This is a genomic window from Leclercia adecarboxylata (assembly GCF_023639785.1).
GTDB classification, from domain to species: domain Bacteria; phylum Pseudomonadota; class Gammaproteobacteria; order Enterobacterales; family Enterobacteriaceae; genus Enterobacter; species Enterobacter adecarboxylatus_D.
In genome coordinates, this window is sequence record NZ_CP098325.1 from 113,222 (window position 1) to 343,907 (window position 230,686).

At 56.5% G+C, this 230,686-nt stretch carries 197 protein-coding genes, 6 tRNA genes, 3 rRNA genes, 1 other RNA gene and 1 riboswitch (2 of these 208 cut by a window edge); of the genes, 117 read left to right on the top strand and 90 right to left on the bottom strand.

The window, feature by feature from the left end:
* Both rfaF and rfaD read right to left on the bottom strand, forming a co-directional pair.
* Positions 1–833, bottom strand: partial view of an ADP-heptose--LPS heptosyltransferase RfaF gene (gene rfaF, locus NB069_RS00560; protein ID WP_250586904.1) — the 5' portion only. Its footprint begins 214 nt before the window's first position; only the first 833 of its 1,047 coding nucleotides appear in the window; the start codon lies at positions 831–833; the stop codon falls past the left edge of the window.
* Positions 834–835: 2 nt separating this feature from the next.
* On the bottom strand, positions 836–1,768 hold the full coding sequence (rfaD, locus tag NB069_RS00565; RefSeq protein ID WP_250586906.1) for an ADP-glyceromanno-heptose 6-epimerase: 933 nt from the start codon (positions 1,766–1,768) through the stop codon (positions 836–838).
* Between the two features lie 215 nt (positions 1,769–1,983).
* On the opposite strand from rfaD, the gene kbl reads away from it, so the two are divergent.
* The 3 genes from kbl (at position 1,984) to NB069_RS00580 (ending at position 5,160) form a co-directional block, all read left to right on the top strand.
* Entirely contained in the window at positions 1,984–3,180 is a 1,197-nt protein-coding gene (kbl, locus tag NB069_RS00570; RefSeq protein WP_039030153.1) for a glycine C-acetyltransferase, read from the top strand.
* A gap of 9 nt (positions 3,181–3,189) precedes the next feature.
* Positions 3,190–4,215: an L-threonine 3-dehydrogenase gene (gene tdh / locus NB069_RS00575; protein ID WP_142487744.1), complete on the top strand. Its 1,026-nt coding sequence runs from the start codon at positions 3,190–3,192 to the stop codon at positions 4,213–4,215.
* Positions 4,216–4,356: 141 nt separating this feature from the next.
* Positions 4,357–5,160 (top strand): glycosyltransferase family 2 protein, encoded by an 804-nt coding sequence (locus NB069_RS00580; protein WP_250586908.1) that lies wholly within the window; start codon positions 4,357–4,359, stop codon positions 5,158–5,160.
* 21 nt (positions 5,161–5,181) lie between these two features.
* Here the strand turns inward: NB069_RS00580 and NB069_RS00585 are convergent, their stop codons facing one another.
* The 3 genes from NB069_RS00585 to gpmM are packed head-to-tail and all read right to left on the bottom strand — an operon-like array spanning position 5,182 to position 8,970.
* Positions 5,182–6,126 carry a divergent polysaccharide deacetylase family protein gene (locus NB069_RS00585; RefSeq protein WP_250586910.1) on the bottom strand — a complete coding sequence of 315 codons (945 nt, stop codon included), beginning with the start codon at positions 6,124–6,126 and terminating at the stop codon, positions 5,182–5,184.
* A 3-nt stretch (positions 6,127–6,129) separates the two neighbouring features.
* Complete coding sequence (gene envC / locus NB069_RS00590) at positions 6,130–7,389, bottom strand: murein hydrolase activator EnvC (protein ID WP_250589563.1); 1,260 nt, start codon at positions 7,387–7,389, stop codon at positions 6,130–6,132.
* 33 nt (positions 7,390–7,422) lie between these two features.
* A complete protein-coding gene (gene gpmM / locus NB069_RS00595) occupies positions 7,423–8,970 on the bottom strand; it encodes a 2,3-bisphosphoglycerate-independent phosphoglycerate mutase (protein WP_250586912.1) in 1,548 nt (515 codons plus the stop codon).
* Positions 8,971–9,218: 248 nt separating this feature from the next.
* Here gpmM and NB069_RS00600 point away from each other — a divergent pair, with 248 nt between their 5' ends.
* The 5 genes from NB069_RS00600 to cysE all read left to right on the top strand — a co-directional run bounded on the left by NB069_RS00600 (position 9,219) and on the right by cysE (position 12,336).
* Positions 9,219–9,650, top strand: coding sequence for a rhodanese-like domain-containing protein (locus NB069_RS00600; RefSeq protein ID WP_250586914.1), 432 nt, complete (start codon positions 9,219–9,221; stop codon positions 9,648–9,650).
* Positions 9,651–9,664: 14 nt separating this feature from the next.
* Positions 9,665–9,916 (top strand): glutaredoxin 3, encoded by a 252-nt coding sequence (grxC, locus tag NB069_RS00605; protein WP_156262643.1) that lies wholly within the window; start codon positions 9,665–9,667, stop codon positions 9,914–9,916.
* A 32-nt stretch (positions 9,917–9,948) separates the two neighbouring features.
* Positions 9,949–10,416: a protein-export chaperone SecB gene (secB, locus tag NB069_RS00610; RefSeq protein ID WP_039030146.1), complete on the top strand. Its 468-nt coding sequence runs from the start codon at positions 9,949–9,951 to the stop codon at positions 10,414–10,416.
* On the top strand, positions 10,416–11,435 hold the full coding sequence (gene gpsA / locus NB069_RS00615; RefSeq protein ID WP_250586916.1) for an NAD(P)H-dependent glycerol-3-phosphate dehydrogenase: 1,020 nt from the start codon (positions 10,416–10,418) through the stop codon (positions 11,433–11,435). Before secB ends, gpsA begins: the two co-directional genes overlap by 1 nt.
* 79 nt (positions 11,436–11,514) lie before the next feature.
* Complete coding sequence (cysE, locus tag NB069_RS00620; RefSeq protein WP_250586918.1) at positions 11,515–12,336, top strand: serine O-acetyltransferase; 822 nt, start codon at positions 11,515–11,517, stop codon at positions 12,334–12,336.
* A 38-nt stretch (positions 12,337–12,374) separates the two neighbouring features.
* Here cysE and trmL read toward each other — a convergent pair whose 3' ends face one another.
* The 8 genes from trmL to NB069_RS00660 form a co-directional block, all read right to left on the bottom strand.
* Entirely contained in the window at positions 12,375–12,848 is a 474-nt protein-coding gene (trmL, locus tag NB069_RS00625; protein ID WP_250586920.1) for a tRNA (uridine(34)/cytosine(34)/5-carboxymethylaminomethyluridine(34)-2'-O)-methyltransferase TrmL, read from the bottom strand.
* Between the two features lie 66 nt (positions 12,849–12,914).
* The gene (gene lldD, locus NB069_RS00630) at positions 12,915–14,102 is read right to left on the bottom strand and encodes an FMN-dependent L-lactate dehydrogenase LldD (RefSeq protein WP_250586922.1); all 1,188 of its coding nucleotides are present in this window, start codon (positions 14,100–14,102) and stop codon (positions 12,915–12,917) included.
* Positions 14,099–14,872: a transcriptional regulator LldR gene (gene lldR / locus NB069_RS00635; RefSeq protein WP_250586924.1), complete on the bottom strand. Its 774-nt coding sequence runs from the start codon at positions 14,870–14,872 to the stop codon at positions 14,099–14,101. The genes lldD and lldR overlap by 4 nt, the downstream gene beginning before the upstream one ends.
* Positions 14,869–16,524, bottom strand: coding sequence for an L-lactate permease (lldP, locus tag NB069_RS00640; protein ID WP_250586926.1), 1,656 nt, complete (start codon positions 16,522–16,524; stop codon positions 14,869–14,871). Before lldP ends, lldR begins: the two co-directional genes overlap by 4 nt.
* Positions 16,525–16,794: 270 nt before the next feature.
* Positions 16,795–17,157 carry a YibL family ribosome-associated protein gene (locus NB069_RS00645; protein WP_250586928.1) on the bottom strand — a complete coding sequence of 121 codons (363 nt, stop codon included), beginning with the start codon at positions 17,155–17,157 and terminating at the stop codon, positions 16,795–16,797.
* Positions 17,158–17,216: 59 nt separating this feature from the next.
* On the bottom strand, positions 17,217–17,807 hold the full coding sequence (gene mtlR, locus NB069_RS00650; protein ID WP_250586930.1) for a mannitol operon repressor MtlR: 591 nt from the start codon (positions 17,805–17,807) through the stop codon (positions 17,217–17,219).
* Complete coding sequence (gene mtlD / locus NB069_RS00655; protein ID WP_250586932.1) at positions 17,804–18,952, bottom strand: mannitol-1-phosphate 5-dehydrogenase; 1,149 nt, start codon at positions 18,950–18,952, stop codon at positions 17,804–17,806. Before mtlD ends, mtlR begins: the two co-directional genes overlap by 4 nt.
* Positions 18,953–19,060: 108 nt before the next feature.
* On the bottom strand, positions 19,061–20,974 hold the full coding sequence (locus NB069_RS00660; RefSeq protein WP_250586934.1) for a PTS mannitol transporter subunit IICBA: 1,914 nt from the start codon (positions 20,972–20,974) through the stop codon (positions 19,061–19,063).
* Between the two features lie 653 nt (positions 20,975–21,627).
* Between NB069_RS00660 and NB069_RS00665 the strand changes: the two genes are divergently transcribed.
* The 5 genes from NB069_RS00665 to selB all read left to right on the top strand — a co-directional run bounded on the left by NB069_RS00665 (position 21,628) and on the right by selB (position 27,167).
* Positions 21,628–21,984 (top strand): DUF3302 domain-containing protein, encoded by a 357-nt coding sequence (locus NB069_RS00665; protein ID WP_250586936.1) that lies wholly within the window; start codon positions 21,628–21,630, stop codon positions 21,982–21,984.
* Between the two features lie 2 nt (positions 21,985–21,986).
* Positions 21,987–23,123 carry an HlyD family secretion protein gene (locus tag NB069_RS00670; protein WP_250586938.1) on the top strand — a complete coding sequence of 379 codons (1,137 nt, stop codon included), beginning with the start codon at positions 21,987–21,989 and terminating at the stop codon, positions 23,121–23,123.
* Positions 23,124–23,215: 92 nt separating this feature from the next.
* Positions 23,216–23,824 (top strand): glutathione S-transferase, encoded by a 609-nt coding sequence (locus NB069_RS00675; protein ID WP_250586940.1) that lies wholly within the window; start codon positions 23,216–23,218, stop codon positions 23,822–23,824.
* Between the two features lie 104 nt (positions 23,825–23,928).
* Entirely contained in the window at positions 23,929–25,314 is a 1,386-nt protein-coding gene (gene selA, locus NB069_RS00680) for an L-seryl-tRNA(Sec) selenium transferase (protein WP_250586942.1), read from the top strand.
* Positions 25,311–27,167: a selenocysteine-specific translation elongation factor gene (gene selB, locus NB069_RS00685; protein WP_250586944.1), complete on the top strand. Its 1,857-nt coding sequence runs from the start codon at positions 25,311–25,313 to the stop codon at positions 27,165–27,167. The genes selA and selB overlap by 4 nt, the downstream gene beginning before the upstream one ends.
* On the opposite strand, the gene NB069_RS00690 is transcribed toward selB, so the two are convergent.
* Positions 27,164–28,051, bottom strand: a complete 888-nt coding sequence (locus NB069_RS00690; protein WP_250586946.1) for an ROK family protein — start codon at positions 28,049–28,051, stop codon at positions 27,164–27,166. The two genes, selB and NB069_RS00690, sit on opposite strands and share 4 nt — an antisense overlap.
* A 166-nt stretch (positions 28,052–28,217) precedes the next feature.
* Here NB069_RS00690 and aldB point away from each other — a divergent pair, with 166 nt between their 5' ends.
* Complete coding sequence (gene aldB / locus NB069_RS00695) at positions 28,218–29,756, top strand: aldehyde dehydrogenase AldB (RefSeq protein ID WP_250586948.1); 1,539 nt, start codon at positions 28,218–28,220, stop codon at positions 29,754–29,756.
* Here aldB and NB069_RS00700 read toward each other — a convergent pair.
* The gene (locus NB069_RS00700) at positions 29,726–30,715 is read right to left on the bottom strand and encodes a LysR family transcriptional regulator (RefSeq protein WP_250586950.1); all 990 of its coding nucleotides are present in this window, start codon (positions 30,713–30,715) and stop codon (positions 29,726–29,728) included. The genes aldB and NB069_RS00700 overlap by 31 nt on opposite strands.
* A gap of 119 nt (positions 30,716–30,834) precedes the next feature.
* Here NB069_RS00700 and NB069_RS00705 point away from each other — a divergent pair, with 119 nt between their 5' ends.
* Positions 30,835–31,575: a MipA/OmpV family protein gene (locus NB069_RS00705; RefSeq protein ID WP_250586952.1), complete on the top strand. Its 741-nt coding sequence runs from the start codon at positions 30,835–30,837 to the stop codon at positions 31,573–31,575.
* A gap of 82 nt (positions 31,576–31,657) precedes the next feature.
* Here the strand turns inward: NB069_RS00705 and NB069_RS00710 are convergent, their stop codons facing one another.
* The 3 genes from NB069_RS00710 to NB069_RS00720 form a co-directional block, all read right to left on the bottom strand.
* The gene (locus NB069_RS00710; protein WP_250586954.1) at positions 31,658–32,740 is read right to left on the bottom strand and encodes a type I restriction endonuclease; all 1,083 of its coding nucleotides are present in this window, start codon (positions 32,738–32,740) and stop codon (positions 31,658–31,660) included.
* 213 nt (positions 32,741–32,953) lie between these two features.
* Positions 32,954–34,912, bottom strand: coding sequence for a glycoside hydrolase family 127 protein (locus tag NB069_RS00715; protein ID WP_250586956.1), 1,959 nt, complete (start codon positions 34,910–34,912; stop codon positions 32,954–32,956).
* Between the two features lie 10 nt (positions 34,913–34,922).
* Entirely contained in the window at positions 34,923–36,323 is a 1,401-nt protein-coding gene (locus NB069_RS00720; RefSeq protein WP_250586958.1) for an MFS transporter, read from the bottom strand.
* 226 nt (positions 36,324–36,549) lie between these two features.
* Here NB069_RS00720 and NB069_RS00725 point away from each other — a divergent pair, with 226 nt between their 5' ends.
* Both NB069_RS00725 and NB069_RS00730 read left to right on the top strand, forming a co-directional pair.
* Positions 36,550–37,368: a helix-turn-helix domain-containing protein gene (locus NB069_RS00725; protein WP_250586960.1), complete on the top strand. Its 819-nt coding sequence runs from the start codon at positions 36,550–36,552 to the stop codon at positions 37,366–37,368.
* 126 nt (positions 37,369–37,494) lie between these two features.
* Positions 37,495–37,965, top strand: a complete 471-nt coding sequence (locus tag NB069_RS00730; RefSeq protein ID WP_250586962.1) for a 4Fe-4S dicluster domain-containing protein — start codon at positions 37,495–37,497, stop codon at positions 37,963–37,965.
* Positions 37,966–37,969: 4 nt separating this feature from the next.
* Here the strand turns inward: NB069_RS00730 and avtA are convergent, their stop codons facing one another.
* Both avtA and NB069_RS00740 read right to left on the bottom strand, forming a co-directional pair.
* Positions 37,970–39,226, bottom strand: a complete 1,257-nt coding sequence (gene avtA / locus NB069_RS00735; protein WP_250586964.1) for a valine--pyruvate transaminase — start codon at positions 39,224–39,226, stop codon at positions 37,970–37,972.
* A 176-nt stretch (positions 39,227–39,402) separates the two neighbouring features.
* Positions 39,403–41,433 carry an alpha-amylase gene (locus NB069_RS00740; protein WP_250586965.1) on the bottom strand — a complete coding sequence of 677 codons (2,031 nt, stop codon included), beginning with the start codon at positions 41,431–41,433 and terminating at the stop codon, positions 39,403–39,405.
* A 313-nt stretch (positions 41,434–41,746) separates the two neighbouring features.
* Between NB069_RS00740 and NB069_RS00745 the strand changes: the two genes are divergently transcribed.
* Complete coding sequence (locus tag NB069_RS00745) at positions 41,747–42,571, top strand: protein bax (protein ID WP_250586966.1); 825 nt, start codon at positions 41,747–41,749, stop codon at positions 42,569–42,571.
* 39 nt (positions 42,572–42,610) lie between these two features.
* On the opposite strand, the gene xylR is transcribed toward NB069_RS00745, so the two are convergent.
* From xylR to xylF, 4 genes are all read right to left on the bottom strand, one after another.
* On the bottom strand, positions 42,611–43,789 hold the full coding sequence (gene xylR / locus NB069_RS00750; RefSeq protein WP_250586967.1) for a D-xylose utilization transcriptional activator XylR: 1,179 nt from the start codon (positions 43,787–43,789) through the stop codon (positions 42,611–42,613).
* Between the two features lie 41 nt (positions 43,790–43,830).
* Positions 43,831–45,012 carry a xylose ABC transporter permease XylH gene (xylH, locus tag NB069_RS00755; RefSeq protein WP_250586968.1) on the bottom strand — a complete coding sequence of 394 codons (1,182 nt, stop codon included), beginning with the start codon at positions 45,010–45,012 and terminating at the stop codon, positions 43,831–43,833.
* A complete protein-coding gene (locus NB069_RS00760) occupies positions 44,990–46,531 on the bottom strand; it encodes a xylose ABC transporter ATP-binding protein (protein WP_250586970.1) in 1,542 nt (513 codons plus the stop codon). The genes xylH and NB069_RS00760 overlap by 23 nt, the downstream gene beginning before the upstream one ends.
* 70 nt (positions 46,532–46,601) lie before the next feature.
* Positions 46,602–47,594, bottom strand: a complete 993-nt coding sequence (gene xylF / locus NB069_RS00765; protein WP_250586972.1) for a D-xylose ABC transporter substrate-binding protein — start codon at positions 47,592–47,594, stop codon at positions 46,602–46,604.
* Positions 47,595–47,964: 370 nt separating this feature from the next.
* Here xylF and xylA point away from each other — a divergent pair, with 370 nt between their 5' ends.
* Together xylA and xylB are read left to right on the top strand one after the other, a co-directional pair.
* Positions 47,965–49,287, top strand: a complete 1,323-nt coding sequence (gene xylA / locus NB069_RS00770; protein ID WP_250586974.1) for a xylose isomerase — start codon at positions 47,965–47,967, stop codon at positions 49,285–49,287.
* Between the two features lie 72 nt (positions 49,288–49,359).
* The gene (gene xylB / locus NB069_RS00775) at positions 49,360–50,814 is read left to right on the top strand and encodes a xylulokinase (protein ID WP_250586976.1); all 1,455 of its coding nucleotides are present in this window, start codon (positions 49,360–49,362) and stop codon (positions 50,812–50,814) included.
* A 77-nt stretch (positions 50,815–50,891) separates the two neighbouring features.
* Here the strand turns inward: xylB and NB069_RS00780 are convergent, their stop codons facing one another.
* Positions 50,892–51,887, bottom strand: coding sequence for an acyltransferase (locus NB069_RS00780; RefSeq protein ID WP_250586978.1), 996 nt, complete (start codon positions 51,885–51,887; stop codon positions 50,892–50,894).
* Between the two features lie 183 nt (positions 51,888–52,070).
* Between NB069_RS00780 and NB069_RS00785 the strand changes: the two genes are divergently transcribed.
* The 4 genes from NB069_RS00785 (at position 52,071) to NB069_RS00800 (ending at position 57,376) form a co-directional block, all read left to right on the top strand.
* Positions 52,071–52,373, top strand: coding sequence for a YsaB family lipoprotein (locus NB069_RS00785; RefSeq protein WP_250586980.1), 303 nt, complete (start codon positions 52,071–52,073; stop codon positions 52,371–52,373).
* Between the two features lie 159 nt (positions 52,374–52,532).
* Positions 52,533–53,444, top strand: a complete 912-nt coding sequence (gene glyQ, locus NB069_RS00790) for a glycine--tRNA ligase subunit alpha (protein ID WP_003860141.1) — start codon at positions 52,533–52,535, stop codon at positions 53,442–53,444.
* Positions 53,445–53,453: 9 nt separating this feature from the next.
* Positions 53,454–55,523 (top strand): glycine--tRNA ligase subunit beta, encoded by a 2,070-nt coding sequence (gene glyS, locus NB069_RS00795; RefSeq protein WP_250586982.1) that lies wholly within the window; start codon positions 53,454–53,456, stop codon positions 55,521–55,523.
* 233 nt (positions 55,524–55,756) lie between these two features.
* Positions 55,757–57,376 carry an ABC-F family ATP-binding cassette domain-containing protein gene (locus tag NB069_RS00800; RefSeq protein WP_250586984.1) on the top strand — a complete coding sequence of 540 codons (1,620 nt, stop codon included), beginning with the start codon at positions 55,757–55,759 and terminating at the stop codon, positions 57,374–57,376.
* A gap of 47 nt (positions 57,377–57,423) precedes the next feature.
* On the opposite strand, the gene NB069_RS00805 is transcribed toward NB069_RS00800, so the two are convergent.
* Entirely contained in the window at positions 57,424–57,714 is a 291-nt protein-coding gene (locus NB069_RS00805; RefSeq protein ID WP_250586986.1) for an HTH-type transcriptional regulator, read from the bottom strand.
* A 331-nt stretch (positions 57,715–58,045) separates the two neighbouring features.
* On the opposite strand from NB069_RS00805, the gene NB069_RS00810 reads away from it, so the two are divergent.
* The gene (locus tag NB069_RS00810) at positions 58,046–58,756 is read left to right on the top strand and encodes a DUF3053 domain-containing protein (protein WP_250586988.1); all 711 of its coding nucleotides are present in this window, start codon (positions 58,046–58,048) and stop codon (positions 58,754–58,756) included.
* A gap of 271 nt (positions 58,757–59,027) precedes the next feature.
* Positions 59,028–59,240, top strand: a complete 213-nt coding sequence (gene cspE / locus NB069_RS00815) for a transcription antiterminator/RNA stability regulator CspE (protein ID WP_032615822.1) — start codon at positions 59,028–59,030, stop codon at positions 59,238–59,240.
* A gap of 55 nt (positions 59,241–59,295) precedes the next feature.
* Here cspE and ghrB read toward each other — a convergent pair whose 3' ends face one another.
* The 6 genes from ghrB to NB069_RS00845 form a co-directional block, all read right to left on the bottom strand.
* Positions 59,296–60,270 (bottom strand): glyoxylate/hydroxypyruvate reductase GhrB, encoded by a 975-nt coding sequence (gene ghrB / locus NB069_RS00820; protein WP_250586990.1) that lies wholly within the window; start codon positions 60,268–60,270, stop codon positions 59,296–59,298.
* A 27-nt stretch (positions 60,271–60,297) separates the two neighbouring features.
* Positions 60,298–61,578 (bottom strand): MFS transporter, encoded by a 1,281-nt coding sequence (locus NB069_RS00825; RefSeq protein ID WP_250586992.1) that lies wholly within the window; start codon positions 61,576–61,578, stop codon positions 60,298–60,300.
* A 108-nt stretch (positions 61,579–61,686) separates the two neighbouring features.
* Positions 61,687–62,625 carry a sugar kinase gene (locus NB069_RS00830; RefSeq protein ID WP_250586994.1) on the bottom strand — a complete coding sequence of 313 codons (939 nt, stop codon included), beginning with the start codon at positions 62,623–62,625 and terminating at the stop codon, positions 61,687–61,689.
* Positions 62,626–62,629: 4 nt separating this feature from the next.
* Entirely contained in the window at positions 62,630–63,379 is a 750-nt protein-coding gene (locus NB069_RS00835) for a sugar phosphate isomerase/epimerase family protein (RefSeq protein ID WP_250586996.1), read from the bottom strand.
* Between the two features lie 101 nt (positions 63,380–63,480).
* The gene (locus NB069_RS00840; protein ID WP_250586998.1) at positions 63,481–64,497 is read right to left on the bottom strand and encodes a LacI family DNA-binding transcriptional regulator; all 1,017 of its coding nucleotides are present in this window, start codon (positions 64,495–64,497) and stop codon (positions 63,481–63,483) included.
* Between the two features lie 169 nt (positions 64,498–64,666).
* Positions 64,667–65,329 (bottom strand): OmpA family lipoprotein, encoded by a 663-nt coding sequence (locus NB069_RS00845; RefSeq protein WP_250587000.1) that lies wholly within the window; start codon positions 65,327–65,329, stop codon positions 64,667–64,669.
* 216 nt (positions 65,330–65,545) lie between these two features.
* Between NB069_RS00845 and NB069_RS00850 the strand changes: the two genes are divergently transcribed.
* Positions 65,546–67,825, top strand: coding sequence for a molybdopterin guanine dinucleotide-containing S/N-oxide reductase (locus NB069_RS00850; RefSeq protein WP_250589564.1), 2,280 nt, complete (start codon positions 65,546–65,548; stop codon positions 67,823–67,825).
* On the opposite strand, the gene NB069_RS00855 is transcribed toward NB069_RS00850, so the two are convergent.
* Together NB069_RS00855 and tag are read right to left on the bottom strand one after the other, a co-directional pair.
* Positions 67,788–68,234, bottom strand: a complete 447-nt coding sequence (locus NB069_RS00855) for an N-acetyltransferase (protein WP_250587002.1) — start codon at positions 68,232–68,234, stop codon at positions 67,788–67,790. The genes NB069_RS00850 and NB069_RS00855 overlap by 38 nt on opposite strands.
* Complete coding sequence (tag, locus tag NB069_RS00860) at positions 68,212–68,793, bottom strand: DNA-3-methyladenine glycosylase I (protein WP_250587004.1); 582 nt, start codon at positions 68,791–68,793, stop codon at positions 68,212–68,214. Before tag ends, NB069_RS00855 begins: the two co-directional genes overlap by 23 nt.
* A gap of 178 nt (positions 68,794–68,971) precedes the next feature.
* On the opposite strand from tag, the gene NB069_RS00865 reads away from it, so the two are divergent.
* The 10 genes from NB069_RS00865 to dppF all read left to right on the top strand — a co-directional run bounded on the left by NB069_RS00865 (position 68,972) and on the right by dppF (position 79,734).
* Positions 68,972–69,676: an autotransporter domain-containing protein gene (locus tag NB069_RS00865; RefSeq protein WP_250587006.1), complete on the top strand. Its 705-nt coding sequence runs from the start codon at positions 68,972–68,974 to the stop codon at positions 69,674–69,676.
* Between the two features lie 205 nt (positions 69,677–69,881).
* Positions 69,882–71,084: an L-lactate MFS transporter gene (locus NB069_RS00870; RefSeq protein ID WP_250587008.1), complete on the top strand. Its 1,203-nt coding sequence runs from the start codon at positions 69,882–69,884 to the stop codon at positions 71,082–71,084.
* A 265-nt stretch (positions 71,085–71,349) separates the two neighbouring features.
* On the top strand, positions 71,350–73,041 hold the full coding sequence (gene eptB, locus NB069_RS00875; protein ID WP_250587010.1) for a kdo(2)-lipid A phosphoethanolamine 7''-transferase: 1,692 nt from the start codon (positions 71,350–71,352) through the stop codon (positions 73,039–73,041).
* A 91-nt stretch (positions 73,042–73,132) separates the two neighbouring features.
* A tRNA-Pro gene (locus NB069_RS00880) sits at positions 73,133–73,209 on the top strand.
* A gap of 33 nt (positions 73,210–73,242) precedes the next feature.
* Positions 73,243–73,375, top strand: a non-coding RNA gene (locus NB069_RS00885) — RtT sRNA.
* Between the two features lie 644 nt (positions 73,376–74,019).
* The gene (gene dppA / locus NB069_RS00890) at positions 74,020–75,627 is read left to right on the top strand and encodes a dipeptide ABC transporter periplasmic-binding protein DppA (protein ID WP_250587012.1); all 1,608 of its coding nucleotides are present in this window, start codon (positions 74,020–74,022) and stop codon (positions 75,625–75,627) included.
* A gap of 177 nt (positions 75,628–75,804) precedes the next feature.
* Positions 75,805–76,824, top strand: coding sequence for a dipeptide ABC transporter permease DppB (gene dppB, locus NB069_RS00895; protein ID WP_250587014.1), 1,020 nt, complete (start codon positions 75,805–75,807; stop codon positions 76,822–76,824).
* A 9-nt stretch (positions 76,825–76,833) separates the two neighbouring features.
* Positions 76,834–77,730, top strand: coding sequence for a dipeptide ABC transporter permease DppC (gene dppC / locus NB069_RS00900; protein ID WP_250587016.1), 897 nt, complete (start codon positions 76,834–76,836; stop codon positions 77,728–77,730).
* Positions 77,731–77,740: 10 nt separating this feature from the next.
* Entirely contained in the window at positions 77,741–78,724 is a 984-nt protein-coding gene (gene dppD, locus NB069_RS00905) for a dipeptide ABC transporter ATP-binding protein (protein ID WP_250587018.1), read from the top strand.
* On the top strand, positions 78,721–79,734 hold the full coding sequence (gene dppF / locus NB069_RS00910; protein ID WP_250587020.1) for a dipeptide ABC transporter ATP-binding subunit DppF: 1,014 nt from the start codon (positions 78,721–78,723) through the stop codon (positions 79,732–79,734). The genes dppD and dppF overlap by 4 nt, the downstream gene beginning before the upstream one ends.
* Positions 79,735–79,783: 49 nt before the next feature.
* On the opposite strand, the gene coaA is transcribed toward dppF, so the two are convergent.
* Positions 79,784–80,734 carry a type I pantothenate kinase gene (gene coaA / locus NB069_RS00915; protein ID WP_039031124.1) on the bottom strand — a complete coding sequence of 317 codons (951 nt, stop codon included), beginning with the start codon at positions 80,732–80,734 and terminating at the stop codon, positions 79,784–79,786.
* Between the two features lie 337 nt (positions 80,735–81,071).
* On the opposite strand from coaA, the gene NB069_RS00920 reads away from it, so the two are divergent.
* The 13 genes from NB069_RS00920 (at position 81,072) to rpoC (ending at position 95,137) form a co-directional block, all read left to right on the top strand.
* Positions 81,072–81,147 (top strand) — tRNA-Thr (locus tag NB069_RS00920).
* Positions 81,148–81,155: 8 nt separating this feature from the next.
* Positions 81,156–81,240: transfer RNA gene (locus NB069_RS00925), tRNA-Tyr, on the top strand.
* A gap of 117 nt (positions 81,241–81,357) precedes the next feature.
* Positions 81,358–81,432, top strand: a tRNA-Gly gene (locus NB069_RS00930).
* Between the two features lie 6 nt (positions 81,433–81,438).
* A tRNA-Thr gene (locus tag NB069_RS00935) sits at positions 81,439–81,514 on the top strand.
* A gap of 118 nt (positions 81,515–81,632) precedes the next feature.
* A complete protein-coding gene (tuf, locus tag NB069_RS00940) occupies positions 81,633–82,817 on the top strand; it encodes an elongation factor Tu (protein WP_114316183.1) in 1,185 nt (394 codons plus the stop codon).
* A gap of 229 nt (positions 82,818–83,046) precedes the next feature.
* The gene (secE, locus tag NB069_RS00945; RefSeq protein WP_003862342.1) at positions 83,047–83,430 is read left to right on the top strand and encodes a preprotein translocase subunit SecE; all 384 of its coding nucleotides are present in this window, start codon (positions 83,047–83,049) and stop codon (positions 83,428–83,430) included.
* A 1-nt stretch (position 83,431) separates the two neighbouring features.
* A complete protein-coding gene (gene nusG, locus NB069_RS00950; protein ID WP_003862341.1) occupies positions 83,432–83,977 on the top strand; it encodes a transcription termination/antitermination protein NusG in 546 nt (181 codons plus the stop codon).
* A gap of 155 nt (positions 83,978–84,132) precedes the next feature.
* Complete coding sequence (rplK, locus tag NB069_RS00955; RefSeq protein ID WP_032615878.1) at positions 84,133–84,561, top strand: 50S ribosomal protein L11; 429 nt, start codon at positions 84,133–84,135, stop codon at positions 84,559–84,561.
* A 3-nt stretch (positions 84,562–84,564) separates the two neighbouring features.
* On the top strand, positions 84,565–85,269 hold the full coding sequence (gene rplA / locus NB069_RS00960) for a 50S ribosomal protein L1 (RefSeq protein ID WP_250587022.1): 705 nt from the start codon (positions 84,565–84,567) through the stop codon (positions 85,267–85,269).
* 291 nt (positions 85,270–85,560) lie between these two features.
* Positions 85,561–86,058: a 50S ribosomal protein L10 gene (gene rplJ / locus NB069_RS00965; protein WP_001207203.1), complete on the top strand. Its 498-nt coding sequence runs from the start codon at positions 85,561–85,563 to the stop codon at positions 86,056–86,058.
* A gap of 66 nt (positions 86,059–86,124) precedes the next feature.
* Positions 86,125–86,490, top strand: a complete 366-nt coding sequence (gene rplL / locus NB069_RS00970) for a 50S ribosomal protein L7/L12 (protein WP_250587024.1) — start codon at positions 86,125–86,127, stop codon at positions 86,488–86,490.
* Positions 86,491–86,808: 318 nt separating this feature from the next.
* Entirely contained in the window at positions 86,809–90,837 is a 4,029-nt protein-coding gene (rpoB, locus tag NB069_RS00975; protein ID WP_250587025.1) for a DNA-directed RNA polymerase subunit beta, read from the top strand.
* A 76-nt stretch (positions 90,838–90,913) separates the two neighbouring features.
* On the top strand, positions 90,914–95,137 hold the full coding sequence (rpoC, locus tag NB069_RS00980; RefSeq protein ID WP_250587027.1) for a DNA-directed RNA polymerase subunit beta': 4,224 nt from the start codon (positions 90,914–90,916) through the stop codon (positions 95,135–95,137).
* Between the two features lie 149 nt (positions 95,138–95,286).
* Here the strand turns inward: rpoC and NB069_RS00985 are convergent, their stop codons facing one another.
* The 9 genes from NB069_RS00985 to rsd all read right to left on the bottom strand — a co-directional run bounded on the left by NB069_RS00985 (position 95,287) and on the right by rsd (position 102,306).
* Positions 95,287–95,604, bottom strand: coding sequence for a PTS lactose/cellobiose transporter subunit IIA (locus NB069_RS00985; RefSeq protein ID WP_250587029.1), 318 nt, complete (start codon positions 95,602–95,604; stop codon positions 95,287–95,289).
* Positions 95,605–95,607: 3 nt separating this feature from the next.
* Positions 95,608–95,913 carry a PTS sugar transporter subunit IIB gene (locus NB069_RS00990; protein WP_039028885.1) on the bottom strand — a complete coding sequence of 102 codons (306 nt, stop codon included), beginning with the start codon at positions 95,911–95,913 and terminating at the stop codon, positions 95,608–95,610.
* Between the two features lie 292 nt (positions 95,914–96,205).
* Entirely contained in the window at positions 96,206–97,339 is a 1,134-nt protein-coding gene (gene thiH / locus NB069_RS00995) for a 2-iminoacetate synthase ThiH (protein WP_250587031.1), read from the bottom strand.
* Positions 97,336–98,106, bottom strand: a complete 771-nt coding sequence (thiG, locus tag NB069_RS01000) for a thiazole synthase (protein WP_250587033.1) — start codon at positions 98,104–98,106, stop codon at positions 97,336–97,338. The genes thiH and thiG overlap by 4 nt, the downstream gene beginning before the upstream one ends.
* A 1-nt stretch (position 98,107) precedes the next feature.
* Positions 98,108–98,308 (bottom strand): sulfur carrier protein ThiS, encoded by a 201-nt coding sequence (thiS, locus tag NB069_RS01005; RefSeq protein WP_250587035.1) that lies wholly within the window; start codon positions 98,306–98,308, stop codon positions 98,108–98,110.
* Positions 98,292–99,047, bottom strand: a complete 756-nt coding sequence (locus NB069_RS01010; protein ID WP_250587037.1) for a HesA/MoeB/ThiF family protein — start codon at positions 99,045–99,047, stop codon at positions 98,292–98,294. The genes thiS and NB069_RS01010 overlap by 17 nt, the downstream gene beginning before the upstream one ends.
* Positions 99,034–99,675, bottom strand: coding sequence for a thiamine phosphate synthase (thiE, locus tag NB069_RS01015; RefSeq protein ID WP_250587040.1), 642 nt, complete (start codon positions 99,673–99,675; stop codon positions 99,034–99,036). Before thiE ends, NB069_RS01010 begins: the two co-directional genes overlap by 14 nt.
* Entirely contained in the window at positions 99,675–101,570 is a 1,896-nt protein-coding gene (gene thiC / locus NB069_RS01020) for a phosphomethylpyrimidine synthase ThiC (RefSeq protein WP_250587042.1), read from the bottom strand. Before thiC ends, thiE begins: the two co-directional genes overlap by 1 nt.
* A 76-nt stretch (positions 101,571–101,646) precedes the next feature.
* A riboswitch (TPP riboswitch) is annotated at positions 101,647–101,755 on the bottom strand.
* A 53-nt stretch (positions 101,756–101,808) separates the two neighbouring features.
* Positions 101,809–102,306 carry a sigma D regulator gene (rsd, locus tag NB069_RS01025; protein WP_250587043.1) on the bottom strand — a complete coding sequence of 166 codons (498 nt, stop codon included), beginning with the start codon at positions 102,304–102,306 and terminating at the stop codon, positions 101,809–101,811.
* A 95-nt stretch (positions 102,307–102,401) separates the two neighbouring features.
* On the opposite strand from rsd, the gene nudC reads away from it, so the two are divergent.
* The 6 genes from nudC to NB069_RS01055 all read left to right on the top strand — a co-directional run bounded on the left by nudC (position 102,402) and on the right by NB069_RS01055 (position 106,758).
* Positions 102,402–103,175 (top strand): NAD(+) diphosphatase, encoded by a 774-nt coding sequence (nudC, locus tag NB069_RS01030; RefSeq protein WP_250587044.1) that lies wholly within the window; start codon positions 102,402–102,404, stop codon positions 103,173–103,175.
* Between the two features lie 42 nt (positions 103,176–103,217).
* Positions 103,218–104,282 carry a uroporphyrinogen decarboxylase gene (gene hemE / locus NB069_RS01035; protein WP_250587045.1) on the top strand — a complete coding sequence of 355 codons (1,065 nt, stop codon included), beginning with the start codon at positions 103,218–103,220 and terminating at the stop codon, positions 104,280–104,282.
* 9 nt (positions 104,283–104,291) lie between these two features.
* Positions 104,292–104,963: a deoxyribonuclease V gene (gene nfi / locus NB069_RS01040; protein ID WP_250587046.1), complete on the top strand. Its 672-nt coding sequence runs from the start codon at positions 104,292–104,294 to the stop codon at positions 104,961–104,963.
* 41 nt (positions 104,964–105,004) lie between these two features.
* Positions 105,005–105,595 carry a YjaG family protein gene (locus NB069_RS01045; RefSeq protein ID WP_039028896.1) on the top strand — a complete coding sequence of 197 codons (591 nt, stop codon included), beginning with the start codon at positions 105,005–105,007 and terminating at the stop codon, positions 105,593–105,595.
* A gap of 186 nt (positions 105,596–105,781) precedes the next feature.
* Positions 105,782–106,054 carry a nucleoid-associated protein HU-alpha gene (gene hupA / locus NB069_RS01050; protein WP_002445246.1) on the top strand — a complete coding sequence of 91 codons (273 nt, stop codon included), beginning with the start codon at positions 105,782–105,784 and terminating at the stop codon, positions 106,052–106,054.
* 11 nt (positions 106,055–106,065) lie between these two features.
* The gene (locus NB069_RS01055) at positions 106,066–106,758 is read left to right on the top strand and encodes a DUF1481 domain-containing protein (RefSeq protein WP_250587048.1); all 693 of its coding nucleotides are present in this window, start codon (positions 106,066–106,068) and stop codon (positions 106,756–106,758) included.
* A 43-nt stretch (positions 106,759–106,801) separates the two neighbouring features.
* Here NB069_RS01055 and purD read toward each other — a convergent pair whose 3' ends face one another.
* A complete protein-coding gene (purD, locus tag NB069_RS01060) occupies positions 106,802–108,094 on the bottom strand; it encodes a phosphoribosylamine--glycine ligase (RefSeq protein WP_250587050.1) in 1,293 nt (430 codons plus the stop codon).
* 15 nt (positions 108,095–108,109) lie between these two features.
* The gene (gene purH, locus NB069_RS01065; protein WP_250587052.1) at positions 108,110–109,699 is read right to left on the bottom strand and encodes a bifunctional phosphoribosylaminoimidazolecarboxamide formyltransferase/IMP cyclohydrolase; all 1,590 of its coding nucleotides are present in this window, start codon (positions 109,697–109,699) and stop codon (positions 108,110–108,112) included.
* Positions 109,700–110,259: 560 nt separating this feature from the next.
* Here purH and NB069_RS01070 point away from each other — a divergent pair.
* The 8 genes from NB069_RS01070 (at position 110,260) to aceK (ending at position 121,366) form a co-directional block, all read left to right on the top strand.
* Positions 110,260–111,799 (top strand): 16S ribosomal RNA (locus NB069_RS01070).
* Positions 111,800–111,886: 87 nt separating this feature from the next.
* Positions 111,887–111,961: transfer RNA gene (locus NB069_RS01075), tRNA-Glu, on the top strand.
* Between the two features lie 220 nt (positions 111,962–112,181).
* Positions 112,182–115,086 (top strand): 23S ribosomal RNA (locus NB069_RS01080).
* 67 nt (positions 115,087–115,153) lie between these two features.
* Positions 115,154–115,269: ribosomal RNA gene (gene rrf, locus NB069_RS01085) — 5S ribosomal RNA — on the top strand.
* The 16S, 23S and 5S rRNA genes sit together here with 1 tRNA gene alongside, the layout of an rRNA operon.
* A 188-nt stretch (positions 115,270–115,457) precedes the next feature.
* Positions 115,458–116,387, top strand: a complete 930-nt coding sequence (gene metA, locus NB069_RS01090; RefSeq protein WP_250587054.1) for a homoserine O-acetyltransferase MetA — start codon at positions 115,458–115,460, stop codon at positions 116,385–116,387.
* A gap of 270 nt (positions 116,388–116,657) precedes the next feature.
* The gene (aceB, locus tag NB069_RS01095; protein WP_250587056.1) at positions 116,658–118,259 is read left to right on the top strand and encodes a malate synthase A; all 1,602 of its coding nucleotides are present in this window, start codon (positions 116,658–116,660) and stop codon (positions 118,257–118,259) included.
* A gap of 32 nt (positions 118,260–118,291) precedes the next feature.
* The gene (aceA, locus tag NB069_RS01100) at positions 118,292–119,596 is read left to right on the top strand and encodes an isocitrate lyase (protein WP_250587058.1); all 1,305 of its coding nucleotides are present in this window, start codon (positions 118,292–118,294) and stop codon (positions 119,594–119,596) included.
* 48 nt (positions 119,597–119,644) lie between these two features.
* Positions 119,645–121,366, top strand: coding sequence for a bifunctional isocitrate dehydrogenase kinase/phosphatase (gene aceK / locus NB069_RS01105; protein ID WP_250587060.1), 1,722 nt, complete (start codon positions 119,645–119,647; stop codon positions 121,364–121,366).
* Between the two features lie 95 nt (positions 121,367–121,461).
* Here aceK and iclR read toward each other — a convergent pair whose 3' ends face one another.
* Positions 121,462–122,286: a glyoxylate bypass operon transcriptional repressor IclR gene (iclR, locus tag NB069_RS01110; RefSeq protein ID WP_250587062.1), complete on the bottom strand. Its 825-nt coding sequence runs from the start codon at positions 122,284–122,286 to the stop codon at positions 121,462–121,464.
* Between the two features lie 195 nt (positions 122,287–122,481).
* On the opposite strand from iclR, the gene metH reads away from it, so the two are divergent.
* The 4 genes from metH (at position 122,482) to rluF (ending at position 129,573) form a co-directional block, all read left to right on the top strand.
* On the top strand, positions 122,482–126,165 hold the full coding sequence (gene metH / locus NB069_RS01115) for a methionine synthase (protein WP_250587065.1): 3,684 nt from the start codon (positions 122,482–122,484) through the stop codon (positions 126,163–126,165).
* A 222-nt stretch (positions 126,166–126,387) separates the two neighbouring features.
* The gene (locus NB069_RS01120) at positions 126,388–128,019 is read left to right on the top strand and encodes a Na/Pi cotransporter family protein (protein WP_250587067.1); all 1,632 of its coding nucleotides are present in this window, start codon (positions 126,388–126,390) and stop codon (positions 128,017–128,019) included.
* 286 nt (positions 128,020–128,305) lie between these two features.
* Entirely contained in the window at positions 128,306–128,644 is a 339-nt protein-coding gene (locus tag NB069_RS01130) for a helix-turn-helix domain-containing protein (RefSeq protein WP_250587069.1), read from the top strand.
* 53 nt (positions 128,645–128,697) lie between these two features.
* On the top strand, positions 128,698–129,573 hold the full coding sequence (rluF, locus tag NB069_RS01135; protein ID WP_250587071.1) for a 23S rRNA pseudouridine(2604) synthase RluF: 876 nt from the start codon (positions 128,698–128,700) through the stop codon (positions 129,571–129,573).
* Here the strand turns inward: rluF and NB069_RS01140 are convergent, their stop codons facing one another.
* Positions 129,574–129,846, bottom strand: a complete 273-nt coding sequence (locus tag NB069_RS01140) for a DUF3811 domain-containing protein (RefSeq protein ID WP_103177828.1) — start codon at positions 129,844–129,846, stop codon at positions 129,574–129,576. It lies immediately after the preceding gene.
* 63 nt (positions 129,847–129,909) lie between these two features.
* The gene (gene panS, locus NB069_RS01145; protein ID WP_250587073.1) at positions 129,910–130,854 is read right to left on the bottom strand and encodes a ketopantoate/pantoate/pantothenate transporter PanS; all 945 of its coding nucleotides are present in this window, start codon (positions 130,852–130,854) and stop codon (positions 129,910–129,912) included.
* 151 nt (positions 130,855–131,005) lie between these two features.
* Between panS and NB069_RS01150 the strand changes: the two genes are divergently transcribed.
* On the top strand, positions 131,006–132,232 hold the full coding sequence (locus NB069_RS01150) for an RtcB family protein (RefSeq protein ID WP_250587075.1): 1,227 nt from the start codon (positions 131,006–131,008) through the stop codon (positions 132,230–132,232).
* A gap of 32 nt (positions 132,233–132,264) precedes the next feature.
* On the opposite strand, the gene lysC is transcribed toward NB069_RS01150, so the two are convergent.
* Positions 132,265–133,614, bottom strand: coding sequence for a lysine-sensitive aspartokinase 3 (gene lysC / locus NB069_RS01155; protein WP_250587077.1), 1,350 nt, complete (start codon positions 133,612–133,614; stop codon positions 132,265–132,267).
* Between the two features lie 304 nt (positions 133,615–133,918).
* On the opposite strand from lysC, the gene pgi reads away from it, so the two are divergent.
* Both pgi and psiE read left to right on the top strand, forming a co-directional pair.
* A complete protein-coding gene (gene pgi / locus NB069_RS01160; protein WP_250587079.1) occupies positions 133,919–135,565 on the top strand; it encodes a glucose-6-phosphate isomerase in 1,647 nt (548 codons plus the stop codon).
* Between the two features lie 172 nt (positions 135,566–135,737).
* Complete coding sequence (psiE, locus tag NB069_RS01165) at positions 135,738–136,148, top strand: phosphate-starvation-inducible protein PsiE (protein ID WP_039031922.1); 411 nt, start codon at positions 135,738–135,740, stop codon at positions 136,146–136,148.
* A 93-nt stretch (positions 136,149–136,241) separates the two neighbouring features.
* On the opposite strand, the gene malG is transcribed toward psiE, so the two are convergent.
* The 3 genes from malG to malE all read right to left on the bottom strand — a co-directional run bounded on the left by malG (position 136,242) and on the right by malE (position 140,004).
* Positions 136,242–137,132, bottom strand: a complete 891-nt coding sequence (malG, locus tag NB069_RS01170; RefSeq protein WP_250587081.1) for a maltose ABC transporter permease MalG — start codon at positions 137,130–137,132, stop codon at positions 136,242–136,244.
* Between the two features lie 14 nt (positions 137,133–137,146).
* Positions 137,147–138,691 carry a maltose ABC transporter permease MalF gene (gene malF / locus NB069_RS01175; protein WP_250587083.1) on the bottom strand — a complete coding sequence of 515 codons (1,545 nt, stop codon included), beginning with the start codon at positions 138,689–138,691 and terminating at the stop codon, positions 137,147–137,149.
* 122 nt (positions 138,692–138,813) lie between these two features.
* Positions 138,814–140,004 (bottom strand): maltose/maltodextrin ABC transporter substrate-binding protein MalE, encoded by a 1,191-nt coding sequence (gene malE, locus NB069_RS01180; protein WP_250587085.1) that lies wholly within the window; start codon positions 140,002–140,004, stop codon positions 138,814–138,816.
* Positions 140,005–140,373: 369 nt separating this feature from the next.
* Between malE and malK the strand changes: the two genes are divergently transcribed.
* From malK to ubiA, 5 genes are all read left to right on the top strand, one after another.
* A complete protein-coding gene (gene malK, locus NB069_RS01185) occupies positions 140,374–141,483 on the top strand; it encodes a maltose/maltodextrin ABC transporter ATP-binding protein MalK (protein ID WP_250587087.1) in 1,110 nt (369 codons plus the stop codon).
* A gap of 71 nt (positions 141,484–141,554) precedes the next feature.
* Positions 141,555–142,862: a maltoporin gene (locus NB069_RS01190; RefSeq protein WP_250589429.1), complete on the top strand. Its 1,308-nt coding sequence runs from the start codon at positions 141,555–141,557 to the stop codon at positions 142,860–142,862.
* Positions 142,863–142,975: 113 nt separating this feature from the next.
* Entirely contained in the window at positions 142,976–143,938 is a 963-nt protein-coding gene (gene malM, locus NB069_RS01195) for a maltose operon protein MalM (RefSeq protein WP_250587088.1), read from the top strand.
* A 181-nt stretch (positions 143,939–144,119) separates the two neighbouring features.
* Positions 144,120–144,617, top strand: coding sequence for a chorismate lyase (gene ubiC / locus NB069_RS01200; RefSeq protein ID WP_250587089.1), 498 nt, complete (start codon positions 144,120–144,122; stop codon positions 144,615–144,617).
* 12 nt (positions 144,618–144,629) lie between these two features.
* Positions 144,630–145,499 carry a 4-hydroxybenzoate octaprenyltransferase gene (ubiA, locus tag NB069_RS01205; protein WP_250587090.1) on the top strand — a complete coding sequence of 290 codons (870 nt, stop codon included), beginning with the start codon at positions 144,630–144,632 and terminating at the stop codon, positions 145,497–145,499.
* Positions 145,500–145,616: 117 nt separating this feature from the next.
* On the opposite strand, the gene plsB is transcribed toward ubiA, so the two are convergent.
* Positions 145,617–148,037 carry a glycerol-3-phosphate 1-O-acyltransferase PlsB gene (gene plsB, locus NB069_RS01210; protein ID WP_250587091.1) on the bottom strand — a complete coding sequence of 807 codons (2,421 nt, stop codon included), beginning with the start codon at positions 148,035–148,037 and terminating at the stop codon, positions 145,617–145,619.
* 155 nt (positions 148,038–148,192) lie between these two features.
* Between plsB and NB069_RS01215 the strand changes: the two genes are divergently transcribed.
* From NB069_RS01215 to NB069_RS01230, 4 genes are all read left to right on the top strand, one after another.
* Positions 148,193–148,561, top strand: coding sequence for a diacylglycerol kinase (locus NB069_RS01215; RefSeq protein ID WP_039031932.1), 369 nt, complete (start codon positions 148,193–148,195; stop codon positions 148,559–148,561).
* Between the two features lie 109 nt (positions 148,562–148,670).
* Positions 148,671–149,279, top strand: a complete 609-nt coding sequence (gene lexA, locus NB069_RS01220) for a transcriptional repressor LexA (protein ID WP_039031933.1) — start codon at positions 148,671–148,673, stop codon at positions 149,277–149,279.
* Between the two features lie 63 nt (positions 149,280–149,342).
* Positions 149,343–150,662 (top strand): MATE family efflux transporter DinF, encoded by a 1,320-nt coding sequence (dinF, locus tag NB069_RS01225; protein WP_250587092.1) that lies wholly within the window; start codon positions 149,343–149,345, stop codon positions 150,660–150,662.
* Between the two features lie 141 nt (positions 150,663–150,803).
* On the top strand, positions 150,804–151,013 hold the full coding sequence (locus NB069_RS01230; RefSeq protein ID WP_103177846.1) for a CsbD family protein: 210 nt from the start codon (positions 150,804–150,806) through the stop codon (positions 151,011–151,013).
* Positions 151,014–151,081: 68 nt separating this feature from the next.
* Here NB069_RS01230 and zur read toward each other — a convergent pair whose 3' ends face one another.
* On the bottom strand, positions 151,082–151,597 hold the full coding sequence (zur, locus tag NB069_RS01235) for a zinc uptake transcriptional repressor Zur (RefSeq protein ID WP_250587093.1): 516 nt from the start codon (positions 151,595–151,597) through the stop codon (positions 151,082–151,084).
* Between the two features lie 113 nt (positions 151,598–151,710).
* Between zur and NB069_RS01240 the strand changes: the two genes are divergently transcribed.
* From NB069_RS01240 to pspG, 4 genes are all read left to right on the top strand, one after another.
* Positions 151,711–152,199 carry a cupin domain-containing protein gene (locus NB069_RS01240; RefSeq protein WP_250587094.1) on the top strand — a complete coding sequence of 163 codons (489 nt, stop codon included), beginning with the start codon at positions 151,711–151,713 and terminating at the stop codon, positions 152,197–152,199.
* Between the two features lie 165 nt (positions 152,200–152,364).
* Positions 152,365–153,675: a conjugal transfer protein TraF gene (locus NB069_RS01245; protein ID WP_250587095.1), complete on the top strand. Its 1,311-nt coding sequence runs from the start codon at positions 152,365–152,367 to the stop codon at positions 153,673–153,675.
* Positions 153,676–153,755: 80 nt separating this feature from the next.
* Positions 153,756–154,751, top strand: coding sequence for a tRNA dihydrouridine(20/20a) synthase DusA (dusA, locus tag NB069_RS01250; RefSeq protein ID WP_250587096.1), 996 nt, complete (start codon positions 153,756–153,758; stop codon positions 154,749–154,751).
* Between the two features lie 142 nt (positions 154,752–154,893).
* The gene (gene pspG, locus NB069_RS01255) at positions 154,894–155,136 is read left to right on the top strand and encodes an envelope stress response protein PspG (RefSeq protein ID WP_039031939.1); all 243 of its coding nucleotides are present in this window, start codon (positions 154,894–154,896) and stop codon (positions 155,134–155,136) included.
* Positions 155,137–155,325: 189 nt separating this feature from the next.
* Here the strand turns inward: pspG and NB069_RS01260 are convergent, their stop codons facing one another.
* The gene (locus NB069_RS01260; RefSeq protein WP_250587097.1) at positions 155,326–156,309 is read right to left on the bottom strand and encodes a quinone oxidoreductase; all 984 of its coding nucleotides are present in this window, start codon (positions 156,307–156,309) and stop codon (positions 155,326–155,328) included.
* A gap of 71 nt (positions 156,310–156,380) precedes the next feature.
* On the opposite strand from NB069_RS01260, the gene dnaB reads away from it, so the two are divergent.
* Both dnaB and alr read left to right on the top strand, forming a co-directional pair.
* Complete coding sequence (dnaB, locus tag NB069_RS01265; protein ID WP_103177851.1) at positions 156,381–157,793, top strand: replicative DNA helicase; 1,413 nt, start codon at positions 156,381–156,383, stop codon at positions 157,791–157,793.
* Between the two features lie 85 nt (positions 157,794–157,878).
* The gene (gene alr, locus NB069_RS01270) at positions 157,879–158,958 is read left to right on the top strand and encodes an alanine racemase (RefSeq protein WP_250587098.1); all 1,080 of its coding nucleotides are present in this window, start codon (positions 157,879–157,881) and stop codon (positions 158,956–158,958) included.
* 198 nt (positions 158,959–159,156) lie between these two features.
* Here alr and NB069_RS01275 read toward each other — a convergent pair.
* Positions 159,157–160,517 (bottom strand): IS3 family transposase gene (locus NB069_RS01275; protein WP_250585650.1). Its coding sequence is split into 2 segments (ribosomal slippage): positions 159,157–160,067 and positions 160,067–160,517, totalling 1,362 coding nucleotides; the frame shifts between segments, so codons are not numbered across the junction.
* 449 nt (positions 160,518–160,966) lie between these two features.
* Between NB069_RS01275 and tyrB the strand changes: the two genes are divergently transcribed.
* From tyrB to NB069_RS01295, 5 genes are all read left to right on the top strand, one after another.
* Positions 160,967–162,160, top strand: a complete 1,194-nt coding sequence (gene tyrB, locus NB069_RS01280; RefSeq protein ID WP_250587099.1) for an aromatic amino acid transaminase — start codon at positions 160,967–160,969, stop codon at positions 162,158–162,160.
* Between the two features lie 41 nt (positions 162,161–162,201).
* Positions 162,202–162,327, top strand: coding sequence for a hypothetical protein (locus NB069_RS22485; RefSeq protein ID WP_284677023.1), 126 nt, complete (start codon positions 162,202–162,204; stop codon positions 162,325–162,327).
* 24 nt (positions 162,328–162,351) lie between these two features.
* Positions 162,352–163,065 carry an acid phosphatase AphA gene (gene aphA / locus NB069_RS01285; protein ID WP_250587100.1) on the top strand — a complete coding sequence of 238 codons (714 nt, stop codon included), beginning with the start codon at positions 162,352–162,354 and terminating at the stop codon, positions 163,063–163,065.
* Positions 163,066–163,180: 115 nt separating this feature from the next.
* Positions 163,181–163,597, top strand: a complete 417-nt coding sequence (locus NB069_RS01290) for a secondary thiamine-phosphate synthase enzyme YjbQ (protein ID WP_250587101.1) — start codon at positions 163,181–163,183, stop codon at positions 163,595–163,597.
* 2 nt (positions 163,598–163,599) lie between these two features.
* On the top strand, positions 163,600–163,953 hold the full coding sequence (locus NB069_RS01295) for an MmcQ/YjbR family DNA-binding protein (protein WP_039031945.1): 354 nt from the start codon (positions 163,600–163,602) through the stop codon (positions 163,951–163,953).
* On the opposite strand, the gene uvrA is transcribed toward NB069_RS01295, so the two are convergent.
* Entirely contained in the window at positions 163,954–166,779 is a 2,826-nt protein-coding gene (gene uvrA, locus NB069_RS01300; RefSeq protein ID WP_250587102.1) for an excinuclease ABC subunit UvrA, read from the bottom strand.
* A 249-nt stretch (positions 166,780–167,028) separates the two neighbouring features.
* Here uvrA and ssb1 point away from each other — a divergent pair, with 249 nt between their 5' ends.
* The gene (gene ssb1 / locus NB069_RS01305) at positions 167,029–167,556 is read left to right on the top strand and encodes a single-stranded DNA-binding protein SSB1 (RefSeq protein WP_250587103.1); all 528 of its coding nucleotides are present in this window, start codon (positions 167,029–167,031) and stop codon (positions 167,554–167,556) included.
* An 84-nt stretch (positions 167,557–167,640) separates the two neighbouring features.
* Here the strand turns inward: ssb1 and NB069_RS01310 are convergent, their stop codons facing one another.
* Entirely contained in the window at positions 167,641–167,922 is a 282-nt protein-coding gene (locus NB069_RS01310) for a YjcB family protein (RefSeq protein ID WP_039031948.1), read from the bottom strand.
* Between the two features lie 545 nt (positions 167,923–168,467).
* Between NB069_RS01310 and NB069_RS01315 the strand changes: the two genes are divergently transcribed.
* Positions 168,468–169,871: a GGDEF domain-containing protein gene (locus NB069_RS01315; protein ID WP_250587104.1), complete on the top strand. Its 1,404-nt coding sequence runs from the start codon at positions 168,468–168,470 to the stop codon at positions 169,869–169,871.
* A gap of 339 nt (positions 169,872–170,210) precedes the next feature.
* The gene (locus tag NB069_RS01320; RefSeq protein WP_250587105.1) at positions 170,211–171,797 is read left to right on the top strand and encodes an EAL domain-containing protein; all 1,587 of its coding nucleotides are present in this window, start codon (positions 170,211–170,213) and stop codon (positions 171,795–171,797) included.
* Here the strand turns inward: NB069_RS01320 and soxS are convergent.
* Positions 171,794–172,120 (bottom strand): superoxide response transcriptional regulator SoxS, encoded by a 327-nt coding sequence (gene soxS / locus NB069_RS01325; RefSeq protein WP_103177869.1) that lies wholly within the window; start codon positions 172,118–172,120, stop codon positions 171,794–171,796. The genes NB069_RS01320 and soxS overlap by 4 nt on opposite strands.
* 98 nt (positions 172,121–172,218) lie before the next feature.
* Here soxS and soxR point away from each other — a divergent pair, with 98 nt between their 5' ends.
* The 4 genes from soxR (at position 172,219) to NB069_RS01345 (ending at position 177,070) form a co-directional block, all read left to right on the top strand.
* Positions 172,219–172,677, top strand: coding sequence for a redox-sensitive transcriptional activator SoxR (gene soxR, locus NB069_RS01330; protein WP_039031952.1), 459 nt, complete (start codon positions 172,219–172,221; stop codon positions 172,675–172,677).
* 275 nt (positions 172,678–172,952) lie between these two features.
* Positions 172,953–173,618 carry a glutathione S-transferase family protein gene (locus NB069_RS01335; protein ID WP_250587106.1) on the top strand — a complete coding sequence of 222 codons (666 nt, stop codon included), beginning with the start codon at positions 172,953–172,955 and terminating at the stop codon, positions 173,616–173,618.
* 304 nt (positions 173,619–173,922) lie between these two features.
* Entirely contained in the window at positions 173,923–175,272 is a 1,350-nt protein-coding gene (ghxP, locus tag NB069_RS01340; RefSeq protein ID WP_250587107.1) for a guanine/hypoxanthine transporter GhxP, read from the top strand.
* 151 nt (positions 175,273–175,423) lie between these two features.
* Positions 175,424–177,070: a Na+/H+ antiporter gene (locus tag NB069_RS01345; RefSeq protein ID WP_250587109.1), complete on the top strand. Its 1,647-nt coding sequence runs from the start codon at positions 175,424–175,426 to the stop codon at positions 177,068–177,070.
* Positions 177,071–177,557: 487 nt separating this feature from the next.
* Here the strand turns inward: NB069_RS01345 and NB069_RS01350 are convergent, their stop codons facing one another.
* A complete protein-coding gene (locus NB069_RS01350) occupies positions 177,558–178,466 on the bottom strand; it encodes a LysR family transcriptional regulator (protein ID WP_250587111.1) in 909 nt (302 codons plus the stop codon).
* 100 nt (positions 178,467–178,566) lie between these two features.
* On the opposite strand from NB069_RS01350, the gene NB069_RS01355 reads away from it, so the two are divergent.
* On the top strand, positions 178,567–178,977 hold the full coding sequence (locus NB069_RS01355; protein ID WP_250587113.1) for a CidA/LrgA family protein: 411 nt from the start codon (positions 178,567–178,569) through the stop codon (positions 178,975–178,977).
* Positions 178,970–179,659 carry an LrgB family protein gene (locus NB069_RS01360; RefSeq protein WP_250587115.1) on the top strand — a complete coding sequence of 230 codons (690 nt, stop codon included), beginning with the start codon at positions 178,970–178,972 and terminating at the stop codon, positions 179,657–179,659. Before NB069_RS01355 ends, NB069_RS01360 begins: the two co-directional genes overlap by 8 nt.
* A gap of 128 nt (positions 179,660–179,787) precedes the next feature.
* Here the strand turns inward: NB069_RS01360 and actP are convergent, their stop codons facing one another.
* The 3 genes from actP to acs all read right to left on the bottom strand — a co-directional run bounded on the left by actP (position 179,788) and on the right by acs (position 183,796).
* Positions 179,788–181,437 carry a cation/acetate symporter ActP gene (gene actP / locus NB069_RS01365; protein ID WP_250587117.1) on the bottom strand — a complete coding sequence of 550 codons (1,650 nt, stop codon included), beginning with the start codon at positions 181,435–181,437 and terminating at the stop codon, positions 179,788–179,790.
* A complete protein-coding gene (locus NB069_RS01370; RefSeq protein ID WP_250587119.1) occupies positions 181,434–181,748 on the bottom strand; it encodes a DUF485 domain-containing protein in 315 nt (104 codons plus the stop codon). The genes actP and NB069_RS01370 overlap by 4 nt, the downstream gene beginning before the upstream one ends.
* A gap of 89 nt (positions 181,749–181,837) precedes the next feature.
* Positions 181,838–183,796: an acetate--CoA ligase gene (acs, locus tag NB069_RS01375; RefSeq protein ID WP_250587121.1), complete on the bottom strand. Its 1,959-nt coding sequence runs from the start codon at positions 183,794–183,796 to the stop codon at positions 181,838–181,840.
* A gap of 420 nt (positions 183,797–184,216) precedes the next feature.
* On the opposite strand from acs, the gene gltP reads away from it, so the two are divergent.
* Positions 184,217–185,530, top strand: coding sequence for a glutamate/aspartate:proton symporter GltP (gene gltP, locus NB069_RS01380; RefSeq protein WP_139563996.1), 1,314 nt, complete (start codon positions 184,217–184,219; stop codon positions 185,528–185,530).
* Positions 185,531–185,570: 40 nt separating this feature from the next.
* Here the strand turns inward: gltP and NB069_RS01385 are convergent, their stop codons facing one another.
* From NB069_RS01385 to fdhF, 3 genes are all read right to left on the bottom strand, one after another.
* On the bottom strand, positions 185,571–186,245 hold the full coding sequence (locus NB069_RS01385) for a tetratricopeptide repeat protein (RefSeq protein ID WP_250587123.1): 675 nt from the start codon (positions 186,243–186,245) through the stop codon (positions 185,571–185,573).
* A gap of 117 nt (positions 186,246–186,362) precedes the next feature.
* Positions 186,363–186,515 (bottom strand): Hok/Gef family protein, encoded by a 153-nt coding sequence (locus NB069_RS01390; protein WP_250587125.1) that lies wholly within the window; start codon positions 186,513–186,515, stop codon positions 186,363–186,365.
* 320 nt (positions 186,516–186,835) lie between these two features.
* Positions 186,836–188,983 (bottom strand): formate dehydrogenase subunit alpha, encoded by a 2,148-nt coding sequence (fdhF, locus tag NB069_RS01395; protein WP_250587127.1) that lies wholly within the window; start codon positions 188,981–188,983, stop codon positions 186,836–186,838.
* A 264-nt stretch (positions 188,984–189,247) separates the two neighbouring features.
* Between fdhF and NB069_RS01400 the strand changes: the two genes are divergently transcribed.
* Positions 189,248–189,979, top strand: coding sequence for a response regulator (locus NB069_RS01400; RefSeq protein WP_250587129.1), 732 nt, complete (start codon positions 189,248–189,250; stop codon positions 189,977–189,979).
* On the opposite strand, the gene NB069_RS01405 is transcribed toward NB069_RS01400, so the two are convergent.
* The 6 genes from NB069_RS01405 to NB069_RS01430 form a co-directional block, all read right to left on the bottom strand.
* Entirely contained in the window at positions 189,976–190,986 is a 1,011-nt protein-coding gene (locus NB069_RS01405) for a carbohydrate kinase family protein (protein WP_250587131.1), read from the bottom strand. The two genes, NB069_RS01400 and NB069_RS01405, sit on opposite strands and share 4 nt — an antisense overlap.
* Positions 190,986–191,846, bottom strand: coding sequence for a ketose 1,6-bisphosphate aldolase (locus NB069_RS01410; RefSeq protein WP_250587133.1), 861 nt, complete (start codon positions 191,844–191,846; stop codon positions 190,986–190,988). The genes NB069_RS01405 and NB069_RS01410 overlap by 1 nt, the downstream gene beginning before the upstream one ends.
* A 10-nt stretch (positions 191,847–191,856) precedes the next feature.
* Positions 191,857–192,543, bottom strand: a complete 687-nt coding sequence (locus tag NB069_RS01415) for a D-lyxose/D-mannose isomerase (RefSeq protein WP_250587135.1) — start codon at positions 192,541–192,543, stop codon at positions 191,857–191,859.
* A gap of 128 nt (positions 192,544–192,671) precedes the next feature.
* Entirely contained in the window at positions 192,672–193,613 is a 942-nt protein-coding gene (locus tag NB069_RS01420; protein WP_250587137.1) for an ABC transporter substrate-binding protein, read from the bottom strand.
* Between the two features lie 29 nt (positions 193,614–193,642).
* Positions 193,643–194,638 carry an ABC transporter permease subunit gene (locus tag NB069_RS01425; RefSeq protein WP_250587139.1) on the bottom strand — a complete coding sequence of 332 codons (996 nt, stop codon included), beginning with the start codon at positions 194,636–194,638 and terminating at the stop codon, positions 193,643–193,645.
* Positions 194,635–196,155, bottom strand: coding sequence for a sugar ABC transporter ATP-binding protein (locus tag NB069_RS01430; protein ID WP_250587141.1), 1,521 nt, complete (start codon positions 196,153–196,155; stop codon positions 194,635–194,637). Before NB069_RS01430 ends, NB069_RS01425 begins: the two co-directional genes overlap by 4 nt.
* Positions 196,156–196,392: 237 nt before the next feature.
* Between NB069_RS01430 and NB069_RS01435 the strand changes: the two genes are divergently transcribed.
* Together NB069_RS01435 and yjdP are read left to right on the top strand one after the other, a co-directional pair.
* Positions 196,393–198,675: an ATP-binding protein gene (locus tag NB069_RS01435; RefSeq protein WP_250587143.1), complete on the top strand. Its 2,283-nt coding sequence runs from the start codon at positions 196,393–196,395 to the stop codon at positions 198,673–198,675.
* 69 nt (positions 198,676–198,744) lie between these two features.
* Entirely contained in the window at positions 198,745–199,068 is a 324-nt protein-coding gene (gene yjdP / locus NB069_RS01440) for a DDRRRQL repeat protein YjdP (RefSeq protein WP_250587145.1), read from the top strand.
* An 87-nt stretch (positions 199,069–199,155) separates the two neighbouring features.
* On the opposite strand, the gene phnP is transcribed toward yjdP, so the two are convergent.
* The 15 genes from phnP to NB069_RS01515 form a co-directional block, all read right to left on the bottom strand.
* A complete protein-coding gene (gene phnP / locus NB069_RS01445) occupies positions 199,156–199,914 on the bottom strand; it encodes a phosphonate metabolism protein PhnP (protein WP_250587147.1) in 759 nt (252 codons plus the stop codon).
* Positions 199,915–199,923: 9 nt separating this feature from the next.
* Positions 199,924–200,358 (bottom strand): aminoalkylphosphonate N-acetyltransferase, encoded by a 435-nt coding sequence (gene phnO / locus NB069_RS01450; protein ID WP_250587149.1) that lies wholly within the window; start codon positions 200,356–200,358, stop codon positions 199,924–199,926.
* Positions 200,351–200,902: a ribose 1,5-bisphosphokinase gene (gene phnN, locus NB069_RS01455; protein WP_250589430.1), complete on the bottom strand. Its 552-nt coding sequence runs from the start codon at positions 200,900–200,902 to the stop codon at positions 200,351–200,353. Before phnN ends, phnO begins: the two co-directional genes overlap by 8 nt.
* Positions 200,899–202,035, bottom strand: coding sequence for an alpha-D-ribose 1-methylphosphonate 5-triphosphate diphosphatase (gene phnM / locus NB069_RS01460; RefSeq protein ID WP_250587151.1), 1,137 nt, complete (start codon positions 202,033–202,035; stop codon positions 200,899–200,901). The genes phnN and phnM overlap by 4 nt, the downstream gene beginning before the upstream one ends.
* A complete protein-coding gene (gene phnL, locus NB069_RS01465) occupies positions 202,032–202,712 on the bottom strand; it encodes a phosphonate C-P lyase system protein PhnL (protein ID WP_250587153.1) in 681 nt (226 codons plus the stop codon). Before phnL ends, phnM begins: the two co-directional genes overlap by 4 nt.
* Positions 202,713–202,859: 147 nt before the next feature.
* Positions 202,860–203,615: a phosphonate C-P lyase system protein PhnK gene (gene phnK, locus NB069_RS01470; protein WP_250587154.1), complete on the bottom strand. Its 756-nt coding sequence runs from the start codon at positions 203,613–203,615 to the stop codon at positions 202,860–202,862.
* Positions 203,612–204,457 carry an alpha-D-ribose 1-methylphosphonate 5-phosphate C-P-lyase PhnJ gene (phnJ, locus tag NB069_RS01475; protein ID WP_250587156.1) on the bottom strand — a complete coding sequence of 282 codons (846 nt, stop codon included), beginning with the start codon at positions 204,455–204,457 and terminating at the stop codon, positions 203,612–203,614. The genes phnK and phnJ overlap by 4 nt, the downstream gene beginning before the upstream one ends.
* Complete coding sequence (locus NB069_RS01480) at positions 204,450–205,514, bottom strand: carbon-phosphorus lyase complex subunit PhnI (RefSeq protein ID WP_250587158.1); 1,065 nt, start codon at positions 205,512–205,514, stop codon at positions 204,450–204,452. The genes phnJ and NB069_RS01480 overlap by 8 nt, the downstream gene beginning before the upstream one ends.
* Complete coding sequence (gene phnH, locus NB069_RS01485; protein WP_250587160.1) at positions 205,514–206,098, bottom strand: phosphonate C-P lyase system protein PhnH; 585 nt, start codon at positions 206,096–206,098, stop codon at positions 205,514–205,516. The genes NB069_RS01480 and phnH overlap by 1 nt, the downstream gene beginning before the upstream one ends.
* A complete protein-coding gene (gene phnG, locus NB069_RS01490) occupies positions 206,095–206,547 on the bottom strand; it encodes a phosphonate C-P lyase system protein PhnG (protein WP_250587162.1) in 453 nt (150 codons plus the stop codon). Before phnG ends, phnH begins: the two co-directional genes overlap by 4 nt.
* Entirely contained in the window at positions 206,548–207,273 is a 726-nt protein-coding gene (phnF, locus tag NB069_RS01495) for a phosphonate metabolism transcriptional regulator PhnF (protein WP_250587164.1), read from the bottom strand.
* A 20-nt stretch (positions 207,274–207,293) separates the two neighbouring features.
* Positions 207,294–208,073: a phosphonate ABC transporter, permease protein PhnE gene (gene phnE, locus NB069_RS01500; RefSeq protein WP_250587166.1), complete on the bottom strand. Its 780-nt coding sequence runs from the start codon at positions 208,071–208,073 to the stop codon at positions 207,294–207,296.
* A 116-nt stretch (positions 208,074–208,189) separates the two neighbouring features.
* Complete coding sequence (gene phnD / locus NB069_RS01505; RefSeq protein WP_250587167.1) at positions 208,190–209,206, bottom strand: phosphonate ABC transporter substrate-binding protein; 1,017 nt, start codon at positions 209,204–209,206, stop codon at positions 208,190–208,192.
* A gap of 23 nt (positions 209,207–209,229) precedes the next feature.
* Positions 209,230–210,018 carry a phosphonate ABC transporter ATP-binding protein gene (gene phnC / locus NB069_RS01510; protein ID WP_250587168.1) on the bottom strand — a complete coding sequence of 263 codons (789 nt, stop codon included), beginning with the start codon at positions 210,016–210,018 and terminating at the stop codon, positions 209,230–209,232.
* Between the two features lie 187 nt (positions 210,019–210,205).
* Positions 210,206–210,541 carry a zinc ribbon domain-containing protein YjdM gene (locus NB069_RS01515; protein ID WP_250587169.1) on the bottom strand — a complete coding sequence of 112 codons (336 nt, stop codon included), beginning with the start codon at positions 210,539–210,541 and terminating at the stop codon, positions 210,206–210,208.
* 588 nt (positions 210,542–211,129) lie between these two features.
* Between NB069_RS01515 and crfC the strand changes: the two genes are divergently transcribed.
* A complete protein-coding gene (crfC, locus tag NB069_RS01520) occupies positions 211,130–213,487 on the top strand; it encodes a clamp-binding protein CrfC (protein ID WP_250587170.1) in 2,358 nt (785 codons plus the stop codon).
* Complete coding sequence (locus NB069_RS01525; protein WP_250587172.1) at positions 213,484–214,362, top strand: YjcZ-like family protein; 879 nt, start codon at positions 213,484–213,486, stop codon at positions 214,360–214,362. The genes crfC and NB069_RS01525 overlap by 4 nt, the downstream gene beginning before the upstream one ends.
* A 179-nt stretch (positions 214,363–214,541) precedes the next feature.
* Here the strand turns inward: NB069_RS01525 and kdgT are convergent, their stop codons facing one another.
* Entirely contained in the window at positions 214,542–215,537 is a 996-nt protein-coding gene (gene kdgT / locus NB069_RS01530; protein ID WP_250587174.1) for a 2-keto-3-deoxygluconate transporter, read from the bottom strand.
* A 657-nt stretch (positions 215,538–216,194) separates the two neighbouring features.
* On the opposite strand from kdgT, the gene proP reads away from it, so the two are divergent.
* The 11 genes from proP to NB069_RS01585 all read left to right on the top strand — a co-directional run bounded on the left by proP (position 216,195) and on the right by NB069_RS01585 (position 229,732).
* A complete protein-coding gene (gene proP / locus NB069_RS01535) occupies positions 216,195–217,697 on the top strand; it encodes a glycine betaine/L-proline transporter ProP (protein WP_250587176.1) in 1,503 nt (500 codons plus the stop codon).
* A 350-nt stretch (positions 217,698–218,047) separates the two neighbouring features.
* Positions 218,048–219,463: an undecaprenyl-phosphate glucose phosphotransferase gene (locus NB069_RS01540; RefSeq protein WP_250587178.1), complete on the top strand. Its 1,416-nt coding sequence runs from the start codon at positions 218,048–218,050 to the stop codon at positions 219,461–219,463.
* Positions 219,453–220,739, top strand: coding sequence for an outer membrane beta-barrel protein (locus NB069_RS01545; protein WP_250587179.1), 1,287 nt, complete (start codon positions 219,453–219,455; stop codon positions 220,737–220,739). The genes NB069_RS01540 and NB069_RS01545 overlap by 11 nt, the downstream gene beginning before the upstream one ends.
* Position 220,740: 1 nt before the next feature.
* The gene (locus NB069_RS01550; protein WP_250587181.1) at positions 220,741–221,298 is read left to right on the top strand and encodes a polysaccharide biosynthesis/export family protein; all 558 of its coding nucleotides are present in this window, start codon (positions 220,741–220,743) and stop codon (positions 221,296–221,298) included.
* A 2-nt stretch (positions 221,299–221,300) separates the two neighbouring features.
* Positions 221,301–223,421 (top strand): GumC family protein, encoded by a 2,121-nt coding sequence (locus tag NB069_RS01555; RefSeq protein WP_250587183.1) that lies wholly within the window; start codon positions 221,301–221,303, stop codon positions 223,419–223,421.
* Positions 223,418–224,629 (top strand): lipopolysaccharide biosynthesis protein, encoded by a 1,212-nt coding sequence (locus tag NB069_RS01560; RefSeq protein ID WP_250587185.1) that lies wholly within the window; start codon positions 223,418–223,420, stop codon positions 224,627–224,629. The genes NB069_RS01555 and NB069_RS01560 overlap by 4 nt, the downstream gene beginning before the upstream one ends.
* Entirely contained in the window at positions 224,626–226,002 is a 1,377-nt protein-coding gene (locus NB069_RS01565) for a capsular biosynthesis protein (RefSeq protein ID WP_250587187.1), read from the top strand. The genes NB069_RS01560 and NB069_RS01565 overlap by 4 nt, the downstream gene beginning before the upstream one ends.
* Positions 225,999–226,997, top strand: a complete 999-nt coding sequence (locus NB069_RS01570) for a glycosyltransferase (RefSeq protein ID WP_250587189.1) — start codon at positions 225,999–226,001, stop codon at positions 226,995–226,997. The genes NB069_RS01565 and NB069_RS01570 overlap by 4 nt, the downstream gene beginning before the upstream one ends.
* Entirely contained in the window at positions 226,997–228,208 is a 1,212-nt protein-coding gene (locus NB069_RS01575) for a glycosyltransferase family 4 protein (RefSeq protein WP_250587191.1), read from the top strand. Before NB069_RS01570 ends, NB069_RS01575 begins: the two co-directional genes overlap by 1 nt.
* A 1-nt stretch (position 228,209) precedes the next feature.
* Positions 228,210–229,322, top strand: a complete 1,113-nt coding sequence (locus tag NB069_RS01580; protein WP_250587193.1) for a glycosyltransferase family 4 protein — start codon at positions 228,210–228,212, stop codon at positions 229,320–229,322.
* A 2-nt stretch (positions 229,323–229,324) separates the two neighbouring features.
* Positions 229,325–229,732 (top strand): hypothetical protein, encoded by a 408-nt coding sequence (locus NB069_RS01585; protein WP_250587195.1) that lies wholly within the window; start codon positions 229,325–229,327, stop codon positions 229,730–229,732.
* A gap of 40 nt (positions 229,733–229,772) precedes the next feature.
* Here NB069_RS01585 and galE read toward each other — a convergent pair whose 3' ends face one another.
* Positions 229,773–230,686, bottom strand: the 3' portion of a protein-coding gene (gene galE / locus NB069_RS01590; RefSeq protein ID WP_250587197.1) for a UDP-glucose 4-epimerase GalE. The gene runs 103 nt beyond the window's last position; the window shows 914 of its 1,017 coding nt (coding positions 104–1,017); the start codon falls outside the window, past its right edge; it ends in the stop codon at positions 229,773–229,775.

Here is a 230,686-nt window from a genome sequence, read left to right on the forward strand (position 1 = left end):
GCCGCGGCAACGTGCATCAGGCCAGAGTCGTTGGTCACCACCGCCTTACAGGCGGCCAGCAGAATCACTGCCTGCTCCAGCTGGGTCTCCCCGGCCAGATTACGGCACCAGGCCTGCTGCTCGATGCTCAGCGCAGCGAGGATTTCGTTGCCCGCCTCGTGATCTTTCGCCGAGCCGAACAGGACAATCTGGTAGCCTTCGTCGATCAACTGCTTTGCCAGCTCGGCATAGTGATAGTGCGGCCAGCGCTTCGCCGGGCCAAACTCTGCGCCAGGGCAGAAGCCAATCATCGGGCGGTCGGCCAGCAGGCCAAAGGTGTTGCAGGTCTGGGATTTTTCACCCTCATTGACCTGAAGCTGCGGCCACAGCAGCGGCTGGGGCAGGTCTTTCGCGCTGCGCATCACCCCTTTGTCATAAGCCAGCGCTACGTAGCGCTCCACCATCAGCGGCCAGGCCTCTTTATCCAGCACCCGGGCGTCATTGAGCAGGCCGTAGCGCATCTCGCCGCGCCAGCCGGTGCGGTGTGGTATGCCTGCAAAGAAGGGAACCAGCGCAGATTTAAAGGAGTTAGGCAGAACATAGGCACGGTCGTAGCGCTTGTCGCGCAGGCTGTAGCCGAGCTTGCGGCGTTCGCCGATTTCCAGCGCCCCGTGGCCAAGCGGCATCGGGATCGCTTCGTTCACTTCCGGCATCCGCGATAAAAGCGGACGGCACCACGCGGGCGCCATCACGTCAATTATCGCCTGGGGATAGCGCGCCTTGAGCGTGCGATAGAGACTTTGCGACATCATCATGTCGCCCACCCATGACGGGCCTACCACCAAAATTTTCATACTTACGCGTCGCGGTTCAGCCAGGCCATATATTCCGTTACCCCTTCGGCAACGGTCTTGAACGGCTTGTCATAGCCCGCTGCGCGCAGGTTGGTCAGATCCGCCTGGGTAAACGCCTGGTAGCGGCCTTTCAGCTTATCCGGGAACGGGATGTACTCGATGCTGCCCTTCTGGTGGTACGCCAGCGCTGCGTCAGCCACCGCCTGGAAGGATTCCGCACGACCGGTACCCAGGTTGAAGATGCCGGAAACACCGTTTTCCCAGAACCACAGGTTTACTGCGGCCACATCACCCACGTAGACGAAGTCACGCTTGAAGCCATCGCTGCCTTCGAACAGTTTCGGGCTTTCGCCATTATTCAGCTGGGTATTCAGGTGGAACGCCACGCTCGCCATGCTGCCTTTATGGCCTTCGCGCGGCCCGTAGACGTTGAAGTAGCGGAAGCCAACAATCTGGGAGTTCGCTTCTGGCAGCACCTGACGCACGTACTCGTCGAACAGGAACTTGGAATAGCCGTAAACGTTCAGCGGCTGCTCATACTCGCGAGATTCAATGAAGTCGGAGGTGCGTCCGCCGTAGGTCGCCGCAGAAGAGGCGTACAGGAACGGAATTTCACGCTCGAGGCAGTAGTGCAGGATCTCTTTAGAGTACTGGTAGTTGTTGTCCATCATGTACTTGCCGTCCCACTCTGTAGTGGAGGAGCAGGCACCTTCATGGAAGATTGCGTCGATATCGCCGAACTCTTCGCCCGCCATAATCTGGATCAGAAAGTCTTCTTTATCCATGTAGTCGGCAATGTTCAGATCCACCAGGTTAACGAACTTGGTGCCGTCTTTCAGGTTGTCCACCACCAGAATGTCGGTGATGCCTTTGTCATTGAGGGCCTTGATAATGTTGCTGCCGATAAAGCCCGCGCCGCCGGTAACGATGATCATAACTGTAACCTTTGAAGTGTGGAGCCCGGGGACAATCCCGGGCACTAATATTCATATCATATCATTAGTATGACCACCCTTCAGCCATTCACCTTCACAGCACAGGGGTACACGTGATTTATGCTGCAAAAACGACAACAGTTAAAGCGTCATCTCGTATCAACGTATAGCTTTGGGTAATATGTGCCAAAATTTGTCGAGTCTGGAGAATTGCAATGCGTGGGGATTTTTACAAACAGTTAACCAGTGACCTGGAAACCGCGCGGGCGGAAGGGTTGTTTAAAGAAGAGCGAATCATTACCTCCGCTCAGCAGGCGGATATCACCGTTGCCGATGGCAGCCAGGTGATCAACTTCTGCGCCAATAACTATCTGGGTCTTGCAAATCACCCTGAGCTGATTGCCGCTGCGAAAGCAGGCATGGACACCCACGGTTTTGGCATGGCCTCCGTGCGTTTCATCTGCGGTACCCAGGACAGCCATAAGGCGCTGGAGAGCAAGCTGGCCGCGTTCCTCGGTATGGAGGACGCCATCCTGTACTCGTCCTGCTTTGACGCCAACGGCGGTCTGTTTGAGACCCTGCTCGGCGCAGAAGATGCCATCATTTCCGATGCCCTGAACCACGCCTCGATCATCGACGGCGTGCGTCTGTGTAAAGCGAAGCGTTTCCGCTATGCCAACAACGACATGGTTGAGCTGGAAGCCCGTCTGAAAGAGGCTCGTGAAGCCGGTGCACGCCACGTGCTGATCGCCACCGACGGCGTGTTCTCGATGGACGGCGTGATCGCCAACCTGAAAGGCGTCTGCGACCTGGCAGACAAATACGATGCGCTGGTGATGGTCGATGACTCCCACGCTGTCGGCTTTGTCGGCGAAAACGGTCGTGGCTCCCACGAATACTGCGACGTGATGGGCCGCGTGGACATCATCACCGGTACCCTGGGCAAAGCGCTCGGCGGCGCGTCTGGCGGCTACACCGCCGCGCGTAAAGAGGTGGTGGAGTGGCTGCGTCAGCGTTCCCGTCCGTACCTGTTCTCCAACTCCCTGGCTCCGGCCATTGTCTCCGCCTCCATTAAAGTGCTGGAGATGGTGGAGTCCGGCGCCGATCTGCGCGACAAGCTGTGGGCCAACGCCCGTCTGTTCCGCGAAAAAATGACTGCCGCAGGCTTTACGCTGGCCGGTGCCGATCACGCCATTATCCCGGTCATGCTGGGTGATGCCGTGGTCGCGCAGAACTTCGCCCGCGAGCTGCAAAAAGAGGGTATCTACGTCACCGGTTTCTTCTTCCCGGTGGTGCCAAAAGGTCAGGCGCGTATCCGCACCCAGATGTCTGCGGCGCATTCCCCTGAACAAATTGAGCGTGCGGTGGAAGCCTTTACCCGCATCGGCAAACAACTGGGCGTGATTGCCTGAGGACGAATGATGAAAGCGTTATCCAAACTGAAAGCGGAAGAAGGCATCTGGATGACCGACGTTCCGGAGCCGGAAGTCGGTCATAACGATCTGCTGATTAAAATTCGTAAAACCGCCATCTGCGGCACTGACGTGCATATCTACAACTGGGACCAGTGGTCGCAGAAAACCATTCCGGTTCCGATGGTTGTCGGTCACGAATACGTTGGCGAAGTGGTGGGTATTGGTCAGGAAGTAAAAGGCTTTAAAATTGGCGATCGCGTTTCCGGCGAAGGCCATATCACCTGCGGCCACTGCCGTAACTGCCGCGGTGGCCGTACTCACCTGTGCCGCAATACCGTCGGTGTGGGCGTCAACCGCCCGGGCTGCTTCGCGGAATACCTGGTGATTCCGGCATTTAACGCCTTCAAAATCCCGGACAACATCTCTGACGATCTGGCCTCCATCTTCGACCCGTTCGGTAATGCGGTGCACACTGCGCTGTCGTTCGATCTGGTGGGCGAAGACGTGCTGGTCTCAGGCGCGGGCCCAATTGGCATCATGGCGGCAGCCGTGGCGAAGCACGTCGGTGCGCGTAACGTGGTGATCACCGATGTGAACGAATACCGCCTGTCGCTGGCGCGCAAAATGGGCGTGACCCGCGCGGTAGATGTCTCTAAAGAGAACCTGAACGACGTGATGGAAGAGCTGGGCATGACCGAGGGCTTTGACGTCGGTCTGGAGATGTCCGGTGCGCCACCGGCATTCCGCACCATGCTCGACACCATGAACCACGGTGGACGTATTGCGATGCTGGGTATTCCGCCGTCGGATATGTCCATCGACTGGAACAAAGTCATCTTTAAGGGGCTGTTCATCAAGGGCATTTATGGCCGCGAGATGTTCGAAACCTGGTACAAGATGGCGGCGCTGATCCAGTCTGGCCTGGATCTCTCCCCGATCATTACTCATCGCTTCTCCATCGATGAGTTCCAGCAGGGCTTTGACGCGATGCGTTCAGGCCAGTCAGGGAAAGTGATCCTGAGCTGGGATTAACCCTTAAAAGCGCCTGCGGGCGCTTTTTTTTCGCTGGCCTCACGTTTTTTAGTCCACAAGTGGATAATCGCTACCTTTTCTTCGCTTTTTCCGGCCTGTATATGTAGAGTTTCGGGAAGTTTACTCAACTTTACAGCGCATATGTTCAAGCTCACCGTTTGTTTATTGACCTGTAACTCAGCGCGACTGCTGCGTGAGGTATTGCCTCCGTTGATCGTTGTCGCCGATGAGATCGTTGTCCTCGACTCTGGCAGTCACGACGGCACGTTAGCCATCTGCCAGGAATATGGTATCAGCACCCATCATCATCCTTATGCCATGCATGGCGTACAGATGAATCATGCCATCGATCTGGCGAGCAACGACTGGGTGTTATGCATGGACAGCGATGAAATTCTGGATGCGGAAACCGTGGATTTCATCCTGCAACTGAAGGCGGGCGAGGAACCTCATCCGCAGCTGGCGTGGCGCATCTCCCGCTACTGGCACGTGCTGGGGGAAGAGGTGCGCACTATTTATCCCATCTCTTCACCTGATTTCCCGGTACGACTGTTTAACCGGACTCAGGCGCGCTTTAATCAGCGTCCGGTGGATGACAAAGTGGAAGGGACGATCCAGTCGGTAAAAATCCCGGGCCGCGTGCGCCACGACACCTTCTACTCCCTGCATGAAGTGTTTAACAAGCTCAACAGCTACACCAGCCGCCTGGTGAAGTACCAGACCTTAAGGCCGTCGATTGCGCGCGGTGCGATCAGCGCCATCGGCGCGTTCTTTAAGTGGTATCTGTTCAGCGGCGCCTGGCGCCAGGGAAGAGTGGGGGTGGTGACCGGCCTTTACGCCACCTTTTACAGCTTTCTGAAATACTTCAAAGCCTGGTATCAGCACAAGGAACAAAAAGCGTCCGCGAGCAAAAAAAAGCACGCGGACTCTCACGTCATTGAGTAAGCCATCCCGCCTGAGGCGGGATTAGCTTTTCTTACCCCAGCCCTGCCACTGCAGCTGAACGTATTTCACCAGCGTGCTCTGGCTGATGCTTTCGCCAATCACCGAGAAGTAGCGGGTTGCATAGACCGGCTCCGGCGGCTGTTTAGGCGCGCAAAGCGTTACGCCACGGAAAGGGTTACGCGGTTTGGTGCCGGGCACAGCGCCAGCGGGCGGTGGATTGACCGGCCGGGAAGTGTCCACCTGCGGCTCGTTGAGCAGGCTACTCGCCGGAACCAGGGTGATATCCGCAGGCAGGCTGGGCAGCATCTGCTGCAATACGCGAACGGTGGATGGATGAGGGTGGCCAATAGCGATAGCCGAACCTGAACGGCGGGCTACCTGGATGGCGCGGTTAAACTGGAAGCGGATATCGGCTTCGTTTTGCTTGTCATCGAGGAACACTTTACGCTTAATTACCTTCACGCCGGTGCCCTGCGCGGCCCGCATCGCCTGGCTGTTGCCGATGGTCATGCTGTCAAGAAAGTACAGGTTATAGCGCGCCAGGGACTGCATCACCTTCTGCATGCCAAACAGGCTGGAGGTCATGGCGCTGCCCATATGGTTGTTCAACCCCACGGCATAAGGCACTTTGTTGTACGCCTCGCGGATGATGCGGTCGATCTCGTCGCTGCTCATCTCCGGGCGCAGCGTGTCCTTTTCCAGCGGCTGTTTACTCAGCGGCGCCATCGGCAGGTGGATCAACACTTCGTGCCCGCTGTTATGGGCTTTGGTGGCCATTTCATGCGCGTGAGGCGCGTTTGGCAGGACGGCGACAGAGACGGCGGAGGGCATCGCCAGGACCTGATTTTCGGTGTGTGGACGATAACCGAAGTCATCGATAACGATAGCGAGCTTACCTGCGTAAACCGGCATCGCCAGCGCCAGTGCGCTGACGAGGGGAAAAACCATACGACGAAATTGAAGCAAAACTTATCTTCCCAACCACGGCTGTGGATTGACCGCCTGACCCTGGCGACGAATTTCGAAATAGAGTGACGGGCGGCCCTGACCGCCACTGCTGCCCACAAGGGCGATAGCCTGACCGGCCCGCACCTGGGTACCCACGCTGACCAGCGCGCTCTGGTTGTAGCCGTAAAGGCTCATGTCGCCTTTACCGTGCTCAACCACGACCACAAGGCCGTAGCCCTGCAACCAGTCGGCGAGGATCACCCGGCCATCGGCGATAGCTTTCACTTCGCTGCCTTCCGATGCGCCGATTACAATCCCCTTCCAACGTAGCTCACCCTGCAGCTGTTCGCCATAGCGATGCAGAATTGAGCCGCGAACGGGCCAGTAGGCCTGACCGCGCGGAGAGCCGAGGCCGCCGGTGCGGGACATCAGCGAGCGTTCGTTTTCGGTGGGTTTGTAGGTGGTGCCTTTGCGGGAGGCTTCCTGCTGTTTGTCGCGCACGGCCTGCGCTTCACGGGCCTCTTTCTCGGCGCGCGCTTTGGCAGCCGCAGCCGCGCGGGCAATGCTGTTGCGCAGTTTGGATTCGTTAGCGCGCATTTCGCTCAGCTGGCTCTGGCCTTCCTGAATGGAGGACTCCAGTCCGGCCAGGGTTTTCTTACGCTCGTTGCGTGCCTGCTCGAGTTTGGCCTGCTGGGCCTGCTGATCGTAAAGCAGGGTCTGCTGCTGGCTCTGCTTCTCTTCCAGCTCCGCTTTTTGCGTGGTGACCTCTTCCCGCGTCTGCTTCAGCTGGGCGATGGTCTCCTGGCGGGACTGGTTGAGATAACCAAAATAGGCCTGCAGACGCTGGCCGCGCTGGCTCTCTTCGCCGCTGAGGATCAACTGAACGCCGGTGTGTTCACCCTGGCGGAAAGCCGCATCAAGCTGGGCGGCAAGGTTGCGCTCCTGAGCCGCACGCTGGCGCTCAAGTTTGGCGATAGACGCATTCATCTCGTCTATTTGTTTATTTAACTGGGCGAGGGTGTTCTGGGTCTCACGCAGCTGACGTGCGGCCGCGGAGATGGCCTCTTCCTGCTTTTTAAGCTGGGCAAGCAGCGAGGCGCGCTGCTGCTGCTGCTGGCGTACCGCGCGCTCTTTGGCGGCGATATCGGCCTGAATGCTTTTGAGCTGATCGCGCTCGTCCGCATGGGCGGATGCAGCGCACAACAATACGCCAGCGCTGAGCGCGCTGGCGTACAGTAAAGGCCTGACTGATAACCGTAACGGCTTCACGACCCATGTGATTGAAACAATCGCCTTTCCCCTCATGGGGAGGGATTATTCCACGATGAACAGCGGCTTGCCAGTCATCTCTTGCGGGATTTCCATACCCATCAGGGTCAGCATGGTCGGCGCGATGTCCGAAAGCTTACCGCCATCGACGGATTTGACGGATTTATCACCGATATAAATCAGTGGTACCGGCAGGTTGGTGTGCGCGGTGTGCGCCTGGCCAGTGGCCGGATCGCGCATCTGTTCGGCGTTACCGTGGTCGGCGGTGATCAGCATCTGGCCGCCCACCGCTTCCACTGCTTTAGTTACCTGTGCAATGCACACATCCAGCGCTTCAATGGCTTTGATTGCCGCTTCCATAACACCGGTGTGGCCAACCATATCGCCGTTCGGATAGTTACAGATGATGGTGTCATATTTACCGCCTTCGATGGCTGCGATCAGCTTCTCGGTCAGCTCGGCAGAGCTCATCTCCGGCTGCAGATCGTAGGTGGCCACTTTCGGGGAGTTGATCAGAATGCGGTCTTCGCCTTTGAACGACTCCTCTACGCCACCGTTAAAGAAGAAGGTGACGTGAGCATATTTCTCGGTTTCAGAGATGCGCAGCTGGGTTTTGTCGTGTTTCGCCATCCACTCGCCGAAGGTGTTTGCCAGGGAAGAGGGCGGATAGGCGCATGGCGCTTTGATGTCGGCAGCGTATTCGGTCAGCATCACGAAATCGCCGAGCTTAACCTCTTTTTTACGGGCGAAGCCGTCGAAGTCAGCGTTGACGAAGGCGCGGGTAATTTCGCGGGCACGGTCGGCGCGGAAGTTCATGAAGATCAGCGCGTCGCCATCTTCCATCGCGGCATCGGCCTGGCCTTCAGCGCGGATCACGGTCGCCTTCACGAATTCGTCGTTTTCATCGCGGGCGTAAGCCGCTTCCAGCGCGGTAACGGCGGTGTCTGCCTGGAACTCGCCTTTGGCTTCAACCAGCAGATTGTAAGCTTGCTCTACGCGATCCCAGCGGTTATCGCGGTCCATCGCGTAGTAGCGACCAATGATGGATGCCACGCGGCCTTTGCCCAGCGCGGCAAACTTCTCTTCAAACGCTTTCAGGGAAGATTCGGCGCTGCGTGGTGGGGTATCGCGACCATCCAGGAAGGCGTGCAGATAGATTTTGTCTGCGCCCTTTTCCGCTGCCAGCTCCACCATCGCCATGATGTGATCTTCGTGGCTGTGAACGCCGCCCGCAGAGAGCAGGCCCATAATATGTACCGCTTTGCCCGCTGCCGCCGCTTTCTCAACCGCGCCGGTCAGCACCGGGTTAGCAAAGAAGGTGCGTTCTTTAATTTCAACGTCCAGACGGGTCAGGTCCTGATAAACAATGCGGCCTGCGCCCAGGTTGACGTGTCCAACTTCGGAGTTGCCCATCTGGCGATCCGGCAGACCCACTTCCAGGCCGGAAGCATCGATCAGCGTATGCGGACGTTGGGCCCACAGCGCATCCATGACCGGGGTTTTAGCGTTGAAAATGGCGTTATCCTGCTGATCTTCGCGATAGCCATAGCCGTCCAGAATCATCAGTACCATAGGTTTTTTAGAAACCGACATTGCGACAACCTCTTTGCTCAAAAGACAAAAAATTTGCGTAATTTTACTACAGCTGAATCGATCAAATAGCCGCAGAAGATCAAAGAAACCGTGGGGCCAGCGGTAAGGATAGGGGAATTTTGGTCTTTTTTTTCGTGGCAGCACGCAGAAAATGGATTAGCTTATTGTCGCTGGCTGTATTTGCCACAACGCACAGGTATACTCCTGTCCTGGTTTTTTATTCACTCAGTCGGGAGTCGTTACCCCCCATGCAAGAAATTATGCAATTTGTCAGCCGCCACCCCATACTTTGTATCGCGTGGATTGGTCTACTGGCAGCAGTACTGTTCACCACTTTCAAAAGCCTTACTTCTAAAGTGAAGGTGATCAACCGCGGCGAAGCAACGCGTCTCATCAATAAAGAAGAGGCGGTGGTTGTCGACCTGCGTCAGCGCGATGATTTCCGTAAAGGCCATATTGCAGGGGCGATTAACCTGCTGCCGACCGAAATCAAAGCCAATAACCTTGGCGAACTGGAAAGGCATAAAGACAAACCCGTTATTGTCGTTGATGGTACCGGTATGCAGGCTCAGGAGCCCGCAAATACCCTCGTCAAAGCAGGCTTTGCAAACGTCACTGTCCTGAAAGACGGCATCTCTGGCTGGAGCGGCGAGAATCTGCCTCTGGTTCGCGGAAAATAAACAGGAGTTGAGTCATGGCCAATATCGAGATCTACACCAAAGCGACCTGCCCGTTCTGCCATCGTGCAAAAGCGCTGCTGGACAGCAAAGGCGTTGCTTTCCAGGAGCTGCCTGTTGATGGCGATGCTGCAAAGCGTGAAGAGATGATTAAACGTAGTGGCCGTACGACGGTTCCGCAGATTTTTATCGATGCGCAGCACATTGGTGGCTGTGATGACTTGTATGCGCTTGATGCGCGCGGTGGGCTTGATCCCCTGCTGCGCTAAGGCGTTTTAGGACAATTAAAAAGGGTTTTTCCATGTCAGAACAAAACAATACCGAAATGACTTTCCAGATCCAGCGCATCTACACCAAAGATGTCTCCTACGAAGCACCTAATGCGCCGCACGTTTTCCAGAAAGACTGGCAGCCAGAGGTTAAACTTGATCTGGATACCGCTTCCACCCAGCTGGCGGAAGATGTGTATGAAGTCGTGCTGCGTGTTACCGTAACCGCCTCTCTGGGCGAAGAGACTGCATTCCTGTGCGAAGTACAGCAGGGCGGCATCTTCTCCATCGGCGGCATCGAAGGTAATCAGATGGCGCATTGCCTGGGTGCATACTGCCCGAACATCCTGTTCCCGTATGCCCGTGAATGCATCACCAGCCTGGTTTCCCGTGGTACGTTCCCGCAACTGAACCTTGCGCCGGTGAACTTCGATGCGCTGTTTATGAACTATCTGCAGCAGCAAGCTGGCGAAGGTACTGACCAACATCAGGATGCCTGATGAGTACTGTCAATGCGTCAATGACTGTGATCGGTGCCGGCTCTTACGGCACCGCTCTTGCTATCACCCTGGCAAGAAATGGTCACGAAGTGGTTCTCTGGGGCCACGATCCCAAACATATCGCGACGTTAGAAGCCGATCGCTGCAACGTTGCGTTTCTTCCCGATGTGCCTTTCCCTGACTCACTGCACCTTGAAAGCGACCTTGCGACTGCGCTTGCCGCGAGCCGTAATATTCTGATCGTGGTACCCAGCCATGTCTTTGGCGAAGTGCTGCGGCAGATTAAACCGCTGATGCGTGATGATGCGCGCGTGGTCTGGGCGACCAAAGGGCTGGAAGCCGAAACCGGACGCCTGTTGCAGGATGTCGCCCGTGAAGCGCTGGGCGATGCCATTCCCCTGGCGGTGATCTCCGGCCCGACCTTTGCGAAAGAGCTGGCGGCAGGGCTGCCAACGGCTATCTCGCTGGCCTCCACCGATGAGACCTTCGCTGACGATCTGCAGCAGCTGCTGCACTGCGGCAAAAGCTTCCGCGTCTACAGCAATCCCGATTTTATCGGCGTCCAGCTGGGCGGCGCGGTGAAGAACGTCATCGCCATCGGCGCGGGCATGTCCGACGGCATCGGCTTTGGCGCCAACGCGCGTACCGCACTGATCACCCGCGGATTAACGGAAATGTCCCGTCTTGGCGCGGCGCTCGGTGCCGATCCGGCCACCTTTATGGGAATGGCAGGGTTAGGCGATCTGGTGCTCACCTGCACCGACAACCAGTCCCGTAACCGTCGTTTTGGCATGATGCTCGGTCAGGGCATGGACGTGATCGGCGCGCAGGAGAAGATCGGCCAGGTGGTGGAAGGCTACCGCAATACCAAAGAAGTCCGCGAGCTGGCACACCGTTTTGGTGTCGAAATGCCAATAACCGAGGAAATTTATCAGGTATTGTATTGCGGAAAAAATGCGCGCGAGGCAGCATTGACCTTATTAGGTCGTGCACGCAAGGACGAGCGTAGCAGCAGTTAACTGCAGGAAAGCGTTGTCACCTGAATGACCCGGCCGGCAAAGAACTGGCCGGTCATTATCATTACGTCTGGAGTAAGCAATGCCGTGTGAAGAACTGGATATCGTCTGGAACAATATTAAAGCCGAAGCCCGGGCTCTGGCCGACTGTGAGCCGATGCTGGCCAGCTTCTACCACGCGACGCTACTCAAGCACGAAAACCTCGGCAGCGCCCTGAGCTATATGCTCGCCAATAAACTGGCTTCGCCGATCATGCCCGCAATCGCCATTCGCGAAGTGGTGGAAGAGGCCTATGCGGCCGACCCGGAGATGATCGCTTCCGCTGCCTGTGATATTCAGGCGGTACGCAACCGTGACCCGGCGGTGGATAAATACTCCACGCCGCTGCTCTATCTGAAAGGCTTTCACGCCCTGCAGTCCTACCGTATTGGCCACTGGCTGTGGAACGAAGGCCGCCGCGCGCTGGCCATCTTCCTGCAAAACCAGGTTTCTGTATCCTTCCAGGTGGATATTCACCCGGCGGCGAAAATTGGCCATGGCATCATGCTCGACCACGCGACCGGTATTGTGGTGGGTGAAACAGCGGTGATTGAAAACGACGTCTCGATCCTGCAGTCCGTTACACTCGGCGGCACCGGCAAAACCAGCGGCGATCGTCACCCGAAAATCCGTGAAGGGGTGATGATTGGCGCAGGGGCGAAAATCCTCGGCAATATCGAAGTGGGACGCGGCGCGAAGATTGGCGCCGGTTCCGTGGTGCTGCAACCTGTTCCCCCGCACACCACCGCGGCGGGCGTACCGGCGCGTATCGTCGGCAAGCCGGACAGCGATAAGCCCGCGATGGATATGGATCAGTTCTTCAACGGCATCCACCATACTTTTGAGTACGGCGACGGGATTTAACCTGTAGGTCGGGTAAGCGAAGCGCCACCCGACACAAATCAGCTACGTAATATCGCGCCAGGATAACCCAGCTGGCGCCAGGCTTCATACACCACTACCGACACCGCGTTCGACAGGTTCATGCTGCGGCTGTCCGGCATCATCGGAATACGGATTTTTTGTTCAGCGGGCAGGGCATCGAGAAGGCTGGCCGGCAGGCCGCGCGTCTCAGGGCCAAACAGCAGATAGTCGCCCTCCTGATAGCTTACCGCGCTGTGAGCAGGTGTGCCTTTGGTCGTCAGGGCAAAGATGCGTTCCGGTTTTTCCGCTTCCATAAATGCGGCCTGATCTTTATGACGGATCACGGCGGTGAATTCATGATAATCCAGCCCGGCGCGGCGCAGACGCTTGTCGTCCCACGTAAAGCCCATCGGCTCGATGATGTGCAGACGAAAACCGGTGTTGGCGCACAGGCGGATGATGTTACCGGTATTAGGCGGAATTTCTGGTTCGAATAGAACGATGTTTAGCATGCTGCCCCCTTGAATAGCGGGGGCAGGATAGCATCCCCTCTCTCCAAAGGGGAGAGGGGATAAGGGTTACGCCGCATTCCCCTGCGCCAGCGGCGCCAGCCCGGCCGGGAGTTTACTCAACTCCTGCACCAGCATCTCTTTGCTGATGTCCGGGATAGTTTTCGCGCCGGTCAGCGTCATCGCCACCTTCATCTCTTTCTCGATCAGATTGAGCAGGTTCGCCACCCCCGCCTGCCCGTGGGTTGCCAGGGCGTACAGGTACGCCCGGCCCAGCAGTACGCTGTCGGCCCCGAGGGCAATCATACGCACCACGTCCAGGCCATTGCGGATACCGCTGTCTGCCAGAATGGCGATATCGCCTTTTACCGCATCGGCAATGGCGGGCAGGGCGCGAGCTGAGGAGAGCACGCCGTCGAGCTGGCGACCGCCGTGGTTCGACACCACAATTCCGTCCGCGCCAAAGCGCACCGCATCGCGGGCATCTTCCGGATCGAGGATCCCTTTGATCACCATCGGGCCATCCCAGAACTCACGGATCCACTCCAGGTCTTTCCACGAGATCGACGGATCGAAGTTATTCGCCAGCCAGCCGATGTAATCTTCCAGTCCCGTCGGTTTACCCAGATAGGTGGAGATATTCCCCAGGTCATGCGGGCGGCCGTTGACCCCCACATCCCAGGCCCATTGCGGATGGGTCACCGCCTGCCAGTAACGACGCATCGCCGCGTTGGCGCCGCTCATCCCGGAGTGGGCATCGCGATAGCGCGCGCCGGGCGTCGGCATATCCACGGTAAAGACCAGTGTGGAACAGCCTGCCGCTTTTGCCCGCTCCAGCGCATTACGCATAAACCCGCGATCGCGCAGGACGTAAAGCTGGAACCACATCGGGCGCTTGATGGTGGGGGCCACCTCTTCAATCGGGCAGACCGAGACGGTAGAGAGCGTAAACGGAATGCCCTTCGCATCCGCTGCGGCGGCGGCCTGCACCTCACCCCGCCGGGCGTACATGCCGCACAGCCCCACCGGAGCGAGGGCCACCGGCATGGAGAGCGTTTCGTTGAACAGTTTTGTCTCAAGGCTCAGGTCAGACATATTCTTCAGCACGCGCTGGCGCAGGGCCACTTCCGACAGGTCTTCCACGTTGCGGCGCAGGGTATATTCGGAATAGGCCCCGCCATCGATATAGTGAAACAGGAATGGCGGCAGGATGCGCTGGGCGGCGGCGCGATAATCACTGGCTGCGGAAATGATCATGAATTGTTCTCCCTGGAAATAGCGTTGTCGCCAGGCAGACGGGTAATACGCGCCTGTCGGGCCTGATCTTCATCAAATCGTTTAATGGTGGTGTGGACGAAGCCCAGATGCGCCATCATCGCTGTGCGTGCGGCTTCGGCATCACCGGCGAGAATGGCGTTGAGTACCGCCTCGTGCTGCTCGGTCAGCCTGGCAAAAACGGGAGGCACCAGGTACATGCGCTGGCGGCTCTGCTTCACGGAGGATTGCAGCAGGTCGAAGAAGCCGCGCATGGTCTGGAGCAGCACAACGTTGTGCGAGGCCTCGGCGATGGCCAGATGAAAACGCACATCCGCCTGCGAGGCGATATCCGGGTCGCTGCTTTGCGTCGCCTCGAAACAGACTTTGAGCTTCTCTTTATCCGCGTCGGTCGCCCGCATGGCCGCATGCCAGGCGGTGCTGGTTTCAATGGCGTGGCGGGCTTCAAGAATATCAAAGCTGTAGTCCGGGTCGTTCTCCATCAGGGTTTTCAGCGGCTGAACAATGTTCTGCCCGGACCAGTCATCGTCCTGCCAGCGCACAAAGGTGCCGCCGCCGCGACGGCTCACCAGCACCCCTTCGCTGACCAGGGTCGCTAAGGCTTCGCGCAGCGAGTTGCGCGACACGCCAAGCCGGGCAGCAAGCTGGCGCTCGGCGGGCAACTTCATGCCCGCCTCCAGCTGCATCTCTTCAATCAGCGCCCGCACGCGAGAAGCAATCTCGTCGGACAGGCGTCTGGGCATCACTATCATGGGATCATCCAGGTTAAGACATAGGCCTGCAGGGTAGTGATCACCCCTACCATGCAGGTAAATATCAGGCTGTGTTTAACGGTAAAGCGGAACAGATCCGACTCTTTGCCCACCAGGCCTACCGCCGCACAGGCAATGGCGATGGACTGCGGGGAGATCATCTTCCCGGTCACGCCGCCGGTGGTGTTGGCCGCCACCAGCAGCACATCCGACACGCCAATCTGCTGGGCAGCCGTCGCCTGCAGGGCGGCAAACAGGGCGTTCGACGAGGTATCTGACCCGGTCAGGAACACCCCCAGCCAGCCGAGGAACGGCGAGAAGAAGGTGAACGCGGAGCCGGTATGGGCCAGCGCCAATGCCAGGGTTGATGACAGGCCGGAATAGTTCGAGATAAACGCGAACGCCAGCACCATGCCGATGGAGTAGATCGGCAGCATCAGCTCTTTAAGGGTAGCCGCAAACGTCTGCACCGCAGCAACCGGCTTCATGCGCAGCCAGATAATGGAGAGAAGCGCGGCAAACAGGATGGCCGTGCCGGTAGCAGAGAACCAGTCGAACTTGAACACCGCCGCATACGGCGTGGCGTCGTGCACCACCGGCGGCATACGCGCGACCATCTTGTCGAGGAACGGCACGGAGATATTCACCACCATGTCGTACAGCGCGCCGTTCGGGGCGAACAGGGCTTTAAACGGTGGAATACTCCACAGGGTCACGGTCGCGGTCAGGAAAAGGAACGGCGACCAGGCGCGAACAATTTGTCCGGGCGTGTAGCCGGTACGGGCCAGGGTCTGATCGACCTGCGAGGCACCCATATCGGCAAAGCGGAAGATACGTACCGGCTGCCAGCGTTTCAGGAACAGCGTCAGGCAGACCAGAGAGACCAGGGACGAGATAATGTCCGGCAGTTCCGGGCCGAGGAAGTTAGAGCTGAGATACTGGGCGATAGCGAACGAGCCACCGGCGACCATTACCGCAGGCCAGGTCTCCTTCACGCCGCGCCAGCCGTCCATAATCGCCATGATCCAGAACAGCACGATAATGGTCAGGAACGGCAGCTGACGGCCCACCATCTGGCCAATCTCAAAGCTGTCCAGCCCGGTCACCTGTCCGGCGACCAGAATCGGAATACCCATCGCGCCAAAGGCAACCGGCGCGGTGTTAACGATCAGACACAGACCGGCGGCATAGAGCGGATTAAAGCCCAGCCCCACCAGCAGCGCGGCGGTGATCGCCACCGGCGCACCGAATCCGGCGGCCCCTTCAAGGAACGCGCCGAAGGAGAAGCCGACGATCAGCATCTGCAGGCGCTGGTCCGGGGTGATGGAAAGAATCGACGAGCGGATAATGTCGAACTGTCCGGTTTTGACCGAGATTTTATAGACAAAGACCGCCGCAATGATTATCCAGGCAATGGGCCACAGGCCGTAGAAGAAGCCATACACCACCGAGGCCAGGGCGCGATCCACCGGCATTTTGTAGAAGAACAGCGCCACCAGCAGGGCGATGGCAACGGTCCAGGTCGCCGCAAGATAGCCCTTCAGCTTGAGCTTAATCAGCGCAAAGAAGAAGAACAGAATAGGTAGCGAGGCGATCAGGCTCGATAGCCAGATATTTCCTGCCGGATCGTAGTTTTGTTGCCAGAGGCTCATTGCAGGTCTCCCGAGGACCACAACGTCTGTGAGGCGGTGAGTCTGTGCTCATCTCTGCGTCACATTACGTGTAAAAGTGGTCCTGCCAATAGTGTGATGTAGGGTTAATGACAACAAATGGTTAACCAAATGTTATTGGTCGGCAACGTGTTTGTGAGTGAAGATTATGGAAGTGTGAACCAGAGAAGGGTTGGTTGTGGGATTGGTTGGGCCAATTTTAGGCGTAATAGAAAGGTAGGCCGGGTAAGCGCAGCGCCACCCGGCAAAAAATCAAAACTCAGTCTTGCAAAAACCGGTCATCTCTTTCAGACCCATTTCACGGCCCAGTTCGGTCATCGGGTGGACAACCACCAGCCCGCGGACGCTTTTCTTAAGCTTGCCCATGTCGGCCTGCTCTTTTTTAGTGATGGCGCGGCTGAAAGGCAGTTTGGACAACTTCTGCGCCTCTTTGCTCAGCTTCTGCTCTTTCACGTTACGCAGGCGCTCGATTTCGGTTTCCAGCGTCGCTTTCTCTTTTTCCAGCTCGGCGTACTTGTCGGCGGCGTCAACCAGAGACAGGCTGGCCTGCTGGTGGCGGATCAGATCCAGGCGATCGCTCAGACGTTTGATTTCACTCTTTTCGACTTCTTTCATGACAAATGGCTCTAAATACAGGGGGAATTACTACAAATGATACACGAATGTGCGCAGGCTTACTTCTGAAACGCTTTTTTTAAGCTGATTCGGGAAATCAGCTCGGTCAGGGAGAGTACCATCGTGGAGCGAACGATCTGCTGGTAACGCTGTTTCTGCATGGCGTACAGCTCAGGGTCGCTGGTATCAAAATGGGGCGCCGGGGGCAGGGCGGTGACGCAATGCAGCTCGCCCAGCGGGCCGAGGATTTCGTCGTCGGTAAAGGAATACTCGTTGCCGTCGTGGTTCAGCTCTTCACGTAAGGCCATCAGCAGCTCGGCATCTTCATACTCGTGACGGCTGATGACGCCAAGGCCATAGATCAGTTTCAGACGCACGGATAAATCGCCCAAGGGGCCGTCACCGTCGAGCAACGGTTCAACTGCGTATTTCACCGCGTAGTCGTCTTTGCGAAACACCTGAAGCACCAGGATATTCACCGCCTCGGTTAATAACTCGACGGCGGATATCAGGAAGCTTCGTACGGTTTTGCCAGCATTCAGACGCTCCAGCACACGGTTTTCAAAGGCCTGGGTTTGTTCCATTATTGCCTGCATATCTGACAATCTATCTTCCGGGCGCAGGATGACCTGCGCCAGTTCCTGCATCATTTGGTTGCGTTGTAAACGTTCACCGCCTCCACAACCACATCGCTGTTGGCATCCAGACCGGATACCTGCGCCAGCGCGGCCTGCGGACCTTTCTCGGCAATCAACTGCGCCAGCTCCTGCGCCTGCGGATCTTCTTCGCTGCGGTAGTGCATCGCGGCAGCAATACCTTTAACCAGGTTGCTGTGTGCCAGGCCGTATTCCAGCGTGCCGAGCAGCGGCTTAATCAGGCGATCGCCCGCACTCAGCTTGCGCAGCGGCTGGCGGCCAACGCGCTCTACGTCATCTTTCAGATACGGGTTTTCAAAACGACCGAGGATTTTCTGAATATATGCCGCATGCTTATCGGCATCAAAACCGTAGCGTTTGATCAGTACCGCGCCGCTCTCATCCATTGCACCTTTTACCACGGCGCGAACGTTCTCATCGAGAATGGCGTCACGAATGGTCTGATGACCGGCTAATTTACCGAGGTAGGCGGTTATAGCATGCCCGGTGTTCAGCGTGAAGAGCTTACGCTCGACAAATGCCATCAGATTATCAGTTAATTCCATCCCGGCGATGTCAGGCAGCGCGCCTTTAAACTGGGTTTTATCGACGATCCACTCGCTGAAGGTTTCAACGGTCACTTCCAGCGGATCGTGAGTGGCGGATTCTGATGGAGGAACGATGCGGTCCACGGCGGAATCGACAAAGCCGACGTGCGCTTCAACCCAGGCCTTATCTTCATCGGCTACCGCCGCCATAACGTGACCTTTCAGCTGGGTAGTGCCGCGCACCATGTTTTCACAGGCGATGATATTCAGCGAAGCGTCGTTACCCTGGGCTTTACGTTTTGCCAGACCTTTAGCCACCGCTGGCGCGATACGCTCCAGTACGACCGGGCCTACCGCAGTGGTGATCAGGTCAACGCTGGCAACCAGGTCAATAACCTCGTCGCCAATGCTGCTGACCGCGTTCACGCCGGTCACGGTTTCAACCTGCTCGTTTTCACCTACCACATGCACCTGATAGCTATGACGTGCATTCAGGGCATCAAGCACCGTCTGATTGACATCGGCGAATGTCAGCGTAATGCCTGCGTCTGCCAGCAGTTTGCCGATAAAGCCACGACCGATATTACCTGCGCCAAAATGTAATGCTTTCATAGTATTAACCTTCATCAATGTTTTTACCCGAGAGGGCTGGGGTGAGGAACCACGCGACTTTCCCCTCACCCTAGCCCTCTCCCCAACGGGGAGAGGGAGGTGTGTAACTTACTTGTTCAGCAGCGCCAGAACTTCTTCGACGCTGGTGGTGTTAGCCAGACGTTCGATAACGGTCTCGTCGTCCAGGGCGTTGGTCAGGCTGGTAATCACCTGAATGTGCTCGTTGTTACGGGCCGCGATACCAATGACCAGACGGGCAATGTCATCTTCTTCTTCACCGAAGCGCACGCCTGCCGGGTACTGACAGAACACCACGCCGGTTTTCAGAACGCGATCTTTCGCTTCAACCGTACCGTGCGGCACCGCAATGGATTCGCCCAGGTAGGTCGGGGTCAGTTTTTCACGCTCCAGCATTGCCTCTACATATTCTGGCTGAACGTAGCCACCTTTCACCAGCTGCTCACCGGCGAAGCGAATCGCTTCTTCTTTATGGCTTGCAGTACGGCCAAGGAAGATGTTCTCTGCACCCAGTTTGAACAGGTGGCTGTTGCTCTCGTCGAAGCTGTCCTGCAGGCTGGTACGCACTTTCACTTCGTTATCTTCGTGACGCTGAGCCGCAACCAGACGTTCGGTCAGGCTGCTGTACAGGCCGCTGTCGAGGAAGTTGGTCAGCGAAATATGCTGCGCCTGCGGCACCTGGCGCATCGCACGCTCGGTCAGATCGCGGTGGGTGATGACCAGGTCAACATCCGGCGGCAGGCTGTTAATCGCGCTGTTGGTCACGGAGATCTGGGTCAGGCCCGCATCCGCCACTTTCTTGCGCAGTACGCCTGCACCCATGGCACTGGAACCCATACCGGCGTCGCAGGCGACGATGATTTTACGTACGTGGCTCAGGTCGTTAGAAACATCACCCGCAGCCAGCGGCGTTGCAGCAACACCTTTAGACTGGGATTTCATGTCCTGCATACGACGGGTTGCTGCTTCGATATCGTCTTCTTCTTTGACCTTGCTGGTTTTCAGCAGGATAGCTGAGACCACGAAGGAGACCGCCATCGCGGCACAAATAGCAGCGATGTTAGCGAAGTAGGCACCTTTCGGTGTCATCGCCAGTACCGCCAGGATAGAACCTGGGGAAGCAGGAGACACCAGGCCGCCGCCCAGCACGCTCAGCGTGAACACGCCAGTCATACCGCCGAGGATAACGGCGAGGATCAGACGTGGGTTCATCAGCACGTACGGGAAGTAAATTTCGTGGATACCGCCCAGGAAGTGGATGATTGCCGCACCGCCCGCAGACTGCTTAGCGCTGCCGCGACCAAAGAACATATAGGCCAGCAGGACGCCCATACCCGGACCCGGGTTAGCTTCGATCAGGAAGAAGATAGACTTGCCGAGATCGTGAGACTGCTGAATACCCAGCGGTGAGAAGATACCGTGGTTAATGGCGTTGTTCAGGAACAGGATTTTCGCGGGTTCAACAAAGATGGACGCCAGCGGCAGCATGTCGTGGGCAACCATGAAGTTAACGCCCGCCGCCAGAAGTTTGGAGAGCACTTCAACTGCCGGGCCAATGCCGAGGAACGCCAGAATCGCCAGGATCATACCAATGATGCCGGCCGAGAAGTTGTTCACCAGCATTTCGAAGCCGGACTTGATCTTGCCATCAACCCAGACGTCAAATTTCTTAATGGCCCAGCCGCCCAGAGGACCGGCAATCATTGCACCGAGGAACATCGGCATATCCGCACCGACGATAACACCCATGGTGGTGATCGCACCCACCACGCCGCCACGGTCACCGCCCACCAGACGACCACCGGTATAACCGATGAGCAGCGGCAGCAGATAGGTGATCATTGGGCCAACAAGTTTCGCCAGCGTTTCGTTAGGCAACCACCCTGTCGGAATAAATAACGCAGTGATGATACCCCACGCGATAAACGCGCCGATATTTGGCATCACCATGTTGCTGAGGAATCGACCAAAGCTTTGTACTTTGATCTTAAAATCGGATGACATAAAACACCCCTTCTTCTGTTTACGCAGGCCTTGGGCCCGAGGTTTGTTGTTAATGCGGCGGCAGAGGTTGCCCTGTTCTGATGACGTGAAATCTGGCACTTAATTGTTTAGCTGTCCAGACAGGCAAAAATAGTGTGATATGAGTCACGTAAATATAGGGGGTGCGGGGAGAATTGAAGTGATGGATGTCACAAAATTGACGTGTAAAAAAAAGACAATGAACGCAAAAGCGCCAGTTCAGGCCATTAAATGTGAAACAAATCACATTTTGTCGTCGCGAGTTTGTTTCCATTGTGTGATCAAATCCACAAAAAAGTTTTAAGCGGATTTCTCTGGATGTGATCGCTGGCAACATTTGCTTTCCCAATCGACGCCAGGCTGTAACTCAGCAACACTTATAGCGAAAAAAGCGTAGCGGCAATGTGGTATGGCGAAAAGTTCTAAGGGAGAGTTATCTCAACTGTAAACTTAAGTCTATTATTATTCAGGATATATTTTGACACGCTTCTAAACTTGCATGGAGATGTAAGAAAAAACCATACTCCCCGGCTCTGAAATAATAAGTACATCCTCATGTACTTAAGAATGAATTAATTTGGCTGCTTACCATTTAATTATTTTGATGAGTTTACGTTTTATTTAGTGAGGCAAATATGTTTCTCAACTATTTTGCGCTGGGTGTGTTGATTTTTGTTTTCGTGGTTCTTTTTTATGGAATCATCGCCATCCATGACATTCCCTATAATATGGCCAAAAAGCGCAACCATCCCCATGCCGATGCGATCCATACGGCGGGGTGGATTAGCCTGTTTACGCTCCATGCCATCTGGCCGTTTCTGTGGATTTGGGCAACCCTTTACCAGCCAGAGCGTGGCTGGGGTATGCAAAACCACATTCAGCCGCCGGACCGCAGCCCGGACGTTGATGCCCTGGCGAAGCGCGTAGCCGAGCTGGAACAAAAACTGGCCGCAGTGCCCCCCACTGCTGATAAGAATACGCCGGAGCATTAATCATGGATCTGTTGATCGTATTGACCTATGTCGCCTTTGCATGGGCCATCTTTAAAATATTCCGTATCCCGGTAAACCAGTGGACGCTGGCGACCGCGACCCTGGGCGGGGTATTTCTCGTGGCCGGTCTCATTTTATTAATGAACTATAACCACCCGTATACGTATACGGCACAAAAAGCGGTTATCTCTATTCCGATTACGCCGCAGGTGACGGGAGTAGTGAGTGAAGTCACCGACAAAAACAACCAGCTTATTAAAAAAGGCGAGGTGTTATTTAAAATCGATCCGGGCAGGTATAAAGCGCGCGTCGATCGTTTGCAGGCGGACCTGGTAACGGCGACACACAATATTGATGTCCTGAAAGCCCAGCTTGCAGAAGCTCAATCAAATACCACCCGCGTCTCCGCCGAGCGTGACCGCCTGCAGAAAGACTATCAGCGATATGTGAGAGGCAGCCGGGCGAAGGTGAACCCCTTCTCTGAAAGCGATATCGACAACGCGCGGCAAAACTACCTGGCGCAGGACGCCATGGTGAAAGCGTCGGTGGCGGAACAAGTTCAGATCCAGAGCCAGTTAGACAGCATGTCTAACGGTGAGCAGTCGCAGATTGCCTCCCTGCGCGCCCAGTTAGCGGAAGCGCAATACAATCTGGATCAAACCGTGATTCGAGCGCCGAGTAACGGCTATGTCACCCAGGTGCTGATCCGCCCGGGGACCTATGCTGCCTCTCTGCCGCTGCGTCCGGTGATGGTGTTTATCCCTGAGCAGAAACGGCAGATTGTGGCGCAGTTCCGTCAGAACTCGTTACTGCGTCTGAAACCGGGCGATGAAGCGGAAGTGGTGTTCAGTGCCCTGCCGGGCCAGGTCTTCTCCGGTAAGCTCACCAGCATTCTACCGGTGGTGCCGGGCGGTTCCTACCAGGCGCAGGGCGCGCTGCAGTCCCTGACGGTGGTTCCGGGCACCGACGGCGTACTGGGTACCATCGAACTGGATCCGAACGCCGATGTGGATGCCCTGCCTGACGGTATTTACGCCCAGGTGGCGGTCTATTCCGACCACTTCACCCACGTTTCCGTGATGCGTAAAGTCCTGCTGCGGATGACCAGCTGGATGCACTACCTCTATCTCGACCATTAATCCCCAAAAAGGCAGGTATGCGATCCGCGTACCTGCCTTTTTCTCTTTGCCTGAGCCATACTTATCCTTTTGTTGGCGAACAGGAGCAGGCAATGAAACTCATCGGCAGTTATACCAGTCCCTTCGTGCGTAAAATCTCCATTCTCCTGCTGGAGAAAGGCATCACTTTTGAATTTGTTAATGAACAGCCCTATCAGGCTGAAAGTGGTGTCGCGCAGTACAACCCTCTGGGCAAAGTTCCGGCACTGGTTACCGATGACGGGGAACACTGGTTCGACTCGCCGATCATTGCCAGCTATATCGAACTGCTGGATATCGCCCCGGCGATGATCCCCCCTGAGCCGAAAGCGGCGCTGGCTATCCGGCAAATCGAGGCGCTGGCGGACGGGATTATGGATGCGGCGCTGGCGTCCGTACGTGAACAGGCCCGCCCGGCAGCACAACAGTCTGAGACGGAGCTGCTGCGCCAGCGCGAAAAAATTGTCCGCAGTCTCGACCATTGTGAACAGCTGATCCGCGAGGGGAAGATTGCCACTGACAGCGTCAACCTGGCGACCATCGCTATCGCCTGCGCTATCGGCTATCTCAATTTCCGCCGCGTTTCGCCGGGCTGGTGCGTCGATCGTCCGCTGCTGGTCAAGCTGGCGGAGACCCTCTTCCAGCGCGAAAGTTTCGCCCGCACCGAACCGCCAAAGGCTTGACGCAGGCCGTTAACACTTCCTTGCCGGACGCGGTACAATCCAGCCTGACATTGACTCCCTCTCCCGTCGGGAGGGGGGAAGATACCTAACCGTCAGGCGCACTCATGACTACTCAGCACGCTCTCTACAGCCAACTCCCCGCGACCGATCGTCTGCTTCGCGAGGCCCGTCTTGCTCCCGTTATTGCCCGCTTTGGTCACAGCCGAACGGTGGAAACCTTACGCCTGCTGCAGGATGAAGCCCGCGCCGGGATCCGCGCCGACAATCGCCTGCCGGCATGGTGTGACGACTGGGCGCAGGAGACCGAAAAACGGCTGGCGCAGGATGAAGCCCAGGGGCTGAGACAGGTGCTGAACCTGACGGGCACGGTGCTGCATACCAATCTCGGGCGCGCGCTGCTGGCGGATGAAGCGGTTGCCGCGGTTGCCCAGGCAATGCAGGCGCCGGTGACCCTGGAGTACGATCTCGACGGCGCCGGACGCGGTCACCGGGATCGGGCCCTGGCGGCGCTGCTGTGCCAGCTCACCGGGGCAGAGGATGCCTGCATTGTAAATAACAACGCCGCGGCGGTGCTGCTGATGCTGGCTGCCACCGCGGGCGGTAAAGAGGTGGTGGTCTCGCGCGGTGAGCTGGTGGAGATTGGCGGCGCGTTTCGTATTCCGGATGTGATGACCCAGGCCGGATGCCAGCTTCGCGAAGTGGGCACCACCAACCGCACCCACGGCCGGGATTACGCCGCGGCCATCAATGACAACACCGCCCTGCTGATGAAGGTCCACACCAGTAATTACCAGATCGAAGGCTTCACCCATGCCGTCGACGAGGCCGAGCTGGTGCGTATCGGGCAGGAGAAGGACGTGCCGGTGATTGTCGATCTGGGCAGCGGCTCGCTGGTGGATCTCACCCGCTACGGCCTGCCGAAAGAGCCGATGCCGCAGGCGTTGATTGCCGCCGGCGTCAGCCTGGTGAGCTTCTCGGGAGATAAATTACTGGGCGGTCCGCAGGCCGGGATTATCGTCGGCAAGCGCGATCTGATTGCCAGATTGCAACAGCACCCACTGAAACGCGCCCTGCGGGCGGATAAAATGACCCTCGCCGCGCTGGAGGCGACGTTGCGCCTCTATCTTCATCCGGAGACGCTGGCGGAACGGCTGCCGACGCTGCGCCTGTTGAGTCGCGATGCCGCCGCCATTCACCGCCAGGGGGAGCGGCTGCTGGCGCAGGTCGTCGCCCACTACCCTGACTTTGAGGTTCGCGTGGAACATTGCCTGTCTCAGCCGGGCAGCGGGTCGCTGCCGGTGGATAGACTGCCGGGCGCCGCCCTGACATTCACCCCGCGCGACGGGCGCGGCGGTCAGCTGGACGCGCTGGCGTTGCGCTGGCGCTCGCTGCCCGTGCCGGTGCTTGGCCGGATCAAGGACGGGCGGCTGTGGCTGGATTTACGCTGTCTGGAAGATGAAGCCCTGTTTCTGGAGATGTTGTTGAAATGATTATTGCCACTGCCGGTCACGTTGACCACGGCAAAACGACGTTGTTGCAGGCGATCACCGGCGTCAACGCCGACCGTCTGCCGGAAGAGAAAAAGCGCGGCATGACCATCGATCTGGGTTATGCCTACTGGCCGCAGCCGGATGGCCGGGTGCTGGGGTTTATCGACGTGCCGGGGCACGAGAAGTTTCTGTCGAACATGCTGGCAGGGGTGGGCGGCATCGATCACGCCCTTCTGGTGGTGGCCTGCGATGACGGGGTGATGGCCCAGACGCGGGAGCACCTGCAGATCCTCAATCTCACCGGCAATCCGCAGCTGACGGTGGCGCTGACCAAAGCCGATCGCGTCGATGACGCCCGGGTGGAGGAGGTGCGCGAAGAGGTTCTCGCCACCCTGCGTCACTATGGCTTCGGGGAGGCGACGCTGTTTGTCACCGTTGCCACCGAAGGGCGGGGAATTGATGCCCTGCGCGCCCATCTGCAACAGCTCCCTGACCGCGCCCATGCTGACCATCACCGTTTTCGTCTGGCTATCGACCGTGCCTTCACCGTGAAAGGGGCGGGGCTGGTGGTCACCGGCACGGCGCTGTCTGGCGAAGTGCGCGTGGGCGACAGCCTGTGGCTGACCGGGGTAAATAAGCCGGTGCGTATTCGTGGCCTCCACGCACAGAATCAGCCTGTCGAACAGGCGCACGCCGGGCAGCGCATTGCCCTTAACCTGGTGGGCGATACGGAAAAGGCCGGGCTCAATCGCGGCGACTGGCTGCTGGCTGAAGCGCCGTCGGAACCGACCACGCGCGTGATTGTCACCCTCCAGAGCGACGTACCGCTCACCCAGTGGCAGCCGCTGCATATTCACCATGCCGCCAGCCACGTCACCGGTCGCGTCTCGCTACTGGAAGGCCAGCTTGCGGAACTGGTCTTTGATACCCCGCTGTGGCTGGCCGACAACGACCGCCTGGTGCTGCGGGACATCTCTGCCCGCGTCACCCTGGCCGGTGCGCGGGTGGTGACGCTCAATCCCCCGCGTCGCGGGAAGCGTAAGCCGGAGTACCTGCACTGGCTGGCGACGCTGGCCACGGCGACGGATGACCACGGCGCGCTGCTGGCGCATCTGGAGCGCGGAGCGGTTAATCTGGATGAGTTTGGCTGGGCCCGCCAGCTGAGCGGGGAAGGGCTGCGTCAGCTGACTCAGCAGCCGACGTTTATCCAGGCCGGTACCAGCCTGCTGAATACCCCTGTTGCCGCCCGCTGGCAGCGTAAAATTCTGGATGTGCTGGCGACATACCATCAGCAGCATCAGGATGAACCCGGCCCGGGACGTGAGCGCCTGCGCCGCATGGCGCTGCCGATGGAAGACGAGGCCCTGGTGCTGCTGCTCATCGAGCGGATGCGCGAGAGCGGGGAGCTGCACAGCTACCACGGCTGGCTGCACCTGCCGGATCATAAAGCGGGCTTTACCCCGGAGCAGCAGGCCGTCTGGCAAAAAGCGCAGGTGCTGTTTGGCGATGACCCCTGGTGGGTACGCGACCTGGCGCGTGAAACCGCCACCGACGAGCAGACCATGCGTCAGGTACTGAAGCACGCGGCGCAGCAGGGGCTGATTACGGCGATCGTCAAAGATCGCTACTACCGCCACGATCGCATCGTCACTTTCGCGAATTTGATCCGGGAACTGGACAGCGAGCGCGGCTCCACCTGCGCGGCGGATTTCCGCGACCGGCTAAACGTCGGGCGTAAGCTGGCGATCCAGATCCTCGAGTATTTCAACCGCATTGGCTTCACCCGCCGCCGCGGTAACGATCATCTCCTGCGTGACGCCCTGCTCTTTACCGGGGACGCGCAGCAGCCTTAAGCCTCACGTCTGGCAAGCTTCTGTTTTGCCAGCCACACGGCGCCCAGCCTGCCCGCCTGGTTACCCAGCTGGCAGGGCAGGATGGGCACCTGCAACGCCTCCCACTCTTCAAAGGTCTGCAGGTGCCTGTCGAGCAGCTTGTAAATTTTCTCCTGCTCGCTGATGCCGCCGCCAATCAGCACCACCTGCGGGTCAAACATTGAAATCACGCTGTAGACCCCGCGCGCCAGAAACAGGGCCCACTCTTCGACGGCTTCGCGCAGATGCAGATCGTTCTCCATGCGCTCGAACAGCTCTTCGCCTTTCGGCATATCATCCCCGGAAACCCCCAGCGCCCGGCGGCAGGTCTCCATCAGCCCTTTGGCCGAGGCCACCTCATGCATCCCTTCGCCGTTCTTACCGACCGGAATCACCCCGAACTCCCCGGCACGGTAGTGCGAGCCGCGCCAGAGATCGCCCTCCACCACAATGCCGCCGCCGATCCCGGTGCCGAGTGTCATGCAGACAAAATTCTCATACTCCCGTCCGGCTCCGCGCCAGCGCTCACCCAGGGCTGCACAGCTGGCATCATTGTCGGCCACCAGCGGCAGATCGGTCAGTTCCGCGAAAAGTTCGTACAGGTTGACGTTATCCAGGTACTCCAGCGCGCCCGCTTTAGCGGCCTCGCCGGTATGGGTATTGATATGCCCCGGAATGCTCACCCCGATCGCCGCGATCTCATGTTCTTTCTGGTACGCTTCGACCACCTCACGCCACTGCTGCTTAAAGCTCTCTTCATCCTCTGGCGTATCAAATTGATCGGTGACGAGTTCGTTGCCCTCCTCGTCGATCACGCCGTGTTTAATGTGGGTTCCGCCCACGTCAAAGCCGATAAAAAGCCGCATTTATCCTTACCTCCGCCCGGTTTATGCGCTTTAAGTATGGCTCAGCGCCGGAAACCAAACGTAAAGTAAGGTAATGCGTGAAGGGGCTCGCAAAGCAGGCGACGAGTGGCGATGTTTTAACCGCCGCAGTCTACCTTTGAAGGACACTACACACAAGGAGACAGTCATGACGAACAACCCTCCATCAGCACGTATCCTGCCTGGCGAATATGGTTTTCCTCTCAAGCTTAAAGCCCGTTATGACAACTTTATCGGCGGCGACTGGGTCCCCCCGGCCGACGGCGACTACTACCAGAACCTGACCCCGGTGACGGGCCAGCCGCTGTGCGAGATCGCCAGCTCCGGGAAACGCGATATCGATCTGGCGCTGGACGCCGCCCACAAAGCGAAAGAGAAATGGGCGCATACCTCGGTGCAGGATCGTGCCGCGGTGTTGTTCAAAATCGCCGATCGCATGGAGCAGAACCTGGAATTGCTGGCGACGGCTGAAACCTGGGACAACGGCAAACCGATCCGTGAAACCATGGCCGCCGACGTGCCGCTGGCTATCGATCATTTCCGCTATTTCGCCTCCTGTATTCGTGCTCAGGAAGGGGGGATCAGCGAGGTGGATAAAGACACCGTAGCGTATCACTTCCATGAGCCGCTGGGCGTGGTTGGGCAGATCATCCCCTGGAACTTCCCGCTGCTGATGGCGGCCTGGAAAATGGCACCCGCGCTGGCGGCAGGGAACTGCGTGGTGCTGAAACCGGCGCGCTTAACGCCGCTGTCGATACTGCTGCTGATGGAAGTGGTGGGCGACCTGCTGCCGCCGGGGGTGGTGAACGTGGTCAACGGCGCAGGCGGAGAGATCGGCGAATATCTGGCGACCTCAAAACGGATCGCCAAGGTGGCGTTTACCGGCTCCACCGAAGTGGGCCAGCAGATCATGCAGTACGCGACCCAGAACATCATTCCGGTGACGCTGGAGCTGGGCGGTAAATCGCCGAATATCTTCTTTGCCGACGTGATGGACGAAGAGGACGCCTTCTTTGACAAGGCGCTGGAAGGCTTTGCGCTCTTTGCCTTCAACCAGGGCGAAGTCTGCACCTGTCCAAGCCGGGCGCTGGTGCAGGAGTCTATTTACGAGCGCTTTATGGAACGCGCCATTCGTCGCGTGGAGTCGATCCGCAGCGGCAACCCGCTGGATAACGTCACCCAGATGGGGGCGCAGGTCTCCCACGGCCAGCTGGAGACGATCCTTAACTACATCGATATCGGTAAGAAAGAGGGTGCGGATATCTTAACCGGCGGGCGGCGCAAGATGCTGGACGGTGAGCTGAAAGAGGGGTATTACCTCGAGCCGACCATTCTGTCCGGTAAAAACAATATGCGGGTTTTCCAGGAGGAGATCTTTGGTCCGGTCCTGGCGGTTACCACCTTCAAAACCATGGAGGAGGCGCTGGAGCTGGCTAACGATACGCAGTATGGCCTGGGGGCGGGCGTCTGGAGCCGTAACGGCAGTCTGGCCTATCAGATGGGGCGCGGGATCCAGGCGGGCCGCGTGTGGACCAACTGCTATCACGCGTATCCTGCCCATGCCGCGTTTGGCGGGTATAAGCAGTCCGGTATTGGCCGTGAAACCCACAAGATGATGCTGGAACATTACCAGCAGACCAAGTGCCTGCTGGTCAGCTACTCCGACAAACCGCTCGGGCTGTTCTGATCCTTCAGCGCAGGCCGCCCCACGGCGGCCTGCTCAATATGTTTACGCAGGGTATTCAGGACGCCGTCCAGCACAAACTGAACCCGCCACGGCTGATAGTCACGTTTACGGAAGATTGCCACCAGATCCAGCCACCACTCCTCCTGATGGGTGAAGCAGGGTACGATTGAGCCCTGTTGGATCTCTTTGTTCAGGCTCTCTTTGGGCGCAAAGACAATTCCCAGATGATTGCGGGCCAGCTCGAGCGCCGTCTGGGTGTTATCGCAAATATAATTTCCCGTGACTTTGTAGTCGTGCACCTGTTGGCTGTTATTCGAGCGAAAACGCCAGATATTGGCATCATCAACGGTCATTGAATCAATAAGGATGCAGGAGTGATTAATTAAATCATCAGGGTGATTAATAGGGTGCTTTTTAATATATTCCGGTGAAGCGAAAGCGGTAACCGAGTATTTCGTTAAGGTGATAGCGACCAGGCTTTCGTCTTTAGGTTGAGCGTAGGTAATTAAAATATCGCAATCGTCGGGAAATACGACGCCTTCGGAAAATTCATTGCCATTCAGATTATAGGTTTTCAGGCTAATACGAATATCACCAATATTTTCGATCTCATGAACCACGTAACGTGCAAGGTAGGTAATGATCCCCGTCGGGGCATAAATCGTCACCCTGCCACGTTTTTCATGTTTATAATCTGCAATAAAATTAATCAGTTGATCGTTCTTTTCCAGTGAAGCCTTGATGAAGGGCAGCAGCGCCTCGCCAAACTGGGTCAGCGCCAGGTGGCGGGTGGTGCGTTCAAACACCTTCAGCCCAACACGGGTTTCGAAATCAGAGAGATATTTACTGACGTTGGCCTGGGCCATGCCTAACAATGCGGCAGCGTCACCGATGCTGTGAGTGGCGGCAATGACGGCAACAATTTTTAATTCTCTCGGTTTGATTTGCAGCTTGTTCATTGCCTGACGCCCATCTATATGAATTTATATATAATATTATACAAATATCAAAATTGCATTGCGATTTTTGTAACCATTATTATGCGCCGGGTCGTATGACATTTAATGGATTACAAACAATGAAGTTTAAAAATACTTTACTCATCGCCACTGTTTTATTTGCGGCTGCGCCCGCAATGGCTGATGGCTTTTCAATTGGCGCGGGCGCCGTTTTTAATGAGTCGCCATATAAAGGTTATAATGAGAACGTCTCCGCTGTGCCGTTAATTAGCTATGAAGGCGAGCATTTTTACGTGCGCCAGGCGACCGGCGGCTGGATCGTCTGGAAAGATGCTAAAAACGAACTCAGCCTGACCGCCTCCTGGATGCCGCTGAGCTTCGACCCGGAAGACAACGACGACCCTGCGATGAAACAGCTGAACGAGCGCAACGCCTCCGCGATGCTGGGGGGCGCGTACTACCACCATCAGAGCTGGGGTAGCCTGAAGTTTGCCATTGCCGCCGATGCGATGGATGAAAGCGGTGGCGTGATGGGGGAAGTGTCTTACTTTCGTCCGTTCCGCATGGAACGCCTGACCCTGACGCCATCCGTGGGCGTGTTCTTCCACGATGACAGCTTCAACGATTACTATTATGGCGTCTCTGCCAAAGAGTCCCGTCGCAGCGGTTTGCAGCAGTACACCGCTGGCGAAACCGTGACCCCGTACGTGGGCGTAGCGGCGAAATACGAGCTGACGCAGAACCTCTCTCTGAACGCCAGTGCCGTGTATATCGTGCTGCCTGACGACGTGAAAAACAGCCCAATGATCGACCGTGACGACAGTTTCGCGCTGATGACCGGCCTCTCCTGGACGTTCTGAGTTTCAAAAACAGCCCTCAGGGACGAGGGCTGCCTCTATTTAAGCGAGTGACGCTACCCATACCTGTCCTGCATAACTCACATTAGTTATAAAGTGCCGCTGTTGCTTTTAGTATATCCGCGAAGGAGTAAATATCATCGACAGTCGCAATAGGATGTCGTGTTTCATTCTTTTCGATATCAAAAAGGCCTATGTATTTTTGCGAGCGGTTAAAGTGCAAGCGGCATATAGGCTTACGATTATTATCGTCAACTAAAATTCCAAAGTAGCTTTTGGTATCTCTATGAGTTATTCGTGGGGCATCAAGAACGGCCCTGGTTATTGCTTTAACAATATGAAATCCTTCGAGCTCTTCAAGTGTTGTTACAACATCATTTTCATCTTTTTCCAGGGCAGCAGAAGAGTCTTCAGTATGAATTTCTGGCTCAGAGTGGACACTTATAGGTGTGTTTCCAGTAATCGCTGACTTAAGTCTTTCGTTGACCTGATCGTTTATGTATTGGCTGGCAGCCTTCTTAGTCAAGGTCAGGAATAGTTCTCTCACTTTTTGTGTTAAAATGCCATCATAAACTCTTGACGCAAAAAATTTTACAAACTCATCTTCTGGTGTATTGAGTTGAGTGTGAAGAATTTTTTTGATTTGACTGACGTATTTAAGTTCGCCTGCCGCATTAATTATTGATTCCAGATCAAAAGATGACTTTGTTAATTTGTTTAACTCGGGTATGATATTTTCATCAATATCTAATAAGTCAACTTCTAAAAATGGCTTTTCATCCATTTTATTTGGTGCGTCGAGGTCAGTAAAAAATTTATATATTTGGCCATTTGTCAGAATTGAAATTCTGGCATTAGTCACATGGAAATATCTAAAGAGTTGAGAGGCGTGATTAACATTGAGCGGTTCACCTATCTTTTTACATTCAATGAGGATTTGTACCTCATTATTTTTCATAATGGCGTAATCTATTTTTTCTCCCTTCTTGGTACCTACATCGCAGATGAATTCGGGCGTGACTTCCCTTGGGTCGAAAACATCATAACCTAGTACATTATGAATAAATGGCATTACAAAAGCAGTTTTAGTAGCTTCCTCTGTTTCGATGGAGCTGTTTTGTTGTTTTATTTTAGTGGATAAGGCATTAAGCCTTTCATTGAAATCCATGATAAGACCTTACTATCGCTGTGTGTGATAATGAGATAACACTAAAAAGCTTGATGTTCAATATGAGAGTATGAGCGTTTCTATAAAATTGAATTTTCCGAGAAACAGCTCACAGATATTGAATTATTCATATCAGCGTAAATTAAACCCGACAAAAATGTCGGGTTTAGTTCATCTTAAATAGCAGAGCTACAAGTTATATGAATGTAAAGGTTATTTGACCTCATCCACCCAGATCCGCATCTCCCCTTCGCCCCGGTTGGCCCAGCTAAACCACGGAATAAAGGTCAGCGTCCGGGCCTGTTGCGTGGTGGGCACCCGGTCATACTGCCACAGGGGCTGGTGTTCAGCGTCGGCGGCATGGCGGGTAAAGCCTTGCGTCTGGATCAGCATCTTGTGAGCAAAAATCCCTTTGCCTTCAAACAGCTTAAATTCACTGTCTGCCGGAAGCGCCAGGTTGTGCAGCCCCGCGCCGTTATCCGCTTCTTCAAGACAGTAAACCAGCGGCCCGCGCTGCAGGGCCACTTTCCCGGCCTGCTGGCGCACCTGCGGGTTACCGTAAACCCGGCGAACCGGCATCGGCAGGGTTAAGAGCAGCGTATCGCCCTCCTGCCAGCGGCGGGTCAGGTAGAGATAGCCTTGACGCACTTCCCCCGTAACGGCTTCGCCATTGAGCGTGAGCTGCGGCGCGTCGCACCAGTCCGGCAGACGCAGCGCCAGCGTGTGGTCGATGGCGACAGGCGAAGCGATCTCGATTTTGACCTGCTCCTGCCACGGATAATTACCGCTAATCCGCACCTGCAACTCCTGCCCGTCTACCGGGAACGCCATGCTGTTGCCGATATAGAGGTTAATAAACAAAACATCGTCGCGAAGGGTATAGATGTAGTGACCAATCGAGGTCAGGACGCGGGCGATGTTCGGCGGACAGCAGGCGCAGCCGAACCAGCGCTGGCGAACCGGCTTCACGTGATCGTAGATATGGTTAAACTTCAGCGTTTTCGGATGCACTTCCAGCGGATTGACGTAGAAAAAGTGCTTTCCGTCCAGCGCCATGCCGCCGAGCACGGTGTTGTACAGGGCCCGCTCCATCACGTCGGCGTACTGGCTATTGGCCTCCATCTCCAGCATCCGGCGGGCAAACATCATCAGGCCGATCGAGGCGCAGCTTTCGGCATACACGGTGTCGTTCGGCAGATCGTAATCGCTGCTGAAGGCCTCGCCGCTGCTCTGGGAACCAATTCCGCCGGTGATGTACAGCTGGCGTTGGGCCATGTTGTTCCACAGGCGCAGGCAGTCCTGGCGTTTGCCTTCGTCATGGCTCAGACGGGCCAGGTGCGCGACGCCGGTCATCAGATAGACGAAGCGCACCGCATGGCCAATCGCCTTTTGCTGTTCGGCCAGCGGCTGATGCGCCTGGCTGTAGGCTTTATCCTGCACCATCCATGCCGGGCCGTAGGTGTTCCAGTAGGAGGTGTTGCCCCGCTTCTCATATTCGATGTCGTAGAAGTGCGGCTGGGTGCCGCGCTCCTCGACGAAATACTTCACCAGCGCCAGATAGCGCGGCTCCTGAGTGACATCGAACAGGCGCATCAGCGCCAGCTCGATCTCCGGGTGGCCGGGATAGCCATGCAGCTGCTGCTCGCCTGGGCCAAAAACGCTGTCGATATGGTCGGCCAGCTTGCAGACAACGTCCAGCAGACGGCGTTTGCCGGTGCCCTGGAACCAGGCCACGCCCGCTTCAATCATGTGCCCGGCGCAGTACAGCTCATGGCACTCGGCCAGGTTAGTCCAGCGTTCTTCCGGCGCTTTTACCGTAAAGTAAGTGTTCAGATAGCCATCGTCGCACTGGGCGGCGGCCACCAGCTCGATCACCTCATCGGCGGTCTTTTCCAGTTCCGCGTCGGGCTTCTGGCACAGCGACCAGGCGACCGCCTCCAGCCATTTCGCCACGTCGCTGTCCTGGAAGACCATCCCGTAAAACTCCCCACTCTGCTGGCCCGCCGCGATACGGAAGTTGCTGATGGCATGGCTCGGTTCAGCCTCCTCGATGCGATCGTTCAGGGCATCCCACTGGTAGGGGATGACCACATCGCGCACCAGCTGTTGATACTGCCCCAGAAACGGGTCGCTGATTTTCAGTTTATGCAGGTCGGGTTCCATTATGGACATCATGTTCTCCTCAGGCTTGAGCGTGACGCTGGCGCAGGTCGGTGGCAATGCGCGCCATCATCGGGTTATCGAGTCGGCACTTGCGGATCGCCAGCGCCAGCAGCAGATGGAAAAGGGCAGGCAGCAGGGTTTCCATGGCGGTGATGCCCTGCAGCGAGGCGGGCGTCTGGTTGCCTGCGCCCGGCTGGTAGGCCACAAAGATAAACACCAGGCTGATGATCCCGGCGCTGGAGGCCCAGGCCAGCTTGATGAAAAAGAGGTTAAAGGCGAAGTTCATGCCGGAGGAGCGCACGCGGGTTTTCCACTCGCCGTAGTCATCCGCAAAGGCCATCAGCGCGAAGTGCAGCGGCAGGGTAAACCCGAGGATTACCCCGTTCGCCAGAATGACCACCAGCCACAGGGTCTGGTACGCCGGGCCGCCGGGCAGGAACCACATCCCCAGCGCCAGCGCCGCCAGCACCAGGTTGGTGTAATAGTAGAGTTTGACGGTATCGCTGCGGCGCGACAGCAGGTTAACGATCACCGCCCCCAGAATGGCGGCAAAGGTCACCATGGTGAAGAACAGCGAAGTGTAGGCGGTGCTGCCTTCCAGCACGTAAGTGATGAAATACATGTAGCCGCCGCCGCGAATGTTAAAGACGTTGATCAGCAGGAAAGACATCACCAGCATCAGCAGCAGCTGATCGTTCTGACGCAGACCGGCGAGGTGCTCCCTGAGCGTAAATTTTCCCATCATCGCCAGCGGGACGCGTTCGCGCACCCAGAAGAAGCAGCACAGGAACATTACCACCGCAATGGCGCACAGCACGCCAACCCCCAGCTGATACCCCTGCGCCACGTTGCCCTTGCCGAGAAGATCAACCAGCCACGGCAGGCCGACGGAGACCAGGAAACCGGCCACGCCGCACAGCACAAAGCGCCAGGACTGGCAGGAGAGCACTTCGCTGTGGCGGGTGGTCATGGTGTTGATCAGCGCGCAGTAGGGCACGTTGATGGCGGTATAGCCCACCGAGAGCAGCAGATAGGTGCCGAAGGCCCATGCGATTTTGACCCCCATGCCCGCATCCGGCACGGTGAAGGTCAGCACGCCGATAACGCCAATCGGCAGGGCGACCCAGAGCTGCCACGGGCGAAAGCGCCCCCAGCGGCTTTGGGTCCGGTCGGCGATGATCCCCATCACCGGGTCGGATACCGCATCAAATATGCGCAGGGCGATAAACAGCGTACCCACCAGCGCCGGGGTTAAGCCAAAGACATCGGTATAGAAAAAGGTGAGAAAGTTCATGATCAGGCAGGTGATCACCGTCCCGCCGGCATCACCCAGGCCGTAGCCTATTTTTTCGCGCACCGTCAGGCGATCGTTGACGGCCTGCCGGGCAATCTCTGTCTGTGTAATCGGAGTGGAGGTCATGAGGTAACTCCTCGGGTTAGCGGATTTTTTATGTTGTTTTGCAGAGTACTCGATTAATTTTGCACTGTTCCCCGGGGCCAACAAGGGAAGGGAAAAGTATAAAAAGATGAGGATTCCGACCTTGTTCGCAAAATGTGATTTTGATCGAGAAGAACGGTAATTATCTGTTAATAATCAGTGGGAAAGCCTCATAAATTGTCTGTTGATAGCGAGAAAGTGAATAACCATGCTCGAATTATCCATAGCACTTCCGCTTCGGGTTCAGAACGGCGGCTATTTTATCTCCCGGGGTGTAGGGCGGCACCCGGCGCGCAGGCTCGACTCATGGGAGGTGATCTTTGTCGAAAAGGGGACATTAACGATCCAGGAGGATACGACGGTCTTTGACGTCCATGCGGGGGAGAGTTTGCTCCTCTGGCCTCATCGTCGGCATAAAGGCATCGAGGATTTTCCCGCCGATTTACGCTTTTACTGGCTCCATTTTGAGGTGCAGGAACAGCCCTCAGCGTCACCCTGGAGTACGCTGCTGTCGGTGCAGCAGCATGGTAAAACCAGCGATCCGCAGGCGATGATCGCGCTTTTCCGACAATTTCTGACGGAACAGGAGAAACTGCAGCGCAGCCCGGCGCTGGAGTATATTTTGCTATTGATCCTGCAGCAGCTCTCCCTGACGGCCGGGCAGGCGCTGCCGCCGGATGAAGCCGGCGTCAGCCTGGCGTGGAAGGCGCGGCAGCTCATCAGCACCCAGTTTCATCTGCCGCTCTCGACGTCGCAGATCGCCCGGGAGCTACACTGCAACGCCGACTATCTCGGGCGGGTATTTCGTCGGGTTTTTCATCTGACGTTGACCGAGGCTATTCACCGCCAGCGCGTCAGGGGGGCGGAAAAATTACTTCTCAATGACGCCGTGTCGCTCAAGGAGGTGGCGGTGCGCTGCGGATTCAACGACGTGGGCTATTTCCGGCAGATCTTTCGCAAACACACAGGGCTAACGCCCGGCGTCTGGAAACGTCGCTACTGCAAGGAACACATTAATTCTGCCTGAGTTTTGTGGCAGATGGCCAGTTTTCGCGGCAGGGCGCACAAAAGTGGTTTTATGCCCTGTCTGATCAAAGCGCATGGCCTGAACACTCTGGCAACCTGCCTTTTTTCAGCAAGGAGGGAGCAGGCGATGAACCCGTTTATTGTTGCGGACCCGGCAAAATGTATTGGCTGTCGCACCTGCGAAGTGGCCTGCGTGGTGTCTCATCAGGAGAGGCAGAATTGTGCGGCAGTGACGGCAAAGACCTTCATCTCCCGCATTCGGGTGGTGAAAGGCGGAACCTTTACCACAGCGGTTACCTGTCACCAGTGTGAAGATGCCCCCTGCGCTAACGTCTGTCCAACGCAGGCCATTCAGCGTGAGAAGGGCGTCTGGCTGGTGGATCAACAGCGCTGTATCGGCTGTAAAAGCTGTATGGTGGCCTGCCCGTTTGGGGCGATGCAGGTCTCCGGGGATGCGGGGCGGGTTCAGGCCCTGAAGTGCGACCGCTGCTCACACCGCGAAGGCGGACCCGCCTGCGTGGAGGCGTGTCCGACCCGCGCGTTAAGCTGCGTCGATCCAGCCAGATTACGCGCCGAACGGCTGCGTTATCTGGCATAAATCGTTACTGACCGTTTTCCCGCCAGGCGATGTCGATCTCTTCTGCGAGGATCTTCACGCCGGCTTCGATTTTGTCCGGGTCCGGAACGTAGTTCATACGCATGCACTGGTGGGTATGCGGCCACGGTTTATCCAGGCCCGGGAAGAAGTAGTCCCCTGGCACCATCAACACGCCGCGCTTTTTCAGACGCTGGTACAGCAGTTCGGTGGTGATCGGCAGATCCTTAAACCACAGCCAGAGGAAAATCGCCCCTTCAGGTTTGTGGATCAGGCAGCGCTCTTCCGGCAGATAGCGGCGGATAGTCGCGATGGTCTCGTGGACGCGCTGATAATAGAACGGCTTAATCACCTCGTTGGACAGGCGCAGCAGGTCGTTGCGCTTAATCATCTCGCACATCATCGCCGGGCCAATCCCGCCAGGGGACAGACTGATAATGCCGTTCATATTGGTGATGGCGGTGATGATTTTCTCGTTGGCGATGATGATCCCGCAGCGGCTGCCCGGCAGCCCCAGCTTGGACAGGCTCATGCACAGCACGATGTTCGGGTTCCACAGCGGGCGCGCTTCGCTGAAGATGATGCCCGGGAAGGGCACGCCATAGGCGTTATCAATCACCAGCGGGATACCGTGCTGGTTTGCCAGCGCATCCAGCTTAATCAGCTCTTCATCGGTGATGACGTTGCCGGTCGGGTTGGTTGGGCGCGAGACGCAGATCATCCCGGTCTCTTCGCCAATATGCAGATGCTCAAAATCGACGTGGTACTTGAACTGGCCTTCCGGCAGCAGCTCAATGTTCGGACGCGCGGAGACGAAAAGATCGTCTTCCAGGCCGGAATCGGCATAGCCGATATACTCCGGCGTTAACGGGAACAGCACCTTTTTGGTGGTGCCGTCGGCGCGTCGGCCCGCGAAGAGGTTAAATAAGTAGAAAAACGCGCTCTGGCTGCCGTTTGTCAGTGCAATGTTCTGTGGTTCGATCTCCCAGCCGAGGGTATCGCGCAGCATCTCCGCCAGCGTGGTGAGCAGCTCGGTTTTTCCCTGCGGGCCATCATAATTGCACAGCGCATCAGTGGCTGTACCCTTTTCCAGCATGTCCGCGAGGAGCGTCTGAAAATAGGCGTTCATCTCGGGGATTTGTGCCGGATTACCGCCGCCGAGCATGATGGCGCCCGGAGTGCGCAGCCCGTCGTTGAGATCCTCCATCAGGCGGGTAATGCCTGAATGGCGGGTGAATTTGTCGCCGAAAAGTGAAAAGGTCATAGCAGGTGATCTGTCGAGCGTGTTCTAAGTGTGGCTCACCATAACGCTACAACTGCGCGGGTGCAAATCAGCGTCGAAACGAAGAGGTGCGGTTTTGTTTTCCCTGTTTGCTATCTGGCAGCGAATTATTCTGGTTTCTCCTCTCCTGGCAGGAGAGGGGGGTATGTCGATGACGATCAGCGATTGCCTGCCCACACGACCATCACCTTATCGCCCTGATGCTCACGCACAAAGCCGTAGCCCTGCGGCATCGTCAGCGTGGTTTGCGTGCCTTCCCCCACCGCCGGATGGCGGGCGCGGAACTGGCCAAGCCTTTGCCAGTGGGCGACGGTTTCTGCCTGTGAGCCGTTGATATCCTGCCAGTTCATGTCCGAGCGCGTGCCCTGTAAGGGGTCGGAACCCGTAGGGCCAAAGGGCCTTGCTGATTCATCCCCGTAGTAGATCTGCACGCTACCCGGCGCCAGCAGCAGAAGCTCGGCCGCACGCTGGCCGCCCTCGCGGAACAGGCGGGTATCGTGGGAGGAGAGATAGCTCAGGACGTTAAAGCTCTGCAGCTTTTCCGCCATCTGCTGCCAGGTCAGGTCGATACTGGAGAGGCAATCTACCGCTTTGGCCGCCTGCTCCTGATAGTCAAAATTGATCATCGCATCGAAGCCATGCCGGTAGTAATCGCTCTGCATCACCCCATGACCCCAGGACTCGCCGGTCATCCAGAACGGCGCATCGTCGAGTTTCTTATCCGGGTTGGCCGCTTTCCACGCCTTTAGCGCGTCGCTGGCCCGATCTTTCAGCTGCTGCCAGCCGGCAAGCTCAACGTGTTTCGCGGTATCGACCCGGAAACCGTCGATGCCGTATTCACGCACCCACTGACTCAGCCAGTGGGTGAGGTAATCCCGGGGCGTGTAGCCGTCGATGGCCTGCGCCCGGGTGTCGGGTTTGTGGCGATAGAAATTCGGCAAGCCCGACGGGGTGGTGGATTCTGTTTTCAGATCCGGCAGGAAGGCCAGCGACATGGTCAGATCGTCAAAGCCGGGATTATCGTAATCGCCAATGTCGGTGCGCACCCACTTTTTGCCCCACCACTTCTCCCAGCCTGCTTTATCGCTGAAGTTGATGTAGTCGTTAAAGCTGTGCCAGCTCTGTCCGGCGGCCGGTTTCCAGTCTGTCCAGCGATCGCCCAGGATGTTCTTCAGCTCCGTGCCCTGTAAATAGAGAGCGCCAAACTGATACTCCTGCATATCCGCCAGCGTCGCATAACCGGTGTGGTTCATCACCACGTCAAACAGAATGCGGATCCCCCGGCGATGGGCTTCATCCACCAGCTGGCGCAAGTCGTCTTCCGTACCCATGTTGGCATCGAGCCGGGTCCAGTCCTGGATGTAATAACCGTGATAGGCGTAATGGGGGAAATCCCCTTTCGTGCCGCCGCCGACCCAGCCGTGGATCTGTTCCAGCGGGGAGCTGATCCACAGGGCGTTAACGCCAAGCTGCTGCAGGTAATCCAGTTTGCGGGTGAGTCCTTTCAGATCGCCGCCGTGGAAGGTGCCGATCTCTTGCATGCCGTCCTTATGGCGTCCATAGCTATTGTCGTTCGACGGGTCGCCATTCTCAAACCGGTCGGTCAGGACAAAATAGACGGTGGCGTTCTGCCAACTGAACGGGGCGGGCTTGTCTGTCTCTGCCCGCTCCAGTAACAGCAGGCCGTTGCTGCCCGGCGCAGGTTGCAGGGTAATTTTGCCCTGCTGCACGGTGGCGGTCTGTTTGCTGTAGAAATCCCGCACCACGCTTCCTTCCGGGAAGGTATGGCTGACGTCGAGCGTTAAGGGTTTGCCGTCCCATCTGGGGCACTGTTGAACCACCGATGTCACCGCCTTTTCGCTGGTGCTGGCGACGGTCAACATCAGCGTTGGCGTGCCGGAGCGAGTATCAATCCGTGCCTGATAATCACCATCGCGGAAGATGCGCCACTGCACCGGATCGCCTTCGCACGGCTTCAGTGACATCATCTCGTTGAGTTTTATCGCGTTTGTAGGCTGCCAGCACGCCTTGTCAAGATTCAGAGTGAGCGGGCGGGTACCCTTCGTCAGCTTTGCCTGTGACGTGAAAATCCCTGAACCCTCAGCGGTAAAGGCCGGAAAACCCGGGGCGGACCAGTCGGCGCTGGCTATAGCAGGCAAGAACAGAAGAGCGAGAGCAGAACGTTTCATACCATTTTCCTGTCACAGCATTTTGCTCAGTTTGCCATCTATTTTAGTGGGCAAACTCATCCCCTGGCGCTAACGCGCAGGGAGGAGCAAAGAGGGTGAGTGATCTCGCGCTAAGTTCGCTGTTTAACTGCGATATTGAGCACATTTTGATGAAAATGATGCTTAAGCGAGCGATTTTCAGATGACAGGGTTTCGGATTTAGACTATTTCTTTGGATGCTCTTCTCGACTATTTTTGCTAGGATCTGAGATTCGCCTCTCATTTTACGAAAAAAATAAGGTGTTGGAATGTTTCTATCCGACCAGGAGACCTAATGATATCGACTCCCATTCGACGATATGGGGCCGCGATACTCATGTTACTCACCATGGCAATTTCTGGTGAGGTGCTTGCAAAGACGCACACGGACACAACGAGTAATAAGGCCCACGTCTTAAAGACGACAAGTAGTAAGGTTAGCAGTAAACAAGAGTATTCTCGCAATAGTGCAAAGAGTAGTTCACTTCCTGATTTGCGAAAATACCCTTCCGGGACACCAAGGAAAAAAGCGTTTCTCCGGACGGTAATGCCTTACATTACAAGTCAAAATGCCGCGATTACGGCTGATCGTAACTGGTTGATCTCCAAACAGTACGATAGCCGCTGGTCGCCATCAGAACGTACGCGTCTGAAAGAAATATCAAAACGCTATAAAGTGAGCTGGAACGGAAATACACGTCGTGTACCCTGGAACGCTCTGTTAGAACGCGTAGATATTATTCCAGGCAGTATGGTCGCAACGATGGCTGCAGCCGAAAGTGGCTGGGGTACCTCGAAACTCGCACGCAGTAATAACAATCTTTTCGGCATGAAGTGCGCGAAAGGTCGTTGTAACAATGCACCGGGCAAAGTGAAAGGCTACTCGCAGTTCGAATCGGTAAAAGATTCCGTGAATGCGTATGTTGTGAACCTGAACACGCATCCCGCTTACAAATCTTTCCGTAAGTCTCGTGCGCAGCTGCGTAAAGCAGACCAGGAAGTGACCGCGAGCAACATGATCCATAAGCTGAAAGGTTACTCAACCCAGGGCCAACGCTATAACAACTATCTGTTTGCGATGTACCAGGATAATCAGCGCTTAATTGCCGCGCATATGTAATCGTAAAAAAGGCCTTCCATCCGGAAGGCCTTTTTTTAGTTAAATCAGCACTTCACTGTAGCGGTCGCGATACTCTTTCGGCGTGGTGTCATACTCTTTTTTAAACACCGAATAGAAATACTGCAGCGACGGATAACCGCACATCTGCGAAATCTCGTTAATAGACAGCGACGTCGAAATCAGCAGGCTGCGGGCTTTTTCCAGTTTCTCCGCATGAATAACCGCGTGAATCGTCTCTCCCACCTCTTCTTTAAAGCGTTTCTCCAGGTTTGAGCGCGAAATACCTACGGCATCCAGGACCTGATCCACTTTAATACCTTTGCAGGCGTGGTTACGGATATAGTGCATCGCCTGAATGACAGCCGGATCGTTCAGCGAACGGTAATCGGTGGAGCGCCGCTCCACAACGCGGACCGGTGGCACCAGCAGACGCTGCAGGGGCAGGTTTTCGTTATCCAGCAGTCGGTGCAGCAGCTTGGCTGCCTGATAGCCCATCTGACGCGTTCCCTGCGCTACCGACGACAGCGCCACGCGCGAGAGGTAACGGGTGAGCTCTTCATTATCGATCCCAATCACGCACAGCTTTTCCGGCACCGGGATATGCAGATGTTCGCACACCTGCAATACGTGACGGGCCCGGGCATCGGTAACGGCGATGATGCCGGTCTGCGGCGGCAGGGTTTGCAGCCAGTCGGCGAGACGGTTCTGGGCGTGCTGCCAGTTTTCCGGGGCGGTTTCCAGTCCCTGATAAACCACGCCGCGATACTTCTCTTTTGCCACCAGCTGGCAGAACGCATACTCACGCTCCGCCGCCCAGCGCTTACCGCTGGACGCGGGCAGGCCATAAAAGGCGAAGCGGTGAACCCCTTTTTCTTTAAGATGAAGAAACGCGCTCTCTACCAGGGCGTGATTGTCGGTCGCGATATAGTGAACGGCAGGGTAGTTATCCGGCTTGTGGTATGAGCCGCCGACGCCGACGATGGGGACGTCGACATCGACCAGCAGTTGCTGAATAACGGCGTCGTCAAAATCCGCGATGACGCCGTCACCCAGCCAGTCTTTAATATTTTCGATTCGCGTGCGGAAATCTTCTTCGACGAAAATATCCCACTCGGATTGCGACGCCTGCAAGTATTCCCCAACGCCCTCGACGACCTGACGGTCGTAGGCTTTATTGGCATTGAATAACAACGTAATGCGGTGACGCTTCTCAAACATGCGCTATTTTTCCAGAACAAGTGACAGATGATAAGGCATCCTCAGGCGCGCCGTTTGGTTGCGGAATCCATCCATACCGCCAGCAGCAAAATGGCACCCTTGACGATATATTGCCAGAATGTCGGGACGTCCATCATACTCATTCCGTTATCCAGCGACGCCATAATAAATGCCCCCATGACCGCCCCTGCGACGCTGCCGATGCCCCCGGCAAGACTGGTTCCGCCGATGACGCAGGCGGCAATGGCGTCGAGTTCGGCAATATTCCCTGCCGATGGCGAGCCTGCCCCCAGACGCGAACTTAAGATTAGCCCCGCTACGGCAACCATCAGGCCATTAATGGCAAAGACGGCCAGTTTGGTGCGTTCAACATTGATGCCGGAAAGACGCGCGGCTTCGAGGTTGCCCCCAATGGCATAAATACGGCGACCAAAGGCGGTACGGGTCGCCATAAACATCCCCGCCAGCAGCAGCAGAACCAGCAGCAGCACCGGCGTTGGCACGCCGCGATAGTCGTTCAGCAGCCAGATCGCGCCAAGAACAATCACTGCCGTCAACGCCTGGCGTCCGACGACGGAAGTAGAAGGTGTGGTGGCTAAACCTAACGTCTGACGGCGCATTCTGCCGCGCCACTGCCAGGCGACAAATGCCATCAGGCCAATTGCGCCCAGGGTAAAACCCACTCCGCCGGAGAGATAGCTCTGACCAATCTGCGACATGGAGGCGCTGGTAGGAGAGACGGTAGTCCCGTTAGTGATGCCGATCAGGATGCCGCGAAAGGCCAGCATCCCCGCCAGCGTGACGATAAACGACGGTACTTTACGGTAGGCCACCCACCAGCCGTTCCAGGTGCCGAGCAGTAAGCCGAGCAGCAAGGTCACCACGATAGTCAGGGGGAGCGGCCAGCCCAGCCAGACGTCGAATATCGCCGCCACGCCGCCGAGCAGGCCCATCATCGAGCCCACGGAGAGGTCGATTTCCGCAGAGATAATCACAAATACCATCCCCACTGCCAGAATGCCGGTGATGGCGGTCTGGCGCAGCAGGTTGGAGACGTTACGCGCGCTGAGATAAGAGCCGTCGGTCATCCAGGTGAAGAACAGCATGATCGCCACGATAGCGGCAATCATGACAAACACCTGCAGATTGAGCGCTTTCAGCCCGGAAAAGAGGCCCGGTGCGGGTGCCGTGACTTTTAACTCAGAGGGGTTGCTTTTCGACATGGCGTTCGCTCCTTAGTGCGGCTTCCATCACCTGTTCCTGCGTCAGGCTCTGGTTTATCAGGTTGGCTTTCAGTTTTCCTTCGTGCATCACCAGTACCCGGTCGCTGAGACCCAGGACTTCGGGCAGCTCCGAGGAGATGACAATCACGGCGATACCCTGCTGGACCAGCTGGTTGATCAGCTTGTAAATTTCGTACTTCGCGCCGATATCGATCCCGCGGGTAGGTTCATCGAGGATCAGGATGCGCGGGTTGAGCAGCAGGCAGCGGGCGAGGATCGCCTTCTGCTGATTACCGCCGCTCAGACGACCAATCGCCAGTTCCGGGGAGGACGTTTTGACTTTTAGCCGCTGCAAAGACTGAAGGATGCAGTGTTGTTCCGCTGCGTCATCAAGGCTACTCAGCTTGCCGCTGAACTGATCTAACGCGGCAAGGGTGATATTTTTGCCCACCGCCATCACCGGCACGATGCCATCTTTTTTGCGGTCTTCCGGCACCATCGTAATACCCTGGGCGATGGCCTGCTGACAGTTTTTAATCTCAACCGGCTTTCCATCAATAAAGATGCTGCCTTCCCAGCGACCGGGCCAGACGCCAAACAGGCACTGTACGGCCTCGGTGCGCCCGGCACCGACCAGCCCGGCAACGCCAAGGATTTCTCCGCGATGCAGCGAGAAGGAGACGTCATTCACCCGTTTGATATGGCGATTCACCGGATGCCAGGCGGTGAGATGCTCCACGCGCAGCACCTCTTCTCCCAGGGTATGGGGTTCATTCGGGTAGAGCGCGGTCAGCTCACGGCCAACCATCATGGTAATAATGTCGTCCTCGCTCATCCCCTGCGCTTCCCGGGTGCCGATATGCTGCCCGTCGCGAATGACGCACACCGTATCCGAAATCGCTTTTACTTCGTTGAGCTTGTGGGAGATATAAATGCAGGCAATCCCGTGGTGTTGCAGGTCGCGAATGATGTCCAGCAATACCGCGGTTTCCTGTTCCGTCAGCGAGGCTGTCGGTTCATCGAGGATAAGCAGACGCACCTGCTTATTCAGCGCTTTGGCGATCTCCACCAGCTGCTGCTGCCCAAGGCCTAAGTCACCCACCCGCGTATCGGGGGAGATCGCCAGGCTCACCTGGGCCAGCAGCTTTTCGCAGCGCAGGGTCATGGCGTCGTAATCCATTACCCCGTGGCGGGTGATCTCGGCACCGAGGAAGATGTTCTCCAGCACGGTCAGATGCTTCACCAGCGCCAGCTCCTGGTGAATGATAGCGATCCCTTTGCGCTCGGTGTCGCGAATATGCGTGGCCTGCAGCGTTTCGCCAGAAAAAACAATCTCACCGTCGTAGCTGCCGTGAGGATAGATACCGCACAGCACCTTCATTAAGGTGGATTTGCCCGAGCCATTTTCGCCGCATAACGACATGATCTCGCCCGCGTTTAAGCGCAGGCTGACGTTATCGACGGCCTTCACCGCGCCAAAGGCTTTGGTGATACTTTTCATTTCAAGTAAATAAGACATAACTGCCCCGCATGACCCGGTGAAAACAGTACAAGTCGATGCGCCCCCGCAAAGCGGGGACGATGATGGTCTACAGTTCGCTCTTTTTGTGGAAACCGTCTTTCACAACGGTGGCGTCAATGTTCTCTTTATTGACTTCGATAGGGGTCAGCAGTCGGGATGGCACATCTTTCAGGCCGTTGTTTAACCTGGCGTCCGCTTTAGGCTGCTGGCCATTTCCCAGCTCAACGGCAATTTCCGCCGCGGTGGTGGCAAGCTGGGTGATGGGTTTATAAACGGTCATGGTCTGGGTGCCCGCCACGATGCGTTTCACCCCGGCCAGGTCAGCATCCTGCCCGGAGATCGCTACTTTGCCGGCCAGCCCCTGGGCGCTGAGCGCCTGAATGGCGCCCCCTGCGGTTGCATCGTTAGAGGCCACCACGGCATCGATTTTGTTATTGTTGGCGGTTAAGGCGTTTTCCATAATTTTTAATGCGTTTTCTGGTAACCAGCCGTCCGCCCACTGGTCGCCAACGATCTTGATTTTGCCCTCATCGATATAGGGCTTCAGCACCTTCATCTGCCCGGCGCGGAAGAGTTTGGCGTTGTTGTCTACCGGCGAGCCGCCCATCAGGAAGTAATTGCCCTGAGGCACTTTTGCGACCAGGCTTTGCGCCTGTAATTCACCGACTTTTTCATTGTCGAAGGAAATATAATAGTCGATATCCGCATTATTAATCATGCGGTCATAAGCCAGCACTTTAATGCCTTCGCGTTTGGCTTCTTTAACCACGTTACTTAAAACCTGGCCGTTATAGGGAATAATAACCAGAACGTCGACGCCGCGGTTTATCATATTTTCGATTTGCGACATCTGAGTTTCTTCATTGCCGTTGGCAGATTGTACAAAAACTTTTGCACCTAATGCCTCTGCCTTATTGACAAAAATATCGCGATCTTTTTGCCAGCGTTCCAGACGGAGGTCATCAATCGCCATGCCGATTTTGACTTCTTTTGCATGACTCGCCGTACTCGCCAGCAGCAGCGATGCACAAAGAGTGAGGCACAGGTTCTTTATCTTCATAATTGTATTGCCTTTTGTAGGGTTAGGTTGCTGAGATAAAAGAAACAATCATTGCAAGAGACGTAGCAAATTCTTAACGGGGAACGGCAGGCTGGCAATTACAGATTTTTATCTTCTCGTTATGATATTTGGTTTATTTCTGAATTTATGACAGCGATCGGATTTTAAATTTCATAACTGCTTAATTACACATGATTATGGAATTTGCGCTGTGAAATTCGGTTGTCTGCAAATTGATTTTGCGAGCCAGCGCACGTTTGTGCATTCTCTCAATAGCAGTGTGAAATAACGTAATTGAGCAACCTGCGATCACTATTCACTATTACTCCAGTATCAACTCTTTGCCGCATCCCTGATTATGGAGCTCACTATGCAAGCTTATTTCGATCAACTCGATCGCGTTCGTTATGAAGGCCCGAAATCCTCAAATCCTTTAGCGTTTCGTCATTACAACCCGGACGAGCTGGTGCTGGGTAAGCGCATGGAAGATCACCTGCGTTTCGCGGCCTGCTACTGGCATACCTTCTGCTGGAACGGTGCCGACATGTTTGGTGTGGGCTCGTTCGACAGGCCATGGCAGCAGCCAGGCGAAGCGCTGGAGCTGGCGAAGCGTAAAGCGGATGTCGCCTTTGAGTTCTTCCACAAGCTGAACGTGCCTTACTACTGCTTCCATGACGTAGACGTCTCACCGGAAGGCGCCTCGCTGAAAGAGTACCTGAATAACTTTGCGCAGATGGTCGACGTGCTGGGCGAAAAACAGCAGCAGAGCGGCGTGAAGCTGCTGTGGGGCACCGCCAACTGCTTTACCCACCCCCGCTATGGCGCAGGGGCTGCCACTAACCCGGATCCGGAAGTGTTCAGCTGGGCGGCTACCCAGGTGGTGACGGCGATGAACGCCACCCATAAGCTGGGCGGTGAAAACTACGTGCTGTGGGGCGGACGTGAAGGCTACGAAACGCTGCTGAACACCGACTTACGCCAGGAGCGTGAGCAGATTGGTCGCTTCATGCAGATGGTGGTAGAGCATAAACACAAAATCGGTTTCCAGGGTACGCTGCTGATCGAGCCAAAACCGCAGGAGCCGACCAAGCATCAGTACGACTACGATGTGGCAACGGTGTACGGCTTCCTGAAGCAGTTCGGGCTGGAAAAAGAGATCAAAGTGAATATCGAAGCCAACCACGCGACCCTGGCGGGCCACTCGTTCCATCATGAGATCGCCTCCGCTATCGCGCTGGGCATTTTCGGTTCTGTGGATGCCAACCGCGGCGATCCGCAGCTGGGCTGGGATACTGACCAGTTCCCGGTCAGCGTGGAAGAGAACGCGCTGGTGATGTATGAAATTATCAAAGCGGGCGGCTTTACCACCGGTGGCCTGAACTTTGACGCCAAAGTGCGCCGTCAGAGTACCGATAAGTACGATCTCTTCTATGGTCATATTGGGGCGATGGACACCATGGCGCTGTCGCTGAAAGTGGCTGCCCGCATGATTGAGGATGGTGAGCTGGATAAGCGCGTGGCGAAACGCTACGGCGGCTGGAACAGTGAGCTGGGTCAGCAAATTTTGAAAGGCCAGTTATCCCTTACCGAGCTGGCGAAGTACGCTGAACAGCATAACCTGGCGCCGCAGCACCAGAGCGGTCATCAGGAGCTGCTGGAAAACCTGGTGAATCACTATCTGTTTGATAAGTGATTAATAGCGTCCAGCTATGTAGGCCCGGTAAGCCTTGCGCCACCGGGCATTTCTGTTAAAGGAGTCACCGCAATGTATATCGGGATCGATCTTGGCACATCGGGTGTGAAAGCCATTCTGTTAAATGAACAGGGCGACGTGCTGGCAACGCAAACAGAAAAACTGCAGGTGTCACGGCCACATCCGCTCTGGTCTGAACAGGATCCTGAAGCCTGGTGGCTGGCCACGGATCGCGCCCTGAGAGCGCTTGGCGAGAAACACTCCCTGCGCGAAGTAAAAGCGCTGGGGATTGCCGGCCAGATGCATGGCGCCACGCTGCTGGATAAGGACAACCGCGTCCTCCGCCCGGCGATTTTATGGAACGATGGCCGCTGCGCTGAAGAGTGCGCCCTGCTGGAAGCGCGGGTGCCGACCTCAAGAGAGATCACCGGCAACCTGATGATGCCGGGCTTTACCGCGCCGAAACTGCTGTGGGTCCAGCGTCATGAACCCGAGATTTTTAACCAGGTGGCGAAGGTATTGCTGCCAAAAGATTATTTGCGTCTGCGTATCACAGGCGAGTACGCCAGCGATATGTCCGACGCCGCAGGCACAATGTGGCTGGACGTGGCAAAACGCGACTGGAGCGAGACGATGCTCGAAGCCTGCCATCTCACCCGCGACCATATGCCCGCGCTGTTTGAAGGCTGCGAGCAGACCGGCACGCTGCTGCCGTCGGTGGCCGAACAGTGGAATATGCCCGCTGTCCCGGTTGTGGCGGGCGGCGGGGATAACGCTGCGGGGGCGGTTGGCGTGGGTATGGCCGATGCCGGACAGGCGATGCTCTCGCTGGGCACTTCTGGCGTCTATTTCGCCGTAAGCGACGGCTATCGCAGTAATCCTGACAGCGCGGTGCACAGTTTCTGCCATGCGTTGCCGGGGAAATGGCATCTGATGTCGGTGATGCTCAGTGCGGCCTCGTGTCTGGACTGGGCGGCGAAGCTGACCGGGCTGGACAGCGTGCCGGCTCTGCTCGACGCCGCGCAACAGGCCGATGAAAACGCAGGTGCCCTCTGGTTCCTGCCTTATCTTTCCGGCGAGCGCACACCGCATAACAATCCGCAGGCAAAAGGGGTGTTTTTTGGCTTAACCCATCAGCACGGCCCGGCCGAACTGGCCCGCGCCGTCCTCGAAGGCGTGGGCTATGCGTTGGCCGATGGAATGGATGTGGTGCATGAGTGCGGGCTGCAGCCGTCCAGCATTACGCTGATTGGTGGGGGGGCTCGCAGCCCTTACTGGCGGCAAATGTTGGCGGATATCAGCGGGCAGCAGCTCGATTACCGTACCGGCGGGGACGTCGGGCCTGCGCTGGGTGCCGCGCGTCTGGCGCAGATAGCAATGAACCCGGGCAAGCCGCTGTCAGCGCTGTTGCCACAGCTTGCGCTGGAACAGCAGCACACCCCGGACCCCGAACGTCACGCCCGCTATGCCGAACGCCGCGAGGTGTTCCGCAAGATCTATCAGCAGCTTTTGCCGCTGATGTCGTAAAACAGCGCCTGGGTGTTACCCATCCATAAGGTTTTGTAGGCCCGGCAAGCGTAGCGCCGCCGGGCAAACAGCCGTATCTAGCTCACAAATCTGCGCGTATCAATCCGCTGCAACAGCATCGACAGCAGCAAACTAACCGCCACCGTAATTGAAAAAATCCACACAATATCCAGCAGCGGCCAGCTTTTTAACTCCACGCCACGGGTGCGCAGGGCGTGGATCACCAGCGCGTGAAAACCGTAGATACCCAGCGAATTTCGTGAAATTAACCCCAGCAGCGGCACGGGGCCTGTATTCAGGGTATTTTTCACCAGCGTGAAGAGCGCAACGGCGCAGATAAAGACCATCGGGCCGCAGTAGAGATACCAGGTATCAGCGAAGGTGCCGCGCCACTGCAGTTCGTGCAGCGTACCGCGGGAGATGATGGCCACTGCGGCAATAAACAGGGCGGCGCACAGAACATTCATCCCGCGTCTCTGAGTGTCCATCATGCCCAGAGCACGGCCCAGCATGCCGTACAGCACGTAATAGAAAGTGTCACCGTTGATATAGAGATTGATCGGCAGCCATTCAAATCCACTTATTTTTTGCGAGACCGTGTTGGGATTCGCCAGGATGCCGATAACGATCATGAGTGCCAGCAGCATTTTGCCGCTCACGCTTTTTACTTGCAGCAGCGGGGAGAGCAGGTAAATCACGATAATGGCGAAGAAAAACCACAGGTGATAGAACACCGGTTTTTGCAGCAGGTATTTCAGCGACAGCTCGCTGTTAATCGAGGTAAACAGCACGATATAGAGAAACGACAGGGTGCTGTAAAACAGCAGGCAGAGGCCGATACGTAAAAAGTGGCGCGGTTGCGCGCTCCGCTCGCCAAAAAAGAGATAGCCGGAGATCATGAAAAACAGCGGCACGCTCACCCGGGAGGCGGAGTTGAGAACGTTGGCGATATCCCAGTTAACGAGGCTGATGCTCGGGGCATTAGTAATGTACCAGGTGGTGGTATGGATCATTACCACCATCAAACAGGCGATTCCCCGTAAATTATCAATCCAGTTAATTTTGTCCTGCATCCATCCCTCTGTTTACGCATTAAAAAGAGTCTGACCACGACAGTGATTCAGACGCTCGTTGGAAAATTCTGAGTTTGCATCGCCCTGCTTGTGCCGGAGCGGTGTGATTCGCAGAATGCCGGGCCATACTCTATAAAGTTTAGAGTTTAAAAATAAGAGCCACAGCACAGGGCGGTAATATAAATGATGATACGCGCGATGATGCTTCTGCTTCCCGCATTACTGGCCGGTTGCGCGGCGCAGGAGACGGTCCCGGCGCAAAAAGCGCAAACCAAAAAAGTCAGTCCGGCGCGTTCGCTGGATATGGAACAGCTGTGTAAGGATCGGGCGGCCCAGCGCTACAATACCGGTGCGCAAAAGATAGACGTTACTGCCTTCGAGCAGTTTCAGGGCAGCTATGAGATGCAGGGCTTCACTGCCCGCAATGAGAGTTTCATCTGTTCTTTTGACGCAGACGGCCATTTTTTACACCTTTCGATGCGTTAGGATGGCTGCGTAACGAGCTGGCTGCGCCTGCAGGGCGCTGTTAGCCACCCTTATTTCCCAATTTTCCCTAAACAACCCCGTTTCGTACTGTATATCTTGCACTCAGCGGGTATACTGAACCCTTCCATTTAAAACCACACGTATCCAGCACGAAATACTATGCAAAAGTTTGATACTAAGACCTTCCAGGGCCTGATCCTGACCTTACAGGATTACTGGGCTCGCCAGGGCTGCACCATTGTTCAACCTCTGGACATGGAAGTGGGCGCCGGCACCTCACATCCGATGACCAGCCTGCGTGCCCTGGGGCCAGAGCCGATGGCCACTGCCTATGTACAGCCATCCCGCCGCCCGACCGACGGTCGCTACGGTGAAAACCCGAACCGCTTACAGCACTACTATCAGTTCCAGGTGGTCATTAAGCCGTCCCCGGACAATATTCAGGAGCTGTATCTCGGGTCGCTGAAAGAGCTGGGTATGGATCCGACCATTCACGACATTCGTTTCGTGGAAGATAACTGGGAAAACCCGACGCTGGGCGCCTGGGGTTTGGGTTGGGAAGTGTGGCTGAACGGTATGGAAGTGACCCAGTTCACCTATTTCCAGCAGGTTGGCGGTCTGGAATGTAAGCCGATCACCGGTGAAATCACCTACGGTCTGGAACGTCTGGCAATGTACATTCAGGGCGTAGACAGCGTTTACGACCTGGTCTGGAGCGACGGCCCGCTGGGTAAAACTACCTACGGCGACGTGTTCCATCAGAACGAAGTGGAGCAATCCACCTATAACTTCGAATACGCGGACGTGGACTTCCTGTTCACCTGCTTCGAGCAGTACGAGAAAGAGGCCCAGCAGCTGCTGGCGCTGGAAACTCCGCTGCCGCTGCCAGCCTACGAACGTATTCTGAAGGCCGCCCACAGCTTCAACCTGCTGGACGCCCGTAAAGCGATCTCTGTGACTGAACGTCAGCGCTACATCCTGCGTATTCGTACCCTGACCAAAGCCGTTGCAGAAGCTTATTACGCGTCCCGTGAAGCCCTTGGCTTCCCGATGTGCAACCGAAACAAATAAGAGGCGGCCATGTCTGAGAAAACTTTCCTGGTGGAAATCGGCACCGAAGAGCTGCCACCAAAAGCCCTGCGCAGCCTGGCTGAATCCTTTGCTGCGAATGTCACCGCGGAGCTGGATAATGCTGGCCTCGCACACGGTAAGATTGAATGGTTTGCTGCGCCGCGTCGTCTGGCGCTGAAAGTGGCAAATCTGGCCGCTTCCCAGCCGGATCGCGAAGTCGAAAAACGCGGCCCGGCGATTGCCCAGGCGTTTGACGCTGAAGGCAAACCGAGCAAAGCGGCAGAAGGCTGGGCACGTGGCTGCGGCATCACCGTTGACCAGGCCGAGCGTCTGACCACCGACAAAGGCGAATGGCTGCTCTATCGTGCCCATGTGAAAGGCGAGAGCGCAGAAGCGCTGCTGCCGAACATGATCGCCACGTCACTGGCGAAGCTACCTGTTCCAAAACTGATGCGCTGGGGCGCAAGCGACGTGCACTTCGTGCGTCCGGTTCATACCGTGACCCTGCTGCTGGGCGATACCGTTATCCCTGCCACCATTCTGGGCGTCGCGTCCGATCGCGTGATCCGCGGTCACCGCTTTATGGGCGAGCCGGAGTTCACCATCGACAACGCCGATCAGTATCCAGAAATCCTGCTGGAGCGCGGTAAAGTCATTGCCGATTACGAACAGCGTAAAGCGAAAATCAAAGCCGATGCAGAAGAGGCGGCACGTAAGATTGGCGGTAATGCCGATCTGAGCGACAGCCTGCTGGAAGAAGTCACTTCACTGGTGGAGTGGCCGGTGGTACTGACCGCGAAGTTCGAAGAGAAATTCCTCGCGGTGCCGGCCGAAGCGCTGGTTTACACCATGAAGGGCGACCAGAAGTACTTCCCGGTCTATGCCAACGACGGCAAACTGCTGCCTAACTTCATCTTCGTGGCGAATATCGAATCGAAAGATCCGATCCAGATTATCTCCGGTAACGAGAAAGTGGTTCGCCCGCGTCTGGCGGATGCGGAGTTCTTCTTTAATACCGACCGTAAAAAGCGCCTGGAAGATCATCTTCCACGCCTGCAAACCGTGCTGTTCCAGCAACAGCTGGGTACGCTGCGTGACAAGACCGACCGTATCGCGGAACTGTCTGGCTGGATCGCCCGTGAAATCGGTGCTGACGTCAACCACGCTACCCGTGCGGGGCTGCTCTCCAAGTGCGACCTGATGACCAACATGGTGTTTGAGTTTACCGACACCCAGGGCGTGATGGGCATGCACTACGCGCGTCACGATGGCGAAGCGGAAGACGTGGCCGTGGCCCTGAACGAGCAGTATCAGCCGCGCTTTGCGGGTGACGATCTGCCGTCTAACCTGGTTGCCTGTGCGGTCGCGATTGCCGATAAGATGGACACCCTCGCGGGTATCTTCGGTATCGGTCAGCATCCGAAAGGCGATAAAGACCCGTTCGCGCTGCGTCGTGCTGCGCTGGGCGTGCTGCGTATCATCGTTGAGAAGAACCTGAACCTGGATCTGCAGACCCTGACGGAAGAAGCGGTGCGTCTGTACGGGGACAAGCTGACCAACGCCAGGGTGGTAGATGACGTTATCGACTTTATGCTGGGCCGTTTCCGCGCCTGGTATCAGGACGAAGGTTACACCGTCGACACCATTCAGGCGGTTCTGGCCCGTCGTCCGACCCGTCCGGCAGACTTCGATGCCCGTATGAAGGCGGTGTCCCACTTCCGTACCCTGGAAGCGGCATCGGCGCTGGCTGCAGCCAACAAGCGTGTCTCCAATATCCTGGCGAAATCCGATGAGAAGCTGAACGAGCGCGTTAACGCCGCGACGCTGAAAGAGCCGGAAGAGATCGCCCTGGCGATGCAGGTTGTGGTGCTGCGTGACAGGCTGGAGCCGGTGTTTGCGGAAGGCCGCTACCAGGAAGCGCTGGTGGAACTGGCCGAACTGCGTGATGTTATCGACGCCTTCTTCGAGAAAGTGATGGTAAACGTAGAAGATAAAGATCTGCGTATTAACCGTCTCTCTATGCTCGAAAAACTGCGTGAACTGTTCCTGCGCGTGGCGGATATTTCGCTGCTGCAGTAAGCGTCTCTTGCCCGGCGGCGCTACGCTTGCAGGGGCCTGGATGTGCTAAAAACCCGCTTCGGCGGGTTTTTTTATGGTTGAAACGGTCAATAAAAAAACGTTATTCTGCCCCTCGTTAACTTTCTTTCGCTGGAGCGCCCCCCAAAAATGAACAACCACGCCTGATGATCTTCGATCCTTGCTAAACGCCACCGCGTCGGCAGGGGATGTTTTGATTTCATTCAGGAGTGCTTATGGCTCATTTTGCGCAATCCCCTTCTTTTATTTTGCATCAGGTCACCTGTCAGTTTCCGACGGGCGATACCCTTTTTGGTCCGCTTAATGTCTCGCTGGAGCCGACGCTCTGCGCGCTGGTAGGCCGTAACGGCAGCGGCAAAACCCGTCTCCTGCGCCTTTTGGCCGGGCTGGACGCGCCCGCCAGCGGCCATATCGAACGCTTCGGCACCCACAGCTACGTGGCGCAGCAGCATGATATTTCCCCCCATACTACTCTGGCGCAGTTGCTCGGCTACGAAGCGCTTTTCGCGGCCCGCAGGCGTATCGACAGCGGGGACTATCTGCCTGAGGATCTGGAGCGCCTTGACGGTTACTGGGATTTAGCTGACCGGCTGAGGGAGGCATTTATCAGTGCCGGGCTTCCGGGGTTTGATCCCGACAGGCTGGCCTCTGAACTGAGCGGCGGCGAGCGGGTTCGCGCCCTGCTGTGCGGCGCGTTTACGGCGAATGCGGATTATCTTCTGCTGGATGAACCCACTAACCACCTCGACCGGCAGGGGCGGGAGTGGTTTTACGCACAGCTGGCCCGTCAGACCGGCGGGGTACTGATCGCGTCACACGATCGTGAGTTGCTGGCTCAGGTGCCGCGCATTCTGGAACTCAGCGCGTCCGGCTTGCACAGCTACGGCGGAAATTACGCGGACTATCAGCGCCAGCGGACTGCGGAACAGCAGGCCGCCCGCGCGGCCCTGGAGCATGCAACCACCGAACGCAAACGCACCCGCGCGCGTCAGCAAAAAGAGCATGACGACAGCCTGCGTCGTTCGGCAAAAACCCAGCGTACTGTCGACACGCTCAACATCGCCTCCTTTGAGCGCGTTAAATATAAAGGCGCGGCGAAAGAGCGCCCGGGTGCATGGCGTAAGCAGCATCATGACCAGCAGGTTGCACTGAATGCGGCGGTTAATCAGGCGCGGGAGCGGGTGGAGGAGGATAATCCGGTGATGTTTACCCTGCCGGCCAGCCAGGTAGCGGAGGGGAAACAGGTGCTGGTGCTGGAAGAGGTGCTGCTGCCGCACGTCAGGATGGCGCCCCTCAACTGGCGCATGGATGGGCCGATGCGGGTGGCGTTGCGCGGGCCGAACGGCTGCGGGAAATCCACCCTGCTGAAAGCGATCCTCGGTGAATGCGTGCCTGTCACCGGTGCCTGTCGGGTGTCGGTCAACGTGGCGTATCTTGACCAGCATTTATCGCAGCTGGATCTGACGCAATCCGTTATCTCCCATCTTAATCTGCATAATACGCCGCTGGAGGAGGGGATACTGCGCAGCCGTCTGGCTCAGCTCCAGCTCGGGGCCGATCGGGTTACGCTGCCGCTCTCAGCGCTCAGCGGCGGCGAGCGCTTAAAAGCGGCGCTGGCCTGCGTGCTGTGGCGGGAAGAGGCGACGCAGCTTTTGCTGCTCGATGAACCGACCAACCATCTGGATCTGGCTTCGACACGCGCTATCGAGGCGGCGCTGGCAGGATTTGCAGGCGCACTGCTGGTGGTGTCCCATGACGAGGCATTTCTTGACGGACTTAGGCTGACGCATGAACTGGTGTGGCGGGACGGGGAGTGGCGCGGTGAAAGGCGGTAAACACAAACCCCCGCAAATGCGGGGGCTAAATCAACACTATTTCAAAACTATTCAGTCAACTGCTTGCGGAGTGCCGGGTTAGCCTGAATCAGGCTCATCAGCTTCAGCTCGGTCATGGAGGGCTTCACTCTTTTTGATTCCCACTCCTGAACCATCGCTACGCTGACACCCATTGCTCGGGCGAAATCATCAGTTTTCATCCCTGTCCCTTTGCGTAAGCGCTCAAATTCCGTAAAGGGGTTAGACTTTTGGTTAAGGGTAACCGTCTGCGGTACATCTTTAAAAACAATCTGCTCCAGACTGCTTAACAGATCGAACATAGGATCTTTTAATTCCATTGAGAACTCCTCTTAAATCACACTGCGGGATCGTGAACATAGAGAGCAATTTAAGAATAGTCGCTAAAACTGACAGGAGATCGTAACGTGCGTGATTAATTGTCGGAGATACGTTTCGCTGGCTTTTTTTCCGGGCGATTAACTATGCTAATGACTTGATTATTCAGTAGCACCATAGCACCAGGTATTTTTTTGTAAATCGTAAGAATTTATATGGCAATAGTCGTTTTACATGAAAAGAGTATCTTGCGGGCCTGACCTGGACTATTCTTGTCACCGTTGGGCACGCGTGTGCCGGTGTGCGCTTTTTTGGGTGAAAGGAGTAATAACAATGGCGACAGGAAAGCCCTGCTCTCGCTGGTTTGCGCCGCTTGCGGCGTTGTTAATGGTAGTGAGCCTGAGTGGGTGTTTCGATAAGGAAGGCGATCAGCGCAAAGCGTTTATCGATTTCCTGCAAAATACTGCGATGCGCAGCGGCGAGCGTTTACCAACGTTGACTGCGGATCAGAAAAAACAGTTCGGTCCCTTCGTTTCCGACTATGCCATTTTGTATGGCTATTCACAGCAGGTGAATCAGGCGATGGATGCCGGTCTGCGTCCGGTAGTGGACAGCGTGAACGCGATTCGCGTGCCGCAGGATTATGTCACCCAGCGTGAGCCGCTGAGCCAGTCAAACGGTGCTCTGGGCGTACTGGGCCAGCAGCTGCAAAATGCCAAAATGCAGGCTGATGGCGCGCACTCCGCGCTGAAGCAGGGTGAAGATCTGAAACCTGTGTTCGATAAAGTGTATGACAAGGTAGTGACTAAACCTGCCGATGCACTGCAGCCGCTCATTCCTGCCGCGCAGATCTTCACGCAGCAGCTGGTGCAGGTGGCGGACTTTATTTCCCAGCAGGGTACTCAGGTGAGCTTTGTCTCTAACGGCATTCAGTTCCCGACCTCTCAGCAGGCCAGCCAGTACAATGCGCTGATTGGGCCGCTGGCAGCGCAGCACCAGGCGTTCAGCCAGGCGTGGAGCGCGGCAATGGCCGCAACGGAATAACCTCGGACGTGCAGGTTGCCAGAGTAAAAAACCCCGCTGAAAAGCGGGTTTTTTTATGTTCTCAGAAAATAAAGCTTGTCTTTGATCCGCTAACTATGTCTTAATACACCTCGTCGGTTTGTTACACAGACCTAAAGCAGTTTAGTAAAGCAGTCCAGATGCGTTATCCTTAGATACCCTTCGTAGTGACCCTTCCTTCATCGCTTAAAAATCTGTAACACATTCCATCATCGCGCCGGAAGGCAAAACAAATTTTTAAAAGGTAATATCTATGTCTGGTAAAATGACTGGTCTGGTAAAATGGTTCAACGCTGATAAAGGTTTCGGCTTCATCACTCCTGACGATGGCTCTAAAGACGTGTTCGTACACTTCTCTGCTATCCAGAACGATGGCTACAAATCTCTGGACGAAGGTCAGAAAGTTTCCTTCACCATCGAAAGCGGCGCTAAAGGCCCAGCAGCTGGTAACGTTGTAAGCCTGTAAGCTTCCAGCTCAGCTAAAAGAACTTAAAAACCCGCCTCTGGCGGGTTTTTTTCGTTCAGGATCTGGCCTGCGGATTGACGCAGTTTTTATCGACCTTGCCCTGCAGGGCGTCGATCAGGTTCTCCACCGCACAGGCCGCCATGTTGTAGCGGGTTTCGTGCGTGGCAGAGCCAATGTGCGGCAGGGCCACCACGTTAGGCATCTTCAGCAGTTCTGAGCTGGTCGGCAGCGGCTCCTGCTCAAACACGTCCAGCCCCGCCGCGTGGATCTCTCCGTTTTTCAGCGCCGCAATCAGCGCCTGCTCATCCACTACCGGCCCGCGTCCCGCATTAATAAAGATGGCGGACTTCTTCATCTTCGCAAACTGCGCCTGGCCGATCATATGGTGAGTTTCATCGGTCAGCGGCAGGATCAGGCAGACGAAGTCCGCTTCCTGCAACAGGGTATCCAGGTCGCAGTAGCGGGCGTTAAAGCGTTCCTCCGCTTCTTTATGCTGGCGGCGCGCGTTATACAGAACCGGCATATTGAAACCGAAGTGGGCGCGCTGGGCCAGCGCCAGACCGATGCGGCCCATGCCGACGATACCCAGAGTTTTGCCATGCACGTCGGTACCGAACCAGTCCGGGCCAATGCTTTTGGTCCATTCCCCGGCTTTGACGCGTTCGGCTACTTCCACCACGCGACGCGCGCTGCTGAGCACCAGCGCCATCAGCGTATCCGCCACGGTCTCGGTAAGTACGGTTGGCGTATGCATCAGCAGGACATGGCGGGCATTCAGCGCATCGACGTCGAAGTTGTCATAGCCCACCGAAATGGTTGAGGTTGCACGCAGCGCAGGCATCTTCTCCAGCAGCGCGGCATCCACTTTTTCGCTGGAGCCGAGCAGCCCGACAGCACTGGCGAACGCCTCGGCATGCTGCTGTACCGTCTCCGGGCTCAGGTTGTTAACCCGGGTAACGGTGAAATGATCTTCAAGGCGCTGCTGTAACGCGTCAGGCAGGGCTTTATACAAAATGACGGACGGCTTCATGCTAATCTCCGTTGATTTTTAAAGGGTTCAGGCGTGGCGTGCGCCGACGGGAATGTTTTGATTATTAGCAGGCTTAACAATTAAAGTAAGCCACACTGAGGCAAAAAGCGCCACCCCCATAAAGATGTACGAGGCCGACGGGCCGCCGGTCACACCGTTCAGATAACCCACGAACCATGAACCAAAGAATGAACCCAGCGCACCCATGCTGTTGATCAGCGCCATCGCGCCGCCCGCTACGTTACGCGGCAGCATTTCCGGGATGATGGCAAAGAACGGACCATAAGGCGCGTACATGGCGGCACCGGCGATCACCAGCAGGGTGTAAGAGATCCAGAAGTGGTTTGCACCCACCGCCCAGGAACCAATAAAGGCACAGGCAGCAATCAACAGCAGCGGCCAGACGAACAGCTTACGGTTTTGCAGTTTATCCGACGCCCAGGAGACCACAATCATGGCGATGGTTGCCGCAAGATAGGGAACGGAGGAGAGCCAGCCCACCTCGACCATACCGAGGTTATCGCCCGCGCTGCGGATGATGGACGGCAGCCACAGAACAAAACCGTAAACCCCGATGCTCCAGGTGAAGTACTGCATGCACAGCAGGACCACGTTGCGGGAGCGGAAGGCTTCGCCGTAGTTACGCACTGCTTTCAGACCCTGCTGCTCTTTATCCAGTTGCGCCTGCAGGGCTGCTTTTTCATCTTCCGAAAGCCATTTGGCCTGGGCCGGTTTGTCTTTTACCAGCACCCACCAGCAGAAGGCCCAGATCACCGCTGGAACGCCTTCAATAATGAACATTTCGCGCCAGCCGAAGGACTGGATCAGATACCCGGAGACCACCGACATCCACAGCACCGTGACCGGGTTGCCAAGAATAAGGAAGGTGTTGGCACGCGAGCGTTCAGATTTGGTAAACCAGTTGCTGATGTAGATCAGCATCGCCGGCATCACCGCCGCTTCCACCACGCCAAGAATAAAGCGAATGGCCGCCAGCGCCGGGATGTTATTCACGACCCCGGTCAGGGAAGCACAGGCGCCCCAGAGGATCAGGCAGATGAAGATCAGCTTACGCACGCTGCGGCGTTCGGCATAGATAGCGCCGGGGATCTGGAAAAAGAAGTAACCGAGGAAGAAGAGGGCACCCAGCAGCGAGGAGATACCTTTGGTGATCCCCAGGTCTTCGGTAATGCCTGCGGCAGACGCGAAGCTAAAGTTCGCGCGGTCAAGGTACGCCAGGCTGTATGTGATGAACACGACAGGCATGATGTACCACCAGCGTTTTACTGCGTTTGTTGCATTGTTCATAGGTTTGCCTCTGTGGTTGAGGAAATGACCGCCGCTGTCTGTAGGGTACAGGGTGGCTTAATATTTAGCTCCCTCTCCCCTTTGGGGAGAGGGTTGGGGTGAGGGGATTTATTCCCCTAACTGTTCCCGATTGGGTAATCCTTCGCTGTCGCCCTGAACCTGGATCGCCAGCGAGCCGATGAGATTGCCGCGCGTGACGGCCTGATGCAGCGTTTTGCCTTCCAGCAGCGCGCTGATCACGCCTACGGCAAAGCCGTCACCCGCGCCGACGGTATCGACAACGTTCTCCACCTTCACCGCTGCCACCGCACCTTGCTCGCCCTCGGCAGTTTTATACCAGGCGCCATCGGCACCGGTTTTCAGGATCACGGCTTTTACCCCCTTGTTCAGATAAAAATCAGCGATCCCTTCCGGGGTTTTTTCCCCGGTCAGAATGAAGCCCTCTTTCAGGCCGGGTAACACCCAGTCGGCCTGAAAGGCGAGGTGGTTCAGCTTCTCCACCATCTCCGCTTCGCTTTTCCACAGCACCGGACGCAGGTTCGGATCGAAGGAGAGAGTTTTGCCCGCGGCTTTCATGGCACCCGCCGCATGATCGAGCAGGGCGTAAGAGCTGGGGGACAACGCCGCCGCCACGCCGCTCAGGTGCAGATGCCTTGCTGCGGTAAACCAGACAGGACTGAAATCTTCCACTGACAGATGGCTGGCAGCAGAGCCTTTGCGGAAATACTCCACAATGGGATCGGTTCCATCGGTAACCTTAGATTTCAGCTGAAAACCGGTGGGGTAACGTCCATCCAGGGTCACGCCTGCGGTGTCGATGCCCTCTTTTTTCAGGGTGTCGAGCACAAACTGGCCGAAGCTGTCATTGCCGACGCGACTCACCCAGCCTACCTTCAGGCCAAGGCGTGCCAGCCCGGTGGCAACGTTCAGTTCGGCACCCGCAACGCGCTTCATAAAATGGTCAACTTCGCTTAAGTCGCCGGTGTGGGTGGCCACAAACATGGCCATGGCTTCACCAATGGTGATGACATCCAGAGCGTTCGGCATCGCGTTACTCCTCACGCAGTAAATTAACGTAGTGACGGGTGACAGCCGTCAGGTCTGGCCCTTCGAGAGGGAACTCGATCCCACGCGGCACATCGGCGGGCAGTTGCTCCAGCAGGGCCTGCCAGCGGGTGCTGTCGTTGTCCGGCGGCACGGCGCGATAGCGCTGCTGATGAGGAACGGCGGCCTTAACGTGGATATAGCTCACCGCAGGGGCCAGATGCTTCGCGGCCTCTTCCGGGGATTCGCCCACCCACAGCCAGTTGCCCATATCAAAGGTCAGCGTAACCGGCAGGTTCATCACCCGGCAGGCCGCTTTAAAGCGCTGCATCGGTGCCAGCTGGCCGCAACGGGTCTGGTCGTTTTCGACCACCAGCGTCATACCGCTTTCATCAAGAAGGGCACGGAGGGCATCAAGCTGCTGCTTGTCGCTGAAGTTGCCCAGGGAGACTTTCAGCCACAGGGCGTTGAGCGTCGCGGCTTCGGACAGGTAGCGGGGCAGCATCGGGTTGAGAGCGCCGTCCGGGGTAAAAAGAGCATCCGGAGCGGAATAGCAGGCCAGCAGGCCGAGCAGTTCAATGGATCCGGCCAGCGTGGGTAAGGTTGCCAGCTCGGCATCGCTGAATAACTCACGGCGGATTTCGACGCCGTCGGCACCTGCCCCGGCGATCACGTGCAGCATGGCGCGCTGGCCTCCTGCTTCACGTACCTTGTCAGCGCCATACGCGGCGGTGACGACAATAATTTTTCTGCCCATCGGCGGACTCCATCACGTAGCTGATACTCTTTACGCTAGATGGAACCGGTTCCAAAGAAAAGTTCAGGATGCTGGATTTATGATCGCCATCACGAAGGGGGTTAACGGGTCGTGGAGCCGCGGACGATCAGCTCGCCGGAGAAGACCTGCTCGCGGACGGCATCATCGGCACCGTTGATCCGGCGCACGACCTGCTCGACGGCGGCGAAGCCAATCTGCCAGGTGGGCTGTTTGAGGGTGGTAATGCCGACACCGGCCAGCTCGGCCCACTCCAGCTCGTCAAAGCCCAGCAGCCCGATATCGCTGCCCCAGTGCAGGCCAATGCGCTTGAGCGAGCGGGCGACCTGCAGCGTTAATGCGCCGTTCGCGGAGATGACCGCCTTGCGCATGCCGCGATGGCGGGTATGGAACTCGCGCAGGGCATTATCCAGCCGATCGGCTTCATGAAGTGGGAGTTCGATATTCTCGGCGACCACGCCAGGATAGCGGGCGAGGGTGGCGCGGAATGCGCTCAGGCGTTCGCGGCGGGTATTGACCATTCCCAGCGGTTCGCTCAGGAACAGGATCGCTTCAAAACCTTGATCTATCAGGTGCTCGGTAGCTGTGGTGGCGGCCTGGGTGTTATCCAGCCCGACGACATCACAGGCGAAGTCCGGGATTTTGCGGTCAATCAGCACCATTGGCAGGGAGGACTGTTGCAGGCGGTTCAGTCCCTCTTCACGCATCCCCACGGCATTGACCACGATGCCCTCAACCTGATAGCTGCGCAGCAGGTCGAGGTAGTGCAGCTCCTGATCGAGCTCGTTGTTGGTGTTACACACCAGCGGGGTGAAGCCTTTTTCCCGGCAGGCCGTTTCGATGCCGCTGAGGACGTTAACGGAGTAGGGATTAGTAATATCGGCGATAATCAGCCCAATCAGGCGGGTTCGGCCACGCTTCAGGCCCCGGGCCATCAGGCTGGGGCGATAGTCGAGGTCGGCGATAGCCTGTTCAATGCGGGCCAGCAGCGCGTCGGAAAGCAGGTGTTTTTCGCCGTTGAGATAACGGGAAATACTGGTTTTACCGGTTTTTGCGGCTTTCGCTACGTCGCTGATGGTGGGCCGTGCTGATTTGCTCATCGCTGGTTTCCTTGCCTTGGTTGAGCATACCTTAGCGCGAAAATGCCCGGTGGCGCTACGCTTACCGGGTCTGGGGTTTGTGCGGCCTGATGCCCTCACCCCGACCCTCTCCCAGAGGGAGAGGGCGCAAATACTAAAAACGGCAACCAGGTTGCCGTTTTGCTTTTATCTACTGAATCGGGCTTAAGGTGATCTCGACGCGACGGTTCTGCGCTTTGCCTTCCGCCGTGCTGTTGCTGGCGATCGGATTCGCCGGGCCCATGCCGCTGGTGCGAATGCGGTTCGCCGCCACGCCCTGAGTGATCAGCGAGCTGGCCACCGCGTCAGCACGCTGCTGGGAGAGACGCATGTTCAGATCCTGGCTGCCGGTGCTGTCGGTATAGCCCAGCACGTTCACGGCGGTTTTTTCATACTCTTTCAGCACCATCGCCACGCCGGTCAGGGTGTTGGCACCCGCCGGTTTCAGCGTTGCGCTGCTGCTGTCGAAAGTGACGTTGTTTGGCATGTTCAGAATGATGTTATCGCCGCTGCGGGTCACGCTTACGCCGGTACCCTGCATTTTGTCGCGCAGCTTCGCTTCCTGCACATCCATGTAATAACCCGCGCCGCCACCCAGCGCTGCGCCTGCTGCGGCACCAATCAGGGCACCTTTGCCGCGATCTTTTTTCGAGGAGGAGAGTGCGCCAACACCTGCGCCCACCAGGGAGCCGATGCCTGCGCCAATACCTGATTTACCTGCTTCGCGTTCGCCGGTGTAAGGGTTGGTGGTGCAGCCTGAAACAACCAGGGCGCCGCTCACTACGGCGGCAATCATAAGTGCGCTTTTTTTCATCTTCTTTCCTTAAGCTTTTTTATTCTTTGCCACGACGGGCGTGGCGGTTGATTATGACGTCCAGTTACGGAGAAAATTCCGGGGATAACTCTTAAATTTGTGTCAAATCATAAACAGTCTCAATGAAGGCTGAGAAAACCTGCAACCGGCAATCCAGGAGCACACGCTGTGACCACTTCAACGAAAACCATTCTGACTGCAGCCCACTGGGGGCCCATGCTGGTCGAAACCGACGGCGACAGGGTACTGTCATCCCGTGGCGCGTTGCCGACAAAGCATCCCAACTCCCTGCAGACCGCGGTGCGCGACCAGGTGCACAGCAAAACGCGCGTGCGCTGGCCGATGGTGCGTAAAGGCTTTCTCGCCTCGCCGGATAACCCACAAGGGGTGCGCGGGCAGGATGAATTTGTGCGCGTCAGCTGGGATGAGGCGCTGACGCTTATCGATGCGCAGCATAAACGTATTCGCCAGAGCTATGGCCCATCGTCCATTTTCGCCGGTTCGTACGGCTGGCGCTCCAACGGCGTGCTGCACAAAGCTGCCACCCTGCTCCAGCGCTATATGAGCCTCGCAGGCGGCTACACCGGCCATCTGGGGGACTACTCAACCGGTGCGGCACAGGCCATCATGCCGTATGTGGTGGGCGGCAACGAAGTCTATCAGCAGCAGACCAGCTGGCCGCTGGTGCTGAAGCACGCCGGGGTGGTGGTGCTGTGGAGCGCTAACCCGCTCAACACCCTTAAGATTGCGTGGAATGCCAGCGACGAGCAGGGGATGCAGTATTTTGACGCACTGCGTAAAAGCGGCAAGCGCCTGATCTGCATCGATCCGATGCGCTCCGAAACCATGGATTTCTTTGGCGACAGCGCCGAGTGGATCGCCCCGCATATGGGCACCGATGTGGCAATGATGCTCGGCATCGCCCATACGCTGGTAGAAAACGGCTGGCAGGATGACGCTTTCCTGGCGCGCTGCACCTCCGGGTATGAAAAGTTTGCTGATTACCTGACCGGTGCGGCAGACGGTATCGCCAAAACGGCTGAATGGGCCGCGGACATTTGCGGCGTTCCGGCAGATAAAATTCGCGAACTCGCGGCGTTGTTCCACAATAACACGACGATGCTGATGGCTGGCTGGGGCATGCAGCGTCAGCAGTTTGGCGAGCAGAAACACTGGATGCTGGTCACCCTGGCGGCAATGCTCGGCCAGATTGGGACCCCGGGCGGTGGCTTTGGGCTTTCATATCACTTTGCCAACGGTGGTAACCCGACGCGTCGTGCGGCGGTGCTGGCCTCGATGCAGGGTTCGGTTAAGGGCGGTACCGACGCGGTGGATAAAATCCCGGTCGCCCGCATTGTTGAAGCCCTGGAAAATCCCGGCGGCTTTTATCAGCACAACGGTCTGGATCGCCACTTCCCGGATATTCGCTTTGTCTGGTGGGCCGGCGGCGCCAACTTTACCCACCATCAGGACACTAACCGCCTGATCCGCGCCTGGCAAAAACCGGAGCTGGTGGTGATCTCCGAGTGCTTCTGGACGGCGGCGGCGAAGCATGCCGATATTGTACTGCCGGCCACCACCTCGTTTGAACGCAACGACATGACCATGACCGGCGACTACAGCAACCAGCATATGGTGCCCATGAAGCGGGTTGTGGCCCCGCGCGATGAAGCGCGTGACGATCTTGACGTGTTTGCTGAGCTGAGTGAACGCTGGGAGCAGGGCGGCGGTGAGCGTTTCACCGAAGGCAAAACCGATCTGGAATGGCTGGAGTCGTTCTATGAGATTGCCGGGCAGCGCGGCGCGGCACAGGGGGTGACCTTAGCGCCCTTTGCTGAGTTCTGGGCAGCCAACGCTATCGTCGAAATGCCGGAGTCTGAAGACAATGCGAAGTTTGTGCGCTTCGCTGATTTCCGTCGCGATCCTGAGCGTCATCCGCTCAAAACCGAGAGCGGCAAAATCGTGCTGTACTCAGAGCGTATCGCCAGCTTCGGCTACGCCGATTGTCCACCACACCCGATGTGGCTGGCGCCGGACGAGTGGCAGGGTAATGCCGAGCCGGGGCAACTGCAGATCCTCTCTGCCCACCCGGCGCACCGTCTGCACAGCCAGCTTAACTACTCATCCCTGCGCGAGCAGTACGCGGTGGCCGGACGCGAGCCGGTGACGCTGCACCCGGATGACGCCAGGGCGCGCGGTATTGCCGATGGCGACGTGGTACGGGTCTGGAACCATCGCGGCCAGGTGCTGGCCGGGGCGGTGGTCAGCGAAGGCATCAAGCCGGGGGTGATCTGCATTCACCAGGGGGCATGGCCGGATCTGGATCCTGAGAACGACGGGATTTGTAAGAACGGGGCGGTTAACGTGCTGACCAAAGATATCCCCAGCTCGAAGCTGGGGAATGGTTGCGCGGGGAATACCGCGCTGGCGTGGCTGGAAAAATATCAGGGGCCGCTGCTTACGCTGACGGCGTTTGATCCGCCTGCCAGCTCATAAGCCAGGTCGGGTGCTGGGTATCTTCCTGCCAGGCGCTGTCTTCAATGCGAAAGCCCTGCGCATGATAGAAATTCACCGCCCGACTGTTCTTCTGGTAGACCTCGAGGCTTAAATACGGGTAGCGCTGCTGAACATGGTTTATCAGCGCATGCCCGATGCCTTTGCCCGCCCAGGCGGGATCGATAAACAGCGCGCCGATGAACCTGGACTCCATCACGCTGATAAACCCGCGAATAGCGCCTTCCTCTTCCCATACCCACGTCTCGGCCGAAGGCAGGTAAACCTCCCGCACCACCTCCTCGCTCTCCACCCAATACTGCGCATCGATAAACGGATGGGCGACAGTGGTACTCTCCAGCCACAGGGTCAGCAGCGGCTCGACGTCGTCACTGAGCCATTTGCGGATCATGTTGACCTCCGGGGTGCCAGTCACAGGCGGTAACGTGATCGTTGACCAGCCCGCAGGCCTGCATAAAGGCGTAACAGATGGTGCTGCCGACAAACTTAAAGCCGCGCTTTTTTAACGCCTTCGAGAGGGCATCGGAGGTGGGCGTCGAGGCGGGGATCTGCGCCAGCGTTGCTGCCCGGGTCACCTGCGGCGCGTTATCGACAAAGGACCAGATAAAATCGGAAAAGCGCTCGCCGCGCTCTTCCATCGCCAGGTAAGCGCGGGCGTTGCCGATGATGGCTTCGATTTTGCCCCGATGGCGAATAATGCCCGCATCCAGCACTAACCTGTCGACATCCTCGACGGTCATCTCTGCCACCTGAACCGGATCGAACTGGTGGAAAGCCTGACGATAGTTTTCGCGCTTTTTAAGCACGGTGATCCAGGATAATCCGGCCTGCTGACCCTCAAGGCAAATCATCTCGAATAATTTCTTTCCATCAGTTTCCGGCACGCCCCACTCTTTATCGTGATAGGCGATGTAGAGCGGATCCTGGCTAACCCAGCCACAACGTTGCATCGGTTCTCTCCCTTTTGTTCATGAAATGACAAAAATTTCAATCGACCCGGCTTGACGTGTCATCTAAAGAGACAATAGTTAATACAGGCTGATACGCAACATCCCTCATGTCGCAACAGGCCTCACTATAAACAATCACAAATATCGCCGAATTCGGCTCTTCTCTGGAGTCGCTTTGATGATTATAAAAAAAATAAGTGGCCGCCATGCCGTAACCGGTCTGGTGAGTTTCTTAGCCTGTCTGCTGACAGGCAACACAGCAAATGCCTGGCAACAGGAATATATCGTTTCGGATACAAAAAGTAATACCACTGAGCGTTATACATGGGATGACGATCACCAACCGCGTTATGAGGACATTCTCAAAGAGCGGATCCTCTCTTCGCAGAATATGCCCGGTTTAGCGCTGAATCTACCCGATACGTCGCCTGTTGAAGCGACCAGCTCCATGAGCGTGGGCCTGAGTATTCCCGTGGCCCGCCGTTTTACCACCGGACCGGTTGCCGCCTGGCACTATGACGGCTCTACGCCCAATATGTACAACGAGTTTGGCGATAGCGTGAACACCCAGTCGCTAATCGATCCCCTATGGCATGCCAGCGTCAGTACGCTCGGCTGGCGCGTTGATACGCGCGTGGGCGATCTCCGGCCCTGGGCGCAAATCAGCTATAACCAGCAGTTTGGCGATAATCAGTGGAAAATGCAGTCCGGCCTGGGGCGCCTGGCGCCGTCCACGCAATACGGTAACTGGATGGATGTCACCGTCGGGGCCGATATGCTGATCAACCCCTATATGGCGGCCTATGCCTCTATGTCACAGGCCGACAATATGACCACCGGCGAAGATTATCTCTATACCCTCGGCGTCAGCGCCAGGTTCTGAACTGAACGCATAAATGGCCTGTGCAGCGCCGGAAGTGAGCCTTCTCCGGTGCGGTTCAGACAGCAGTCCAGGCCATTCATTCCTGATTTTCGGCATTTCATTCCGCGCCCTCTGCATTTCATGCCGTTTTACCCCTGGTAAGTTAGGGTTTTAGTTATCGTTGTCAGCAGTGAATTTCCCTTTTTTCTGCTGCAGGACAACTGCCATGAACACATCATCTTACAACCGCACTCGCTGGCTGACCCTTATCGGCACCATCGTGACCCAGTTTGCGCTGGGTTCAGTCTACACCTGGAGCCTGTTTAACAGCGCGCTCTCCGATAAACTCAATGCACCGGTGAGCCAGGTGGCTTTCTCCTTTGGCTTGCTGAGCCTGGGCCTGGCGCTCTCCTCCTCCGTTGCCGGTAAATTACAGGAACGCTTCGGCGTTAAGCGCGTCACCATGGCTTCCGGGCTGTTGCTCGGGCTCGGCTTCTTCCTGACCGCGCATTCCAGCAATCTGATGATGCTGTGGCTGAGCGCCGGGGTGCTGGTAGGACTGGCGGATGGCGCGGGCTATCTGTTGACCCTGTCGAACTGTGTGAAATGGTTCCCGGAACGTAAAGGGCTGATCTCCGCCTTTGCCATTGGTTCTTACGGTCTTGGCAGCCTGGGCTTCAAATTTATCGACAGCAATTTGCTTGCCACCGTCGGCCTTGAAAAGACCTTCATGATCTGGGGCGCTATCGTGCTGGTGATGATCCTGTTCGGTGCCACCCTGATGAAAGATGCCCCGCAGCAGGAAGTGAAATCCGTCAACGGTGTGGTAGAGAACGACTTTACGCTGGTCCAGTCAATGCGTAAGCCGCAGTACTGGATGCTGGCCGTGATGTTCCTGACCGCCTGCATGAGTGGCCTGTACGTGATTGGCGTGGCGAAAGATATCGCTCAGGGGATGGTAAAACTGGACGCGGCAACGGCGGCCAACGCGGTGACCGTTATCTCTATCGCCAACCTCTCTGGTCGCCTGGTGCTGGGGATCCTGTCTGATAAAATCGCCCGTATCCGCGTCATTACTATTGGCCAGGTGGTTTCGCTGGTGGGTATGGCGGCCCTGCTTTTCGCCCCGCTCAATGAAGTGACCTTCTTTGCGGCTATTGCCTGCGTTGCATTTAACTTCGGCGGCACCATCACCGTCTTCCCGTCGCTGGTAAGTGAATTCTTCGGGCTTAATAACCTGGCGAAAAACTACGGCGTTATTTATTTAGGTTTTGGTATCGGCAGTATTTGCGGTTCGCTTATTGCGTCGTTATTCGGCGGTTTCTATGTAACCTTCTGCGTAATATTCGCCCTGCTTATCCTTTCTCTGGCGCTTTCCACTACGATTCGCCAGCCACAGCGCGAAATATTTAAAGAAGCGCATGCCTGAGTAAATTCCCTCTAAGGGCCGGATATTCCGGCCTTTTTTGTTTCTGCACTCCGTAAAAAACAGTCCGATGGTATGTCATCGGACTTGTTTTTTTGTAAATATTTGCAGGGATCACATTCTCTGCTGCCACTTTTTCTTTTCCTTGTGGTCTACTTACCGCGCTTACAGACGTTTCCTATAACGTACTCCCAGGCAATGAAATATGTTGTTCACTTTTTAACCAAGAGTGAGACGGCTCTACTTTATCTTTTTCCAGGTTGCATTAATGAAATATATCAAAGCGATGACGCAACAAAAGCTCAGCTTTTTGCTCGCGTTGTACATCGGTCTGTTTATGAATGGCGCGGTTTTTTTCCGTCGGTTTGACGGTTATGCGCAAGACTTTACCGCCTGGAAAGGAATCGCTGCGGTCGTTGAACTGGTTGCCACTGTGCTGGTCACCTTCTTTTTACTGCGTTTGCTGTCGCTGTTTGGCCGCCGGATATGGCGCGTACTCGCCACGCTGGTGGTGTTGTGCTCGGCGGGTGCCAGCTATTACATGACCTTTATGAACGTGGTGATCGGCTACGGCATTATTGCCTCGGTCATGACCACAGATATTGATCTCTCGAAAGAGGTGGTCGGTATTCACTTTGTCCTCTGGCTGGTTTGCGTCAGCATCCTGCCGCTGCTGCTTATCTGGAACAACCGCTGCCGCTATACGCTGTTGCGCCAGCTGCGTACCCCAGGGCAGCGCATCAGAAGCGCTGCGGTGGTTGTCCTGGCGGGATTGATGGTGTGGGGCCCTATCCGCCTGCTGGATTTACAGCAGAAAAACGTTGAGCGTACCTCCGGCGTGGATATGCCGAGCTATGGCGGCGTGGTGGCGAACTCCTATCTGCCGTCTAACTGGATCTCCGCGCTGGGGTTATATGCCTGGGCGCAGGTGGATGAGTCTTCTGACAATAAATCGCTGATGAACCCGGCGAAGAAATTTACCTATCAGGCCCCTGCGGATATTGATGATACCTATATGATCTTCATTATCGGTGAAACCACGCGCTGGGATCATATGGGGCTTCTGGGCTATGAGCGGGATACGACGCCGAAGCTGGCGCAGGAGAAAAACCTCGTCGCCTTCCGCGGTTACTCGTGCGATACCGCGACCAAGCTCTCGTTGCGCTGCATGTTCGTGCGTGAGGGTGGGGCAAGCGATAACCCGCAGCGTACGCTGAAAGAGCAGAACGTCTTCGCGGTGCTGCGCCAGCTGGGCTTTAGCTCCGACCTCTACGCGATGCAAAGCGAGATGTGGTTCTACAGCAACACCATGGCCAACAACATTGCCTATCGTGAGCAGATTGGCGCTGAGCCGCGTAACCGCGGTAAGAGCGTGGACGATATGCTGCTGATCGACGAGATGAAACGCTCGCTGCAGGGCAACCAGAATGGTAAGCATATGATTATTCTGCATACCAAAGGGTCGCACTTTAACTACACCCAGCGTTATCCGCGCAGCTTTGCAAAATGGACGCCGGAGTGTAAGGGCGTGGACAAAGACTGTAGCAAACAGCAGCTGATCAACTCCTACGATAACTCGGTGACCTATGTGGATCACTTTATCGACAGCGTGATTGACCAGGTGCGTGATAAGAAAGCTATTGTCTTCTACGCCGCCGATCACGGTGAGTCGATTAACGAGAAAGAGCATCTGCACGGCACGCCGCGCAAGATGGCACCGCCGGAGCAGTTCCGCGTCCCGATGATGGTGTGGATGTCTGACAAGTATCTGGCGAACCCGGAGAAAGCCAAAATGTTCGCCCACCTCAAAGAGCAGGCGGATATGAAAGTGGCGCACCGTCATGTGGAGCTGTACGACACCATTCTCGGTTGCCTCGGTTATACCTCGCCGGACGGCGGGATTAACGAGAATAACAACTGGTGTAAAGTGCCGGACACCGCGGTGAAAGCCGCGAAGTAACTGGTCTGGCGACTTTATAGCCGATCGAATGGCTTTTTCAGAATAAGGGATTGACGGGGTCGCAGCGTAGCAGTAAGATGCGCTCCGCATTCGGCGAGTAGCGCAGCTTGGTAGCGCAACTGGTTTGGGACCAGTGGGTCGGAGGTTCGAATCCTCTCTCGCCGACCACATTCGAAAACCCCGCTCTTTGAGCGGGGTTTTTTGCATCTGAAATTAATAAGGATGAGAACCTCCGGGGCAGGAGGTTCGACTCGAGCGAAGCGAGAGAACGTTGCTTCAGCAACGGCCCGCAGGGCGAGTCACGGAGTGACGAGTTATCCTCTCTCGCCGACCACATTCGAAAACCCCGCTCTTTGAGCGGGGTTTTTTGCATTTATCGCCTGTAGAAATTAACTCCCCAAAAGACTTATCTGCCTTAATTGGCAAAAATACGCCTTACCTCAGTTTCACTCTGCCTGTTAACGTTTATGTGACATATTCCATTGTATTTTTTTATATATGGAATGATCTTTTTTCGCGTTGCTTATACATAACCTCAGCATTTTCCCCTGTGCGTTTTAACGTTCACGGCATTTAGTGCGCAGATAATCGCCATTCCGTAAGAAAATTTACCCTGGTTGAATAAATGTTAATCACTGGTTGTAGGAGAATGTGCAGAGAGTTGTGCTGCATCATGGCGGGTAGCATAAATTTCCCTGCTGAAAATATGCCCCGGTAGTTTTTTTAATCTTTGTTTGCCAATTCTCACACTTAGCGTAAATCCCCGTCACCTGTATTGACGTTTTCACATTCTGTTGACAGATTGTAGGGCACGAGGGGCAATTCAGGGAGGATCTGCGCTGCAACTCAGTCGCTCTTCTGAAAGGAATCTCCATCCCTTATAACGCCTTTGGGCAGCACCGACCGGACCGGGTAAAAAATAAATTAAAGGTCAGGCGGAGTAACACAACAAAAACATCACATTGGAGCAGAATAACAATGAGTATTTCCTTGAAGAAGTCAGGGATGCTGAAGCTTGGTCTGAGCCTGGTAGCCATGACTGTCGCAGCAAGCGTACAGGCAAAAACGTTGGTCTACTGTTCTGAAGGCTCGCCGGAAGGCTTTAACCCACAGCTCTTTACCTCGGGTACGACGTACGACGCCAGCTCTGTACCTATCTATAACCGTCTGGTTGAATTCAAAACCGGTACCACGGAAGTTATTCCGGGTCTGGCAGAGAAGTGGGAAGTCAGCGAAGACGGTAAAACCTATACCTTCCACCTGCGCCAGGGCGTGAAGTGGCAGGACAGCAAAGAGTTCAAACCGACGCGCGATCTGAACGCAGACGACGTGGTGTTCTCCTTCGACCGTCAGAAAAATGCCCAGAACCCGTACCACAAAGTCTCCGGCGGCAGCTATGAGTACTTCGAAGGTATGGGTCTGCCGGATCTGATCAGCGAAGTGAAAAAAGTTGACGATAAGACCGTTCAGTTCGTGCTGACCCGTCCGGAAGCGCCATTCCTGGCTGACCTGGCTATGGACTTCGCCTCTATTCTCTCTAAAGAGTACGCGGACAACATGCTGAAAGCCGGCACCCCGGAAAAAGTTGACCTGAACCCAATCGGTACCGGTCCATTCCAGCTGCTGCAGTACCAGAAAGACTCCCGTATTCTGTATAAAGCGTTCGAAGGTTACTGGGGCACCAAGCCGCAGATCGACCGTCTGGTCTTCTCTATCACGCCTGACGCCTCCGTGCGTTACGCCAAACTGCAGAAGAACGAGTGCCAGGTGATGCCATACCCGAACCCGGCTGACATTGCGCGCATGAAGCAGGACAAAAACATCAACCTGCTGGAGCAGGCGGGTCTGAACGTTGGCTATCTCTCCTTCAACACCGAGAAGAAACCTTTTGATGACGTGAAAGTGCGTCAGGCGCTGACCTACGCGGTAAACAAAGACGCGATCATTAAAGCCGTTTACCAGGGTGCGGGCGTTGCTGCCAAGAACCTGATCCCACCAACCATGTGGGGCTACAACGACGACGTTAAGGACTACACCTACGATCCTGAGAAAGCGAAAGCGCTGCTGAAAGAAGCAGGCCAGGATAAAGGCTTCACCGTTGAACTGTGGGCAATGCCAGTCCAGCGTCCATACAACCCGAACGCTCGCCGTATGGCCGAGATGGTTCAGGCTGACTGGGCTAAGATCGGCGTTCAGGCCAAAATCGTGACCTACGAGTGGGGCGAGTACCTGAAGCGTGCTAAAGCCGGTGAGCACCAGGCTGTGATGATGGGCTGGACCGGTGACAACGGGGATCCGGATAACTTCTTCGCGACCCTGTTCAGCTGCGCCGCAGCGAAAGACGGTTCTAACTACTCTCGCTGGTGCTACAAGCCGTTTGAAGACCTGATTCAGCCGGCACGTGCTGCAGAAGATCATAACAAGCGTATCGAACTGTACAAACAGGCTCAGGTTGTGATGCATGACCAGGCTCCGGCGCTGATCGTGGCTCACTCCACCGTGTATGAGCCAGTGCGTAAAGAAGTTAAAGGCTACGTGGTTGATCCACTGGGTAAACACCACTTCGAAAACGTCTCTGTTGAATAATTAAAAGCAACGCCAGGCGGCGCTGCGTTTGCACTGGCCTACGGCATGTAGGCCGGGTAAGCGTAGCGCCACCCGGCAGCAGTGCTTTATTCCCTCTCTAAAAGGGGAGGGAATAAGATTTGTGAGCAATACAGACGTCACGCCTTCCGGCGAGCGTCATTAGAGAGAATCCGGGTTATGTTGCAGTTCATCCTCCGACGTCTGGGACTTGTTATCCCTACGTTTATCGGTATCACCCTTCTCACCTTCGCTTTCGTCCATATGATCCCCGGTGACCCGGTCATGATTATGGCGGGCGAGCGTGGCATTTCTCCTGAACGTCATGCACAACTGTTGGCCGAACTGGGGCTTGATAAGCCGATGTGGCAGCAGTATCTCCACTATATCTGGGGTGTGATGCATGGTGATTTAGGTATCTCGCTGAAAAGCCGTCTTCCGGTATGGGACGAGTTCGTACCACGCTTTAAAGCGACGCTGGAACTCGGTGTCTGCGCCATGATTTTTGCCGTCGCCGTGGGTATCCCGGTGGGCGTGCTGGCTGCGGTAAAACGTGGCTCCATCTTTGATCATACCGCCGTTGGCCTGGCGCTGACCGGTTACTCCATGCCTATCTTCTGGTGGGGCATGATGCTGATCATGCTGGTTTCGGTGCAGTGGAACCTGACGCCGGTCTCCGGACGCGTTAGCGACATGGTCTTCCTGGATGATACCAACCCGCTGACCGGTTTTATGCTGATCGACACGGCCATCTGGGGCGAAGAGGGCAACTTTATTGATGCGCTGGCGCATATGATCCTGCCTGCGATGGTGCTCGGGACAATCCCGCTGGCGGTTATCGTGCGTATGACCCGTTCGTCGATGCTGGAAGTGCTTGGCGAAGATTATATCCGTACTGCCCGCGCCAAAGGCCTGACCCGCATGCGCGTGATTATCGTTCATGCGCTGCGTAACGCCATGCTGCCGGTGGTCACGGTTATCGGTCTGCAGGTGGGCACGCTGCTGGCAGGGGCGATCCTGACCGAAACCATCTTCTCCTGGCCAGGGCTGGGTCGCTGGCTGATTGACGCGCTGCAGCGCCGTGACTATCCGGTTGTGCAGGGCGGTGTTCTGCTGGTGGCGACGATGATTATCCTCGTCAACCTGCTGGTCGATTTGCTGTACGGCGTGGTGAACCCGCGTATTCGTCATAAGAAGTAAGGGGCCATCATGTCACAAGTTACTGCAAATAAAGCTGCACCGGTGCCAATGACGCCGCTGCAGGAGTTCTGGCACTACTTCAAGCGCAACAAAGGCGCAGTGGTGGGGCTGGTCTATGTTTCCATCATGATCATCATCGCCGTTTTTGCGAACGTACTCGCACCGCATAACCCAGCGGAGCAGTTCCGCGACGTGCTGCTGGCACCGCCAGCCTGGCAGGAAGGTGGAACATTTGCCCACCTGCTGGGTACCGATGACGTGGGCCGCGATGTGCTCTCCCGTCTGATGTACGGTGCGCGTCTGTCGCTGCTGGTTGGCTGTCTGGTGGTGGTGCTCTCGCTGATCCTCGGCGTAGTGCTGGGCCTGATCGCCGGTTACTTTGGCGGCCTGATTGATAACACCATTATGCGTGTCGTCGACATCATGCTGGCCCTGCCAAGCCTGCTGCTGGCGCTGGTTCTGGTGGCCATCTTCGGCCCGTCAATCGGCAATGCCGCGCTCGCCCTGACGTTCGTTGCCCTTCCTCACTACGTGCGATTAACCCGTGCGGCGGTGCTGGTGGAAGTGAACCGTGACTACGTTACCGCGTCTCGCGTGGCCGGTGCCGGTGCGATGCGCCAGATGTTCGTCAATATTCTTCCTAACTGCCTTGCGCCGCTGATTGTTCAGGCATCGCTCGGTTTCTCTAACGCCATTCTCGATATGGCCGCTCTTGGCTTCCTTGGCATGGGTGCGCAGCCGCCAACACCGGAGTGGGGCACCATGCTCTCCGACGTGTTGCAGTTCGCGCAAAGCGCCTGGTGGGTCGTGACCTTCCCGGGTCTGGCGATCCTGCTGACGGTGCTGGCATTTAACCTGATGGGTGATGGTCTGCGTGATGCACTTGATCCCAAACTGAAGCAGTAAGAGGCACGAGATGGCGTTATTAAATGTAGATAAATTATCGGTGCACTTCGGTGACGTAGGCTCCGAGTTTCGCGCCGTAGACCGTGTTAGCTACAGCGTAAATCAGGGTGAAGTGGTCGGCATTGTCGGGGAGTCCGGCTCCGGTAAGTCGGTGAGCTCACTGGCGATCATGGGACTGATTGATTTTCCCGGCCGCGTGATGGCGGAAAACCTGGCGTTCAATGGTCAGGATCTGAAGCGCATTTCTGAAAAAGAGCGCCGCAATCTGGTCGGCGCCGAAGTGGCGATGATCTTCCAGGACCCGATGACCAGCCTTAACCCGTGCTACACCGTGGGTTTCCAGATTATGGAAGCCATCAAGGTGCATCAGGGTGGTAATAAGAAAACCCGTCGCCAGCGTGCCATCGACCTGCTGACCCAGGTGGGTATTCCTGATCCAGCCTCGCGTCTGGATGTCTATCCGCATCAGCTCTCCGGCGGGATGAGCCAGCGTGTAATGATCGCCATGGCAATCGCCTGTCGTCCAAAACTGCTGATTGCGGATGAACCGACAACCGCGCTGGACGTGACCATTCAGGCACAGATCATCGAGCTACTGCTGGAGTTACAGCAGAAAGAGAACATGGCGCTGATCCTGATCACCCATGACCTGGCGTTAGTGGCCGAAGCGGCGCATAAAATCATCGTGATGTATGCCGGACAGGTCGTGGAGACCGGCAGCTCGCACGATATCTTCCGCGCGCCGCGTCACCCTTATACCCAGGCGCTGCTGCGGGCGTTGCCGGAGTTTGCCCAGGATAAGGCGCGTCTGGCGTCACTGCCGGGCGTGGTACCGGGGAAATACGACCGCCCGACCGGCTGCCTGCTGAACCCGCGTTGCCCGTATGCCACGGACAAATGCCGCGCTGATGAGCCGGATCTCTATACGCTCAGTGACGGTCGTCAGTCTAAATGTCACTACCCACTCGATGATGCCGGGAGGCCCACACTATGAGTACGCAAGAGGCCACCATGCAACAGCCGCTGTTGCAGGCTATCGATCTGAAAAAACACTATCCGGTGAAGAAGGGGATGTTTGCCCCTGAGCGCCTGGTGAAAGCGCTGGATGGCGTCTCCTTTACCCTCGAGCGCGGCAAAACGCTGGCGGTGGTGGGGGAGTCCGGCTGTGGGAAATCGACCCTGGGCCGTCTGCTGACGATGATTGAAACGCCTACCGGCGGTGAACTCTATTATCAGGGACAGGACCTGCTCAAGCACGATCCGCAGGCGCAGAAGCTGCGTCGCCAGAAAATCCAGATTGTGTTCCAGAACCCGTACGGTTCATTGAACCCGCGCAAGAAAGTGGGGCAGATTCTGGAAGAGCCGCTGCTGATTAACAGTAATCTCAGCAAAGAGCAGCGTCGTGAAAAAGCGCTGGCGATGATGGCGAAAGTGGGGCTCAAAACCGAGCATTACGATCGCTATCCGCATATGTTCTCCGGCGGCCAGCGTCAGCGTATCGCTATCGCCCGTGGTCTGATGCTCGATCCGGACGTGGTGATCGCCGATGAACCTGTCTCCGCGCTGGACGTTTCCGTTCGTGCGCAGGTGCTGAACCTGATGATGGACCTGCAGCAGGATTTAGGTCTGTCTTACGTCTTCATCTCCCACGACCTGTCAGTGGTAGAACACATTGCGGATGAAGTGATGGTCATGTACCTGGGCCGCTGCGTGGAGAAGGGAACTAAAGATCAGATCTTTAATAACCCGCGCCATCCGTATACGCAGGCGTTGCTCTCTGCGACGCCGCGTCTGAACCCGGATGAACGTCGGGAGCGTATTAAGCTGACCGGCGAGCTGCCAAGCCCGCTTAATCCGCCGCCGGGTTGTGCCTTCAATGCCCGCTGCCGTCGTCGTTTTGGGCCCTGTACCCAGCTGCAACCGCAGTTAAAAGACTACGGCGGACAACTGGTGGCCTGCTTTGCGGTCGATCAGGATGAAAACGGCGAGAAGCCTCAGGTGTAAGTCATAAAAAAACCGGCGAATTCGCCGGTTTTTTATTGGTTGCGCAGCACTATTTTCGTAAACGGATCTGGTCGACAGCGTGCTTTTCACTTTTGGTGAGGATCAGGCTGGCGCGCTCACGCGTCGGCAGTATGTTCTCTTTCAGGTTCACGTAATTAATCTCATTCCACAGCGCGGTCGCCACATTCACAGCCTCTTCTTTCGAAAGCTGGGCGTAGTTGTGGAAGTAAGAGTCAGGATCGGTGAACGCCCCTTCGCGGAACTTCAGGAAGCGGTTGATGTACCAGTTTTGCAGCAAATCTTCCGGGGCATCGACATAAATGGAGAAATCGACAAAGTCAGAGACAAAGACATGATGCGGGTCATGAGGATAGTCCATGCCGCTTTGCAGAACATTTAACCCTTCCAGAATCAGAATGTCCGGCTGCACTACCGTTTTGTCCCCGTCCGGAATGCGGTCGTAGATCAGGTGCGAATACACCGGTGCCGTAACGTTCGGCGCGCCGGATTTCAGATCCGAAACGAATTTCACCAGACGGTGCATATCATAAGAGAGGGGGAAGCCCTTCTTCTTCATCAGACCGCGTTCTTTCAGCACCTCATTGGGATGCAGGAAGCCGTCGGTGGTGATCAGCTCAACGCTGCGATGCTCTGGCCAGCGGCTCAGCAGCGCCTGCAGGACGCGCGCGGTAGTGCTTTTACCCACGGCCACGCTGCCGGCAATACTGATGATATAAGGAATGCGTTGCCCATTAGTCCCGAGGAACTGCTCCAGGACGGCCTGTCGACGAAGGTTGGAACTGATATAAAAATTCAGCAAACGTGACAGAGGCAAATAAATTTCGGCAACTTCTTCAAGCGACAGGTCTTCGTTTATCCCTTTTAACCGCGCGATTTCGCCTTCCGTTAAGGTCATCGGGACAGAATCACGCAGAGCAGCCCACTGGCTGCGGCTAAACTGGAGATAAGGCGTCATTAACGTTTGCTCTTTTTTGCTCATAAGCATGCTTGAGTGAAGCGTCTCATCCCACAACAGAGGCTAGCCATGCGGGGTATGGCACATCACATAATAGTTAATTTTGGACAATGGGCAGGAGGGTAACACCAGATGAGCCGAATAATAAGAAAAAATATGGCTCCATGTTACGTTAAGCGGGAAGGGTCACAGACCGGGTTTGCGCCCATTCCAAAGCCGTATATGGTGAATATTTGTGCGCGTTTGCTTGAAAATACAGCGTTATTCTCTCTTCTCGCACAAAATGTGAGCGAAAGAACAATTTATGCAAATTTTTAGTTGCATGACTGCCCATGTCTCCATAGAATGCGCGCTACTTGATGCCGACTTAGCTCAGTAGGTAGAGCAACTGACTTGTAATCAGTAGGTCACCAGTTCGATTCCGGTAGTCGGCACCATCAAGTCCGGTGGGGTTCCCGAGCGGCCAAAGGGAGCAGACTGTAAATCTGCCGTCACAGACTTCGAAGGTTCGAATCCTTCCCCCACCACCACTTTCTGGCAGCGTTAACGCCGCCGGAGTTGGTTGAAAAAATTAACCAGCTCGAACTTAAAAAGAGAGAAATCTCTTTTTTTGTTACAGAAAGAACTGGGTAGCCGAGTTTCAGGATGCGGGCATCGTATAATGGCTATTACCTCAGCCTTCCAAGCTGATGATGCGGGTTCGATTCCCGCTGCCCGCTCCAATACGTGCTGATATGGCTCAGTTGGTAGAGCGCACCCTTGGTAAGGGTGAGGTCCCCAGTTCGACTCTGGGTATCAGCACCACTTCACTTCTCCCTCCCGTTTCTCTCTGTTTCAATGTAAATGTATTCAACAGTTCAGGCATTTCGCCTGGTTGATGTGGTGATATCACCGATTTATCCGTGTCTTAGAGGGACAATCGATGTCTAAAGAAAAGTTTGAACGTACAAAACCGCACGTTAACGTCGGTACTATCGGCCACGTTGACCATGGTAAAACAACGCTGACCGCTGCAATCACTACCGTTCTGGCAAAAACCTACGGTGGTTCTGCTCGCGCATTCGACCAGATCGATAACGCACCAGAAGAAAAAGCTCGTGGTATCACCATCAACACTTCCCACGTTGAATACGACACCCCGACTCGCCACTACGCGCACGTAGACTGCCCGGGCCACGCCGACTATGTTAAAAACATGATCACCGGTGCTGCGCAGATGGACGGCGCGATCCTGGTTGTTGCTGCGACTGACGGCCCAATGCCTCAGACCCGTGAGCACATCCTGCTGGGTCGTCAGGTAGGCGTTCCTTTCATCATCGTGTTCCTGAACAAATGCGACATGGTTGATGACGAAGAGCTGCTGGAACTGGTAGAAATGGAAGTTCGTGAACTTCTGTCCCAGTACGACTTCCCGGGCGATGACACCCCAATCGTTCGCGGTTCCGCGCTGAAAGCGCTGGAAGGCGAAGCTGAGTGGGAAGAGAAAATCATCGAGCTGGCTGGCTACCTGGATTCTTACATCCCTGAGCCAGAGCGTGCGATTGACAAGCCATTCCTGCTGCCAATCGAAGACGTATTCTCCATCTCCGGTCGTGGTACCGTTGTTACCGGTCGTGTAGAGCGCGGTATCATCAAAGTTGGCGAAGAAGTTGAAATCGTTGGTATCAAAGAGACTGCGAAGTCTACCTGTACTGGCGTTGAAATGTTCCGCAAACTGCTGGACGAAGGCCGTGCGGGTGAGAACGTTGGTGTTCTGCTGCGTGGTATCAAGCGTGAAGAAATCGAACGTGGTCAGGTTCTGGCGAAGCCAGGCTCAATCAAGCCACACACCAAGTTCGAATCTGAAGTGTACATTCTGTCCAAAGACGAAGGCGGCCGTCATACTCCGTTCTTCAAAGGCTACCGTCCACAGTTCTACTTCCGTACTACTGACGTGACCGGTACCATCGAACTGCCAGAAGGCGTTGAGATGGTAATGCCAGGCGACAACATCAAAATGGTTGTTACCCTGATCCACCCAATCGCGATGGACGACGGTCTGCGTTTCGCAATCCGTGAAGGTGGCCGTACCGTTGGCGCGGGTGTTGTTGCTAAAGTTCTCGGCTAATTGCTGATAACATTTGACGCAATGCGCATGAAAAGGGCATCATTTGATGCCCTTTTTGCACGCTTTCATATCAGAACCTGGCTCATCAGTGATTATTTTTGTCATAATCATTGCTGAGACAGGCTCTGCAGAGAGCGTATAATCCGAAAAGCGATTAAGCGTTTCGATTTGGTTTGCCTCGCGCTCGCGGGGTGAAAATGTTTGTAGAATACTTCTGACAGGTTGGTTTATGAGTGCGAATACCGAAGCTCAAGGGAGCGGGCGCGGCCTGGAAGCGATGAAATGGGTAGTGGTAGCCGTATTGTTGATCGTGGCAATTGTTGGCAACTACCTGTATCGCGACATGATGCTGCCGCTACGCGCGCTGGCAGTGGTAATTCTGATTGCTGCAGCGGGTGGTGTCGCGCTGTTGACGACCAAAGGTAAAGCGACCGTCGCTTTTGCCCGCGAAGCGAGAACCGAAGTCCGTAAGGTCATTTGGCCGACTCGCCAGGAAACATTGCACACCACGCTGATCGTAGCTGCGGTTACCGCTGTAATGTCACTGATCCTGTGGGGACTGGATGGTATTCTGGTTCGCCTGGTATCCTTTATCACTGGCCTGAGGTTCTGAGATGTCTGAAGCCCCTAAAAAGCGCTGGTACGTCGTTCAGGCGTTTTCCGGTTTTGAAGGCCGCGTAGCAACATCGCTGCGTGAGCATATCAAATTACACAATATGGAAGAGTTGTTTGGCGAAGTTATGGTTCCGACCGAAGAAGTGGTTGAGATCCGTGGCGGCCAGCGTCGCAAAAGCGAGCGCAAATTCTTCCCGGGTTACGTGCTTGTTCAGATGGTTATGAACGATGCAAGCTGGCACTTAGTGCGCAGCGTCCCGCGCGTAATGGGCTTTATCGGCGGCACGTCTGACCGTCCGGCGCCAATCAGCGATAAAGAAGTTGATGCGATTATGAACCGCCTGCAGCAGGTGGGTGATAAGCCGCGTCCGAAAACGCTGTTTGAACCGGGTGAAATGGTACGTGTTAATGACGGTCCGTTTGCTGACTTTAACGGTGTGGTTGAAGAAGTGGACTACGAGAAGTCCCGCCTGAAAGTTTCTGTTTCTATCTTCGGTCGTGCGACCCCGGTAGAACTGGACTTTGCCCAGGTAGAAAAAGCCTAAGCAGCCGATCAAAAAAGCGACGATTTAAACGTTGCACCAGGCGCGAGATTGGAATACAATTTCGCGCCTTTTGTTTTTATGGATCCTATCCGTAAAGCGAATTTTATCACGGGGAGCCTCCTTGAGGCGCTATAACCCAATCAGAGGATTTTAGAATGGCTAAGAAAGTACAAGCCTACGTCAAGCTGCAGGTTGCAGCTGGTATGGCGAACCCAAGTCCACCAGTTGGTCCAGCTCTGGGTCAGCAGGGTGTGAACATCATGGAATTCTGTAAAGCGTTCAACGCGAAAACCGAATCCCTGGAAAAAGGTCTGCCAATCCCAGTCGTAATCACTGTTTACGCTGACCGTTCTTTCACTTTCGTTACCAAGACCCCGCCGGCAGCAGTACTGCTGAAAAAAGCGGCTGGTATCAAGTCTGGTTCCGGCAAGCCGAACAAAGACAAAGTTGGTAAAATTTCCCGCGCTCAGCTGCAGGAAATCGCGCAGACCAAAGCTGCCGACATGACTGGTTCCGACGTTGAAGCGATGACTCGCTCCATCGAAGGTACTGCACGTTCCATGGGCCTGGTAGTGGAGGACTAAGAAATGGCTAAACTGACCAAGCGCATGTCCGTGATCCGTGACAAAGTTGATTCTACCAAACAGTACGACATCAACGAAGCTATCGCTCTGCTGAAAGAACTGGCTACCGCTAAGTTTGTTGAAAGCGTTGACGTTGCCGTTAACCTGGGCATCGACGCACGTAAATCCGATCAGAACGTTCGTGGCGCAACTGTACTGCCACACGGTACTGGCCGTTCCGTTCGCGTAGCTGTATTTGCTCAGGGTGCAAACGCTGAAGCTGCTAAAGCTGCCGGCGCTGAACTGGTAGGTATGGAAGATCTGGCTGATCAGATCAAGAAAGGCGAAATGAACTTTGACGTTGTTATTGCATCTCCAGATGCAATGCGCGTTGTTGGCCAGCTGGGCCAGGTTCTGGGTCCACGCGGCCTGATGCCAAACCCGAAAGTTGGTACTGTAACTCCTAACGTTGCTGAAGCGGTTAAGAACGCTAAAGCAGGTCAGGTTCGTTATCGTAACGACAAAAACGGCATCATCCACACCACCATCGGTAAAGTGGACTTTGACGCTGACAAACTGAAAGAAAACCTGGAATCTCTGCTGGTTGCGCTGAAAAAAGCAAAACCAACTCAGGCGAAAGGCGTGTACATCAAGAAAGTTAGCATCTCCACCACCATGGGTGCAGGTGTTGCAGTTGACCAGGCTGGCCTGAGCGCTGCTGCAAACTAATGCCTTTACGTGGGCGGTGGATTTGTCTACAATCTTACCCCCACGTTTGCTAACAATAGTTAGCGGCTAAAAGATTTGTTCGTTGGAGCCTGGCCTAATCCAGGCCTCCGTCGAAGACCGCAGGTGTTTCGTAAGAGACTTAATGCCCTGCGTAGACGGTGACAGAACGCTAAGATTATTTTTGGATACTCTGGCTTGTTTCTGCTCACCGTATTAAGACGCTCTTTCCTTTGGAGAGAGTGAAGTGAGTTCCGGAACATGAGTTCCGGCAAACATCCAGGAGCAAAGCTAATGGCTTTAAATCTTCAAGACAAACAAGCGATTGTTGCTGAAGTCAGCGAAGTAGCCAAAGGCGCGCTGTCTGCAGTAGTTGCGGATTCCCGTGGCGTTACTGTAGATAAAATGACTGAACTGCGTAAAGCAGGTCGTGAAGCTGGCGTTTACATGCGTGTTGTTCGTAACACCCTGCTGCGCCGCGTAGTTGAAGGTACTCAGTTCGAGTGCCTGAAAGACACGTTTGTTGGTCCAACCTTGATTGCATACTCTATGGAACACCCGGGCGCTGCTGCTCGTCTGTTCAAAGAGTTCGCGAAAGCGAATGCAAAATTCGAGGTTAAAGCTGCAGCCTTTGAAGGTGAGTTGATCCCGGCATCGCAAATCGATCGCCTGGCAACCCTGCCGACCTACGAAGAAGCAATTGCACGCCTGATGGCAACCATGAAAGAAGCTTCGGCTGGCAAACTGGTTCGCACTCTGGCTGCTGTTCGCGATGCGAAAGAAGCTGCTTAATAGCAGTCATCTTTATCAAGTATTCGCTTACGTATAAACTTATTCTGATTTTCAGGAACAATTTAAATGTCTATCACTAAAGATCAAATCATTGAAGCAGTATCCGCTATGTCCGTAATGGACGTTGTAGAACTGATCTCTGCAATGGAAGAAAAATTCGGTGTTTCCGCTGCTGCTGCTGTAGCTGTAGCTGCTGGCCCGGCTGAAGCTGCTGAAGAAAAAACTGAATTCGACGTAATTCTGAAAGCTGCTGGCGCGAACAAAGTTGCTGTAATCAAAGCAGTACGTGCTGCAACTGGCCTGGGTCTGAAAGAAGCTAAAGACCTGGTAGAATCTGCTCCAGCTGCGCTGAAAGAAGGCGTGAGCAAAGACGACGCAGAAGCACTGAAAAAATCTCTGGAAGAAGCTGGCGCTGAAGTTGAAGTTAAATAAGCCAACCCTTCCGGTTGCAGCCTGAGAAATTAGGCTGATGGCTGGTGACTTTTTGGTCACCAGCCTTTTTGCGCTGTAAGGCGCCAGTAGCGTTTCACACTGTTTGACTGCTGGTTGTCCTGACAATGCTTGTTTCTATCGACGACTTAATATACTGCGACAGGGTGCTCGCTCTGGGTAAATCGCAATGAAATGGTTTAAGCGTGATAGCAACAGGCATTGCGGAAAGTGTTCGATTTTCCGATCAACAAAATGGTGTTGCACAAACTGTCCGCCAATGGACAGATGGGTCGACTTGTCAGCGAGCTGAGGAACCCTATGGTTTACTCCTATACCGAGAAAAAACGTATTCGTAAGGATTTTGGTAAACGTCCACAAGTTCTGGACATTCCATATCTCCTTTCTATCCAGCTTGACTCGTTCCAGAAGTTTATCGAGCAAGATCCTGAAGGGCAGTACGGCCTGGAAGCAGCCTTCCGTTCCGTATTCCCGATTAAAAGCTACAGCGGTAATTCCGAGCTGCAATACGTCAGCTACCGCCTTGGCGAACCGGTATTTGACGTTCAGGAATGTCAAATCCGTGGCGTGACCTACTCGGCACCGCTGCGCGTTAAACTGCGTCTGGTGATCTACGAGCGCGAAGCGCCGGAAGGCACCGTTAAAGACATTAAAGAACAAGAAGTCTACATGGGCGAAATCCCGCTCATGACTGACAACGGTACTTTCGTCATCAACGGTACTGAGCGTGTTATCGTTTCCCAGCTGCACCGTAGCCCGGGCGTCTTCTTCGACAGCGATAAAGGTAAAACGCACTCATCCGGTAAAGTACTGTATAACGCGCGTATCATTCCTTACCGTGGTTCCTGGCTGGACTTCGAGTTCGATCCGAAAGACAACCTGTTTGTCCGTATCGACCGTCGTCGTAAACTGCCTGCGACCATCATTCTGCGTGCACTGAACTACACCACTGAGCAGATCCTTGACCTGTTCTTTGAGAAAGTTGTCTTTGAAATTCGTGACAACAAGCTGCAAATGGAGCTGGTGCCAGAGCGTCTGCGTGGTGATACCGCATCGTTCGACATCGAAGCCAACGGCAAAGTGTATGTGGAAAAAGGCCGCCGTATTACTGCGCGCCACATCCGTCAGCTGGAAAAAGATGAAATCAAACACATCGAAGTTCCGGTTGAGTACATTGCTGGCAAAGTTGCAGCAAAAGACTACGTTGATGCATCAACTGGCGAGCTGATCTGCCCGGCTAACATGGAGCTGAGCCTGGATCTGCTGGCTAAGCTGAGCCAGTCTGGCCACAAGCGTATCGAAACGCTGTTCACCAACGATCTGGACCACGGTCCGTACATTTCCGAAACCGTACGTGTCGACCCAACCACCGATCGTCTGAGCGCATTGGTAGAAATCTACCGCATGATGCGCCCGGGTGAGCCACCAACTCGTGAAGCGGCTGAAAGCCTGTTCGAGAACCTGTTCTTCTCCGAAGACCGCTACGATCTGTCCGCGGTTGGCCGTATGAAGTTCAACCGTTCTCTGCTGCGTGACGCGATCGAAGGTTCCGGTATCCTGAGCAAAGAAGACATCATCGAAGTGATGAAGAAGCTCATCGATATCCGTAACGGTAAAGGCGAAGTGGACGATATCGACCACCTCGGCAACCGTCGTATCCGTTCCGTAGGCGAAATGGCGGAAAACCAGTTCCGCGTTGGCCTGGTACGTGTTGAGCGTGCGGTTAAAGAGCGTCTGTCTCTGGGCGATCTGGATACCCTGATGCCTCAGGATATGATCAACGCCAAGCCGATCTCTGCAGCAGTGAAAGAGTTCTTTGGTTCCAGCCAACTGTCCCAGTTTATGGACCAGAACAACCCGCTGTCTGAGATCACGCACAAGCGTCGTATCTCTGCACTTGGCCCAGGCGGTCTGACCCGTGAACGCGCAGGCTTCGAAGTTCGAGACGTACACCCGACCCACTACGGTCGCGTATGTCCAATCGAAACGCCTGAAGGTCCAAACATCGGTCTGATCAACTCCCTGTCCGTGTACGCACAGACTAACGAATACGGTTTCCTTGAGACCCCGTATCGTAAAGTGACTGACGGTGTTGTAACCGACGAAATTCACTACCTGTCTGCTATCGAAGAAGGTAACTACGTTATCGCCCAGGCGAACACCAACCTGGACGAAGAAGGTCGCTTTGTTGATGACCTCGTTACCTGCCGTAGCAAAGGTGAATCAAGCTTGTTCAGCAACGACCAGGTTGACTACATGGACGTTTCCACCCAGCAGGTGGTTTCCGTCGGTGCGTCCCTGATCCCGTTCCTGGAACACGATGACGCCAACCGTGCATTGATGGGTGCGAACATGCAACGTCAGGCGGTTCCGACTCTGCGCGCTGATAAGCCGCTGGTTGGTACCGGTATGGAACGTGCTGTTGCCGTTGACTCCGGTGTAACTGCCGTTGCTAAACGTGGCGGTACCGTTCAGTACGTGGATGCTTCCCGTATCGTTATCAAAGTTAACGAAGACGAGATGTACCCAGGCGAAGCGGGTATCGACATCTACAACCTGACCAAATACACCCGTTCTAACCAGAACACCTGTATCAACCAGATGCCATGTGTGTCTCTGGGTGAGCCAGTTGAGCGCGGCGACGTGCTGGCAGACGGTCCGTCCACCGACCTCGGTGAACTGGCGCTCGGTCAGAACATGCGCGTAGCGTTCATGCCGTGGAACGGTTACAACTTCGAAGACTCCATCCTCGTCTCCGAGCGTGTGGTTCAGGAAGATCGTTTCACCACTATTCACATCCAGGAACTGGCCTGTGTGTCCCGTGACACCAAGCTGGGGCCAGAAGAGATCACCGCTGATATCCCTAACGTGGGTGAAGCTGCGCTCTCCAAACTGGATGAATCCGGTATCGTTTACATCGGTGCAGAAGTGACCGGCGGCGACATTCTGGTTGGTAAGGTAACGCCGAAAGGTGAAACCCAGCTGACGCCAGAAGAGAAACTGCTGCGCGCGATCTTCGGTGAGAAAGCGTCTGACGTTAAAGACTCTTCTCTGCGCGTACCGAACGGTGTTTCCGGTACGGTTATCGACGTTCAGGTCTTTACTCGCGATGGCGTAGAAAAAGACAAACGTGCGCTGGAAATCGAAGAGATGCAGCTGAAGCAGGCTAAGAAAGACCTGTCTGAAGAGCTTCAGATCCTTGAGGCTGGCCTGTTTGGTCGTATCTACGCGGTGCTGGTTTCCGGTGGTGTTGAAGCTGAGAAGCTCGACAAGCTGCCGCGTGACCGCTGGCTGGAACTGGGCCTGGCCGACGAAGAGAAACAAAATCAGCTGGAACAACTGGCTGAGCAGTATGACGAACTGAAACACGAGTTCGAGAAGAAACTCGAAGCGAAACGCCGCAAAATCACTCAGGGCGACGATCTGGCACCAGGCGTGCTGAAGATTGTTAAGGTTTATCTGGCCGTTAAACGTCAGATCCAGCCTGGTGATAAGATGGCGGGTCGTCACGGTAACAAGGGTGTTATCTCTAAGATCAACCCGATCGAAGATATGCCTTACGATGAAAACGGCACGCCGGTAGACATCGTACTGAACCCACTGGGCGTACCGTCTCGTATGAACATCGGTCAGATCCTTGAAACCCACCTGGGTATGGCTGCGAAAGGCATCGGCGACAAGATTAACGCCATGCTGAAACAGCAGCAGGAAGTCGCGAAACTGCGCGAGTTCATCCAGCGTGCGTACGATCTGGGTACCGACGTTTGCCAGAAAGTCGACCTGAACACCTTCAGCGATGAAGAAGTGATGCGTCTGGCTGAAAACCTGCGTAAGGGTATGCCAATCGCAACGCCTGTCTTCGATGGTGCGAAAGAGTCTGAAATCAAGGAACTGTTACAGCTGGGTGGCCTGCCAAGTTCTGGCCAGATCACTCTGTTCGACGGTCGTACCGGTGAGCAATTCGAGCGCCAGGTTACCGTTGGCTACATGTACATGCTGAAACTGAACCACCTGGTTGATGACAAGATGCACGCGCGTTCTACCGGTTCTTACAGCCTGGTTACTCAGCAGCCGCTGGGTGGTAAGGCACAGTTCGGTGGTCAGCGCTTCGGGGAGATGGAAGTGTGGGCGCTTGAAGCATACGGCGCAGCATACACCCTGCAGGAAATGCTCACCGTTAAGTCTGATGACGTGAACGGTCGTACCAAGATGTATAAAAACATCGTGGACGGCAACCATCAGATGGAGCCGGGCATGCCAGAATCCTTCAACGTACTGTTGAAAGAGATTCGTTCGCTGGGTATCAACATCGAACTGGAAGACGAGTAACTCTCGCTCAAACAGGTCACTGGTGTCGGGGTCATTCCCGACACCAGATTGTGCTAACTCCGACGGGAGCAAATCCGTGAAAGACTTATTAAAGTTTCTGAAAGCGCAAACTAAAACCGAAGAGTTTGATGCGATCAAAATTGCTCTGGCATCGCCAGACATGATCCGTTCATGGTCTTTCGGTGAAGTTAAAAAGCCGGAAACCATCAACTACCGTACGTTCAAACCTGAGCGTGACGGCCTTTTCTGTGCGCGTATTTTCGGGCCAGTAAAAGATTACGAGTGCCTGTGCGGTAAGTACAAGCGCCTGAAACACCGTGGTGTGATCTGTGAGAAGTGCGGCGTTGAAGTGACCCAGACTAAAGTGCGTCGTGAGCGCATGGGCCACATCGAGCTGGCGTCTCCGACTGCCCACATCTGGTTCCTGAAATCTCTGCCGTCCCGTATCGGTCTGCTGCTGGATATGCCGCTGCGCGATATCGAACGTGTTCTGTACTTCGAATCTTATGTTGTTATCGAAGGCGGCATGACGAACCTGGAACGTAACCAGATCCTGACCGAAGAACAGTATCTGGACGCGCTGGAAGAGTTTGGTGACGAATTCGACGCGAAGATGGGTGCGGAAGCTATCCAGGCCCTGCTGAAGAGCATGGATCTGGAGCAAGAGTGCGAGCAGCTGCGTGAAGAGCTGAACGAAACCAACTCCGAAACCAAGCGTAAAAAGCTGACCAAGCGTATCAAACTGCTGGAAGCGTTCGTTCAGTCTGGTAACAAACCAGAGTGGATGATCCTGACCGTTCTGCCGGTTCTGCCGCCAGACCTGCGTCCGCTGGTTCCACTGGATGGTGGTCGTTTCGCAACGTCCGATCTGAACGATCTGTATCGTCGCGTGATCAACCGTAACAACCGTCTGAAACGCCTGCTGGATCTGGCTGCGCCGGACATCATCGTACGCAACGAAAAACGTATGCTGCAGGAAGCGGTAGATGCCCTGCTGGATAACGGTCGTCGCGGTCGTGCGATCACCGGTTCTAACAAGCGTCCTCTGAAATCTTTGGCCGATATGATCAAAGGTAAACAGGGTCGTTTCCGTCAGAACCTGCTCGGTAAGCGTGTTGACTACTCCGGTCGTTCTGTAATCACCGTAGGTCCATACCTGCGTCTGCATCAGTGCGGTCTGCCGAAGAAAATGGCGCTGGAGCTGTTCAAACCATTCATCTACGGCAAGCTGGAACTGCGTGGCCTCGCCACCACCATCAAAGCCGCTAAGAAAATGGTTGAGCGTGAAGAAGCTGTCGTTTGGGATATCCTGGACGAAGTTATCCGCGAACACCCGGTACTGCTGAACCGTGCACCAACCCTGCACCGTCTGGGTATCCAGGCATTTGAGCCAGTACTGATCGAAGGTAAAGCTATCCAGCTGCACCCGCTGGTTTGTGCGGCCTATAACGCCGACTTCGATGGTGACCAGATGGCTGTTCACGTACCGCTGACGCTGGAAGCCCAGCTCGAAGCGCGTGCGCTGATGATGTCTACTAACAACATCCTGTCTCCAGCGAACGGTGAACCAATCATCGTTCCTTCTCAGGACGTTGTACTGGGTCTGTACTACATGACCCGTGACTGTGTTAACGCCAAAGGCGAAGGCATGGTGCTGACTGGCCCGAAAGAAGCTGAGCGTATTTATCGCGCTGGCCTGGCCTCTCTGCATGCGCGCGTTAAAGTGCGTATCACCGAATACGAAAAAGATGAAAACGGCGAATTCGTTGCGAAAACCAGCCTGAAAGACACGACCATTGGCCGTGCCATTCTGTGGATGATCGTACCGAAAGGTCTGCCTTTCTCCATCGTCAACCAGGCGCTGGGCAAGAAAGCTATCTCCAAAATGCTGAACACCTGTTACCGCATTCTGGGCCTGAAGCCGACCGTTATCTTCGCTGACCAGACAATGTACACCGGCTTTGCTTATGCAGCGCGTTCAGGTGCATCTGTTGGTATTGATGACATGGTCATCCCAGAGAAGAAACACGAGATCATCTCTGAAGCGGAAGCTGAAGTTGCCGAGATCCAGGAGCAGTTCCAGTCTGGTCTGGTAACCGCGGGCGAACGCTATAACAAAGTTATCGATATCTGGGCTGCGGCGAACGATCGTGTATCCAAAGCGATGATGGATAACCTGCAAACCGAAACCGTTATTAACCGTGACGGCGTCGAAGAGCAGCAGGTCTCCTTCAACAGCATCTACATGATGGCCGACTCCGGTGCGCGTGGTTCCGCAGCACAGATTCGTCAGCTGGCAGGTATGCGTGGTCTGATGGCGAAGCCAGATGGCTCCATCATCGAAACGCCAATCACCGCGAACTTCCGTGAAGGTCTGAACGTACTCCAGTACTTCATCTCCACTCACGGTGCGCGTAAAGGTCTGGCGGATACCGCACTGAAAACAGCTAACTCCGGTTATCTGACGCGTCGTCTGGTAGACGTTGCGCAGGATCTGGTTGTTACCGAAGACGATTGTGGCACCCTCGAAGGTATCACCATGACCCCGGTTATCGAGGGTGGTGATGTTAAAGAGCCGCTGCGCGATCGCGTACTGGGTCGTGTGACCGCTGAAGACGTTCTGAAGCCGGGTACGGCAGACATTCTGGTTCCGCGTAACACCCTGCTGAACGAGCAGTGGTGTGATCTGCTGGAAATGAACTCTGTTGACTCCGTGAAGGTACGTTCCGTTGTATCTTGTGACACCGACTTTGGTGTATGTGCGCACTGCTATGGTCGTGACCTGGCGCGTGGCCACATCATCAACAAAGGTGAAGCAATCGGTGTTATCGCGGCACAGTCCATCGGTGAACCGGGTACACAGCTGACGATGCGTACGTTCCACATCGGTGGTGCGGCATCTCGTGCGGCTGCTGAATCCAGCATCCAGGTGAAAAACAAAGGTAGCATCAAGCTCAGCAACGCGAAGTCGGTTGTGAACTCCAGCGGTAAACTGGTTATCACTTCCCGTAACACCGAGCTGAAGCTGATCGACGAATTCGGTCGTACCAAAGAGAGCTATAAAGTGCCTTACGGCGCCGTTATGGCGAAAGGCGACGGCGAGCAGGTTGCAGGCGGCGAAACCGTAGCAAACTGGGATCCGCACACCATGCCGGTTATCACCGAAGTGGCGGGCTTCATTCGCTTTACCGATATGATCGACGGCCAGACGATTACTCGTCAGACCGACGAACTGACCGGTCTCTCTTCCCTGGTGGTTCTGGATTCTGCAGAACGTACCGCGGGTGGTAAAGACCTGCGTCCAGCACTGAAAATCGTTGATGCTAACGGCAACGACGTTCTGATCCCAGGCACCGATATGCCGGCTCAGTACTTCCTGCCAGGTAAAGCGATTGTTCAGCTGGAAGATGGTATTCAGATCGGTGCGGGTGATGCTCTGGCGCGTATTCCTCAGGAATCCAGCGGTACCAAGGATATCACCGGTGGTCTGCCACGCGTTGCGGACCTGTTCGAAGCACGTCGTCCGAAAGAGCCGGCAATCCTGGCTGAAATTAGCGGTATCATTTCCTTCGGTAAAGAGACCAAAGGGAAGCGCCGTCTGGTGATCACGCCGCTGGATGGCAGCGATCCGTACGAAGAGATGATTCCAAAATGGCGTCAGCTCAACGTGTTTGAAGGTGAACGTGTAGAACGTGGTGATGTGGTTTCCGACGGTCCGGAAGCGCCACACGACATTCTGCGTCTTCGTGGCGTCCACGCGGTAACGCGTTACATCACCAACGAAGTACAGGACGTTTACCGTCTGCAGGGCGTTAAGATCAACGATAAGCACATCGAAGTTATCGTTCGTCAGATGCTGCGTAAAGCCACCATCGTGAATGCCGGTAGCTCCGACTTCCTCGAAGGTGAGCAGGTTGAATACTCTCGCGTTAAGATCGCTAACCGCGATCTGGAAGCGAACGGCAAACTCAGTGCGACCTTCGCACGCGATCTGCTGGGTATCACCAAAGCGTCTCTGGCAACCGAGTCCTTCATCTCCGCGGCATCGTTCCAGGAGACCACTCGTGTGCTTACCGAAGCAGCCGTTGCGGGCAAACGCGACGAACTGCGCGGTCTGAAAGAGAACGTAATCGTGGGTCGTCTGATCCCGGCCGGTACCGGTTATGCGTACCACCAGGATCGTATGCGCCGTCGCGCAGCGGGCGAAATCCCTGCTGCACCGCAGGTTACTGCTGAAGATGCATCTGCCAGCCTGGCAGAGCTGCTGAACGCAGGCCTGGGCGGTTCTGACAACGAGTAATCGTACCGTCAGCCCATAAAAAAACCCGCTTCGGCGGGTTTTTTTTTGCTTATCTGTCTCTGGTGCGGCTGTTACCGGTGGCGCTGCGCTTACCCGACCTGTGATTGCGTGCTTTTGCAGGCCCGGTAAGCGTAGCGCCACCGGGCGTTTTAGTTCACCAGCGGCAGCCGGCGATAAAGCTCGATCATATCTCCCGCCAGATCCTGAATCACCATCGCGTTCATCAGGTGATCCTGCGAGTGAACGGTGATCAGATTCACCGGCAGCTTGCCGGTGCCTTCATCAAGGCCAATCAGTTTCGTCTGGATGGAATGCGCCTGCTTAACGAATTCCCGTGACTCTTCCATCGCTTTTTCAGCATCGGCGAAATCACCTTTACGCGCCATCTGCAGCGCGGTTAATGCTGAGCTACGGGCTGCACCGGCGTTGACCAGCAGCTCCATAATGATCGTCTCTAAATCTTCCATGGGTCACTCCAGCAGTTTGAGGGCTTTTTCCAGGACGGCATCACCTTTCATCATGCCGTAATCCATCATGTCGATAACCGCGACCTTTTTACCCAGTGGTTCAGCCTGAGCCTGGAGATTATTAAGTTCGTATTTGACCTGCGGGCCAAGCAACACAATGTCGGCTGCGGCGATCTCATCTTTAAACTCAGCAACCGGTACAGCTTTAATGGTTACCTCGACCCCTTTTTTCTGCGCGGCGTCTTTCATGCGTTGAACCAGCATGCTGGTGGACATTCCCGCTGCACAGCATAAAACGATGTTCTTCATAGTCAGCCTCAATGTACATGTGTTTATTGATAATTATCCCGCACCGTCCGCTTCGACAACCGCGTTACCGCGATTGTGTGTGAGTCATCACAAAGAAACCTGCATTTTCTGAAACCGGTTACAACTGTTACAGAACAAGGAAAGGCAGGGCGAAACGAGGAAGAAGCTTTCCGCCCTGGTCAGCATCCCCTGCTGACGAAATAAGAGTAAAAAATCCGGGCACAGTATGACAATGGCCCGTTGATGAGGTTACGTGACGCCTCGTAATAACTTCATCCTGTTACCGCTTTTTTCAGCCCGGTTGCGAGGCGCGTCCCAGCCAGCTGTCCCAGTCTTTCCAGACAGGTTGCAATCCCTGCAGGCTGAGCGCCGCGGCAACCTCCTCCGGACGACGGTTGTCGTGCGGCGCAAATTGCTCCAGCTCGGGATGGTCATCGGCATAGCCGCCAGGCTGCGTTTTTGAAAAGGCGCTGACGTTATTAATCGCCAGAGGAATAACGCGATCGCGAAATGCAGGGGATTCCCGGGTCGACAGCGACAGCTCTGCCTCTGGTGCCAGCAGGCGAAACGCGCAAATGGTCTGCACCAGCTGGCGTTCATCCATGATCGACGCGGGCTGGATCCCCCCGGCGCAGGGGCGCAGCCGTGGAAAAGAGATCGAGTACCGGCTCTGCCAGTAGTGCTGCTGGAGCCACAGCAAATGCTCCGCCACCATAAAGTTGTCCACCCGCCAGCTGTCCGAGAGCCCGGTCAGTGCCCCGAGACCGATCTTGTCGATCCCGGCGCGGCCCAGCCGATCCGGGGTCTCAAGTCGCCAGAAGAAGTCCTGCTTTTTACCCTTCAGATGGTGGTGGGCATACACCGCTTCGTGATAGGTCTCCTGATAGACCAGCACGCCATCCAGCCCCAGCGTTTTCAGCTCGCCATACTCTGCCTCTGACAGGGGCTGAACTTCCATCTGTAAAGAGGCGAACTGACGGCGAATAGCGGGCATATGGCGGCGAAAATAGTCCATCCCGACTTTAGTCTGATGTTCACCCGTGACCAGCAGCAGATGCTCAAAACCCATTTTACGGATAGCGGCACACTCCCGGGCAATCTCGTTTTCATCCAGGGTTTTGCGCTTGATGTGGTTGCTCATTGAGAAACCACAGTAAGTGCAGTCGTTCGCGCAGAGGTTGGAGAGGTAGAGCGGAACATAAAAGCTCACCGTGTTGCCAAAGCGCTGGCGGGTAAGGCGCTGCGCCCGCTGCGCCATCTGCTCCAGATAGCCGCTGGCGGCAGGGGAGAGCAGGGCCATCATATCCTCGCGGGTCGGCTGACGAGCGTTTAAAGCCCGCTCCACGTCCGCAGGGGTTTTACCGTTGATGCGCAGGCGTATATCGTCCCAGTCGAGCTGGCGCCAGCGTTCGGTAAAGGTTTTCATGATAGCGCCTCCAGAAACCCGGTTAACGGGCTGGTGGCATGGGCTTCAACGCTTCGGGTGCCGGGGCCAGACTGGCGAGCCAGCACGCCGGCCTCCACGGCAAGACGAAACGCCCGTGCCATCGTAACCGGATCGTCCGCGACCGCAATGGCGGTATTGACCAGCACGGCGTCGGCACCCATTTCCAGCGCCTGCGCAGCGTGGCTGGGCACTCCGATCCCGGCATCGACGATCACCGGCACGGTCGCCTGCTGAATGATAATCTCCAGCATCGCCCGGGTTTCCAGCCCCTGATTGGAGCCTATCGGTGCGCCGAGCGGCATTACCGCCGCACAGCCAGCCTCTTCGAGCCGTTTGCACAGCACCGGATCGGCACCACAGTAGGGCAGTACCGTGAACCCCTCTTTTACCAGCCTCTCCGCCGCTTTCAGCGTCTCGATGGGGTCGGGCAGCAGCCAGCGGGCATCGGGATGGATCTCAAGCTTAAGCCAGTGCGTTCCCAGCGCCTCGCGTGCCAGCCGGGCAGCGAAAACCGCCTCTTCCGCAGTTTTGGCCCCAGAGGTGTTGGGCAGCAGGCTCACGCCCGCCTCCAGCAGCGGCGCCAGGATAGCGTCGTTGTGATGACGCAGATCGACCCGCTTCATCGCCAGCGTCACCAGTTGGCTGCCGCTCTCGCGAATGGCATCCACCATCAGCTGCGGCGAGGCGAATTTGCCGGTGCCGGTAAACAGATGTGAATCAAAGGTTTTATCAGCAATACGTAACATCTCAGCCTCCGGCAATCACCTGAAAGAGCAGGATCTGATCGCCTTCGCGCACCTGCTGTTTTTCCCACTGCTCGCGCGGCAGGATCTGTTGATTCAGGGCCAGTGCGACCCCGGGTTTTAACTGGCGTAGCTGGGAGAGTAGGGTGGCGACGCTTATGCCTTCCACGCACTGCATCGGTTCGTCGTTAAACTGGATCCGCATGCTGCCCCCCACACACCTGACAGCCGCTGGCGCGTTGCAAAGCCAGCTGTCGCCAGCTGCCAGCCCGGGCGTCGAACAGACGTAGCGTATTGCGCGTGGTCTCAATGCCGCTCAGCAGCTTGATCGCCTCCAGCGCCTGCAGGGTGCCCATCACGCCGACCACCGGCCCGACAACACCGGCAGTGCGGCAGTTGCGCTGCGGCTCCTCATCGTCCGGCCACAGGCAGCGGTAGCAGCCCTGCGTCCACGGCGGCGTCAGCACCATCATCTGTCCCCCAAAGCCCACGGCGCTGGCGGTGATGAGCGGAGTGTTGAGCATCACGCAGGCGGCGTTGATCGCCTGGCGGGTCGCCATGTTATCGGTGCAGTCCAGCACCACGTCGGCGCGGGCGATCTCCTCCTGTAGCGCGTTGCCTTCCAGCCGGGCCTGAAGGGCAATCAGCCGGATATCGGGATTAAGCTGCTGCAGACGACGCTGTGTCACCTGCGCTTTCGGCTGGGCAATATCGTCCGTGGTGAAGAGGATCTGCCGCTGCAAATTACTCAGATGCACCTCGTCATCGTCGGCCAGCACCAGGGTGCCGATCCCGGCTCCGGCCAGATACAGCGCGGCCGGGGCGCCCAGCCCGCCGAGGCCAACCAGCAGCACCCGGCTGGCGAGCAGCTTTTGCTGCCCGTCGATGGCGATATCGTCCAGCAGGATCTGGCGGCTGTAGCGCATAAAGTCACGATCGTTCATCGCCAGCCCCCGCCAGATCCAGTAGCTGCGCCGTCGCCGCTTGCCAGTCGTCGGCCTGCGTGATGGCGCTCACCACCGCAATGCTTCCCACGCCAGTCGCCAGTACCGCAGGGGCGCGTTCGAGGCTGATACCGCCGATGGCGACGGTAGGGTAATCCCCGAGCCGTTCGATATGGCGTGCCAGCTGTTCGAGACCTTGCGGAGCTGAGGGCATCTGCTTGGTCTGGGTTGGGAAAACGTGCCCCAGAGCGATGTAAGACGGGCGGGCCGCCAGCGCCACATCGATCTCCATATCGTCATGCGTCGACACGCCAAGACGCAAACCGGCGGCGCGAATGGCCTCCAGGTCGGTAGCCTGCAGATCCTCCTGGCCCAGATGCACGCCGTAAGCCTGATGCTTAATCGCCAGACGCCAGTAGTCATTAATAAACAGGCGGGCGTCATAGCGACGCCCCAGGGCAATAGCCGCGATGACGTCGGCCTCGACCTCGTCGTCCTGTTTATCCTTGATGCGCAGCTGAAGGGTTTTTACGCCAGCGGCCAGAAGACGCTCAATCCACGCCACGCTGTCGACTACCGGGTAAAGCCCCAGACGAAAGGGCACTGCCGGAAAGTTGGGCTGATACATCAGGCCTCCTCTTTTTTGAGGTAGATTTCGCCGCCACGGGCGCGGAAGGTCTCTGACATGTCGGCCATCCCCACTTCGATGGTCTGCGCAGCGGCGTAATCACGCACCTCCTGGCTGATTTTCATCGAGCAGAATTTCGGCCCGCACATGGAGCAGAAGTGCGCCACTTTCCCGGACTCCTGCGGCAGGGTTTCATCGTGATAAGCGCGGGCGGTGAACGGGTCGAGGGCGAGATTGAACTGATCTTCCCAGCGGAACTCGAACCGGGCTTTCGACATGGCGTTGTCGCGGATCTGCGCGCCGGGATGGCCCTTCGCCAGGTCGGCGGCGTGGGCGGCAATTTTGTAGGTGATCAGCCCCTGCTTCACGTCCTCTTTGTTCGGCAGGCCGAGGTGCTCTTTCGGGGTCACGTAGCAGAGCATCGCGCAGCCGAACCAGCCGATCATCGCTGCGCCAATGCCCGAGGTGAAGTGGTCGTAACCCGGCGCGATATCGGTGGTCAACGGTCCCAGGGTATAGAACGGCGCTTCGTGACAGTGCTCCAGCTCTTCGGTCATGTTGCGGCGGATCATCTGCATCGGCACATGGCCCGGGCCTTCAATCATCACCTGAACGTCATACTCCCAGGCAATTTTGGTCAGCTCGCCCAGGGTATGCAGCTCGGCAAACTGCGCTTCGTCGTTGGCATCGCGAATGGAGCCCGGACGCAGACCATCGCCCAGCGACAGCGAAACGTCGTAAGCAGCGCAAATCTCGCAGATTTCACGGAAATGCTCATACAGGAAGTTTTCCTGATGGTGGGACAGACACCATTTCGCCATGATCGACCCGCCACGGGAGACGATGCCGGTCAGGCGTTTGGCGGTCATCGGCACGTAGCGCAGCAGCACGCCCGCGTGGATGGTGAAGTAATCCACACCTTGTTCCGCCTGCTCCAGCAGGGTATCGCGGAAGGCCTCCCAGGTGAGATCTTCCGCGATGCCGTTCACCTTCTCCAGCGCCTGGTAGATGGGCACTGTACCAATCGGCACCGGGCTGTTACGCAGGATCCACTCGCGGGTCTCGTGAATATAGCGCCCGGTGGAGAGATCCATGACCGTGTCCGCGCCCCAGCGCGTCGACCAGACCAGTTTTTCCACCTCTTCTTCGATGGAGGAGGTGACCGCTGAGTTACCGATGTTGGCATTCACTTTCACCAGGAAGTTACGCCCGATGATCATCGGCTCCGATTCCGGGTGGTTGATGTTGGCGGGGATGATGGCACGGCCTGCGGCCACTTCGTCACGCACAAACTCCGGGGTGATGTTCTCCGGCAAACGGGCCCCAAAGCCTTCACCCGGATGCTGGTGACGCAGTACGTCGGTGCGAATCCGTTCGCGGCCCATGTTTTCGCGAATGGCGATAAATTCCATCTCCGGCGTCACGATCCCCTGACGGGCATAGTGCAGCTGGGTGACGCATTTGCCCGCCCTGGCACGCTTTGGCGTGAGAAGTCCCGTGAAGCGCAGCGCGTCCAGGCCATCATCGGCCAGACGTTCGCGGGTGTAAGCCGAGCTTTGCTCGTTTAGCGCTTCGCTGTCGTCACGCGCGTCAATCCACGGCTGGCGCAGTTTTGCCAGGCCCTGCTGCACGTTAATGGCCACCGCCGGATCGCCGTAAGGGCCGGAGGTGTCGTAAACCGGCACCGCTTCGTTCTCTTCAAACTGTGGGTTTTCTTTGCTGCCGCCGATGAGCGTCGGGCTGAGCTGGATCTCGCGCATGGGTACGCGGATATCTTCCCGGGAACCGGTCAGATAGATGCGTTTAGAGTTGGGGAAAGCCGTGCCTTCCAGGGTATCGATGAAGTGTTGGGCATGTGCGCGCTGTTCGCGGCGGGTCATTTTTGTGGCAGACATAGCTCGTTCCAGTAAGTTCAGGAAGTGGCTTGTCAGACGACGGATGAAGCAAGAGAGGATCGCCCGGGGGCGATACAGTAAATTGACTCTTGTTCCCTTCGCAGGTCTTAACCTGATCAGGTTCCGCGGATCCCGAATTAACGGTCTCAGCCCGGCTTTCGCACTGGGCACTCCGACAAGAATGTGCTCCCCTACAGCGGGAGCAGTGAATGTAAATTACGCGTTAACGAGAAATAACTCAAGCCGGTCGGGCGACGTTATCTTCGTTGCTTGCTTTCAGATTGTGATCCAGCGCGAGGGCGATCAGGTTGTCTTCCAGCGTAAATCGTTGCGCCAGCGCCTCGCCGATATCAGAGAGCGCCTGCTGAAATTCCAGATAATTGTCCTGATCGATGGCATTTTCGAGCGTGGAGTCGTAATAATCCATGATTTGCTGAGTGTTGGCTTCCAGCAGAGGGTAGAGTTTCGTGGCCGCTAAAAACGGGCTGTTACCTTCCATTTCACTGATAATGCGTTCATAAATATTGAAATGGCCGTTGGAAAGGTAGTCGACCAGGCTCTGGCAAAAATCGTCCAGCGCTTTTTCATTGAGGCGCATGTAGGACTCTTTACCCGGTTTAATGCCAACGAGGTTGTAGTAGGCAACGAGCAGATGTTTACGCACGTGCAGCCAGCGATCGACCAGTTTGTTACTTCCACCAACGCGCTCTGTCAGGTTTTCTAGCTGGTTTAGCATGTTTGACTCCGCAAGGTTAAGATTAAAAGCTGCCCACCCAAAATGTAATAGTATTGTTACCAACATGCCTGTGAAGCAAAGGTAGTGCAATAGATATGGATCGTATAATTGAAAAATCGGATCGCGGCTGGTGGTTAATCAGCCATGATCAAAAATTATGGTTGCCCGGTGGTGAATTACCACATGGCGAAGCCGGAAATTTCGATCTTGCGGGTCAACCCGCATTAAAAATTGGCGAGTGGCAGGGCGATTCTGTGTGGTTGATCCAACAAAATCGTCGTCACGATATGGGCTCGGTACGCCAGGTGCTCGATCTTGATGTCGGCCTCTTCCAGCTGGCCGGTCGCGCTGTGCAGTTGGCCGAGTTTTATCGCTCGCATAAATACTGCGGCTACTGCGGACACACCATGCACCCCAGTAAAACCGAATGGGCCATGCTCTGCAGCCACTGCCGCGAACGCTATTACCCGCAAATCGCGCCCTGTATCATCGTCGCCATCCGCCGTGAAGACACCCTCTTACTGGCGCAACATACCCGCCATCGCAACGGGGTCCATACCGTGCTGGCCGGGTTTGTCGAAGTGGGCGAAACGCTGGAGCAGGCCGTCGTGCGTGAAGTGATGGAGGAGAGCGGTATCAGGGTGAAGAACCTGCGCTATGTCACCTCCCAGCCGTGGCCGTTCCCGCAGTCGCTGATGACCGCCTTTATGGCCGAGTATGACAGCGGCGAGATCGTCATCGATCCGAAAGAGTTGCTGTCAGCCGACTGGTATCGCTACGACGATTTACCGCTGCTCCCGCCACCCGGCACCGTGGCCCGCCGCCTGATAGAAGATACCGTGGCAATGTGTCGGGCTGACGATATCTGAGACGTGATACACTGGGAATAAGACGCTTAAGGAACTGCAAAAATGACCGAACTGAAGAACGATCGTTATCTGCGTGCGCTGCTGCGCCAACCCGTTGATATCACCCCGGTATGGATGATGCGCCAGGCGGGCCGCTATTTACCGGAATATAAAGCCACGCGCGCGCAGGCGGGTGATTTTATGTCGCTGTGCAAAAATGCGGAGCTGGCCTGTGAAGTGACCCTTCAGCCGCTGCGCCGCTATCCGCTGGACGCGGCGATCCTCTTCTCAGACATCCTGACCATCCCGGATGCGATGGGGTTGGGTCTGTACTTTGAAACCGGCGAGGGCCCGCGCTTCTCTTCTCCCATCAAGAGCAAAGCGGATATCGACAATCTGCCGATCCCGGACCCGGAGCAGGAGCTCGGTTATGTGATGAACGCGGTGCGCACTATTCGCCGCGAGCTGAAAGGCGAAGTGCCGCTGATTGGTTTCTCCGGCAGCCCGTGGACGCTGGCAACCTACATGATTGAAGGCGGCAGCAGCAAAGCCTTTACCGTTATCAAGAAGATGATGTATGCCGATCCGCTGGCGTTGCATGCCCTGCTCGATAAGCTGGCGAAAAGCGTCACCCTCTATCTGAACGCGCAAATTAAAGCGGGCGCGCAGTCGGTAATGATCTTCGATACCTGGGGCGGGGTGCTGACGGGCCGCGATTATCAGCAGTTCTCGCTCTATTACATGCATAAAATCGTCGATGGCCTGCTGCGTGAAAACGAAGGCCGCCGCGTGCCGGTAACGCTGTTTACCAAAGGCGGAGGCCAGTGGCTGGAAGCAATGGCAGAAACCGGCTGTGATGCCCTGGGCCTTGACTGGACTACCGATATCGCCGATGCGCGCCGTCGCGTGGGTGACAAAGTCGCCCTGCAGGGCAACATGGATCCGTCTATGCTCTATGCTCCGGCCGCCCGTATTGAAGAAGAAGTCTCGACCATTCTGGCAGGCTTCGGTCAGGGCGAGGGCCATGTCTTTAACCTGGGGCACGGTATTCATCAGGATGTTCCGCCAGAGCATGCAGGCGTGTTTGTGGAGGCGGTACACCGACTTTCTGCCCAGTATCACCCGTAAGGAGTCGTTATGGATCTTGCGTCACTTCGCGCTCAACAACTTGAACTCGCTGCGTCTGTATCCCGTGAGGATCGTCTGGATAAAGACCCGCCCCAGCTGATTGCGGGGGCCGATGTCGGGTTTGAGCAGGGCGGAGAGGTGACGCGGGCGGCAATAGTGCTCCTGACGTACCCCGATCTGGAGCTGGTCGAGCACCAGGTGGCGCGCATCGCCACCACCATGCCGTATATTCCCGGCTTCCTCTCTTTTCGTGAGTATCCCGCGCTGCTGGCCGCGTGGGATCAGCTCTCGCAAAAACCCGATCTGCTTTTCGTCGATGGGCACGGCATCTCTCATCCGCGTCGTCTCGGCGTCGCCAGCCATTTTGGTCTGCTGGTGGATGTGCCGACCATCGGCGTGGCGAAAAAACGCCTCTGCGGCAAGTTTGAGCCGCTGTCGCCCGAACCCGGCGCGCTGGCACCGCTAATGGATAAAGGCGAGCAGCTGGCGTGGGTCTGGCGCAGCAAAGCCCGTTGCAACCCGCTGTTCGTCGCTACTGGCCATCGCGTCAGTACCGATAGCGCCCTGGCGTGGGTCCAGCGCTGTATGCGGGGCTACCGGCTGCCGGAACCGACCCGCTGGGCCGATGCGGTAGCTTCCGGTCGCCCGGCTTTTGTTCGTTGGCAGGAAATTCAGCGCTGATTCAGGTAAACTGCGGCCAATTTTCGATTCGAGACATCATCATGTTACAAAACCCGATTCACCTGCGCCTTGAAAAGCTGGAAAGCTGGCAGCACGTCACTTTTATGGCCTGTCTGTGCGAACGTATGTATCCGAACTACGCCATGTTCTGCAAGCAGACTGAATTTGGTGATGGTCAACTGTATCGCCGTATTCTCGATCTGGTATGGGAAACGCTGACGGTCAAAGATGCGAAGGTGAACTTCGACTCCCAGCTCGATAAGCTGGAAGAGGCGATCCCGGTTGCCGATGACTATGATGTCTATGGCGTCTACCCGGCCATTGATGCCTGTGTGGCCCTAAGTGAACTGATTCACTCGCGTCTGAGTGGCGAAACTCTGGAACATGCCATCGAAGTCAGCAAGGCCTCTATCACCACTGTGGCGATGCTGGAAATGACTCAGGCAGAACGTGAAATGACCGATGAAGAGCTCCGTCTGAACCCGGCCGTTGAGCAGGAATGGGACATCCAGTGGGAAATTTTCCGATTGCTGGCCGAGTGTGAAGAACGCGATATCGAACTGATTAAAGGTCTGCGTGCAGACTTGCGTGAGGCAGGCGAGAGTAACATTGGTATAAATCTTAACCAGTGAGACAACAAAACGTGATTTAACGCCTGTTTTGTCATGCCTCTACTCTTCCCTTCTGCCCCCCGTCTGGTCTACATTTGGGGGGCGAAAATAAGTGGCTATCGGTGCGTGTATGCAGGAGAGTGCTTTTTTGGCATTTTCGTCGCACTCGATGCTTAGCAAGCGATAAACACATTGAAAGGATAACTTATGAACAAGACTCAACTGATTGATGTAATTGCGGACAAAGCTGACCTGTCTAAAGTACAGGCTAAAGCTGCTCTGGAATCCACCCTGGCTGCAATTACTGAGTCTCTGAAAGAAGGCGATGCTGTACAACTGGTAGGTTTCGGTACCTTCAAAGTGAACCACCGCGCTGAGCGTACTGGCCGCAACCCGCAGACCGGTAAAGAAATCAAAATCGCTGCAGCTAACGTGCCAGCATTTGTTTCTGGCAAAGCACTGAAAGACGCAGTTAAGTAAGCCGCGTAGCAGTGAACAGTTTTATCGAGGGGGCGGTTTCGCCCCTTTTGTCTGTCTGGCGGCATGTCCTGGCGCTGGCGGGCGTGCTTGTACTGACCGCCTGTAGTCATGACTCCTCCCTGCCGCCCTTTACCGCCAGCGGCTACGCTGACAATCAGGGCGCTGTACGCGTCTGGCGCAAAGATTCAGACGACGAAGTGCATCTCCTCTCCGCTTTTAGCCCCTGGCATAGCGGCAGTACCACCACCAGTGAATACCGCTGGCAGGGCGATACGCTCGCTTATATCGACGTGAACATCTACAGCAAAGTCCCCGAGCACGTGCGGGTACGTTTTGACGACCACGGTGAGCTGAGCTTTATGCAGCGCGAAATCGGTGGTCTTAAACAGCAGCTCTCTACCGATCAAATCGAGCTTTACCGCTACCGGGCTAATCAAATTCGCCAGACCAGCGACGCGCTGAGACAGGGAAGAGTGGTGCTTTATCAGGGGCGCTGGCATGCCGACGGCACGGTTACCACGTGCGAAGGCCAGACCCTGAAGCCGGATCTCGATAGTTGGGCAACGGGACACATTGCACGCCGTCAGAGCCATTCCTCTATGGAAGTGAGCGTGGCGTGGCTGGAAGCGCCTGAAGGGTCACAGCTGCTGCTGGTGGCTAACGAAGATTTCTGTACCTGGCAGCCGACAGAGAAAAGTTTTTAAGTCCCTCTCCCCTGTGAGGAGAGGGTTAAGGTGAGGAGAAAAATTACTTCCCCTGCTCCCGGGCAATCGCACGATAACCAATATCGTTACGGCTGAAGCTACCGTTCCAGTGAATATTCGTCATCAGCGCATAGGCGCGTTGCTGCGCTTCTGCGACGGTATTGCCCAGCGCCGTAGCACACAGCACGCGTCCACCGTTAGTCAGCACCCGTTCGTCATCAGACAGCGTAGTACCCGCATGGAATACCTTCGCTCCTTCGATTTCTTCCAGCGGCAGGCCGTGGATTTGATCGCCGGTGTTGTAGTTGCCCGGATAACCGCCCGCAGCAATCACCACGCCCAGAGAAGCGCGCTCGTCCCACTCGGAGGTCTTCTGGTCCAGCTTGCCTTCGCAGGCGGCCAGACATAGCTCCACCAGATCGGACTTCATGCGCAGCATGATCGGCTGAGTTTCTGGGTCGCCAAAGCGGCAGTTAAACTCGATAACTTTCGGGTTGCCCTGCTTGTCGATCATCAGGCCCGCGTACAGGAAGCCGGTGTAGGTGTTGCCCTCGGCAGCCATTCCTTTTACGGTTGGCCAGATGATGCGATCCATGGTGCGCTGGTGAACTTCATCCGTGACCACCGGAGCAGGGGAGTATGCGCCCATGCCGCCAGTATTCGGGCCGGTATCGGCATCGCCAACGCGCTTATGATCCTGGCTGGTGGCCATCGGCAGCACGTGCTCGCCGTCAACCATGACGATAAAGCTCGCCTCTTCGCCGTCGAGGAACTCTTCGATAACGATACGGTGGCCCGCGTCGCCAAACGCATTCCCTGCCAGCATATCCTGGACAGCGGCTTCGGCCTCTTCAAGCGTCATTGCCACGATCACGCCTTTACCGGCGGCCAGGCCATCGGCCTTAATCACAATCGGGGCGCCTTTCTCGCGCAGGTAGGCCAGCGCTGGCTCCACTTCCGTGAAGTTCTGATACTCCGCGGTCGGAATGTTGTGGCGCGCGAGGAAATCTTTGGTGAAGGCTTTTGAGCCTTCGAGCTGTGCGGCACCTTCGGTCGGGCCGAAGATGGTCAGGCCAGCTGCGCGGAACGCGTCAACCACGCCAATGACCAGCGGAGCTTCCGGACCGACGATGGTCAGGTCGATTTTCTCATTCTGGGCAAAGCTCAGCAGCGCCGGAATATCGGTCACGCTGATAGCGACGTTCTGCAGGGCAGGCTCGAGAGCAGTACCGGCGTTACCCGGTGCCACAAAGACGGTTTTCACCTGCGGAGACTGCGCCGCTTTCCACGCCAGGGCGTGCTCACGCCCGCCGTTACCAATCACTAATACTTTCATTCTCTGCTCCGGGAATTAATGGCGGAAATGACGCATGTCGGTGAAGATCATCGCGATACCGTGTTCATCGGCAGCGGCAATCACTTCGTCATCACGGATAGAGCCGCCAGGCTGGATTACACAGGTGATACCCACCGCTGCAGCAGCGTCGATACCGTCACGGAACGGGAAGAAGGCGTCAGAGGCCATGGCAGACCCTTTCACTTCCAGACCTTCATCACCCGCTTTAATACCGGCGATTTTCGCGGAGTAGACGCGGCTCATCTGGCCTGCGCCTATGCCGATGGTCATGTTCTCTTTTGCATATACGATGGCGTTGGATTTCACGAACTTCGCCACTTTCCAGCAGAACAGCGCATCACGCAGCTCCTGCTCGCTCGGCTGACGTTTAGTGACTACGCGCAGGTCGGCTTCTGTCACCATACCCAGGTCGCGATCCTGAACCAACAGGCCGCCGTTCACACGCTTGAAGTCCAGGCCCGGAACACGTTCTGCCCACTGACCGCAAACCAGAACGCGCACATTCTGTTTTGCAGCGGTGATTTTCAGGGCTTCTTCTGTGGCAGAAGGAGCGATAATCACTTCCACAAACTGGCGGGAGATGATTGCCTGTGCGGTTTCGGCATCCAGCTCGCGGTTAAAGGCAATAATGCCGCCAAACGCAGAGGTAGGATCGGTTTTATAAGCGCGATCGTAAGCATCCAGAATAGAGGTGCTTACCGCCACGCCGCATGGGTTGGCATGTTTAACGATAACGCAGGCAGGCTCGCTGAACTCTTTCACGCACTCCAGTGCCGCGTCGGTGTCAGCGATGTTGTTATAGGAGAGCGCCTTGCCCTGCACCTGCTGTGCCGTGGCAACAGAGGCTTCTTTTACCTCTTCTTCTATATAGAAGGCTGCCTGCTGGTGGCTGTTCTCACCGTAGCGCATATCCTGCTTCTTGATGAAGTTCAGGTTCAGGGTGCGGGAGAAGCGGCCGGAAGGATCTTTGCTTTCGCCGTGGTAGGCAGGTACCAGGCTACCGAAATAGTTGGCGATCATGCTATCGTAAGCGGCGGTGTGTTCAAAGGCTTTAATGGCGAGGTCGAAACGGGTCTCGAGATTCAGTGAGCCTTCGTTGGCATCCATCTCTTTAATGATGGCCTCGTAGTCACTGCTCTTTACTACGATGGCGACATCTTTATGGTTCTTCGCCGCGGAGCGCACCATGGTTGGGCCGCCAATATCGATGTTCTCTACCGCATCTTCCAGAGAGCAGCCTTCACGGGCTACGGTCTGGGCGAACGGATACAGGTTAACAACGACCATGTCGATCGGTGCGATCCCGTGTTGATCCATAATTCCGTCGTCCTGACCGCGGCGGCCCAGAATGCCGCCGTGAACTTTCGGGTGCAGGGTTTTGACGCGTCCATCCATCATTTCCGGGAAACCGGTGTAATCGGACACTTCGGTTACCGGCAGGCCTTTATCTGCCAACAGGCGAGCAGTACCGCCAGTGGACAGCAGCTCTACGCCACGTGCAGAAAGTGCCTGAGCGAATTCGACGATACCGGCTTTATCAGAAACACTGAGCAGAGCGCGGCGGACTGGACGACGTTGTTGCATGGTAAATCCCCTGGATTTGACGATTACAGAGAGCGTTAGGTGAATTTTCCACATAAAAACTCAACTAACACACCTGGCGGGGTCACTTTATTAAGCGCGAGCATTTTAACGAAAACGTTTGCGCAACGCTCGCATATTTTCACTTTTTCGTAGCATTGTGGATAAGTCTGTGTGTAAACAGGTATAAGGCGGGGTTTTGCTGGGGAATGCAGCAGTCAGTCATTTTTCTGTCATTTAAGGGTTGCGGCCTCAGGAGAACTCCCTATAATGCGCCTCCATCGACACGGCGGATGTGAATCACTTCACACAAACAGCCGGGCCGGTTGAAGAGAAAAGCGTGAAATAATCGCTTGACTCTGAAAGAGGAAAGCGTAATATACGCCACCTCGCAACGGTGAGCGAAAGCCGCGTTGCACTGCTCTTTAACAATTTATCAGACAATCTGTGTGGGCACTCAAAGTGACATGGATTCTTAATGTCTTCGGACAATAAATGAATACCAAGTCTCTGAGTGAACATACGTAATTCATTACGAAGTTTAATTCACGAGCATCAAACTTAAATTGAAGAGTTTGATCATGGCTCAGATTGAACGCTGGCGGCAGGCCTAACACATGCAAGTCGAACGGTAGCACAGAGAGCTTGCTCTCGGGTGACGAGTGGCGGACGGGTGAGTAATGTCTGGGAAACTGCCTGATGGAGGGGGATAACTACTGGAAACGGTAGCTAATACCGCATAACGTCGCAAGACCAAAGAGGGGGACCTTCGGGCCTCTTGCCATCAGATGTGCCCAGATGGGATTAGCTAGTAGGTGGGGTAACGGCTCACCTAGGCGACGATCCCTAGCTGGTCTGAGAGGATGACCAGCCACACTGGAACTGAGACACGGTCCAGACTCCTACGGGAGGCAGCAGTGGGGAATATTGCACAATGGGCGCAAGCCTGATGCAGCCATGCCGCGTGTATGAAGAAGGCCTTCGGGTTGTAAAGTACTTTCAGCGAGGAGGAAGGCATTGTGGTTAATAACCACAGTGATTGACGTTACTCGCAGAAGAAGCACCGGCTAACTCCGTGCCAGCAGCCGCGGTAATACGGAGGGTGCAAGCGTTAATCGGAATTACTGGGCGTAAAGCGCACGCAGGCGGTCTGTCAAGTCGGATGTGAAATCCCCGGGCTCAACCTGGGAACTGCATTCGAAACTGGCAGGCTAGAGTCTTGTAGAGGGGGGTAGAATTCCAGGTGTAGCGGTGAAATGCGTAGAGATCTGGAGGAATACCGGTGGCGAAGGCGGCCCCCTGGACAAAGACTGACGCTCAGGTGCGAAAGCGTGGGGAGCAAACAGGATTAGATACCCTGGTAGTCCACGCCGTAAACGATGTCGACTTGGAGGCTGTGCCCTTGAGGCGTGGCTTCCGGAGCTAACGCGTTAAGTCGACCGCCTGGGGAGTACGGCCGCAAGGTTAAAACTCAAATGAATTGACGGGGGCCCGCACAAGCGGTGGAGCATGTGGTTTAATTCGATGCAACGCGAAGAACCTTACCTACTCTTGACATCCAGAGAACTTTCCAGAGATGGATTGGTGCCTTCGGGAACTCTGAGACAGGTGCTGCATGGCTGTCGTCAGCTCGTGTTGTGAAATGTTGGGTTAAGTCCCGCAACGAGCGCAACCCTTATCCTTTGTTGCCAGCGGTTAGGCCGGGAACTCAAAGGAGACTGCCAGTGATAAACTGGAGGAAGGTGGGGATGACGTCAAGTCATCATGGCCCTTACGAGTAGGGCTACACACGTGCTACAATGGCGCATACAAAGAGAAGCGACCTCGCGAGAGCAAGCGGACCTCATAAAGTGCGTCGTAGTCCGGATTGGAGTCTGCAACTCGACTCCATGAAGTCGGAATCGCTAGTAATCGTAGATCAGAATGCTACGGTGAATACGTTCCCGGGCCTTGTACACACCGCCCGTCACACCATGGGAGTGGGTTGCAAAAGAAGTAGGTAGCTTAACCTTCGGGAGGGCGCTTACCACTTTGTGATTCATGACTGGGGTGAAGTCGTAACAAGGTAACCGTAGGGGAACCTGCGGTTGGATCACCTCCTTACCTTAAAGAACCTGCCTTTGCAGTGCTCACACAGATTGTCTGATGAACGTAAAGAAGCAAGACGGCTGCGAAGTCGTGACACTCCGTGTCCCCTTCGTCTAGCGGTTAGGACTCCGCCCTTTCACGGCGGCAACAGGGGTTCGAATCCCCTAGGGGACGCCACTTGCTGGGTGTGAGTGAAAGGCACAACCAATCAGTATCTCAAAACTGGCTTACGAGTCACGTTTGAGATATTTGCTCTTTAAAAATCTGGATCAAGCTGAAAATTGAAACGACACACCGTGTCTGTTCTCCGTAAACAGGAACAGAATCAGGTGTGTTCGAGTCTCTCAAATTTTCACAATCACGACGATGAATCGAAAGAGACATCTTCGGGTTGTGAGGTTAAGCGACTAAGCGTACACGGTGGATGCCCTGGCAGTCAGAGGCGATGAAGGACGTGCTAATCTGCGAAAAGCGCCGGCGAGGTGATATGAACCTTTGACCCGGCGATGTCCGAATGGGGAAACCCAGTGCAATCCGTTGCACTATCGTTAACTGAATACATAGGTTAACGAGGCGAACCGGGGGAACTGAAACATCTAAGTACCCCGAGGAAAAGAAATCAACCGAGATTCCCCCAGTAGCGGCGAGCGAACGGGGAGCAGCCCGGAGTCTGAATCAGCTTGTGTGTTAGTGGAACGGTCTGGAAAGTCCGACGGTACAGGGTGATAGTCCCGTACATGAAAGCACACTTGCTGTGAACTCGAAGAGTAGGGCGGGACACGTGGTATCCTGTCTGAATATGGGGGGACCATCCTCCAAGGCTAAATACTCCTGACTGACCGATAGTGAACCAGTACCGTGAGGGAAAGGCGAAAAGAACCCCGGCGAGGGGAGTGAAAAAGAACCTGAAACCGTGTACGTACAAGCAGTGGGAGCACCTTCGTGGTGTGACTGCGTACCTTTTGTATAATGGGTCAGCGACTTATATTCTGTAGCAAGGTTAACCGTATAGGGGAGCCGAAGGGAAACCGAGTCTTAACTGGGCGTTAAGTTGCAGGGTATAGACCCGAAACCCGGTGATCTAGCCATGGGCAGGTTGAAGGTTGGGTAACACTAACTGGAGGACCGAACCGACTAATGTTGAAAAATTAGCGGATGACTTGTGGCTGGGGGTGAAAGGCCAATCAAACCGGGAGATAGCTGGTTCTCCCCGAAAGCTATTTAGGTAGCGCCTCGTGAACTCATCTCCGGGGGTAGAGCACTGTTTCGGCTAGGGGGCCATCCCGGCTTACCAACCCGATGCAAACTGCGAATACCGGAGAATGTTATCACGGGAGACACACGGCGGGTGCTAACGTCCGTCGTGAAGAGGGAAACAACCCAGACCGCCAGCTAAGGTCCCAAAGTCATGGTTAAGTGGGAAACGATGTGGGAAGGCACAGACAGCCAGGATGTTGGCTTAGAAGCAGCCATCATTTAAAGAAAGCGTAATAGCTCACTGGTCGAGTCGGCCTGCGCGGAAGATGTAACGGGGCTAAACCATGCACCGAAGCTGCGGCAGCGACACTATGTGTTGTTGGGTAGGGGAGCGTTCTGTAAGCCGTTGAAGGTGAACTGTGAGGTTTGCTGGAGGTATCAGAAGTGCGAATGCTGACATAAGTAACGATAAAGCGGGTGAAAAGCCCGCTCGCCGGAAGACCAAGGGTTCCTGTCCAACGTTAATCGGGGCAGGGTGAGTCGACCCCTAAGGCGAGGCCGAAAGGCGTAGTCGATGGGAAACAGGTTAATATTCCTGTACTCGGTGTTACTGCGAAGGGGGGACGGAGAAGGCTATGTTGGCCGGGCGACGGTTGTCCCGGTTTAAGCATGTAGGCGGAGGTTCCAGGTAAATCCGGTACCTTTTTAACGCTGAGGTGTGATGACGAGGCACTACGGTGCTGAAGTAACAAATGCCCTGCTTCCAGGAAAAGCCTCTAAGCATCAGGTAACAACGAATCGTACCCCAAACCGACACAGGTGGTCAGGTAGAGAATACCAAGGCGCTTGAGAGAACTCGGGTGAAGGAACTAGGCAAAATGGTGCCGTAACTTCGGGAGAAGGCACGCTGATATGTAGGTGAAGCCCCTGCGGGTGGAGCTGAAATCAGTCGAAGATACCAGCTGGCTGCAACTGTTTATTAAAAACACAGCACTGTGCAAACACGAAAGTGGACGTATACGGTGTGACGCCTGCCCGGTGCCGGAAGGTTAATTGATGGGGTTAGCGGCAACGCGAAGCTCTTGATCGAAGCCCCGGTAAACGGCGGCCGTAACTATAACGGTCCTAAGGTAGCGAAATTCCTTGTCGGGTAAGTTCCGACCTGCACGAATGGCGTAATGATGGCCAGGCTGTCTCCACCCGAGACTCAGTGAAATTGAAATCGCTGTGAAGATGCAGTGTACCCGCGGCAAGACGGAAAGACCCCGTGAACCTTTACTATAGCTTGACACTGAACACTGGTCCTTGATGTGTAGGATAGGTGGGAGGCTTTGAAGCGTGGACGCCAGTCTGCGTGGAGCCATCCTTGAAATACCACCCTTTAATGGCTGGTGTTCTAACGTAGACCCGTAATCCGGGTTGCGGACAGTGTCTGGTGGGTAGTTTGACTGGGGCGGTCTCCTCCTAAAGAGTAACGGAGGAGCACGAAGGTTAGCTAATCCTGGTCGGACATCAGGAGGTTAGTGCAATGGCATAAGCTAGCTTGACTGCGAGAGTGACGGCTCGAGCAGGTGCGAAAGCAGGTCATAGTGATCCGGTGGTTCTGTATGGAAGGGCCATCGCTCAACGGATAAAAGGTACTCCGGGGATAACAGGCTGATACCGCCCAAGAGTTCATATCGACGGCGGTGTTTGGCACCTCGATGTCGGCTCATCACATCCTGGGGCTGAAGTAGGTCCCAAGGGTATGGCTGTTCGCCATTTAAAGTGGTACGCGAGCTGGGTTTAGAACGTCGTGAGACAGTTCGGTCCCTATCTGCCGTGGGCGCTGGAGAATTGAGGGGGGCTGCTCCTAGTACGAGAGGACCGGAGTGGACGCATCACTGGTGTTCGGGTTGTCATGCCAATGGCACTGCCCGGTAGCTAAATGCGGAAGAGATAAGTGCTGAAAGCATCTAAGCACGAAACTTGCCCCGAGATGAGTTCTCCCTGACCCTTTAAGGGTCCTGAAGGAACGTTGAAGACGACGACGTTGATAGGCCGGGTGTGTAAGCGCAGCGATGCGTTGAGCTAACCGGTACTAATGAACCGTGAGGCTTAACCTTACAACGCCGAAGCTGTTTCGGTGTGGATTTGAGACGATTTTCAGCCTGATACAGATAACAGAATTTGCCTGGCGGCTGTAGCGCGGTGGTCCCACCTGACCCCATGCCGAACTCAGAAGTGAAACGCCGTAGCGCCGATGGTAGTGTGGGGTCTCCCCATGCGAGAGTAGGGAACTGCCAGGCATCAATTAAAGCCGAGAGCCCGTCCGCAAGGACGGGCTTTTTGCGTTTATGCCTTTCCCGGCCTGCCTGTTCCCTCCTTGAAACTTTCTCACCTATTGCCTGCGGACTCGACATTTGCGCAATTCCTGGTTATTGTCAGCTATCTGGATGTCTAAACGTTTATACGTATGCTGTGAGGATATAAGGTTATGCCGATTCGGGTGCAGGACGAGCTACCAGCCGTCAATTTCTTGCGTGAAGAAAACGTCTTTGTGATGACGGCTTCGCGCGCTACAGGTCAGGAAATTCGTCCCCTGAAGGTGCTTATCCTTAACCTGATGCCAAAGAAAATCGAGACGGAAAATCAGTTTCTCCGCTTGCTCTCTAACTCCCCGTTGCAGGTCGATATTCAACTCCTGCGTATTGATGCGCGCGAGTCCCGCAATACGCCTTCAGAGCATCTCAATAACTTCTACTGTAACTTTGAAGACATCCGTAATGAGAACTTCGATGGCCTGATCGTTACCGGTGCGCCGCTTGGTCTGGTGGAATTCAACGACGTGGCCTACTGGCCGCAGATCAAGCAGGTGCTGGAGTGGGCCAAGGATCATGTCACCTCCACGCTGTTCGTCTGTTGGGCGGTCCAGGCGGCACTCAACATTCTTTACGGCATCCCTAAGCAAACCCGCACTGAAAAGCTCTCTGGCGTTTATGAGCACCATATTTTGCATCCTCATGCGCTGCTGACGCGGGGCTTTGATGACTCCTTCCTTGCCCCTCACTCGCGCTATGCCGATTTCCCGGCGGCATTGATTCGTGATTACACCGATCTCGAGATTCTGGCGGAAACGGAAGAGGGCGATGCCTATCTGTTTGCCAGCAAAGACAAGCGCATCGCTTTCGTCACCGGCCACCCGGAATACGATCCCGATACCCTGGCGAGCGAATATTTCCGTGATGAAGAAGCGGGTTTAAATCCGGACGTTCCGTACAACTACTTCCCGCAAAACGATCCGCAGAATAAACCACGTGCGACCTGGCGCAGTCATGGCAACCTGCTGTTTACTAACTGGCTCAACTACTACGTCTACCAGATCACGCCATACGATCTGCGCCACATGAATCCGACGCTGGATTAATCCTCTGGGGATCCTCATCCTGTAGCGTTTCAGCACTCCAGTTAAGGCACCTTCGGGTGCCTTTTTTATTTCCGAAATTCACCCCGCTCGAAAAGATATTTTTAATTTCATTAATATCAAGTGCTTACTTTCTATTTTAATTAAAAATGGAAATAGTTTTTGATTTTAATGTGAGACTGGATAATCTTAATTCTGCTGAACGAAAACTACACAACGATCTTTTCGTTCGCGTGGGGGAATGAATTCGGATCAACGACGAGGAGCAGTGGAATGAATCAACAGGCAACCATCATCGAGGAGCTGGCCTTTACTCAACCCTTTGGCGACAAGGAGAAGCAGGTACTGACCGCCGATGCCGTTGAGTTTCTTACCGAGCTGGTAACCCGCTTCACGCCAAAACGTAATAAATTAATGGCGGCACGTATCCAGCAGCAGCAGGACATTGATAACGGAAAGCTGCCTGGCTTTATTTCGGAAACCGCTTCCATTCGTGAAGGAAACTGGGCGATCCGCGGTATTCCGCAGGATCTGCAGGACCGACGCGTCGAGATCACCGGCCCGGTAGAGCGCAAAATGGTGATCAATGCGCTGAATGCTAATGTGAAGGTCTTTATGGCGGACTTTGAGGATTCGCTGGCGCCAGACTGGAACAAAGTGATTGAAGGCCAGATCAACCTGCGTGATGCGGTTGACGGCACCATCAGCCACACCAATGAAGCCGGGAAAATTTATCAGCTTAAACCTAACCCGGCGGTACTGGTTTGCCGCGTCCGCGGCCTGCATTTACCGGAAAAGCACGTCGTCTGGAACAATGAGGCGATCCCCGGGAGCCTGTTCGACTTTGCACTGTACTTTTTCCATAACCATAAAAATCTGCTGGCAAAAGGCAGCGGGCCTTACTTCTATCTGCCAAAAACGCAGTCCTGGCAGGAGGCGGCATGGTGGAGTGAGGTATTCAGTTATACCGAGGATCGTTTTGAACTGCCGCGCGGCACCATTAAGGCCACGCTGCTGATTGAAACCTTGCCGGCGGTTTTCCAGATGGACGAAATTTTGCATGCCCTGCGTGACCATATTGTTGGCCTGAACTGCGGCCGCTGGGATTACATCTTCAGCTATATCAAGACCCTGAAAAACCACCCGGATCGCGTCCTGCCGGATCGTCAGGTGGTGACGATGGATAAGTCTTTCCTGAGTGCCTACTCGCGTCTGCTGATCAAAACCTGCCACAAACGCGGCGCCTTTGCGATGGGTGGGATGGCGGCGTTTATTCCCAGCAAAGACAGCGAACGTAACGCTCAGGTGCTGAATAAAGTAAAGGCCGATAAAGAACTGGAGGCCAGTAACGGCCATGACGGTACATGGGTGGCACACCCCGGGCTGGCAGATACCGCCATGGAGGTGTTCAACCACATCCTGGGTGATAACAAGAACCAGCTGCACGTGACCCGCGAAGATGACGCTCCCGTCACTGCTGCACAGCTCCTGGAGCCCTGTGAGGGGGAACGCACCGAAGAGGGGATGCGGGCCAATATTCGCGTAGCCGTGCAGTACATCGAAGCCTGGATCTCAGGTAATGGCTGTGTACCGATTTACGGCCTGATGGAAGATGCCGCCACCGCCGAGATTTCCCGTACCTCTATCTGGCAGTGGATCCATCATCAGAAAACGCTCAGTAACGGCAAACCGGTGACCAAAGCCCTGTTCCGCCAGATGCTGTCAGAAGAGATGCTGAACATTCAGGAAGAGCTGGGCGAGCACCGCTTCAGCAGCGGCCGCTTCGACGCCGCCGCGCGCCTGATGGAGCAGATCACCACCTCAGATGACTTAATCGACTTCCTGACGCTGCCTGGCTATCGCCTGCTGGCCTGATTTCACCACATAACAATATGGAGCATCTGCACATGAAAACCCGTACCCAACAAATCGAAGCATTACAAAACGAGTGGACTCAACCGCGCTGGGAAGGCATTGAACGCCCTTATAGCGCCGAGGACGTGGTGAAATTACGCGGTTCAGTTAATCCTGAATGCACCCTGGCGCAGCTGGGCGCCGCCAAAATGTGGCGTCTGCTGCACGGCGAATCGAAAAAAGGCTACATCAACAGCCTCGGCGCGCTGACGGGCGGGCAAGCGTTGCAGCAGGCGAAAGCGGGCATCGAAGCGATCTATTTATCGGGCTGGCAGGTGGCGGCAGATGCTAACCTGGCTTCCAGCATGTATCCGGACCAGTCGCTCTATCCCGCGAACTCCGTCCCGGCCGTGGTGGAGCGCATCAACAACACCTTCCGCCGTGCGGATCAGATCCAGTGGGCGTCCGGCATTGAGCCGCAGGATCCACGCTTTGTGGACTACTTCCTGCCGATTGTGGCCGACGCCGAAGCGGGCTTTGGCGGAGTGCTGAACGCCTTTGAGCTGATGAAATCGATGATTGAAGCCGGTGCAGCGGCCGTACACTTCGAAGATCAGCTGGCCTCCGTGAAGAAGTGCGGGCACATGGGCGGCAAAGTGCTGGTGCCGACGCAGGAAGCGATCCAGAAACTGGTGGCTGCCCGTCTGGCCGCTGACGTTATGGGTGTCCCGACGCTGGTGATTGCCCGTACCGATGCCGATGCCGCGGACCTGATCACCTCCGATTGCGACCCCTACGACAGCCCGTTCATTACCGGCGAGCGCACCAGCGAAGGGTTCTACCGCACCCATGCCGGCATTGAGCAGGCCATCAGCCGCGGCCTGGCCTACGCGCCATACGCTGACCTGGTGTGGTGTGAAACCTCCACCCCGGATCTGGCGCTGGCGAAACGCTTTGCAGATGCCATCCATGCCAAATACCCGTGCAAACTGCTGGCCTACAACTGCTCGCCGTCCTTCAACTGGCAGAAAAATCTGGATGATAAAACTATCGCCAGCTTCCAGCAGGCGCTGTCGGACATGGGTTACAAATACCAGTTCATCACCCTGGCGGGCATTCACAGCATGTGGTTCAACATGTTCGACCTGGCGCACGCCTACGCCCAGGGCGAGGGCATGAAGCACTACGTCGAGAAGGTCCAGCAGCCGGAGTTCGCGGCAAGCCAGAAGGGCTATACCTTCGCCTCGCACCAGCAGGAGGTAGGAACAGGCTACTTCGACAGAGTGACCACCATCATTCAGGGCGGCGCCTCCTCTGTGACGGCCCTGACCGGGTCGACCGAAGAAGCGCAGTTTTAATCTTTTTCCCCTCTTCCCTTAGGGGAGAGGGTCAGGGTGAGGGGCTTTATGTCGCGTGGTCTGGAATTACTGATTGCCCAAACCATCCTGCAGGGCTTCGATGCCCAGTATGGCCGTTTTCTGGAGGTGACGGGCGGGGCGCAGCAGCGCTTTGAACAGGCTGACTGGCACGCCGTGCAGCAGGCAATGAAACAGCGTATTCACCTCTACGATCACCATGTGGGCCTGGTGGTGGAGCAACTGCGCTGCATTACCGGGAGTATCACTATTGATGCCGCTTTTTTGCTGCGGGTGAAAACTCACTACACCCAACTGCTGCCGGATTATCCGCGCTATGAGATTGCGGAAAGCTTTTTCAACTCGGTCTACTGTCGGCTGTTTGACCACCGCTCGCTCTCCCCGGAGCGGCTCTTTATCTTCAGCTCTCAGCCCGGGCAACGTTTTCGTACCCTGCCGCGTCCGCTGGCGAAAGACTTCTACCCCGAACAGGGCTGGGAAGCGTTGTTAACCAAAGTGCTCGCCGATCTGCCCCTGCGTTTGCCGTGGCAAAACCGCCCGCGTGATGTCGGGTATATCATCGCCCATCTGACCGAAACGCTCGGTGCAGAGATACTGCAAAATTGCCATCTGCAGGTGGCGAACGAACTGTTCTACCGCAACAAAGCCGCCTGGCTGGTAGGGAAACTGATGACCCCGGACGCCACGCTGCCGTTTTTACTGCCCATTCACCGCAGCGATGAAGGGGAGCTGGTGGTGGATACCTGCCTGACCACCAGCGCCGAGGCCAGCATTGTATTCGGCTTCGCCCGCTCCTATTTTATGGTGTATGCCCCCCTGCCAGGCGCGCTGGTGGGGTGGCTTCGCGAGATCCTGCCCGGTAAAACCACCGCCGAGCTTTACATGGCGATAGGCTGTCAGAAACACGCCAAAACCGAGAGCTATCGGGAATACCTGCACTATATCACCCAGGCGGATGAGCAGTTTATCGAGGCGCCGGGCATTCGCGGCATGGTGATGCTGGTCTTTACCCTGCCGGGCTTTGACCGGGTCTTTAAGGTGATTAAGGATAAATTCGCCCCGCAGAAAGAGATGTCTGCCGCCCACGTGCGCGCCTGCTATCAGCTGGTTAAGGAGCACGATCGCGTCGGGCGGATGGCGGATACCCAGGAATTTGAAAACTTTGTGCTCGATAAGCGGCAGATCGCGCCGGAGCTGATGGCGCTGTTGCTTCAGGAAGCGCCAGAAAAAATCAGCGATCTGGGGGACAAAATTATTATCAGCCATCTCTACATCGAACGCCGGATGGTGCCCCTCAACATCTGGCTGGAGCAGTCAGAGGGACAGGCGCTGCACGATGCAATTGAAGAGTATGGTAACGCCATCCGTCAGCTGGCGGCGGCCAATATCTTCCCGGGGGACATGCTGTTCAAGAACTTCGGCGTCACCCGGCACGGGCGGGTCGTGTTCTACGATTACGACGAGATCTGCTACATGACGGAGGTGAATTTCCGCGAGATCCCACCGCCGCGTTATCCGGAAGATGAGCTCGCCAGCGAGCCGTGGTACAGCGTCTCTCCGGGGGATGTCTTCCCGGAGGAGTTTCGCCACTGGCTATGCGCTGACCCACGCATCGGAAAGCTGTTTGAAGAGATGCATGCCGATCTGTTTCGCGCCGATTACTGGCGTGGCCTGCAGACGCGGATTAAGAACGGCCATGTGGAAGATGTTTACGCTTACCGGCGTAAGCAGCGGTTTAGCGTGCGGTGGTAAAAGCAAAACGGCAACCTTCAGGTTGCCGTTTTTAGTGTTTGTACCCTCTCCCTGTGGGAGAGGGCCAGGGTGAGGGCATCAGGCTGCACCTGAACTTAACGAACCCCACCATACGCCAGCGTCACCTCTTTCGCCGCCTTGATCACCAGCGCGCCCAGCTCGGTTACCCGGTCATCGGTCATCCGCGAGATAGGGCCTGAAATAGAGATGGCGGCGAACGGCTCGCGGTGCTCGTCAAAAATGCAGGCGGCAATACAGCGCAGGCCGAGGGCATGCTCTTCGTCATCGAAGGAGTAGCCGCGCTTGCGCGTCAGGGCCAAATCCTCTTTCAGATGAACCGGAGAAACCAGCGTCGCGTGGGTGTAGGCGTGTAAGCCTTTGCGGTGCAGCAGACCCGTGACCTGTTCTTCGCTGAGCTGGGACAGGAACGCTTTCCCCGCGCCGGAAGCGTGCATCGGCAGCTTGCCGCCAATCGGGGCAGACATGCGCATCAGCTGGGTGCACTGGACCTGGTCGATAATAATCGCCTGGTGATCGCTCTGGTCAAGCACCGCCAGGTTAACCGTCTCGCCGGAGTCCTCCATCAGCTTACGCAGGATCGGGTGGACAATAGCGAGAAGATTACGGCTCTGTAAAAAGCTGCTGCCGACAATAAACGCGTGGGCACCCACGGACCAGTGCCCCAGCTCGCCAACCTGACGGACAAAGCCCAGCTGCTGCATGGTGGTCAGCAGACGGTGGGTGGTGGAGTTCGGCAGGCCTGCCTGCTGGGCCAGTTCCGTCAGCGCCACGCTGCTGTGCGACTCGGCTATCCATTCAAGGAGCTTTAATCCCCGGGTCAGGGACTGAACTTGACCGCCCGCCTGGGCGGTCGCGGCGGCGGGCTTTCTGCCGCGTTTAGCGGGAACGGTGGCGACCATGGCGGGCTCCTTTTTTCTGTATCGTGGAAATCATTTTCGTTTTATTTGGGTGTTTTGCAACCGCTATCCTCACTGATCGGAGGAGTTATGGTGAACATGTCTCATGTTACCCTGGTGTGACTTTTCCCCTATGCAAGTTTATGCCAGTATGGGCTGCTGGCCTTTTGGCCTGGTTGAGCGTTGTCGGGAGCAAGTGTGAGCAGCAAAGTAGATCAACTGCGTGCGCAGTTAAATGAACGCATTCTGGTACTGGATGGCGGTATGGGCACCATGATCCAGAGCTATCGTCTGAGTGAAGACGACTTTCGCGGCGACCGCTTCGCCGACTGGCCCTGCGATCTGAAAGGTAACAATGACCTGCTGGTGCTCAGCAAGCCAGAGATTATCGCCGCCATTCATTACGCCTACTTCGAGGCGGGCGCGGATATCGTTGAAACCAATACCTTTAACTCGACAACTATCGCCATGGCGGATTACGAAATGGAATCCCTGTCGGCGGAGATCAACTACGAGGCGGCCAAACTGGCGCGTGCCTGTGCCGATGAGTGGACGGCCCGCACGCCGGAGAAACCACGCTATGTGGCGGGCGTACTCGGCCCGACCAACCGCACCGCCTCTATCTCACCGGACGTAAACGATCCGGCTTTCCGAAATATCACCTTTGACCATCTGGTGGAGGCGTACCGCGAGTCCACCAAAGCGCTGGTGGAAGGCGGGGTCGATCTGATCATGATTGAAACGGTCTTCGATACCCTCAACGCCAAAGCCGCCATTTATGCGGTGAAAGAGGAGTTCGAAGCCCTGGGCGTCGATCTGCCGATCATGATTTCCGGCACCATCACCGATGCCTCTGGCCGTACGCTATCCGGCCAGACGACCGAAGCATTTTATAACTCCCTGCGCCACGCCGATGCCCTGAGCTTTGGCCTGAACTGTGCCCTGGGGCCGGATGAACTGCGCCAGTACGTGCAGGAGCTGTCGCGTATCGCCGAATGCTACGTCACCGCTCACCCGAACGCCGGCCTGCCAAACGCCTTTGGTGAGTACGATCTCGACGCTGCTACCATGGCGGCGCAGATCCGCGAGTGGGCCGAATCCGGGTTCCTGAACATCGTCGGCGGCTGCTGCGGCACCACGCCGGAGCACATCGCTGCCATGAGCAATGCGGTGGCGGGCCTTGCGCCCCGTAAGTTGCCCGAACTGCCGGTGGCCTGCCGACTGGCCGGTCTTGAGCCGCTGAACATTGGCGATGACAGCCTGTTTGTGAACGTCGGTGAACGTACCAACGTGACCGGCTCCGCGAAGTTCAAACGCCTGATCAAAGAAGAGAAGTACAGCGAAGCGCTGGACGTTGCCCGCCAGCAGGTTGAGAGCGGGGCACAGATCATTGATATCAACATGGACGAGGGGATGCTCGACGCCGAAGCGGCGATGGTGCGTTTCCTCAACCTGATTGCCGGTGAGCCGGACATTGCCCGCGTGCCGATTATGATCGACTCCTCGAAGTGGGAGGTGATCGAAAAAGGGCTGAAGTGCATTCAGGGCAAAGGCATCGTTAACTCCATTTCAATGAAAGAGGGGGTCGAGCCTTTCATCCATCACGCGAAGATGGTGCGCCGCTACGGTGCCGCCGTGGTGGTCATGGCCTTTGACGAAGTCGGCCAGGCGGATACCCGTGAGCGCAAAATAGAGATTTGCCGCCGCGCGTACCAGATTTTGACCGAAGAGGTCGGTTTCCCGCCGGAAGACATTATCTTTGACCCGAACATCTTTGCCGTCGCAACCGGCATCGAAGAGCACAACAACTACGCCCAGGACTTTATCGGCGCCTGTGAAGACATCAAACGCGAGCTGCCGCACGCGCTGATTTCCGGCGGTGTCTCCAACGTCTCGTTCTCGTTCCGCGGCAACGACCCGGTGCGCGAGGCGATCCACGCGGTGTTCCTCTACTACGCCATTCGTAACGGGATGGATATGGGGATCGTCAATGCCGGTCAGCTGGCCATTTACGACGACCTGCCAGCGGAGCTGCGCGATGCGGTGGAAGACGTGATCCTGAACCGCCGCGACGATGCCACCGAGCGCATGCTGGAGCTGGCTGAAAAATACCGCGGCAGCAAATCCGATGAGGCGGCAAACGTTCAGCAGGCGGAGTGGCGCGCCTGGGACGTGAAAAAACGCCTGGAATACTCACTGGTAAAAGGCATCACCGAGTTTATCGAACTGGATACCGAAGAGGCTCGCCAGCAGGCCGCGCGGCCGATCGAAGTGATCGAAGGGCCGTTGATGGACGGCATGAACGTGGTCGGCGACCTGTTCGGCGAAGGCAAAATGTTCCTGCCGCAGGTGGTGAAATCCGCCCGCGTGATGAAGCAGGCGGTGGCCTATCTGGAACCTTACATTGAAGCCAGCAAAGAGAAGGGCTCCAGTAACGGTAAAATGGTGATCGCCACCGTGAAGGGCGACGTGCACGACATCGGCAAAAACATCGTCGGCGTGGTGCTGCAGTGTAATAACTACGAGATTATCGATCTTGGCGTGATGGTGCCGGCGGAGAAAATCCTCAAAACCGCGCGCGAAGTGAATGCCGACCTGATTGGCCTGTCCGGGCTTATCACCCCGTCGCTGGATGAGATGGTTAACGTGGCGAAAGAGATGGAGCGCCAGGGCTTTACCCTGCCGCTGCTGATCGGCGGCGCAACCACCTCGAAAGCGCACACGGCGGTGAAGATCGAGCAGAACTACAGCGGGCCGACGGTATACGTGCAGAACGCCTCGCGCACGGTTGGCGTGGTCTCAGCGCTGCTGTCCGAAACCCAGCGCGATGACTTTGTTGCCAGAACCCGCAAAGAGTATGAAACCGTGCGCATTCAGCACGGGCGCAAAAAGCCGCGCACCCCGCCGGTGACGCTGGCTGCGGCGCGCGATAACGATCTGGCCTTTGACTGGTCGAGCTATACGCCGCCGGTTGCCCATCGCCTGGGTGTACAGACGGTTACCGCCAGCATCGAAACCCTGCGTAACTACATCGACTGGACGCCGTTCTTTATGACCTGGTCCCTGGCCGGGAAGTACCCGCGCATTCTGGAAGATGAAGTGGTGGGTGAAGAGGCGCAGCGCCTGTTCAAGGATGCCAACGATCTGCTCGATAAACTCAGTGAGGAGAAGACCCTCAACCCGCGCGGCGTGGTGGGGCTGTTCCCGGCCAACCGCGTGGGGGATGACATCGAAATCTACCGGGATGAAACCCGCACCCACGTGCTGGCGGTCAGCCACCATCTGCGTCAGCAGACGGAGAAGATCGGTTTTGCTAACTACTGTCTGGCCGATTTTGTCGCGCCGAAGCTGAGCGGTAAAGCCGACTACATCGGCGCCTTTGCCGTAACTGGCGGGCTGGAGGAGGACGCACTGGCGGAGGCCTTCGAAGCGCAGCATGATGATTACAATAAAATCATGATCAAGGCGATTGCCGACCGTCTGGCAGAGGCCTTTGCTGAATATCTGCACGAGCGGGTGCGTAAGGTACACTGGGGCTACGCGGCCACCGAGAACCTCAGCAATGAGGAGCTGATCCGCGAGAACTACCAGGGCATTCGTCCGGCGCCGGGCTACCCGGCCTGCCCGGAGCATACCGAGAAAGGCACCATCTGGCAGCTTCTGGATGTCGAGGCCCACACCGGCATGAAGCTAACCGAGTCCTTTGCCATGTGGCCAGGGGCGTCGGTTTCCGGCTGGTATTTCAGCCATCCTGACAGCAAATACTTCGCCGTCGCGCAGCTGCAGCGCGATCAGATCGAAGATTACGCTCTGCGCAAAGGAATGAGCGTGGCAGAAGCGGAGCGCTGGTTAGCGCCGAACTTAGGCTACGACGCAGACTGACCTGGCTCTACCGGTCAGGGCCCGGCTCACGTCACGTTTCCTTACAACAAACAGGGCACCCAATGGGTGCCCTGTCTCTTTATTACATTTAAGCCCTTATACTGGAAGAAGGTTCAGCGATCCGTGCCACAACTCAGGCCGGATAAGGCGTAGCCGCCATCCGGCCATACCGCGCGTAACGAACCTCAGGAAAACGTATGACGAAAAGGAGAACCTGTATCCGTGCTGACTTTGCTCCATCTGCTCTCTGCCGTGGCGTTGCTGGTCTGGGGGACGCATATTGTCCGTACCGGCGTGATGCGCGTTTTTGGCGCCCGTTTACGTACCGTTCTTAGCCGCAGCGTTGAGAAAAAACCGCTCGCGTTCTGTGCAGGCATTGGCGTAACCGCGCTGGTGCAAAGCAGTAATGCCACCACCATGCTGGTCACCTCCTTTGTGGCTCAGGATCTGGTGGCGCTGACGCCTGCGCTGGTGATTGTTCTCGGCGCCGATGTCGGGACCGCGCTGATGGCGCGCGTATTAACCTTCGATCTCTCCTGGCTGTCGCCGCTGCTGATCTTCATCGGCGTGATATTTTTCCTTGGCCGGAAACAGACCCGGGCCGGACAGCTGGGGCGTGTCGGGATCGGCCTGGGGCTGATTCTGCTGGCGCTGGAGCTGATCGTCCAGGCCGTCACCCCCATTACGCAGGCGAGCGGTGTCCAGGTGATTTTCGCCTCGCTGACCGGCGACATCATGCTGGATGCGTTGATTGGGGCGGTATTTGCCCTGATCAGTTACTCCAGCCTGGCGGCGGTGCTGTTAACTGCGACGCTGACGGCGGCGGGGATTATCTCCTTCCCGGTAGCCCTCTGTCTGGTGATTGGCGCGAACCTCGGCTCCGGCCTGCTGGCGATGCTCAATAACAGCGCCGCCAACGCGGCAGCCCGTCGCGTGGCGCTCGGCAGCCTGCTGTTTAAGCTGGTGGGGAGCCTGATCATTCTGCCGTTCGTTAACCCGCTGGCGGATCTGATGGACAACCTGTCGCTGCCGGAATCGGAGATGGTGATCTACTTCCACGTCTTCTACAACCTGGTGCGCTGCGTGGCGATGGTCCCTTTTGCCAGCTCAATGGCGCGCTTCTGTGAGCGTATCATCCGCGATCAGCCTGAGCTGGATATGCGACTTAAGCCAAAACATCTGGACTCCTCCGCCCTTGATACGCCGGCGCTGGCGCTGGCTAATGCCGCCCGTGAAACGCTGCGCATGGGTGATGCGATGGAGTTGATGCTGGAAGGACTGAAAAAGGTGATGCACGGCGAGCCGCGGGAAGAGAAAGATCTGCGTAAACTCGCCGACGATATCAACGTGCTCTATACCGCCATCAAGCTCTATCTGGCGCGGATGCCCAAAGATGAGCTGGCAGAAGAGGAGTCCCGTCGCTGGGCGGAGATCATCGAGATGTCGCTCAACCTTGAGCAGGCTTCCGATATCGTCGAGCGCATGGGGAGTGAAATCGCCGATAAATCGCTGGCGGCCCGCCGGGCGTTCTCCCTTGAAGGCATCAAAGAGCTGGATGCGCTGCACGATCAGCTCCTGAGCAACCTGAAGCTGGCGATGTCGGTCTTTTTCTCCGGGGACGTGCCCAGCGCCCGCCGTCTGCGCCGTAATAAACACCGGTTCCGTATCCTCAACCGCCGCTATTCCCATGCGCACGTTGACCGACTGCATCAGCAGAACGTGCAGAGCATCGAAACCAGCTCCCTGCACCTGGGGCTGCTGGGCGATATGAAACGCCTTAACTCCCTGTTCTGCGCGGTGGCCTACAGCGTGATGGAGCAGCCGGATGAGGATGACGATCGGGATGAGTATTAATCTGGAAAGCGCCTCGCAGAGCTGAACGGTGAAGCGTGAATAAACACATTTCCTGGTTTAATGTCGTTGCACGGATGATGTGTATAAAATTTTATACAGGGATGTGTTATGCTGTCAGAAAAACCGACGCTCCGCCCGATAGCATGGGCAGGAAGCTCGTTCGATGATCTACTCAGTTTTCCCGAAGCGGTGCGACGGGAAGCTGGCTATCAGTTGCACCGTTTGCAGGCGGGATTAGAAGCGGCAGACTGGAAGCCAATGACAGAGATTGGCAGAGGAGTGAAAAATGAGTCAGGCAGTAGATTGTAAAATTCGTCATATCACCGTTGCAGATGCAAACGTCTTTACCGAACTCGGCTTTGAAGAAAATGAAGCCAAACATTTACAGTTAGATGCCCAGAGAGAGGTCGAGCAGCTTTTACTGATTAAGCGCCAGCTAATGCAGGAAATTTCTGCGTGGATTGCCGAGCATAACCTCCGCCAGGCCGACGTTGCGGAGAAGCTCAATGTCTCACGACCCCGTGTATCCGATGTTGTGAATCTCAAAACCAGCAAGTTTACTCTTGATACCCTGGTCATGATGCTCAGCAAACTTGGGAAACCCGTCTCAGTGACCGTTGGCTGATCTTTTTACCAGCCCAAACCTAAGGTATATTTCGCCTCTCTACAGGAGAAATTATGCTGCCAACTCAATCCACCCGATTAAATAAATATATTAGCGAGAGCGGGATCTGCTCGCGCCGCGAGGCTGACCGTTACATCGAACAGGGCAACGTGTTTATCAACGGTAAACGCGCCACCATTGGCGATCAGGTCGCCCCAGGCGACGTGGTTAAAGTGAATGGTCAGGCTATTGAGCCGCGTAACGCAGAAGACCTGATTTTTATCGCGCTGAATAAACCGGTTGGCATTGTCAGTACCACGGAAGATGGCGAGCGGGACAACATCGTTGATTTCGTCAACCACAGCAGCCGTATCTTCCCGATTGGCCGCCTGGATAAAGACTCTCAGGGGCTGATCTTCCTCACCAACCACGGCGATCTGGTGAACAAAATCCTGCGTGCCGGGAACGACCATGAGAAAGAGTACATCGTAACGGTTAATAAGCCGGTGACCGACGAATTCATTCGCGGGATGGGGGCGGGTGTACCGATCCTCGGCACGGTCACGAAAAAGTGCAAGGTCAGGAAAGAGGCGCCGTTCGCGTTCCGCATCACCCTGGTTCAGGGGTTAAACCGCCAGATCCGCCGTATGTGCGAGCACTTCGGTTATGAAGTGACGAAGCTGGAGCGTACGCGCATCATGAACGTCAGCCTCACCGGCATTCCGCTGGGCGAGTGGCGCGATCTGACCGACGATGAACTGATTGAGCTGTTTAAGCTTATTGAAAACTCATCCTCGGAAGCGAAGCCAAAAGCAAAAGCGAAACCGAAAACCCAGGGGATCAAACGCCCGGTGGTGAAAGCGCCGCAAGCGGAAGAGAAGAGCCGGGCGAAGCCTGCCGGAAACGGGAAACGCTTTACTCAGCCCGGACGCAAAAAGAAAGGGCGCTGATCAGCGCCTTCCACGAGTGGGAGTATTGGCCGACCAGGAAAACGTCGCCTCTTTATCCACCTTATAAGCCTGCTCTTTGCGAAGTTTGCGGGCTTTTTTTGCGTCCAGCTCACGCTGAGCCATCAGTTTGTCGATGTACTCTTTTTTGAGGTGATTGGTTTCGGCGTTGGTCAGCAGACGGCCATGGGCGATACGCGCGCGGTCGAGCAGGGTTTTCAGTTCGCGCTGTTCGCTTTCCGTCATCTCTTTCTGGGTCAATCTTGGTGTGGACATACCTGAAGCCTCCTGTGAAAGAGGCTTCAGTGTAAAGCATGCCTTCTCTACGGCGAAGCTGATTTAACCTTCCTTCACCACATCGCCTTTCTTTCGTTCATTGAGAGGCTTACCTGACCAGTAACCCGCCAGCAACGAGCCGGACAGATTATGCCATACCGAGAACAGCGCGCCGGGCAGCGCTGCCAGCGGTGAGAAGTAAATTTTGCCGAGCGCTGCGGCCAGACCGGAGTTCTGCATTCCCACTTCAATCGCCAGCGTGCGGCAGGTGGATTCGTCAAAGCCGAACAGCTTCCCGCCCCAGTAACCGCCCAGCAGACCAATGATGTTATGCAGCACCACGGCGATAATCACCACGAAGCCTACAGAGGCGATATGGGCAGCAGAGCCAGCGACCACGGCGCTGATGATGGCCAGAATGCAGACCATGGAAAACGCCGGCAGGTAAGGCTCGACGACTTTCACCACCCGTGGGAACAGGTGATGGATAACCAGCCCCAGCGCAATCGGGATCACCACGATTTGCAGAATGCTAAGCAGCATCCCCATCACATCCACCTGAATGTGGGCATCCACGTACAGACGTGTCAGCAGTGGGGTCGCGACCACGCCTACCAGGGTGGAAACGGAGGAGATGGTCACCGACAGCGCCACATCCCCTTTTGCAAGATAGATCATCACGTTGGAGGCGGTACCACTGGCCACACTGCCCACCAGCACCATCCCGGCGGAGAGATCCGGCGGCATCTTAAAGGCAATAGCCAGCGCCCATGCCGCCAGCGGCATCACCAGATAGTGGAGGAAAATACCCGCCGCCACCGGGGCAGGGCGTGAGAGCACACGCTTGAAGTCGTCGATCTTCAGGTGAACGCCCATGCCGAACATGATCAGCATCAGCAGCGTGGTGACCCAGGGGCCAATCGCGGTAAAGGTGGATGGCGTATAATAGGCTAAAACAGAGAGCAGCAGCGCCCATAACGGGAACAGCCGGGTGATGGCGGATAACATACGGATTCCTTGCGATTTGTTGTGTCATATCGTTATAAAAAAGCCGGGATCGAGCCCGGCTTAGAGATAGTGTTTATCCTGCTAACGAATTTTGTTCAACCAAATAATATTCATGATCCCGGCACAGATGCGCGTCCTGAGGAGTAGCCCAATGAAAGGTCATGATTTTCAACTGCTAACCGCGCAGCACAGCGCACCGGTAAAAATGTGGACGCACGGGGTGCCCGTTGAGCCAGAGGCGCGTGAGCAACTGCTGAATACCGCGAAGATGCCCTTTATTTTTAAACACCTGGCGGTGATGCCGGATGTGCATCTCGGAAAAGGCTCCACCATCGGTAGCGTGATCCCCACCAAAGGGGCCATCATTCCGGCGGCGGTGGGGGTGGATATCGGCTGCGGAATGATTGCCGTGCGGACATCGCTACTGGCAGGCGATCTGCCGGATAACCTCCACGGATTGCGCAGCGCCATTGAACAGGCGGTGCCGCACGGGCGCACCAGTACCCGCTCCCGTCGTGACAAGGGAGCATGGGAAAAGACCCCGGATGTCGTGGATAGCCACTGGGCGCAGCTGGCCCCGCGCTTTAAACGGCTGACGGATAACTATCCGCAGCTGCTGAAAACCAATAACCATCAGCATCTGGGCACGCTGGGAACCGGTAACCACTTTATTGAAATCTGTCTGGACGAAGCGGATCGCGTCTGGGTCATGCTGCACAGCGGCTCGCGTGGGGTGGGTAATGCGATCGGCAATCTGTTTATTACCCTGGCCCAGCAGGATATGAAGCAGCATATCGCCAACCTGCCTGACAGGGATCTGGCCTATTTCCAGGAGGGAAGCCGGCACTACAACGACTACATCGAAGCCGTAGAGTGGGCGCAGGATTTTGCCCGCCATAACCGCGAGGTGATGATGTCCCGCGTGCTGGCCGCGCTCTCGCGCATTGTCACTAAGCCCTTCATGACGCAGCAGGAAGCGGTGAATTGCCATCACAACTATGTGCAGAAAGAGCGTCATTTTGGTGAGGATGTTCTCGTCACGCGCAAAGGGGCGGTGTCGGCGCAGAAGGGCGAGATGGGGATCATCCCCGGCTCGATGGGGGCGAAGAGCTTTATCGTGCGCGGTCTGGGCAATGAAGAGAGCTTCTGCTCCTGCAGCCATGGCGCAGGACGGGTGATGAGCCGCACGGCGGCCAAAAAACGCTTCACCGTTGCGGATCAGATCCGCGCCACGGCGCACGTCGAGTGCAGAAAAGACAGCGAGGTCATCGATGAGATCCCGATGGCCTATAAAGACATCGATGCCGTCATGGCGGCGCAAGCCTCACTGGTCGAAATCGTCCATACCTTGCGCCAGGTGGTATGCGTAAAAGGATAAAAAAAGGGCCCGGATATCCGGGCCCTTTTCTGTTATTCGAACAGATTATGATGCAGTTTCTGCACAACCTGCTCCGCTTCGGCGCCCGGCACCAGGAAGCAGAGGTTGTAGCTGGATGCACCGTAGCAGATCATGCGGATGTTGAACGGCTCCAGCACGCCAAACACCTCTTTGCCCACGCCGCTGGCGCGGGACAGTTCGTTACCGATGATTGCCACCAGGGCGAGATCTTCTTCCACCTCAACGCGGCACAATTCAGAGAGCTCCATCAGCAGGGACTGCGTCAGCAGGGTGTCGCCGGTAGAGGTTGAGCCGGTGGTATCCAGCGTCAGGGCGATGTTCACTTCTGAGGTGGTCACCAGGTCCACGGAGATGCTGTGGCGCGCCAGAATGCTGAACACGTCGGCCAGGAAGCCGCGGGAGTGCAGCATGCTCAGGCTGTGCAGGGTCAGCAGGGTCTGCTTGCGGCGCAGCGCCAGAGCGCGGAACAGCGGTGGGTTCTCGGTGGTGTTGCACACCATAGTGCCGCCTGCTTTTGGATCTTTACTGGAACCGACGAACACAGGAATGTCGCTGCGCACTGCCGGCAGCAATGTCGCCGGGTGCAGCACTTTCGCACCAAAGGTCGCCATCTCGGCGGCTTCTTCAAAGGCGATCACGTCAATACGTTTTGCGGTAGGCACCACGCGTGGATCGGTAGTGTAGATGCCCGGCACGTCCGTCCAGATATCCACGCGGGAGGCCTTCAGCGCTTCGCCCAGCAGGGCGGCGGTGTAATCGCTGCCGCCACGGCCCAGGGTTGTGGTGCGGCCTTTCGCTTCGCTACCGATAAAGCCCTGGGTGATCACAATCCCTTCAGCCAGACGCGGTGCCAGCTGTTGGGTGGTCAGTTCTGCGATGGCGGCAATGTCTGGCTCGGCGCGACCAAAACGGTCGCTGGTGCGCAGCACTTTACGCACGTCAAACCACTGCGACTGCACGTTACGCTCACGCAGTACTTCAACAAACAGCAGGGTGGACATCAGCTCACCGTGGCTGACCAGTTCGTCGGTCAGGGCGGTGGAGGTGGCCAGAGAGGCGGCTTCGGCCAGAGTGATGATATTTTCCAGCAGGCGCTCAATCTCTTCGCTGATCACGCTCGGATCGCGCAGACGGCCAAGGATGTCGAACTGAATTTTGTGCAGGGCAGCCAGCTTCGCCTGGCGCTCGCTCGCTTCCAGCCCTTCCGCCAGGGCAACCAGCAGGTTAGTGACGCCAGCCGAAGCGGACAACACCACCAGCCGGGTATCAGGATCGGCCAGCACCACATCGGCGCTGCGGTTCATGGCATCAAAATCGGCCACGCTGGTACCGCCAAATTTGGCGACAACAAAACTCGTCATAACAACCTCGTGTCAGGGAAGGAAAAGAGCGACCATGGCACAAGGACAAAATAGTTTTATCGGTGCAGGCGCAAATACCGTGTGTATAAATAAAATGTGTGGAGGATCCTGTCAACGCTGGGATTATGCGGATTTTTCATGCTGCATTCCATATGAGAAACAGGACTTATAACAGCTATACTTTTGGAGCTTTTGCGCTGTACTTGATGCAGGCCAGGCCAATGGCATAAAAACCATCACAATTTTTAGCGACAGAGGCTACAATCGACCGAGGTCACAATTCTCAATTCAGAAGAGTATTGCTATGAAAAATATCAATCCAACGCAGACTGCAGCCTGGCAGGCTTTACAGAAACACTTTGATGAAATGAAAGACGTCACCATCGCGGAGCTGTTCGCGAAAGACGGCGATCGTTTCAATAAGTTCTCCGCGACCTTCGACGATCTCATGCTGGTAGATTTTTCCAAAAACCGCATCACCGAAGAGACGCTGGCAAAACTGCAGGATCTGGCGAAAGAGACCGATCTGAGCGGTGCCATCAAGTCCATGTTCTCCGGCGAGAAGATCAACCGCACCGAAGATCGTGCCGTGCTGCACGTGGCGCTGCGTAATCGTAGCAATACCCCAATTATCGTTGACGGCAAAGACGTGATGCCGGAAGTCAACGCCGTGCTGGAAAAGATGAAAACCTTCTCTGAAGCCATCATCTCAGGTAGCTGGAAAGGTTATACCGGCAAACCGATCACCGACGTGGTGAACATCGGTATCGGCGGCTCCGACCTCGGCCCGTTCATGGTGACCGAAGCGCTGCGTCCGTACAAAAACCACCTCAACATGCACTTTGTCTCTAACGTCGATGGTACCCACATCGCCGAAGTGCTGAAAAAAGTGAATCCGGAAAGCACCCTGTTCCTGGTGGCGTCTAAAACCTTCACGACTCAGGAAACCATGACCAACGCCCACAGCGCGCGCGACTGGTTCCTGAAAACGGCCGGTGACGAGCAGCACGTGGCGAAACACTTCGCGGCGCTCTCCACCAACGCTAAAGCCGTTGGCGAATTCGGTATCGACACCGCCAACATGTTTGAATTCTGGGACTGGGTTGGCGGTCGCTACTCCCTGTGGTCTGCAATCGGCCTGTCCATCATCCTCTCCGTGGGCTACGACAACTTTGTTGAGCTGCTCTCCGGCGCGCATGCGATGGATAAGCACTTCTCCACCACTGCCCCCGAGAAAAACCTGCCGGTGCTGCTGGCGCTGATCGGCATCTGGTACAACAACTTCTTTGGTGCAGAAACCGAAGCGATCCTGCCGTACGACCAGTACATGCACCGTTTCGCCGCCTACTTCCAGCAGGGCAACATGGAATCCAACGGTAAATACGTTGACCGTAACGGCAACGCCGTGGATTACCAGACTGGCCCAATCATCTGGGGTGAGCCAGGCACCAACGGCCAGCATGCGTTCTACCAGCTGATTCACCAGGGCACCAAAATGGTTCCGTGTGACTTCATCGCCCCGGCCATCACTCATAACGCGCTGTCCGATCACCATCCGAAGCTGCTGTCGAACTTCTTCGCGCAAACTGAAGCGCTGGCGTTCGGTAAAGCGCGTGATGTGGTTGAGCAGGAGTATCGCGATCAGGGTAAAGATCCGGCCACCCTGGACCACGTGGTGCCGTTCAAAGTGTTTGAGGGCAACCGTCCGACCAACTCCATCCTGCTGCGTGAGATCACCCCGTTCAGCCTGGGCGCGCTGATTGCCCTGTATGAGCACAAAATCTTCACCCAGGGCGCAATCCTGAACATCTTCACCTTCGATCAGTGGGGCGTAGAGCTTGGTAAACAGCTCGCTAACCGTATCCTGCCTGAGCTGGGTGATAACCAGGAGATCAACAGCCACGATAGCTCCACTAACGGCCTGATTAACCGTTATAAAGCCTGGCGTTAAGGTCTCTGTGTGCCCGGTAGCGCTGTGCTTACCGGGCCTACAGAACCGGTTTTGTAGGCCGGGCAAACGCAGTGCCGCCCGGCAAACCTGCACAAAACATAAACAAAAAATATAGATCCCCGTCACATTTTTGCGTTATACAGGAACCTCGCCCCGGAGAATGAGGTGCTGTATGACATCCCTGACTCGCCCACGCGTTGAGTTCATCTCAACCATTCTGCAGACCGTGCTGAACCTGGGTCTGCTGAGCCTTGGCCTGATCCTGGTCGTCTTCCTCGGTAAAGAGACGGTACATCTGGCTGATGTGCTTTTTGCCCCTGAGCAAACCAGCAAATATGAGCTGGTTGAAGGGCTGGTGGTTTACTTCCTCTACTTTGAATTTATCGCCCTGATCGTGAAGTACTTTCAGTCTGGCTTTCACTTCCCGCTGCGTTACTTTGTCTACATTGGTATCACCGCGATTGTGCGACTGATTATCGTCGATCATAAATCGCCCCTCGACGTGTTGCTCTACTCGGCGGCGATCCTGCTGCTGGTGATGACACTCTGGTTGTGCAACTCGAAGCGACTGAAACGGGAATAAAAAAGGGCGGCCCGAGGGCCGCCGAAAACAGTCACAAGTCTGGATTAATACAGCAAGGCAAAGTTGAGGGTTGCAGTGGAATAACAATGAAACTTAACCTTTCACGCCCCCCGCGGTCAGGCCGTTCACCAGCCAGCGCTGGGCCAGCAGGAACACGACGGTGATCGGGATAGCAGAGAGCACGGCGGCTGCGGCAAAGTCGCCCCACAGGTAGTTTTGCGGGTTGAGGTATTGCTGCATTCCGACCGCCAGCGTGTAGCTGTTCACATCACGCAGCAGCAGTGAGGCCACCGGTACTTCGGTGATGGCGGCGATAAACGACAGAATAAACACCACCGCCAGAATAGGTACCGAGAGCGGCAGCAGCACCAGACGGAACGCCTGCCACGGCGTCGCGCCATCCAGCGACGCCGCTTCTTCCAGCGAGTTGTCGATGGTTTCGAAATAGCCTTTGATGGTCCAGACGTGCAGCGCAATCCCGCCGAGGTAGGCGAAGATCACCCCGCCGTGGGTGTTCAGACCGATAAACGGCACGTACTGGCCGAGGCGGTCAAACAACGCATACAGGGCCACCAGCGACAGCACCGCCGGGAACATCTGGAAAATCAGCATCCCTTTCAGCAGCGTCGCTTTACCCGGGAAGCGCATACGGGCAAAGGCGTAGGCGCAGGTGGTTGAGAGCGTCACGATGCCGATCGCGGTGATGGTGGCGACTTTCACCGAGTTCCACAGCCACAGCAGCACCGGGAACGGTGGCGGGGTGACGCGGCCGTCGGCGTGCTCAACGCTGAAGCCCAGCGCCAGTTTCCAGTGCTCCCAGGAAATTTCGTCCGGGATCAGGCTGCCGGTGGCGAAGTTCCCCGAACGCAGGGAGATGGCGATAACCATCAGCAGCGGGAACATGATTGCCGCGATAAAAATCAGCAGACCCAGGTGGGTGATCAGTAAACGTAATTTCTGTGATTTGGGTTGGACCATAGCCATTTTCAGTACCCTCCTTAGTCAAACTTCATGCGGGTTGCTTTCAGGTTCACGATAGCCAGCGCGCCTACCAGCAGGAAGATCAGGGTGGCGATGGCCGCCGCCAGACCGAAGTCCTGACCCCCGCCGCCTTCGAAAGCGATACGGTAGGTGTAGCTGACGAGCAGGTCGGTGTAGCCTGCTGGCGTGGTGGTGCCGAGACGGTCCGGGCCACCGTTGGTCAACAGCTGAATCAGCACGAAGTTGTTAAAGTTAAAGGCGAAGCTGGCAATCATCAGCGGCGTCAGCGGCTTGATCAGCAGCGGGAGCGTAATCTTAAAGAAGTTCTGGAACGGGGTGGCTCCGTCCATGGCCGAGGCTTCGTACAGATCGTCCGGGATAGCCTTCAGCAGCCCCATGCACAGGATCATCATGTACGGATAGCCGAGCCAGGTGTTGACGATGACGATCATGCTGCGGGCGGTGGTCGGGTCGCTGAACCACGCCGGTTTGATACCAAACAGGCTGCTCAGCATCATGTTGATTTCACCAAAGCTCTGGTTGAACAGCCCTTTGAAAATCAGAATCGAGATGAACGACGGCACAGCGTACGGCAGGATCAGCAGGACGCGGTAGATCGCTTTCCCTTTCAGGGCTTCCCACTGTACCAGGCAGGCCAGCACCATGCCCACCGCCACGGTCAGCAGCACGGTTAATACTGAGAAGACTACGGTCCAGACAAAGATGGCGAAGAACGGTTTCTGAATGCCTTCGTCGGTAAAGACGCGGGTAAAGTTGTCCCAGCCGATGGTCACGGTATAGCCCGGGCTGAGCTTATCGTCACCCCAGGTGCCGTCGGCATTCACGGACTGATAGAAGCCAATATCGTTATTCGGGCGATACTTCACGCCGGTCTGGTTGTTGGTGAGCGTGCTGTCCTCGCCCAGCGTGTACAGCGGGCGAGTGCCGGAGAACTGGCGCAGCGAGCTCATGATGACTTTGCTGGCGTCCGGCAGCTCAGCGGTCAGCTGGGTCAGCGCCTGGCGATTCTGGGTGATGATGCGCAGGTTGGCGCGTTCGCCTTCCGGCAGCGCGTCGGCTTCTTTCAGCGCCAGCTTCTGCTCGCCGCCAAATTTAAAGGCGTCGGAGACGTAGTATTTGCCCGCGGCATCGTCGGTCAGCGCCAGCTTCCACTCGTCGCCGGCAGGGTAGAGACCAAAGTTAAAGGTCTTACCGGCCTGATAAGAACGATCCATCAGCACCTGCTGAGCGCGCTCCTGGGCGAGCTGGTTGGTGCTGCTGTAGTTGGTGAAGGCGATGGCGATGGTGCAAATGAGAGGGAACAGGACAAACAGCCCCATCCCGGCAACGCCCGGATAGACATAGCGCCAGGCGTAGGCTTTGCGGTTAGCAAAAATATAGAGGCCGATTGAGCTTAAAATCAGCGTCATAGCGGCAAACAGGTACTCCCCCTGGGCGTACATTAAAACAACAAGGTAACCCACCAGCAAACCCAGCAGACCAATCACTGACCATTTCAGCGCGTCGCTTTGCCACCAGTGTTTCTTTTTAACGACATCCATGGGGTTCTTCCTCTACAACAAATTCTGTTCTCCCTCTCCCCTCAGGGGAGAGGGCCGGGGTGAGGGGGTTCATGCGACCCTCACCCTAACCCTCTCCCTAAAAGGGAGAGGGGATAACGGCATTACTTGGTAATACGGCCCTGGGCATCTTTCAGCGCGGCATCTACGGTCTGACGACCGCTTGCTGCGTTGATGACCGCAGTACGGGTGGCATACCAGAAGGCAGCCATCTGCGGGATGTTCGGCATGATCTCGCCTTTCTCGGCGTTGCTCATGGTTGCCGCGATACGTGGATCTTTCGCCAGCGTTTCCTGGAAGGATTTCAGCGCTACAGCACCCAGCGGTTTGTCCTTGTTAACTTCCTCCAGACCCTGATCGGTCAGCAGGTAGTTTTCGAGGAACTCTTTCGCCAGCTCTTTGTTCGGGCTGGCGGCGTTGATACCCGCGCTCAGCACGCCAACGAACGGTTTAGACGGTTTGCCATTAAAGGTTGGCAGCACCGCTACGCCGTAGTTGATTTTGCTCTTGTCGATGTTGGACCACGCCCACGGACCGTTGATGGTCATCGCGGTTTCGCCCTTGTTGAAGGCCGCTTCTGCGATGGAGTAGTCGGTATCCGCGTTCATGTGCTTGTTCTTAATCAGGTCAACCAGGAAGGTCAGACCCGCTTTCGCGCCTGCGCTATCCACGCCGACGTCTTTCACGTCGTATTTGCCGTTTTCAAACTTGAATGCGTAACCGCCGTCGGCAGCAATCAGCGGCCAGGTGAAGTACGGCTCTTGCAGGTTGAACATCAGCGCGCTCTTACCTTTCGCCTTCAGCTCTTTATCCAGCGCCGGGATCTCTTCCCAGGTTTTTGGCGGGTTCGGTACGAGGTCTTTGTTGTAGATCAGGGAGAGCGACTCAACCGCAACCGGGTAAGCAATCAGCTTGCCGTTGTAACGCACGGCATCCCAGGTGAACGGGAACAGCTTGTCCTGGAAGGCTTTATCCGGAGAAACTTCAGCCAGCAGGCCAGACTGCGCGTAGCCGCCGAAACGGTCATGCGCCCAGAAGATAATGTCCGGGCCGTCACCGGTCGCCGCAACCTGCGGGAATTTCTCTTCCAGCTTGTCCGGGTGCTCAACGGTCACTTTGATGCCGGTATCTTTCTCGAATTTTTTACCCACTTCGGCCAGACCGTTATAGCCTTTGTCGCCGTTAATCCAGATTACCAGCTTACCTTCTTCAATTTTGGCGAGCGCCGGAGCGGAGATCATCATTGCTGCCAGGGCGGACAATGCGAAAACGCGTGCGCCAGTTTTGATATTCATATCTGCCATCCTTTTTGGTGATGTGCTGTGGATACATTAAGGTGGTTCAACGTCGCTCAGTCTCCTTATTTGACATCCTCTTTCCATCCTCCTGTCCCCTACGCCCCACCCCCTCTTTATGTGATCTGCGTTACATAAATTTCAGTTATGTGCCCTGGCGCACATAAAACTACGGTCAATTTTGCCAGTGACATCACGAATTTAGCCTCAGCCCTCCGGACGTGCTGGCTGAGCCCACTCTCTCATCCTCCCGCCTCCTCCCCCATAAAAAAGGCTGGGGGTGGAGGATTCGCGGGGCGGCCCGATACCGCATAGTCAGCCCATATTGAATGTTTCTGTTGATGACAGGCTGTAACAAGGGAGTAGGGCATGGCGAGCGTAGAACTGCGTAACGTAACGAAAGCCTGGGGCGACGTGGTGGTATCGAAAGATATCAACCTCGATATCCAGGAAGGTGAATTCGTGGTTTTTGTTGGCCCGTCAGGCTGTGGTAAATCCACGCTGCTGCGGATGATTGCCGGCCTGGAGACCATCACCAGCGGCGATCTGATGATTGGCGATACCCGCATGAACGATATCCCGCCAGCGGAACGCGGCGTCGGGATGGTATTCCAGTCCTATGCACTTTATCCCCACCTCTCCGTCGCCGAGAACATGTCGTTCGGCCTTAAGCTGGCCGGCGCCAAAAAAGAGACCATTAACCAGCGCGTAACCCAGGTCGCCGAAGTATTGCAGCTGGCGCACCTGCTGGAGCGTAAGCCGAAGGCCCTTTCCGGTGGTCAGCGTCAGCGTGTGGCGATTGGCCGTACGCTGGTGGCAGAGCCGCGCGTGTTCCTGCTCGATGAACCGCTGTCGAACCTCGACGCCGCGCTGCGCGTGCAGATGCGTATTGAAATCTCCCGTCTGCATAAGCGCCTTGGACGCACCATGATTTACGTCACCCACGATCAGGTCGAAGCGATGACCCTGGCCGACAAGATTGTGGTGCTGGATGCCGGTCGCGTGGCGCAGGTCGGTAAACCGCTGGAACTCTATCACTACCCGGCAGACCGCTTTGTGGCGGGCTTTATTGGCTCGCCAAAGATGAACTTCCTGCCGGTAAAAGTGACCGCCACCGCCATCGATCAGGTTCAGGTCGAACTGCCTAACCGCCAGCAGGTGTGGTTACCGGTAGACAGCGCGAACGTCCAGGTGGGGGCCAATATGTCCCTCGGCATCCGCCCAGAACATCTGCTGCCAAGCCACATCGCCGATGTGACCCTTGAAGGCGAGGTTCAGGTGGTTGAGCAGTTAGGTCATGAAACACAGATTCATATCCAGATCCCCGCCATTCGTCAGAACCTGGTCTACCGCCAGAATGACGTGGTGTTGGTAAAAGAGGGTGCCACATTCGCTATCGGCTTGCCGCCAGAGCGCTGCCATCTGTTCCGTGAGGATGGCACCGCATGTCGTCGGCTGCATCAGGAGCCCGGCGTTTAAGCAATCCCAATAATAAGCACGAAACCATCAGGTGAAGTGTTCAAAGAAAAGCAATGATCTCAGGAGATAGAATAATGATTACTCTGCGCAAAGTCCCTCTGGCGGTCGCCATTGCGGCAGGCATCCTGTCTGCCCAGGCCGGCGCTGTAGACTTTAAAGGTTATGCTCGTTCTGGCATTGGCTGGACCGGGAGTGGTGGCGAACAGCAGTGCTTCCAGGCAACGGGTGCACAAAGTAAATACCGTCTTGGTAACGAATGTGAAACCTATGCCGAGCTGAAACTGGGCCAGGAAGTGTGGAAAGAAGGCGACAAGAGCTTCTACTTCGACACCAACGTAGCCTACTCCGTTTCACAGCAGAACGACTGGGAATCCACCAGCCCGGCCTTCCGTGAAGCTAACGTGCAGGGTAAAAACCTGATTGAATGGCTGCCAGGCTCTACCATCTGGGCCGGTAAGCGCTTCTATCAGCGTCATGACGTACACATGATCGACTTCTACTACTGGGATATCTCCGGTCCTGGTGCAGGTATCGAAAACATCGATCTGGGCTTCGGTAAGCTCTCTCTGGCAGCGACCCGCTCTTCTGAAGCTGGCGGTTCCGCAACCTTCGCCGATCGTGATGCAAACGGCGACCGTATTTATGACAACGTAGTACCAAACGACGTCTTCGACGTTCGTTTAGCCGGTATGGAAATCAACCCAGGCGGTACCCTGGAGCTGGGCGTTGACTACGGTCACACCAACATTCCTGACGACTACTACCTGCAGCCTGGCGCCTCTAAAGATGGCTGGTTGTTCACCGCTGAACACACCCAGAGCATGCTGAAAGGCTTTAACAAGTTCGTTCTGCAATACGGTACGGACTCAATGACCTCCAACGGCAAAGGGATTCCACAGGGCGGTAGCGTGGATAACGACGGCTCTATGATCCGCGTTCTCGACCACGGTGCCATCACCCTGGCTGACCAGTGGGACCTGATGTATGTCGGCATGTACCAGAACATCGACCGCGACAACAACAACGGTACCGAGTGGTGGACCGTCGGTGTTCGTCCGATGTACAAATGGACGCCAATCATGTCCACCCTGCTTGAAGTGGGCTACGACAACGTCAAGTCTCAGAAAACTGACGATAAAAACAGCCAGTACAAAATCACCCTGGCGCAACAGTGGCAGGCAGGCGACAGCATCTGGTCCCGTCCGGCTATTCGTGTCTTCGCAACCTACGCCAAGTGGGATGAGAAGTGGGGTTACGCGAACAACGGTGATACTGGCTACACCTCTGGCGTAGCGTACAGCGACACCTCTGCGAAAACCTTCAGCCGTGGCGACAACGATGAGTGGACCTTCGGCGCCCAGATGGAAATCTGGTGGTAATTCGTAACACCTGATGTATTGACCTGAAAGAGGGGCGCAAGCCCCTCTCGTCGTAGAGTGCTGCGCGCTATTGCCTGGCCACCGCAGTGCTAACGCAATCTGAGGTAAAAACAATGAAAATGAAAAAAAGTCTCGTCGCGCTGTGCCTCTCTGCAGGGCTGCTGGCAAGCGTTCCAGCCATCACTCTGGCAGACGTTAATTTTGTTCCGCAAAACACCAGCGCCGCGCCTGCTATTCCGGGTGCCGCGCTCCAGCAGCTGGTCTGGACGCCTGTCGATCAGTCCAAAACCCAGACAACCCAACTCTCTACCGGTGGCCAGACCTTAAACGTGGCGGGGATCGCCGGTCCGGTGGCGGCCTATAGCGTGCCGGCCAATATCGGTGAAATCACCCTGACGCTGACCAGTATTGTGAACAAACAAACCAGCGTATTCGCCCCGAACGTGCTGATTCTGGACCAGAACCTGACGCCATCGGCCTATTTCTCCAGCGAGTACTTCACCTACCAGGAACCGGGCGTGATGAGCGCTGACCGTCTGGAAGGCGTGATGCGTCTGACGCCTGCGCTGGGCCAGCAAAAAATTTATGTGCTGGTATTTACCACTGACAACGATCTGCAAAAATCCACCAAACTGATTAACCCGGCCAAAGCCTATGCCAAAGGCACCGGCAACGCCGTACCGGATATCCCGGATCCGCTTGCCCGCCACGTCACAGACGGCGAGCTGAAGCTCAAAGTCTCGACTAACAATGCCTCCAGCGTGCTGGTCGGCCCACTGTTTGGCTCCTCCGGCCCGGGTCCGGTCACGGTAGGTAACACCGCCGCGCCTGCGCCTGTGTATGCCGCACCGGCCCCAGCCGCCGCACCTGTCGCTGCGCCAGCCGTTGCCCCGGCCCCGGCGAAGAAGAGCGAGCCGGTGCTTAACGATACCGAAACGTATTTCAATCAGGCCATTAAACAGGCAGTGGCAAAAGGTGACGTCGATAAAGCGCTGAAATTGCTGGATGAAGCAGAGCGTTTAGGCTCGACCACTGCCCGTTCCACCTTTATCAGCAGTGTAAAAGGCAAGGGGTAACCGTCTCCCCACAGTGCTGATTTTGTCAGTAGTTTGGTGCGCCCTTCCGGGCGCACTTTTTTTGTGTAGGATGCAGCTGTTACATCTCTGTTGCGATAATGATCGCTAACTTACGTTTGCCCGCCCCCATTGCCCGTTTCTGCGATACAATAGCTTTACGTTATGTATCGGAGAGTCTGGCATGTCACACCCCGCGCTAACGCAACTGCGTGCGCTGCGCTATTACGACGAAATCCCCGCGCTGGAACCGGAGCAGCTCGACTGGCTGCTGCTGGAAGATTCCATGACCAAACGTTTTGAGCTGCAGGGCAAAAAGGTTACCGTCACCCTCATTCAGGAGGGGTTTGTCACGCCTGACGCGGTTGCGGATGAGCTGCCGTTACTGCCAAAAGAGGCGCGCTACTGGCTGCGGGAGATCCTGCTCTGTGCCGACGGCGAGCCGTGGCTGGCCGGGCGCACCGTGGTGCCAGAGTCCACCCTCACCGGGCCAGAGATGGCGCTGCAGCAGATGGGCAAAACCCCGCTGGGGCGTTATCTGTTTACCTCCTCCGAGCTGACCCGTGATTTTATTGAAATTGGGCGCGACGCCGGGCTGTGGGGACGCCGTTCCCGCCTGCGCTTAAGCGGTAAACCCTTGATGCTGACCGAGCTTTTTTTACCGGCGTCACCGCTGTACTAAGAGGAAGAAAAAATGGAGTGGAGTCTGACGCAGAACAAGCTGCTGGCGTACCACCGTCTGATGCGAACGGATAAGCCGATCGGCGCCTTATTGCTGCTGTGGCCGACCCTGTGGGCGCTGTGGGTGGCGACCCCCGGACTGCCGCCGCTGTGGATCCTGGCGGTATTCGTGGCCGGTGTCTGGCTGATGCGTGCCGCAGGTTGTGTGGTTAACGACTATGCCGATCGCAAATTTGACGGCCACGTGAAACGTACGGCCAACCGCCCGCTGCCGAGCGGCGATGTTACCGAGAAAGAGGCGCGCACGCTGTTTGTGGTGCTGGTCCTGCTCTCGTTCCTGCTGGTGTTAACCCTGAACACCATGACCATTCTGCTCTCCGTGGCAGCGCTGGCTCTTGCCTGGGTCTATCCGTTTATGAAGCGCTACACCCACCTGCCGCAGGTGGTACTGGGCGCCGCCTTTGGCTGGTCTATTCCGATGGCGTTTGCCGCTGTCAGTGAAAGCGTGCCGCTGAGCTGCTGGCTGATGTTCCTGGCCAATATCCTCTGGGCGGTGGCCTACGATACGCAATACGCGATGGTGGACCGCGACGACGATCTCAAGATTGGTATCAAATCGACCGCCATTCTCTTTGGTCGTCAGGACAAACTGATCATCGGGATTTTGCAGGTTGCTGTGCTGGCGCTGATGGTGGCAATTGGTTACCTGAACCAGCTCAGCGGGGCGTTTTACGCGGCGGTTGCGGCGGCGGGCGTGCTGTTTATCTACCAGCAGAAGCTCATTGCCAACCGTGAGCGCGAAGCCTGCTTTAAGGCGTTTTTGAATAACAACTATGTGGGGCTGGTGTTGTTTGTCGGGTTAGCGATTAGCTACTGGGCATAAAAAAATGCCCGGTGGCGAGGTAAAAGTAAAATGGCAGCCTTTCGGCTGCCATTTTTTATGTTTGCTTCCTCTCCCTGTGGGAGAGGGTCGGGGTGAGGGCAACAGGCCGCTCAGACACTATTCGCCCTGCGTCGCGCTCTCAATCGTTAAGCGCACGTCAGAGGTAATCAGGTCTGCCAGCATCTGGTAAACCTTCATCGTCTCTTCCGGCTCGGCATCGCCGCTGTCACTGATATAACCCTCGTCCCGCAGCGTCAACACCAGCGAACTGAAGACCGCTTTGTCGAAGAACTCCGGCGCGTTAATGCCGTGCAGCATCGACAGGCGCTGTGCCAGCGTGCGGCTCTCTTTCTCCAGCGTACCGCGGTTGATCGACGGGTTGGCACTCAGCAGCCAGAAGGTAATGGCGTAGCGCTGCACGGTTTCGCGTGCACCCGCCGCCAGCAGCTGCAGCGTGCGTGAACGGGACGGATTGATCACCAGAACGTCATCTTTCTGGGTCATCAGCCCCTGGCGAACCAGCTCTTCAACATGCTTATCCAGCACCTCTGCCAGCTCGTCGCTGTTCCAGCGCAGGAAGAGTTCGGCTTTCAGCATCGGGTAGATCGTCGTGACATTATCCAGCAGGGCCTGACGGGTGATCTGGCGATGCTGGGTCACGATGGCCGCCATCAGCGATGGCAGCATCAGCATATGGGCGATGTTGTTACGGTAGTAGGTCATCAGGACCGCCTGCTCGCGCGGCAGAATGATGATATCCCCGATGGTGTCTTTTTCGACCTCAAACTTGTTCATCTGCAGGGCGTGATCGATGAGCTCGCTGGCGCTGGCGGTCGGCACCGTGGCATCGGCGGCGTACGGCACGTTGCGCATCAGGTTCAGGTAGCAGTCGATCTGCTCGGTCAGCTGCTCACGGGTGAGCGAACGCTGGCGCGAGGCAAGCAGGGCGGTGCAGCACAGGTTCATGGCGTTGGCCGCCCCGGCGTTGTTAATACGCACCATCAGATCGGCAGCAATGGCGTTAACCGTCGGCGTCAGCCAGGCCGGACGCACCGCTTCGATGGGATCGATAGACTCGCGCCACTCCGGTACCCGGTTGTTCAGGTAGGTCATCAGCGGCATTGGTTCGCCGAAGTTAACATACCCCTGGCCCAGGTTACGCAGCTTGCTTAAGCCACGCAGCATCTGCAGCAGGCTCTCTTTCTCTTTGGTGGCACCGCGTAGTTCTTTAGCGTAAGTGCCCACTTCCATCACATGCTCGTAACCGATGTAAATCGGCACCAGGGTGATTGGACGTGTGCCGCCGCGCAGCATTGCCTGAATGGTCATCGACAGGGTGCCGGTCTTCGGATCGAGCAGACGCCCGGTACGGGAACGGCCGCCCTCTACAAAGTATTCGACGGAATAGCCGCGGCTGAACAGCTCCCCAAGGTATTCACGGAATACGGTGGAGTAGAGCTTGTTACCTTTGAAGGTACGGCGAATAAAGAACGCCCCCAGACGGCGGAAGATCGGCCCTGCCGGCCAGAAGTTGAGGTTAATGCCCGCCGCGATGTGCGGTGGCACCAGCCCCTGGTGATAGAGCACATACGAGAGCAGCAGGTAGTCCATGTGGCTGCGATGGCAGGGCACATAGACGATCTCATGGCCGTCGTGAGCCAGCTGGCGCACACGCTCGGCGTTATGCACGTTGATCCCCTGATAGAGACGGTTCCAGGTGAAGCTCAGGATACGGTCGCTCAGGCGAATCATCTCGTAGGAGAAGTTGGCGGCAATCTCTTCCATCAGGGCGATGGCGTTTTGCTGTGCCTTCTCATGGGAGATCTTTTTGCTGCGCGCTTCGTCTTCGACGGCACGGGCGATGGCTTTTGATGCCAGCAGCTTGTTAAACAGATCCTGGCGAGCAGGCAGGCGCGGGCCTACCGCGGCAAGACGCTGGCGGGCAAAGTGCATACGCGCCACGCGGGCCAGCTTCTGGGCGATGGTTTTATCCGTACCGTGCTCATCGGCCATGCGGCGCAGTGAAACGGACGGTGAAAAACGGACAAAGCTGTCGCGGCCCAGCCAGTTGACGGCGAAAAACTTCTGTAACCCGTTGAGCATGCGCAACGGCGGATTCTCTTCGCCTTTATCGCGCCCCGGACGGCGGCCAAACATCACCGATACCGGCACCATCTGCACATCCAGCAGCGGATTGCTGCGGTGCAGATCGAGGTAGTCATGGAACAGCTTGATCGACTCTTCTTTCGGCGTGTACCAGGTGAAAACGCGTGGACCACCGTGGATAAAGATGTAGCGTGGCAGCAGGGTGCCGTCGATCTCAAGCGGCTCCAGCGGATCCGGGAGATCGTGCGCCAGACATTGGGCGCGCAGCGTCAGCAAGTCGGCCTTAGAGTTATAAGGCAAAACGTACATAATAGGACGCGAGGTATCGAGTCCCAATTCCAGGGTTGGAACCGCTGGAATAGACTTGCTTTTTACCAGGACGCTTAATGGTAAATTAAGTAATTTGTAGTAAATTCGTGGCCAGCCAGACATAAACGATGTAAAGCCTCTGGTTAAAAATGCAATTGCGGCGCAAGGATAACAGAAAGCGCGCAAAATTTCTGTTGTTACCCGTCATACTTCCGGCGGCAGCGCGGCGCGCTTAAGCCACCGTTTATGACGCTATTTTCGAAGAAAGGTTTCTTTTAATGGCCAACAATACCACTGGGTTAACCCGAATTATTAAAGCTGCCGGTTATTCATGGAAAGGCATACGTGCTGCCTGGATCAATGAAGCCGCTTTTCGCCAGGAGGGGGTTGCTGTCATCGCGGCGATTATTATTGCCTGCTGGCTGGACGTTGATCCCATCACCCGCGTATTGCTGATTGGCTCGGTGATGTTGGTGATGATAGTCGAAATTCTGAACAGTGCGATCGAGGCGGTTGTCGACCGTATTGGCAGCGATTACCACGAGCTTTCAGGGCGGGCGAAGGACATGGGCTCTGCCGCTGTGCTGATGGCGATTATCGTTGCCCTGTTTACCTGGGTCACGCTGCTTTGGGGACATTTGCGATAAGCCTTCAGAAACCGAACAAGTCTCTGGTTTTTTATGCCGTTTGTGGTTCCAAAATCACCTTTAGCTGTATATACTCACAGCATAACTGTATATACACCCAGGGGGCGGAATGAAAGCGTTAACGACCAGGCAGCAAGAGGTGTTTGATCTCATTCGGGATCATATCGGCCAGACGGGAATGCCGCCGACGCGTGCAGAAATTGCGCAGCGTCTGGGCTTCCGTTCTCCAAACGCCGCTGAAGAGCACCTTAAAGCCCTGGCACGTAAGGGTGTGCTTGAGATTGTGTCCGGCGCTTCGCGTGGTATCCGTCTGCTGGTTGAAGCAGAAGAGGGCCTTCCGCTCGTCGGCCGCGTCGCTGCCGGGGAACCGCTGCTGGCGCAACAGCACATTGAAGGCCACTATCAGGTCGATCCCGGCATGTTCAAACCGAGCGCGGACTTCTTGCTGCGCGTAAGCGGGATGTCCATGAAAGACATCGGTATTCTGGACGGCGATCTGCTGGCAGTGCATAAAACGCAGGACGTGCGCAACGGCCAGGTCGTTGTGGCGCGCATCGATGACGAAGTGACCGTTAAGCGCCTGAAGAAACAGGGCAACACGGTGCAACTCCTGCCGGAAAACAACGAGTTTTCCCCCATTGTTGTCGATCTGCGTGAACATAACTTCTCCATCGAAGGGCTGGCGGTTGGCGTCATCCGCAACGGTGAATGGTTATAATGTCTTCCTGACAGGCTGCGGCAACGCCGTAGCCTGCTTTTCCCGTCTCTCCCGGTCATACACATGTCTCTGCTGACTGCTTCAGACAAGGCGTTATGGCGTCTTGCTCTCCCGATGATTGTCTCCAATATCAGCGTCCCTCTGCTGGGTCTGGTGGATACCGCTGTCATCGGCCATCTGGATTCCCCCGTCTATCTGGGCGGTGTCGCCATTGGCGCGACGGCAACCAGCTTCCTGTTTATGCTGCTGCTCTTTTTGCGCATGAGCACCACTGGCCTTACTGCTCAGGCGTATGGCGCGAAAGACCCGCTGCGTCTGGCCCGTGCGCTGGTGCAGCCGCTGATCCTGGCTTTAGGGGCCGGGCTGTTGATTGTGCTGTTGCGCACGCCGCTTATCGACCTGGCGCTGCATATCGTGGGTGGCAGCGAAGATGTACTGCATCAGGCGCGGCGCTTCCTCGAGATCCGCTGGCTCAGCGCCCCGGCATCGCTGGCTAATCTGGTGCTGCTCGGCTGGCTGCTGGGTGTGCAGTATGCCCGCGCACCGGTGATCCTGCTGGTGGCAGGCAACCTGCTCAATATCGCGCTCGATCTGTGGCTGGTGATAGGGCTGAAGATGAACGTTCAGGGGGCAGCCCTGGCGACCGCCATCGCCGAATACGCCACGTTGCTTATTGGCCTGTGGATGGTCTGGCGGGTACTGGCCCTGCGCGGTATTTCGCTGGCGCTGCTGAAAGCAAGCTGGCGCGGCAATATGCGCAAGCTGCTGGCCCTCAATCGCGACATTATGCTGCGCTCGCTGCTGCTGCAACTCTGCTTCGGGGCGCTGACGGTGCTGGGTGCGCGGCTGGGCCCGGAGATTATCGCCGTTAACGCCGTTCTGATGACGCTGCTGACCTTTACCGCCTACGCCCTGGATGGCTTTGCCTATGCGGTTGAGGCGCACTCGGGGCAGGCCTATGGAGCCCGGGAAAGCGGTCAGCTGCGCGAGGTGTGGCGGGCAGCCTGCCGTCAGTCTGGCATGGTGGCGCTGGCCTTTGCGCTTGTCTATGCTCTGGTGGGCAACCAAATCGTCGCGTTGCTGACCTCTTTGCCCGAGCTGCGGGCGCTGGCGAGCCATTACCTTATCTGGCAGGTGATTTTGCCGGTGGTGGGCGTCTGGTGCTATCTGCTGGATGGCATGTTTATCGGCGCAACCCGTGGCGCAGAGATGCGCAACAGCATGGCCGTCGCGGCCGCCGGGTTTGGTCTTACGCTATTTACCCTGCCGTGGCTCGGCAATCACGGCCTGTGGCTGGCGCTAAGCGTCTTTCTGGCCCTGCGGGGCCTGTCTCTGGCATGGATCTGGCGGCGTCACTGGCGCAACGGCACCTGGTTTCAATAGCGGCTTCGTCTGGCGAAATGGTAAAAGATTCCGAATAACAAACCCAACGCCGCAGGCTTATCTATAATTATTATCACGTCCAGCACGAAATGAACTTCAGGACGAACTTACCCTTAACGACCGAGCGAAGAGGAATCGATGATGAATAAAGACCAAGTCGGCGGTAACTGGAAGCAGATCAAAGGTAAAGTAAAAGAACAGTGGGGTGACCTGACTGACGATGATATGACCGTCATCGAAGGTAAACGTGACCAGCTGGTGGGTAAAATTCAGGAACGTTATGGTTATGAGAAAGACCAGGCGGAGAAAGAAGTTGGTGACTGGGAAACCCGTAACAACTATCGCTGGTAATTAACCTGTACCCGCAGGTACATGGATGTGCGCCCAGGGCGACCTTAAGGTCGCCCATTTTTTTGTGCTCAGCGCGGCTTCTTTTTTAACTGGATAGAGTGGTCGTGCTGGCAATTTTCCTGATGGCGGCAGGCCTCAACTTCAACGCAGTTACGGCACAGGCCGTGCGCTTCAATGACGTTATGGCGTAGGGCAAAGCCCATTTTCGCCGCCAGGGTATGCATAATATCTTCCATCCCCTCAGCGCCTTCTTCCTTCACGCTGCCGCAGCGATCGCAGATAAACATCGCTGAGGTGTGGGTCGGCTGATCGAACAGGTGGCACAGCACATAGCTGTTGGTCGACTCCACCTTATGCACAAAGCCCTGCTCAAGTAAAAAATCGAGCGCCCGGTAAACGGTAGGGGGCTTCGCCTGCGGCTCGCTTTCGCGCAGCAGGTCAAGCAGATCGTAGGCGCTGATAGCCCCTTTTTGCAGGCTTAACAGACGCAAAACTTCAAGGCGCTGCGGAGTCAGGCGCACATTGCGTTGTGCGCAGAGCTTTTCGGCTTGCGCTAACAGTGCCTGCATTGTGGTCGTTTCCATTTTGCACCTCGAATAAGGGGGAATAATAAACCCTCACTTTACCATGTTCTGGTCCAAACGCCGAGATCCAGCGGGTATGCTATACCTGACCAAAACCCCAGGAGAGTAACACCATGAAAAGACCGGACTGCATTCGACACTGGCGCGACGTAGAAGGCCCAGACAACTCCACCTATCCCGACAGTACGGAGCGTTTTTCCATTGGCGCGCCGCTGGCCCGGGCGCTGGGGCTGGGCCGCCTCGGTATTCACCATGAACGCCTGCCGCCAGGACGCCGCACCTCATATCCGCATGCCGAAAGCGATGAAGAGGAGTTTATCTTTGTGCTGGAGGGGTATCCCGAAGCCTGGATCAACGGTTATTTATGGAAACTTGAACCGGGAGACAGCGTGGGATTTCCTGCCGGGACGGGGGTCTGTCACACCTTTATTAATAACACCACTGAAGAAGTGCGGTTATTAGTGGTTGGCGAAGCAAATAAAAAATATAACCGAATTTATTATCCGCTAAATGCTGTATATGCCGCTACCCGAGAAGATCGCTGGATCGATCACCCGCCACAATTTTTTGGTCCTCATGATGGAAAACCAGGGCGAAATTAATTTCTTGTTCTATACCTACTTAAAGCCATAAGGAAATCAACAGCTTAATCTAATACGAAAGTTTAATATATATTCGGCTCCTAATACTTTTTTCACAGAGGACGTATTCCCCTGCGCGGTATAAAGCCGCCGGGGTTAATTCACCCAAAATAAGTCAGGTGTCCTGTGAAAATAAAACTCAAACTTTCTGTGGCTGGAATTGCCACCACCTTTCTATTGGCTAATCAGGCTGGAGCAGCCAATACCTGGACGGAAGCACGTGGTGATGCAATGGGAGGGACAGGCGTTGCGTCGGCGCATTACAGCAGTGGGGTATTAATTAATCCGGCCCTGCTGGCAAAATCGCACGATGAGGATGACATTGCGGTTATTTTCCCGTCGGTTGGGGCGCAGATAAGCGATAAAGATAATTTGCAGGATAAGATCGATGAAATCAGCGATGAGATCAGCGAGGATCGGCAGATGATCGACGATCTCACCGTGGCAGGGATCCTGGCCGATCCTCAGGGCACGCTCAGGGAGTTACAGGGGGCCGCAGGCAACCTGGCCGATCAGCTGGCGTTTCTCGAAGGTAAAACCGCGCACGCCAACGCCGGAGGCGGGATAGCCGTCAGTATACCGGGCTCAGGGCTGTCGATGGCGTTTGTCGCCAAAGCTAATGCCCATGGGCGTGTCAGCTCGGAGATTGATCAGCAGGATATCGATTTTCTGCGCCGGTTGCAGGGCAGCCCGGTGATGACTAACCAGATGGCGCTGGGGGCGGCGCGAAACGGCAGTGACGTGATTACCCGCAATCTTAACTCTGTCGCCATGGGCCGGGGGGCTATCGTCTCCGACTACGGTGTGGCAATCGCCCGCCAGTTTACGCTCAACGACCTGCCTGTTTCGGTGGGCGTCACGCCAAAGCTGCAGCAAACCTGGCTCTGGAACTACACCACCTCCATTTACACCTACGACAGCAGCGACTTTAGCAGCAGCCGCTACCGTAATGACGATACCAGCTTTAACGTCGATGTCGGCGTCGCGGTGGACTTCGGAGAGAACTGGACGGTGGGCCTGAGCGGGCAAAACCTCTTTTCGCGTGATATCGATACCAAAGACATCCGCATTCTCAACGGGCGTACCGGGCAGGAGGTGAGCTATCAGGACACATACCAGATCCGCCCTCTGGTTACGGCCGGCGTGGCCTGGCACACCGGGCTGCTCACCCTCAGCGCCGATGGCGATCTGACCGAAACCAAAGGCTTCAAAAGTGAAGATAATGCCCAGTATGTCGGCGTGGGGGCGGAAATCACCCCGCTGGCCTGGCTGGCGGTGCGCGGGGGCTTTCGCGCTGACGTGCGGGGCAACGACAGTAACGTCTTTACCGGCGGCTTAGGCTTTGCGCCCTTTAATACGGTTCATATCGATCTGACCGGCATTTACGGGGAAGACGAAACCTGGGGCGCCGGAGCGCAGTTCAGCGTGACCTTCTGACGGGATCCGGAGGCGCTCTGCCTCCGGCGAATATGTGCTATAGTAGCGCCCCATTTTCACCAGATGCTTAAAACTTCGCCATGTCGTCAGAAAACTTGTCCATCTATCCAGCCCACCGTTTTTCCATCGCGCCGATGCTCGACTGGACAGACAGACACTGCCGCTACTTCCTGCGTCTGCTGTCGCGCCACACCCTGCTCTATACCGAGATGGTGACCACCGGGGCGATTATTCATGGCAAGGGCGACTATCTTGCCTACAGCGAAGAGGAGCATCCGGTGGCGTTGCAGCTTGGCGGCAGCGATCCGGCCGCGCTGGCGCACTGCGCGAAACTGGCAGAGGAGCGCGGTTACGACGAGATTAACCTCAACGTCGGCTGTCCTTCCGACCGCGTGCAGAACGGCATGTTTGGCGCCTGCCTGATGGGCAATGCGCAGCTGGTGGCCGACTGTGTGAAAGCGATGCGCGATGTGGTCTCCATTCCGGTGACCGTCAAAACCCGTATCGGCATCGACGACCAGGACAGCTACGAATTTCTCTGCGATTTTATCGGTACGGTAGCCGGGAAGGGCGAGTGCGGGATGTTTATCATCCATGCCCGTAAAGCCTGGCTCTCTGGCCTGAGCCCGAAAGAGAACCGTGAGATCCCACCTCTGGACTACCCGCGCGTCTACCAGCTGAAGCGCGATTTCCCACAGCTGACGATGTCCATCAACGGCGGCATCAAGTCACTGGAAGAGGCAAAAGCGCACCTGCAGCATATGGATGGCGTGATGGTGGGCCGTGAGGCGTACCAGAACCCGGGCGTGCTGGCGGCGGTGGACCGTGAAATCTTTGGCGTGGATGTCGCCGATCGCGATCCGGTGGCAGTGGTACGGGCGATGTACCCATACATTGAGCGCGAGCTGAGCAACGGAACGTATCTGGGCCATATCACCCGCCACATGCTGGGGCTGTTCCAGGGGATTCCGGGCGCGCGTCAGTGGCGACGCTACCTGAGTGAAAACGCCCATAAAGCGGGTGCCGATATCGAGGTGCTGGAGCAGGCGCTGCGCCTGGTCGCAGACAAGCGATAATTTTCGCCAAAACTTCGTCAAATTCACCACGCCCGGCAGCGCATTGCCGGGCGTTTTACTTTCATATCAACAGGTTATTTTTGGCATGGATCTTGTAATGGTCATAGCAGCGTATCGTTGTAATGCATTTGGGGAGAGAGCCATGCTGGAACTACTTTTTGTGATTGGATTTTTTGTCATGCTGTTGGCAACCGGCGTCTCGCTGCTGGGGATCATTGCCGCACTGGTGGTCGCCACCGTGGTGATGTTTATCGGGGGACTGTTTGCCCTGATGTTGAAGCTGTTGCCGTGGCTGCTGCTGGCCGTGGCGGTGGTATGGGCGATACGGGCGATTAAATCGCCAAAACTTCCACGCTATCAGCGTAATAACCGTTTTCGTTACTAAGGTATTGAGCGGTTCGTCACATCCTTGCAACTTTTACGGCGGCATTCCTTAGAACAGAATAGGATTTAGTTATCGAATCTGTCACTATGACCGCCGTTACAGAATTCATCGCGCTGTACCCTACATACAGCCGAACTAAAAAAGAAAAGAAGAAAGAAAAGGGCTTCCCACGGGAAGCCCAATTTCTTATTAGGGGATCAATAAACTCGACCCCTGCGTCGCCCGGCTCTCCAGCGCTTCATGCGCGCGTTGCGCATCACGTAGCGGATACTTCTGCGCCTCTGCCACATCCACCTTAATCACTCCGCTGGCAATCAATGAGAACAGCTCGTTGCTGGCCTCAACCAGTTCGTCGTGGTTAGTGATGTAGCCCTGCAGCGAAGGGCGGGTGGCGAACAGTGACCCCTTCTGGTTCAGAATACCGAGATTGACGCCAGTCACCGGGCCGGAGGCGTTGCCAAAGCTGACCATCAGGCCGCGGCGTTGCAGACAGTCCAGCGAGGCTTCCCAGGTATCTTTCCCCACCGAGTCATACACCACGCGCACCTTCTTGCCGCCGGTGATCTCTTTCACGCGCTCGACAATGCTCTCTTCCCGGTAGTTAATCACCTGCCAGGCACCCGCCTGCAGCGCGCGCTGCGCCTTTTGCGCATTACCCACCGTACCGATCAGTTTTGCTCCCAGCGCTTTAGCCCACTGGCAGGCGATCAGCCCCACACCACCGGCGGCAGCGTGAAACAGAAACTGTTCGTCAGGTTTGATCTCGTAGGTTTTGCGCAGCAGGTAGAAGACCGTCAGTCCCTTCAGGAAGGAGGCGGCAGCCTGCTCATACGAGATGGCGCCGGGCAGGATCGCGGCTTTGTCTGCCGGAACGTTATGGACGGAGCTGTAGGCCCCGAGAGCAGATTGCGCATACACCACGCGATCGCCCTCTTTAATATGTTTTACCGCGCTGCCCACTTTGACCACCACGCCCGCCGCCTCGGTGCCCAGACCGCTTGGCAGAGCAGGGGGCGGATAGAGCCCGCTGCGGATATAGGTGTCGATATAGTTAATGCCAATGGCTTTGTTTTCGACCTGGATTTCGTTATCACCAGGTGCGGCAGGAGTAAACTCTACTGCCCTGAGAACGTCCGGGCCGCCGTGCTTATGAAATTCAATACGCGTTGCCATGCTCCCTCCATTAGAATTAGAAAATATGGTAATCTTTCGACCCACTCTCTATCTCGGTAACTCCATTCACTATGGCAGGAAACAAACCCTTCAACAAACAGACTGAACCCCGTGAACGCGATCCGCAGTTAGCCGGGTTAAAAGTCCCGCCGCACTCGATTGAAGCGGAACAGTCGGTGTTGGGCGGTTTAATGCTGGATAACGAGCGCTGGGACGACGTCGCCGAGCGCGTGGTCACCGACGATTTCTATACCCGTCCACACCGCCACATCTTTACCGAAATGGCGCGGCTGCAGGAATCCGGCAGCCCCATCGACCTGATCACGCTCGCGGAATCGCTGGAGCGACAGGGGCAGCTGGAATCCGTTGGCGGTTTTGCGTATCTGGCTGAACTGTCGAAAAACACGCCAAGTGCGGCGAACATCAGTGCATACGCTGATATCGTGCGCGAACGTGCCGTTGTGCGTGACATGATTTCCGTCGCCAACGAAATCGCCGAAGCCGGTTTCGATCCTCAGGGCAGAAACAGCGACGAACTGCTCGACCTGGCCGAATCCCGGGTGTTTAAAATCGCCGAAAGTCGCGCCAATAAGGACGAAGGGCCGAAGAACATCGCCGACGTCCTGGATGCCACCGTCTCGCGTATCGAGCAGCTGTTCCAGCAACCTCACGACGGCGTGACCGGGGTTAACACCGGCTATGACGATCTGAATAAAAAGACCGCTGGCTTGCAGCCGTCGGATCTGATTATCGTCGCCGCGCGTCCGTCGATGGGTAAAACGACATTTGCGATGAACCTCGTCGAAAACGCAGCGATGTTACAGGATAAACCGGTACTTATCTTCAGTCTGGAGATGCCCTCCGAGCAGATTATGATGCGTTCTCTGGCTTCGCTGTCGCGTGTGGACCAGACCCGGATTCGTACCGGCCAGCTGGACGATGAGGACTGGGCGCGGATCTCAGGCACCATGGGCATCCTGCTGGAAAAACGGAACATCTATATCGATGACTCCTCCGGCCTGACGCCAACGGAAGTGCGCTCCCGCGCGCGCCGTATTGCCCGTGAACATGGCGGCATTGGCCTGATCATGATCGACTACCTCCAGCTGATGCGCGTCCCGTCTCTCTCCGACAACCGTACGCTGGAAATCGCCGAAATCTCCCGCTCGCTGAAAGCGCTGGCGAAAGAGCTGCAGGTGCCGGTCGTGGCGCTGTCGCAGCTTAACCGCTCCCTGGAACAGCGTGCGGACAAGCGTCCGGTCAACTCCGACCTGCGTGAATCCGGCTCCATCGAGCAAGATGCCGACTTAATCATGTTCATCTACCGTGACGAGGTTTATCACGAGAACAGCGACCTGAAAGGCATCGCGGAAATTATTATTGGTAAGCAGCGTAACGGCCCAATCGGTACGGTGCGTCTGACCTTTAACGGCCAGTGGTCGCGTTTCGACAACTATGCCGGTCCTCAATACGATGATGAGTAACTCTCCATCATCCTTCACGCCGCACGGGCTTGTCGCCTTCCTGCAACGCGAAGGATTTGGAGAGTCTTTTTATTAAGGAATTCAAATGCAAGCGGCAACTGTAGTCATTAACCGCCGCGCTCTGCGACACAACCTGCAACGCCTGCGTGAACTGGCGCCCGCCAGCAAACTGGTTGCAGTCGTGAAAGCGAACGCTTACGGACACGGTCTCCTCGAGACCGCGCGAACGCTCCCCGATGCCGACGCCTTTGGCGTCGCCCGTCTCGAAGAAGCCCTGCGCCTGCGCGAAGGGGGCATTACCCAGCCAATCCTGCTGCTTGAAGGCTTCTTTAATGCCGCCGATCTGCCGACCATTGCAGCGCAACAGCTGCATACCGCCGTGCACAATATGGAGCAGCTTGAGGCGCTGGAAAACGCGGTGCTCAGCGAGCCCGTTACCGTGTGGATGAAGCTCGACACCGGCATGCACCGCCTGGGCGTCCGCCCGGAGCAGGCCGGGGCCTTTTATCAGCGCTTATGCCAGTGCAAGAACATTCGCCAGCCGGTCAATATCGTCAGCCATTTTGCCCGCGCCGACGAGCCCGAGTGCGGCGCCACCGAGCAGCAGCTCGATATCTTCAACACCTTCTGCGAAGGCAAGCCGGGGATGCGCTCTATCGCGGCATCCGGCGGCATTTTGCTCTGGCCGCAGTCCCATTTCGACTGGGCACGTCCGGGTATTATTCTTTACGGCGTCTCGCCGCTGGAGGGTAAACCCTGGGGGCCTGATTTCGGTTTTCAGCCGGTCATGTCGCTTACCTCCAGCCTGATAGCGGTGCGCGAGCACAAAGCCGGGGAACCGGTCGGCTACGGCGGCACCTGGATCAGCGAGCGCGACACCCGTTTAGGCGTGGTGGCGATGGGCTACGGCGACGGCTATCCGCGCGCGGCGCCCTCCGGGACGCCAGTGCTGGTGAATGGCCGGGAAGTGACTATCGTCGGACGCGTGGCGATGGACATGATCTGTGTCGACCTTGGGCCAGAGGCGCAGGAGAAAGCGGGGGATCCGGTGACCCTGTGGGGCGAGGGTTTACCCGTGGAGCGAATTGCTGAGATTACAAATGTGAGTGCTTACGAACTTATCACGCGGCTGACGTCGCGGGTGGCGATGCACTATCAGGACTGATGTTGATTTCCCTCTCAGGGATGGAAATCTGCACGGTCGGCCCCCTCTCCCTTGAGGGAGAGGGTTGGGGTGAGGGGGAACATGCGATTGTAGTGGTGGTTCCGTTCACCTTACGTTCTGCACTTCTCTGTCAGGCGCATCACCCGTGAACGTGTGAAGGGGGCTCGTCCTGCACTGAACCCCGTTTCCTGGACACCTCTATTCTTTTGTTTTTTCTGCCTGAGTCCGGTACGTCACCGGGCTCAGGCCGCCAGTTTTCAGGCTAATTCGTTCGGTGTTGAAGTAACGAATATAAGCCCTGATATCCCGCTCCAGCTCCTTCACGGAACCATACTTCTTGCGGTAGTACATCTCCACTTTCAGATGACTGAAGAAGTTTTCCATTACTGCATTATCCAGGCAGTTTCCCTTTCGCGACATACTCTGGACTATCCCGGCTTTTTCCAGCATTAACCGCCATGCCGGCGTCCTGTAAGCCCAGCCCTGATCGCTGTGTAAGACCAGGCCTTCACTATGTCTTTTTGCTTTCAGGGCCTTATGTAGCATCCTGCAGACCAGAGGCTGTGACGGGCTGGTCGACATATTCCAGGCCACGATTTCGTTGTTGAACAGATCCTGCAGGGCTGACAGGTACAGTTTCTGTCCCCCGGCCCGGAACTCCGTCACATCCGTACACCACTTGATCCCGCTTCGTTCAGCGCTGAAGTCGCGGGCCAGCAGATTGGCGGATGCCAGCCCTGCATCCGGCATATACGAGCGGTATCTTTTCCGCCGCAGCTGACAGGTGAGGCCATGCTCTTTCATCAGCCTGCGCACTGTCTTGTGATTGAGCGTGAAGCCCTCATCCCGCAGTGCTCTCGTCATTCTCCGGTAGCCATAACGCTGCGCATGCCGCTGGCTGATGGCCTTCATTGCACTGACCGCATCCGCATAACGCTCAGTCCCGTGCTCAGGGTGCGAGACATGATAATAATATGTGCTGCGTGACAACCGCGCGGCATACAGCAGGCAGGGCAGCCTGTGTGCCGTCAGCAACGACTGCACTATTCTGGTTTTTTCTCCTGCTCCCTGAGCGCGTTTTCTTCTCTCAGGGCTTTCAGCTTTTTTAAGTAAGCATTTTCCGCACGCAGATATTCCAGCTCCCTCTGCAGTTCTTTGGGCGTCATTTCACTGAAGGGCTTAGCACCGGGGACATATTTTTTCTGTGACATAGCGGGTCCGGGTCTGGCAGTGTGAAGCGCCTTTGCCCCTCCCCTCCGGTAGCGCCTCATCCAGTTGAGAATAAGGGATTCATTGGGGATGGCGAAGCGCGATGAAGCCTCCGCATAGCTGCACCTGTTTTTTGCGACGTAACGGACAACGCGGAGCCTGAATTCTGCAGTATAGGTCCGCGCAGGACGGTCCTCCAGCCCGGCTTTACCCTGACGACGGTAAGCCCGTAGCCAGCGGGTCAGGGGTGATTTGCCGACACTGAACAGGCGGGCTGTTTCTTTAATGCCCGACTTTCCGGCCATGTAATGCTCTACAGCCGCAAGTCTGATATGGAAAGGATGTTTCATCGTTCTGAACCTCCAGATTTGGAATCTGGTGTCCAGGATCCGGGGTTCAGTGCACCGCCACCCCCTTCACAATCCCGGCTCCCGGCAAAGAAAATCGCCGCTTCGCGGTACCCTCAGCTTATTCCCTCCGGCTATCGGGTCGGGCGTGATCCTACATCCATGTAGGTCACGCCCTCTCGGCGCATCCATGCGCCTCGCCCCGGCCTGCGGTAAACGCTTCGGCGCTTTTCAGCCGGACCAGGGAGCCGCTGTAAGCCTTTTATTCTCCTGTAATCACTTTATTGCATTAAGAACAAGAAAATTAACGGAGATCCCTCAGTCCTGATGAGAGAAGGAGTAAAACAGGTTCTGCCGCCCACACCCCATCTTCCTTAACATCCTCTCGATCTTCTGCCGCTTCCGGTTTATTGTTGAATTCCCCGCCTCATTATTATCCGGAGAACCATCGCGTGTTCCAGAAAGTCGACGCCTATGCTGGCGACCCTATCCTCTCCTTAATGGAGCGTTTCAAAGAAGATCCGCGCAGCGATAAAGTTAACCTCAGCATCGGTCTTTACTACAACGAAGCGGGCATTATTCCGCAGCTGCAGGCGGTGGCCAAAGCCGAAGCGCGTCTCAACGCCACGCCACACGGTGCGTCGCTCTATCTGCCGATGGAAGGGCTTAACAGCTACCGTCACACCATTGCCCCGCTGCTGTTTGGCGCAGACCATCCTGTGCTGACACAGAAGCGTGTCGCTACCATCCAGACTCTGGGCGGCTCCGGCGCGCTGAAGGTCGGGGCCGACTTCCTGCACAAGTATTTTCCGGAATCAGGCGTCTGGGTGAGCGATCCGACATGGGAAAACCATGTCGCCATTTTTGAAGGCGCAGGTTTCACGGTAAACACCTACCCATGGTTTGACGACCAGACCAACGGCGTGCGCGTTGCTGCGCTGCTGGAAAAACTGAACACCCTGCCGGAGCGCAGCATTGTCTTGCTGCACCCGTGCTGCCATAACCCAACCGGGGCCGATCTGACCAACGATCAGTGGGATGCGGTTATTGAGGTGCTGAAAGCCCGCAACCTGATCCCGTTCCTCGACATTGCCTATCAGGGCTTTGGCGCCGGAATGGAAGAGGACGCTTACGCCATTCGCGCCATCGCCAGCGCGGGTCTGCCGGCGCTGGTCAGCAACTCCTTCTCGAAAATCTTCTCCCTGTACGGCGAACGTGTCGGTGGCCTGTCCGTGGTCTGTGAAGACCAGGAAGCCGCAGGGCGCGTGCTTGGCCAGCTGAAGGCCACCGTGCGCCGCATTTACTCCAGCCCGCCGAACTTTGGTGCGCAGGTGGTGGCGACCGTGCTGGGCGATGACGAACTCAAAGCCGAGTGGCTGGCAGAGGTAGAAGCGATGCGTACCCGCATTCTGGCCATGCGTCAGACGCTGGTGGATGTGCTGAAAGACGCCGTGCCGGGGCACAACTTTGACTACCTGCTGCAGCAGCGCGGGATGTTCAGCTATACCGGCTTCAGCGCGCAGCAGGTGGATCGCCTGCGCGAGGAGTTTGGCGTCTATCTGATTGCCAGCGGGCGTATGTGCGTTGCCGGCCTGAACAGCAGCAACGTTCAGCGCGTGGCGAAAGCCTTTGCTGCTGTAATGTAAGTACTTACTTCCAACCTCCTTCCCCGGTGAAGGAGGTTGGAATGCGTAAAACCGCGCTTTGTGATGCCCCTCTTTTTATTGCGGCTGATGTAAAAATTCTCCTTTCTTTCCCCACCCTCAGCGGGTATTTTCGATGGAGTTTTGACCATTCGCTCAAAATAAAATAACGGTTTGAATATTCAGGGGAAAATATGCGCAAGATCACACTGGCGCTCAGCGCTGCCTGCTTATTGCTCTCGCTCAGTAATCCGGTTGCGGCGCGTCCCTCTTCACCTCCACCGTTATATCCCGGCACGACCGTTGCCCGGCTGGCTGAGCAGGCCCCCATCCACTGGGTTTCCGTGGCGCAAATTGAGAACAGCCTGACGGGCCGCCCGCCCATGTCGGTGGGATTTGATATTGATGACACCGTGTTGTTCTCCAGCCCCGGGTTCTGGCGGGGTAAAAAAACCTGGTCCCCGGACAGCGAGGATTACCTGAAAAACCCGGCCTTCTGGCAGGAGATGAACAACGGCTGGGATGAGTTCAGCATTCCCAAAGAGGTCGCCCGGGCGCTGATTGCCCTTCATCTGAAGCGCGGCGACAACATCTGGTTCATTACCGGACGCCATCCCACTCAAACCGAAACCCTCACCCGCACGCTGCAACAGGCTTTTCTGATCCCTGCGGCGCACATGAACCCGGTGATTTTTGCCGGGGAGAAGTCCGGCAGGAACGACAAAACCCAGTGGCTCGAACAGAAACAGATCAAGATTTACTACGGGGACGCGGATAGCGACATCGCTGCGGCACGTGAAGCGGGGGCCAGAGGCATTCGGGTTCTGCGCGCCGCTAACTCAACGTATAAACCGCTGCCGCAGGCGGGGTCCTTTGGGGAAGAGGTTATCGTCAATTCAGAATACTGAGTGTCTCTTTAATGCAGAGGAGAACGCTTTTTAAACAGATTTACCCGCCACGGGTTTTACCTTTCGTCGTATTGCTGCACACTTAGAAGGATTATCCTGCAAAACGGAGCAGCACATGTGGTATCAGCAAACCCTGACCCTGCGCGCCAGGTCTCGCGGTTTTCATCTGGTGACGGACGAGGTCATTGGACAGATCCGCGATCTTCCCCGCATCAACATCGGTTTACTGCATCTGTTGCTGCAACACACGTCAGCCTCTCTCACGCTTAACGAAAATTGCGATCCCACCGTCCGTTCCGATATGGAACAGCATTTTCTCAAATCCATTCCCGACGGTGCCCGCTGGGAACATGATGACGAGGGGCCTGACGACATGCCTTCCCACATTAAATCCTCCATGCTGGGCGTCTCTTTGCTGCTGCCGGTAAATCACGGGCGCGTGCAGCTGGGCACCTGGCAGGGGATCTGGCTGGGAGAACATCGTATCCACGGCGGTTCGCGCAAAATCATCGCCACGCTACAAGGGGAGTAATGATGACAATTTCGGAGATCCTTCAGTACTGCATGAACAAGCCGGGGGCGGAGCAAAGCGTACACAGCGACTGGAAGGCCACCCAGATTAAGGTCGCGGACGTGCTGTTTGCGATGGTAAAAGATGTGGAGGGGCGACCGGCGGCCTCGCTGAAAACCAGCCCTGAGCTGGCCGATCTGCTGCGCCAGCAGCACAACGATGTGCGTCCCAGCAAGCACCTGAATAAAGCGCACTGGAGCACGGTCTATCTGGACGGGTCGATTCCGGATTCGCAGATTTACTATCTGGTGGATGCCTCTTACAAGCAGGCGGTAGAGCTGCTGCCGGAGATGACCCGGCAGCAGCTGTCAGTGTAACTACTTCAGCAGAGGTTTAAGGAAGCGGGCGGTGTGCGAGGCTTCGCACTCCGCGACGGTTTCCGGGGTGCCGGAGACCAGGATTTCGCCGCCACCGCTGCCGCCTTCCGGGCCGAGATCGACAATCCAGTCCGCGGTTTTAATCACGTCCAGGTTATGCTCAATCACCACGATGGTGTTGCCCTGATCGCGCAGCTGGTGCAGCACGTCGAGTAACTGCTGGATATCGGCGAAGTGCAGACCGGTGGTCGGCTCATCCAGAATGTACAGCGTCTGACCGGTGCCGCGTTTGGAGAGCTCACGCGCCAGCTTCACGCGCTGCGCCTCACCGCCCGACAGCGTGGTCGCCGACTGGCCCAGACGAATGTAGGTCAGACCGACATCCATCAGGGTCTGGAGCTTACGCGCCAGCGCCGGAACGGCATCAAAGAACTCACGCGCCTCTTCGATGGTCATATCCAGCACTTCGTGGATGGTCTTGCCTTTGTACTTAATCTCCAGCGTTTCGCGGTTATAGCGCTTGCCTTTGCACTGGTCGCACGGCACGTAGATATCCGGCAGGAAGTGCATCTCAACCTTGATCACGCCATCGCCCTGGCACGCTTCACAGCGCCCGCCGCGGACGTTAAAGCTGAAGCGGCCCGGCGTATAGCCGCGCGAACGCGATTCCGGCACGCCGGCAAAGAGTTCACGTACGGGCGTAAACACGCCGGTATAGGTGGCCGGGTTGGAGCGCGGGGTGCGGCCAATCGGGCTCTGATCGATATCGATCACCTTGTCGAAGTGCTCAAGCCCGGAAACGTCGCGGTACGGCGCGGGTTCGGCCAGCGTTGCGCCGTTAAGCTGAGTCTGCGCAATCGGGAACAGGGTGTCGTTAATCAGCGTCGATTTACCAGAACCCGACACCCCGGTAATGCAGGTAAACAGGCCGACCGGCAGGCTGAGCGTCACGTCTTTCAGGTTGTTGCCGCGCGCGCCGGTCAATTTCAGCACTTTTTCCGGGTCGGCAGGCACGCGCTGTTTCGGCACTTCAATCTTGCGCTTGCCGCTCATGTACTGGCCGGTCAGTGATTCCGGTACCGCCATAATGGCGTCCAGAGGCCCTTCCGCTACGACCTGACCGCCGTGGACGCCCGCGCCCGGACCGATGTCGATGACATGGTCTGCCGCGCGGATGGCGTCTTCATCGTGCTCAACCACAATCACCGTGTTGCCGAGGTTACGCAGGTGGATCAGCGTCCCGAGCAGGCGTTCGTTGTCGCGCTGGTGCAGACCGATAGAGGGTTCATCCAGCACGTACATGACGCCCACCAGACCCGCACCAATCTGGCTCGCCAGACGGATACGCTGCGCCTCGCCGCCGGAGAGCGTCTCTGCGGAGCGGGAAAGCGTCAGATAGTTCAGGCCCACGTTGACCAGGAACTTCAGGCGATCGCCGATCTCTTTCAGCACTTTTTCGGCGATTTTCGCCCGCTGGCCAGAGAGCTTCAGGTTATTGAAGAAGTCCATCGCATGGCCGATGCTCATGTCTGAGATGGTCGGCAGCGGCGTGTTTTCAACATACACGTGACGCGCTTCGCGGCGCAGACGGGTACCGTCACAGGTGGCGCAGGAGCGGTTGCTGATGAACTTCGCCAGCTCTTCACGCACCGCGCTGGATTCCGTCTCTTTATAGCGGCGCTCCATGTTGTGCAGCACGCCTTCAAACGGATGACGACGCACGGAGGTATCGCCGCGATCGTTCATGTATTTGAACTCGATGTTCTCTTTGCCGGAACCGGACAGGATCACTTTGTGCACGGTTGGGCTCAGGCTGCCCCACGGCGCTTCGACGTCGAACTTATAGTGTTCAGCCAGCGACTTCAGCATCTGGAAATAGTAGAAGTTACGCTTATCCCAGCCGCGGATGGCGCCGCCAGCCAGCGACAGTTCCGGGTTCTGGATCACCCGGTCAGGATCGAAGTACTGCTGTACGCCCAGGCCATCACAGGTCGGGCAGGCGCCCGCCGGGTTGTTGAACGAGAACAGACGCGGTTCCAGCTCGCGCATGCTGTAGCCACAAATCGGGCAGGCGAAGTTGGCGGAGAAGAGTAGCTCGTCCGCTTTCGGGTCGTCCATATCGGCGACCACCGCCGTACCGCCGGAGAGATCCAGCGCGGTTTCAAACGACTCCGCCAGGCGCTGGGTCATGTCATCACGCACCTTAAAGCGGTCAATCACCACCTCGATGGTGTGTTTCTTTTGCAGCTCCAGCTTCGGCGGATCGGAGAGATCGCACACTTCACCGTCGATACGGGCGCGGATATAGCCCTGGCTTGCCAGGTTCTCCAGCGTCTTAGTGTGCTCGCCCTTGCGCTCTTTGATGATCGGCGCAAGGAGCATCAGGCGTCGGCCTTCCGGCTGTGCCAGCACGTTATCCACCATCTGGCTGACGGTCTGCGCCGCCAGGGGGACGTCGTGGTCCGGGCAGCGCGGCTCGCCTACGCGGGCGTAGAGCAGACGCAGGTAGTCGTGGATCTCGGTGATGGTGCCGACGGTAGAGCGCGGGTTATGGGAGGTCGACTTTTGCTCGATGGAGATAGCCGGCGACAACCCTTCGATATGGTCGACGTCCGGTTTTTCCATCAGCGACAGGAACTGGCGCGCATAAGCAGAGAGCGATTCAACGTAACGACGCTGTCCTTCGGCATACAGCGTGTCGAAAGCCAGAGAGGATTTGCCTGAGCCTGACAGCCCGGTCACGACGATCAGTTTGTCGCGAGGGATGACGAGGTTGATATTCTTGAGATTGTGGGTGCGGGCGCCCCGAACTTCGATCTTATCCATTCACCTTTCCCGGTAGGTAGATACACGGAATGCCTGGTTTGTTTGAAGGACAACCGGCAGAAACGGCTAATTATGACACAAATTGAACTGGCTGGATATACAGTATTGGAATGCAAATTCTGATTAAGTGTGCAACAATGTACAGTTCGTGAGAACTCTGGAAGATGCTCCGCAACTATCGGAAGACCACGTGGAAATGGTACACTCGCGCGTTTACACTATTCAGAAATGTTTTCAGGAGACACGATCATGGCCAGCAGAGGCGTAAACAAGGTGATTCTCGTCGGTAATCTGGGCCAGGACCCGGAAGTACGCTATATGCCGAGTGGTGGTGCAGTGGCCAACATTACGCTGGCTACTTCCGAATCCTGGCGTGATAAAGCGACCGGTGAGATGAAAGAGCAGACCGAATGGCACCGCGTTGTGCTGTTTGGCAAACTGGCCGAGGTGGCCGGTGAGTATCTGCGTAAAGGTTCTCAGGTCTATATCGAAGGCCAGCTGCGTACCCGTAAATGGACCGATCAGTCCGGCGCAGAAAAATACACCACCGAAGTGGTGGTTAACGTCGGCGGCACCATGCAGATGCTGGGTGGCCGTCAGGGCGGCGGCGCACCGGCAGGTGGCGGCCAGCAGCAGGGCGGTTGGGGTCAGCCTCAGCAGCCGCAGGGCGGCAACCAGTTCAGCGGCGGCGCGCAGTCCCGTCCGCAGCAGCAGCCGTCTGCACCTGCACAGTCTAACGAACCGCCAATGGATTTCGACGACGATATCCCGTTCTGATAGCCAGAACCTGCGATTCGCAAAAACAAAAAACCCAGACAGTCGTCTGGGTTTTTTTGTCTTCGGCATACTTGCCCGCAGGGATCAGGTGTACATCATTGGCCAGTCCGGCGGGGTGTGGCTCATCGCCTCCACCATGATCGTTTTGACGTTATTCCAGACCGCAGCCATATCCAGCAGGGTGATGCCCAACAAGCCGGTGGCAAACCAGCATGCCGCCGCCAGCCCCAGACAGGTGCTGATCACCGCCAGAGCCGCGTAATCCGATTTCTTGAACTGAATGTTCAGCGTGCTGGCCAGAAACATCAGCACAGCGCTCAACAACTCCCAGCGTGCCAGGACAACACCGGTGGTAATAGCTGCCATAAAACGATCCTCAAAGATAACCGCCGCCGGGTATAGCGCGACGTTGCCCGGAGATGGCAAACTGGCTATCGGCAAGCTCAGACTCACAAAATGAAACGATGTTTTGCGTTACATCAGATGTGTGAACTATATCACACTTGTTCTTTTATTCGCCAGTGGGCAAACGCACGAAAACGGCGTTTTTTAACCACTCAATAATTGTGGATATATCGTCAGAAAATATATCTTTATTCTGCTAAGTGCCGCCGTCGCGACAACTTTATTGATAATTCATTGAGATAAGAAAACATGTACAGGTAAGGTGGCGATGTACAATATTTACAGCCTCAGGGCTATGGATTATGCTTCATCCGGTTACTTAATATGCCCGTAATAAATAAATCAGGTTTTAACTGGTTATTATTTTTCTGTACTTTTAATTTTACACACGCGCCCTTATTCGACAGGCTGACAGCCGCATTAATTGATGCCGACTGAATTACTCTGCACCCCTGATTTATTCGTTGCGACATTTTTTATCTCGTTAACGAGCTACGAATAAAACGATGAAGCCAGCAAATCGCGAGAATATAAATGACAGTGCACGGGCCCTGCACGCATTAGCTAAATTAATGCCAAAACTATCGTCGCAGCGTACCTTAACGGAACTTCTGCAGACGATTAATCATACCTTTGGTGCCCAGCTTAGTTGGGTGATGATGGAGGATGATTCCGGCCAGCAGCAGTTTGTCAGTGTCGGTGAATTAACGTGTTATCCGTCGGAAATTAAAGCCTTTCTCACCAGCACGTTATTGCAGCGTTACCATCGGGCATGGCGGGTAATCTGCTGGAAAGAAAATACGGGCACGCTTATATTTCCCTCTTCGCAATCGGGATATTCACAATTACAGTGCGGCGTGCTGTATAAATTATCCCCGCAACACGACCCCTGCAACGGCTACTTTTTCCTCGGTTTTACGCAACCGCAAGACAGCATCACCGTGCTGAAAGAGGTGGTGGTGATTCTGGTCGAAAAACTGAAGGACTATTTGACCGGGCTTGTTGCCCGCGAACGCACGGCAAAAGAGATGCAGCGGGTGATCACCCAGTATAAAACGCTGTTTGAGCGGGCACCGGTACTGATGAACTCGTTCGATAAGCACAGCCGCTGCGTATTATGGAATGCCGAGTGTGAAAAGGTATTCGGCTGGACGATGGCGGAGATCAATGCCCATACCGATCCGCTGGCGCTCTTTTATCCTGACCCGGAGGTGCGCCGACGGGTGCGCGAGTCGGTCAATACCACTCCCCTGAACGACATGTACGAATGGCACCCGGTGCGGCGGGACGGCGCGCAGCTGACGATCCTGTGGTCAAATATCTCTCTGCCGGACGGCTCTATCCTTAATATCGGGCTCGATATCACCGCGCGTAAAAAAGCGGAGCAGCAGTTAGAAATGAAAGCCACCACCGACGATCTGACGCGCTGCCTGAACCGATTTGCCATTCTGCAGCAGATTGGCGCGGCACTGGAGGCCAGCCGTGGCGATGAAACAGAAAGCCACTTCTCCGTCATGATGCTCGACCTGGATTTCTTTAAGCAGATAAACGATAAGTGGGGCCATCTGGTGGGCGATGCCGCGCTGGTCCATTTTTGCGACTGCCTGCGAGCGCTGCTTCCTGCGGGCGCGGCGCTGGGGCGGGTCGGCGGCGAGGAGTTTTTACTCCTGCTGCCCAACACCCGAAGCGATGCGGCGGTGCAGATCTCAATGGCGCTCCGCCAGTCGCTCTCGCTCACGCCGCTTAAGGTCGGTAGCCGCTCACTAACCCTCTCCTTCAGCGCCGGCGTGGTGGAGGTGAGTGGAAAACCGCGCGATACTTCATCGCTACTCATTAGCGCAGATAGGGCACTCTACGATGCCAAGCGCGGCGGAAGAGGAAAGACAATCGTTGCGGTTGATTATTTATAAATCACTTTAATGATGCTCCCGGGATAAATAGCACAAAATTTCATGATGAAGTTGCGCTTCTTTCACTCTCCCGGTAGTTTGCCTTAATCAACAATGTTCTGTTGAGTTATCCGGGAGCCTGGCTTCATCGTCCGCTAATTATTTTCCTGAATAAACACGAAACGAATACTTTCAGTTTGGCTTACGGACAAATATTATCGGCATAACTAAATATTAGGTTATTGGCGTTAAAAGTCAGTTGCTAACTTCGCATGATTCATGCAACGTAATCACCTGTTTAGCAAAGCATCCGGCCTTCATGACTACAGGCACATAAAAAGCAGGGATAATAGGGCGGAAATGAATCGTAACGCACGGGACAAGGTGCTGAGGATAGTCGGGGTTATCATGGTAGTTTTGCTGCCTGTGATGCTTGCGCTATGGTTTGCTCAGCAACGCGCGGTCAACGAAACAAGCAGTCAACTTCGCTCATTTGCTGAACTCGCGTTAGACAAAACTGAACTGGTTATTCAGCAGGTTGAGCTGGCACGTCATGCGGCGGAAAATTATTCGGGCGATATTTGCACACCGGAACACCGGCAATATATGTTAAATATTGTTCGTGGCCGACTCTACATTGCCGACCTCCTGTACGCCGAAGGTAAAGCCTTTCTCTGTTCAACGACCAGCACCCCTGAAAACCCCTATATAATTTCTGCTGCCAATTACCAACGCGCACCTGACGTCTCTATCTATTATTACCGGGACACGCCGTTTTACGCCGGATATAAAATGACCTATATGCAGGTCGGTAATTATGTGGTGGTGGTGAATCCCCTGACCTATAGCGAAGTCATGTCATCCGACCGCTCCCTCGCATGGGGCGTATTTGACACGGTAAATAACGACTTCTTCTCTATCAGCGAACAGGCAAATGAAAATGAATTAAAAAAGCTGACGGGTGATAATGAAGCTATTTTCCAGAATGAAGGCCGCTTTTACACCGTCGTTCGCTCGGATAAACGCCCGATTGCCGCTATTGTTTCCACCACGAATCAACGTTTTTATGAAGTACTTTATCATCAGGCAACGTTAACCCTGCCGCTGGGGATGATCAGCAGCATTATTATTCTACTGATGTGGTCGCGAACGCAGCGCGAATTTAATTCGCCGGGGCGCTTATTGCACCGGGCATTAAATAAGAGACAACTTTGTCTGCATTACCAGCCGATTATCGACATCAAAACGAATGAGTGTGTAGGAGCAGAAGCGCTGCTGCGCTGGCCGGGCTTTAATGGCCCGGTCATGAGTCCGGTTGAGTTTATTCCGCTGGCAGAAAAAGAGGGGATGAGCGAACGCATCACTGACTACGTCGTCGAAGAGGTCTTCAGCGATCTGGGCCATTTCCTGGCCTGTAACCCGCATCTTTATATCTCCATTAACCTGTCGGCCACGGATTTCCACTCTTCACGCCTGATTGCGATGATCACCGATAAAGCCCGGCACTACAACGTGCGGGCGCAGCAGATAAAGATTGAAGTCACGGAGCGCGGCTTCATCGACGTACCCAAAACCACGCCGGTGATTCAGGCCTTCCGCCAGGCGGGATATGAAGTGGCAATTGACGATTTTGGTACCGGCTATTCTAACCTGCACAACCTCTACTCCCTGAACGTGGACATCCTGAAGATCGATAAAACCTTTATCGATACGCTGACCACCAACAGCACCAGCCATCTCATCGTCGAGCACATTATCGAAATGGCCCAGAGCCTGCGCCTGAAAACCATCGCCGAAGGGGTCGAAACCGTTGAGCAGGTGATGTGGTTGAACAAGCGCGGCGTGCAGTATTGTCAGGGCTGGCACTTTGCCAGGGCGATGTCACCGCAGGATTTCATGACCTGGCAACATCAGCCCGTCGCGGCAGCCCTTGCGCATAGCCACTAATTGAGCTGATGGCGATAGTCGCTGGGAGTGCGATCAAACTCGCGGCGGAATACGCGGGAAAACGTCTGCTGGGAGACATACCCCAGATCCATCGCAATATCAAAAATGGGCCGCTGGGTGGTGCGTAGCGCCTGGGCAGCCAGCAGTAATCTGCGTTGACGAATGTACTCGCCCAGGGTCTGGTGCGTGACGGCGCGGAACATTCTCTGTAAATACCACTTCGAGTAACCCGACTTTTTAGCCACCACATCGATACTCAAAGGTTGATCGATATGGTCATCCATCCATTCAATAAGTGTCTGAATAATTTGTTGATGCGACATAGAGTAGCCTCTCTCTGGATACACCTGTATCGGTTGATTCGTCGTTTTGTCTGCGGGCGAGTATAATTCCTCAAGTTAACTTGAGGTAAAGAGGTTTTATGGAAAAGAAATTACCGCGAATTAAACCGCTGCTCTCCCCGGGCGAGGTGGCCAGGCGTAGCGGCGTGGCGGTCTCCGCACTGCATTTCTATGAAAGCAAAGGGTTAATCAAGAGCATCCGCAATACCGGAAACCAGCGCCGCTATACCCGTGACGTGCTGCGCTACGTGGCGATCATTAAGATTGCCCAGCGTATTGGTATTCCGCTGGCGACCATTGGCGAGGCGTTCGGCATTTTGCCGGAAGGGCATACCCTGAGCGCGAAAGAGTGGAAAGCCTTGTCCTCCCAGTGGCGCGATGAGCTGGATCGGCGCATTCATACCCTGGTGGCGCTGCGGGATGAACTTGACGGCTGCATTGGCTGCGGATGCCTGTCGCGCAGCGACTGCCCGCTGCGAAACCCGGGGGATAAGCTGGGCGAACAGGGAACCGGCGCACGACTGCTGGAAGAGGATTAGCCCGACGCATAAAAAACTAAAGCGCCACAACAGGGCGCTTTAGTTTATTCCCGGTCTTTGTCTTTCTCTCTATCCCGCTGGTTCACAGGAGGGTTTCCCCCGACATCAACACCCCTCAGTCGAGCATCTGGTGGAGGTTCCGGTTTGTGCTGACAATTTAAGTCTAGGCCGCCGCCTCAGGTTTGCCAGCCTCAGCGCGCAAAAACTCGGCAAAATTTTTTCGCCAGGTTGTGCAATTTTCTATAGTTAGAGGGTTCGTTTAACTGGAGATGTCCATGATTACGGTCCACCACCTCAATCAGTCCCGATCGCAACGCGTGCTCTGGGCGCTGGAAGAGCTCTCTCTGCCTTACCAGATTGTCCGTTATCAACGGGATAAGAGCATGATGGCCCCCGCCACGCTGCGCAAAGTCCATCCGCTGGGGAAATCTCCGGTGCTGGAAGACAACGGCCTGATCCTGGCGGAATCGGGCGCTATCCTCGAGTATTTGCAGGAGACTTACGATCACGGCGCGCAGTTCAAGCCTCAGGATCGCGAGCTGAAGCTGCACTATCGTTTCTGGCTCCACTACGCGGAAGGCTCGTTGATGCCGCTGCTGCTGATGAAGCTGGTCTTTTCCAGTCTCGGAAAACCGCCCGTCCCGTTTGGCCTGCGAACGGTTGGCAAGGCGCTGGGGCAGGGGGTGCAGAAGGCGTATCTCAACCGCCAGCTGGAAACCCATGCCCGTTTTCTGGAGTCATGGCTTAAGGATCATCGCTGGTTTGCCGGGGATCATCTCAGCATGGCGGACATGCAGATGAGCTTTCCGGTTTTCGCCCTGCTGGAGCGCGGCGGTATAGACGATCTTCCTCATCTGCAAAACTGGAAGAAAAACGTCGAAATGCGTCCTGCCTGGCAGCGGGCAATCCAGCAGGGAGGTCCGTTCGAGATCCCGGGTTAGCGCTGAAAATGTTATCAAATTGCGCATTCACGATAACGTTTGCGCATACTCTGTTTACTTCTTCACCGCCTCGCACTAAATTTGGCGAAAAACCGCAAAGTTAAGTTGAAAAGGCCCGCGTTTAGGCTGGATAATCGTTTGCCTTCATTTCGACACCCGTTTTGTCAGCGCAAAGCTAAACGTTTGCTTTTTTTATGACGCCCCTATTTGTCATAAACGCAGCACATGGATATGACGTTTTGCTGGTCGTGGAGTGTCCGTCACGCTGACAGACGACAATTATAATTTTCAGGGGATGTTTTCTATGTCTACGCCATCTGCGCGTACCGGCGGTTCACTCGACGCCTTCTTTAAAATTTCTGCCCGCGGCAGCACCCCGCGTCAGGAAATCGTTGCCGGTCTGACGACCTTCCTGGCCATGGTCTACTCGGTGATCGTCGTACCGGGCATGCTGGGCAAAGCCGGTTTCCCACCGGCGGCAGTCTTTGTCGCTACCTGTCTCGTTGCCGGCGTCGGCTCCATCGTGATGGGTCTGTGGGCTAACCTGCCGCTGGCGATCGGTTGCGCCATCTCGCTCACCGCCTTTACCGCCTTCAGCCTGGTGCTGGGCCAGCAGATCAGCGTTCCGGTTGCACTGGGCGCCGTGTTCCTGATGGGTGTGCTGTTTACCATCATCTCTGCCACAGGTATCCGCAGCTGGATCCTGCGCAATCTGCCGCAGGGCATTGCGCACGGGACGGGGATCGGTATCGGCCTGTTCCTGCTGCTGATTGCCGCCAACGGCGTGGGCCTGGTGATCAAGAACCCGCTGGACGGTCTGCCGGTTGCGCTGGGTCATTTCGCCAGCTTCCCGGTGATCATGTCGCTGATTGGCCTTGCGGTCATCATCGGTCTGGAAAAACTGAAAGTGCCGGGCGGCATCCTGCTGACCATCATCGGCATCTCTGTTGTCGGCCTGATTTTCGATCCTGCCGTGCACTTCTCCGGCGTGTTCGCGATGCCTTCCCTGAGTGACGAAAACGGCAAATCGCTGATCGGCAGCCTGGACATCATGGGCGCGCTCAACCCGGTCGTGCTGCCAAGCGTGCTGGCGCTGGTGATGACGGCGGTCTTCGATGCCACCGGCACCATCCGTGCGGTTGCCGGTCAGGCTAACCTGCTGGATAAAGACGGCCAGATTATCGATGGCGGCAAAGCGCTGACCACCGACTCCCTGAGCAGCGTCTTCTCGGGTCTGGTGGGTGCAGCGCCGGCCGCCGTATATATCGAATCGGCGGCGGGTACTGCGGCAGGCGGTAAAACCGGTTTGACCGCGATCACCATTGGCGTGCTGTTCCTGCTGATCCTGTTCCTTGCCCCACTGTCGTATCTGGTTCCGGCCTACGCCACCGCCCCTGCGCTGATGTACGTTGGCCTGCTGATGCTGAGCAACGTGGCGAAGATTGATTTTGCCGATTTCGTTGATGCGATGTCTGGCCTGATCACGGCGGTATTTATCGTGCTGACCTGTAACATCGTTACCGGCATCATGATCGGCTTCGCCTCTCTGGTGATTGGTCGTCTCGTCTCCGGTGAATGGCGCAAGCTGAACATCGGTACGGTGGTGATTGCCGTCGCACTGGTCGCGTTCTACGCGGGCGGCTGGGCGATCTAAGCGGTCAACGGCGTGAAAAGACGGGTGGCTCAGGCCGCCCGTTTTTATTTTCAGAACACATCTCGTTGTCTTATGCGTTACTCTGGGAAAGGTACATTAAGGCACGATGCCAATGGCCCAAACGAACTAAATCATCGCAAACAGGGATCGCATGGAAATTTTCTTCACAATACTCATCATGACCCTTGTGGTCTCACTTTCCGGGGTAGTTACCCGCGTACTGCCCTTTCAGCTACCGCTGCCGCTTATGCAGATTGCCATCGGTGCTCTGCTGGCATGGCCGACGTTCGGATTGCATGTCGAGTTTGATCCTGAACTGTTTCTGGTGCTGTTTATTCCTCCTTTGCTGTTTGCCGACGGCTGGAAAACGCCCACGCGCGAGTTTCTTGAGCACGGGCGCGAGATCTTAGGCCTGGCGCTGGCGCTGGTGGTTGTCACCGTGGTGGGGATCGGTTTTCTCATCTACTGGGTGGTGCCGGGCATCCCGCTGATACCGGCCTTCGCGCTGGCGGCGGTACTGTCGCCAACGGATGCCGTGGCGCTGTCCGGCATCGTCGGTGAAGGGCGCATGCCGAAAAAAATCATGGGGATTTTGCAGGGCGAGGCGCTGATGAACGACGCCTCCGGTCTGGTGGCCCTGAAGTTTGCCGTCGCCGTGGCGATGGGCACGATGATCTTCACCGTCGGCGGCGCTACCGTAGAGTTCTTCAAAGTCGCCATCGGCGGCATTCTCGCCGGTTTTGTGGTCAGCTGGCTGTATGGCCGCTCGCTGCGCTTCCTCAGCCGCTGGGGCGGCGATGAACCCGCCACGCAGATCGTGCTGCTGTTCCTGCTGCCGTTCGCCTCTTATCTGATTGCGGAACATATTGGCGTATCGGGCATTCTGGCCGCGGTGGCGGCGGGGATGACCATCACCCGTTCCGGCGTGATGCGTACCGCGCCGCTGGCGATGCGCCTGCGCGCCAACAGCACCTGGGCGATGCTGGAGTTTGTCTTCAACGGCATGGTCTTCCTGCTGTTGGGCCTGCAATTACCGGGCATCCTCGAATCCTCGCTGGTGGCGGCAGAGGCCGATCCCAACGTCGAAACCTGGATGCTGTTTACCGACATCGTGCTGATTTACGCCGCGCTGATGCTGGTGCGCTTCGGCTGGCTGTGGACGATGAAAAAATTCAGCGTGCGTTTCCTGAAAAAGAAACCGATGGAGTTTGGCTCCTGGACCACGCGTGAGCTGCTGATTTCAACCTTTGCAGGTGTGCGCGGGGCGATCACCCTGGCCGGTGTGCTCTCCATTCCGTTGCTGCTGCCGACCGGCGACGTCTTCCCGGCGCGCTACGAGCTGGTGTTCCTGGCGGCGGGAGTGATCCTGTTTTCGCTGTTTGTCGGCGTCGTCATGCTGCCCATTCTGCTCCAGCACATGGAGGTGGGCGATCACGTCCAGCAGCATAAAGAGGCGCGTATTGCCCGGGCGGCGACCGCCGAGGTGGCCATTGTCACCATTCAGAAGATGGAGGAGCGTCTGGCGGCCGATACCGAAGAGAACATCGATACCCAGCTGCTGAAAGAGGTGAGTTCGCGGGTGATCGGTAACCTGCGTCGCCGTGCGGATGGCCGCAATGACGTCGAGAGCACGTTGCAGGAAGAGAACCTCGAACGCCGCTTCCGCCTGGCCGCGCTGCGCTCGGAACGCGCGGAGCTGTACCACCTGCGCGCTACCCGGGAGATCAGCAACGAGACGCTGCAAAAACTGCTGCACGATCTCGATTTGATGGAAGCCTTATTGATAGAAAAGCAGTAGCTGCTGATTGCCCGGTGGCGCTGCGCTTACCGGGCCTGTGCATCACTCTCCCTCTCCCTTCGGGCTGAGGGATCCCTACAAAAAATAGTGGCACAGTCGGCTCCCTCTCCCTTGAGGGAGAGGGCTGGGGTGAGGGGGAACATGCGACAGAGGTGGTGGTTCCGTTCACCTTACGTTCTTTGCCTCTCTGTCACACCTGAACCGGTGAACGTGCCAGGGGGGCTCGCCGCCTCCCCCCTGGCTACCCCGGCTCCCGGCAAAGAAAATCGTCGCTTCGCGATGCCTTCAGCTTATTCCCTACGGCTATCGGGTCGGGCGTGATCCTGGATCCATGTAGGTCACGCCCTCTCGGCGCATCCATGCGCCTCGCCCCGGTCTGCGGTCAACGCCTCAGCGATTTTCAGCCGGACCAGGGAGCCGCGGTAAGTCACTTATTATTCTGTAATTATTTCGTTGCATCAGGCGTAAGAAAATGACTGGGGAACCCTCAGCCCTTCGGGAGAGGGTTGGGGTGAGGGGGAACCCAAAACCCCTCACAGCATTTCAGCCACGCCTGGGCGCTGTGCGACAGGTACACCCCCTCCCGCCAGATCATCCCCAGCTGCCAGTGCAGATCGCTCTGCAGCGGGATCCAGCGCAGGGTGTTTTTATCCAGCCGCTCACAGATGGGCTGCGGTAATATCGCGATCCCGACTCCCGCCTGTACCATCGCCGCCAGAAAATCCCACTGTCCGCTGCGCACCGCGATGCGTGGCTTCACGCCATGCTGGTTGAACAGCTGCATCAGCTGGCGGCTGAGGGCAAAATCTTCGTTGTAGATAAGCAATGGATGCTCGGCCAGAAGTTCAGGGTTGATGGCATCGAGCTTCAGCCAGCTGCCGGAGCGCGGCACCAGCACGCAGAGCGGATGGCTGAACAGCGGCAGAGCGGTCAGACCGCTGTCCTCCTCCACCGGCAGGGCGGTCATCGCCAGATCCAGCTCGCCGTTAATGACCGCCTGCTGGACGGTTAATCCGCCAAATTCAGAAATTTTCAGCTCAACGCCGGGATAGTGCTGGCGAAACAGCCCGATGGGCCCGGCCATCATCATGCCCACCATCGGGGGTATGCCAAGGCGCAGTATGCCTTTATTCAGGTGGTTGATATCACCAAGCTCCGCCTCCAGCTGGCGAAACTCGGCCAGGATGGCCAGCCCGCGCTCAAACACCACGCGACCGGTGTCGGTTAAGAGCAGCTTGCGGCCATCGCGGATCAGCAGGGTACAGTTCAGTTCATCTTCGAGGTTTTTCAGCATTTTGCTGATGGTGGGCTGGGTGACAAAGAGCTTTTCCGCGGCGCGGGTAAAACTCTGCTGGCGGACCACTTCGACAAAGTAACGCAGCGTGCGTATGTCCATGACTATTCCTCGAAACTATACCTTTGATGATTTTAATTCATTTCAGTGAATTACGGGCGCTGACTATACTGGCGCTCCGTCTCATTTTCAGGAAATCCCCATGGCCGTGGCGTTAAGTCGCGTTACGCCTGCCGTCGTGCAACGACTCCAGGTCCCGGTTCAGGTACTGCTCTATGCGGGTCTGTTTGTCTTCGCTGAATACCTTGTGAACTGGCTGCATCTGCCGCTGCCCGCCAACCTGGTCGGGATGCTGCTGCTGTTCAGCCTGATCCTCTGTCGCGTTATCCCCCTCAACTGGGTGCGGGCGGGCTCGCGCTGGTTGCTGGCCGAGATGCTGCTGTTTTTCGTGCCGGCGGTGGTGGCGGTGGTCAATTACGTCCAGCTGCTGGTGGTGGATGGCTGGCGCATCTTTGCGGTGATCGCCCTCAGCACCCTGATGGTGCTGGGGGCTACCGCGTGGGTGGTGGATAAAGTGTACCGCTATGAAATCAGCAGGCAGAAACATGACTAACTTTCAGGTCAGCATGCTCTGTCTGGCGGTGACGCTGGTGATCTACTTCGCCAACAAACGCCTCTATCGCCGCTTTCGCAAACTGCCCCTCATGCCGCTGGTCTTCACCCCGATTTTGCTGGTGATGATGCTGGTGTGGGGCCATATCTCCTGGCAGAACTATATCGGCGAAGCGCACTGGCTGCTGTGGCTGCTGGGCCCGGCGACCATCGCCTTTGCGGTGCCGGTGTACGACAATCTCGCGGTGATTAAACGCCACTGGATGTCGCTCTCCGCCGGGGTGATCACCGCCACGGTGGTGGCCGTCACCAGCTCGGTCTGGCTGGCGCGCTTATTTACCCTGTCGGATGAGATCCAGCGCAGCCTGGCGGTGCGCTCCGTCACCACGCCCTTTGCCCTGGCGGCGGCAAAACCGCTGGGCGGACAGCCGGATCTGGTGGCGCTGTTCGTGGTGGTCACCGGGGTGTTTGGGATGGCGGTAGGGGACATGCTTTTTCTGCGCCTCTCGATCCGCGAAGGGATGGCGAAAGGCGCCGGATTTGGCGCAGCGTCCCATGGCGCTGGCACCGCGCGATCCTATGAGCTGGGCCAGCAGGAGGGGGTTGTTGCCAGTCTGGTCATGATGCTCTCCGGCGTGGTGATGGTGCTGGTGGCCCCGCTGGTGGGCTGGCTGATGTTCTGATAAATGCCGGGTGGCGCTGCGCTTACCCGGCCTGTGACGGGCGTCGGCTTTTTCTGTTTTGGTGACGTGATTAACGTCACCTGAAGGGGAAAAAAGTGTGATCCCCGGCCAGCGGCCGGGGAGGGGATTTAGTGCGCGCGACCCTGCTCTACACCCAGGCCGGTCTGGGAACGGATAAACTGGGCGCGGAACTTCTCGCGCTCCAGATTGCCTTCCGGCGAGTTATCGGTGGCCGAGAAGACCCAGATACCGATAAAGGCCACGGCGATGGAGAACAGCGCCGGGTACTCATACGGGAAGATGGCGCTTTCATGGCCGAGGATCTGCACCCAGATGGTCGGGCCGAGGACCATCAGGATCACCGCCGTCAGCAGGCCGAGCCAGCCGCCAATCATCGCCCCACGGGTGGTCAGTTTTGACCAGTACATGGAGAGCAGAATGATCGGGAAGTTACAACTTGCCGCAATCGAGAAGGCCAGTCCCACCATGAAGGCGATGTTCTGGTTCTCGAACAGGATACCCAGCAGGATCGCCACCACGCCCAGCACCAGAACGGTGATTTTCGAGACTTTCAGCTCATCGCGCTCGGTTGCGCCTTTGCGCCAGACGTTGGCATAGAGGTCATGGGAGACCGCAGACGCCCCGGCCAGGGTCAGGCCCGCCACCACCGCCAGGATGGTGGCGAAGGCCACCGCGGAGATAAAGCCGAGGAACAGGTTGCCGCCCACCGCGTCAGCCAGGTGCACCGCCGCCATGTTATTGCCGCCAATCAGCGCGCCCGCCGCATCCTTGAAGGCCGGGTTTGCACCCACCAGCATGATGGCGCCGAAACCGATGATAAAGGTCAGGATATAGAAGTAACCCATAAAGCCGGTGGCGTAGAGCACGCTCTTACGCGCTTCACGCGCATCCGACACGGTGAAGAAACGCATCAGGATGTGCGGCAGGCCCGCGGTACCGAACATCAGACCCAGCCCTAACGACAGCGCCGAGATCGGATCTTTCACCAGTCCGCCCGGGCTCATGATCGCTTCGCCTTTCGGGTGAACCGTCATCGCTTCGCTGAACAGGTTGTTAAAGCTGAAACCGACGTGCTTCATGACCATAAAGGCCATAAAGCTGGCGCCGAACAGCAGCAGCACGGCTTTAATGATCTGTACCCAGGTGGTGGCGAGCATGCCGCCAAACAGCACGTACATCACCATCAGCACGCCCACCAGCACCACCGCGACATGGTAGTTCAGGCCGAACAGCAGCTGGATCAGCTTACCGGCGCCCACCATCTGGGCGATCAGGTACAGGGCCACCACCACTAGCGAGCCGCAGGCGGAGAGGGTACGAATCGGCCCCTGTTTCAGGCGATAGGAGGCCACGTCCGCAAAGGTGTAGCGCCCGAGGTTACGCAGACGTTCTGCGATCAGGAACAGAATAATGGGCCAGCCGACGAGGAAGCCGAGGGAGTAGATCAGCCCGTCGTAGCCGGAGGTGTAGACCAGCGCGGAGATGCCGAGGAAAGAGGCCGCCGACATAAAGTCACCGGCAATCGCCAGCCCGTTCTGGAAGCCGGTAATGTTGCCGCCCGCGGTGTAGTAATCGTTGCGGGAGCGCACGCGCTTCGACGCCCAGTAAGTGATGTACAGCGTCAGCACCACGAAAATCAGGAACATCACAATCGCCTGCCAGTTGGTTGGCTGGCGTTCAACGGATCCGGAAATCGCATCGGCGGCATTTGCCGCAAAGGGGAGGGTGGCGGCAAGCGCCGTCAGGACTCTCTTCATGATGCTTTTACCTCACGCAGAACCGCTTTATTCAGGCGGTCAAACTCACCGTTAGCACGAATGACATACACCGCGGTCAGCACAAACGACACCACGATCACGCCGATACCGATAGGGATACCACGGGTCACGCTGGTACCCGCATGTAATGGGGTGCCGAGCCAGTGAGGGGCGAAGGCGATAAGCAGAATAAAGCCCACGTAAATGATTAACATGATGATAGATAACATGAAGGCAAACCGTTGCCGTTTTTCCACGAGCTCCCTGTAGTGCGCACTGTTCTCTATCTGCTGACAAATATTTTCATTCATCACAGAATCTCCAAAGGTAAGGTTGGTTTTTTTAGTCCCCTCTCCCCTTTGGGGAGAGGGTTAGGGTGAGGGGAGAGGGAGAAAACAAATTACGATGGCATTGCGATGGCCTGCTTCTCTTCGAGCAGTTTGTCCACCACGCCAGGATCGGCGAGCGTTGAGGTGTCGCCTAAGTTACTGGTATCGCCCGCCGCAATCTTGCGCAGGATACGGCGCATGATCTTGCCGGAGCGGGTTTTCGGCAGCGAGTCCGTCCAGTGCAGCACATCCGGGGTGGCAAGCGGGCCAATCTCTTTACGTACCCAGTTACGCACTTCGGTGTACAGCTCCGGCGACGGCTCTTCGCCGTGGTTCAGCGTGACGTAGGCGTAGATCGCCTGGCCTTTGATGTTGTGCGGAATACCCACCACCGCCGCTTCGGCAATCTTCGGATGCGACACCAGCGCCGATTCAATCTCAGCGGTACCCAGACGGTGGCCGGAGACGTTCAGCACGTCGTCCACGCGACCGGTGATCCAGTAGTAGCCATCTTCATCACGACGGGCGCCGTCGCCGCTGAAGTACATGTTTTTGAAGGTGGAGAAGTAGGTCTGCTCGAAGCGATCGTGATCGCCAAACAGGGTGCGCGCCTGGCCAGGCCAGGAGTCGACAATCACCAGGTTGCCCTCGGTGGCCCCTTCCAGCGGTGTACCTTCGTTATCCACCAGCGCAGGCTGAACGCCAAAGAACGGACGGGTCGCGGAACCGGCTTTCAGCTGGGTAGCGCCTGGCAGCGGGGTGATCATGAACCCGCCGGTTTCGGTCTGCCACCAGGTGTCGACCACCGGGCACTTCTCGTTGCCAATTTTCTTCCAGTACCACTCCCAGGCTTCCGGGTTAATCGGCTCGCCTACGGAACCGAGGATGCGCAGGGAGGAGCGGTCGGTGCCTTCGATAGCCTTGTCGCCTTCCGCCATCAGGGCGCGGATGGCGGTCGGGGCGGTATAGAGAATATTCACCTGATGTTTGTCCACCACCTGGCTCATACGCGCCGGGGTCGGCCAGTTTGGAACGCCTTCGAACATCAGGGTGGTGGCGCCACAGGCCAGCGGGCCGTACAGCAGGTAGCTGTGACCGGTGACCCAGCCCACGTCGGCGGTGCACCAGTAGATATCGCCCTGATGATAATCAAAGACATACTTAAAGGTGGTGGCCGCATAGACCAGATAGCCGCCGGTGGTGTGCAGCACGCCCTTTGGCTTGCCGGTAGAGCCGGAGGTATAAAGGATAAACAGCGGATCTTCGGCGTTCATCGCTTCCGGCTGGTGCTGGTCGCTGGCCTGCTCAATCAGGTCGCTCCACCACAGGTCGCGGCCTTCATGCCATTCAATGGCGTTGCCGGTGCGCTTCAGCACAATGACGCTGTTAACGCTGTTCACATTTGGGTTTTTCAGCGCGTCATCGACGTTCTTTTTCAGCGGAACGGCGCGGCCTGCACGCACGCCTTCATCGGCGGTGATCACCAGCTTTGAACTGGAGTCGATAATGCGTCCGGCCACCGCTTCCGGCGAGAAGCCGCCAAAGATGACGGAGTGCACCGCACCGATGCGGGCGCAGGCCAGCATCGCCACGGCCGCTTCCGGCACCATCGGCATATAAATCGCAACCACGTCGCCTTTTTTGATGCCCTGAGCCAGCAGGACGTTGGCAAAGCGGCAGACGTCGCGGTGCAGCTCGCGGTAGGTGATATTTTTGCTCTGGGTGGCGTCGTCGCCTTCCCAGATGATCGCCGTCTGGTCGCCGCGCCCGGCGAGGTGGCGATCCAGGCAGTTAGCGGCCAGGTTCAGCGTGCCGTCTTCATACCATTTAATCGAGACGTTACCGGGAGCAAAAGAGGTGTTCTTAACCGTCTGATACGGGGTGATCCAGTCAAGGATTTTGCCCTGCTCGCCCCAGAAGGCGTCAGGGTCAGTGATGGAGTGCTGATACTTCTCCTGGTACTGCTCCGGGTTAATCAGGCAGCGGTCCGCAATATTTGCGGGAATCTCGTGTTTATGGACTTGGCTCATGGCTTTTATTCTCCTTGTAGGATGTTAATAATATGTCGCAAAAACGTTAATTGTAGGGGCTTTGCCAGCTTTGTTTACTATTTGGGCGACAGATCACGCAAATGTTAAAGAGTACGAAAAACGAGCAAATGACACTTTGAAGAAAAATAATTGCTCTGGAGGATTATTTGCTTTTATGGATAAAAAAGCGTTTTTATAACAAAAGGTTATTACGGGTTATCAATACAAATTAGCGTCATAACCTCTTTTGTCAGTCAAATGCCTTGTTCTTAAAGGCTTGCGCAGCATGCCGTGCAAGTGGTACTGATACCGCGCGTTAAAAAACCCCATAAATGAACGCAACACAATTCATACCCTTTCAGTATGTGTCGTTCCCTTCGTTTTACGAGTACGAACACTTCATTGAGGAAGTTTCTTGTCATGAAAAATTTGAAAGTCAGCCTGGCCTGGCAAATTTTGCTGGCCCTTGTGCTGGGTATCTTGCTGGGTAGTTATCTGCATTATCACAGTGACAGCCGTGAATGGCTGATTGCCAATCTCCTGTCGCCTGCCGGTGATATCTTTATTCATCTGATCAAGATGATTGTGGTGCCGATTGTCATCTCGACGCTGGTGGTGGGGATTGCCGGGGTGGGTGACGCGAAGCAGCTGGGCCGTATCGGCGCGAAAACCATCCTTTATTTCGAAGTGATCACTACGGTGGCCATCATTCTTGGTATCACGCTGGCGAATGTGTTTCAGCCCGGTGCGGGTATTGATATGTCCCAGCTGGCGACGGTGGATATTTCGAAATACCAGAGCACAACAGCCGATGTGCAAAGCCACTCTCATGGCCTGATGGGTACCATCCTGTCGCTGGTGCCGACCAATATCGTGGCCTCGATGGCGAAGGGCGAAATGCTGCCGATCATCTTCTTCTCGGTGCTGTTCGGTCTGGGGCTGGCGTCGCTGCCGTCCACCCACCGCGAGCCGCTGGTGACCGTGTTCCGCTCCATCTCTGAAACCATGTTCAAAGTGACCCACATGGTGATGCGCTATGCCCCGGTCGGGGTCTTTGCGCTGATCTCGGTGACGGTGGCGAACTTCGGTTTTGCCTCCCTGTGGCCGCTGGCGAAGCTGGTGATCCTGGTTCACTTCGCGATTATCTTCTTCGCGCTGGTGGTGCTGGGGCTGGTGGCGCGCATGTGCGGGCTGAGCATCTGGATCCTGATCCGCATCCTGAAAGACGAGCTGATTCTGGCGTACTCCACCGCCAGCTCTGAAAGCGTGCTGCCGCGTATTATCGAGAAGATGGAAGCCTACGGGGCGCCGGCGTCGATCACCAGCTTTGTGGTGCCGACCGGATACTCCTTTAACCTCGACGGCTCGACGCTGTACCAGAGTATCGCCGCCATCTTTATTGCCCAGCTGTACGGTATCGATCTCTCCCTGTGGCAGGAGATCGTACTGGTGCTGACGCTGATGGTGACCTCAAAAGGGATTGCCGGCGTGCCGGGCGTGTCGTTTGTGGTACTGCTGGCGACCCTGGGGAGCGTGGGTATTCCGCTGGAAGGTCTGGCGTTTATTGCCGGTGTTGACCGAATCCTCGATATGGCGCGAACCGCGCTGAACGTGGTGGGCAATGCTCTGGCGGTGCTGGTGATTGCCAAGTGGGAACACAAATTCGACCGTAAGAAAGCCCTGGCGTACGAGCGCGAAGTGCTGGGTCGTTTTGATAAGACGGCTGACCAGTAAATAAGAGATGCCCTCTCCCCTGTGGGAGAGGGTAAAAATATTACTCACCGCTTAACGCATCAAACTCCTCGCATCCGGTATCAAACCCTTCGCTACAGCTCAGATTTAACCAGTACAGCGCCTTCTGTTTGTTCGGGGTGATAAACCCGGCCTCGCCCTGCTGAAATACCTTGCCCGCCCAGTATTCGGCATAGCCCGTGCGCGAGAGGGTGGAGCTCTGCTTAAACCACTGCGCGGCCTGCACGTCATCCTGCGCCACCTCCACGCCGTTGGCGTAGATCAGCCCCAGCAGCAGCTGGGCATCGACGGCGGCGTCATCTTCGGTATTCTTTGCGACGTTGTTCAGCAAGCTCAGCGCCCGGGGATAGTCGGTTTTCCCGGCCCGGGTATTCACCAGCAGCCGCGCCAGCATTACCGCCCCCGGCGAACTGTCCGCCACGGTGGCCTGCTGCGCCAGGCCTTTGGCTTCCACCAGATCGCCATGCTTAAACTTAATCTGTGAAAGCAGCGCCATGGCATCCACGTCGCCGCCTTTGGCCGCTTTCTCGGCCCACATCTCGGCCTGCTTATCATCACCCGAGCTGTAATACGTTTCGGCAAGATAATACTGGGCGCGGCTGTCGCCCGCCTCGGCCTGCTTCAAATACTGACCGCCAATCTCCTCGGCACCTGCAAGCGAAGTAAAAAGTATCAACAACAGATAAAGGTGTTTCATGCGTTATTTTCGTAGGGGTACATAGCGGGCAGTATAAGCGCGCGATGGGAAGAAAAAAATGGGTGCATTAAGACCTCAACCTCCCGCAAGCCGGGCGGGTTTCCCCGCCCGCTGACGTTAACCTGCTGCGCAGGCTAATTTCGTCGCCACCACATATTTTTCACTCTTTATTGTGAGCTCGCATAACTTACCGCGATTAATAAAGGCGAATATTATTATGGTCAGGCAAATAATAATAATTATGCCTAACACAGTTTTTAATGGCGTCATGCCCTTTACTCCTTGCTAAGAAAAGAATAAGGGGCTATCCTCAACTTGTCGGTTGTTGAGGGATAGCCCCCGGTTAATGGAAACATTACCGGGGTTTTTCACTTTCTGTCCCTCAATACGGCTTAAGACAGAAAGTCTTAAGCACCCGCTGCTAATCTTATCCTCATGAAGTAAAAAGAAAAGATGTAATCCATTTTGTGCGAAATTACATTTCTCTGGAATGGTTCTCGCAAAATAATATTTATTTTTTAAATTTGAAAGTTACAAATAAAAAAGGAGTGAATATTTCACCCCTTTTATTCGTGGTTCCGTTAATTAAATTACCCTGATGCGACTTCCCGTAATTGATTTTTCAGCGCATTATATTCATCGATAACATACTGCTCGGCGGCGGCCTGATCCGCTATCGGCTCCACGCGTACGGCGCAATATTTATATTCCGGCGTTTTGGTTATTGGGCTCAGGTTTTCCGTTACCAGCTCATTGCAGGCACCAATCCACCACTGGTAGGTCATGTATACCGCGCCGGGGTTGGGGCGATCGCTCACCTGCGCCCGGGTGATCACCCGGCCCTTGCGGGAGTTGACCCACACCAGCATCTCATCCTCAATGCCCAGCCGGTCGGCATCTTCAGTGTTGATTTGCACATAGCCGGGCTCATCGGCCAGCGCCGAAAGTGCCGCACAGTTGCCGGTCATGGAGCGGCAGGAGTAGTGTCCCACTTCGCGCACGGTAGAGAGCACCAGCGGATATTCCGGCGAGAGCTTGTCCATCGGCGCCATCCAGTCGCAGGTGAAGAACTGCGCCAGGCCGTTCGGGGTATCGAATTTCTCTTCAAACAGGAACGAGGTACCTTGATCTTCCGGCGACTCGTCCCGGCACGGCCACTGAATGTAGCCCAGCTCGCCCATCTTCTCGTAGGTCGCCCCCTTGAAGCCCGGACAGAGCTGGCGCAGCTCGTCCCAGATTTGTTGGGTGTTATCGTAGTGCATCGGATAGCCCATGCGGGTGGCGATCTCGCTGATAATCTGCCAGTCGGTTTTCAGATCCCACTTCGGCTCCACGGCTTTGAAGAAGCGCTGGAAGCCGCGATCGGCTGCGGTGTAGACCCCTTCATGCTCGCCCCAGGAGGTGGCGGGCAGGATCACGTCCGCTGCCGCCGCGGTTTTGGTCATAAAGATATCCTGGACAATCACCAGCTCCAGATCGTCAAAGGCTTTACGCACCGCCGAAAGTTCGGCATCCGTCTGGAGCGGATCTTCCCCCATGATGTATGCCGCCCGCACTTCGCCGTGGGCCGCGCGGTGCGGCAGTTCGCTGATCCGGTAGCCGGTGTGCGCAGGCAGGCTCTCCACGCCCCAGGCTTTGGCAAATTTCTCGCGGTTTTCCGGAAACTTAACGTACTGGTAGCCCGGATAGGTATCCGGCAGCGCCCCCATGTCGCAGGCCCCCTGGACGTTATTCTGCCCGCGCACCGGGTTGACCCCGACATGGGCTTTCCCGAGATTGCCGGTCAGCATGGCGAGGCTGGTGAGCGCGCGCACCGTTTCCACCCCCTGCCAGAACTGGGTGACGCCCATTCCCCACAGCAGGGTAGCCGTTTCTGCTCCGGCGTACAGGCGCGCGGCCTGACGGATCTCCCGCGCGCTTACGCCGGTGATGGCCTCCACCGACTCCGGCGTATAGCGTTCAACAATTTTACGATAGGTATCAAAGCCTTCCGTGCGGGTGGCAACAAAGGCCCGATCGTAGAGATCCTCCGCAATAATCACCTGCCCGATAGCATTGAGCAGGGCGATATTCGAGCCGTTTCGCAACGCGATATGCATATCTGCAATGCGCGCGGTTTCAATCCGCCGGGGATCGCAGACGATAATTTTTGCCCCGTTCTCTTTAGCGCGCAGGATATGGTTGGCGACGATCGGGTGCGAGTCCGCCGGGTTATAGCCGAAAATAAACACTAACGCAGTGTTATCGATCTCGTTGATAGCGTTGCTCATGGCGCCATTACCGACCGACTGGTGCAGACCTGCAACCGAGGGGCCGTGTCAGACGCGCGCGCAGCAGTCGACGTTGTTGGTGCCGATAACGGCGCGGGCAAACTTCTGCATCAGGTAGTTGGTTTCATTCCCGGTCCCGCGTGAGGAGCCGGTGGTCTGGATGGCGTCCGGGCCATATTTTTCCTTGATGGCGCTGAGGCGGCTGGCGACATAGTCCAGCGCTTCCTCCCAGGAGACGGGCTCCAGCTTGCCGCCGCGCGCGCTGCGGATCATCGGGGATTTCAGACGCGGGGTGAGGATTTGGGTGTCGTTGATAAAATCCCAGCCAAAGTAGCCCTTCAGGCACAGCTTACCCTGATTGGTTCTGCCGTTGGCGGCCTCCGCCCGGACGATATTGCCGTTATCGACCACCAGGTTAATCTTGCAACCGGATGCGCAATAGGGGCAAACCGTGACGACGTTTTTCATCGGTCTCGCTCCATGTCAAATGATGCTGATATGTCGGTTTAGTATGCAGCCGCTATGCCACATTCTCGTTGTGGTTTTTCCCAGACTTTACGGGCGAATCCTGGTCAAAACCCTGACAAAAAGCAGGCAAACAGCAAAAATTGCCGCAGCGGAAGTGACGGGGATGTGACGGCGGTTGAAGATCCGTGACGGAAAAGGCGTTTGGGCTGGAGCCTTGCACAGAATGGGCCAGACTGATCTTTATCTTCTCAATGGGGTCCCGTGATGAAACCAGCAATTCTGGTGGTCGATGACGACACCGCGGTCTGCGAACTGTTGCAGGACGTACTCAACGAGCACGTCTTTACCGTCCACGTGTGCCACACCGGTCAGGATGCCCTGCATCTCGCCCGGCAGCCGGATATTGCGCTGGTGCTGCTGGACATGATGCTGCCGGATATCAACGGCCTGCAGGTGTTGCAGCAGCTGCAAAAGCAGCGTCCCGAGCTGCCGGTGATCATGCTCACGGGGCTTGGCAGCGAGTCGGATGTGGTAGTGGGCCTCGAAATGGGGGCCGACGATTATATCGGTAAACCCTTCAACCCACGGGTAGTGGTGGCCCGCGTCAAGGCCGTGCTGCGCCGCACCGGCGCACTGGCGGCAGAGCCTGCGGCCGTTGCCCGTGCGGGCGGGATCAGCTTCAACGGCTGGACGCTGGATACCGCCCGGTGTGAGTTGATTGACGCCGCGCGCAGCGTGGTCTCCCTGACCCAGGGGGAATACGGTTTGTTGCTGGCGCTGACGCAAAACGCCCGTCGGGTGCTGAGCCGGGAACAGCTCCTGGAGCTGACCCACAGCGAAAGCGCGGAGGTATTTGACCGCACCATAGATGTGTTGATCATGCGCCTGCGGCGCAAAATCGAAATCAACCCCCATCAGCCGCTGCTGATTAAAACCATCCGCGGGCTGGGCTATGTCTTTGCCGCCGACGTCCAGCATGGCGACAGGGCGGCTTAGCCCGGGCGGTTTTCCGCGATAAACAGCTGCAATTCCTGCAAGGTTTTCGCCCCGTCGATGGCGTTGGCCGCCAGCAGGCTGGCCCGCGCACAGGCGTGCGCCATCTGAATGCTCTCCGTCAGCGACAGCGATTCGTGGCAGCCAAATAAAAAACCGGCGCAGAAGGCATCCCCCGCCCCAACGCTGCCAACAATCTCCGCCTGGGTGAGCCGCCAGGAAGGGATCCAGCGTCCCTCCTGGCCCGGCTCCTGACCCCATGCCCCTTCCGGACAGTGGATCACCACCCTGGCATTAACGCCCGCCTGCAGTAACTGCTCTGCGGCGCTGGCGATGTGGGCGATGGCCGGGGCATCGTTATCGTCGCGCATCGGCAGGCCGCTGAATTCGCCCGCCTCCAGCTCGTTGATCACCAGATAGTCGAGATGGCGCAGGGCAGGGAGCACCAGCGGCTGATAGCGCGGATCGCCCTTGCGCGACACCAGGTCGAGGGAGGTCTTAAACCCCAGCTCGCGCATCTGGGCCAGCAGCCGCGCGCTGCGGGTGCCGAACTCTTCGTCCGGCATATCCAGGCTGTCGAGCAGCAGCAGATAGCCCAGATGGAAGATCTTCATGCTGAGATCGAGCCGGTCGAAGGCGGGCAGATCCAGCAGGCGGTTGGCCCCCGGCGAGTGGAAAAAGGTGCGCTGGCCGCTGGGGTCGGTCATCACCTGCGACATGGAGGTCGGGGCGAAGGTGGTGCGCTGCACCCGCTGGCGGTTGACGTGATACTGGTCGAGCATGGCGAGAATGTAATCCCCGTCGTGATCGTCCCCCACCAGCCCGACCGCCTGCAGCGGCATCCCGGTATGCATTTTCGCTAAGGTTAACAGCACGTTGAGCGGTGCGCCGCCGGTAGCGCGCTCGCTGTGGGTGATCTCCGCCAGCCAGCCGCGCTCCGGCCACTGCACAATCTGGTGGACGTGGTCCACCAGCATATTACCCGCCGCGATAATCCCCCGGCGTGCCATTACGCAAACCCCGCGCTGCCGAAGGTGCGCATCTGCGCGGCAACGGTGTCGGTAATGGCCTCTTCGATGCCCAGCAGCAGCTCGGCAAACTCATCGTACAGCGGCTGTCGGTTGGCCATGCGCTGCTCCACCGCCGCCAGCGCCGCCTGGGACATGCCGGTGTAGAAGTTGATTTTGTGGATCCCAAGCTCGATAGCCCGGCGGAAATCGGCGTCGCTTATTCCGGAGCCGCCGTGCAGCACCAGCGGCAGGCCGGTCTGCTGGCGGATGGCGTCAAGACGCGCAAAATCGAGCTTTGGTTCGCCTTTGTACTTGCCGTGGGCATTGCCAATTGCCACGGCCAGGGCGTCAATGCCGGTCTGGTCGACAAACTCACGCGCCAGCGCAGGGTCGGTAAAAAAGGCTTCGTCGGCGTGACCGTACAGGGCACCGCCCTCATCGCCGCCCACCGCGCCCAGCTCCGCCTCCACCGACACGCCGACCGCGTGGCACATTTTCACCACCTCCCGCGTCTGGCGAATGTTTTCATCGTAGCTGAGCGTTGAGCCATCGAACATCACCGAGCTGAACCCTAAGCGCAGCGCCCGCACCACCGCCTCGAAATGCAGGCCGTGATCGAGATTCAGCACCACCGGGATGTCATGTCGGGCGGCTTCGAACGTCACCGCCTCTACCAGGGAGTCGAGAGACACATACTTAAAATGCACTTCGGCAATGTTGATGATAAAAGGCGAATTCTCCTGGCGGGCCGCGGCGAACAGCGCACGCAGGAAGTGGGAGTCGAGGACGTTAAAGGCCCCCAGCGCGTAACGGTGTTCCCGGGCGTGCGCCAGCCCTTCAGCGAGAGAGATAAGCGGCATCAGTGACTCCTTACGGGCGAAACAGGCTGTACTCGTTACACAACACCAGTACGGCCGGTTCGTCTTCATCAATGTTGTTATAGCGGGCGGTGGGTTGCAGGAAGTGGTTGTCGGTGTCGTCGTCATTCACGGAAGAGACCTCCCCGACCAGCACATCACCAAAGCCCGCCTCACCCCAGAAGCTGTGGTACAAACCGGGCGGCAGGCAGATGCTCTCTCCCGGCGTGAGGCGGATATGGCTGCCCGCGACGTGGGTTTGCCGGCATCCGTCGATGGAGACGGTGATATCGCCATCCTCTTTCTGCTCATTCTCATCGGCGTTCCACAGCTCCAGAATCAGATTGCCGCCGCCGCGGTTGATGATGTCCTCGCGCTTGCGCCAGTGGAAGTGCATGGGCGTTACCTGTCCGTCGCGCACGTGCATGATCTTTTCCGCATAGCATTTGGCCCACGGCTTGCCGCCGGGAGAGCCGTTACGCAGGGTAAACAGGGTCAGCCCCTGTGCCGCAAAGTTATCTCCGCCGAACGCGGTCACGTCCCAGCCGAGACGCAGCTCAAACACTTCACGCCAGGCGTCGGCTTCAAGCTGCTGCCAGCGGGCAGGGGGAAAGCTGGCAAAAGGGGGGAGATGCACATCGTGCATCGAGAAAAACTGCCGCGTGTGGCCGAGGATTTCGTTGATTTCGGAGCGTTTCATGTGGACTCCTTGAGTGATGTGCAAATATACCCCTCACCCTAACCCTCTCCCCACAGGGGAGAGGGAACCTGAACACCCTCTCCCCTGTGGGGAGAGGGCCGGGGTGAGGGGAACAAGACGCACAATGCTTACTTAACCGTCCAGCCCTTATAATTACCGACGTTGTTCTTATCGATCATCGTCACCGGGATCAGAACCGGCTCTTTCGGCGCAGGTTTGCCCTGCAGAATGTCATAGCCGATCTCTACCGCTTTCGCCGCCATCACCTGCGGATCCTGCGCCGGGGTGGCGATAAACAGGGAGTTTTCACGCTTCAGGGCCTCTTCGGCATCCGGTGAGCCATCCACGCCAACGATGAAGAACTCGTTACGTTGCGCCTGTTTGGCGGCCAGATCGGCACCGATCGCCGTGGGATCGTTGATCGCAAACACGCCGTCGATCTTCGGATTGGCCGCCAGCAGGGAGGTCATGACCTCCAGCCCGCCTTCACGGCTGCCTTTGGCGTTCTGGTTATCCGAGAGCACCTTGATATCCGGGTGTTTTTTAAATTCGGTCTGGCACCCTTCCACGCGGTTCTGTACCGCAGAGACCGGCGGTCCGTTGATGATCACCACGTTGCCTTTGCCTTTCAGGCGGTCGGTAATCAGCTTACAGGCCATTTCACCGGCCTGGGTGTTGTTGGAGGTGATGGTGGCATCGGCGCCTTCTGCCGCCACGTCAACCGCAACCACCACAATCCCGGCGTCTTTCGCGCGCTTCACCGCCGGGCCGATCCCTTTCGAGTCGGCGGCGTTGAGAATGATCATATCGACTTTCGCCGCGATAAAATTATCAATCTGGGAAACCTGCTGACCGAGATCGTAGCCGCTGGAAACCAGCGTCACTTTCACGTTATCCCCTGCCAGCTTGCGCGCTTCCATTTCCGCTCCTTTGGTGATCTGCACAAAGAACGGGTTCGCCAGATCGCCCACCGTCACGCCGATGGATTTCAGCTCTTTGGCCTGGACAAACGGGCTTGCTGCAAGCAGCGCGCCAGCACAGAGCGCGGTAACTAAGGGCTTCAATTTCATGCTCTATTCCTCGAAGTAAGATGTTGTTGTTATGCACTTTGATGGTGTCGGGTACGGTATTTGTCGATCAGTACCGCAATGATGATCACCGCCCCTTTGATCACCAGTTGCCAGAAGTAGGAGACGCCCATCAGCGTCATGCCGTTGTTAAGGGTGGCGATGATCAGCGCCCCCACCAGGGTGCCGGTGATGGTGCCGATGCCGCCGACAAAGCTGGTGCCGCCGAGGATCACCGCCGCGATGGCGTCCAGCTCGTAGCCGGTGCCTAAATTGCCGTTGGCGCTGTAGAGACGCGAGGCGCTCATCACCCCGCCGAGGCCCGACAGCAGACCGCTCATGCCGTAGACAAACAGCAGCACCAGCCAGACCTTAATGCCCGTTAATCGCGCCGCCTGCATGTTGCCGCCAACCGCGTAAATGTGAACCCCAAGGGTGGTGCGGCGCAGGATGAACCAGCAGATGGCAATGACCGCCAGGGCAATCACTACCAGCCAGGGGACCGGCCCGAGGTAGTTATTGCCGATCCACTCAAAGCTGATGCTGGAGTTGATCACCGTCGTGCCGTCGGCCAGCAGGTAGGCCGCCCCGCGCAGCGCCGTGTAGGTGCCGAGCGTGACGATAAAGGGCGGTAGCCCGGCAAAGGCCACCAGCGCGCCGTTGAACAGCCCCAGCACCATGCCGAGCATCAGCGCCGCCGGGACCGAGAGCATGGACAGCTCCGGCATCAGCGACACCACCATCGCCGCCACCGCCGTAGTGCCCAGAATCGACCCCACCGACAGGTCGATGCCGCCGGTCAGAATGATGAAGGTCATCCCCGCCGCCAGCACGATGTTGATCGACGCCTGACGGGTGATATTCAGCAGATTGCTTTCGGTAAAGAAGTTGGGCGCGATAAAGCCAAATACCGCGACAATCAGGATCAATATCGGCAGGATGCCGATGGTTTGCATCAGATCCCCCATCAGCATTTTTTTAGCGGAGGCCGCTTTGGCCACCTGTTGCGGAGTGTTTTGTTGAGTCATGATTTTACCGCCTGGTGATGAGAGTCGTTCACGCCGGTTGCCAGCGTCATTATGTTTTCCTGAGAGATATCGCTTCGGTGCAGCTCCCCGGCAATGCTCCCTTCGCGCATTACATATACGCGATCGCTCATGCCGACCACTTCCGGCAGTTCGCTGGAGATCATCAGGATCGCCACCCCTTTGCGCGCCATCTGGTTCATGATCCGGTAGATCTCGCTTTTGGCGCCGACGTCCACGCCGCGGGTCGGTTCATCGAGGATCAGAATACGTGGGCCAATCGCCACCCAGCGGGAGATGAGCAGCTTTTGTTGATTGCCGCCGGAAAGCCCGCCCGCCCGTACCTGGGAGTGCGGCACGCGAATATTGAGCAGGGCGATGGCGTCATCAGAGATCGACTGCGCTTTTTTACGGTTAAGCCAGCCGAAGGTGGCGTCGCGCTCCAGCGTCGCCATGGTGATGTTCTCCTGCGCCGCCAGCTCGAGAAACAGCCCCTGTTCCTTGCGGTTCTCGGTTAAAAAGCCGATGCCGTGCTCGATGGCGGCGCGCGGGGAGTGGATCACCACCGGTTCGCCATCCACCTCAATCATGCCGCCGGTGGCCTTGCGTACGCCGAAAATCAGCTGGGCCAGCTCCGAACGCCCGGCACCCACCAGCCCGGCGAGGCCGACGATTTCGCCGGAGCGCACCAGCAGGCTACAGGGCTGCACTTTGCCGCCGTCGGTGAGGTGGTGGACGTTAAGACGCGGGCTGCCGAGAGGGATATCCCGCTCTTTATTGAACAGATCGCTTAAGGGCCGCCCGACCATCATCCTCACCAGCTCAGAGGCGTTGAGCTTGTCCCGGGTCAGGCTGCCGACGTACTGGCCGTCACGCAGCACGCTGACGCGATCCGACAGTTCGTACACCTCCGCCATGCGGTGACTGATGTAGATAATCGCCATCCCCTCATCGCGCAGGCGCAAAATCAGCTCAAACAGACGGTGGGTTTCCCGGGAGGAGAGGGCGGCAGTAGGTTCATCCATCACCAGAATACGGCTGTTGCGGTGCAGCGCCCGGGCAATTTCCACCTGCTGCTGCTCGGCAATGGTCAGCTTCATCACCAGGTCCGTGGCCTTAAAATTGGCACCGAGGCGATCGATCACCGCCTGAGCCTGGGCCGCCATCTCTTTGCGCTGCACCAGCCCGCCGCGCGACAGCTCGCTGCCGAGGAAGATGTTTTCGGCCACGGTGAGGTTTGGCGCCAGCTGCATCTCCTGATAAATCAGGGTGATGCCCGCCGCCAGAGCGTCTTTCGGGCCTTTGATGTGAAACGGCTTGCCGTCGATCAGGATCTCGCCGCTGGTGGCGATGTAAGCCCCGGCGAGAATTTTCATCAGCGTACTTTTTCCGGCACCGTTTTCGCCCATTAAGGCGTGGATCTCACCGGGAAAGACCGTGAGATCCACACCCTTCAGCGCGTGGAAGCTGCCAAAGGTTTTGGCAATGTTGCGCATCTCTAAAACCGGGGTCCTGCTCATGGCGGATCTCCTGTAACGTTCGATATCCGCACTTCATCACAGCCCGGTAAATGCAAAATGTCAGAAGTCGTTCATATTTGTCATAGTTATGAATAGTTAATGTGGATCACAGTTAACGATAGTTATTACCCCTCACCCCGGCCCTCTCCCCAAAGGGGAGAGGGTGTAATTGTTCCCTCTCCCCTTTGGGGAGAGGGTTAGGGTGAGGGGATACACACAGCACCGGAGCCAACATAAATGCCCTCACGCCGTCCCCCTTTCTTCGCCAGCGCCCGTGGCCGCCTGCTGATCTTTAATCTGCTGGTGGTGGCGGTGACGTTAATGGTCAGCGGCGTGGCGGTGCTGGGCTTTCGCCACGCCAGCCATATTCAGGAGGAGGTGCAGCGCCAGACGCTGGACGACATGACCGGCAGCATGAACCTGGCGCGGGAAACCGCCAACGTGGCGACGGCGGCCGTCCGGCTGTCACAGGTGGTGGGGGCGCTGGAATATAAAGACGAAGCCAACCGGCTTAAGCAGACCCAGACCGCGCTGGGCCATTCCCTGGAGCAGCTTGCCTGGGCGCCACTGGCGCAGCAGGAGCCGGCGCTGGTGGCGCGGATCATCCGGCGCAGCAACGAGCTACAGCGCAGCGTGACCGGAATGCTGGAGCGCGGGCAGCGACGCCATCTGGAGCGTAATGCCCTGCTGAGCGCGCTCTACCAGAGCCAGAGCTATCTTCGTCATCTGCAGGACATCAACCGCCGCTTCGCCAGCAACGTCCCCGACGCCCGTTTGCTCAGCGAGATGGACCGCCTCATCGTCGCCGCCATCGAAACGCCCTCGCCGCGGGCGACCCTTCAACAGCTGGAGACGGTGACGGCGATGTTGCCCTCCCGCGCCACGCAGCCGGTGGTGAACCTTGTGCTGCCCGATTTTAACGCCGAACTGAACAAACTCGGCCCGCTCTCCGGGCAGCTGGAGGAGAGCGATCTCTCCATCAGCTGGTATATGTTCCACATCAAAGCGCTGGTGGCGATCCTCAACAGCGATATCAATCAGTATGTGGAGCAGGTGGCCCAGGCCTCGCAGTTGCGCACCGCCGAGAGCCATCAGGAGCTGCGCTCCATCAGCGTCTTTATCACGCTTTTTGCCATACTGGCGCTGATCATTACCGCCTTTGCCTGCTGGTATATCTACCGTAACCTGGGCACCAACCTGACCGCTATCTCCCGGGCGATGTCACGGCTGGCCCACGGCGAGCAGGATGTCTCGGTGCCTGCGCTGCAGCGCCGGGATGAGCTGGGCGAGCTGGCGCGGGCGTTCAACGTCTTTGCCCGCAACACCGCATCGCTGGAGCACACCACCCGGCTGTTAAAAGAGAAAACCTCGCAGATGGAGGTGGATCGCATTGAGCGTCAGGGGCTGGAAGAGGCGCTGCTGCACAGCCAGAAGATGAAGGCGGTCGGCCAGCTGACAGGCGGGCTGGCGCATGATTTCAACAACCTGCTGGCGGTGATCATCGGCAGCCTGGAGCTGGCCGATCCCCATTCACCGGATGCGCCGCGCATCAGCCGTGCGCTGAAGGCGGCCGAGCGCGGGGCGCTGTTAACCCAGCGCCTGCTGGCCTTCTCCCGCAAACAGTCCCTGAACCCGCACGCGGTGGAGATGAAGCCCCTGCTGGAAAACCTGGCCGAGCTGATGCGCCACTCTCTGCCCGCCACTATCGCCCTGGAGATCGAAGCGCAAACCCCGGCCTGGCCGGCATGGATTGACGTCAGCCAGCTGGAGAACGCCATCATCAACCTGGTGATGAACGCCCGGGATGCGATGGAAGGGCACGCAGGCGCCATCAAGATTCGCACCTGGAACCAGCGCGTCACCCGCAGCGACGGACGGAGACAGGATATGGTGGCGCTGGAGGTGATTGACCACGGCAGCGGCATGTCCCAGGCGATTAAATCCCGGGTCTTTGAGCCTTTTTTCACCACCAAGCAGACCGGGAGCGGCAGCGGGCTGGGGCTGTCGATGGTGTATGGCTTTGTGCGCCAGTCCGGCGGGCGGGTTGAGATTGAAAGTGCCCCCGGGCAGGGCACCACCGTGCGGCTGCATCTGCCGCGCGCCACGCAGCAGGCGCTTCCCCTGCCGGAGACGCCGGTGGCCGCCGCCGCAGCACAAAGCGACCGGCTGGTGCTGGTGCTGGACGATCAAAGCGATGTCCGCCAGACCCTGTGCGAGCAGCTGCACCAGCTGGGTTATCTGACGCTGGAAGCCGAAACCGGCGAGCAGGCATTACAGATGCTCGGCGCCTCGGCGGATATCGAGATCTTTATCAGCGACTTAATGCTTCCCGGCACCCTGAGCGGCGCGGAGGTGATCCAGCAGGTTCGCCAGCAGTTCCCGCATCTGCCCGTGCTGTTGATGAGCGGCCAGGACCTGCGTCCGGCCCACAACCCGCAGCTGCCGGACGTGGAGCTGCTGCGCAAGCCCTTTACCCGGGCGCAGCTGGCGCAGGCGGTACAGAAAGCGATGAGAATTTGAGATTCCTCCGCTACTCGCCCTGCCCGCCGTTTATTACCGTAAAGCCAGCCCACATGCGAGACTGGCTTTATGAAACGTTACTCTACCGCTCTGTTATTTGGTCTGCTCTCTTTAACCAGCCATCTGGCCCACGCCGATATCGTTGACGATGCGATAGGCAATATTCAGCAGGCGATCAACGACGCTTACAACCCCAATAGCGATCGCAGCAACGATGACGACGATCGTTACGATCAGAGTCGCCGCAGCGATAACCAGCAGTATGAAGATCGCCAGCGCCAGCTGGACGATCGCCGCCGTCGGCTGGATGAGCGTCAGCGCCAGCTGGATGAGGATCGCCGTCGTTTAGAAGATGACGAGCGCAGGCTGGAAGAGGATTACGATCGGCGATAATGCTAATGCCCGGCGGCGCTTCGCTTGCACGGGCCTACGGTTTCGTAGGCCGGGTAAGGCGCAGCCGCCACCCGGCAATGCGATGCACTAATCCAGCACCAGCACCATCCCGTCATACCCCGCCTCAAACCCTGTCGGCAGCGGGTTGTCCATCATCCACAGGTCGAACTCATGGCTGATGTGGGTCAGGATCACCTGCGGGCAGCCAATCACCTGATTGAGCGCAATAACCGTATTGAGATCGCAGTGGTTGCGCGGGGTCTCGTCCCGCGGGGCGTGGCTGCAGTCAATCACCATGGCCTGCGGCTGGTTGTTGAGTAAAAACTTCACCGTTTTGTCCGGCAGCCCGGCGGTATCGGACAGCCAGGCCACCCGGCTGTGGGCGCTCTCCAGCAGATAGCCAAAGGTCAGCTTCGAATGGTTGAGCGGCAGCGGCGTTACCCGCAGGCCCTGCAGTTCAAACACCACGAACGGCTCCAGAGTATGGCTAAAGTCGAGGATGCCGGGATGCTTAAAGAGATCGTCGCAGCCAGCCTCATCCGGCGGGCCGTACACCGGAATGGTTGCCCCCACGCCCCAGCGCAGCGGGAACAGCCCCTGAACGTGATCCATGTGGTAGTGGGTGAGCAAAATCTGCTGAAAACTGCCCGCCGGCCAGTCGTCCATCAGGTGCGGGATCCCCGCATCGAGCAGCGTCACCGAATCATTGAATTTGACCACCGCGCTACAGGGGCGACGGCGATAATCCTCCTGCAAACGCGCCCGGCGACAGGCCGGACAGTCGCAGCCAAAGGCGGGCACCAGCTGGGCGCCACCGGTTCCCGTTAACGTAATGGTCAGACTCATAGCGCCCCCTTACAGCGGTTTAGTGAAGCGAAAATGGCTCTGTGTGTACCCTTCACGAAGATAAAAGCGGTGCGCGTCGAGGCGCTTGACGCTGGTGGAGAGCTCGGTCATCTCCGCTCCGGCGTGGCGGGCCTCTTCTTCCGCCCAGGCCAGCAGCTGGCTGCCCACCTTCAGGCCGCGGGCCTGCGGCATCACCACCAGCTCCTGGATCTCGCCGATCCAGTTGGCGTGATGCAGATGAAACTGCATGTGCAGGCCGATCATCCCGATGATGTGTCCATCCCGTTCGGCCAGCTGATAACGCATATTGTGATCCTGCAGATTGGCCGCGAACCCCGCATGAAACGCCGACCGGTCAAGCTCCGCCTGCTTTAACTCGCAGATCAGGCCATAAACGGCGTCAACATCTTCCGCGGTGGCGGGACGCAACTCACACTCAGGCATGGTTTTTCTCCTTCTGGCTAATGAGTGAAAGGAAGTTATCGACAGACTGGTGCAAGCGTCCGTCGTTATTCAGCACAGGGCAGTGGGAGGGCGTATAGCGGGCGGCGCGTTCCAGCCGCTGCTCGATCTCTTTTGCGCTCTCCCGGCCACGGTCCTGCAGGCGCTGACGCAGGATATCCGGCGACACCTGCAGGCAGATCGGCAGCAAGGCATCCGCATAGCGCGCCCGCGCCTGGGGAAGATGCGCGCGTGAGCCGTTGACCACCACGTCAAACCCGGCGTGCAGCCACAGGTCGATCTCCAGGCCCACCCCATAATAATAGCCGTTAGCGTGCCAGCTCAGGGCAAACAGCTGCTGCCCGGCGCGGGTAAAAAACTCGGGCTCGCTGAGGGCGATATGGTTTTCGCTCCCCGCGCTGGCGGGGCGGGTGATGTAGCGGTGCGCCACCAGCAGCTGCGGCTGTGGCTGCTGGCGTAACGCCGCCAGCAGACTGTCCTTTCCGGAGCCCGAGGGCCCCATTAACCAGATCACTCTTCCCATCAGAACACCCGTTTTCCCTGACGCCAGACGTGGTCGATATGAATATGCTCGCCTCTGCGGTGCGCCAGCACCAGGTCGGCCCGCTTGCCTTCGCCAATCACCCCGCGATCCTGCAGGTTCAGCGCCTGGGCCGGGTTTCGGGTCACCAGGCGGATGGCCTGCGGCAGGGTAAAGCTGTTGTCTTCGTCATCCGCCACGCGGAACGCGGCATCCAGCAGGCTGGCGGGGTAGTAATCAGACGACAGGATATCCAGCAGGCCGAGCGACGCCAGCTTACTGGCCGCCACGTTGCCGGAGTGCGATCCGCCGCGCACGATATTAGGGGCGCCCATCAGCACGCTCAGTCCATGCTGGCGGGAGGCCTCTGCGGCTTCGAACGTGGTGGGAAATTCGGCGATAACGCTGCCAAGCTGGTGGGATTCGCGGACATGTTCCGCCGTGGCATCGTCATGGCTCGCCAGGGCGATATTGCGCTGACGGCACAGCGCGGCAATGGCCTCCCGATTGGGCTGCGACCAGCGGGCAGCAAGCGCCAGCTGCTCCTCTTCGTAACGCGCCATCTGCTCATCGTTGAGGGAGTACTTGCCCTGATAGTATTCGCGATACTTTTCGATCCTGGCGAACTGGCGCTGGCCCGGAGAGTGGTCCATCAGCGACACCAGGGTCACCGGCTCGCGGCCCGCCAGCTTCTCAAACAGCGGCAGGGTGGTGTGATGGGGCAGCTCGCAGCGCAGGTGCAGGCGGTGCTCGGCGCGGTTGAGGCCGCGCTTCTGGGTCTCTTCCACGGCGTTGATCATCTTCTCCAGGTTCTCCAGCCGGTCGCCGCCGTCGCGCACGTCGCCAATCGCCACCGCGTCCAGCACGGTGGTAATGCCGCTGGCCACCATCATCCCGTCATGGCTACTCATCGCCGAATGGGCGGGCCAGTCCACTTTGGGGCGTGGGGTGAAGAACTTGTCCATGTTGTCGGTGTGCAGCTCAATCAGCCCCGGCAGCAGCCAGCCGCCTTCGCCGTCCATCGCCCCGGGCAGGCGGCTCTGGGTTTCGGCGAAGGTACGGATTACCCCGTCCTGAACGTCAATGGAACCGGCAACGACCTCGTTTTCCAGCACCAGTTTTACGTTGTTTACGATCATGCGCTTCCCCCCATCGGGTGCAGACGATCCGCCACGCGATCCCGCACGGCCTCGTCGTGGAAGATCCCGACGATCGCCGCGCCGCGCGCTTTGGCCTCTTCGATCAGTTCAATGACGGCAGCGCTGTTTCTGGCATCCAGCGAGGCGGTCGGTTCATCGAGCAGTAAAATCGGGTAATCGACGATAAAGCCCCGGGCGATGTTCACCCGCTGCTGCTCCCCGCCGGAGAAGGTGGAAGGGGCGAGATGCCACAGGCGCTCCGGCACGTTGAGGCGCGTCAGCAGGCTGGCGGCTTTGGCGGCGCAGGTGTCGCGCGGTACGCCGAGGTCCAGCAGGGGCTGCATCACCACTTCCAGCGCCGGAACGCGCGGGATCACCCGTAAAAACTGGCTGACCCAGCCGATGGTGGTACGCCTGACGTCGCGCACCTTACGCGCCGGGGCCTGCACCAGATCCACCCATTCATCGCCGTGACGCACATGAATATGGCCCTCGTCCGGCAGATAGTTGGCGTACAGCGAGCGCAGCAGGGTCGATTTGCCGCTGCCGGAGTGGCCGTGCAGCACCACGCATTCGCCATTTTTTACCTCAAGGGAGGCGTTTTGCAGCACCGGCAGACGGACGCCGTTTTGCTGGTGGAGCACAAAGGTTTTACTGACGTTTTCAACGCGGATCATGTTGGCCTCGTGGTTCGGGATGCCGGGTGGCGCTTCGCTTACCCGGCCTGGAAGGAGCGGGATTCACTGCCGGGTGGCGGCTGCGCCTTACCCGGCCTACAAAATCGTAGGCCCGTGCAAGCGAAGCGCCGCCGGGCAACAGCAACCTCAATTCTGCAAAACGGACGACACCAGCAGCTGGGTGTAGGGGTGATGCGGGTCGTCGAGCACCCGGTCGGTCAGCCCACTTTCCACCACCTCGCCGCTCTTCATCACCAGCAGACGGTCCGCCAGCAGGCGGGCGACGCCCAGATCGTGGGTGACAATCACCACCGCCAGGTTCAGCTCCACCACCAGACCGCGCAGCAGATCCAGCAGGCGGGCCTGCACCGACACGTCCAGCCCGCCGGTGGGTTCGTCCATAAACACCAGCTTTGGATGGGTGACCAGATTGCGGGCGATCTGCAGACGCTGCTGCATACCGCCGGAGAAGGTGGTCGGCAGGTCGTCGATACGCGAGGCCGGGATCTCCACCTCTTCGAGCCAGTGTTGCGCCGTCGCGCGGATCTCGCCGTAATGGCGCGCGCCGGTCGCCATCAGCCGTTCGCCGATATTGCCCCCCGCCGACACCTGGCGGCGCAGGCCGTCCAGCGGATGCTGGTGCACCACGCCCCACTCGGTGCGCAGCAGGCGGCGGCGTTTCGCCTCGCTCATGGCGTACAGCGAGTCGCCGTCATAGAGAATGTCGCCGTTCTGCGGTGCCAGCCGGGCGGAGATGGATTTCAGCAGGGTGGTTTTGCCGGAGCCGGATTCGCCGACAATCCCCAGCACTTCGCCCGGCCACAGGTCGAACGATACGTCGCTGAAGCCCTTGCCCGGCGCATAAAGGTGGGTCAGGTTATTGACCGAAAGCAGCGGTTTCATTGGCTGTTGGCCTCGCTCTGTTGGCGGCAAAAATCGGTGTCGGAGCAGACAAACATCCGCTTGCCGGTGTCATCCAGCACCACTTCGTCCAGATAGCTGTGTTTCGATCCGCAGATGGCGCACGGCTCGTCCCACTCCTGGACGGTAAACGGGTGGTCGTCGAAATCCAGGCTTTCAACCCGCGTGTAAGGCGGCACGGCGTAGATACGCTTCTCGCGCCCGGCGCCGAACAGCTGCAGGGCGGGCATCATGTCCATCTTCGGGTTATCGAATTTCGGGATCGGCGACGGGTCCATGACGTAGCGGCCGTTAACCTTCACCGGGTAGGCGTAGGTGGTGGCGATATGGCCGAAACGGGCGATGTCCTCGTACAGCTTCACCTGCATCACGCCATACTCTTCCAGGGCGTGCATGGTGCGGGTTTCGGTCTCGCGCGGCTCGATAAAGCGCAGCGGCTCCGGGATCGGTACCTGGAAAATCAAAATCTGATCTTCAGTGAGGGGCGTTTCCGGGATGCGGTGGCGGGTCTGGATCAGGGTGGCGTCTTCGGTGCGCTCGGTGGTGTTTACCCCGGTCACACGCTTAAAGAACTGGCGGATCGACACGGCGTTGGTGGTGTCGTCTGCCCCCTGGTCGATGACCTTCAGCACGTCCGCTTCGCCGATCACGCTGGCGGTGAGCTGGATCCCGCCGGTGCCCCAGCCGTAAGGCATCGGCATTTCACGGCCACCGAAGGGCACCTGATAGCCGGGGATAGCCACCGCTTTTAAAATGGCGCGGCGGATCATGCGCTTGGTCTGCTCATCCAGATAAGCAAAGTTGTAGCCGCTGAGGTTAGCCATTGTCGCGCTCCTGTTGCAGACGTTTAAGCAGCTCCAGTTCAGCCTGGAAATCGACGTAGTGGGGCAGTTTGAGGTGCGAGACGAACCCGGCAGCCTCGACGTTATCCGCATGGGCCAGCACGAACTCTTCGTCCTGGGCCGGGCCTGAGACCCTTTCGTCGTAGTCCGGTGCCTGCAGGGCGCGGTCAACCAGGGCCATCGCCATCGCCTTGCGTTCACCCATGCCGAACACCAGCCCGTAGCCGCGGGTAAAGTGCGGGGCCTCATCCTGTGGGGTGACGAAGCCGTTCACCATTTCGCACTCGGTTACCAGCAGTTCGCCGACGTTTACCGCAAAACCCAGCTCCTCCGGCACGATGTTGATGTCGATATAGCCGCTGCGGATTTCACCCGCGAAGGGGTGATTTCGCCCGTAGCCGCGCTGGGTGGAGTAGGCCAGCGCCAGCAGGTAGCCTTCGTCGCCGCGCATCAGCTGCTGCAGGCGCGAGGCGCGGGAGCAGGGGTACACCGGCGGGGTGCGGGTGATGTCATCCGGTTCATCGCCGCGATCCTCCTCCGCCTTCGCCAGCCCCTGTCTGGCCAGCAGGCTAAAGACGTGCGGAGAGGCGTCCTGCTGCGGCTCCGCCATTTTCAGTTCCGGCGTTTCGCCGTTTGCCAGCAGGGTGAAATCGAGCAGGCGATGGGTGTAATCGTAGGTCGGGCCGAGCAGCTGGCCGCCGGGGATGTCCTTATACACGGCAGAGATTCGGCGCTCGAGGCACATCTCCGCGGTATTCACCGGCTCGCTCACCGCCAGCTTCGCCAGGGTGGTGCGGTAGGCGCGCAGCAGGAAGATAGCTTCAACGTTATCGCCGCTGGCCTGCTTCAGCGCCAGCGCCGCCAGCTCGCGGTCGGCGATGCCGCCTTCGGTCATCACCCGGTCGACGGCCAGGTTCAACTGCTGTTCAATCTGGGCCACGCTCAGCTCGGGAAGCTGTTCATCGCCCCGGCGCCGGTGCGCCTGCAATGCGTGGGCGGCGGCGATCGCCTTCTCGCCCCCTTTGACGGCAACGTACATCAGCACACCTCCACATGGGTGGTTCGCGGGATCGCCAGCAGACGCTCGCCGCAGGTCAGCAGCAGGTCGATCCCCAGCGGGAACGGGTGCGGGCGCTCGGTCAGCTCATGAATAATGCACTCCGGCAGCTGCGGGGCGACCATGCGTTCGTCGGCGATCCCGGCCCCGGTCAGGCGCAGCATGCGGCCGCCGCTCAGGCTGGAGACCTGCAAAATCAGCGTGGCGCTGGTCTCCGGGGCCACGGCGGTGCCTTCGCTCAGGGCGTTGAGCTGCTCGTGGCTGATGTGCTCGTCGGCCACGGCAAACACCGCCTGCTGGGGCTGATCCACCAGCGGGGCGCTGGTGTGAAAACGCAGGTTGCTGCTGACGATATCGTTGCTGACGGAGCCCGACAGCCACACCGGGGTGTCGTTATCGGCCAGGGTCAGCAGCACGCTGGTGGTGGCGAGGTTAAGCGGCTGCCAGCCATGCTTAAGCTGATGCAGAGAGACGATGACGCCGGGCTCGCTCATGGCTTTCAGCAGGCGACGAAAACTGTGCTGGGCATCCTGCACGGCGAGGGTAAAAGCGGGTTGAAGTGTCATGCGTTGTCTCCGCGAACGAGCGTAAAGAAGTCGACCCGGCTGGTATTTACTTCGGCCTGGCGGGCAGCAAGGCGTGCGGCGCGATCGGCTTCCAGCGGGGCAATAATGGTTTCCATCAGGGCCTGAAAATGGGGGGCTTCCTGCAGCAGGGCGTCCACCACGGCGCACTGTTCGGCGTGCGTTTTATTACGCCCGAGCAGATAGCTGTAGCCGAGCGTGCCGCTGGCGAGGCGCACCACGGCGCGGGTCAGGGTGGCGTCGCCGGCAAAGTAGCGTGCGCCGGTCCCGCCCATCCGGGCCTGAATTTGCACCAGCCCGGTTTCCGGGGCGCGGATCAGTTCGTAGTCCGGCGTCAGGTTCAGGGCGGTGAAACGCGCCGCAAGTGCCGCAGGCTGGCTGTGGGCGAGCACGGCCATCCAGTGCTGACGGGTGGAGGTATTGAAATGCATTCAGTGCTCCATGGTGAATTCAATCATGTCGGCGCGGGTCAGGCTGACGGAGTACTCCGTCGCGTTCACCTCGTCGTCACGGTGGTTAAGGGTGCGCACGCAGAGCAGGGGCGCCATGTTAGGGATTTCCAGCACCTTGCTCTCTTTGGCCTGGGCGCGGCGGGCGCTGATGCGCGTCTGGGTGCGCTTCAGCGCAATCCCGGTGGCGTCGAACAGAAAGTCGTGCAGCGAGCCGCTGGCGAAATGTTGCAGCACCGGCCAGAGGGTCAGGTCCGCGAAGTAGTGATCGATCTGGCACACCGCCACGCCGTTGACCCGGCGCAGGGTGCGCAGGTGAACGACGTTGTCCCCCTCCGAAATCCCCAGCGCGTCCGCGACGTGGCTGGAGGCCGGACGCAGTACCGAGAGCAGTTTCTCGCTGGTGGGGTGGCTGCCCTGATCCAGCAGGTTCTGGCTAAAGCGCGCCTGGGCGTTAAGCGGGTAGTCGAACGGGCGCATCAGCACCAGCACGCCGATGCCCTGGCGGCGCTGAACCCAGCCGCGTTCCACCAGCTGGTCAATGGCGCGGCGCAGGGTGTGGCGGTTGACTTCATAGCGGTCGGCAAGCTGCTGCTCCGCAGGCAGGTAATCTCCGCAGCGGTAGTGGGTCTGCAGCTCCACTTCGAGCTTCGCGGCAATCTCTTGCCAGCGGGTGGGGTAACTGGTCGGATGTCTGGATAAGTGCATATAAAACAATGCCTCGCTACTCAGATGAAGTGCTTACGCAAACGTTGAGAGAGGAAGTCCAGCAGGCTGACGGTAATGATGATCAGCACCATCAGGGCGCAGGTTTGCTGGAACTGGAAACCGCGAATCGCCTCCCACAGGGTGACGCCAATCCCACCTGCACCCACCATGCCGACCACCGTCGCCGAGCGGACGTTGGACTCAAAGCGGTAGAGTGAGTAGGAGATCAGCAGCGGCATCACCTGCGGCAGGACGCCGTAGAGGATCTCTTCCAGCTTGTTGGCACCGGTGGCGCGAATACCTTCGACCGGGCCGGGCTCGATGGCTTCCACCGCTTCCGAAAGCAATTTGGAGAGCACGCCGGTAGTGTGAATAAAAAGCGCCAGCACCCCGGCGAAGGGACCGAGACCGACGGCGACCACGAACAGCATCGCAAAGACCATTTCGTTGATGGCGCGGCAGGCGTCCATCAGGCGACGCACCGGCTGGTAAATCCACCAGGGCACGATGTTATCGGCGCTCATCAGGCCAAACGGAATGGAGAGCACCACGGCCAGAGCGGTACCCCAGACGGCGATTTGCAGGGTGACGGCCATTTCGCCGAGGTAGTCCTGCCACTGGCTGAAGTCCGGCGGGAAGAAGTCGGCGGCGAAGGTCGCCATGTTGCCGGAGTCACGTACCAGCGTAAGCGGATCCATTTCCGCGCCTTTCCAGGAGACGACGAGCACCGCCAGCAGAACGGCCCAGCTAATAAGCGAGAACCAGCTGCGCTTTGGCGGTGGGAGAGTGATGGTTTGCATGTTGACTCCTTTGTGTTTAGTTCCCTCTCCCTGAGGGAGAGGGTTAGGGTGAGGGGGAAATGTGCGCGCTGATGCCCTCACCCCGGCCCTCTCCCACAGGGAGAGGGAGAAAAGCGTTACTGCACCGCTTTACTCACGCTGGTCATGGCGCCCAGCGCGGCGGTCAGGCGGTCGAGATCGTCCAGCTGGGCCTGAATTTCAGACATCTTGCTGCTCTTCTCTTCCTCTTTCAGACCTTTGTTGTCCTTCACGCCCTGGATCTGTTTGAACAGCGCCAGCTGGCGAATCGGCACCAGCTGCAGGTCGCTGGAGGCGCGGAACGGCGCCCAGCCCAGACGTTCCAGCACGGTTTTCTCTTCCGGGGTTTTGCCGTAGTTCATAAAGAAGTCGTACACCTTGTCCTTGGTGCTTTCGGAGAGGTTTTTACGCCACACTATCGGGTCGCCCGGGATCAGCGGCGATTTCCAGATCACCTTCAGCGCTTTCAGCTTGTCCGGGGCAGAGGTCTTCAGCTTGTCGAGATTTTCGGTGTTGTTAGTGGCTACATCCACCTGCTTGTTGGCGACGGCCAGGGCGTTGGTTTCATGCCCGGCGTTGACCGTGCGTTTGAATTCGCTGGTGGAGACGTTGTTCTTCGCGAAGACGTAATAGCCCGGGACCAGGAAGCCCGACGTGGAGTTCGGGTCGCCGTTGCCAAAGGTGAGATCCTTACGTTTAGCGAGCATGTCCTGCAGGTTATTGATCGGGCTGTCTTTGTTGACGATGAGCACGCTCCAGTAACCCGGGGAGCCGTCGGCGGCAACGGTTTGCGCAAAGACCTGACCGTTGGCGCGATCCACCGCTTCCATGGCGGAGAGGTTGCCGTACCAGGCAATGTCCACTTTGTTAAATCGCATCCCCTGGATGATGCCCGCGTAGTCCGGGGCGAAGAAGGCGTTCACTTTGATCCCCAGTTTGGTTTCCATATCTTTCAGGAAGGGTTCCCACTGTGGCTTCAGGTTCTGCTGTGATTCCGTCGAAATGATGCCGAAGTTCAGCGCTTTTTCCTGCTCGTCAGCGAACGCCGGGCTTAACAGGGAGCTGATGCTGAACATGCTGGTAAAAGCCAGCGCGGCAACCGTTTTATAGCTCATTTCCATTCCTCATTGTGGGGACGTTAAGCAGCCTGCGCGCGTTCTTCGACGCGGTTTACGCTGCGGTAGAGATGGTCAAAACGTTCGTTATCAAACTGATGGCTGGCACCATCAAAGAAGACATGTCCCTGACGCAGGGCGACGATGCGCTCGCAGTAACGCAGGGCGTAATCCACCTGGTGCAGCGTCACCACGATGGTGATGCCGTCGTTCTGGTTGATGTCGCGCAGGGTTTCCATGACGATGCGGGCCGATTCCGGGTCCAGCGAAGCAATCGGCTCATCGGCGAGAATGATTTTGGCTTTCTGCATCAGCGCCCGGGCAATCGCCACGCGCTGCTGTTGTCCACCGGACAGGGTGGAGACGCGCTGGTGGGCGAAATGGGCCATACCGACGCGGGTCAGCGCCTGCAGCGCCTCCTGCTTCTGGGCAGGGGAGAACCAGCGCAGGCAGGTGCGCCAGAACGGGGTGCTGCCGAGCGCGCCAGCCAGCACGTTCTCCAGCACCGTCAGGCGATTCACCAGGTTGAACTGCTGGAAGATGTAGCCGGTCTGGGCGCGGCTTTTACGGATATCACTCGCCAGACGGCCCGCGCGCTGCACGGTGTTGCCCAGCAGCTCGACATGGCTTTCCGACGTTTTATCGCAGGTGATAAGGCCGCTTAAGTGGCGCAGAAGGGTGGATTTACCTGAACCGGATGGCCCGAGCAGCGCCACCATTTCGCCCTGATGGACGGTCAGATCAACGGCATGCAGAGCCTTGTTGTGATGGAAGGTCTTGCTCAGTTTCTCGACGCGGATGACAGTGTGCATGGGTGAGGCCTCGATTCAAATGTGGCCTCATGCTGGCGGATCAATGTGACATTTAGGTTAAGTGTTGGTTGCGGGAGTTTGAAGAGTTGAGGTGAAAGGGATGACAGTGCTTGTAGGCCGGATAAGCACAGCGCATCCGGCAACAGTGCCCGGCGGCGCTTCGCTTGCCGGGCCTGCAAAGAGAAAATCAGTTCTTTTTCACAAACTCGGATTTGAGCTTCATCGGGCCGAAGCCGTCGATTTTGCAGTCGATGTTGTGGTCGCCCTCGACCAGACGAATGCCTTTCACCTTGGTACCGATCTTCAGCATCGACGAACTGCCTTTTACCTTCAGATCTTTAATGACGGTGACGTTATCGCCATCCGCCAGCAAGTTGCCGTTGGCATCTTTGACGATCAGCTCGTCGCTCTCTTGCGCAGGCTCGGCGTTGTTCCATTCGTAAGCGCATTCCGGGCAGATAAACATACCGTTATCTTCGTAGGTGTATTCAGAGTTGCATTTTGGACAGTGTGGAAGCTGCATGGTGTTCTCCTCAAAATAGTGCGAACCGGCGGCAATAAGGCCCGCCTAAAATCGACAGGTTGTCGAAAAAGGCGGCAAGTATAACGCATGTCCTTACTGTTGTCGGTGATATTATTTTTCGCTTTTGCCCAAAAAAGCGTTTTCAGTGACATTGTCTGTCAGTGGCTCAGGTAATGATAAGTATCAGGCACGGGAGAGAAACACTTGTGAATGAAAGCAATAATATTTTATTGCGGCAAATTGATACGCCGTGTCATTTCAGATAAGGTTAAGGTGCTAATGATATTCACCGTAAATGTTTTTAAAGCCATCCCCGATCCGCATGGGGTGAATTACCCCTCATTTTTGGTGGGCGATTAAAGATGGTTTATCCTGAAATTTCGTCAATTTGAGCTACGCTCTTTATCTTTCGGTTTCCCTGACCGAAGGAGCGTGCTCCGCTGCTTTAAGCGCTGAAAGATATATTTTATTGTCATCAGACAATTATATTGCTTCGAACATATTTGCTACACGTAATGATATAAGCCGATCCTTCATTCTTAAAATAATTCGGTTATATAAAATTTGTGTTAAGGGAAGGCTTTTACCATGCACACACAAACAATATTTGAGTTAAGCCAGGAAGCAGAAAGGCTGCTGCAACTCTCATTGCAGAATCTCGATGCGCTGAGCGCTATGCCTGTTGCGATGCTGGACAACGCGACGTCGGCGATTACCGGCGAAACCAGTAACATATTACCCCTGCACTTTAGTGCCCGTGGTTTAGAAGCACAGCAGTCGATGCTGAATAATGAGCTGCGCAAAATTACCCGTCTGGAGATGGTGCTGGCGATCGTGGGCACCATGAAAGCCGGGAAGTCCACCACCATCAACGCCATCGTGGGCACCGAGGTGTTGCCCAACCGCAACCGTCCGATGACCGCATTGCCGACGCTGATCCGCCATACCCCGGGCCAGAAAGAGCCGGTGCTGCATTTTTCTCACGTGGCGCCGATCGATACATTAATAAAACAAATGCAAAAGAAGCTCGCCAATTTCGATCGTGGCAAGCTGGCCCAGCAGCTTGAAATTGATAAAGATATGAATGCGCTACTTGGGCGCATTGAAGCTGGCGAAGCATTTGAAAAACATTATTTGGGTGCGCAGCCCATATTTAACTGTTTAAAAAACCTGAACGATTTAGTGCGTCTTTCCCAGGCGCTGGGCACTGATTTTCCGTTTTCCGCCTATGCCGCTATTGAAAATATCCCGGTTATTGAAGTGGAGTTTGTCCATCTGGCCGGGCTGGATGCGCATCTGGGACAACTCACCCTGCTGGACACGCCGGGGCCGAACGAGGCCGGGCAACCACATCTGCAAAAAATGCTCACCGAGCAGCTCTCGCGTGCCTCGGCGGTGCTGGCAGTGATGGACTATACGCAGCTGAAGTCGATCTCGGACGCCGAAGTGCGGCTGGCGATTTCTGCCGTCAGCAAATCGGTACCGCTGTACGCGCTGGTCAATAAATTCGATCAGAAAGACCGTAACAGCGACGATGAGGAGCAGGTGCGGGCGATGATCTCCGGCACCCTGATGAAAGGCCATATCTCGCCGGGCCAGATCTTCCCGGTCTCCTCCATGTGGGGATATCTGGCTAACCGCGCCCGTCACGAGCTGGCGCAGCACGGTAAACTGCCGGATCACCAGGAGCAGCGCTGGGTACAGGATTTTGCCGAGGCCGCGCTGGGCCGCCGCTGGCGGAGTGCCGATCTGGACGATATTGAACATGTTCGCCACTCCGCCGATCTGCTGTGGGAAGACTCCCTCTTCGAGCAGCCGATCCGCAAGCTGATTTATGCCGCCTACGCTAACGCCTCGCTCTACGCGTTACGCTCGGCGTCGCATAAGCTGCTGAATTACGCCCAGAATGCCCGCGAGTACCTTGATTTCCGCTATCAGGGGCTGACGGTGGCCTTCGACGAGCTGGAGCTCAATATTGCCCGCCTGGAGGAGGATATGGCGCTGCTACAGTCCCGCCAGGCGTCGGTAAGCGATGAGGTAAGGCATGAGGTTGGCCAGGCGCTGACGGCGGCGGATCTGTTTATCAGCACCCAGCAGAGCGATATCAAACTTGCGGTAGAGCATATCTTCAACCCGGATAATTTGCTGGATCTGGCCGGGTTTAATCCGCACAAGCTGCATGCCGATGTGTTAGCCACGCCCGGTCAGCTGGTGCTGGACGATGAAGGCCAGGCGCAGATCCTGCTGAGCAAAATCCGCTCCTCCTGCGAAATGATCATGCTGGATGCCCAGGCAAAAATCGGTCGTGAGCTGGCCCTGCGCTTTGACCAGCTGGAAACGACCCTGGCCCGCTCCCTGAACGACGCCATGCGTCCGATTGAGACGCGCATCAAAGAGGAGTTAAGCCACGCCGGTTTCCGCGCGCGGATCAGCTTCCCGGCATTCCAGGCGAACCAGCTTAACTTTAACACCCGAAGTCTGTTCAGCGACGCTATCGCCCAGGAGAGTCAGCCTGCCAGCCAGGCGCAGGGGGCCAGCAGCGCGCTGCGCGAGACGGTCTCCCGCTGGCTGAACAATCCGGGCTGGGGCTGGGAAGACTATGTGATGACGCGAACGCGATACGTTATTAACGTGTCACAGCTTCATGAAAAATTTAAACAGCATATTGATCACTTTTGTGAACAAATTCGTAAAGCTTTGGCGGCGCAGGTCGATGTCTCTGTTACAGCAGGTATGGCGACATTTTTTGCGGAATTCTCGTTATGCCTTGCAGGGTTACAGGAAAGCTTGCGTGATAGCCTCGCAGTGCGCCAGCAAAATGAGCATGCCACACGGGCGCTCAGCCAGCTGCTGCAGCAATGTATTACGACTGCGACGTGGATTCAGGAAGATACCCGACTGTTACGCGATGATATTCAAACGTTATTCGCGGCAGAGCAACCATGACAAAACAATTACTGGACGGTCCTGGACGGACGCTGGAATGTATCCATCCTAAATTTATGGTCGACCTGGTGCAGGGGGCTGACGCGCAGCGTCACGCCTCTGTGGCGTCGCAACAGCAGCACTTTCGTGAGCGTTTAACCCAGGAGATCATGGCGCAGACTCAGCTTCGCCAGTGGGCCATGGGGGGAATGTTCAGCGAAAATGCTGTGCTGCGACTCGGGCTGGCAGAGAAGCTGGCGGGCATGTTTGATCCCGGCCATCTGGCATTGACCCGCATGACGCACATCCTCACTACCCTGCGCCAGCAGGCCAACCTGCGCAACCAGCCGGCCATCGGCCTGGTGCATCAGTACGAAAGCCTTTCCGCCCATTTCCATCAACGGGCGCAGTTTAAAGAGAAAGCCTTAACCCAGCGCGGATTAACGGTACAGGCGGGCGTTCACAGCGAACAGATTTTTACCCGCTGGCGGGCCGGGCACTATGACGGCTGGTCGCTGGCCGGCCGCGGTTATGTGGCGCTGGAGGAGCTGCGCTGGGGGGCATTTGGTGACGCCTGCCGGCTGGCAAATGCGGATGTCAGCGCCATGCTGAAAGACAACCTGTGCAGCATGGTGGCGAACTACCTGGCGCAGGGGATCAACGCCGCGCCCAACACCCGTCATTTCTATCATCAGTGGCTGACCACCCCCAGTACGCCGGGGATTATCGATCATAAAGATATGCTGGGCTGGCTGGGGGACTGGTGTGATACCGACAGGCATCCGGTGTGCTGGTCGGTGACGCAAAGCTGGCAGAACGTGGCGCTGGGGATGCCGAGGCTTTGTTCGGCGGCCAGGCTGGCAAAAGCGATGGTGGGTGAGGTGTTTGGGGAGTAACCGGTTCCCTCTCCCATAGGGCTGAGGCGGCGAGCCCCCCTGGCACGTTCACCGGTTCAGGTGTGACAGAGAGGCAAAGAACGTAAGGTGAACTGAACCAACAACGGAGTCGCATGTTCCCCCTCACCCTAACCCTCTCCCTCAAGGGAGAGGGAATGGTTTGGGCGGGGGCTTACATCTCAGTGGTGCAGTGACTGTACCGCAGGCTGCTCCTCGGTATTCTCCGGGACCTGACCAAAGCGTCTGGCATACAGCGCGGTAATAATCGGAACCAGAATCGCGGTGACGATGACGCTTGCTGCAACCAGTGCGGTAGCGGAAGCGGCAACCGGTTCGAACGCCGGGTTAATCTGGGCGATAATCACCGGGTTTGCCACCGCAGCGCCTGCTGCTGAAGAGGCGGCCACACCCGCAGTACCATTACCTCCACCGATAACACGGTCGGCAATAATCAGCGGAATACCGGTGATAACGATAACCGCCACACCCAGAACAATACCCAGCAGGCCAGTGTCGAGGATCACGTTCAGGTTGATGGTGTTACCCAGCGCGAAGCCGAAGAACGGGATCAGAACCGGTGTCGCTTTGCTGAAGAAGTCGCGCAGATCGTGGTCCAGGTTGCCGAGGGCAAAACCGATCAGGAACGGCAGGACGGCGCCGACAAAGTGGTGTGGTTCGAAGGATGCCAGGCCTGCAGAGCCGAGGATCAGCATGGTCATCAGCGGGCCGGATTCCAGAGACATCAGAACGAAAGCGCCGGACTCTTCTTTGGTGCCGTACTGGTTCATCAGGCTGGCGTACAGACCGCCGTTGGTCATGTCCATGGCAGAAACAATCGCCAGCACGGAGAGGCCTGCGAAGAAGCCGGTCTGAATGCCGTTTTCCGGAATAAACATGGCGCAAACCATCGCCACAATCCACGCTACGGCAATTTTGGTAATAACCAGCGTTCCGGATTTACGTAATACCGTGCCCGTTGCGCGTAAATTAATAGAGGCCCCAATACAGAAGAACCACACCGCAAGAATCGGTACTGTTCCGGTAATCATGCCTTTGGTGAATCCACCAAAATAGGCTCCGGTATTAGGGGCTAAGGTATTTAGAATTGCGCCCAGTACCAGCGGAACCAGCATCATCCCACCGGGGATGCGTTCAATCGCGGCTTTAATCTTCATCATCAACCCTCACATCTCATCACGCATCACCGGCGGATAAGTCATAATTAATAATCTAATGAATACAACGAATTGTGACGCAGTGGCGTCAGGCGATTCGTTATTCATACAGCAGATATAACCAGTTTGGTTTTTTTAACCTTCATTTGAAGGAGACCAGACTCGTTTTGACGGACTTATGATGCGATCGATGGAACTGTGATTCAATGAAAATAAAACAGTGTTTTAGTTATCTTCATCACATATTTTAAGGAAACACGATATTTGCCTCTTGATTATTAAATCGGCTGTAAATGCCATGTAAAAAAATGTCGCTATTTTTTCATTTCACGGAAAATAATAACGTGCGAAAAGGTATTTACAGCGGCAGGCATAAGAAACAACTGATGGTCTGGTATTTACAGTCTTTACACTTCTGGTCATAAACTTAAAAATATATGTGAAGTTGATCACACATATAAACGCTGGTAGGGTATTGAGGTCATCAACAGCCCAGACAGGCGTCAACAGGTTCGGTTGTACTGGTCAAAAAAGGTCAGTGTAAGTAAACCTGCTACGCTTGATTGAGGAGAATGCGCATGAGGCGCTTCCCGGGTTCCACAAAGCGATTTTTTTGAGCGCTGTGGTGAGGACTGGGCTCAGTCTACGAGGATAGCAATGCTTAAAAGGAAAAAAGTTAAACCGATCACCCTGCGCGACGTCACCATTATTGACGACGGTAAACTGCGCAAAGCGATCACCGCCGCCTCGCTCGGTAATGCGATGGAATGGTTTGATTTTGGTGTGTATGGCTTCGTGGCCTATGCATTAGGTAAAGTCTTCTTCCCCGGCGCCGATCCCAGTTTGCAGATGATCGCCGCTCTCGGGACCTTCTCTGTTCCCTTCCTTATCCGTCCGCTCGGCGGTCTGTTCTTCGGGATGCTGGGGGACAAGTACGGTCGGCAGAAAATTCTGGCGATAACGATTGTGATTATGTCGGTCAGTACCTTCTGTATCGGCCTTATCCCGTCGTACGCGAGTATTGGCATCTGGGCGCCGATCCTGCTGCTGCTGTGTAAGATGGCCCAGGGCTTCTCGGTCGGGGGTGAGTACACCGGTGCGTCGATCTTCGTTGCCGAGTACTCTCCGGACCGTAAGCGCGGCTTTATGGGCAGCTGGCTCGACTTCGGCTCTATTGCCGGGTTCGTGCTGGGCGCGGGCGTCGTGGTGTTGCTCTCCACCGTGGTGGGCGAAGAGAACTTCCTCTCCTGGGGCTGGCGTATTCCGTTCTTCCTGGCGCTGCCGTTGGGCATCATTGGCCTTTACTTGCGTCACGCGTTAGAAGAGACCCCGGCGTTCCAGCAGCATGTTGATAAGCTGGAGCAGGGCGATCGCGAAGGTCTGCAGGAAGGGCCAAAGGTTTCGTTCAAAGAGATTGCCACCAAACACTGGCGCAGCCTGCTGACCTGTATCGGTCTGGTGATCTCCACCAACGTGACCTATTACATGCTGCTGACCTACATGCCGAGCTATCTGTCGCATAACCTGCACTACTCGGAAGATCACGGCGTGCTGATTATCATCGCCATCATGGTGGGGATGTTGTTTGTGCAGCCGATCATGGGCCTGCTGAGCGACCGCTTCGGACGTCGTCCTTTCATTATTTTAGGTAGTGTCGCGCTGTTCGTGCTGGCTATCCCGGCCTTCATTATGATCAACAGCAACGTCATCGGGCTGATTTTTGCCGGTCTGCTGATGCTGGCGGTGATCCTCAACTGCTTTATCGGCGTGATGGCATCGACCCTGCCGGCGATGTTCCCGACGCACATTCGCTACAGTGCGCTGGCGGCGGCGTTTAATATCTCGGTGCTGATTGCGGGTATTACCCCTACACTGGCGGCATCGCTGGTAGAGAGCACCCAGAACCTGATGATGCCTGCGTATTACCTGATGGTGATTGCGGTCATCGGGCTGATCACCGGCCTTTATATGAAAGAGACAGCCAACCTGCCGCTGAAAGGGGCAACACCTGCCGCATCCGACCTCCAGGAAGCGAAGGAGATCCTGCGCGAGCATCACGACAACATTGAGCAGAAGATCGAAGATATCGATGCTGAGATTGCAGAGCTACAGGCGAAGCGCTCCCGGCTGGTGGATCAACACCCCCGCATTAACGAGTAAATAAAAAAACCCGGCCAAGGCCGGGTTTTTTTGTGCCTTTTGTTTGCATCATCTCTTTTTTCATACCTGAACGGAATACAACTAAAGTTTATTGGCGGTTTTAATGAATAGTGCATACGCTTTACTTAAACGGATGTCTCTATAAATTTAACGCCTTCAGCGTTAAGAGGGGGATGTATGCTGAGTTTTACACCCACATAGTTGTGAGCCCGGGCAATCCCCCAGGATGCTGACTCTTTCCGGTAACGTACCCTTACGCGAAACAGCTTTTTATTTTTTTAATACGTTCACGGGTGCAATTAGCGCTACAAAAAAATAATACCGATGCTTAATTATAAGTAGGTCCGGGCATGCTGAGAAATTCGCAAAAGATCACCCATGGAGGTTACTCAGTATTCATTAAATTAATTGATTTCTTCTCAATTAATTTAATTCTGATGCTCAGTGGTTGGTGGTTGAAAATGGAGTCTTTCGACACTGTAATTTTGATCAGCTTATTGTACTCCACCGCATTTTTACTCTTTGGTGAATACACGGAGTGTTATCTTTACAGACCTAAAAACAACAAGTTACGCAATCAAAGACGGCTGTTCTTGACGGCTTTTTTAGCCATTCTGTTTATCGGCATGGTGCGAATTTTAGTCGCCAAATTATATTCGTTGGGTTACTTAACCTTTATTGATATGCGCAATATTCCTGCCCTGCCGTTATGGTATGCCTCGCCGATCCCGTTTCTGTACGTTGTCCGCCTGATTATTTTCAAACTCTCAGCGAAAAAGCGCATCAGAGTCGCCATTATCGGGATTACCGATAACGGCCTGGCGGCGGAAAAGGCGTTACGTCTGGAGTATGCGGATGTGCAGCTGGAACTGGCCTTCTACGATGAACGCGGCCCGGAGCGGCTGGGCGAACTGGCGAAAAGAATTACCAGCCCTTATAACGGTCCCGTCATCAAACTGGTCGAAGAGGCAAAGGCCGGCAGGGTCGACGAAATCTACATCGCCCTGCCGATGGTGGCCCTGGAGCGCATACGCCATTTTCTGGCCATGATGTCCGATACCACGGTAAATACCTGGATCGTGCCGGACTTTTACGCCTACAGTACCAATACCTCGCAGATACGTTCTGTTCATAACCTACAGACCATTGGCATTTTCACCTCCCCCCTTGATGGCGGTGGGTCGTTTATTAAACGCGCGGAAGATCTGGTTCTGGGCAGCGTGATTATGGTAATGATTGTCTCGTTAATGATCGTCATTGCCATTGGTATTAAGCTCACCTCACGCGGGCCGGTTTTCTTCAAACAGGATCGCTATGGGCTGAGCGGGCAGAAGATCAAAGTCTGGAAGTTCCGGACCATGAAAGTTATGGAAAATACCGACACGGTGATACAGGCGACACGAGATGACCCGCGGGTCACGCGCTTTGGAGCATTCTTGCGTCGGACATCTCTGGATGAACTGCCGCAGTTCATCAATGTTATTCAAGGAAATATGTCGATTGTCGGCCCACGGCCCCATGCTGTGGCGCACAACGAGCTTTACCGTAAGCAGGTCGAAAACTACATGATTCGCCATAAAGTGAAGCCTGGGATCACAGGTCTGGCGCAAATTAATGGCTATCGTGGCGAAATTGATGCGCTATATAAAATGGAAAAGCGAGTCCAGTACGACATTGAATATATTCAGAACTGGTCCTTTTGGTTAGATATAAAAATCATCATTAAAACCATTTTTAAGGGATTTGTCGGTAAGAATGCATACTAAAATTATTATTATCGCTGGGATTATGGCGTCTCCGGTCGCGTTAGCAGAATTAACGCCAAAATCACATATCGGCTGGGCGGGTATCGACTTTCAAAGCAATGTCGGGGTGAACTATGGGCATAACGATAACGTCACCTTCCAGCCTCACGATAGCGACGCGAAAAGCTCCGACTTCCAGAGTCTCAGACCCGTCTTGTCCCTGAACGGGGAGCGCGGTCAGGACAAGTATCTGCTGATGTACACCGGGGATTATCGTCACTACTCCAGCGACTCGGCGGATGACTACGACGATCACTTCTTCCGCTTCAAAGGCGACTGGCGTTATGGTCTGATGCATGGCCTGAGCCTGACGCTCGAAGACTCTCTCGGCCATGAGGAACGCGGGCGCGGCGTGACGGAGGGGTTCCTGCCGGAACAGTTCCGGGAATTTGGCGTGACCTCACCGTTAACCACCAATCTGTTCAACAGCGAGCTGCGCTATAGTTACGGTGCGCCCGACGGACGGGGAAGGGCAGACCTGGCGTTAATGCACCGCAAATGGTCTTTTGGAAATACCGGCCAGGTTGAAAGCAGGGATGAGGACTTTGCACAATATATTCGCGAGCAGGAGTGGACCGAAAATACCCTGATTGCAGAAATTTTCGATCAATACACCTCTAAGACGCGTTTTCGCTATAGTTTTATTACCAACCAGTTTCATTACGATCATGACTCCGCAAAAGACAGTAATGAATACTATTTGCGTTATGGCATTCAGTCGCAGCTGACGGGCAAAACGAACGTTGATATGAACGTGTCGTGGCTCTATAAAACCTTTGAGAATAACCCCGGCTCGAAGGATTTCAACGGGATTAACTGGGATATTCTCGGGGAATGGAAACCGCTTCAGCAGTCGCTGTTTACGCTAAGAACATCACAAAGTATTAAGGATCCTTCTGAAGCGGGCGGATATAATTTAGTTACCGAGTACGGCATTTCATACAAACACTTGTGGATGAATGACCGCTTAACGATGTTGCTTGATTATGCGTGGATTACAGAGGACTACAAAGATCAGAACAAGGACCGTCATGACAAAAATGGGGTGTTTTCATTTATCGTAGGTTATGACCTCACGCCATCGGTTAACCTTGGTGTGGAATATCATCTTGATACGCTTAAGTCTAATAAAGATACAGATACCTTTACTATCGGCCCCAACGACGATCGCGTCGTGACCGAAACGTTGGGCTATGATCAATCTTTAATTATGCTTACAGCTAAGGTTCAGATTTAAAATGAAAATAATGAAACTGTGCGCTTTTTTACTCCTCAGCGTTGTTTTCGCCGGATGCAAATCACCGCAGCCGACGTTAAAGGACAATAGCGTGGTGGATACAGCAAATTATTTACTGGGCTCCGGTGATATCGTCAACATTAACGTTGCCGGTCAACCTGACCTGACCATGAAAGTAGTACTTGATAATAGTGGGGCTATTAATTACCCCTATATTGGCAAGCTGGAATTAAAGGGCAAAACCGCCAGTCAGGTGGACGCGGAGATTACGCAACGCCTGCGCAAAGGTTTTGTGCTTAATCCAATGGTGACGGTCAATATTGCTGAATTCCGTAAGTTTTATATCTCTGGTGAAGTTGAGAATCCGAATGGCTATTCCTATGAGCCAGGGTTGACCGTGGAAAAATCCATCGCCCTGGCGGGGGGTTATACCGATCGTGCAGACCGTACGGATCTCAAAATTCGTCAATCATCCACCGGTGAGTTGCTTGAAAATGTTGATGTTACCCACTCCGTACTCCCGGGCGATCTCGTCATAATTGGCACAGGATTCTTCTGACCATGAAACTATCAATAGTGGAAAATGGCAAAAAGCGAGAAAGCGCTATCGATATCGCAAGATTTGCCAGAGAAATTAAAAAGAACTCCTGGAAAATCCTTCTCTCCGGCATCGTTGCCGGGGCGATTGCCTGGCCACTAATGAGTTTGATGTCATCGAAGTATGTTTCCACTGCCACGGTACTGATTAAAGCTCAGCCGGACAATGTGTCACCTTTCCAGAGAGTGGAAGGTTATGACTCCACCCGTAACGGGTATTACGAAACGCAAACCGCGCTGATGCAGTCGCGCGTGGTGCTTGAGCAAGCCATTCGCACGCTCAAACTCGATCAAAACCCTGCGTTTAACGGCGAGGGCTCGGGGATGGGTTCAGCCCCTGAAAACGAACAGCAGCGGATGGATCATGCTCTGAAAACGCTGATGAAAGATCTCACCATCAGCAACGTGCGCACCACCCATTTATCCACCGTCTCCTATGAGTCTACCTCGCCACAGCTGTCGGCAGAGGTGGCTAATGGCGTCGCCGAGTCGTTTATCAACTACACCCTGGCTCTGAAGCAGCAAAAAACGGCGAAGGCGCGGGATGACAACCAGCAGAAGCTGCAGGATCTTCAGCAGCAGATGGCGCAGCAAAAGGCCGCTCTGGATGGCTATCTGGCAAAAGAAGGATTGTTGACCTTCCGCGGCGTTGATGGCTTTGAGACGGAACAGATGGGCATTATCACCAACCGTCTGGCGAATGCGACCGAGCGTCGGGTGGCTGCTGAATCTATCTATAACGAGATACGTTCCGGCGGAGGAAAAGCCATCTCGCTGCCGTCGGTTTCAAATCATGCCCAGATCCAGGATTTACGTATCGCCCTGATCCAGGCCAACAGTGAGCTTTCGCAGCTGGAGAAATCCTACGGGCCACAGTATGACAAAGTGATCCAGGCCCGGGCGCGTATCAGCGCGATCCAGGCGCAGACGGCGATGACGCTCAGGGAGCAGGAGGCCGGATTACGCCAGAACTACGAGGCGGCACTGGCAGACGAAAAAAATTATCAGAAGCAGCTGGAAGAACAAAAAGCGAACTTCCAGAAGTTGTCCATGAAGCGGGATGGTTATAACGACCTGAAGCTGGCGCTGGATAAGACGGAAGAGATGTACAAGATGGCCTATCAGCGCACGCAGGAGCTGGCGTTACCCGGTTCTTATTCCGACGCTGATGCGGAGATTTACGATCCGGCCGTGCCGGCTGCGCTGCCGGCCAAACCCAATAAACCGCTGCTGATGCTGATGATTGTGCTGCTGGTGATGCTGTTCACCACGATGTACATCATGGTGAAAACGGCGACGGACAAATCGGTGAATACCCTCAGCCAGATGCAGAAACGACTGAATCTGCTGCCGCTGGGTGAGATCCGCCGCTTTAAGGGGGTGGGCGGGCGCAGCAAAATCCGCGATCTGATCTTCAGCGATCCGCTGAATGCCGACATCATTCACAGCATGCGCACCCAGATCATGCTGAACAGCCATCCGCTGCAGGTGATTGCCGTGACGTCGGCAGAAGGCGGAGAGGGGCGCACGCTGCTGGCAAATCTGCTGGCAAACTCCTTTAGCTTTGACCAGAAAACGCTGCTTATCGATATGGATTTCTTCAACAGCGACGGTCTGTCGGGCGAGCTGGGCTCTCCGAAGGCGCCGGGTGTGGCAGAAGTGCTGCGCGGCGACAGCGCGACCGAAAACGTGCTGGTGAAGATGAGCGAAAATCTCGATTTCCTGCCGCGCGGCAATACGCCGGTCTCCGCGCTGCTGCTCCTGTCGCCTGAACGGCTGAAACCGCTGATCGATTCCCTGCGTAGCCGCTACCAGCGCATTATCGTCGATGTGGCGGCGGTGAATCAGAGCCAGGAAGTCCAGCTGGTAAGTCAGGTGACGGATGGCCTGATCTTTGTCCTGAAAGCGGGGCTGAACGCGGCCGACACCGTTGGACCGGCCATCGAGAAGGCGGCCAACGATCGCAACGTGATTATCGGCGGCGTGCTGAATCAGGTGGTGGATAAAAATCTGGAGAGCAAAGAGGGGCTGCGTTCGCTGAATTACCATACCCACGAACTGATGAATAACACGGGCCGGGCATGAGTCTGCTCAGGAGCGCCTCCACGATCGCGGGGTCATCAGTCATTTCACAACTGATTGGTGCCCTGTCGATCTGGCTCATTTCGCATAAGTACGATCTTGGCGAGGTGGGGCTTTACGCGCTCAACTACAGTATTGCCCTGATCGGGGCACAGGTCTGTACCTTTGCCTCACAGCTGCTGATCCCCAGGCAACAGGATGATGAGCTGGCGCAGAATGTGGTGTTTTGCCTTCTGCAAAGCCTGACCATCGCCGTTCCGTATGCCGTCCTGACGGGCTGGCTGTTTCATCAGAATATGCTTTTCCTCTATCTGCTTACGCTCTCGAATACCTGGGTGCTGATAGCGGAGAACCTGTCGCTGCGGACGGCAAACTTTCGCTTTCTGGTGGTTCAACGCATCTCCGTCTCGGTGGTGGTCGTGGTGTCTGTACTGCTCACCCACCAGGTGATGGCGTTTTACTGGATGTGGGCGATCCTGATGATGGCGCTGACCAGCGCCTGCATCCTGCGGGCATTTGATATTCGCACCGTCGCGCTGCATCACCTGTGGCCCTCCAGCAACCTGGCGTTCCTGCAAAAAAATATTCACCACATCACTAAGGTGGGCAGTGCCGAAGTGCTGGCGATGGCGAATAACAACCTGCCGATTATGCTGATTAACTTCTGGTTCTCGGCCTTAACGGCGGGCTACTTCTCGGTGGTCAGCCGCTTCTGCCTGGCCCCGGTGGTGATTGTCGGCAATGCGGTGCGCAACACCATCTTCTCGAAATGGTCGATTGATTTCAGAAACAACGTCTTTAACTACGAAGAGTACACAAAGGTCCGCCTGCTGCTGTTGGTGCTGGGCGTGGTCTGCACGCTGGGTGTCTTTATCTTCTATCCGATCGTGATGAATCTCGGCTTCAGCGAAGAGTGGATCGCCTCCGTGCCCACCTCGCGCTACATGCTGCCGTACCTGTTCCCGGCGCTGGCGGTCTGTCCGCTGACGGTAATAGAGCTGATATTCGGCTCGCACCGTTACTTCCTGCGGATCCAGCTCGAACAGCTGGCGATCGTGGGGATCGCGTTTGTCGTGGTGCCGTACTTCTACAATGACTACGCGACCTCCATCATCATATTTTCGATTCTGACGTTCATTCGCTACGCCTTTATCTATCTGAAGGTGAATAAGCGCGCCGACATTCTGAAAAACGGGTCAGTGGCATCATGAATCTCAATACCGGACATTACTTACAGACGTTCACCCTGCTGACCCTCATCTTCTGCGGGCTGGTGCAGTACTTTACCGGTGAGCTGACGGTGCTGTGGCTGCCCTTCTTCTTAACAATGCTGATGGCGGCTTTTCTCCTGCTGCAGACCCGTTACGAACCTGTGCGCCTTGATGCGCAGGAAGCCATCGTCCTGACGCTGTATCTCTCCTTTATCCTGCTCGCCGGGATATCCACACTGTTTCAGGGCGGGGCGCTCATCACGCTTATCGGGTTTAAGAATGAGATTGCCCTGTCGCTGGTGATGCTCTGCCTGCTGCTGGGGTTCTGCCGGGAATCGCAGATCTACCAGGTCACGCGCGGGCTGTACTGGATCTTTTATCTCCAGTTCCCGGTTGCGCTCTACCAGCTCATCTTCGTGGTGCCGCAGCGCGTGGCGCTACATGGCGAAGAGGAGAAGTGGGACTCCGTGGTGGGGACCTTCGGGGGCGACCCGATGGGCGGGGGGAACACCGCAGCGATGGGGTTGTTCTGCCTGCTGATCATGCTGCTGAAAGTCTCGGAGTATAAGCATGGGCTGATCAGCTTTAAAAACATGGCGCTGCATATCACCCTGGGGTTTGTGATGTGCATTATCGGGGAAGTGAAATTCGTGATCCTGCTGTCGCCGCTATTGCTGGGGTGGGTGTGGCTCATGCCCTCCTGGGTCAAAGAGGCCAGTAAGGTGAATCTGGCCGTGCTGCTGGCTATTCTGGTGTCGATGGTCCTGCTGATCGGCCTTGCCATCATCATTCTGGCCTACAGCTATACCGCCGCCTATGGCATCGACATGTCGGAAAACCCCTTCGCTGTGTTCTTTGACTCACTGGGCTACATTTTTGACCCCAACTTCATCCTGCCAGGCGGGGAGATAGGGCGTTTTACCACCCTGACGTTCTGGTTACAGCATAACGACCTGTCGGGGCTGCCGGGCACGCTGTTTGGCTACGGGCTGAACGCCACCAACAGCGGCAGTTTCCTCTCTCCGGGTTTCCTGAATCAGATCTACAACCTGACCCTCGACAGTACCGCCATGAGTATGCTGCTGTGGGAAGTGGGCGTGGTGGGAACCGTCATCTTTATTGGGCTGTTTGTTTATATTCTGAAAGTGGTTCAGCCCGAACCTCTGCTATCGGTTGAGCAGGTTGATGAACAGGATCTCCGGCTACTGAGCTCTGCGCCAGCCTTTAACGTTTTTTCAATCGCCTGTCTGCTCAGTCTGCCTTACAGCCAGATACTGATGATCGTGCCAATGCTGCAATTCTTATTCTATCTATCTTTAGGTTCCAGCTTGATCATTCGCCGGACCGTACGCCGTTATACGGGGCTCTATTGATGTACAAACCCTTTATTACCGTAAGTATTAAAACGTTTAACGAAGCCGAGTGTATAGAGAAAACCATCGACAGTATTCGCAGCCAGATTGCTGACTATCCGCATAAAATTATCGTTGCCGACAGTCTTTCTACGGATAACACCCAGCAGTTGGCCAGCGATAAAGGGGTGATGGTGGTGTCGTTAACCGAACCGGCAGACCGCTGCTGCGGCGTCGGGCATCAGCTGGGCTACCTTCACAGCGAAGGTGAGTTCATCCTGCTCATGGATGGCGATATGGAGCTGGAGCCGGGGTTCATCGATCGGGCGGTGGCGTTTCTGCAGAAAAATCCCGGGTACGCTGGCGTGGCCGGGACGGTGGAGATGGACGACGCGTCAAACTATGAATTCACCTCCCGCAAGCAGCGGATCAATAAAATCTACCCCCTGGGCGACTGCGATCATCTCGGCGGCGGCGGTCTGTACCGCCTGTCGGCAATTGCCGATATCGGCTACTTAACCAACCGCAGCCTGCATGCCTATGAGGAGGCGGAACTGGGTATTCGCCTGCTGACCGCAGGTTACAAACTGCATCGCCTGAATGTGCCCTATTTCCGGCACACCTCCTACACGATGCCGACCTTCAAAATGCTGCGCTATCGCTGGAAGAGCGGTTTCCATCAGGCGCCGGGAGAACTGCTGCGCAGCGCGTGGGGCAAACCCTGGTTCCGCGACGCGCTGATGCTGGTGAAAAACGAAGTCATCTTCGCCAGTTACATTCTCATCGTGCTGATTGCGTTCTTTACCTTCGACGTCAGCCTGATCGATATCGCGCTGTTGCCGCTGCTGGCCTTTATCCTGTTGAAAACCATTCGCAACCGCTCGTTAAAAAACGGCCTCAACAGCGTGATCAATCTGGCGGTGCTCTCTGCCGGGCTGGTCAAAGGTCTCTTTCATCCGCTTCGTGACCCCAGAGTGCCACCGGGCAATAAAGTTATTCATGAGCAGGGAGAGTAATGAAAGTCTTACTGGTAAATAAGTTCTTCTTTATTAAAGGAGGAGCGGAAACGGTCTACTTTCAGGAACGCAACATGCTGAAAGAGGCCGGCGTGGAGGTGATTGATTTCTCGATGCAGCATGAGAAAAACTTCCCTTCTGACTATGCGGACTACTTTGTCACCAACGTGGATTACCATAAAGAGGGGGGGCTGCTGGCGGGGGCTAAAACCGCCATCAACTTTATTCACAACCGGGAAGCCTGTAAAAAAATGCGGGCGCTGCTGGAGAAGACGCGCCCGGAGATCGTCCATTTCCACAATATCTATCACCAGCTAACGCCTGCGCTGATCAAGGTCGCCCGGGATTTCGGCTGTAAGACGGTGTTAACCGCGCACGACTATAAAATTATGTGCCCGTCCTACTCCATGCTGCGCGACGGCAAAGTGTGCGACGCCTGCGTGACCGGCACCGTGTTCAATGCGTTTCGCTATCGCTGCCAGGAAGGCTCGGCGTCAAAGAGCCTGCTGCTCTCCTTAGAGGCCACCTGGCAGTACATCGCGCAAAATTACCAGGCGCTGGACGTGATTGTCTCCCCGAGCGAGTTTCTGCGTAACGAGCTGAAACGCTCGCTGCCGGACTCCCGTATCGAGGTGATTGTGAACGGCATCGACGACGGCCAGCAGCCGCAAGAGAGCCCGGATGAGTCCTATCTGCTCTACGTCGGGCGCCTGAGCCGTGAAAAAGGGGTGCCGACCCTGACCCGGGCGCATCAGCTTATGCGCAACAAAATGCCGTTAAAAGTGGTCGGCCACGGGCCGCTGCATGACGATATGGTGAAGACCTTTCCCGAGGCGGAGTTCCTGGGCTATGTGCAGCAGGGCCCGGATCTGGATGCGCTGATTAAAAACGCCCGGGCGGTGGTGTTGCCCTCAGAATGTTATGAGAACTGCTCGATGGCGGTGCTGGAGGCGATGTCGTTTGCCCGGCCGGTGGTGGGGGCCCGTATTGGCGGGATCCCGGAGCAGATTCGACAGGGTGTGGAAGGATTGCTGTTTGAACCTGGCAACGCGCAGGATCTGGCCGATGCGCTGGACGTGATAGCGGAAAACCCACAGCAGGCCCGGGAGATGGGGCTGAAAGGCCGTGAGCGGCTTTGCCAGAAATACTCACTGCGCAAGCATATGGAAACGTTGCAGTCGCTGTACCGCGAGCTGCTCGACGGACGGTAACATGGCAAAAAAAATCACGGTGTTGGGTACCCGCGGGATCCCCGATGTGCTGGGCGGCGTCGAAACCCATTGTCAGAATCTCTACCCGGCTATTCGCCAGCAGTATGACGTGGATATTTGCGTTATTGCCCGGTCACCCTACGTACCCTACCGGCGCTCGCGCTACAAAAACGTCGAGACGCTGGCGCTGTGGGCCCCCAAAAAACGCAGTTTTGAGGCCATTGTGCACTCTGTTATTGCCGCGTTGAGGACATTTTTCGATCGATCCGATATTGTTCATGTTCACGCCATCGGCCCCGGCCTTGTGGTGCCGCTGTTACGCCTGCTGGGCAAACGCGTGGTCTTTACCCATCACGGGCCGGACTACGATCGCCAGAAGTGGGGCAAGATGGCGAAAAAAATCCTGATGCTCGGTGAGAAAGTGGCGGTGAAGTATGCCAGTGAAGTGATTGTGATTTCTGAGGTGATCAACCAGCTGATCCAGCAGAAATACTACCGCTATGATGCGCATCTGATTTATAACGGCGTGAACGTGCCAAAACCGCTGGAGAAAGAGACGGTCGATAAGATCCTCGGCCGGTATGATTTGCAGCCTGGGGGCTATATTGTGCTGGTCGGGCGATTTGTTGAAGAGAAGGGGATGCATGACGCCATCGCCGCGTATCAACAATCGGGCCTGACGTTGCCGCTGGTGCTGGTGGGGGATTCGGATCACCCCTCGGAATACAGTTTGCGTCTGAAGCAGCTCGCGTTTGAGACGCCGGGCGTGGTGATGACGGGGTTTTTAAAAGGTGAGGAGTTGCAGGTGGTCTTCTCTCAGGCTTCACTCTTTGTGATGCCGTCGTACCATGAGGGGCTACCCATTGCGCTGCTGGAGGCGATGTCCTATTCCCTGCCGGTGGTGGTAAGCGATATTCTGCCCAATCTCGAGGTCGGCCTGCCGGATGAGACCAGCTTTAAGCTGGGGAATATCGCGGATTTAGCGCAAAAGATGGCAAGCCAGGCGAATTTGCCGCGCGTGGATTACGGTGATTTTCTGAAGCGTTACAACTGGGACGAAATCGCCAGGAAAACCGTCTCTGTCTACCATAAATTAGATAAAACAATAGGTTAAAATTGACCAGTAAGCCCAGAAACCCGATAGTTATCGATCGTTTTTACGAAGTGCTTGATAAGAACGTTGCCGCTCAACTGACCCCTGAGCAAAAAGAGGAGATCGAGGATGCTATCGTTTCGATTACCCTGGCGTCGCGGCACCGGATCGATTTCCGTAAAAGTTTTCCTTTCTTTGGCAAACGCCTCTATATGGTGTTTTTACTGGGACGGGATCTCCGCGCGCGTTCCCGCCCGGAGTCAAAACTCTCACGTATCGTGGTGACCTTCCTCATTCTGTTTGCCACGCTGTTCCTGCTGTGTTGCGTGCTGCTGACGCTCTATATGATCAAATCGGCGCTGGGGATAGACGTCTTCCAGAACTTCCACGTCGGGATTTGGGACTGGTGGCTTAACCTGAAATACCAGTAAAGCGCAGGTGCCTGATGGCACCTGTTTGCGTTGCTGAACGTCAGGCGTTATACCCTCCGGGATTGTTCTTCTGCCAGTTCCAGGCGTCACGCATCATCTCATCCAGGCTGCGCGTGGCCTGCCATCCCAGCTGCTGGCGCGCCAGCGACGAATCCGACCAGCACTCTGCCACGTCGCCGGAACGCCTGCCGACGATGCGATAGTTGATTCTGGTCTGGGCGGCTTTTTCGAATGCCTTAATCAGGTCAATCACCGAATACCCGACGCCGGTTCCAAGATTGATGACCTTAAACGCCTCGCCTTCGTCTTTATGATCCAGCGCAGCCAGATGGCCACAGGCCAGATCCATGACATGAATGTAATCCCGAATGCCGGTTCCGTCTGGCGTCGGATAGTCATCGCCAAAGACGGTCAGGCACGCCAGTTTGCCAATAGCAACCTGAGAAATATAAGGCACGAGATTATTGGGAATACCGTTCGGATCTTCCCCCAGGCGCCCGGAAGGGTGCGCGCCTACCGGATTAAAATAGCGCAGACAGGCGATCCTGAATTGCGGTTGTGCGGCCGAGAAATCCCGCAAAATCTGCTCCACCATCAGCTTGGAGGTACCGTACGGGTTGGTTGTACCGCCGGTGCGGGACTTTTCGCTCAGGGGCACGGCGTCGGGATTGCCATACACTGTGGCCGACGAGCTGAAAATAAGGCTGGTCACGCCCGCCCGCTGCATTTCATCCAGAAGCACCATCGTCCCGACCACATTATTTTCATAATAGGCGAGAGGCCGGGCGATGGATTCGGAAACAGATTTAAGGCCAGCGAAGTGGATGACGTCGGTAATGGTATGCTGAGTGAACAGCGTTTTTAGGGCGTCGCGATCGAGAATATCCGCGATGTGAACCACGGGCTGTTTTCCCGTTAATTCTGCAACCCGGATTAACGACTCCTGCGAAGCAT

What these genes read in the sequence shown, in the direction of transcription:
- NB069_RS00835 (WP_250586996.1), bottom strand. Translation starts at nt 63,379, where the DNA reads ATGGGCAGAAAAATTATTGTCGTCACCGCCGCGTATGGCGCTGACAAG.
- selA (WP_250586942.1), top strand. Translation starts at nt 23,929, where the DNA reads ATGACTACTCAGCACGCTCTCTACAGCCAACTCCCCGCGACCGATCGT.
- lldR (WP_250586924.1), bottom strand. Translation starts at nt 14,872, where the DNA reads ATGATAGTGATGCCCAGACGCCTGTCCGACGAGATTGCTTCTCGCGTG.
- hupA (WP_002445246.1), top strand. Translation starts at nt 105,782, where the DNA reads ATGAACAAGACTCAACTGATTGATGTAATTGCGGACAAAGCTGACCTG.
- pspG (WP_039031939.1), top strand. Translation starts at nt 154,894, where the DNA reads ATGCTGGAACTACTTTTTGTGATTGGATTTTTTGTCATGCTGTTGGCA.
- rplJ (WP_001207203.1), top strand. Translation starts at nt 85,561, where the DNA reads ATGGCTTTAAATCTTCAAGACAAACAAGCGATTGTTGCTGAAGTCAGC.
- phnG (WP_250587162.1), bottom strand. Translation starts at nt 206,547, where the DNA reads ATGCATTTCAATACCTCCACCCGTCAGCACTGGATGGCCGTGCTCGCC.
- glyQ (WP_003860141.1), top strand. Translation starts at nt 52,533, where the DNA reads ATGCAAAAGTTTGATACTAAGACCTTCCAGGGCCTGATCCTGACCTTA.
- secB (WP_039030146.1), top strand. Translation starts at nt 9,949, where the DNA reads ATGTCAGAACAAAACAATACCGAAATGACTTTCCAGATCCAGCGCATC.
- panS (WP_250587073.1), bottom strand. Translation starts at nt 130,854, where the DNA reads ATGTTATCCGCCATCACCCGGCTGTTCCCGTTATGGGCGCTGCTGCTC.
- NB069_RS01240 (WP_250587094.1), top strand. Translation starts at nt 151,711, where the DNA reads ATGAAAAGACCGGACTGCATTCGACACTGGCGCGACGTAGAAGGCCCA.
- phnC (WP_250587168.1), bottom strand. Translation starts at nt 210,018, where the DNA reads ATGCACACTGTCATCCGCGTCGAGAAACTGAGCAAGACCTTCCATCAC.
- thiS (WP_250587035.1), bottom strand. Translation starts at nt 98,308, where the DNA reads ATGCGGATCCAGTTTAACGACGAACCGATGCAGTGCGTGGAAGGCATA.
- NB069_RS00600 (WP_250586914.1), top strand. Translation starts at nt 9,219, where the DNA reads ATGCAAGAAATTATGCAATTTGTCAGCCGCCACCCCATACTTTGTATC.
- NB069_RS00990 (WP_039028885.1), bottom strand. Translation starts at nt 95,913, where the DNA reads ATGAAGAACATCGTTTTATGCTGTGCAGCGGGAATGTCCACCAGCATG.
- NB069_RS01560 (WP_250587185.1), top strand. Translation starts at nt 223,418, where the DNA reads ATGAGTCTGCTCAGGAGCGCCTCCACGATCGCGGGGTCATCAGTCATT.
- NB069_RS01215 (WP_039031932.1), top strand. Translation starts at nt 148,193, where the DNA reads ATGGCCAACAATACCACTGGGTTAACCCGAATTATTAAAGCTGCCGGT.
- NB069_RS01515 (WP_250587169.1), bottom strand. Translation starts at nt 210,541, where the DNA reads ATGCAGCTTCCACACTGTCCAAAATGCAACTCTGAATACACCTACGAA.
- NB069_RS00710 (WP_250586954.1), bottom strand. Translation starts at nt 32,740, where the DNA reads ATGGATTTCAATGAAAGGCTTAATGCCTTATCCACTAAAATAAAACAA.
- NB069_RS00805 (WP_250586986.1), bottom strand. Translation starts at nt 57,714, where the DNA reads ATGGAATTAAAAGATCCTATGTTCGATCTGTTAAGCAGTCTGGAGCAG.
- NB069_RS01290 (WP_250587101.1), top strand. Translation starts at nt 163,181, where the DNA reads ATGTGGTATCAGCAAACCCTGACCCTGCGCGCCAGGTCTCGCGGTTTT.
- NB069_RS01565 (WP_250587187.1), top strand. Translation starts at nt 224,626, where the DNA reads ATGAATCTCAATACCGGACATTACTTACAGACGTTCACCCTGCTGACC.
- dusA (WP_250587096.1), top strand. Translation starts at nt 153,756, where the DNA reads ATGTCGTCAGAAAACTTGTCCATCTATCCAGCCCACCGTTTTTCCATC.
- NB069_RS01295 (WP_039031945.1), top strand. Translation starts at nt 163,600, where the DNA reads ATGACAATTTCGGAGATCCTTCAGTACTGCATGAACAAGCCGGGGGCG.
- rplL (WP_250587024.1), top strand. Translation starts at nt 86,125, where the DNA reads ATGTCTATCACTAAAGATCAAATCATTGAAGCAGTATCCGCTATGTCC.
- NB069_RS01355 (WP_250587113.1), top strand. Translation starts at nt 178,567, where the DNA reads ATGGCCGTGGCGTTAAGTCGCGTTACGCCTGCCGTCGTGCAACGACTC.
- dppB (WP_250587014.1), top strand. Translation starts at nt 75,805, where the DNA reads ATGTTGCAGTTCATCCTCCGACGTCTGGGACTTGTTATCCCTACGTTT.
- rplA (WP_250587022.1), top strand. Translation starts at nt 84,565, where the DNA reads ATGGCTAAACTGACCAAGCGCATGTCCGTGATCCGTGACAAAGTTGAT.
- NB069_RS01540 (WP_250587178.1), top strand. Translation starts at nt 218,048, where the DNA reads ATGCTGAGAAATTCGCAAAAGATCACCCATGGAGGTTACTCAGTATTC.
- aldB (WP_250586948.1), top strand. Translation starts at nt 28,218, where the DNA reads ATGACGAACAACCCTCCATCAGCACGTATCCTGCCTGGCGAATATGGT.
- phnO (WP_250587149.1), bottom strand. Translation starts at nt 200,358, where the DNA reads ATGCCTGAGTGTGAGTTGCGTCCCGCCACCGCGGAAGATGTTGACGCC.
- NB069_RS01420 (WP_250587137.1), bottom strand. Translation starts at nt 193,613, where the DNA reads ATGAAATTGAAGCCCTTAGTTACCGCGCTCTGTGCTGGCGCGCTGCTT.
- NB069_RS00840 (WP_250586998.1), bottom strand. Translation starts at nt 64,497, where the DNA reads ATGAGCAAATCAGCACGGCCCACCATCAGCGACGTAGCGAAAGCCGCA.
- thiE (WP_250587040.1), bottom strand. Translation starts at nt 99,675, where the DNA reads ATGTATCAGCCCAACTTTCCGGCAGTGCCCTTTCGTCTGGGGCTTTAC.
- nusG (WP_003862341.1), top strand. Translation starts at nt 83,432, where the DNA reads ATGTCTGAAGCCCCTAAAAAGCGCTGGTACGTCGTTCAGGCGTTTTCC.
- NB069_RS00700 (WP_250586950.1), bottom strand. Translation starts at nt 30,715, where the DNA reads ATGAACAAGCTGCAAATCAAACCGAGAGAATTAAAAATTGTTGCCGTC.
- phnF (WP_250587164.1), bottom strand. Translation starts at nt 207,273, where the DNA reads ATGCACTTATCCAGACATCCGACCAGTTACCCCACCCGCTGGCAAGAG.
- rplK (WP_032615878.1), top strand. Translation starts at nt 84,133, where the DNA reads ATGGCTAAGAAAGTACAAGCCTACGTCAAGCTGCAGGTTGCAGCTGGT.
- malF (WP_250587083.1), bottom strand. Translation starts at nt 138,691, where the DNA reads ATGGATGTCGTTAAAAAGAAACACTGGTGGCAAAGCGACGCGCTGAAA.
- psiE (WP_039031922.1), top strand. Translation starts at nt 135,738, where the DNA reads ATGACATCCCTGACTCGCCCACGCGTTGAGTTCATCTCAACCATTCTG.
- NB069_RS01550 (WP_250587181.1), top strand. Translation starts at nt 220,741, where the DNA reads ATGAAAATAATGAAACTGTGCGCTTTTTTACTCCTCAGCGTTGTTTTC.
- dppC (WP_250587016.1), top strand. Translation starts at nt 76,834, where the DNA reads ATGTCACAAGTTACTGCAAATAAAGCTGCACCGGTGCCAATGACGCCG.
- NB069_RS00580 (WP_250586908.1), top strand. Translation starts at nt 4,357, where the DNA reads ATGTTCAAGCTCACCGTTTGTTTATTGACCTGTAACTCAGCGCGACTG.
- ghxP (WP_250587107.1), top strand. Translation starts at nt 173,923, where the DNA reads ATGTCTACGCCATCTGCGCGTACCGGCGGTTCACTCGACGCCTTCTTT.
- NB069_RS00720 (WP_250586958.1), bottom strand. Translation starts at nt 36,323, where the DNA reads ATGACCTCCACTCCGATTACACAGACAGAGATTGCCCGGCAGGCCGTC.
- glyS (WP_250586982.1), top strand. Translation starts at nt 53,454, where the DNA reads ATGTCTGAGAAAACTTTCCTGGTGGAAATCGGCACCGAAGAGCTGCCA.
- NB069_RS00780 (WP_250586978.1), bottom strand. Translation starts at nt 51,887, where the DNA reads ATGCAGGACAAAATTAACTGGATTGATAATTTACGGGGAATCGCCTGT.
- NB069_RS01525 (WP_250587172.1), top strand. Translation starts at nt 213,484, where the DNA reads ATGACAAAACAATTACTGGACGGTCCTGGACGGACGCTGGAATGTATC.
- NB069_RS01320 (WP_250587105.1), top strand. Translation starts at nt 170,211, where the DNA reads ATGAATCGTAACGCACGGGACAAGGTGCTGAGGATAGTCGGGGTTATC.
- phnJ (WP_250587156.1), bottom strand. Translation starts at nt 204,457, where the DNA reads ATGGCTAACCTCAGCGGCTACAACTTTGCTTATCTGGATGAGCAGACC.
- NB069_RS00850 (WP_250589564.1), top strand. Translation starts at nt 65,546, where the DNA reads ATGCTGGTCGAAACCGACGGCGACAGGGTACTGTCATCCCGTGGCGCG.
- NB069_RS01010 (WP_250587037.1), bottom strand. Translation starts at nt 99,047, where the DNA reads ATGAACGATCGTGACTTTATGCGCTACAGCCGCCAGATCCTGCTGGAC.
- NB069_RS01335 (WP_250587106.1), top strand. Translation starts at nt 172,953, where the DNA reads ATGATTACGGTCCACCACCTCAATCAGTCCCGATCGCAACGCGTGCTC.
- NB069_RS01310 (WP_039031948.1), bottom strand. Translation starts at nt 167,922, where the DNA reads ATGGCAGCTATTACCACCGGTGTTGTCCTGGCACGCTGGGAGTTGTTG.
- NB069_RS01345 (WP_250587109.1), top strand. Translation starts at nt 175,424, where the DNA reads ATGGAAATTTTCTTCACAATACTCATCATGACCCTTGTGGTCTCACTT.
- NB069_RS00845 (WP_250587000.1), bottom strand. Translation starts at nt 65,329, where the DNA reads ATGAAAAAAAGCGCACTTATGATTGCCGCCGTAGTGAGCGGCGCCCTG.
- malG (WP_250587081.1), bottom strand. Translation starts at nt 137,132, where the DNA reads ATGGCTATGGTCCAACCCAAATCACAGAAATTACGTTTACTGATCACC.
- rsd (WP_250587043.1), bottom strand. Translation starts at nt 102,306, where the DNA reads ATGCTAAACCAGCTAGAAAACCTGACAGAGCGCGTTGGTGGAAGTAAC.
- phnH (WP_250587160.1), bottom strand. Translation starts at nt 206,098, where the DNA reads ATGACACTTCAACCCGCTTTTACCCTCGCCGTGCAGGATGCCCAGCAC.
- alr (WP_250587098.1), top strand. Translation starts at nt 157,879, where the DNA reads ATGCAAGCGGCAACTGTAGTCATTAACCGCCGCGCTCTGCGACACAAC.
- NB069_RS01130 (WP_250587069.1), top strand. Translation starts at nt 128,306, where the DNA reads ATGAGTCAGGCAGTAGATTGTAAAATTCGTCATATCACCGTTGCAGAT.
- actP (WP_250587117.1), bottom strand. Translation starts at nt 181,437, where the DNA reads ATGAAGAGAGTCCTGACGGCGCTTGCCGCCACCCTCCCCTTTGCGGCA.
- NB069_RS00985 (WP_250587029.1), bottom strand. Translation starts at nt 95,604, where the DNA reads ATGGAAGATTTAGAGACGATCATTATGGAGCTGCTGGTCAACGCCGGT.
- tdh (WP_142487744.1), top strand. Translation starts at nt 3,190, where the DNA reads ATGAAAGCGTTATCCAAACTGAAAGCGGAAGAAGGCATCTGGATGACC.
- NB069_RS01415 (WP_250587135.1), bottom strand. Translation starts at nt 192,543, where the DNA reads ATGAAACGCTCCGAAATCAACGAAATCCTCGGCCACACGCGGCAGTTT.
- kbl (WP_039030153.1), top strand. Translation starts at nt 1,984, where the DNA reads ATGCGTGGGGATTTTTACAAACAGTTAACCAGTGACCTGGAAACCGCG.
- NB069_RS00705 (WP_250586952.1), top strand. Translation starts at nt 30,835, where the DNA reads ATGAAGTTTAAAAATACTTTACTCATCGCCACTGTTTTATTTGCGGCT.
- NB069_RS00810 (WP_250586988.1), top strand. Translation starts at nt 58,046, where the DNA reads ATGGCGACAGGAAAGCCCTGCTCTCGCTGGTTTGCGCCGCTTGCGGCG.
- NB069_RS00725 (WP_250586960.1), top strand. Translation starts at nt 36,550, where the DNA reads ATGCTCGAATTATCCATAGCACTTCCGCTTCGGGTTCAGAACGGCGGC.
- NB069_RS00740 (WP_250586965.1), bottom strand. Translation starts at nt 41,433, where the DNA reads ATGAAACGTTCTGCTCTCGCTCTTCTGTTCTTGCCTGCTATAGCCAGC.
- NB069_RS00645 (WP_250586928.1), bottom strand. Translation starts at nt 17,157, where the DNA reads ATGAAAGAAGTCGAAAAGAGTGAAATCAAACGTCTGAGCGATCGCCTG.
- acs (WP_250587121.1), bottom strand. Translation starts at nt 183,796, where the DNA reads ATGAGCCAAGTCCATAAACACGAGATTCCCGCAAATATTGCGGACCGC.
- NB069_RS00830 (WP_250586994.1), bottom strand. Translation starts at nt 62,625, where the DNA reads ATGCCGAACGCTCTGGATGTCATCACCATTGGTGAAGCCATGGCCATG.
- aceA (WP_250587058.1), top strand. Translation starts at nt 118,292, where the DNA reads ATGAAAACCCGTACCCAACAAATCGAAGCATTACAAAACGAGTGGACT.
- phnK (WP_250587154.1), bottom strand. Translation starts at nt 203,615, where the DNA reads ATGAAACCGCTGCTTTCGGTCAATAACCTGACCCACCTTTATGCGCCG.
- NB069_RS00730 (WP_250586962.1), top strand. Translation starts at nt 37,495, where the DNA reads ATGAACCCGTTTATTGTTGCGGACCCGGCAAAATGTATTGGCTGTCGC.
- phnP (WP_250587147.1), bottom strand. Translation starts at nt 199,914, where the DNA reads ATGAGTCTGACCATTACGTTAACGGGAACCGGTGGCGCCCAGCTGGTG.
- crfC (WP_250587170.1), top strand. Translation starts at nt 211,130, where the DNA reads ATGCACACACAAACAATATTTGAGTTAAGCCAGGAAGCAGAAAGGCTG.
- aphA (WP_250587100.1), top strand. Translation starts at nt 162,352, where the DNA reads ATGCGCAAGATCACACTGGCGCTCAGCGCTGCCTGCTTATTGCTCTCG.
- phnM (WP_250587151.1), bottom strand. Translation starts at nt 202,035, where the DNA reads ATGATCGTAAACAACGTAAAACTGGTGCTGGAAAACGAGGTCGTTGCC.
- NB069_RS01390 (WP_250587125.1), bottom strand. Translation starts at nt 186,515, where the DNA reads ATGACGCCATTAAAAACTGTGTTAGGCATAATTATTATTATTTGCCTG.
- xylF (WP_250586972.1), bottom strand. Translation starts at nt 47,594, where the DNA reads ATGAAGATAAAGAACCTGTGCCTCACTCTTTGTGCATCGCTGCTGCTG.
- NB069_RS00675 (WP_250586940.1), top strand. Translation starts at nt 23,216, where the DNA reads ATGAAACTCATCGGCAGTTATACCAGTCCCTTCGTGCGTAAAATCTCC.
- lysC (WP_250587077.1), bottom strand. Translation starts at nt 133,614, where the DNA reads ATGACGAGTTTTGTTGTCGCCAAATTTGGCGGTACCAGCGTGGCCGAT.
- NB069_RS00690 (WP_250586946.1), bottom strand. Translation starts at nt 28,051, where the DNA reads ATGCGGCTTTTTATCGGCTTTGACGTGGGCGGAACCCACATTAAACAC.
- dinF (WP_250587092.1), top strand. Translation starts at nt 149,343, where the DNA reads ATGTCTCTGCTGACTGCTTCAGACAAGGCGTTATGGCGTCTTGCTCTC.
- xylR (WP_250586967.1), bottom strand. Translation starts at nt 43,789, where the DNA reads ATGTTTGAGAAGCGTCACCGCATTACGTTGTTATTCAATGCCAATAAA.
- NB069_RS00865 (WP_250587006.1), top strand. Translation starts at nt 68,972, where the DNA reads ATGATTATAAAAAAAATAAGTGGCCGCCATGCCGTAACCGGTCTGGTG.
- NB069_RS00715 (WP_250586956.1), bottom strand. Translation starts at nt 34,912, where the DNA reads ATGTCCATAATGGAACCCGACCTGCATAAACTGAAAATCAGCGACCCG.
- xylH (WP_250586968.1), bottom strand. Translation starts at nt 45,012, where the DNA reads ATGTCGAAAAGCAACCCCTCTGAGTTAAAAGTCACGGCACCCGCACCG.
- coaA (WP_039031124.1), bottom strand. Translation starts at nt 80,734, where the DNA reads ATGAGCAAAAAAGAGCAAACGTTAATGACGCCTTATCTCCAGTTTAGC.
- NB069_RS01555 (WP_250587183.1), top strand. Translation starts at nt 221,301, where the DNA reads ATGAAACTATCAATAGTGGAAAATGGCAAAAAGCGAGAAAGCGCTATC.
- rpoB (WP_250587025.1), top strand. Translation starts at nt 86,809, where the DNA reads ATGGTTTACTCCTATACCGAGAAAAAACGTATTCGTAAGGATTTTGGT.
- NB069_RS00665 (WP_250586936.1), top strand. Translation starts at nt 21,628, where the DNA reads ATGTTTCTCAACTATTTTGCGCTGGGTGTGTTGATTTTTGTTTTCGTG.
- NB069_RS00760 (WP_250586970.1), bottom strand. Translation starts at nt 46,531, where the DNA reads ATGTCTTATTTACTTGAAATGAAAAGTATCACCAAAGCCTTTGGCGCG.
- dnaB (WP_103177851.1), top strand. Translation starts at nt 156,381, where the DNA reads ATGGCAGGAAACAAACCCTTCAACAAACAGACTGAACCCCGTGAACGC.
- secE (WP_003862342.1), top strand. Translation starts at nt 83,047, where the DNA reads ATGAGTGCGAATACCGAAGCTCAAGGGAGCGGGCGCGGCCTGGAAGCG.
- mtlD (WP_250586932.1), bottom strand. Translation starts at nt 18,952, where the DNA reads ATGAAAGCATTACATTTTGGCGCAGGTAATATCGGTCGTGGCTTTATC.
- gpmM (WP_250586912.1), bottom strand. Translation starts at nt 8,970, where the DNA reads ATGTCGGTTTCTAAAAAACCTATGGTACTGATGATTCTGGACGGCTAT.
- NB069_RS00785 (WP_250586980.1), top strand. Translation starts at nt 52,071, where the DNA reads ATGATGATACGCGCGATGATGCTTCTGCTTCCCGCATTACTGGCCGGT.
- NB069_RS01350 (WP_250587111.1), bottom strand. Translation starts at nt 178,466, where the DNA reads ATGGACATACGCACGCTGCGTTACTTTGTCGAAGTGGTCCGCCAGCAG.
- ghrB (WP_250586990.1), bottom strand. Translation starts at nt 60,270, where the DNA reads ATGAAGCCGTCCGTCATTTTGTATAAAGCCCTGCCTGACGCGTTACAG.
- NB069_RS01410 (WP_250587133.1), bottom strand. Translation starts at nt 191,846, where the DNA reads ATGCCGCTTATCTCTCTCGCTGAAGGGCTGGCGCACGCCCGGGAACAC.
- metA (WP_250587054.1), top strand. Translation starts at nt 115,458, where the DNA reads ATGCCGATTCGGGTGCAGGACGAGCTACCAGCCGTCAATTTCTTGCGT.
- NB069_RS01430 (WP_250587141.1), bottom strand. Translation starts at nt 196,155, where the DNA reads ATGAGCAGGACCCCGGTTTTAGAGATGCGCAACATTGCCAAAACCTTT.
- malK (WP_250587087.1), top strand. Translation starts at nt 140,374, where the DNA reads ATGGCGAGCGTAGAACTGCGTAACGTAACGAAAGCCTGGGGCGACGTG.
- gpsA (WP_250586916.1), top strand. Translation starts at nt 10,416, where the DNA reads ATGAGTACTGTCAATGCGTCAATGACTGTGATCGGTGCCGGCTCTTAC.
- dppD (WP_250587018.1), top strand. Translation starts at nt 77,741, where the DNA reads ATGGCGTTATTAAATGTAGATAAATTATCGGTGCACTTCGGTGACGTA.
- trmL (WP_250586920.1), bottom strand. Translation starts at nt 12,848, where the DNA reads ATGCTAAACATCGTTCTATTCGAACCAGAAATTCCGCCTAATACCGGT.
- thiG (WP_250587033.1), bottom strand. Translation starts at nt 98,106, where the DNA reads ATGTTACGTATTGCTGATAAAACCTTTGATTCACATCTGTTTACCGGC.
- NB069_RS00800 (WP_250586984.1), top strand. Translation starts at nt 55,757, where the DNA reads ATGGCTCATTTTGCGCAATCCCCTTCTTTTATTTTGCATCAGGTCACC.
- pgi (WP_250587079.1), top strand. Translation starts at nt 133,919, where the DNA reads ATGAAAAATATCAATCCAACGCAGACTGCAGCCTGGCAGGCTTTACAG.
- NB069_RS01385 (WP_250587123.1), bottom strand. Translation starts at nt 186,245, where the DNA reads ATGAAACACCTTTATCTGTTGTTGATACTTTTTACTTCGCTTGCAGGT.
- NB069_RS01360 (WP_250587115.1), top strand. Translation starts at nt 178,970, where the DNA reads ATGACTAACTTTCAGGTCAGCATGCTCTGTCTGGCGGTGACGCTGGTG.
- iclR (WP_250587062.1), bottom strand. Translation starts at nt 122,286, where the DNA reads ATGGTCGCCACCGTTCCCGCTAAACGCGGCAGAAAGCCCGCCGCCGCG.
- thiC (WP_250587042.1), bottom strand. Translation starts at nt 101,570, where the DNA reads ATGTCTGCCACAAAAATGACCCGCCGCGAACAGCGCGCACATGCCCAA.
- NB069_RS01370 (WP_250587119.1), bottom strand. Translation starts at nt 181,748, where the DNA reads ATGAATGAAAATATTTGTCAGCAGATAGAGAACAGTGCGCACTACAGG.
- NB069_RS01140 (WP_103177828.1), bottom strand. Translation starts at nt 129,846, where the DNA reads ATGTCCACACCAAGATTGACCCAGAAAGAGATGACGGAAAGCGAACAG.
- soxR (WP_039031952.1), top strand. Translation starts at nt 172,219, where the DNA reads ATGGAAAAGAAATTACCGCGAATTAAACCGCTGCTCTCCCCGGGCGAG.
- rfaD (WP_250586906.1), bottom strand. Translation starts at nt 1,768, where the DNA reads ATGATCATCGTTACCGGCGGCGCGGGCTTTATCGGCAGCAACATTATC.
- phnL (WP_250587153.1), bottom strand. Translation starts at nt 202,712, where the DNA reads ATGATCCGCGTTGAAAACGTCAGTAAAACCTTTGTGCTCCACCAGCAA.
- NB069_RS01435 (WP_250587143.1), top strand. Translation starts at nt 196,393, where the DNA reads ATGCCCTCACGCCGTCCCCCTTTCTTCGCCAGCGCCCGTGGCCGCCTG.
- NB069_RS01230 (WP_103177846.1), top strand. Translation starts at nt 150,804, where the DNA reads ATGAATAAAGACCAAGTCGGCGGTAACTGGAAGCAGATCAAAGGTAAA.
- selB (WP_250586944.1), top strand. Translation starts at nt 25,311, where the DNA reads ATGATTATTGCCACTGCCGGTCACGTTGACCACGGCAAAACGACGTTG.
- xylB (WP_250586976.1), top strand. Translation starts at nt 49,360, where the DNA reads ATGTATATCGGGATCGATCTTGGCACATCGGGTGTGAAAGCCATTCTG.
- ubiC (WP_250587089.1), top strand. Translation starts at nt 144,120, where the DNA reads ATGTCACACCCCGCGCTAACGCAACTGCGTGCGCTGCGCTATTACGAC.
- cysE (WP_250586918.1), top strand. Translation starts at nt 11,515, where the DNA reads ATGCCGTGTGAAGAACTGGATATCGTCTGGAACAATATTAAAGCCGAA.
- NB069_RS01425 (WP_250587139.1), bottom strand. Translation starts at nt 194,638, where the DNA reads ATGACTCAACAAAACACTCCGCAACAGGTGGCCAAAGCGGCCTCCGCT.
- ubiA (WP_250587090.1), top strand. Translation starts at nt 144,630, where the DNA reads ATGGAGTGGAGTCTGACGCAGAACAAGCTGCTGGCGTACCACCGTCTG.
- nfi (WP_250587046.1), top strand. Translation starts at nt 104,292, where the DNA reads ATGGATCTTGCGTCACTTCGCGCTCAACAACTTGAACTCGCTGCGTCT.
- gltP (WP_139563996.1), top strand. Translation starts at nt 184,217, where the DNA reads ATGAAAAATTTGAAAGTCAGCCTGGCCTGGCAAATTTTGCTGGCCCTT.
- NB069_RS01580 (WP_250587193.1), top strand. Translation starts at nt 228,210, where the DNA reads ATGGCAAAAAAAATCACGGTGTTGGGTACCCGCGGGATCCCCGATGTG.
- tag (WP_250587004.1), bottom strand. Translation starts at nt 68,793, where the DNA reads ATGCAACGTTGTGGCTGGGTTAGCCAGGATCCGCTCTACATCGCCTAT.
- phnE (WP_250587166.1), bottom strand. Translation starts at nt 208,073, where the DNA reads ATGCAAACCATCACTCTCCCACCGCCAAAGCGCAGCTGGTTCTCGCTT.
- kdgT (WP_250587174.1), bottom strand. Translation starts at nt 215,537, where the DNA reads ATGAAGATTAAAGCCGCGATTGAACGCATCCCCGGTGGGATGATGCTG.
- dppF (WP_250587020.1), top strand. Translation starts at nt 78,721, where the DNA reads ATGAGTACGCAAGAGGCCACCATGCAACAGCCGCTGTTGCAGGCTATC.
- uvrA (WP_250587102.1), bottom strand. Translation starts at nt 166,779, where the DNA reads ATGGATAAGATCGAAGTTCGGGGCGCCCGCACCCACAATCTCAAGAAT.
- lldD (WP_250586922.1), bottom strand. Translation starts at nt 14,102, where the DNA reads ATGATCATTTCCGCAGCCAGTGATTATCGCGCCGCCGCCCAGCGCATC.
- NB069_RS01575 (WP_250587191.1), top strand. Translation starts at nt 226,997, where the DNA reads ATGAAAGTCTTACTGGTAAATAAGTTCTTCTTTATTAAAGGAGGAGCG.
- NB069_RS22485 (WP_284677023.1), top strand. Translation starts at nt 162,202, where the DNA reads ATGCGTAAAACCGCGCTTTGTGATGCCCCTCTTTTTATTGCGGCTGAT.
- malE (WP_250587085.1), bottom strand. Translation starts at nt 140,004, where the DNA reads ATGAATATCAAAACTGGCGCACGCGTTTTCGCATTGTCCGCCCTGGCA.
- NB069_RS00870 (WP_250587008.1), top strand. Translation starts at nt 69,882, where the DNA reads ATGAACACATCATCTTACAACCGCACTCGCTGGCTGACCCTTATCGGC.
- grxC (WP_156262643.1), top strand. Translation starts at nt 9,665, where the DNA reads ATGGCCAATATCGAGATCTACACCAAAGCGACCTGCCCGTTCTGCCAT.
- tuf (WP_114316183.1), top strand. Translation starts at nt 81,633, where the DNA reads ATGTCTAAAGAAAAGTTTGAACGTACAAAACCGCACGTTAACGTCGGT.
- cspE (WP_032615822.1), top strand. Translation starts at nt 59,028, where the DNA reads ATGTCTGGTAAAATGACTGGTCTGGTAAAATGGTTCAACGCTGATAAA.
- phnD (WP_250587167.1), bottom strand. Translation starts at nt 209,206, where the DNA reads ATGAGCTATAAAACGGTTGCCGCGCTGGCTTTTACCAGCATGTTCAGC.
- aceK (WP_250587060.1), top strand. Translation starts at nt 119,645, where the DNA reads ATGTCGCGTGGTCTGGAATTACTGATTGCCCAAACCATCCTGCAGGGC.
- NB069_RS01150 (WP_250587075.1), top strand. Translation starts at nt 131,006, where the DNA reads ATGAAAGGTCATGATTTTCAACTGCTAACCGCGCAGCACAGCGCACCG.
- NB069_RS00670 (WP_250586938.1), top strand. Translation starts at nt 21,987, where the DNA reads ATGGATCTGTTGATCGTATTGACCTATGTCGCCTTTGCATGGGCCATC.
- NB069_RS01405 (WP_250587131.1), bottom strand. Translation starts at nt 190,986, where the DNA reads ATGGCACGCCGGGGGATTATCGCGGCGGGTAATATGCTGGTGGACCAC.
- eptB (WP_250587010.1), top strand. Translation starts at nt 71,350, where the DNA reads ATGAAATATATCAAAGCGATGACGCAACAAAAGCTCAGCTTTTTGCTC.
- nudC (WP_250587044.1), top strand. Translation starts at nt 102,402, where the DNA reads ATGGATCGTATAATTGAAAAATCGGATCGCGGCTGGTGGTTAATCAGC.
- purH (WP_250587052.1), bottom strand. Translation starts at nt 109,699, where the DNA reads ATGCAACAACGTCGTCCAGTCCGCCGCGCTCTGCTCAGTGTTTCTGAT.
- NB069_RS00660 (WP_250586934.1), bottom strand. Translation starts at nt 20,974, where the DNA reads ATGTCATCCGATTTTAAGATCAAAGTACAAAGCTTTGGTCGATTCCTC.
- NB069_RS01045 (WP_039028896.1), top strand. Translation starts at nt 105,005, where the DNA reads ATGTTACAAAACCCGATTCACCTGCGCCTTGAAAAGCTGGAAAGCTGG.
- aceB (WP_250587056.1), top strand. Translation starts at nt 116,658, where the DNA reads ATGAATCAACAGGCAACCATCATCGAGGAGCTGGCCTTTACTCAACCC.
- NB069_RS00745 (WP_250586966.1), top strand. Translation starts at nt 41,747, where the DNA reads ATGATATCGACTCCCATTCGACGATATGGGGCCGCGATACTCATGTTA.
- plsB (WP_250587091.1), bottom strand. Translation starts at nt 148,037, where the DNA reads ATGTCTGGCTGGCCACGAATTTACTACAAATTACTTAATTTACCATTA.
- NB069_RS01545 (WP_250587179.1), top strand. Translation starts at nt 219,453, where the DNA reads ATGCATACTAAAATTATTATTATCGCTGGGATTATGGCGTCTCCGGTC.
- soxS (WP_103177869.1), bottom strand. Translation starts at nt 172,120, where the DNA reads ATGTCGCATCAACAAATTATTCAGACACTTATTGAATGGATGGATGAC.
- NB069_RS01480 (WP_250587158.1), bottom strand. Translation starts at nt 205,514, where the DNA reads ATGTACGTTGCCGTCAAAGGGGGCGAGAAGGCGATCGCCGCCGCCCAC.
- lexA (WP_039031933.1), top strand. Translation starts at nt 148,671, where the DNA reads ATGAAAGCGTTAACGACCAGGCAGCAAGAGGTGTTTGATCTCATTCGG.
- mtlR (WP_250586930.1), bottom strand. Translation starts at nt 17,807, where the DNA reads ATGATGCAGGAACTGGCGCAGGTCATCCTGCGCCCGGAAGATAGATTG.
- purD (WP_250587050.1), bottom strand. Translation starts at nt 108,094, where the DNA reads ATGAAAGTATTAGTGATTGGTAACGGCGGGCGTGAGCACGCCCTGGCG.
- rluF (WP_250587071.1), top strand. Translation starts at nt 128,698, where the DNA reads ATGCTGCCAACTCAATCCACCCGATTAAATAAATATATTAGCGAGAGC.
- zur (WP_250587093.1), bottom strand. Translation starts at nt 151,597, where the DNA reads ATGGAAACGACCACAATGCAGGCACTGTTAGCGCAAGCCGAAAAGCTC.
- ssb1 (WP_250587103.1), top strand. Translation starts at nt 167,029, where the DNA reads ATGGCCAGCAGAGGCGTAAACAAGGTGATTCTCGTCGGTAATCTGGGC.
- NB069_RS01260 (WP_250587097.1), bottom strand. Translation starts at nt 156,309, where the DNA reads ATGGCAACGCGTATTGAATTTCATAAGCACGGCGGCCCGGACGTTCTC.
- NB069_RS00825 (WP_250586992.1), bottom strand. Translation starts at nt 61,578, where the DNA reads ATGAACAATGCAACAAACGCAGTAAAACGCTGGTGGTACATCATGCCT.
- proP (WP_250587176.1), top strand. Translation starts at nt 216,195, where the DNA reads ATGCTTAAAAGGAAAAAAGTTAAACCGATCACCCTGCGCGACGTCACC.
- dppA (WP_250587012.1), top strand. Translation starts at nt 74,020, where the DNA reads ATGAGTATTTCCTTGAAGAAGTCAGGGATGCTGAAGCTTGGTCTGAGC.
- avtA (WP_250586964.1), bottom strand. Translation starts at nt 39,226, where the DNA reads ATGACCTTTTCACTTTTCGGCGACAAATTCACCCGCCATTCAGGCATT.
- hemE (WP_250587045.1), top strand. Translation starts at nt 103,218, where the DNA reads ATGACCGAACTGAAGAACGATCGTTATCTGCGTGCGCTGCTGCGCCAA.
- lldP (WP_250586926.1), bottom strand. Translation starts at nt 16,524, where the DNA reads ATGAGCCTCTGGCAACAAAACTACGATCCGGCAGGAAATATCTGGCTA.
- xylA (WP_250586974.1), top strand. Translation starts at nt 47,965, where the DNA reads ATGCAAGCTTATTTCGATCAACTCGATCGCGTTCGTTATGAAGGCCCG.
- NB069_RS01400 (WP_250587129.1), top strand. Translation starts at nt 189,248, where the DNA reads ATGAAACCAGCAATTCTGGTGGTCGATGACGACACCGCGGTCTGCGAA.
- NB069_RS01315 (WP_250587104.1), top strand. Translation starts at nt 168,468, where the DNA reads ATGAAGCCAGCAAATCGCGAGAATATAAATGACAGTGCACGGGCCCTG.
- malM (WP_250587088.1), top strand. Translation starts at nt 142,976, where the DNA reads ATGAAAATGAAAAAAAGTCTCGTCGCGCTGTGCCTCTCTGCAGGGCTG.
- thiH (WP_250587031.1), bottom strand. Translation starts at nt 97,339, where the DNA reads ATGAAAACCTTTACCGAACGCTGGCGCCAGCTCGACTGGGACGATATA.
- NB069_RS00855 (WP_250587002.1), bottom strand. Translation starts at nt 68,234, where the DNA reads ATGATCCGCAAATGGCTCAGTGACGACGTCGAGCCGCTGCTGACCCTG.
- yjdP (WP_250587145.1), top strand. Translation starts at nt 198,745, where the DNA reads ATGAAACGTTACTCTACCGCTCTGTTATTTGGTCTGCTCTCTTTAACC.